Origin of the sequence: Syntrophotalea acetylenivorans, from assembly GCF_001887775.1 — a bacterium.
GTDB classification, from domain to species: Bacteria; Desulfobacterota; Desulfuromonadia; order Desulfuromonadales; family Syntrophotaleaceae; genus Syntrophotalea_A; species Syntrophotalea_A acetylenivorans.
Map to the genome: position 1 here is coordinate 2,419,544 of NZ_CP015519.1, position 230,686 is coordinate 2,650,229.

At 54.6% G+C, this 230,686-nt stretch carries 193 protein-coding genes, 5 tRNA genes, 2 pseudogenes and 3 riboswitches (2 of these 203 cut by a window edge); of the genes and pseudogenes, 126 read left to right on the forward strand and 74 right to left on the reverse strand.

All coding sequences use genetic code 11. From position 1 onward, the window contains the following. The 12 genes and pseudogenes from A7E78_RS11130 to A7E78_RS11190 form a co-directional block, all read left to right on the forward strand. A protein-coding gene (locus A7E78_RS11130; RefSeq protein WP_072284358.1) for an AAA family ATPase crosses the window boundary here: on the forward strand, nt 1-39 show its final stretch. It extends 2,409 nt beyond the left edge of the window; 39 of the gene's 2,448 nt are visible here — the last part of the coding sequence; its start codon lies beyond the left edge, outside the window; it ends in the stop codon at nt 37-39. 303 nt (nt 40-342) lie between these two features. Beyond that, complete coding sequence (locus A7E78_RS11135; RefSeq protein ID WP_072284359.1) at nt 343-687, forward strand: hypothetical protein; 345 nt, start codon at nt 343-345, stop codon at nt 685-687. Nucleotides 688-743: 56 nt separating this feature from the next. Beyond that, nucleotides 744-1,637 (forward strand): ADP-ribose pyrophosphatase, encoded by an 894-nt coding sequence (locus A7E78_RS11140; protein WP_072284360.1) that lies wholly within the window; start codon nt 744-746, stop codon nt 1,635-1,637. Between the two features lie 324 nt (nt 1,638-1,961). Next, nucleotides 1,962-2,825: a DMT family transporter gene (locus tag A7E78_RS11145; RefSeq protein WP_072284361.1), complete on the forward strand. Its 864-nt coding sequence runs from the start codon at nt 1,962-1,964 to the stop codon at nt 2,823-2,825. Between the two features lie 265 nt (nt 2,826-3,090). Then, nucleotides 3,091-5,278: pseudogene (locus A7E78_RS11150) on the forward strand (ribonucleoside triphosphate reductase). A gap of 6 nt (nt 5,279-5,284) precedes the next feature. Then, on the forward strand, nt 5,285-5,980 hold the full coding sequence (locus A7E78_RS11160) for an anaerobic ribonucleoside-triphosphate reductase activating protein (RefSeq protein WP_072284364.1): 696 nt from the start codon (nt 5,285-5,287) through the stop codon (nt 5,978-5,980). Between the two features lie 149 nt (nt 5,981-6,129). After that, nucleotides 6,130-6,876 (forward strand): TIR domain-containing protein, encoded by a 747-nt coding sequence (locus tag A7E78_RS15220; protein ID WP_201258002.1) that lies wholly within the window; start codon nt 6,130-6,132, stop codon nt 6,874-6,876. Between the two features lie 3 nt (nt 6,877-6,879). After that, entirely contained in the window at nt 6,880-7,833 is a 954-nt protein-coding gene (locus A7E78_RS11170) for a caspase family protein (RefSeq protein WP_072284365.1), read from the forward strand. Nucleotides 7,834-7,940: 107 nt separating this feature from the next. Next, on the forward strand, nt 7,941-8,567 hold the full coding sequence (locus tag A7E78_RS11175; protein WP_072284366.1) for a DUF4145 domain-containing protein: 627 nt from the start codon (nt 7,941-7,943) through the stop codon (nt 8,565-8,567). A 122-nt stretch (nt 8,568-8,689) separates the two neighbouring features. After that, complete coding sequence (locus tag A7E78_RS11180) at nt 8,690-9,220, forward strand: OB-fold nucleic acid binding domain-containing protein (protein WP_145924896.1); 531 nt, start codon at nt 8,690-8,692, stop codon at nt 9,218-9,220. Nucleotides 9,221-9,521: 301 nt separating this feature from the next. Further along, nucleotides 9,522-10,799: a phospholipase A gene (locus A7E78_RS11185; protein WP_072284368.1), complete on the forward strand. Its 1,278-nt coding sequence runs from the start codon at nt 9,522-9,524 to the stop codon at nt 10,797-10,799. 83 nt (nt 10,800-10,882) lie between these two features. After that, on the forward strand, nt 10,883-11,605 hold the full coding sequence (locus tag A7E78_RS11190; protein ID WP_072284369.1) for a ZIP family metal transporter: 723 nt from the start codon (nt 10,883-10,885) through the stop codon (nt 11,603-11,605). A 325-nt stretch (nt 11,606-11,930) separates the two neighbouring features. Here A7E78_RS11190 and A7E78_RS11195 read toward each other — a convergent pair whose 3' ends face one another. Beyond that, complete coding sequence (locus A7E78_RS11195; protein ID WP_072284370.1) at nt 11,931-12,287, reverse strand: hypothetical protein; 357 nt, start codon at nt 12,285-12,287, stop codon at nt 11,931-11,933. Nucleotides 12,288-12,650: 363 nt separating this feature from the next. On the opposite strand from A7E78_RS11195, the gene A7E78_RS11200 reads away from it, so the two are divergent. From A7E78_RS11200 to A7E78_RS11225, 6 genes are all read left to right on the forward strand, one after another. Continuing rightward, entirely contained in the window at nt 12,651-12,986 is a 336-nt protein-coding gene (locus tag A7E78_RS11200; RefSeq protein ID WP_072284371.1) for a TfoX/Sxy family protein, read from the forward strand. Between the two features lie 228 nt (nt 12,987-13,214). Continuing rightward, nucleotides 13,215-13,781, forward strand: a complete 567-nt coding sequence (locus A7E78_RS11205) for a hypothetical protein (RefSeq protein WP_201258003.1) — start codon at nt 13,215-13,217, stop codon at nt 13,779-13,781. A gap of 192 nt (nt 13,782-13,973) precedes the next feature. Further along, entirely contained in the window at nt 13,974-16,886 is a 2,913-nt protein-coding gene (locus A7E78_RS11210) for a DUF2339 domain-containing protein (protein WP_072284373.1), read from the forward strand. Then, nucleotides 16,879-17,808 carry a M48 family metallopeptidase gene (locus A7E78_RS11215; RefSeq protein WP_072284374.1) on the forward strand — a complete coding sequence of 310 codons (930 nt, stop codon included), beginning with the start codon at nt 16,879-16,881 and terminating at the stop codon, nt 17,806-17,808. Before A7E78_RS11210 ends, A7E78_RS11215 begins: the two co-directional genes overlap by 8 nt. Before the next feature lie 269 nt (nt 17,809-18,077). After that, nucleotides 18,078-18,929: an MYG1 family protein gene (locus A7E78_RS11220; RefSeq protein WP_072284375.1), complete on the forward strand. Its 852-nt coding sequence runs from the start codon at nt 18,078-18,080 to the stop codon at nt 18,927-18,929. 331 nt (nt 18,930-19,260) lie between these two features. Then, entirely contained in the window at nt 19,261-21,504 is a 2,244-nt protein-coding gene (locus A7E78_RS11225) for an APC family permease (RefSeq protein ID WP_072284376.1), read from the forward strand. Nucleotides 21,505-21,534: 30 nt separating this feature from the next. Here the strand turns inward: A7E78_RS11225 and A7E78_RS11230 are convergent, their stop codons facing one another. The 6 genes from A7E78_RS11230 to A7E78_RS11255 all read right to left on the reverse strand — a co-directional run bounded on the left by A7E78_RS11230 (nt 21,535) and on the right by A7E78_RS11255 (nt 26,045). Next, on the reverse strand, nt 21,535-21,906 hold the full coding sequence (locus A7E78_RS11230; RefSeq protein WP_083553045.1) for a Rossmann-like domain-containing protein: 372 nt from the start codon (nt 21,904-21,906) through the stop codon (nt 21,535-21,537). 112 nt (nt 21,907-22,018) lie between these two features. Beyond that, the gene (locus tag A7E78_RS11235; protein WP_235606738.1) at nt 22,019-23,284 is read right to left on the reverse strand and encodes an OmpA family protein; all 1,266 of its coding nucleotides are present in this window, start codon (nt 23,282-23,284) and stop codon (nt 22,019-22,021) included. A gap of 208 nt (nt 23,285-23,492) precedes the next feature. Further along, the gene (locus A7E78_RS11240; protein WP_072284379.1) at nt 23,493-23,780 is read right to left on the reverse strand and encodes a hypothetical protein; all 288 of its coding nucleotides are present in this window, start codon (nt 23,778-23,780) and stop codon (nt 23,493-23,495) included. Then, nucleotides 23,777-24,556, reverse strand: coding sequence for an acyl-CoA dehydratase activase (locus tag A7E78_RS11245; protein ID WP_072284380.1), 780 nt, complete (start codon nt 24,554-24,556; stop codon nt 23,777-23,779). The genes A7E78_RS11240 and A7E78_RS11245 overlap by 4 nt, the downstream gene beginning before the upstream one ends. After that, nucleotides 24,553-25,554 (reverse strand): 2-hydroxyacyl-CoA dehydratase family protein, encoded by a 1,002-nt coding sequence (locus A7E78_RS11250; RefSeq protein ID WP_072285134.1) that lies wholly within the window; start codon nt 25,552-25,554, stop codon nt 24,553-24,555. The genes A7E78_RS11245 and A7E78_RS11250 overlap by 4 nt, the downstream gene beginning before the upstream one ends. Before the next feature lie 158 nt (nt 25,555-25,712). After that, nucleotides 25,713-26,045 (reverse strand): hypothetical protein, encoded by a 333-nt coding sequence (locus tag A7E78_RS11255; RefSeq protein WP_072284381.1) that lies wholly within the window; start codon nt 26,043-26,045, stop codon nt 25,713-25,715. Nucleotides 26,046-26,217: 172 nt separating this feature from the next. Between A7E78_RS11255 and murI the strand changes: the two genes are divergently transcribed. The 7 genes from murI (at nt 26,218) to A7E78_RS11290 (ending at nt 34,120) form a co-directional block, all read left to right on the forward strand. Continuing rightward, nucleotides 26,218-27,048 carry a glutamate racemase gene (gene murI, locus A7E78_RS11260; protein ID WP_072284382.1) on the forward strand — a complete coding sequence of 277 codons (831 nt, stop codon included), beginning with the start codon at nt 26,218-26,220 and terminating at the stop codon, nt 27,046-27,048. A gap of 222 nt (nt 27,049-27,270) precedes the next feature. After that, nucleotides 27,271-27,918: a GerMN domain-containing protein gene (locus A7E78_RS11265; RefSeq protein ID WP_072284383.1), complete on the forward strand. Its 648-nt coding sequence runs from the start codon at nt 27,271-27,273 to the stop codon at nt 27,916-27,918. Continuing rightward, the gene (locus A7E78_RS11270) at nt 27,915-30,314 is read left to right on the forward strand and encodes a homocysteine S-methyltransferase family protein (RefSeq protein WP_072284384.1); all 2,400 of its coding nucleotides are present in this window, start codon (nt 27,915-27,917) and stop codon (nt 30,312-30,314) included. The genes A7E78_RS11265 and A7E78_RS11270 overlap by 4 nt, the downstream gene beginning before the upstream one ends. A gap of 48 nt (nt 30,315-30,362) precedes the next feature. Next, the gene (locus tag A7E78_RS11275; RefSeq protein ID WP_072284385.1) at nt 30,363-30,794 is read left to right on the forward strand and encodes a hypothetical protein; all 432 of its coding nucleotides are present in this window, start codon (nt 30,363-30,365) and stop codon (nt 30,792-30,794) included. Between the two features lie 92 nt (nt 30,795-30,886). Beyond that, nucleotides 30,887-31,714, forward strand: coding sequence for a transketolase (locus A7E78_RS11280; RefSeq protein ID WP_072284386.1), 828 nt, complete (start codon nt 30,887-30,889; stop codon nt 31,712-31,714). Nucleotides 31,715-31,784: 70 nt separating this feature from the next. Next, complete coding sequence (locus A7E78_RS11285) at nt 31,785-32,723, forward strand: transketolase family protein (protein WP_072284387.1); 939 nt, start codon at nt 31,785-31,787, stop codon at nt 32,721-32,723. Between the two features lie 26 nt (nt 32,724-32,749). After that, nucleotides 32,750-34,120 carry a sigma-54-dependent transcriptional regulator gene (locus A7E78_RS11290; protein WP_072285135.1) on the forward strand — a complete coding sequence of 457 codons (1,371 nt, stop codon included), beginning with the start codon at nt 32,750-32,752 and terminating at the stop codon, nt 34,118-34,120. 125 nt (nt 34,121-34,245) lie between these two features. Here A7E78_RS11290 and A7E78_RS11295 read toward each other — a convergent pair whose 3' ends face one another. The 5 genes from A7E78_RS11295 to corA are packed head-to-tail and all read right to left on the reverse strand — an operon-like array spanning nt 34,246 to nt 40,823. Beyond that, the gene (locus A7E78_RS11295) at nt 34,246-34,980 is read right to left on the reverse strand and encodes an MBL fold metallo-hydrolase (RefSeq protein ID WP_072284388.1); all 735 of its coding nucleotides are present in this window, start codon (nt 34,978-34,980) and stop codon (nt 34,246-34,248) included. A gap of 38 nt (nt 34,981-35,018) precedes the next feature. Continuing rightward, nucleotides 35,019-36,488, reverse strand: a complete 1,470-nt coding sequence (locus A7E78_RS11300) for a deoxyribodipyrimidine photo-lyase (protein WP_072284389.1) — start codon at nt 36,486-36,488, stop codon at nt 35,019-35,021. 22 nt (nt 36,489-36,510) lie between these two features. Next, nucleotides 36,511-37,356, reverse strand: a complete 846-nt coding sequence (locus A7E78_RS11305; RefSeq protein WP_072284390.1) for a mechanosensitive ion channel family protein — start codon at nt 37,354-37,356, stop codon at nt 36,511-36,513. An 18-nt stretch (nt 37,357-37,374) separates the two neighbouring features. Then, the gene (locus A7E78_RS11310; protein WP_072284391.1) at nt 37,375-39,717 is read right to left on the reverse strand and encodes an ATP-binding protein; all 2,343 of its coding nucleotides are present in this window, start codon (nt 39,715-39,717) and stop codon (nt 37,375-37,377) included. Then, nucleotides 39,708-40,823, reverse strand: a complete 1,116-nt coding sequence (corA, locus tag A7E78_RS11315) for a magnesium/cobalt transporter CorA (RefSeq protein WP_072284392.1) — start codon at nt 40,821-40,823, stop codon at nt 39,708-39,710. The genes A7E78_RS11310 and corA overlap by 10 nt, the downstream gene beginning before the upstream one ends. Nucleotides 40,824-41,089: 266 nt before the next feature. Between corA and A7E78_RS11320 the strand changes: the two genes are divergently transcribed. Next, nucleotides 41,090-42,037: a YbgA family protein gene (locus A7E78_RS11320; RefSeq protein ID WP_072284393.1), complete on the forward strand. Its 948-nt coding sequence runs from the start codon at nt 41,090-41,092 to the stop codon at nt 42,035-42,037. Between the two features lie 97 nt (nt 42,038-42,134). Here the strand turns inward: A7E78_RS11320 and A7E78_RS11325 are convergent, their stop codons facing one another. Both A7E78_RS11325 and A7E78_RS15440 read right to left on the reverse strand, forming a co-directional pair. Beyond that, nucleotides 42,135-42,524 (reverse strand): response regulator, encoded by a 390-nt coding sequence (locus A7E78_RS11325; protein ID WP_072284394.1) that lies wholly within the window; start codon nt 42,522-42,524, stop codon nt 42,135-42,137. 480 nt (nt 42,525-43,004) lie between these two features. Next, nucleotides 43,005-43,301 carry a hypothetical protein gene (locus A7E78_RS15440; protein WP_235606848.1) on the reverse strand — a complete coding sequence of 99 codons (297 nt, stop codon included), beginning with the start codon at nt 43,299-43,301 and terminating at the stop codon, nt 43,005-43,007. On the opposite strand from A7E78_RS15440, the gene A7E78_RS11330 reads away from it, so the two are divergent. Together A7E78_RS11330 and A7E78_RS11335 are read left to right on the forward strand one after the other, a co-directional pair. Beyond that, nucleotides 43,239-47,189, forward strand: a complete 3,951-nt coding sequence (locus tag A7E78_RS11330) for a PAS domain S-box protein (RefSeq protein ID WP_235606836.1) — start codon at nt 43,239-43,241, stop codon at nt 47,187-47,189. The genes A7E78_RS15440 and A7E78_RS11330 overlap by 63 nt on opposite strands. A gap of 14 nt (nt 47,190-47,203) precedes the next feature. Next, on the forward strand, nt 47,204-48,514 hold the full coding sequence (locus tag A7E78_RS11335; protein WP_072284396.1) for a diguanylate cyclase domain-containing protein: 1,311 nt from the start codon (nt 47,204-47,206) through the stop codon (nt 48,512-48,514). Nucleotides 48,515-48,517: 3 nt separating this feature from the next. Here the strand turns inward: A7E78_RS11335 and A7E78_RS11340 are convergent, their stop codons facing one another. Together A7E78_RS11340 and A7E78_RS11345 are read right to left on the reverse strand one after the other, a co-directional pair. Next, nucleotides 48,518-49,366, reverse strand: a complete 849-nt coding sequence (locus tag A7E78_RS11340) for a GspE/PulE/PilB domain-containing protein (protein WP_072284397.1) — start codon at nt 49,364-49,366, stop codon at nt 48,518-48,520. Nucleotides 49,367-49,553: 187 nt separating this feature from the next. Then, nucleotides 49,554-50,432: a response regulator gene (locus A7E78_RS11345; RefSeq protein WP_072284398.1), complete on the reverse strand. Its 879-nt coding sequence runs from the start codon at nt 50,430-50,432 to the stop codon at nt 49,554-49,556. A 427-nt stretch (nt 50,433-50,859) separates the two neighbouring features. Here A7E78_RS11345 and A7E78_RS11350 point away from each other — a divergent pair, with 427 nt between their 5' ends. Further along, a complete protein-coding gene (locus tag A7E78_RS11350; protein WP_235606739.1) occupies nt 50,860-51,405 on the forward strand; it encodes a class I SAM-dependent methyltransferase in 546 nt (181 codons plus the stop codon). A 242-nt stretch (nt 51,406-51,647) separates the two neighbouring features. On the opposite strand, the gene A7E78_RS11355 is transcribed toward A7E78_RS11350, so the two are convergent. From A7E78_RS11355 to A7E78_RS11370, 4 genes are all read right to left on the reverse strand, one after another. Then, nucleotides 51,648-52,226, reverse strand: a complete 579-nt coding sequence (locus A7E78_RS11355; protein WP_072284400.1) for a thioredoxin family protein — start codon at nt 52,224-52,226, stop codon at nt 51,648-51,650. 4 nt (nt 52,227-52,230) lie between these two features. Continuing rightward, on the reverse strand, nt 52,231-52,698 hold the full coding sequence (locus tag A7E78_RS11360; protein ID WP_072284401.1) for a thioredoxin family protein: 468 nt from the start codon (nt 52,696-52,698) through the stop codon (nt 52,231-52,233). 32 nt (nt 52,699-52,730) lie between these two features. Further along, entirely contained in the window at nt 52,731-53,987 is a 1,257-nt protein-coding gene (locus tag A7E78_RS11365) for an OmpP1/FadL family transporter (protein ID WP_072284402.1), read from the reverse strand. Nucleotides 53,988-54,257: 270 nt separating this feature from the next. Beyond that, complete coding sequence (locus tag A7E78_RS11370) at nt 54,258-56,723, reverse strand: FAD-dependent oxidoreductase (protein ID WP_072284403.1); 2,466 nt, start codon at nt 56,721-56,723, stop codon at nt 54,258-54,260. A 602-nt stretch (nt 56,724-57,325) separates the two neighbouring features. On the opposite strand from A7E78_RS11370, the gene A7E78_RS11375 reads away from it, so the two are divergent. Both A7E78_RS11375 and A7E78_RS11380 read left to right on the forward strand, forming a co-directional pair. Continuing rightward, on the forward strand, nt 57,326-58,126 hold the full coding sequence (locus A7E78_RS11375) for an ELWxxDGT repeat protein (RefSeq protein WP_072284404.1): 801 nt from the start codon (nt 57,326-57,328) through the stop codon (nt 58,124-58,126). 337 nt (nt 58,127-58,463) lie between these two features. Continuing rightward, nucleotides 58,464-59,492: a radical SAM/SPASM domain-containing protein gene (locus A7E78_RS11380; protein WP_072284405.1), complete on the forward strand. Its 1,029-nt coding sequence runs from the start codon at nt 58,464-58,466 to the stop codon at nt 59,490-59,492. Nucleotides 59,493-59,589: 97 nt separating this feature from the next. Here A7E78_RS11380 and A7E78_RS11385 read toward each other — a convergent pair. After that, nucleotides 59,590-59,666, reverse strand: a tRNA-Met gene (locus A7E78_RS11385). Between the two features lie 140 nt (nt 59,667-59,806). On the opposite strand from A7E78_RS11385, the gene A7E78_RS15225 reads away from it, so the two are divergent. Beyond that, a complete protein-coding gene (locus A7E78_RS15225; protein ID WP_201258004.1) occupies nt 59,807-59,983 on the forward strand; it encodes a hypothetical protein in 177 nt (58 codons plus the stop codon). 182 nt (nt 59,984-60,165) lie between these two features. On the opposite strand, the gene ald is transcribed toward A7E78_RS15225, so the two are convergent. Together ald and serA are read right to left on the reverse strand one after the other, a co-directional pair. Next, nucleotides 60,166-61,263 (reverse strand): alanine dehydrogenase, encoded by a 1,098-nt coding sequence (ald, locus tag A7E78_RS11390; protein ID WP_072284406.1) that lies wholly within the window; start codon nt 61,261-61,263, stop codon nt 60,166-60,168. 68 nt (nt 61,264-61,331) lie between these two features. Next, a pseudogene (gene serA / locus A7E78_RS15780) lies at nt 61,332-62,935 on the reverse strand (phosphoglycerate dehydrogenase). Nucleotides 62,936-63,603: 668 nt separating this feature from the next. On the opposite strand from serA, the gene A7E78_RS11400 reads away from it, so the two are divergent. Continuing rightward, the gene (locus A7E78_RS11400; protein WP_072284407.1) at nt 63,604-65,028 is read left to right on the forward strand and encodes an aminotransferase-like domain-containing protein; all 1,425 of its coding nucleotides are present in this window, start codon (nt 63,604-63,606) and stop codon (nt 65,026-65,028) included. A 3-nt stretch (nt 65,029-65,031) separates the two neighbouring features. Here the strand turns inward: A7E78_RS11400 and A7E78_RS11405 are convergent, their stop codons facing one another. Beyond that, nucleotides 65,032-65,655, reverse strand: coding sequence for an arylesterase (locus A7E78_RS11405; RefSeq protein WP_072284408.1), 624 nt, complete (start codon nt 65,653-65,655; stop codon nt 65,032-65,034). Between the two features lie 184 nt (nt 65,656-65,839). Here A7E78_RS11405 and A7E78_RS11410 point away from each other — a divergent pair, with 184 nt between their 5' ends. From A7E78_RS11410 to A7E78_RS11450, 9 genes are all read left to right on the forward strand, one after another. Next, nucleotides 65,840-67,729 (forward strand): ATP-binding cassette domain-containing protein, encoded by a 1,890-nt coding sequence (locus tag A7E78_RS11410; RefSeq protein WP_072284409.1) that lies wholly within the window; start codon nt 65,840-65,842, stop codon nt 67,727-67,729. 63 nt (nt 67,730-67,792) lie between these two features. Beyond that, nucleotides 67,793-68,545 carry a tRNA pseudouridine(65) synthase TruC gene (locus tag A7E78_RS11415; RefSeq protein ID WP_072284410.1) on the forward strand — a complete coding sequence of 251 codons (753 nt, stop codon included), beginning with the start codon at nt 67,793-67,795 and terminating at the stop codon, nt 68,543-68,545. A 46-nt stretch (nt 68,546-68,591) separates the two neighbouring features. Next, nucleotides 68,592-69,209 carry a DUF2238 domain-containing protein gene (locus A7E78_RS11420; protein WP_072284411.1) on the forward strand — a complete coding sequence of 206 codons (618 nt, stop codon included), beginning with the start codon at nt 68,592-68,594 and terminating at the stop codon, nt 69,207-69,209. Between the two features lie 303 nt (nt 69,210-69,512). Then, nucleotides 69,513-69,908 (forward strand): hypothetical protein, encoded by a 396-nt coding sequence (locus A7E78_RS11425; protein WP_072284412.1) that lies wholly within the window; start codon nt 69,513-69,515, stop codon nt 69,906-69,908. Further along, nucleotides 69,881-70,771 (forward strand): ELWxxDGT repeat protein, encoded by an 891-nt coding sequence (locus A7E78_RS11430; RefSeq protein WP_072284413.1) that lies wholly within the window; start codon nt 69,881-69,883, stop codon nt 70,769-70,771. The genes A7E78_RS11425 and A7E78_RS11430 overlap by 28 nt, the downstream gene beginning before the upstream one ends. A 198-nt stretch (nt 70,772-70,969) precedes the next feature. After that, a complete protein-coding gene (locus A7E78_RS11435; protein WP_072284414.1) occupies nt 70,970-71,383 on the forward strand; it encodes a DUF2721 domain-containing protein in 414 nt (137 codons plus the stop codon). A gap of 65 nt (nt 71,384-71,448) precedes the next feature. Then, entirely contained in the window at nt 71,449-72,048 is a 600-nt protein-coding gene (locus A7E78_RS11440) for a TetR/AcrR family transcriptional regulator (RefSeq protein ID WP_072284415.1), read from the forward strand. Between the two features lie 270 nt (nt 72,049-72,318). Continuing rightward, entirely contained in the window at nt 72,319-73,164 is an 846-nt protein-coding gene (locus tag A7E78_RS11445; RefSeq protein WP_072284416.1) for an AAA family ATPase, read from the forward strand. Between the two features lie 11 nt (nt 73,165-73,175). Beyond that, the gene (locus A7E78_RS11450) at nt 73,176-74,369 is read left to right on the forward strand and encodes a hypothetical protein (protein ID WP_072284417.1); all 1,194 of its coding nucleotides are present in this window, start codon (nt 73,176-73,178) and stop codon (nt 74,367-74,369) included. A 268-nt stretch (nt 74,370-74,637) separates the two neighbouring features. On the opposite strand, the gene A7E78_RS11455 is transcribed toward A7E78_RS11450, so the two are convergent. The 6 genes from A7E78_RS11455 to A7E78_RS11480 all read right to left on the reverse strand — a co-directional run bounded on the left by A7E78_RS11455 (nt 74,638) and on the right by A7E78_RS11480 (nt 79,271). Then, nucleotides 74,638-74,934, reverse strand: coding sequence for an isoamylase early set domain-containing protein (locus A7E78_RS11455; RefSeq protein WP_072284418.1), 297 nt, complete (start codon nt 74,932-74,934; stop codon nt 74,638-74,640). Nucleotides 74,935-75,152: 218 nt separating this feature from the next. Next, nucleotides 75,153-75,476 (reverse strand): carboxymuconolactone decarboxylase family protein, encoded by a 324-nt coding sequence (locus A7E78_RS11460; protein WP_072285136.1) that lies wholly within the window; start codon nt 75,474-75,476, stop codon nt 75,153-75,155. Nucleotides 75,477-75,570: 94 nt separating this feature from the next. Continuing rightward, nucleotides 75,571-75,930: a sulfite exporter TauE/SafE family protein gene (locus A7E78_RS11465; protein WP_235606740.1), complete on the reverse strand. Its 360-nt coding sequence runs from the start codon at nt 75,928-75,930 to the stop codon at nt 75,571-75,573. 28 nt (nt 75,931-75,958) lie between these two features. Continuing rightward, on the reverse strand, nt 75,959-77,026 hold the full coding sequence (gene gap / locus A7E78_RS11470; protein WP_072284420.1) for a type I glyceraldehyde-3-phosphate dehydrogenase: 1,068 nt from the start codon (nt 77,024-77,026) through the stop codon (nt 75,959-75,961). A gap of 104 nt (nt 77,027-77,130) precedes the next feature. Then, nucleotides 77,131-77,832 (reverse strand): CAAX prenyl protease-related protein, encoded by a 702-nt coding sequence (locus A7E78_RS11475; RefSeq protein ID WP_072284421.1) that lies wholly within the window; start codon nt 77,830-77,832, stop codon nt 77,131-77,133. A gap of 44 nt (nt 77,833-77,876) precedes the next feature. After that, nucleotides 77,877-79,271, reverse strand: coding sequence for a diguanylate cyclase domain-containing protein (locus tag A7E78_RS11480; protein ID WP_072284422.1), 1,395 nt, complete (start codon nt 79,269-79,271; stop codon nt 77,877-77,879). Nucleotides 79,272-79,462: 191 nt separating this feature from the next. Between A7E78_RS11480 and A7E78_RS11485 the strand changes: the two genes are divergently transcribed. Then, the gene (locus tag A7E78_RS11485; protein ID WP_072284423.1) at nt 79,463-81,523 is read left to right on the forward strand and encodes a [protein-PII] uridylyltransferase family protein; all 2,061 of its coding nucleotides are present in this window, start codon (nt 79,463-79,465) and stop codon (nt 81,521-81,523) included. Nucleotides 81,524-81,912: 389 nt separating this feature from the next. On the opposite strand, the gene A7E78_RS11490 is transcribed toward A7E78_RS11485, so the two are convergent. From A7E78_RS11490 to A7E78_RS11505, 4 genes are all read right to left on the reverse strand, one after another. Beyond that, nucleotides 81,913-83,127 carry an ammonium transporter gene (locus tag A7E78_RS11490; protein WP_072284424.1) on the reverse strand — a complete coding sequence of 405 codons (1,215 nt, stop codon included), beginning with the start codon at nt 83,125-83,127 and terminating at the stop codon, nt 81,913-81,915. A 458-nt stretch (nt 83,128-83,585) separates the two neighbouring features. Further along, a complete protein-coding gene (locus tag A7E78_RS11495) occupies nt 83,586-84,347 on the reverse strand; it encodes a succinate dehydrogenase/fumarate reductase iron-sulfur subunit (RefSeq protein WP_072284425.1) in 762 nt (253 codons plus the stop codon). Further along, a complete protein-coding gene (locus tag A7E78_RS11500) occupies nt 84,347-86,257 on the reverse strand; it encodes a fumarate reductase/succinate dehydrogenase flavoprotein subunit (protein ID WP_072284426.1) in 1,911 nt (636 codons plus the stop codon). The genes A7E78_RS11495 and A7E78_RS11500 overlap by 1 nt, the downstream gene beginning before the upstream one ends. Before the next feature lie 10 nt (nt 86,258-86,267). Further along, a complete protein-coding gene (locus A7E78_RS11505; protein ID WP_256359865.1) occupies nt 86,268-86,945 on the reverse strand; it encodes a succinate dehydrogenase cytochrome b subunit in 678 nt (225 codons plus the stop codon). Nucleotides 86,946-86,999: 54 nt separating this feature from the next. On the opposite strand from A7E78_RS11505, the gene A7E78_RS14965 reads away from it, so the two are divergent. The 7 genes from A7E78_RS14965 (at nt 87,000) to A7E78_RS11535 (ending at nt 91,663) form a co-directional block, all read left to right on the forward strand. Then, nucleotides 87,000-87,215, forward strand: a complete 216-nt coding sequence (locus A7E78_RS14965; protein ID WP_145924897.1) for a hypothetical protein — start codon at nt 87,000-87,002, stop codon at nt 87,213-87,215. Nucleotides 87,216-87,564: 349 nt separating this feature from the next. Then, entirely contained in the window at nt 87,565-88,290 is a 726-nt protein-coding gene (locus A7E78_RS11510; protein WP_418361397.1) for an MlaE family ABC transporter permease, read from the forward strand. 77 nt (nt 88,291-88,367) lie between these two features. Then, on the forward strand, nt 88,368-89,168 hold the full coding sequence (locus A7E78_RS11515) for an ABC transporter ATP-binding protein (protein WP_083553052.1): 801 nt from the start codon (nt 88,368-88,370) through the stop codon (nt 89,166-89,168). Continuing rightward, nucleotides 89,155-89,598: an outer membrane lipid asymmetry maintenance protein MlaD gene (gene mlaD, locus A7E78_RS11520; RefSeq protein ID WP_072284427.1), complete on the forward strand. Its 444-nt coding sequence runs from the start codon at nt 89,155-89,157 to the stop codon at nt 89,596-89,598. Before A7E78_RS11515 ends, mlaD begins: the two co-directional genes overlap by 14 nt. Before the next feature lie 17 nt (nt 89,599-89,615). Continuing rightward, the gene (locus A7E78_RS11525) at nt 89,616-90,446 is read left to right on the forward strand and encodes an MlaA family lipoprotein (protein ID WP_145924898.1); all 831 of its coding nucleotides are present in this window, start codon (nt 89,616-89,618) and stop codon (nt 90,444-90,446) included. Nucleotides 90,447-90,539: 93 nt separating this feature from the next. Further along, the gene (locus tag A7E78_RS11530; RefSeq protein ID WP_072284428.1) at nt 90,540-91,202 is read left to right on the forward strand and encodes an MlaC/ttg2D family ABC transporter substrate-binding protein; all 663 of its coding nucleotides are present in this window, start codon (nt 90,540-90,542) and stop codon (nt 91,200-91,202) included. Further along, the gene (locus A7E78_RS11535) at nt 91,199-91,663 is read left to right on the forward strand and encodes a Crp/Fnr family transcriptional regulator (protein WP_072284429.1); all 465 of its coding nucleotides are present in this window, start codon (nt 91,199-91,201) and stop codon (nt 91,661-91,663) included. The genes A7E78_RS11530 and A7E78_RS11535 overlap by 4 nt, the downstream gene beginning before the upstream one ends. Nucleotides 91,664-91,746: 83 nt before the next feature. On the opposite strand, the gene A7E78_RS11540 is transcribed toward A7E78_RS11535, so the two are convergent. The 18 genes from A7E78_RS11540 to A7E78_RS11625 form a co-directional block, all read right to left on the reverse strand. After that, nucleotides 91,747-92,595 (reverse strand): energy transducer TonB, encoded by an 849-nt coding sequence (locus tag A7E78_RS11540; protein WP_072284430.1) that lies wholly within the window; start codon nt 92,593-92,595, stop codon nt 91,747-91,749. Between the two features lie 133 nt (nt 92,596-92,728). Continuing rightward, complete coding sequence (locus A7E78_RS11545; RefSeq protein ID WP_072284431.1) at nt 92,729-94,693, reverse strand: TonB-dependent receptor plug domain-containing protein; 1,965 nt, start codon at nt 94,691-94,693, stop codon at nt 92,729-92,731. Nucleotides 94,694-94,825: 132 nt separating this feature from the next. Then, nucleotides 94,826-95,004: riboswitch (cobalamin riboswitch) on the reverse strand. A 106-nt stretch (nt 95,005-95,110) separates the two neighbouring features. After that, nucleotides 95,111-95,335 (reverse strand): MoaD/ThiS family protein, encoded by a 225-nt coding sequence (locus A7E78_RS11550; RefSeq protein ID WP_072284432.1) that lies wholly within the window; start codon nt 95,333-95,335, stop codon nt 95,111-95,113. Between the two features lie 102 nt (nt 95,336-95,437). After that, entirely contained in the window at nt 95,438-97,171 is a 1,734-nt protein-coding gene (locus A7E78_RS11555; protein ID WP_072284433.1) for an aldehyde ferredoxin oxidoreductase family protein, read from the reverse strand. Nucleotides 97,172-97,205: 34 nt separating this feature from the next. Continuing rightward, a riboswitch (molybdenum cofactor riboswitch) is annotated at nt 97,206-97,327 on the reverse strand. Nucleotides 97,328-97,588: 261 nt separating this feature from the next. Next, nucleotides 97,589-98,611, reverse strand: coding sequence for a vWA domain-containing protein (locus A7E78_RS11560; RefSeq protein ID WP_072284434.1), 1,023 nt, complete (start codon nt 98,609-98,611; stop codon nt 97,589-97,591). A 9-nt stretch (nt 98,612-98,620) separates the two neighbouring features. Continuing rightward, nucleotides 98,621-99,403 (reverse strand): hypothetical protein, encoded by a 783-nt coding sequence (locus A7E78_RS11565; RefSeq protein WP_072284435.1) that lies wholly within the window; start codon nt 99,401-99,403, stop codon nt 98,621-98,623. Between the two features lie 53 nt (nt 99,404-99,456). Continuing rightward, a complete protein-coding gene (locus A7E78_RS11570) occupies nt 99,457-100,569 on the reverse strand; it encodes a vWA domain-containing protein (protein ID WP_072284436.1) in 1,113 nt (370 codons plus the stop codon). A 5-nt stretch (nt 100,570-100,574) separates the two neighbouring features. Then, entirely contained in the window at nt 100,575-102,236 is a 1,662-nt protein-coding gene (locus A7E78_RS11575; RefSeq protein ID WP_072284437.1) for a hypothetical protein, read from the reverse strand. A gap of 37 nt (nt 102,237-102,273) precedes the next feature. Next, complete coding sequence (locus tag A7E78_RS11580; protein ID WP_072284438.1) at nt 102,274-103,137, reverse strand: DUF58 domain-containing protein; 864 nt, start codon at nt 103,135-103,137, stop codon at nt 102,274-102,276. Nucleotides 103,138-103,321: 184 nt separating this feature from the next. After that, entirely contained in the window at nt 103,322-104,335 is a 1,014-nt protein-coding gene (locus A7E78_RS11585; RefSeq protein ID WP_072284439.1) for an AAA family ATPase, read from the reverse strand. Nucleotides 104,336-104,408: 73 nt separating this feature from the next. Continuing rightward, a complete protein-coding gene (locus tag A7E78_RS11590) occupies nt 104,409-105,461 on the reverse strand; it encodes a FecCD family ABC transporter permease (RefSeq protein ID WP_072284440.1) in 1,053 nt (350 codons plus the stop codon). Continuing rightward, nucleotides 105,454-106,449, reverse strand: a complete 996-nt coding sequence (locus A7E78_RS11595; RefSeq protein ID WP_158516108.1) for an ABC transporter substrate-binding protein — start codon at nt 106,447-106,449, stop codon at nt 105,454-105,456. The genes A7E78_RS11590 and A7E78_RS11595 overlap by 8 nt, the downstream gene beginning before the upstream one ends. Nucleotides 106,450-106,471: 22 nt before the next feature. After that, a complete protein-coding gene (locus A7E78_RS11600) occupies nt 106,472-107,269 on the reverse strand; it encodes an ABC transporter ATP-binding protein (RefSeq protein ID WP_235606742.1) in 798 nt (265 codons plus the stop codon). Next, nucleotides 107,242-108,039, reverse strand: a complete 798-nt coding sequence (locus tag A7E78_RS11605; RefSeq protein WP_072284443.1) for a hypothetical protein — start codon at nt 108,037-108,039, stop codon at nt 107,242-107,244. Before A7E78_RS11605 ends, A7E78_RS11600 begins: the two co-directional genes overlap by 28 nt. Before the next feature lie 89 nt (nt 108,040-108,128). Then, nucleotides 108,129-110,399 carry an ethanolamine ammonia-lyase subunit EutB gene (gene eutB / locus A7E78_RS11610; RefSeq protein ID WP_072284444.1) on the reverse strand — a complete coding sequence of 757 codons (2,271 nt, stop codon included), beginning with the start codon at nt 110,397-110,399 and terminating at the stop codon, nt 108,129-108,131. A 126-nt stretch (nt 110,400-110,525) separates the two neighbouring features. Then, a complete protein-coding gene (locus A7E78_RS11615; protein ID WP_072284445.1) occupies nt 110,526-111,647 on the reverse strand; it encodes an ABC transporter substrate-binding protein in 1,122 nt (373 codons plus the stop codon). Between the two features lie 206 nt (nt 111,648-111,853). After that, nucleotides 111,854-112,624: a TorF family putative porin gene (locus A7E78_RS11620; RefSeq protein ID WP_072284446.1), complete on the reverse strand. Its 771-nt coding sequence runs from the start codon at nt 112,622-112,624 to the stop codon at nt 111,854-111,856. Between the two features lie 226 nt (nt 112,625-112,850). Next, nucleotides 112,851-114,545, reverse strand: a complete 1,695-nt coding sequence (locus tag A7E78_RS11625) for a B12-binding domain-containing radical SAM protein (RefSeq protein ID WP_072285141.1) — start codon at nt 114,543-114,545, stop codon at nt 112,851-112,853. Nucleotides 114,546-114,683: 138 nt separating this feature from the next. Here A7E78_RS11625 and A7E78_RS11630 point away from each other — a divergent pair, with 138 nt between their 5' ends. The 15 genes from A7E78_RS11630 to A7E78_RS11700 all read left to right on the forward strand — a co-directional run bounded on the left by A7E78_RS11630 (nt 114,684) and on the right by A7E78_RS11700 (nt 131,739). Continuing rightward, the gene (locus A7E78_RS11630) at nt 114,684-116,015 is read left to right on the forward strand and encodes a radical SAM family protein (protein ID WP_072284447.1); all 1,332 of its coding nucleotides are present in this window, start codon (nt 114,684-114,686) and stop codon (nt 116,013-116,015) included. A gap of 21 nt (nt 116,016-116,036) precedes the next feature. Further along, entirely contained in the window at nt 116,037-117,485 is a 1,449-nt protein-coding gene (locus tag A7E78_RS11635; RefSeq protein ID WP_072284448.1) for a HAMP domain-containing sensor histidine kinase, read from the forward strand. Continuing rightward, the gene (locus A7E78_RS11640) at nt 117,482-118,003 is read left to right on the forward strand and encodes a hypothetical protein (RefSeq protein WP_072284449.1); all 522 of its coding nucleotides are present in this window, start codon (nt 117,482-117,484) and stop codon (nt 118,001-118,003) included. The genes A7E78_RS11635 and A7E78_RS11640 overlap by 4 nt, the downstream gene beginning before the upstream one ends. Nucleotides 118,004-118,009: 6 nt before the next feature. Next, the gene (locus A7E78_RS11645) at nt 118,010-119,371 is read left to right on the forward strand and encodes a sigma 54-interacting transcriptional regulator (RefSeq protein ID WP_072284450.1); all 1,362 of its coding nucleotides are present in this window, start codon (nt 118,010-118,012) and stop codon (nt 119,369-119,371) included. A gap of 326 nt (nt 119,372-119,697) precedes the next feature. After that, a complete protein-coding gene (locus A7E78_RS11650; protein WP_072284451.1) occupies nt 119,698-119,889 on the forward strand; it encodes a hypothetical protein in 192 nt (63 codons plus the stop codon). A 147-nt stretch (nt 119,890-120,036) separates the two neighbouring features. Further along, nucleotides 120,037-120,708, forward strand: coding sequence for a TIGR04211 family SH3 domain-containing protein (locus tag A7E78_RS11655; RefSeq protein ID WP_072284452.1), 672 nt, complete (start codon nt 120,037-120,039; stop codon nt 120,706-120,708). A 218-nt stretch (nt 120,709-120,926) separates the two neighbouring features. Continuing rightward, nucleotides 120,927-122,903, forward strand: a complete 1,977-nt coding sequence (locus A7E78_RS11660) for a cache domain-containing protein (protein WP_072284453.1) — start codon at nt 120,927-120,929, stop codon at nt 122,901-122,903. Then, nucleotides 122,896-124,287 carry a sigma-54-dependent transcriptional regulator gene (locus A7E78_RS11665; RefSeq protein ID WP_072284454.1) on the forward strand — a complete coding sequence of 464 codons (1,392 nt, stop codon included), beginning with the start codon at nt 122,896-122,898 and terminating at the stop codon, nt 124,285-124,287. The genes A7E78_RS11660 and A7E78_RS11665 overlap by 8 nt, the downstream gene beginning before the upstream one ends. Before the next feature lie 620 nt (nt 124,288-124,907). Next, nucleotides 124,908-126,182, forward strand: a complete 1,275-nt coding sequence (locus A7E78_RS11670) for an L-lactate MFS transporter (protein ID WP_072284455.1) — start codon at nt 124,908-124,910, stop codon at nt 126,180-126,182. 78 nt (nt 126,183-126,260) lie between these two features. Next, entirely contained in the window at nt 126,261-126,863 is a 603-nt protein-coding gene (locus A7E78_RS11675; RefSeq protein ID WP_072284456.1) for an acetate uptake transporter, read from the forward strand. A 109-nt stretch (nt 126,864-126,972) separates the two neighbouring features. Continuing rightward, complete coding sequence (locus tag A7E78_RS11680; protein WP_072284457.1) at nt 126,973-127,305, forward strand: hypothetical protein; 333 nt, start codon at nt 126,973-126,975, stop codon at nt 127,303-127,305. Between the two features lie 863 nt (nt 127,306-128,168). Further along, nucleotides 128,169-128,759, forward strand: a complete 591-nt coding sequence (locus A7E78_RS11685) for an acetate uptake transporter (RefSeq protein WP_083553059.1) — start codon at nt 128,169-128,171, stop codon at nt 128,757-128,759. Nucleotides 128,760-129,266: 507 nt separating this feature from the next. Further along, the gene (locus tag A7E78_RS14855; RefSeq protein WP_083553061.1) at nt 129,267-130,256 is read left to right on the forward strand and encodes an acetate uptake transporter; all 990 of its coding nucleotides are present in this window, start codon (nt 129,267-129,269) and stop codon (nt 130,254-130,256) included. Between the two features lie 34 nt (nt 130,257-130,290). Further along, the gene (locus A7E78_RS11695; protein WP_072284459.1) at nt 130,291-130,548 is read left to right on the forward strand and encodes a Mor transcription activator family protein; all 258 of its coding nucleotides are present in this window, start codon (nt 130,291-130,293) and stop codon (nt 130,546-130,548) included. Between the two features lie 387 nt (nt 130,549-130,935). Continuing rightward, nucleotides 130,936-131,739 carry a cache domain-containing protein gene (locus tag A7E78_RS11700; protein ID WP_072284460.1) on the forward strand — a complete coding sequence of 268 codons (804 nt, stop codon included), beginning with the start codon at nt 130,936-130,938 and terminating at the stop codon, nt 131,737-131,739. Between the two features lie 110 nt (nt 131,740-131,849). On the opposite strand, the gene A7E78_RS11705 is transcribed toward A7E78_RS11700, so the two are convergent. Continuing rightward, the gene (locus A7E78_RS11705) at nt 131,850-133,979 is read right to left on the reverse strand and encodes a 3'-5' exonuclease (RefSeq protein WP_072284461.1); all 2,130 of its coding nucleotides are present in this window, start codon (nt 133,977-133,979) and stop codon (nt 131,850-131,852) included. Between the two features lie 317 nt (nt 133,980-134,296). On the opposite strand from A7E78_RS11705, the gene A7E78_RS11710 reads away from it, so the two are divergent. The 5 genes from A7E78_RS11710 to uvrC all read left to right on the forward strand — a co-directional run bounded on the left by A7E78_RS11710 (nt 134,297) and on the right by uvrC (nt 141,607). Continuing rightward, nucleotides 134,297-136,210 carry a DUF294 nucleotidyltransferase-like domain-containing protein gene (locus A7E78_RS11710; protein WP_072284462.1) on the forward strand — a complete coding sequence of 638 codons (1,914 nt, stop codon included), beginning with the start codon at nt 134,297-134,299 and terminating at the stop codon, nt 136,208-136,210. Nucleotides 136,211-136,628: 418 nt separating this feature from the next. Then, complete coding sequence (locus A7E78_RS11715; protein ID WP_072284463.1) at nt 136,629-136,895, forward strand: DUF485 domain-containing protein; 267 nt, start codon at nt 136,629-136,631, stop codon at nt 136,893-136,895. Nucleotides 136,896-136,907: 12 nt separating this feature from the next. Beyond that, the gene (locus A7E78_RS11720) at nt 136,908-138,845 is read left to right on the forward strand and encodes a solute symporter family protein (RefSeq protein WP_072284464.1); all 1,938 of its coding nucleotides are present in this window, start codon (nt 136,908-136,910) and stop codon (nt 138,843-138,845) included. Nucleotides 138,846-139,018: 173 nt separating this feature from the next. Beyond that, nucleotides 139,019-139,636, forward strand: a complete 618-nt coding sequence (locus A7E78_RS11725) for a hypothetical protein (protein WP_072284465.1) — start codon at nt 139,019-139,021, stop codon at nt 139,634-139,636. Nucleotides 139,637-139,765: 129 nt separating this feature from the next. Next, nucleotides 139,766-141,607, forward strand: coding sequence for an excinuclease ABC subunit UvrC (uvrC, locus tag A7E78_RS11730; protein ID WP_072285143.1), 1,842 nt, complete (start codon nt 139,766-139,768; stop codon nt 141,605-141,607). A 41-nt stretch (nt 141,608-141,648) separates the two neighbouring features. Here uvrC and malQ read toward each other — a convergent pair whose 3' ends face one another. Beyond that, a complete protein-coding gene (malQ, locus tag A7E78_RS11735; RefSeq protein WP_072284466.1) occupies nt 141,649-143,151 on the reverse strand; it encodes a 4-alpha-glucanotransferase in 1,503 nt (500 codons plus the stop codon). A 308-nt stretch (nt 143,152-143,459) separates the two neighbouring features. On the opposite strand from malQ, the gene tadA reads away from it, so the two are divergent. Next, complete coding sequence (tadA, locus tag A7E78_RS11740) at nt 143,460-143,954, forward strand: tRNA adenosine(34) deaminase TadA (RefSeq protein ID WP_145924946.1); 495 nt, start codon at nt 143,460-143,462, stop codon at nt 143,952-143,954. Nucleotides 143,955-143,958: 4 nt separating this feature from the next. Next, a tRNA-Ser gene (locus A7E78_RS11745) sits at nt 143,959-144,046 on the forward strand. A gap of 66 nt (nt 144,047-144,112) precedes the next feature. On the opposite strand, the gene A7E78_RS11750 is transcribed toward A7E78_RS11745, so the two are convergent. The 3 genes from A7E78_RS11750 to A7E78_RS11760 all read right to left on the reverse strand — a co-directional run bounded on the left by A7E78_RS11750 (nt 144,113) and on the right by A7E78_RS11760 (nt 146,380). Next, nucleotides 144,113-145,240, reverse strand: a complete 1,128-nt coding sequence (locus A7E78_RS11750; RefSeq protein ID WP_072284468.1) for a tyrosine-type recombinase/integrase — start codon at nt 145,238-145,240, stop codon at nt 144,113-144,115. Between the two features lie 62 nt (nt 145,241-145,302). After that, nucleotides 145,303-145,614 (reverse strand): hypothetical protein, encoded by a 312-nt coding sequence (locus tag A7E78_RS11755; RefSeq protein ID WP_235606743.1) that lies wholly within the window; start codon nt 145,612-145,614, stop codon nt 145,303-145,305. Nucleotides 145,615-145,897: 283 nt separating this feature from the next. Further along, on the reverse strand, nt 145,898-146,380 hold the full coding sequence (locus tag A7E78_RS11760; RefSeq protein WP_072284469.1) for a hypothetical protein: 483 nt from the start codon (nt 146,378-146,380) through the stop codon (nt 145,898-145,900). A 968-nt stretch (nt 146,381-147,348) separates the two neighbouring features. Between A7E78_RS11760 and A7E78_RS11770 the strand changes: the two genes are divergently transcribed. Both A7E78_RS11770 and A7E78_RS11775 read left to right on the forward strand, forming a co-directional pair. Further along, nucleotides 147,349-148,493 (forward strand): IS3 family transposase gene (locus A7E78_RS11770; protein ID WP_145924899.1). Its coding sequence is split into 2 segments (ribosomal slippage): nt 147,349-147,583 and nt 147,583-148,493, totalling 1,146 coding nucleotides; the frame shifts between segments, so codons are not numbered across the junction. 276 nt (nt 148,494-148,769) lie between these two features. Next, the gene (locus tag A7E78_RS11775) at nt 148,770-149,420 is read left to right on the forward strand and encodes a polysaccharide deacetylase family protein (protein WP_072284471.1); all 651 of its coding nucleotides are present in this window, start codon (nt 148,770-148,772) and stop codon (nt 149,418-149,420) included. A gap of 126 nt (nt 149,421-149,546) precedes the next feature. Here the strand turns inward: A7E78_RS11775 and A7E78_RS11780 are convergent, their stop codons facing one another. The 3 genes from A7E78_RS11780 to A7E78_RS11795 all read right to left on the reverse strand — a co-directional run bounded on the left by A7E78_RS11780 (nt 149,547) and on the right by A7E78_RS11795 (nt 153,708). After that, nucleotides 149,547-150,461, reverse strand: a complete 915-nt coding sequence (locus A7E78_RS11780) for a hypothetical protein (protein WP_072284472.1) — start codon at nt 150,459-150,461, stop codon at nt 149,547-149,549. Between the two features lie 450 nt (nt 150,462-150,911). Next, nucleotides 150,912-152,056 (reverse strand): IS3 family transposase gene (locus A7E78_RS11785; protein WP_145924900.1). Its coding sequence is split into 2 segments (ribosomal slippage): nt 150,912-151,822 and nt 151,822-152,056, totalling 1,146 coding nucleotides; the frame shifts between segments, so codons are not numbered across the junction. Nucleotides 152,057-152,652: 596 nt separating this feature from the next. Then, entirely contained in the window at nt 152,653-153,708 is a 1,056-nt protein-coding gene (locus A7E78_RS11795; RefSeq protein ID WP_072284474.1) for an SO_0444 family Cu/Zn efflux transporter, read from the reverse strand. A 399-nt stretch (nt 153,709-154,107) separates the two neighbouring features. Here A7E78_RS11795 and A7E78_RS11800 point away from each other — a divergent pair, with 399 nt between their 5' ends. The 7 genes from A7E78_RS11800 (at nt 154,108) to A7E78_RS11830 (ending at nt 162,228) form a co-directional block, all read left to right on the forward strand. Beyond that, on the forward strand, nt 154,108-155,577 hold the full coding sequence (locus A7E78_RS11800; RefSeq protein WP_072284475.1) for a sigma-54 interaction domain-containing protein: 1,470 nt from the start codon (nt 154,108-154,110) through the stop codon (nt 155,575-155,577). Between the two features lie 245 nt (nt 155,578-155,822). Beyond that, a complete protein-coding gene (locus A7E78_RS11805) occupies nt 155,823-156,272 on the forward strand; it encodes an Hsp20/alpha crystallin family protein (RefSeq protein WP_072284476.1) in 450 nt (149 codons plus the stop codon). Nucleotides 156,273-156,319: 47 nt separating this feature from the next. After that, entirely contained in the window at nt 156,320-156,721 is a 402-nt protein-coding gene (locus tag A7E78_RS11810; protein WP_072284477.1) for an Hsp20/alpha crystallin family protein, read from the forward strand. Between the two features lie 312 nt (nt 156,722-157,033). Then, nucleotides 157,034-159,667, forward strand: a complete 2,634-nt coding sequence (gene clpB / locus A7E78_RS11815) for an ATP-dependent chaperone ClpB (RefSeq protein WP_072284478.1) — start codon at nt 157,034-157,036, stop codon at nt 159,665-159,667. A gap of 88 nt (nt 159,668-159,755) precedes the next feature. After that, nucleotides 159,756-160,607 (forward strand): response regulator, encoded by an 852-nt coding sequence (locus A7E78_RS11820; protein WP_072284479.1) that lies wholly within the window; start codon nt 159,756-159,758, stop codon nt 160,605-160,607. A gap of 262 nt (nt 160,608-160,869) precedes the next feature. Then, nucleotides 160,870-161,145: a thioredoxin family protein gene (locus A7E78_RS11825; protein ID WP_072284480.1), complete on the forward strand. Its 276-nt coding sequence runs from the start codon at nt 160,870-160,872 to the stop codon at nt 161,143-161,145. Nucleotides 161,146-161,250: 105 nt separating this feature from the next. After that, complete coding sequence (locus A7E78_RS11830; protein WP_072282692.1) at nt 161,251-162,228, forward strand: IS481 family transposase; 978 nt, start codon at nt 161,251-161,253, stop codon at nt 162,226-162,228. A gap of 18 nt (nt 162,229-162,246) precedes the next feature. On the opposite strand, the gene A7E78_RS11835 is transcribed toward A7E78_RS11830, so the two are convergent. Beyond that, the gene (locus A7E78_RS11835; protein WP_072284481.1) at nt 162,247-162,804 is read right to left on the reverse strand and encodes an MXAN_5187 C-terminal domain-containing protein; all 558 of its coding nucleotides are present in this window, start codon (nt 162,802-162,804) and stop codon (nt 162,247-162,249) included. A 153-nt stretch (nt 162,805-162,957) separates the two neighbouring features. Between A7E78_RS11835 and glmU the strand changes: the two genes are divergently transcribed. The 11 genes from glmU (at nt 162,958) to A7E78_RS11890 (ending at nt 177,879) form a co-directional block, all read left to right on the forward strand. After that, nucleotides 162,958-164,340, forward strand: a complete 1,383-nt coding sequence (glmU, locus tag A7E78_RS11840; RefSeq protein ID WP_072284482.1) for a bifunctional UDP-N-acetylglucosamine diphosphorylase/glucosamine-1-phosphate N-acetyltransferase GlmU — start codon at nt 162,958-162,960, stop codon at nt 164,338-164,340. Between the two features lie 119 nt (nt 164,341-164,459). Next, entirely contained in the window at nt 164,460-166,289 is a 1,830-nt protein-coding gene (glmS, locus tag A7E78_RS11845) for a glutamine--fructose-6-phosphate transaminase (isomerizing) (protein WP_072284483.1), read from the forward strand. Nucleotides 166,290-166,567: 278 nt separating this feature from the next. After that, nucleotides 166,568-168,220, forward strand: coding sequence for a phosphoglucomutase (alpha-D-glucose-1,6-bisphosphate-dependent) (gene pgm / locus A7E78_RS11850; protein WP_072284484.1), 1,653 nt, complete (start codon nt 166,568-166,570; stop codon nt 168,218-168,220). 216 nt (nt 168,221-168,436) lie between these two features. Next, nucleotides 168,437-168,841 carry a PA2779 family protein gene (locus tag A7E78_RS11855; RefSeq protein ID WP_158516109.1) on the forward strand — a complete coding sequence of 135 codons (405 nt, stop codon included), beginning with the start codon at nt 168,437-168,439 and terminating at the stop codon, nt 168,839-168,841. Continuing rightward, a complete protein-coding gene (locus A7E78_RS11860; protein ID WP_072284485.1) occupies nt 168,838-169,401 on the forward strand; it encodes a cysteine peptidase family C39 domain-containing protein in 564 nt (187 codons plus the stop codon). The genes A7E78_RS11855 and A7E78_RS11860 overlap by 4 nt, the downstream gene beginning before the upstream one ends. Nucleotides 169,402-169,406: 5 nt before the next feature. Beyond that, complete coding sequence (locus tag A7E78_RS11865; RefSeq protein ID WP_083553063.1) at nt 169,407-169,868, forward strand: tetratricopeptide repeat protein; 462 nt, start codon at nt 169,407-169,409, stop codon at nt 169,866-169,868. A gap of 164 nt (nt 169,869-170,032) precedes the next feature. Continuing rightward, nucleotides 170,033-171,343 (forward strand): phenylacetate--CoA ligase family protein, encoded by a 1,311-nt coding sequence (locus A7E78_RS11870; protein WP_072284486.1) that lies wholly within the window; start codon nt 170,033-170,035, stop codon nt 171,341-171,343. Continuing rightward, on the forward strand, nt 171,340-171,774 hold the full coding sequence (locus A7E78_RS11875; RefSeq protein ID WP_083553065.1) for an ACT domain-containing protein: 435 nt from the start codon (nt 171,340-171,342) through the stop codon (nt 171,772-171,774). Before A7E78_RS11870 ends, A7E78_RS11875 begins: the two co-directional genes overlap by 4 nt. Before the next feature lie 137 nt (nt 171,775-171,911). Then, nucleotides 171,912-173,723 (forward strand): chloride channel protein, encoded by a 1,812-nt coding sequence (locus tag A7E78_RS11880; RefSeq protein WP_235606744.1) that lies wholly within the window; start codon nt 171,912-171,914, stop codon nt 173,721-173,723. Next, complete coding sequence (locus A7E78_RS11885; RefSeq protein WP_072284487.1) at nt 173,716-176,031, forward strand: ATP-dependent helicase; 2,316 nt, start codon at nt 173,716-173,718, stop codon at nt 176,029-176,031. The genes A7E78_RS11880 and A7E78_RS11885 overlap by 8 nt, the downstream gene beginning before the upstream one ends. Before the next feature lie 384 nt (nt 176,032-176,415). Continuing rightward, nucleotides 176,416-177,879 (forward strand): DUF4139 domain-containing protein, encoded by a 1,464-nt coding sequence (locus A7E78_RS11890; RefSeq protein WP_072285149.1) that lies wholly within the window; start codon nt 176,416-176,418, stop codon nt 177,877-177,879. 49 nt (nt 177,880-177,928) lie between these two features. On the opposite strand, the gene A7E78_RS14860 is transcribed toward A7E78_RS11890, so the two are convergent. After that, nucleotides 177,929-179,163, reverse strand: a protein-coding gene (locus A7E78_RS14860; protein ID WP_418361389.1) for an IS3 family transposase whose coding sequence is annotated in 2 segments (ribosomal slippage) — nt 177,929-178,792 and nt 178,795-179,163 — 1,233 coding nt in all. Because the reading frame shifts where the segments join, the coding sequence is not laid out codon by codon here. Nucleotides 179,164-179,573: 410 nt separating this feature from the next. Here A7E78_RS14860 and A7E78_RS11905 point away from each other — a divergent pair. Genes A7E78_RS11905 through A7E78_RS15655 form a run of 4 tightly spaced genes read left to right on the forward strand, consistent with a single transcriptional unit; the run spans nt 179,574 to nt 185,910 of the window. Continuing rightward, nucleotides 179,574-180,974 carry an efflux transporter outer membrane subunit gene (locus A7E78_RS11905; protein ID WP_235606745.1) on the forward strand — a complete coding sequence of 467 codons (1,401 nt, stop codon included), beginning with the start codon at nt 179,574-179,576 and terminating at the stop codon, nt 180,972-180,974. Beyond that, nucleotides 180,974-182,140, forward strand: a complete 1,167-nt coding sequence (locus tag A7E78_RS11910; protein ID WP_083553067.1) for an efflux RND transporter periplasmic adaptor subunit — start codon at nt 180,974-180,976, stop codon at nt 182,138-182,140. The genes A7E78_RS11905 and A7E78_RS11910 overlap by 1 nt, the downstream gene beginning before the upstream one ends. A gap of 10 nt (nt 182,141-182,150) precedes the next feature. Continuing rightward, complete coding sequence (locus A7E78_RS11915; RefSeq protein ID WP_072284490.1) at nt 182,151-185,267, forward strand: efflux RND transporter permease subunit; 3,117 nt, start codon at nt 182,151-182,153, stop codon at nt 185,265-185,267. Nucleotides 185,268-185,298: 31 nt separating this feature from the next. Then, the gene (locus A7E78_RS15655; RefSeq protein ID WP_072284491.1) at nt 185,299-185,910 is read left to right on the forward strand and encodes a TetR family transcriptional regulator; all 612 of its coding nucleotides are present in this window, start codon (nt 185,299-185,301) and stop codon (nt 185,908-185,910) included. 135 nt (nt 185,911-186,045) lie between these two features. Here the strand turns inward: A7E78_RS15655 and A7E78_RS11925 are convergent, their stop codons facing one another. Both A7E78_RS11925 and A7E78_RS11930 read right to left on the reverse strand, forming a co-directional pair. Then, the gene (locus A7E78_RS11925) at nt 186,046-186,999 is read right to left on the reverse strand and encodes a DUF2950 domain-containing protein (RefSeq protein ID WP_083553069.1); all 954 of its coding nucleotides are present in this window, start codon (nt 186,997-186,999) and stop codon (nt 186,046-186,048) included. 12 nt (nt 187,000-187,011) lie between these two features. Further along, entirely contained in the window at nt 187,012-188,496 is a 1,485-nt protein-coding gene (locus tag A7E78_RS11930) for a DUF3300 domain-containing protein (RefSeq protein WP_072284492.1), read from the reverse strand. Nucleotides 188,497-188,876: 380 nt separating this feature from the next. On the opposite strand from A7E78_RS11930, the gene A7E78_RS11935 reads away from it, so the two are divergent. Continuing rightward, on the forward strand, nt 188,877-189,908 hold the full coding sequence (locus tag A7E78_RS11935; RefSeq protein WP_083553071.1) for a fatty acid desaturase: 1,032 nt from the start codon (nt 188,877-188,879) through the stop codon (nt 189,906-189,908). Nucleotides 189,909-190,001: 93 nt separating this feature from the next. Here the strand turns inward: A7E78_RS11935 and A7E78_RS11940 are convergent, their stop codons facing one another. After that, entirely contained in the window at nt 190,002-190,187 is a 186-nt protein-coding gene (locus A7E78_RS11940) for a DUF362 domain-containing protein (RefSeq protein WP_072284493.1), read from the reverse strand. Nucleotides 190,188-190,441: 254 nt separating this feature from the next. On the opposite strand from A7E78_RS11940, the gene A7E78_RS11945 reads away from it, so the two are divergent. Together A7E78_RS11945 and A7E78_RS11950 are read left to right on the forward strand one after the other, a co-directional pair. Continuing rightward, nucleotides 190,442-191,047 (forward strand): nitroreductase family protein, encoded by a 606-nt coding sequence (locus A7E78_RS11945; protein WP_072284494.1) that lies wholly within the window; start codon nt 190,442-190,444, stop codon nt 191,045-191,047. A gap of 46 nt (nt 191,048-191,093) precedes the next feature. Then, the gene (locus A7E78_RS11950) at nt 191,094-191,357 is read left to right on the forward strand and encodes a hypothetical protein (protein WP_072284495.1); all 264 of its coding nucleotides are present in this window, start codon (nt 191,094-191,096) and stop codon (nt 191,355-191,357) included. A 143-nt stretch (nt 191,358-191,500) separates the two neighbouring features. On the opposite strand, the gene A7E78_RS11955 is transcribed toward A7E78_RS11950, so the two are convergent. Continuing rightward, nucleotides 191,501-192,577, reverse strand: a complete 1,077-nt coding sequence (locus tag A7E78_RS11955; RefSeq protein ID WP_072284496.1) for a KamA family radical SAM protein — start codon at nt 192,575-192,577, stop codon at nt 191,501-191,503. Between the two features lie 551 nt (nt 192,578-193,128). Here A7E78_RS11955 and A7E78_RS11960 point away from each other — a divergent pair. Together A7E78_RS11960 and A7E78_RS11965 are read left to right on the forward strand one after the other, a co-directional pair. Continuing rightward, nucleotides 193,129-194,733 carry an oleate hydratase gene (locus A7E78_RS11960; protein WP_072284497.1) on the forward strand — a complete coding sequence of 535 codons (1,605 nt, stop codon included), beginning with the start codon at nt 193,129-193,131 and terminating at the stop codon, nt 194,731-194,733. A 313-nt stretch (nt 194,734-195,046) separates the two neighbouring features. Then, on the forward strand, nt 195,047-196,495 hold the full coding sequence (locus A7E78_RS11965; RefSeq protein ID WP_072284498.1) for a dicarboxylate/amino acid:cation symporter: 1,449 nt from the start codon (nt 195,047-195,049) through the stop codon (nt 196,493-196,495). Nucleotides 196,496-196,630: 135 nt separating this feature from the next. Here A7E78_RS11965 and A7E78_RS11970 read toward each other — a convergent pair whose 3' ends face one another. From A7E78_RS11970 to miaA, 4 genes are all read right to left on the reverse strand, one after another. Next, nucleotides 196,631-197,002, reverse strand: a complete 372-nt coding sequence (locus A7E78_RS11970; RefSeq protein ID WP_072284499.1) for a PilZ domain-containing protein — start codon at nt 197,000-197,002, stop codon at nt 196,631-196,633. A 90-nt stretch (nt 197,003-197,092) separates the two neighbouring features. Beyond that, nucleotides 197,093-198,082, reverse strand: a complete 990-nt coding sequence (locus A7E78_RS11975) for a glycosyltransferase (RefSeq protein WP_072284500.1) — start codon at nt 198,080-198,082, stop codon at nt 197,093-197,095. Continuing rightward, nucleotides 197,965-198,366, reverse strand: a complete 402-nt coding sequence (locus A7E78_RS15090; protein ID WP_158516110.1) for a hypothetical protein — start codon at nt 198,364-198,366, stop codon at nt 197,965-197,967. The genes A7E78_RS11975 and A7E78_RS15090 overlap by 118 nt, the downstream gene beginning before the upstream one ends. Next, nucleotides 198,363-199,283 carry a tRNA (adenosine(37)-N6)-dimethylallyltransferase MiaA gene (gene miaA / locus A7E78_RS11980; RefSeq protein WP_072284501.1) on the reverse strand — a complete coding sequence of 307 codons (921 nt, stop codon included), beginning with the start codon at nt 199,281-199,283 and terminating at the stop codon, nt 198,363-198,365. The genes A7E78_RS15090 and miaA overlap by 4 nt, the downstream gene beginning before the upstream one ends. A 261-nt stretch (nt 199,284-199,544) precedes the next feature. On the opposite strand from miaA, the gene pcnB reads away from it, so the two are divergent. The 17 genes from pcnB to A7E78_RS12060 all read left to right on the forward strand — a co-directional run bounded on the left by pcnB (nt 199,545) and on the right by A7E78_RS12060 (nt 217,876). Continuing rightward, entirely contained in the window at nt 199,545-200,837 is a 1,293-nt protein-coding gene (gene pcnB, locus A7E78_RS11985) for a polynucleotide adenylyltransferase PcnB (RefSeq protein ID WP_072284502.1), read from the forward strand. Between the two features lie 312 nt (nt 200,838-201,149). Then, entirely contained in the window at nt 201,150-202,103 is a 954-nt protein-coding gene (locus A7E78_RS11990; protein ID WP_072284503.1) for a tetratricopeptide repeat protein, read from the forward strand. 579 nt (nt 202,104-202,682) lie between these two features. Next, nucleotides 202,683-204,668 carry a hydantoinase/oxoprolinase family protein gene (locus tag A7E78_RS11995; RefSeq protein ID WP_072284504.1) on the forward strand — a complete coding sequence of 662 codons (1,986 nt, stop codon included), beginning with the start codon at nt 202,683-202,685 and terminating at the stop codon, nt 204,666-204,668. Next, nucleotides 204,665-206,236: a hydantoinase B/oxoprolinase family protein gene (locus A7E78_RS12000; protein ID WP_072284505.1), complete on the forward strand. Its 1,572-nt coding sequence runs from the start codon at nt 204,665-204,667 to the stop codon at nt 206,234-206,236. Before A7E78_RS11995 ends, A7E78_RS12000 begins: the two co-directional genes overlap by 4 nt. Nucleotides 206,237-206,243: 7 nt before the next feature. Continuing rightward, nucleotides 206,244-207,620, forward strand: coding sequence for a UbiD family decarboxylase (locus A7E78_RS12005; protein WP_072284506.1), 1,377 nt, complete (start codon nt 206,244-206,246; stop codon nt 207,618-207,620). A 75-nt stretch (nt 207,621-207,695) separates the two neighbouring features. Continuing rightward, complete coding sequence (locus A7E78_RS12010) at nt 207,696-208,274, forward strand: cob(I)yrinic acid a,c-diamide adenosyltransferase (RefSeq protein WP_083553075.1); 579 nt, start codon at nt 207,696-207,698, stop codon at nt 208,272-208,274. Between the two features lie 47 nt (nt 208,275-208,321). Continuing rightward, entirely contained in the window at nt 208,322-208,813 is a 492-nt protein-coding gene (locus A7E78_RS12015) for a Slp family lipoprotein (protein ID WP_072284507.1), read from the forward strand. A 303-nt stretch (nt 208,814-209,116) separates the two neighbouring features. Then, nucleotides 209,117-209,656 carry a Slp family lipoprotein gene (locus A7E78_RS12020; protein ID WP_072284508.1) on the forward strand — a complete coding sequence of 180 codons (540 nt, stop codon included), beginning with the start codon at nt 209,117-209,119 and terminating at the stop codon, nt 209,654-209,656. 128 nt (nt 209,657-209,784) lie between these two features. Beyond that, nucleotides 209,785-210,174 carry a lipid-binding SYLF domain-containing protein gene (locus tag A7E78_RS15455; RefSeq protein WP_235606746.1) on the forward strand — a complete coding sequence of 130 codons (390 nt, stop codon included), beginning with the start codon at nt 209,785-209,787 and terminating at the stop codon, nt 210,172-210,174. Beyond that, nucleotides 210,138-210,485, forward strand: a complete 348-nt coding sequence (locus A7E78_RS15460; RefSeq protein ID WP_235606838.1) for a lipid-binding SYLF domain-containing protein — start codon at nt 210,138-210,140, stop codon at nt 210,483-210,485. Before A7E78_RS15455 ends, A7E78_RS15460 begins: the two co-directional genes overlap by 37 nt. 158 nt (nt 210,486-210,643) lie before the next feature. Continuing rightward, a complete protein-coding gene (locus A7E78_RS12030; RefSeq protein WP_072284509.1) occupies nt 210,644-211,525 on the forward strand; it encodes a UbiA-like polyprenyltransferase in 882 nt (293 codons plus the stop codon). 9 nt (nt 211,526-211,534) lie between these two features. Then, nucleotides 211,535-212,134 (forward strand): UbiX family flavin prenyltransferase, encoded by a 600-nt coding sequence (locus tag A7E78_RS12035; RefSeq protein ID WP_072284510.1) that lies wholly within the window; start codon nt 211,535-211,537, stop codon nt 212,132-212,134. A gap of 15 nt (nt 212,135-212,149) precedes the next feature. Then, entirely contained in the window at nt 212,150-213,238 is a 1,089-nt protein-coding gene (gene mqnE, locus A7E78_RS12040; protein ID WP_072284511.1) for an aminofutalosine synthase MqnE, read from the forward strand. Further along, a complete protein-coding gene (mqnC, locus tag A7E78_RS12045; protein WP_072284512.1) occupies nt 213,232-214,299 on the forward strand; it encodes a cyclic dehypoxanthinyl futalosine synthase in 1,068 nt (355 codons plus the stop codon). The genes mqnE and mqnC overlap by 7 nt, the downstream gene beginning before the upstream one ends. Before the next feature lie 198 nt (nt 214,300-214,497). Then, nucleotides 214,498-215,541, forward strand: coding sequence for a histidinol-phosphate transaminase (gene hisC / locus A7E78_RS12050; protein WP_072284513.1), 1,044 nt, complete (start codon nt 214,498-214,500; stop codon nt 215,539-215,541). A gap of 33 nt (nt 215,542-215,574) precedes the next feature. Continuing rightward, a complete protein-coding gene (gene mutY, locus A7E78_RS12055) occupies nt 215,575-216,660 on the forward strand; it encodes an A/G-specific adenine glycosylase (RefSeq protein ID WP_072284514.1) in 1,086 nt (361 codons plus the stop codon). Between the two features lie 91 nt (nt 216,661-216,751). Beyond that, on the forward strand, nt 216,752-217,876 hold the full coding sequence (locus A7E78_RS12060; protein ID WP_072284515.1) for a ribonuclease D: 1,125 nt from the start codon (nt 216,752-216,754) through the stop codon (nt 217,874-217,876). A 129-nt stretch (nt 217,877-218,005) separates the two neighbouring features. Here A7E78_RS12060 and A7E78_RS12065 read toward each other — a convergent pair whose 3' ends face one another. After that, nucleotides 218,006-219,409 carry a class II fumarate hydratase gene (locus tag A7E78_RS12065; protein WP_072284516.1) on the reverse strand — a complete coding sequence of 468 codons (1,404 nt, stop codon included), beginning with the start codon at nt 219,407-219,409 and terminating at the stop codon, nt 218,006-218,008. 177 nt (nt 219,410-219,586) lie between these two features. Between A7E78_RS12065 and A7E78_RS12070 the strand changes: the two genes are divergently transcribed. The 6 genes from A7E78_RS12070 (at nt 219,587) to A7E78_RS12100 (ending at nt 224,484) form a co-directional block, all read left to right on the forward strand. Beyond that, nucleotides 219,587-220,159, forward strand: a complete 573-nt coding sequence (locus tag A7E78_RS12070; protein ID WP_072284517.1) for an HD domain-containing protein — start codon at nt 219,587-219,589, stop codon at nt 220,157-220,159. A 269-nt stretch (nt 220,160-220,428) separates the two neighbouring features. Continuing rightward, complete coding sequence (gene serS / locus A7E78_RS12075) at nt 220,429-221,706, forward strand: serine--tRNA ligase (protein ID WP_072284518.1); 1,278 nt, start codon at nt 220,429-220,431, stop codon at nt 221,704-221,706. 152 nt (nt 221,707-221,858) lie between these two features. Then, a tRNA-Ser gene (locus A7E78_RS12080) sits at nt 221,859-221,944 on the forward strand. Between the two features lie 204 nt (nt 221,945-222,148). Further along, nucleotides 222,149-222,242: transfer RNA gene (locus tag A7E78_RS12085), tRNA-Ser, on the forward strand. A gap of 251 nt (nt 222,243-222,493) precedes the next feature. After that, nucleotides 222,494-222,570 (forward strand) — tRNA-Arg (locus tag A7E78_RS12090). A gap of 1,368 nt (nt 222,571-223,938) precedes the next feature. Next, nucleotides 223,939-224,484 carry a nitroreductase family protein gene (locus A7E78_RS12100; RefSeq protein ID WP_072284520.1) on the forward strand — a complete coding sequence of 182 codons (546 nt, stop codon included), beginning with the start codon at nt 223,939-223,941 and terminating at the stop codon, nt 224,482-224,484. A 104-nt stretch (nt 224,485-224,588) separates the two neighbouring features. On the opposite strand, the gene katG is transcribed toward A7E78_RS12100, so the two are convergent. From katG to A7E78_RS12115, 3 genes are all read right to left on the reverse strand, one after another. Then, on the reverse strand, nt 224,589-226,799 hold the full coding sequence (gene katG, locus A7E78_RS12105; RefSeq protein ID WP_072284521.1) for a catalase/peroxidase HPI: 2,211 nt from the start codon (nt 226,797-226,799) through the stop codon (nt 224,589-224,591). Nucleotides 226,800-227,058: 259 nt separating this feature from the next. After that, on the reverse strand, nt 227,059-227,481 hold the full coding sequence (locus A7E78_RS12110; RefSeq protein WP_072285154.1) for a Fur family transcriptional regulator: 423 nt from the start codon (nt 227,479-227,481) through the stop codon (nt 227,059-227,061). A 391-nt stretch (nt 227,482-227,872) separates the two neighbouring features. Beyond that, nucleotides 227,873-228,952: a pyridoxal-phosphate-dependent aminotransferase family protein gene (locus A7E78_RS12115; RefSeq protein WP_072284522.1), complete on the reverse strand. Its 1,080-nt coding sequence runs from the start codon at nt 228,950-228,952 to the stop codon at nt 227,873-227,875. Nucleotides 228,953-229,035: 83 nt separating this feature from the next. After that, a riboswitch (ZMP/ZTP riboswitch) is annotated at nt 229,036-229,122 on the reverse strand. A gap of 296 nt (nt 229,123-229,418) precedes the next feature. Here A7E78_RS12115 and groES point away from each other — a divergent pair. After that, a complete protein-coding gene (gene groES / locus A7E78_RS12120) occupies nt 229,419-229,706 on the forward strand; it encodes a co-chaperone GroES (RefSeq protein ID WP_072284523.1) in 288 nt (95 codons plus the stop codon). Nucleotides 229,707-229,752: 46 nt separating this feature from the next. Continuing rightward, a protein-coding gene (gene groL, locus A7E78_RS12125) for a chaperonin GroEL (RefSeq protein ID WP_072284524.1) crosses the window boundary here: on the forward strand, nt 229,753-230,686 show its 5' portion. 722 nt of this gene lie beyond the right edge of the window; 934 of the gene's 1,656 nt are visible here — the first part of the coding sequence; the start codon lies at nt 229,753-229,755; the stop codon falls past the right edge of the window.

The window sequence follows — 230,686 nt, forward strand, 5'->3', positions numbered from 1 at the left end:
ATCACCGACCAGATCGTCGAGCTGGGGGAGCCTAGCTGATTTTTTGCACGCGAAGCCGCAAAGGAAAACCAACCAGAAATACAATGGTTTTGACCTCCTTGGCGTCTTTGCGGCTTTGCGTGAGACAAAGATTATCGGGTTTTGGTTTTGAGTTACTCCGCGGTCTTCGCGGCTCCGCGTGAGGCAGTGGTTTCTGGGTTTTAGCCTTGGGTCACTTCGCGACTTCGCGTGAGACCAGGTTTTTAGCTCTACCCCTTGCAGTTCACGCCCGGCTCGGCTATAAAAGAGTCCGCACCTGCCATCCATTGGTCGGGTGTCAATTCACCTATGGAGAGGATAACCATGGAACTGGAAATCTGTCTTTTTGTTTTTGCCGAGGACGGCACCGTTACACCTTTGGACAAGGCGGCTTTAGACAAGGCGGTCGATCATTTAGAGCCCCTTCCCGAGTACGCCGGTCGTTGTCTCAAAGTGGCCGGCGCGATGCTCGATCGCAGTCAGACCCCTGCGGTTCAGGAGGTCTTTGGCCAGTATGTCTTTTTTGATGACAAGGGCATGGTCAGCGAGGAAAAAATGATCGAAGCGACCCGCTACCGCGACAAGATCGCCGAAGAGGGCTACAAGAATGACTTTATCTGGACTCCGGATGCTGATGATCGGGCCAAGATAGAGGCCGCTCTTGGTTGATCCTTTGGCTGTCTGTACAGCCCCTTTGTTTCTCTGGATATGGGAGATTGTTAGCAATGGAAAATAACGATCAGAATACCGGCTGGAGCTTGTTAGGCGTGAAGCCGACTGTCGATCTTGCCAGCAGCTGGCTGCAGGGTGATGTCGAAGTTTATGTCGAATCGTACCGGGCTCGCTTTGAGTGGCCCCCCGAATATCCCCGCCGCTTCAACGTCGCCGATGAAAATACGCCCTGGGAGGTGGACTACCCCGCCTATGCTCCGAAATATTTTGTGGCGCCGGTGGTGTTGGACAACGATTGCCTGAAAAAGGCCGACGGCTGGGCTGATCCGGAAGACGTCAGCCTGGCAGAACTGCCGACCGAGTCCTTTGAAGGACCGATTCAGCTCGACGAGCAGGGCCGGCCTCTCAACCCTCGGGGCCGCTGTGGCATGACCGGTCGCGGTCTGCTTGGCAAGTGGGGGCCCAATTATGCCGCCGATCCGATCATCACCCGGGTCAACGAGCGCTTCGGCGATGTAGAGATGCTCGCCATTCAACGCAAGGACAACGGTCAGTGGGCCATCCCTGGCGGCATGGTCGATAAGGGCGAAGCGGTTTCCGGCACCCTCCGGCGTGAGCTGAAAGAAGAGACCGGTGTCGACCTCGATCTCAGCGATGCCCATCTGGTCTATCAGGGTTTTGTCGATGACCGCCGCAGTACCGATAACGCCTGGATCGAATCGACGGTCAAACACCTGCATCTGACGGGTGAACAGGCCAAAGAACTCGAACCGGAAGCGGGCAGCGATGCCCTGTCCGTCACCTGGCTGCCCCTCACCGAGCGCAGCCTGAAAAAGCTCTATGCCAGCCACGGCTATTTTGTGGTGTGCGCTTTGGGCATGCTCTACAAGCGTCAGCCCGATGCTCTGCCGGCCAAGTTTCTCGAGGTTCTAGCTAGTTATTATTGATGAAGCGCCACGTACGGCTGGTTCTGTCTTCTGATTCCGGTCCTTTTCGGCTCTGCCTGCGTTGCGCCAACTTGACTTAGCGCGTGGCTAGGCCATCGTTGGCGACGCCTTGGCATAGCCGAAAATGCCTCAGAATCCATCGACATTACCAACCCTACGGGACGCTCGAGGCTCTTTTCTCTAATTTCTTTGGGGCCGCGGCGGCTGCCGTGGCCTTTTTTAGTCTTTGCAGCAAAGCGGCGTTAGTTCGTGTCCATCCGGAAACTATGGGTGGACACAGAGCCGTTTCCGGATGAAAACTAGTTCGCTGTCGGGTGTTTTGTCATGACCCACTGGTATCTGCTGGCGCTCACCGCCCTGGTTGTCCTCGGCCTGCAGCGCTTTCTCTATAAAGTCTCTGCCGAAATGCGCTGCAATTCGGCGGTGACGACCTTCGCCTTCATGGCTACCGTGGCCTTGCTGAGCTGGTGCGCCTATCTGCCCAGAGCCGCTGCCGTCACCCATCTAGGCCCCTTGCTGATCATCTCCCTGGTCAACAGCCTCGGCTTTCTTACCGGCACTCTGGCGACCATTGAGGCCCTTAAGGCCTTGCCCGCAGGAACCGTTTATCCCCTGACCCGCCTCAGCACTGTGCTGTCGGTGCTCTTTTCCCTGGCCTATTTTGGAGACCGTTTAAATCTGCGCCAGGGGTGCGGTGTGTTGCTGGCGCTGGCGGTCATCGTGCTGCTCGCCCGCAGCCGCGGAGGTGCTGTTGCTGCAACTTCTCCGGGTCATGCCCGAAGAGGCTTGCTGCTGGCCCTGTTGGCTATCGCCGGCGGTGCGGCTTCGACCGTTTCCAGCAAGTTCGCTGCCGTGCAGGTCGACACTTTCGGTTTTATGGCGGTGTCCTATACCATGAGCACCCTGCTGGTCGTTGCGGTTAAAAAACGCATGCTGCCTCAGCGGGCCGGGCAGCGTACCCGTCCGGCCCTGTTTATCGGCATGGCCATGGGGGTGACCAATTTTTTCGGTTTCTATGCTTTGCTCCGGGCTCTTGCCAGCGGGCCGCTGGCGATCATCGCGCCGTTGGTCGGCATGTATTTCATTATGGCGGTGCTGCTGTCCTTCCTGATTTACCGAGAGCGTGTTACCCGCCAGCAACTGTTGGCCATTGCCTTGACCGTGTTGTCTATCTGGCTGATGAAATAATTCAGCCTTCGTATTTTTTTCTCTTCCCACGAGGGCTTTCCTGCTCCTCTTTCTAATGTTCGGCACGTTCGCGATAAGACCCCTTAATCACTTGGATTGAGCCTTTCTCTCCACTATTCATACACAGCCTTTCCCCCAAGGTGTACACAATATCTAGTGCATTGCCCCGTATTTTTTCACCAGATATGGTGGATTTCGCCTTGACAGGGTTATAAGCTGTGCTACATTGCCATGGTGTTGAAATTATCAATTGGAGGGTGTGAAGATGCTGGAGTTCATTCGTAAGCGGGACGGCCGCCTGGTCCCCTTTGAGCAAGACAAAATTGCTGAGGCTATTCAGAAGACTGTTCGTGCGGTGCAGGGTTCCGACATGGACAAGGCCAGTCAGATCGCCGCAGAGGTTTGCGGTATTCTCGAGGTCATTTATAAAGACGGCCGTGTGCCCACAGTTGAAAATGTGCAGGATTTGGTAGAAAAGATCCTGATCGAAAAGGGTCACGCCAAGACTGCCAAGGCTTACATCCTCTACCGTAAACAGCACGAATCCCTGCGACAGACCAAGGAATTTATCAAGCAATCGACGGAAGCGGTCGATTCCTACCTTACCCAGGAAGACTGGCGAGTCAACGAAAACGCCAACATGGGCTACTCCCTGCAGGGCCTGAACAATCACATCGCCGCCAATATCACCAGCAACTACTGGTTGAACAAGATTTATCCGTCTTATATCGCCGAGGCCCATCGGGCAGGCGATTTTCATATTCACGATCTCGGCACCCTGGCCGTCTATTGCTGCGGTTGGGATCTCAAGGACCTGTTGCTGAAAGGTTTCACCGGTGCTTACGGCAAGATCGAGAGCGGACCGCCCCGTCATTTCCGCACCGCCCTGGGCCAGGCCGTCAACTTTTTCTACACCCTGCAGGGCGAAGCGGCCGGAGCTCAGGCTTTCGCCAGCTTCGATACCTTGCTGGCGCCCTTTATCCGCTACGACAACCTGTCTTACCAGGAAGTCAAGCAGTCGGTGCAGGAGTTCATCTTCAATATGAACGTCCCGACCCGGGTCGGCTTCCAGACCCCCTTTTCCAACATCACCCTCGACATGATGCCGCCGCGCAACATGGCCGACGAGGCCGTGATCTGCGGCGGTGAATTGATGGAGGATTGCTACGGTGACTTCCAGGAGGAGATGGACCTCTTCAACCGCGCCTTCTGTGAAGTCATGATGGCCGGAGACCACTCGGGACGGATCTTTTCCTTCCCCATCCCGACCTATAACATCACAGAAGGTTTCGATTGGGATAGCCCGCGCTTTCAGCCGATCTGGGAGATGACCGCCAAGTACGGTATCCCCTCTTTCAGCAACTTCATCAATTCGGATATGGACCCCGAGGACGCCCGCTCCATGTGCTGCCGGCTGCGGTTGGACAACCGTGAACTGCGCCGCCGCGGAGGCGGTCTGTTCGGCTCCAATCCCCTGACCGGCTCCGTCGGCGTGGTAACACTCAACCTGCCTCGGGCGGCCTATGTCGCCGAAGACAAGAAGGCTTTTTTCAACCGCATCTCCGAACTGATGCGCCTGGCCTACGAGTCGCTGGAGATCAAACGCAAGCAGTTGGAGCGCCTTACCGAAGAAGGGCTCTACCCCTACAGCCGTTTCTACCTTGCGGGTATCCGCGAGCGCATGGGCCAGTTCTGGGGCAACCATTTCTCCACCATCGGCCTGATCGGCATGAACGAGGCCGCCCTCAACCTGCTTGGCGTCGGCATCGACACCGAGGAAGGCAAGGCCTTCGCGGTGGACACCCTGAACTTCATGCGCCTGCAGCTCGAAGCCTATCAGGAAGAAACCGGTCACCTCTTTAACCTGGAGGCGACTCCTGCCGAAGGCACCAGTTATCGTCTGGCCAGCCGCGACCGCAAGAACTTCCCGGAAATCGTTACCGCCGGTACGGACAACGCCTTCTACACCAACTCGACTCAGTTGCCCGTAGGCACCACCGACGACATCTTCGAGGCTCTCAGTCATCAGGACGACCTGCAGACCCTCTATACCGGCGGCACCGTGTTCCACGGTTTCCTCGGCGAGCGGCTCGATGACTGGCGCAGCGCCCGGTTGCTGGTGAAGCGCATCGCAGAGAACTTCCATCTGCCTTTCTTCACCATCAGTCCGACATTCACCATCTGTCCGGAACACGGCTATATTCCCGGCGAGCATTTCTCCTGTCCCTGCCAGCAGGGCGAGGCGGCCTGACCGGATTTGTAAGAAAAAATATTAATGAAATTCCAAACCCTTAGGAGGATTATCCATGGCGACCAAATGCAATGCCAACACTGAAGTCTACTCCCGCGTTTGCGGTTTCTTTCGCCCCGTTCAGCAGTGGAACAAGGGTAAAAAAGAAGAATTCAAGGAGCGTTGCGAGTTCACCGTTGATCAGCGCCAGATGCGGGACTAATCAATCGTGGCTATCAAGGGCTTTCAGGGCACCAGCCTCCTCGACTATCCCGGGCATATCGCCGCGCTGGTCTTTTTCGGCGGCTGCAATCTGACTTGCTCCTATTGCCACAACCCGGTTCTGGTTCTCGACCCCGATCAGGTCCCCGACTTCCCCCAGGAGGATTTGATCGACGAGCTGCAACGGCGGCGCAAGTTCATCGACGGGGTGGTTATCTCCGGCGGTGAGCCGACCCTCGATCCCCAGTTGTTGCCCTTTCTGCGGCAGGTCAAGGAAATGGGCCTGCAGGTCAAGCTCGATACCAACGGCCTGGCTCCCAAGGTTCTCAAAGAGGTGATCTGGGAAGGGTTGGTCGATCTGGTAGCTCTCGACCTAAAGACCGCACCGGCCCGCTACGGCGAACTGCATACCGGGCCGGTGGCCACGGACAACCTGGCCAAAAGCGTACGGCTGTTGCTCGAAGGGCCGGTGGACTGTGAATTCCGCACCACCTGCGTGCCGGACTTTATCGGTGAGGGAGAAATCCACGAACTGGGCGAATTGATCCGCGGCGCCGACCGCTGGATGCTGCAGCAGTACGTACCCCGCCATGCCCTGGATGAAAGCGCCCAGGCCATAGAACCGTACGCAGCAGAACAAATTGAAGCCCTGGCCGTGGTGGCCAGGCAATATGTGGACGAGGTCGGTATACGCGGCCTCTGATGCAGGTTGAAAGAGCACCACTTTACAGGCCGCGGTAGGTTCCGCGGCCTATTTTTTATTATAAAGATTAGCAAAAATTATTGACCACTGGTTAATCGAGGAGTAGTTTGGGTGGGTGTTTTTCGGAACACTCTTACAACGAACTACAGGTGGAAAAATCAGAGGGATGTTTTCCACTTTTACCCCTTTCATATTTCAATAAGTGGAAAATAGTGTCTGCTATAAGGCTGATATGGCAGAAAAATTTCCACTTATCACCAATGTTAGAGCTGTTCAGAATGAGGCGCTGCAACGGAAAGAATCGCGATGGTTCAAGATGCAAGAAGACTGCTCGTCCCGACAGTCGGTATTGCCATATTCATAAATCCCAAGCCAAGAGGACGAATCGTACATTGCCTGGAGCAATAGGCGGCGCGGCGCTTGGAGCGCGCATTGCTGGGCTTCCAGGGGCTGCGTTCGGTTTGGTAGCTGGCGCAATTGTGGGTTATTCAACGGAGAATGAGATCATGGCTAAAAGCAAGGTATTCATAAGTTTTGATTACGACAATGATTCAGACTTAAAAACCCTTCTTATAGGGCAGTCAAAGAATGAAGATACGCCATTCGAAATTTCTGATTGGTCAGTAAAAGAGCATATACAAGGCGATTGGAAAGAGAAGGTCCGAGCGAAGCTGCGGCGTGTTGATCAAGTTGCCGTAATTTGCGGAGAGCACACGCATACTGCAACCGGGGTGTCTGCTGAGGTTAAGTTGGCTCAGGAAGAAGGAGTTCCTTACTTTCTACTGAAAGGGCGTGCCAATAACACATGCACAAAGCCAAAAGCTGCTAAAACCTCCGACAAGCTCTACAAATGGACCTGGGATAATTTAAAGGCGTTGGTTGGAGGCGGGAGGTAGAATATGAGAAAGGCGCTTGTAGTAGGTGTTGACTATTACACGAATGTCTCGCAGCTATATGGTTGTGTGAACGACGCGTATGCCGTTAAGGCGGTTTTGGAGCGAAATAGCGATGGAACGGTTAACTTTGGGGTAAACCTTGTCGTCGGAACGAGCAGTAGCCAGATGGTTACAAGGCGGACTCTCAAAGATCAATTGGAGATGCTGTTCAGGGATGATAGCGAAATAGCACTTTTCTATTTCTCTGGACATGGCTTCATCGATAGCACTGGCGGATATTTAGTATCTTCAGATACCGCCGATGGTGACGATGGTTTGTCAATGGATGACATTCTACTCATGGCCAACCAGTCAAAGGCGCGTAGCAAAGTAGTAATTCTCGATTGTTGTCATTCGGGCATTGCTGGCACCCCAAAACACTCAGGTGGTCAAGCCATGCTTTCGGAAGGGGTGACAATCCTTACCGCTTCAAGCGCGGATCAATATGCAATGGAAGCCAACGGAAGTGGTGTCTTCACATCGTTGCTTGTAGATGCGATGAATGGCGGTGCGGCGAACTTAGTTGGCGATGTTACGCCTGGGAGCATTTATGCTCACATTGATCAGTCTCTTGGGCCTTGTGAGCAGCGTCCGATCTTCAAGACCAATGTCAGATCTTTCGTTTCCCTCAGAGAAGTTCAGGCACCGATAGAACTTGAACATCTAAGACGGCTGGTTGAATTCTTTCCAGATCCCGCTAGCCAATTCCAACTCGACCCAACATTCGAGCCTGAAGAAGATACAGCGAAGGACCAAAACACTGAGAGGTTTGCGGTTCTTCAGAAATTGAACCATGTAAATCTAGTCACTCCAGTTGATGAAGAGCATATGTATTTCGCAGCGATCAACTCGAAGTCATGCAAGTTGACTGTGCTCGGAATGCATTACTGGAAGCTGGTGAAAAATGAGCGGATTTAAGAAAAAGCTCTGACAATATCGTAAACCCGGACGCATTTTTCGTTCGCTACGCTCACTCCAAATGCGCCGGTTACGGCTGGCGTTAGGCATCTTAAAAGGAAAGTGACATGAAGCTTAAAGTTTCTGGCAGTGGCAAACATGCATTTGCAAGGGTGCTTGCAAGGTGCCCGCAATGTGGAAAAGAAGCGGTTTTTGAAAATGTCGGTGAACGCGATACCGGCATCGGGAACAATTTTGTTTGCGGCCAAAGAAAATGTCCAAATCCTAATTGCAGTGGTCACTTATTTGTCGTCTTGAACTCAGGCAAGCTTATAGCCTCCTATCCTGCAATCACACTGGACTTTGACACTGAAAACATTCCGAAACGAATCAAGGAAACTTTTGAAGAAGCTTTAAATTGTCTTGCTGCCAACTGCTACATAGCTTCAGCAATCATGGTGCGCCGGACGCTTGAAGAAGTGTGCGAGGACAAAAAAGCAAAAGGAAACAATTTAAAAGCAAAAATAAAAGATCTCGAATCTAAAATCGTTTTGCCAGCCGAGCTACTCGAAGCAATGGACGAGCTTCGCCTTTTAGGCAATGACGCTGCTCATATTGAAGCTAAGCAATACGACCAAATCACAGAAATTGAACTTGATGTGGCAATTGAAATAACAAAGGAAATCATGAAAGCACTTTATCAATACACAAATTTGCTCGGCAAATTACGCGCTCTTAAAAATGGAAATGCTTAATAAAATAATTAACCGGACTGAAAATACGGCTGTCCAAATTTGAAAAGCAAAATCTAAAATTGCGGTGGGTGGCGAGCTTTTCGTAGCCGCCGGTTATCACGAACCGTTAGGTTTCAGAAAATATGAAGGAATTCAAAAGCTTGTCAACGATTGAAAAATTAGGTGCAATTGGATCTATCGCCTCAATTGTAGGTCTAGTTGTAACAATTTATTCATGCAACCCAAAGTCAAACACAATCCCATTAAACGAAACGAAAAGTTTCGATTTTTCAAAAGGTGGAATAAGCCTCGACCTGAATTTAACCGAATACTTTGAAAAACTTCGATCTTATCAAGATAACTTTGCGTTAAGGGATCAATTTTTAGAAACAGTCAAGGACAGGACCGTAATTTGGAGCGGCCCCGTTACGGATATTCAAAAAAGCAACAATGGCCAAATATACATAACGATAAAGAATGAACAAGGTTATGGAGAGTTGGCTTTTTTCATATTTCCAGAAAATTACGAATTTATAAGATTCACCCTGGGAAAGGGGCAAAAAGTATTGTGCCAAGGAACAATAAAAGAACACCATAATGAATCCCCCGTTTTAGTAGGGCATTCTCTTGTAAATAAAGAAACCCAACAGTCAAACCAACCGGACAGAAAATAATGTGTTTTAGGGTCGGACCAAGTTAAGTCCCCGAAAAAAATAACCAAAGTTGGTAAAATATACCTATCTAAAGTGCTTAGACGTACGTTTTTAGAGGTAAAAAAGAGACTCTAAGAATGGTGAGAGCAAACCGAGAACATGTTCCGGGACAAGTGCGGTACATTACCCACCGATGCCGGAAAATAGGTTGGCTTGGTCCGACCCCAAGTGACCAAGTGCAAATGTTCTTTCAAGAAATTCGCTTTTGAGCTTCTTGAGCTCATCAAGCTGTAGACGAGATTGTCAGGAAGAAAAGAAGAGTATGAAGATACTCGCAAAGTCTTTCCACGGCGCTAGCAAGACCGTCATGATCATTGTCGGTCTGCTCTTGCTCTTGCCTGCCTCGGCGTTGGCTCAGGATGGTTTGACGCCGCTTTTCAGGTTCCCGTCACTGCAGGTGCAGGCAGGATCAGAGCTGCGACTGAAGGTTTACTTCCACAACGAAAGCGATGCGGATTTTCTGGGAGAGTTGCCGCAGAGCCTCGCGCTTCGTTTTCAAGACAATGGACAGAAGGCCGTATTGGTGACCGCGGTTGAAATTGAATCCTCCCCTGAACAGAAGATCGCGCCTGGAGAATTTATTGCCAAGGATTATCGCCTGGAAATTCCGAACCATTATCTTGGAGCGGTGGAGGTTGCGTTGGCGGAGTCCCCGGAAACGGCCGTATTGCTCAGCGTGAAAACCTCTTTGCCGCAACCGGAGCAGGATGCTGCCGTCGAGGTGGCTGATACGAATCAAGAGGACCAGAAGAAACAGGAGGGCCAGGAAAAACAGGACCATTACCCGAGCCTGGAAAGCCTGCACAGTCTCTACCAGCCTTATGTCGTCAACCTCTCGGCTTACGAGCCGATGTTTTTCCTGGTCGGCAGTGATCCGGAAAAAAGCAAGTTTCAGATCAGTTTCAAATACCGCCTTTTCAACCCGGCCGGCTCGCTCTCGCAAACCTTCCCCTGGTTGCGCGGTCTGCACTTCGCCTACACACAAACTTCGTTCTGGGATCTGTCGTCAGAATCCGCGCCGTTTTTGGATACCAGCTATAAGCCCGGCCTTTTCCTCCTCTCCAGTAATTGGAAAAACCGCCCTGACTGGTTGCAGGGGTTTTTTGTTCAGGCTGGCGTGCAGCATGAATCGAATGGGCGCGGAGAAGAATTCTCGCGCAGCACCAACATGGCTTATATCGAGCCGATCTTTGTGTTTTTCGACCCGCAAACGGTTCTCGGCTTGCAGCTCAGACCAAGATTCATGATGTATATCGACAATGATGACGACACTAATCCTGATCTGGCTGATTATCGCGGTCATGCCGAGCTTGAGGTCAAATTTGGCAAGGCCAGTGGTCTGGTGTCAAAAACCCTGCTGGGATTTGCGGAAAAAGGTGTGTCTGTGCAGACCGATTTGACCTACCCGATTTCCAAATTGTTAAAGAGTAATTTTGATATCTTTTTTCACCTGCAGTACACCAATGCCCTGGCTGAAAGCCTGATCAACTATCAAAAACGTTCTGAATCGCTGCGGCTCGGTGTTTCTTTTGTGCGTTAAGTCTATAGCCAGACTGGCACCACAGTAAAATGGGGGAGTGCCCCTGGTTTGTCAAATCTCTAACCTGTTAGGCAAAAATAAAGATGGCTGAAATACTCACATTGATACTTTTGACTGGTGCTGCTGGGGCATGTATCCCAATAGGCGGTGCAATCTCCAGTGTTGAGAATTTTCGGCCGAATTGGCTTGAGAAAGAATTCAGGCATTTCGTAATTGCATTTGGTGGTGGAATATTGCTGGGCGCTGTATCTGTAGTATTGGTTCCACAAGGGCTATTGAGTATGGAAAACTCAATGCTAGCGATACCTATAATGTTGGCCGGTGGGGTTGTGTTTTTTGTTATAGAGAAAACTCTAGGTTTGAGGCGTAGGGAGTCACCGCAATTAATGGGAATGGTGCTTGATTACGTGCCAGAAGCTATTGCGCTAGGTGGGTTGGTCGCGGTTGCTTCCCCCCTTTCTTCCCTGCTTGCATTTTTGATTGGGCTTCAAAATCTGCCAGAAGGCTTTAATGCCTACCGAGAACTAAAAAAACAAAACCATGTTAGTACAAGAAAAACACTATTAATAATGGTATTGCTGGTTCCGCTAGGTCCACTTGCCGGGTTGTTTGGGTATTTCTTTCTTTCAGGCCATGAGGCCATACTGGGCGGAATAATGCTCTTTGCGTCCGGTGGAATTATTTATCTCATCTTTCAAGATATAGCACCGCAATCTAGGTTGGAAAAACATTGGGCCCCACCAATTGGTGCAGTCTTTGGGTTCTGTCTAGCTCTTTTTAGTGCAATGTTGGTAGATAATCCCTAACAAGTAAAGGCACGCTAAGTTGGTAAATCTATCGATTTTTTGTTCCAAAAAAGCTGACAAATTTGCGAAGTAGGTGTCTTCGGCGTTAGGCGATAAGGGGAAAAGGGTTCAAGTCTGACGTTGGCAAATATTTGAAATGAGATAGGTGTTAGGGAGCCTGGTTTTATAACTCAAGATCCATACTGGAAAAACAAAAGCCCTTCAGAAACTGAAGGGCTTTTGCTCACTCGGAACGGGGGTTTTGTGCAAAGTTGGCTGAACAAGGTGGAGGGGAGGAGAACCACCTTGCTAAAGCAACATCCGAGATTTTAAAATGCATGGCCGCTCAGGCGACCGCCGGCTCCAGGTTCTCTTCGAGCAAGGAGGCGGCCAATTCAACACAGGCGGTACAGGAAAGTTTTCTCATCGCCCGTATTTCCCTGCACCCAAGCGAGCCGGCGGCATCGGCGAAGCGCTGGGTAAGCTTTGCTTTTCTGTCTTTATCGCAGATGAGCTGGGCGGCATAAATGGCACCGCACAATCCCTGCGGAGCCCTGCCGGAACCACACCTGCTCAAGTTTTCCTGAACTTCAAGATCTTTTCCAGAAACCTGCTGCCAGGCTCCGGCAACGGCTTCGGCGCAGTTCTTCTTGCCCTTCCTGAAAAGGAAAACAGCGACATCCAACATCGTTTCATTTTGCATCGGTTTATTTACTCCTGATAGAAGGAAACAGGCGGCGCTGACCTGACAACCGTCCCGAACCAACAGCCTGTCAAGGTATATAAAAAACCATATAATACGATTAACACATGGAAAGGGATTGAACAAGCTCTTTTTTCTGTTGGAGGAAAAGGGCAGCCGACAAGGCGTTATGAAAAGATAAGGCGTCTCTTTGCTTGAGTCTGCTAAAATCAGGGAAAGGCCTTGTATTTCTCTTGGCTTGAGAACTTAATTGCACCTAATTTGTCTTTCCTTTATTCTGGTTTTATTTCCAGAACGGCTCGCAGTGAAAGAAAGCAGGGAGTGACCCCGATTCATCACAATCAGGAATTAGGAGCACCGATCATGCCTGTCTCCGATGCATTCCTTAACTATCTTCTCGATCAGTTTAACCGTTGGGGGCACGTCACCGCTCGCAAGATGTTTGGTGGTGCCGGGCTGTATCGTGACGACAAAATGTTCGGTCTGGTTGCTGACGACGTTGCCTACCTGAAGGTCGATGATTCGAATCGGGACGGTTTTGTGCAAGCCGGGTCTCGCCCCTTCAAGCCGTATCCGAGCAAACCAACGGTCATGTCCTATTACGAGATTCCTCCCGAAGTTCTTGAGCAACCGGAAGAACTGATTAAGTGGGCGGAGCGTTATTGGGCTATTCCAGGCAAGAAAAAAAGGCAAAATTAAAGGAACGGGTAAATTCTTAGAGCTCTAAAAGTTACCTGTCTTAAGCAAACTATGGAATGTCCTAAATGTGGATATGAAAATCAGCCGAACCGGGAAGACTGCTTTCGCTGCAGGGTGATCTTCGCCAAGATTCGCAAGAAACCCGCTCCGCAGGGAGCAGTGTCTCTCGAGGAGGGCGCAGAAGATTTGGCCTCTTCGGAATCCTCAAAAGCACGATTCAGGCGAATAGTGATCGGGCAAAAAGCCGTCAGTCCCTGGATGGGGTTGGTGTTGCTGGTCATGGGGATATGGGGTGGCAAACTGGTATTGGCCGGCATTGCAGGCAACGCAGCCGGAGAAAGTTGGCTGCACTTGGTGAATCTGCCCTTTCACGAGGCCGGGCATGTGTTTTTTCGTCCTTTCGGCAGTTTCTTGGCCTCATTGGGAGGAACCCTGGGGCAGTTGTTTGTTCCGCTGTTGTGTATGACGGTACTGTTGCTGAAAACCCGCGACCCTTTCGGCGGGGCGGTCTGTCTGTGGTGGTTCGGAGAGAATTTTCTCGACATTGCCCCGTACATTAACGACGCGCGAGCCGGACGTCTTCCCTTGGTCGGTGGTAATTTCGGAAACTCGTCGCCTTACGGTTTTCATGATTGGGAGTACCTGTTGACGGAAACGGGGATGCTGCGTTACGACCACACGCTGGCAAAAGTGGCCCATGGTTGCGGTGCGCTGCTGATGGTTCTGGCAATTGTCTGGGGCGTGTTTTTGTTGGCAGGAAGCAAGGCGGCGAAAAAACTGGGGGAGGGGCCCTGACTTCTCGGGATTGCAATTGTTTGGTGTCATCTTCCAGCCGACACAACCGCAGGCGGTTAGTCTCCTCTACCCCGGTGCGGGCTATCATTGAAGGCACTGTTCAGGGGAGGCTGTTTCTGAAACGGGTGGAGTGCTGAGAGAATAAGTGTTCTACTAATTGAGTAAATTGTTGAACCGGGAGGCTTTGGGAACATGCTGCTTTTATTTTTGGCCTTGGCTGTTTTTGTGCTGGTGCAGTTTAATGCTCTGCGACAACAGAATCGTGTTCTTGCCCAGCGTCTGAGTCAGCTGGAGGCTTTAGTTAAACAGGACGCCGAGTCGGCAGAGAAACCACAAGTGCCAAATGCCGAGACGGCTCCGGTTACGGCCGCGGAGGACTTTGCCTTTGAAACGATAGAGTCGAACGGGATTTCCGTTTCTTCAGCACAGAAAGGGGAACCAGCTAAAAAAGTGAAACCCGCACCGGCTGCCCCATTGCCGAAGTATGTCGTTCCGAACGCTGCAAAAACAGATTCAAAGCCTGCCGTGCCGAGTTTCTGGAAAAAGGTCGAGCGCCAGTTCCTGGAAAACTGGACCGGCATCCTCGGCGCGGTGATTATGGTGATGGGGGTTGCGTTTCTCGGCGGTTACGCCTATTTGCAGATGATACCCTTTCATCGTTTTTTGCTGTTGATCGCCTTTGCCGCGCTGTTGATGGGGCTCTTTACCTTTTTGCGCAGTAAACCCCAGTGGCTTAAATTGGCCCTGTGGCTGCGGAGCAGTGCGTCGGCCATCCTGCTTTTTGCCTGCCTGGGGGCCGGGGGCTTTCCGGCCCTGCAGTGGCTGACCGATCCTCTTGCCGCCCTTGTGCTGCTTTGCCTCGGCATCGCCGTCAACCTTTATCTCGGTTTCATCGGCGGCCGGCAGGCGGTGGCGGCGATACACGTTGTATTGTCTCTGGCGGCCCTGGCTGCCGCCCCACCGACCCATCTAATCCTGATTATCGCTGCCTTGGTGACCCTTTACGGTATCGCTCTGACCTACCGGGATAAGTGGGACTATCATCTGCTGTTGACCATCTCCAGCTTTTTCGTGTTTCACCTGTCCTGGTATGTGCGGACTTTGGGTGGTGTCGAGGATGCACGCCGTGATTTGCTGGGTCTGGCGGTCGTGGTTGCGGTGGGTGTTTTGGCGGCACTGGTACATTATCGTCAGGTTTATAAAAGTCGGGAATTCGTGGCACTGCCCTTTGTCGTTCACCTGCTCAATTGGCTTTATTTTGGCTTCGGCTTGCTCTGCTATGCCCAGGGAACTCTCTGGAAGACCTTTTTTCTGGCCGGCGGCGGCGTTCTGGCCTTCGGCCTCGCCCGATGTGCCCGGCGTGTGCCGGTGCGCTGGCTGTATTTGACCGACACCCTGGTGGCCAAATTGTTGCTGGTGCTGGCTTTGGTTTCACTGAATCAATGGCAGGTCGGTTACGTGGTGATCTGCTCCCTGGTCGTTTTTGCCGGGTTGCTGTTTGCGGTCCTTGCTGCAGTAGAGGAAGAAGAACTTCTGTTCCAGGTCGGCTCCCGGCTGGCGCAACTGGCCGGTCTGATATTGATTCTGCTTACCTGCCTGAGCTGGCCTCACGCCGATGACCCGCAACGCTACAGTAATGCTTTGTGGTTGGGCTTGTGTGCTCTGGCGAGTACAGTATTGCACCGTACGGTCGGACGAAAGGAGCAGCGTGATCAGGGGGTTCTGCCAGTGATGCAATTTCTGGCCGGCATAATGGCGGTGGCACTCTATTTTCAGCTACATCTTCTGTCCTGGGCCGAGTATGGTCTGCTGCTGGCGGTGCCCTTGTTTTATCTGCGGGAGCGCAACCAGGATGAAGCTTGTGGTGGGGCGTTGCTGCTGTTTTTACTGGGGGTGCATGGGATATTCTGGATCCATTTTTCTCCGGCCGATCATTTGCCCTGGGGGCTGAAGACGATCCATGCGCTGCCGTTGCTGGTTTTGGCCGGCGCCGCTATCCGCTGGTCCTGGCACCGTGTCCGCCAGAAGCATTATGCCTGGATCGGCATTTACCTGATGGCCGGTAACCTGTTCCTGATCAGTTACGATCTTGGCCGGGCCTATTCGCCACTTATCCCGGGAGTGGTCTGGTTGCTTCTCTCACTGGCGGCGTTGGAACTGTCCACAGTGATACGTCGGCGTCGTTTAGGACAATCCGATTGTCACTTGCTGTATGTGGGTCACGCTTATGTGGTGGCCTTTCTCGTGCGCTACTTCATGGTGCATGTGCCCTCCGAAGCCTATCTGGGTACCGTTTCGGTGCGGCTGCTGGTGGAGTTTCTGGGTCTGGCGGTTCTTATGTACTGGGCTTTGCAGAAGCGGCCGACGAGTGATTCCGGAGACAGGAACTGGTCGCACCTGATGCCGCTGTATGCCGAAGCGACCCTTCTATTGACAGTGTTTGTGCTGCTGCTGGAACTTAACGAGTTCTGGTATCCTCTGTGTTGGATGGGGCTGGGCTATCTCTGCCTGATGGTGGGTTGGCTACTTAAAGAGAATTTTTCCCGGCTGCGGGTTTATTCCCTGTTGTTTAGCTGGGCGGCAGCTTTTTATGTGGCGTTTTTGACCAGCAGCTATGTGGTTCCTTCTGATCTCTGGTATCGACAGGCCTGGTTTGCCGCCACCATAACCATTCTGCTGCAGCTGCCCTACGGTTACCTGGTCTGCGCCCGCAAGGCGTTGCAAGACATAGCCTGGCCGATCTCGTTACATCGGCTGGCCCGCCCGGCAGATTTTTTCCGCATCCAGATCGGAGCCTGGGTCTTTTATCCCCTGTTTGCCGCGGTTGCCGTTTTCCTCTACTGGACCTTCGATCTAACCATTCTGACCCTGTTGTGGGTGGTGGAGGCCTTTGTCATTTTCGCTTTCAGCTTGTTGTTGCGGGCCGATCATTTCCGCTATGTTGCCCTGAGTGTGATCGGCGTTTGTTTGCTGCGCCTGGTTTTTTACGATTTGTCCCATGCAGGCACCTTGACCCGTGCCCTGGTGTTTTTGGGGGTTGGGATCGTTATGCTGCTGATTCATGCCTTGTTCAACCAGTTCAAGGGGCGGGTGACCGATGGCTAAGATGCGTTTTGTCGTACTATTGGCCCTGCTGGTCATTGGCGGTGCTCTGGTGGTGCAGTTGGCCAGGGAGAAGGTGCAGACGCCTTTAGAATCGACCTTGACCCGCACTTACCAGGTGCTGGGACGGCCTATACAGTCCCTGGACCGGGCCTTTACGCGAATTATTCCCATCGACAGCCTGGATGAAAAAGAGTTTGGCGAGGCCATTGCTGTTCGTTACGCCGCAGCCAAACAAGGCGATGAGGCGTCTCGTCAATATCTGCAGGAGATCCTCGACCAGTTGTCGAAGTTTGCAAAAAAACCTTTCAAGTACCGGGTTTTTCTATTGCCGCATTCGGTGCCTAACGCCTGCGCTTTGCCTGGCGGGGTGATTTTGGTCACTGAGGGGTTGCTGGAGGTCCTTGGGTCGGAGGCCGAGCTGGTCTCCGTATTGGCTCACGAGATGGGGCATGTTGAACGGGGTCACTGTTTTGAGGCAGTCAAGTTTCAGATGCTGTTTAACAAGTTGAAAACCCCGACCTTGGGCAAGCTGGCCGACTTTGCGGTGGGGGTTATGCTCCGCCATGCTTTTAGTAAAACCCAGGAAAATGAAGCTGACGATTATGCTTTTGCTCTTATCCTGCGGACCCCCTATGATCCTGCCGCAGTCGGGGGTGCCTTTGCGAGTTTAAAGGCTTATTCCGGCCAGGAAGGCCGCTCAAAGCGATCCCATGCCGACCCGGTTAGAGATTATTTCATGACCCATCCACCCTTGGCGCTGCGGCACGACAAGTATGTGCAGGCGGCTCGTATCTGGTGGCAGAACCACCCCGGGGCGAAGCGTTATATCGGCAGCGGCAATCTGCAGCTGCGGGAGAGTTATTATCGGCGTCAACGTCCCGGGGAATGGCGCCAACCGGGCAGCCACAACTCGCGGGGATAGGTCGCTTATTCCCTCCCATGGCGAATCTATGGGCCAAAGCCGGACGGCAGGCCCAGGGTTTCTTCCTGGGAGTCTCTTCCCCTGAAACACCCAGTCTGCATTCTCTACGCCTTCATTGAAAAACATTTCTGGCAATGCGCTGAGTCGGTACTATAATTATGAGGCACGGTCGGTTTTTATCGGAACGCCTGGCGAGTTCCCCGGGAATGACCGATTCCGTGTTCGTACCCGCGTTAACCTGTTGACCCTTCTGCGCGAAAGTCGAGGCTATGCATAAGATCGTCGTTCATCCCGGAAGTGCCCACCGCGATGATTTCATGGCAGTGAGCGTTCTGCTGGCCAACCTGGAAGAGGCGGAAGTGTTTCGCCGCGACCCGACCAGCGAAGACCTGGCCGATCCAGCCACTTATGTGGTGGATGTCGGCATGCAGTACGATCCCCGATTGGGCAACTTTGATCACCATCAGGATGCGTCTCTGCCCTGTGCGTTTCATCTGGTTATGCAACATTTCGGTTATCACGAGGACGCCCAGCTGGTGTACGGCTGGTATCCGTTGATGAGCATGATGGACGTTAAGGGGCCTCACAAAACAGCCGAGTATTTCGGCGTCGATGCCAGTTTGCTGCTGGCCTCTGCTTCGCCGATTGATGGTTATATCCTGTCGCGCTTTTCCCGGGTTGAGTCCTTGGGCAAGGATGACCTGATCTATAAGTTCATGAAAGAAATGGGACGGGACTTGCTGACGTTGATCGGGGAGAAGAAGCAGCGCCTGACACGGTTGAAAAAGGAAGCGAAAGTGGTGCAGGTGAATCACCTCAAGGCTATTGTCAGCTATATCGATGACAACCCCAAGCTGGCGATGGAACTGTATCTGCGTTACCTGGGCGATCCGAGCATCGGGATTTGTATCGCGCCGTCGGTGCGCGGCAAAGGGTGGGAGTTGATGCGGCTTAAGGATCACAAGGATGTGGATTTTCGGGATATTGCCAAAGATCCAAAGGTGCGCTTCGTCCATGCCAATGGTTACGTGGCGGCCACCCACGCCCTGCTGCCGGTGGATCAGGTGATTGATCTGGCCAGCCGCTGCATCGTGGAAGGTCATGAGCATCGAGCGGTCTGACTGTTTCGACAATGAACAACGACAAGTTGCTGGAAGAGCCCTTCTGCCTGATGGAAGGGCTCTTCCGGTTCGCGGGCAAATAGTGAGATGGCACCCTCAGAAATCCGGGCGGCCAATTTTTTGTTCCCAGCCGATAGAAGAAAGTCCGCGGTGATGGCTCGACAACCAGGCTGGTTTGTTTCTCCGTATAATTAGAGAATTGTAGAAGGGAATGTCCTTGGTTGCTTGGCCTGTCCGTTTTTGGTAATTTGTTTTGTTTACTTTGTGCCAGGGACCTTAGACCGTTGCCGCGGTGCTGCAGGTGCCGACCCTTAACTGATCAGGACTACCTATGATCCCCCATTTGCGCGACCTCTGGTCGACTTTGTTCGAGCGCGGCCAGCCGGCCGGCTCCAGGCCACCCGGTAAGCTCGGCACCTTTGTCGGCGTCTTTACCCCGACGGTGCTGACGATTCTCGGGGTCATTATGTACCTGCGCTTCGGCTGGGTCGTGGGGCATGTAGGCCTGTGGCAGGCGCTGGTTATTGTTTTGCTGGCCAATGTCATCACCTTTATTACGGCTTTAAGCTTTTCGGCGGTGGCTACCAACAGCCGGGTGGGCGTCGGTGGAGCTTATTTTATCATTTCCCGCAGCCTGGGACTGGAAATCGGCGGCGCCATCGGCATTCCCCTGTTCTTCTCGCAAACCCTGTCGGTTACACTGTATGCCTTCGGTCTGGCCGAATCGTTACGTTTTGTCTGGCCGGGCATTCCGGTACAACCTGCCGCCTTTATCATTATTTTACTGGTGGGCGTTCTGGCTGTTCGTGGTGCCCAGGGGGCGTTACGCCTGCAGGTTCCGATCCTGGGACTGATCGCCCTGTCGTTGCTGGCCTTGGCTGCCGGCAGTCTGTTCAACGGCCAGGCAGGCCGTCTCCTGTCCTCGACGTCTTCCGGCGAGTTCGGTTTCTGGACTGTGTTCGCGGTCTTTTTCCCGGCGGTAACCGGTATCATGGCTGGCCTCAGTTTATCCGGGGACCTGGACAATCCCCGCCGCTCTATCCCGCAAGGCACCGTGCTGGCTACGCTCACCGGGTTTGCCGTTTACCTGCTGGTGCCGGTGTTGTTGTGTCTGGGGGGGGATCCGGCAGATTTGCGTAGCGATTCGCTGGCTTGGACCCGGATTGCTCTGCTCGGCCCCTGGCTGGTGCTGCCGGGACTTTGGGGGGCGATCTTTTCTTCGGCGGTCGGTTCGATTCTGGGAGCGCCTCGCACCCTGCAGGCGCTGTCTATGGATCGTCTGGCCCCCCGGAAGCTCGCTGCCGGTCGAGGGGAATCAGAGCCCGTCGCCGGTTTGTTGGTTGCCCTGGCCATCGCTTTGGGGGCTGTGTTTCTCGGAGATCTCAATACCGTTGCCGAGGTTGTCACCATGTTCTTTCTCAGTGTTTATGGAACGGTGAACCTGGTGGCTACTCTGGAAAAAGTTTCCGGCAATCCGTCCTGGCGACCGGAGGTGCAGATCCCCTGGTGGCTGAGTTTGGCGGGAGCCTTGGCTTGTGGCGGCGTAATGGTGCTTATCGATTTGCGCTCCAGCCTGTTGGCGATGACCGTGGTCTGCGTCCTGTGGCTGCTGCTACGGCGTCGCGAGCGACGTGAAGATTGGGGCGACGTACGCCGTGATCTGTATGAAACCATTATTCGCTGGGCTTTGATTGGCCTGTCGCGCCGTCCCATGACCGCCCGCAACTGGCGGCCGCATATACTGGTATTCGTCAGTAATGTTGATCGCCGCTTGCCGCTGGTGCGTTACGGCGCCTGGTTCAGCCAGAACCGCGGAGTCGTAACGGCCTGTGAATTGGTGGTGGGTGATTTACTCAATCTCGACCTGGATATTCACCGGCGGGAGGGCCAGATCGACGAAGCATTACAGCAGGCAGGGATCGTTGCTTTTGGCGAGGTTGCCGTGGTGGACAATATCGAGCAGGGTATCATGGATGTCGCCCAGGCCAACGGTATCGCCGGTATCGAAAGCAATACGGTCATTCTCGGCTGGCCCGACGATTTGCAACGGCTGGCTCATTTTCTAAGAGTCATTCGTCCCTTAAGTCGCCTGAACCAGTCTCTGGTCATTGGCCGGGCCGAACCTCTGGTGCCTTTACGGGAAGGGCAGCGGCGTACCATCGATGTTTGGTGGGGTGGGCTGCAGCGCAACGGCGACCTGATGCTGTTGCTGGCCTATCTGCTGTCCCGTAATACCGAGTGGCGCCATGCCCGAATCCGCATTTTAAGTGTGGCCTCCAACCCGATGGCCAAAGAGCAGACAGAGCGTTTTCTTTCCAAATTGATTCCGGAAATCCGCATCGCGGCAGAAATCGAGGTCATGATCAAACCGGCCGATATGAGCGTTGTGGAGATGATCCACAAGGAAAGTGCTGATGTCGACCTGGTAATCCTCGGTCTGGCTTTGCCCGAGGAGGGCCAGGAAAGCGTTTACGCCGAGCGTATCACCGAGCTGGCGGAAGGATTGCCGTCGTGCTTTTTCGTTCATAACGGCAGCCTGTTTATCGGTGAACTGGTTTCGCCCGGCATCGACTGAATTCTTGTCGGTCCTGGTCGTCACGTCTTTTTATCTCGTTAGGGCCCACACCTTACGCGTGGTTTCTCCCCATTTAAGCCCCTTTTTGAACCGCTGCAGGAACAGTTCGGGAATTTCGATGCGGGAGTAGCCAACGGCTTGAATTCCGAGATCAAACAGAGAGTCGGGAAGGCAACCCGCCGTCGGCCCCATAATGCCTACGAAACTGGCGTCGACGCACTGGGGCATCAGGCCCGTTAACGAATCGTTGGTCATTGTGGTGGCGGTGATCAGAATCTTGTCGCATTGCTTTAGAGGGGCGGGATTGTCGGTCATAGTGAAGGAGTAGCTGCCCTGTAGCAGGTTTTGGGATTTCTCCAACACGATCACCTCGCCGGTTTTTTTGCCAATGAGTTTCTCCAGTGGCCATTGCTGAAGGGGGCCTCTCTGTTAAAAATTAGACAAGCCGCAGCTTTTGCTGCGGCTTGTCTTTTGGTATTCAAGTTTTTAACGATTCAGCTTGTTTCGCTGAGAATTATTCAGGCAGCACCGCGCAACAAACCAGCTCGACGCGACGATTTTGATAGCGTCCTTCTTCCGTGCTGTTGTCGGCTATGGGTTGGGTTTCACCATAGCCGCGGGCGACCAACTTATCACCGTCGAAGCCGTATTGGTCAATCAGTGCCTGGCGCACAGCGGCAGCTCGTTGATCGGACAGCTGCTGGTTATAAGCTTCTTTACCCATGCTGTCGGTATGGCCGGTTAGCAGGATGAAGGGCACGTTTTTGTTGGCACGGACGAATTCTGCGGCTTTATCGACTTCGGCATTGAACTCTGGTTTGATCACGGCGCTGTTGAAATCGAAGTTGATGCGCAGGGTGAGCTTCAGTTCGCAACCGGTGGCATCGACGGGAATACCTGCCGGAGTGCCGGGGCACTGGTCAAGGTAATCGTAGACGCCGTCGCCATCGCTGTCGAGGGAGCAGCCTTTGCTATCGACCGGGGCGCCTGCGGGGGTATCGGGGCATTGGTCAAGGTAGTCGAAGACGCCGTCGCCATCACTGTCAAGGGGGCAGCCTTTGTTATCGACCGGGGCGTCTGCGGGGGTGTCGGGACACTGATCGAGGTAGTCGAAGACGCCGTCGCCATCGCTATCGAGGGGGCAGCCTTTAGTATCGACGGGGGCACCCTGGGGGGTGTTCGGGCACTGGTCCAGATCATCGGTGACGCCGTCACCATCGCTGTCGAGAGGGGCTTTAGGGGCCGGTGCCGTTACTCCGGCAAATTGGACCAGAAAGCCGGCGGTGTAGGTCAAGTTGTGTTCCAGGTTACTTTCGTTAAAGGCCATCAGATGCCGCACATCGGCGCGCAGGGCTATATTTTCGGCAAAGAAATAGAGCAGGCCGCCGCCGTAGTTGGCCATCCACTCATGGTCGTTGTCGAGGTCGTAACCACCGACGCCGGCCGCCAGATAGGGAACCAGCTTGTTGTCGGGCATGAAGCGATACAGAGCGTCGAGACGATAGGTAAAAAGATCGACATCGCTGTCGGAGGAGTCGTCACTGTCCAGGTTGGCGCCCCCCAGTACGGCCTCAAGGCCGAATTCCTTGCTCAGGTTGTAGCCGAGGCCGAGGCTGTAGGCAACGCCGTCATCGTCAACGGGCTGGTCGCCTTCCATGAGCACTCCACCAAGCATGGGGGACACGGTCACGACGCCGGTTTTAAGCTCAGCCAGCGCGACTGCCGGAATCAGCAAGCCAGTTATGATCATTAGTGCGATAAAACATCTAGTCACTTTCATTGAACACCTCCACATTGGTATAGGAAAAAGATTGGACAAGAATAATCTGCCTGCAATAATAATTTTCTAAATATAACCGCGGTGGTCGTATCTTGCAAGGGGTAAACTGACATTAAAGAGAGAAATAAATCAGGACCTGGAGATGTTGCTGTAGTTCGTTTCCTGGTTTTGGCTCACTGCAAAAGGCGGGTCGGCGTTGGAGCCTGAATCAAGGGGCGGCAGGTTGGTTTTCGGGAAGCCGGTGACAGAACAGGCAGCGCCGTCCCGCAGGGTGGTCTGCAGTGAAGGGGACCTGGTCAGGGTTGTGGCAGCTTTGGCAGGAAGTTTCGGCCGATTTTTTTCCTTGCAAGATGGCGGTGTTCCAAAACGGCCGGTGGAGTTCGTTCGCTGGCAGGTTGGGTGTGGTGGCCGGGGGCGCTTGCAGCAAAAAGAAGAGGATGCCGATGCCCACGAGAATCAGGGCGGCATCGAGCAGGCGCCGTCTGCCGATTTTCATCGTCGGTTGCCCGCCAGAGAGGCGCAGCCGATGGCGCCGTTGTGCTGGGGATGCTCGGGCAGCACCAAATCTGCGCTGGTGGCTTCGGCGAGCAGGGTGCGGAAGGCCTGGTTTTTGGCCACGCCGCCGGTAAGCACGATGCAATCCTGGGGAAACCGGCGCAGCATCGGCATGACCCGTTTGATCAAGGTCTGGTTGACGCCGGCACAGAGGCTTTCCAGGGGATGGCCTTCGATGATCTTGCCGATCAATTCGCTTTCGCCGAAGATACCGCAGGTGGCATCCAGGGATACCGGATCGGCATGGTGGCGGGCCAATTCATCCAGGGAGAGATCGAGGACTTTTGCCATGTTTTCCAGATAGCGCCCGGAGGAAGCGGCACACTTGTCGTTCATCAGGAAGTCGATAAGGATGCCTTCTTCAACCCTTGCCACCTTGGAGTCCTGACCGCCGAGGTCGAGCATGGTGAAGGTTTTCAGCCCGGTCTGCGCTTTGGCGCCGGCCACATGGGCCTGAATCTCGGGGATCACCCGTGCGCCAAACAGGTCGATGGTGTTGCGGCCGTAGCCGGTCACCACCAGTGGTGCCTGCTGCCAGTCGCCTTGATCGGGAAGGTCGAGTTCATCCAACCGCAGAAGCAACTGGCCGTTTTGCAGGGAGGCATGCTGTTTGTAGAAGGGGATGGTGGGAAAATCCCGCAGCCAAAGTACGCTGGCACCCTCAAGGGCGGCGAGTTTAACCTGGCGGCTGCCGAGATCAATGCCGAGGCCTGTCATGACTTCCTCGCTCGGATCATTTCGACAAATCCTTCGACGCGAATTCGGGTGCGGGCGTCGAGAGGGCCGGGGCGGTCCCCTTCCAGCGTGAGAATCGGCAGTTTGAAGCGCTGTCGTACGATGAGATCCTCGATCTGCCGAAAGCAGAAGGACTGCACGTAATGAATGATGCCATCGACCTGACGCTTGGCAATCTCCTCTTCGATGTCGGCTAGACGGACGAAGATGTCGTAGGGATAAGTATAGCGCCGGTACTGCTCGATTAGAGAGTCCGTTGCATAGGGCATGGAAAATTGGCGCTGGGTTTCATTGAATACCACTTGGCCGCCGCTCTCTTCCAGGACTTGGTAAAGGTCGGTAAAGATAGGCGGTACGCCCATGTAGGCCAGACGCAGCATGCCGGTTTTGGGTTGGCGCTTTCGAGCCTGGTCGAGGAAGGCGTCGACCTCGGCCTCGAAGGCGTCTACGTCGCCGTTCATATCCGAAGTGCAGACCTGGAAATAGTGATTCTCTTCGCCGCTCACGAGGTTTTCCTGCCAGGTCAAACGATCGATCTCGTGGACCTTGCGGCGCACCTGGTTGAGTCGCTGGCGGGCGGCTTCAATCTGCTCGGCACTGACACCGAAATGGTCGGCCAGCTTATTGATTTCATGGGTCAGGCTAGCCACCGAGCGATCGTAGGGAAAGGCAAAAGGAGTGGTGGTGACACCGTGCAGTTGCAGCACCTCCATCAACGCTTTGGTGTTAGAGCAATCCCCTTCGGTGACGGCAATGATCTCCTGGATGCCTTGACGCAGGGTCGCGCCGTACAGTCCTTTGATCCAGCCGCAGATGTTGCGGGGGAATCCCGCCATTTCCGCTTCATCGATGAGATCGTGGCAAGCCGGATCGGTGATGAAGACGTTATTCAGGTCCACCGGTTGGCGGCCGGCGGCAAGAAGAATTTCCAGGGGAATGGTGGTGGTAAATCCGACTGGGGATAGCGAGGTTTTAGGCACGGCGATCAATCGAGAGGCTTTCGGAATGAGGTCATTGGATGACTAAGTAATTATTTTGTATTTCAAGTGCTTGGTGCTTTTCGGAGTAAAAACGTACACCGGTATGTCGAGGTCCTGAAAAAGCAACCTAACCCCGAAACGAAATTTTTACAGCGCCATCAATCGTGGCGAATAAAAAGCAGATAGATGACCGCGAAAATCAGCACCAGGCCCCCGCCGACAAAGACCAGCAGGGTGTCGGACATGATATTCTCGACCTCTGTGCCGCTCTGAAGGGTGTAGTCGACCAGGCCGGCAAAGCCAACCAGCGCCAGGATCGTGGCGAGAATGGCATAACGGCGTAAATAAATGGTAATCAGGGCGATTAAGGCCAGGCCGCCTAAAAACCATGGGTTATAGATCAGCTCGCCAATGTTCAGCTCGCCAAGAAAGCTCATTACTTGCTCGGTTTCAAGGTATTGCAACCATTCTTTAACGAATGAGAAATCCATGAAAAGATCCTTTAGGACGGCTATAAAAGTCTGATCGCAAAAATTGAGTTAGGACTATAGCAAAAAACCGTTAAAAATCAAAGCTTGAAAAGGCTTGCAGCCTTGACTTTGTGGGCCGTATTCACCTACCATGCTCTTTTATTTTAATCTTGCGATTTAGGAAGATCACAGCGTGCCTGAACGAGCTATAGGAATCTTCGATTCGGGAGTCGGCGGACTGACCGTACTCAAGGAGCTGCTGAAAGTTTTGCCCGGGGAGCAACTCTACTATCTGGGCGATACGGCCCGTGTGCCTTATGGAACCAAAAGCCCAGGCACGGTGCTGCGTTATGCTCAGGAAGCGGCGGAGTTTCTGGTGCAGCAGCGGGTTAAGATGTTGGTGGTGGCCTGCAATACCGCTTCGGCGGTGGCGGTGGATGCCCTCGAACAACGTTTCAGCCTGCCGGTGGTAGGCGTGATCGAGCCCGGTGCCCGCAAGGCGGCGGCCGTCACGAAAAACCGCCGGGTCGGGGTAGTCGGCACCGAAGGCACGATTCGCAGCGGTGCTTACAGCCGGGCAATTCGCGCGGTCGATCCGAATATCGAGGTTTTTGCCGCCCCCTGCCCCCTGTTCGTGCCGCTGGCCGAAGAAGGTTGGGCCGATCATGAAGTTGCCTATCTGACCGCCCGGGAATATCTGGCTCCGCTGATCGAAAGAGATATCGATACGCTGGTACTCGGCTGTACTCACTACCCGTTGTTGAAAAAGACTCTGCACCAGATTCTCGGACCGCAGGTGCAGTTGATCGATTCGGCGGCAGAAACCGCCCATCTGGTGGCCGGATTGCTCGGTGAACGAAATGCGTTGCGCAGTAGCGAGGTGTTTTCGCCCCGTTATTTCGTGACCGATGAGTCGACCCGCTTTAAACGGGTCGGTGGTGCTTTTGTGGGTGCCGAGCTGCACGATGTGACCCAGGTCGATCTGGAGCCGGAGCGGGAAACAAAGGACTCGGCGTTGTGCTGAAATTGATGGCGTCGCAAAAAGTCCGCCCGGCTGCGTTGCAGCGCTTTACGGGTCGAAATTTTTGCTTAGCCATCCCTTGGCTTAAATGTGAAAAAAATCATAATTGATGATGTCGCAAAAAGTCCGTCCTGCTGCCTGCCAGTCCATGTCTTTTGGCGAACGTACCGAATTTTGGGCAGTGCCATTGTGTCACGCCGTGAATATTGAAGAAGGGAACGAAAGATGAAGCTACCGTTTGCCAAGGATCGCTTATTACTGCTTGCTTTTGTTCTGATTCTACTGGTTTTTGGCGGTTTGGTCGGCCGCAAATACTGGATAAAAACCCATCCGGTGGACACCTCCGCACTCTCCGATCAGAAAGAGCCGGTTGGTCTGCGGGATGTCGTGCTTTATTTTGGTGATCCGGATGGAGTCGTGTTGCAGGCTGAAACCCGTGAAATCACCGGCTGCCATGATGCCCAAGCCTGTCTGGAGACGACTCTGCAGGCCCTCATTGACGGTCCGATCGGCGATTTGGTGCCGATCCTTCCGGCCCAAACCCGGCTGTTATCCCTGACCGAGTTGGATGGGTTGGCGACGGTGGATTTCAGTCGTGAATTGATCAGCAGTCACCCGGGCGGCAGCGTGTCAGAGCTTTTTACCGCCTATGGGGTGATCAACACCCTGGCAGAAAACTTTCCCCATATTCGCCAGTTACGTATTTTGGTCGAGGGCGAGGCTGTAGCCAGCCTCAAAGGGCACGTTGATCTGCGAAAGCCGATCAGTGCCGATTTCCGTTTTACCCGTCAACCGGAACAGGCTGTGCCTGTGGAACAGATGCTGGATGCTGTTGAAGAATCCATGCCGTTGTCAGAGAGGGAACAAGAATGAGGGATTTTCGTACCGCGCTACAAGAGCGGGTACTGGTGCTGGATGGTGCCATGGGTACTCTGCTGCAGGAACGCGGCCTGAAGCCTGGCGGTTGTCCCGAGGAGATGAACCTTGTTGCCCCTGAGGTGGTGACGGGGATTCACCGCGAATATGCCGAAGCCGGTGCCGATATTGTCGTTACCAACAGTTTCGGTGGCAGTCGTATCAAGCTGGCTCATTACGGCCTGGAGGACCGGGTCGCGGAAATCAACACCCGCTCGGTGGAATTGGCCCGTGAAGCGGTGGGCGAGGATGGGTTTGTCGCGGCCTCCATCGGCCCAACCGGTCGCTTTTTGGAGCCGGTCGGTGATGCTTCTTTTGACGAGATGGTCGAGGTGTTTGGCGAGCAGGTCAGGGCTTTTGCCGCAGCTAAAGCCGATCTGATCACCCTGGAAACCTTTCTCGATATTGCCGAGTTGCGGGCTGCGGTTATTGCCTGCCGGGAATTCTCTGATTTACCGATTATGGCTCTGATGACCTTTGAGGACGGTGGACGTACAGTTCTCGGCACCTCGCCGCAGGCTGCTGCTGTGACCCTCGATGCTCTGCAGGTCGATGTGATCGGTTCCAATTGCGGTCTCGGTGTGGACGGCATCTTTGAATTTCTGGAGCAGATGCGACAAGTGACCAACCGGCCGCTCATCGCCCAGGCCAATGCCGGATTGCCGCAACTCATCGATGGGGAAACGGTGTTTAGTGCCACTCCAGCCGAGATGACCGCCTACCATGAGCGGATGATCGCCATCGGCGTACGGGTCATCGGCGGTTGCTGTGGCACCACCCCGGCCCATATTCAGGCCATGAGCGAGGCGTTGATTAACAAGGATCAGTCCTGGACCCCTCCGCCGCGCCGCTGTTTTCTTTCGAGCCGCACGGCGGTGACGGAAGTGGGTGGTGAAGCACCTTGTGCGATTATCGGCGAGCGAATCAATCCCACCGGCCGCAAGATTTACGCCGCCGAATTGCTGGAGGGCAAGACTGCTTATATTCGCCGTGAAGCCCAGGAGCAGGTGGCCGCAGGTGCTCATTTACTGGATCTTAATTGCGGTGCTCCCGGCGTCGATGAACCGGCTGCTCTGGAACGGGCGGTTCTGGCTGCGGTGGGGGTGGCTGCTCAGCCCCTGGTGCTTGATTCTTCTGATCCTGTAGCCCTGGAACGTGCTCTTAAGGTGGCCGACGGCAAGGTATTGATCAACTCGGTAAACGCCGAAGAAAAAAGCCTCAAGGCAGTCCTTCCTCTGGCCGCAAAGTACGGTGCCGCTGTGATCGGTCTGGCGCTGGACGGCAACGGCATTCCGGAAACCGCCGGCGAGCGGCTGACGGTTGCCGAGGAGATTCTCGCTGCGGCGTTGCAGGCCGGCTTGCCCCGTGAAGATGTCATTATAGATTGCTTGACCCTGACCGTTTCGGCGGAACAGAAGCGGGCGATGGAAACCATTCATACCCTGCGTCTGGTTAAGGAAAAGCTCGGCCTGGCTACGGTGCTGGGGGTGAGCAATATCTCTTTCGGTCTGCCCTGCCGGCCGATTTTATCCGCGACCTTTTTCGCCATGGCTCTGGAGGCTGGAATTGGTGCCGCCATCATCAATCCCAAGGATGCGGCGATGATGGATGCTTATCGCTCGGCCATGGTGCTGCTCGGAAAGGATCTGCGGGCCGAAGCCTATATTGCTGCTTACAGCGATGTGCAAGCTGTGGCTGCGCCGACCGCCGTGCTGGACGCGCAGGCGCCCATTCGCGATCGATTGGCGGAGGCCATTATCAAGGGCGACCAGGATGGTGTGCTGGAACTCATTGAAGCAGCCCTGGCCGAAGGTCTGAGCGCCAGCCAGATCAGCAACGAAGGATTGATGCCGGGGTTGGAGGAAATCGGTCGCCGGTTTGGTGCCAATCAGGTCTTTTTGCCCCAGGTTATGCTTTCGGCAGAGACCATGCAGAGTGCCTTCGGTCGCCTCAAGCAAGAGTTGGCCGATGAAGGGGGAGCAGGCCTGGGCCGGATTCTGATGGCCACGGTGGAAGGGGATATTCACGATATCGGCAAAAACATCGTCTGTACCCTGTTGGAGAACCATGGTTTCGAAGTCATCGATCTGGGTAAGAACGTCTCGGCGGCGACCATTGTCGAGCAGGCTCAACAACTACAGGTTGATGCCGTCGGTCTGTCGGCTTTGATGACCACCACGATCCATCAGATGGAGGTGACTATCGAAAAATTGCGCGAGGCCGGGGTAAAGGTCTTTACCATGGTCGGCGGTGCGGTAGTGACTCAGGAGTATGCCGACAACATCGGCGCCGACCTCTATGCCAAAGATGCCCTCGAGGCGGTGGATAAAATAAAACTGCTGTTGAAAAAGTAGGCCGCGCTTGGGCGCTGGCCTCGCATCCTCAATTGGAAGAGGTGATCTATGGTCGGTGGTTTTAATCATAACTTTCGCTACAAGGGCGAAATATACCATGTGCAGACAGAGGACGGCGGGTGCAACAATCCGCGCATCGTTACCCAGCTGTTTCATGGTGGTACGGTGCTCGCTTCGCAGAAGCAGAGCTACGACGATATCCTCGATCAAGAAGACTTCAGCCAACAGGTCGAGTCTCGCATGCAGGAGCAGCATAAGGAAATGTTGCGTCGGTTGCGTAGCGGAGACTTCGATGAGACCATTGTCGGACGGGTCAAAGGAGCATCGCAACAGGCTGTCCCATCGCCTGAGCTAAAGAGCGACACCGGGACGGAGGCTTCTGAAGCCAACGAGACAACACCTGTCGTAGAAGAGACCGTCGATCTTGACGAACTGATATTCGTTTATCTGGCTGGCAACGATAATCGCTACCAGATTTGAAAGTTTTTTGGGTTGCCGGTTCCTCGGCTGCCATTCGCAATGACCTGTTGTTATGATCCAGGTCAGAAACCAGGAAAGGAAGTTTTTGTCAGATGTTGACAGATCAGCAAATCCGGGAACTGGAAGAGACCGCCCGGCACCTTCGGGTGGAAGTCCTCAAGATGCTTCACACCTCTCAGTCGGGGCATACCGGCGGCAGCTTGTCGGCCATCGATGTCATGACCGTTCTTTATTATCAGCGTATGCGCCACAATCCGAGCAATCCCGCCTGGGAAGACCGGGACCGCTTCGTGTTGTCCAAGGGCCATGCGGCTCCGGCTCTTTACGCCTGTCTGGCCGGTTGTGATTATTTCCCCCGGGAAGACCTCAAGACCCTGCGTCGCCTCGGTAGCCATCTGCAGGGCCATCCCGATATGAACAAGACCCCGGGGGTGGATGTCTGCACCGGGTCCCTCGGTCAGGGCATATCCCAGGCTGTGGGGCTGGCCATGGCAGCGCGTCTGGGCTCCCGGCCATCCCGGGTCTATACCCTGCTCGGCGATGGTGAGGTGCAGGAAGGCCAGGTCTGGGAAGCGGCCATGAGCGCGGCCCATTATGGGCTCGGAAATCTGTGCGCCATTGTTGACCAGAACGGTTTGCAGATCGATGGAGCCACCGAGGATGTGATGAATGTCGGTCCCCTGGGTCCGAAGTTCCTGGCTTTCAACTGGCATGTTCTGGAGGTGGACGGCCACGACATTCAGGCCATCAACCGGGCCTTTGACGAGGCCGAGGCCGAGACGGAGCGGCCGACGGCGATCATTGCCCGCACTGTCAAGGGCAAGGGCGTGTCTTTCTTCGAACACAAAGCGAGTTACCACGGTGTGGCCCCGAGCGATGATGAATTGGAGCGAGCCCTGGCCGCTTTGTCCCTGCGCTGAGCCGATTGCTGGTGAGACCTAAGATCCTTTGCGGCCAGTCCGCAAGCTTTTTAAAGAAAAGAGGGTAGCAGTGAGCGAAAAAATTGCAACCAGAGACGTTTACGGCCAGACGCTGGTGGAGTTGGGCCGGGAGAACAACAAAATAGTTGTACTCGACGCCGATTTGTCCGGTTCGACCAAGACCAAATTGTTTTCCAAGGAATTCCCCGAACGCTTTTTCAACGCCGGAATCGCCGAAGCCAATATGACCGGCATGGCTGCGGGACTAGCTGCCGGAGGGATGATCCCTTTTGCTTCGACCTTTGCCGTCTTCGCAGCCGGTCGGGCTTTCGAACAGATTCGACAGTCCATCGCCTATCCGGGAATGAACGTTAAAATCGTAGCTACCCATGGCGGTATCACCGTCGGTGAGGATGGCGGTTCTCATCAATCGGTGGAAGACCTGGCGATCATGCGCAGCTTGCCGAAAATGACCGTTCTTTGCCCCGCCGACGGTCCGGAAACAGGTGCGGCCATTCGTGCCGCCGCTGCCTATGAAGGCCCGGTCTATGTGCGTCTCGGACGGGGCAAGGTGCCGGTTGTGTTTGATCAGGACTGCGATTTTACAATCGGCAAGGGTGTCACCCTGCGGGACGGTAGCGATCTGACCTTCATTGGCACCGGCTTGATGACCGCCGAGGCCTTGAAGGCTGCGGAGATCCTGGCCGAGGAAAACATCTCGGCGCGGGTAGTACATATCGGCACCATTAAACCCCTCGATATCGACCTGGTGCTCAAGGCGGCCCGGGAAACGGGGGCGGTAGTTACCGCTGAGGAACATTCAGTGATCGGTGGTTTGGGCGGCGCAGTCTGCGAAGCGCTGGCCGAAGGCTTCCCGGTACCGGTTGAGAGGGTTGGTTTGCGCGACGAGTTTGGTCAGTCGGGCACTGCTGACGAACTTTTGTCCCATTACGGACTTACTGCGGCTCATTTGGTGGAAGCGGCTGAGCGAATCCTGGCCCGCAAGTAGACCGCGGCGAAACGAATAGAGCTATGGTGCGTAAGCGAAATGTGTTGCTGGTGGATGAGGATCAAATCCGCTGTCGGGCTGTAACGACCTTGCTCGAAGAGCACGGCTATGCGGTGAGCAGTCTGCATAGCGGTCAAGAGGCGGTGAAGCGCCTCGAGGTCGAGTCTTTCGACCTGTTGCTTATCGATCAACAGTTGCCCGATCTCAGCGGTTTAGAGCTGTTGCGCCAAGTGCGCAGTCAAGACGATTCCACCAATGTCCTGCTGACGACGCCGGCTGACGGCTCTGATGTCATCGTTGAAGCACTGCGTCTTGGCGCCTTCGAGTGTCTGAAACGCCCTTGTGATATGGACGAGTTGGTTCTCACCGTCGATCGCGCTCTGGAGACCGATCAACTCAAACGGGAAGTGGAGTTGCTGCGTTCGGCCAGTGGCAAAAGCTACGGTATCGAGAACATCGTCGGCAACAGCCGTGCTCTGCAGCAGGTGCTGGACATTGTCCGCAAGGTGGCTCTTAGCGAAGCTGGCACGGTTCTCGTTCAGGGTGAAAGCGGCACGGGGAAGGAACTCATTGCCCGGGCCATCCATCACGAGAGCTCTCGCGCCGATCAGCCCTTTATGGCCATTAACTGTTCGGCAGTGCCGGAGACCCTGCTCGAAAGTGAATTGATGGGGTATGAGAAGGGGGCTTTTACCGACGCCAAGACACAGAAGAAGGGGCTTTTCGAGCTGGCTGACGGCGGCACCGTGTTCCTCGATGAAATTGGCGATATGAGTCCGGCCATGCAGGTCAAACTACTGCGGATTCTCGAGGAACGGGCATTTCGTCGCGTCGGTGGTACCCGGGACATCAAGGTGGATGTGCGAATCGTTTCAGCCACCAACCGGGACCTGGTCAAGGCCATGGAGGATGAGTCCTTTCGCAGCGACCTTTACTATCGCATCGGCGTCATCCCCATTCAGCTGCCCCCGTTACGAGAGCGCCGTGAGGATATCCCGGAATTGGCCGCGCATTTTATCCACCAGTTCAATTGTGAATTTGGCAAGCGAGTCAACGGTATTTCGCGGATGGCGGAGAAGATCCTGGTCGAATATCCCTGGCCCGGCAATATTCGCGAACTGAAAAATGTGATCGAGCGAGCGGTTATTCTCGAATGCGAGGATCAGTTGCTGGTGGAAAATTTACCACGGGAGATGGTCGACAAGACCGTTTGTGGCCAGGTCGGGCCCCTTAACTTTCGTTTGCCGCCCGAAGGGATTGATATCGAGGATGTGGAACGGGAGTTGATTCGCCAGGCGTTGGAACTCGCAGAAGGTAATCAATCCAAAGCCGCCAAGTTGCTAAACCTAGGCATCGATGCCCTGCGCTATCGAATGAAAAAGTTTGATTATATGTAGTTTGATCGAAGCGGGCCCCTGGGCCCGCTTTTTTAATATCTGAATAGCAGAGGACCAGGGCTCGTTTCATGTTGCTTTATCCCGTGATGCGGGTACAGGTCTTTTTCTCTATTTTCCTTCCTCAATTACGAAGATTCTTCGCAACCAATACAGCGCTGTAAACCATCGAAAGCGATTTCCAGGTCGATACCAAAATTCGCGGCTAGAGCAGCGAGTTGGTCACAGGCCGAGTGCTCATCGCCGATAATCGCACTGCCGCAGTGGGTGACGATTACGGACTCGACTCCGGCAGCACGGCACCATTGCAGCTGCTCTGAAACGGGAGCATGGCCGCAGGCTCGTCCCTGCTCGACACGGAGCAAAGAGTTATCAAGGGCGCTGCCGTCGCCGATATAGAGATCGACTCCTTTTAAAGTAGTGGCTGGTTCCATAAGAGCCGCCACGTCGGGAGCGTAAAAGAGGCAGGTGTTTCCGGTCTGAATGCGGAGCCCGACGGTTGGGGCTCGTAAGGAATGGAACAGTGGCACCGCTTGGATGAGCAGGCCGTTAATGGCCTGCATTTTCCCTGCTTCAAGCAGTCGTTTTTCGGTGAGAGGATAGTCGGCGAGCCGCTGCCAGGTGTCCGCTGTTGCGTAGACCGGGCAGGGGGCACCCTGTTCCAGGCCCCCGCTGTGATCGGGATGAGCGTGGGTAAGCAGCAGGGCCTCGGGTGCCAGGTGCGGCAATTCCTCCAGCCAATCGCTTCCGCAGTCGATCATGACTCGGCCTTGCGGCCCTTCAAAAAGCAGGGCGCTGTGCAGGCGGTGGCGAGTGTTGCTGAAACCGCTGGAATTTCCCGTGCCGAGAAAAGTCAGCTGCATGGGTCTTTTTCCTGGTCTTGAGCGGGAGAATAATGGGGTCAATCCGGTCCGTAGCGACGCAGATAATTTTTTACCGAAACCTTACGTGCCGTATTTAGTGAGCTCATGTAGCGGATTTTGCCGAAGATGGGACGTTCCGGCCCCCAGGCCCGATCAAAACGTCCCAGACACCAACCGATACCGCTGTAGCTGTTGGGATCGCGACCGTCAAGAGCAAGACGGTCGTTGAGGTCGATCATCACCTTCAGAGCTGCCTTCGGCGAGGGGGACCATTCGAGAATCTTTTTGCCCCATAGCATGCGCAGATAATTGTGTATCCGGCCTTCCCGAACCAGCTGCCTTTGGGCCGCATTCCACAGCGCATCGTGGGTTTGCGAGGCGGCCAGTTCTTCAGCCGAATAGAGATAAGGTCGCGGATCGTCGGCATGATGGTTCAGAGTCTGTTGGGCCCACTCGGGCAGGGAGTCGACCTGCTGGTAATCGTCCCGGCGATGGCAGAGCTGATAACCGAGCTCGCGCCAGGTGATGAGCTGGTCGAGAAAGGCTTCGCTGTTCTCATTCAACCCCCACCAGCCGCTTCGCTGTCCACGGCATTCCAGAGACAGGTGGCCGGGTGTCCAGCCTTCTTGAGTCAACAGCCGCTGAACCAACTGGTGCGGGCTGATGTGTCCCCAGCGCAGGTGGGCAGAGAGTCCACTGGTAATCTCCCGCTCCGGCTGATTGCGCTGTTCGACATAGCGCGGCAACCCCTCTGCCAGAAAGCGTTCAAAAAGTACTTCCGCTGCTTGATAACCGCCGGATTGCTTAACCGGCTGAACTTGCTGGTCGATGGGTAGCTGATAAAGGCTGTTGTGCTGCCCTTTGAGCAGGTTATCGCTGAATGTCGACTCTGGTTTCGACAGGATCTCGGGCTTTTTCTTCAGTTGAGGTAGCCTGGTTTCCCTTAGGGGGTCGGCCAGCGGCATGGTGAGCAGGTGCCCTGCCAGTTGCCGCTGTAAAAAACGGCGAAAAGAGTAGGCGGTAGTGAAATCCCGGTCGGTCGCCCGTAAGGGCAAGATGCCGTTGCCATCGATGACTTCGATGCAGATGGGCAGAGCTTTAGCCAATGCGCTTAGCTGTTGTCTCTGCTCAAGCAGGGGATGCTCGTCGGTAACCAGCAGGCAGGTTTCCTGGCCGATTTGTGTTAACAGTGCACCGATCTGGCCCGGTTGTTGTTCGACAAAGGGATGGTATGCCACGCTCTTGTCGGCAAACTGTCGGGCATTGTCAGCCATGCCATCGAGGGCAAAGTGATGATGACGCAGGTTCGCGCAAGGCTCATCGCAAGCCAGGGTTTCGACGATCAACAGAGGGCGTTGCAGTTCAATGGCTCGCTGCACAGCGTGCTGTAGGGAAAAATTCCAGAAGGGTCGTCGTGCGGCGCGCATCCAATACAGCACGTAGCGGCCACGGTCTTGAATCGGCAGGTCGTTGGCTGTCGAAATTCGCTCGGCTGGAACGGCATGCATGGCGGGCTCCTTGTAGTTCAGCTCAGGCGGGTTGTCCCGGTTGCTGGCCGCAGGTAGTTACCTTGCCAATCATTGGAGCCGCCAGCCCCTGTTCCTGCAGCGCCTTTTTAACCCGCTCCAGAATGTCGCTGGCCAAGATACGTTCCAGACGAATTTCATGCACATAGGCTTTGATGGTGAAGCGGGTCGAAAATCGGTAGTCGAAGCGGTCCTCGATCAGCACCGCGATCGGTTTGCCGAGATGCACGTAGGGGGAGCAGGCTGCGGCCTCCCAGGCAAGTTCTTTGACCGGCCCCACCGGGACGTCGGCCGGCAGATGAAAACGAACCACGACCATTTCATTGAGTTGGCCGGCGTTGGCGTTGCTTACTGCCTGGGTCTGAACCAGGGCATTGGGGAAGGTTACCACCGAGTCTTCAAAGGTGCGGATCTGCACGGAGCGCAGGCCGATATTGACCACTTCTCCGTAGTGCTCTCCGACCTGAATCATATCGCCGATGTGAAAAGGCCGCTCAAAAAGAATCAGGACGCCGGCAACAATGTTGCGTATTAGATCCTGTGCGCCCAGTCCCAGAGCCAGACCGGCGGAAGCGGAGACGGCCAGTAACGTGTTGAGGGGCGGATGGATGATGACAAACAAGATGTAGGCTACGGCAGAGATCCAGCACAGAAGCCGCAGCACCGGGTAGAGACCTGAGATCAGCAGTCGTTGGCGGCTGAAGCGCGCAGCCAGGACATTGAGCGCCCAACGGAGCAGCCATAATCCGGCTGCGGTCAGGACAATGATCAGCAGACTGGCCAACAAGCGGTCTCCGGACAGGTGCTGGCGAAAGAAGTCTGGCAGGGGTAGTACTTGCAGGTCTTTCATCACGGCTCCTTGGGCAGTTTACAAAAGGATATTATGCCCTTCGAGAGTGGCGGTCACCGGTGCGAAGAAGAGGGGACTGAGTTGGTAGCGCTCCGGGGCGTTTCCCTCTGGCGTACATTCCAGCAGGTTAAGTTGAGCGAGGTGGTCGAGGAGCATGTGGCTGCGCAGGGTATCGCAGTTAAAAATGGCCGTGTGTTCGGCGGTGGTAAGCTCTCCGTGAGCGACAATTTCGGCGAGAGCGTAGAGTTGCTGGCGGTCAAGGGAGCGCAGAGAACTATAGTCCAGCTTTCCCAAGGGCTGGACAGTCAGGGTTTCCTGTGTCTGGTCGTAAGCAAGGCAAAGCAACCAGTAGTAGAGAGCCGCCTGCATGTTGCCCCGACTGGCGGCGAACAGATCGGCAAAGAACCGCTCCTGAAGCGAATTCTGATCCGCACCGGTTTTCTTTGCTGGGTTGCCGGTAGGATTATTGTCCAGGAATACCACTGGGTAACTGCTGGTCTGCAGTCGTAACAGCAGGGCGTCTCGCATTTCGGACTGGGTTCCGAACAGGGTTTGTAGCTGGTGGGTGAAGTAGCGATCGATCTGCAGCAGATGTTGCATTCGTTGCCAGGGATATTTTCGACAGGTGATTATCCACAGCAGGCGGCGACGGGTGGCCAGCACTAGCCGCAAAAACGTTCGAGCGCTCTGCAGTCCGCCCGGCGTACGCAGTAGCAACCGGTGAGCATTATTAACGATGACGACCGCCGGAGGCAACTGGTTCAGCTGTCTTTCGAGGGTATCCAGATCTTTGGGAATGGCTGGCAAGTTGAACCAGCCGGTGCAGAGCTCGAGCAGTTGCGTAGCGCTGCCAAGCCGGTTATCGATCGTGAGGTGATGAATGGTTGTCTGTGAGTCGAGTTCGCTTTCGAAACAATTGACCAACGAAGATTTTCCGCTGCCGTGGGGGCCGACCACCGCTATGCTGCACAGACGCCCCTTCTGCCAGCGGCTAAACAATTCACGCAGGGTTTCCAGCTCGGTTTCTTTGCCGACCAGAAACTCACGATTTTTCAATGCTCCCATGGTGAACAGGCGACGACAGACCGGCGGCAGTGAGGTCGACCGCAAAAGAATATCCGCTGCCGTTGGCAGGTCGGAAAGCTGTTGAAGGGTTTCCTCCTTGCCCCGGTCGCCACCGGATTTAAAAAACAACCGGTGGCGAAGAGAGGACAGTTGCTCCCCGCGAGCCGCCAGATATTGTAGAGGTTTGTCCAACCCCTGGCGACCCTGTTTGCGCCAGCGAGTCAATGTCCGGCCCAGTCTCCTTTGGCTGTGCAAAGCCCGCTCCTGCAGACTCAGGTCTCGCTGCAGGTCTCGGGGAATGAGAGCCAGGATTTCATCTCGGTCACGGTCCAGTTCCGTAAGCAGCTGTTGCCAGGCTTCCTTAAGGGGGGCAGCTATGGTCAGTAGCTGATCGGCTGCCCGCGTCAGGGTGTCGGCTACCAGGCGTGCTGTCTCGTTTAGTTGCTGATCCGCTGAGGGGTTTGGCTCGGGACTGCTCAGGTCGGTGGCCAGGCCGGCGCAGTCATCGGCGGCAGTATCCAGGTTAAAGCGCAAGTTGCGCCACAGGTCGGCAAAGGCGCGGGACATTTCTTCATGCTGCTGTTGACAGTTTTCAAGGGCCGGCAGCTGATTGTTTTGCAACAGGGCGGGCTGATGACGATTGAGGGTATCGCACGGTTCGCTGTGCAGCACCCGGTAGCGGCGCCGTAGTTGCTGGCGCAGGCGTAGATAGGTCAGCCAACGGGCAAAAAATCCATGCCCGTTGCAAGCCTGCTCGAGAAGTCGTTCTCCTTCGATCTGCCAGATCGAGCGGCCTGCTGCTTCCTGCTGTTGCTGTCGATCAATGATCAACACCAGTTCTACCGGCATTTCGCTGCAGGGTTTCGACCAGGCGGCCGTCAGGGTCTGCAGGATATCGCCTGGCACAGGTTTCTTCAGCCCAACCCGCCGCAGGCTGCGTTCGAGACTTGAGCGCACCCGATCGTAGAGCCAGAGGATGCGCCCCTCGATGGAGCGAGCCAGCCCGGAAACCGCTGCCGGCGATAGCGGTTTGGTTGCCAGGGTGGCGGCAAATTCCTCGCCCAGCTGTTCATTGGCCTTGCGTAGAAAACCGGCAGCCTTTGTCAATTCGCTGTCCAGCTTCTGCCCGGTTTCGGCCAGCTTTCGGTCGGCTTGATCCAGGGCATCTTTTACTGCAGCGTCCATCTGTTGCAGCATGCCATCAAGCAACGGTCGTTGGTCGGCTTGGCTGAGAAAAGGGTCTTTTTGGGCCAGTCCGGTCAGTTGTCTGTGGCAGTTGGAGGGATTCAAAGCCATCGTTTCCTCTTGAAATAATAGATCATGATGCCCCCTACGGTCAGCATGATCAGCCAAAGTGCCGGGTAACTCCAACGCCAGTGCAGCTCCGGGATGTGGTCAAAGTTCATGCCGTAGATGCCGGCGATGAAAGTCAGAGGGATGAAGATGGTGGCGATGATGGTTAGAACCTTCATGACCTCGTTCATGCGGTTGCTGATGATGGAAAGATACAGGTCCAGCAACCCGGAGAGAACATCCCGGAAAGTTTCCACCGTGTCGAGGATCTGAATGGTGTGATCGTAGACATCCCGCAAAAAAATGCCGGTGGCATCGGTTACGAGAGCCGATTCATTGCGTTGCATGCCGCCGATAAGCTCCCGCAGGGGCCAAACCGCTTTGCGCAGGAGGATCATCTCCCGCTTGAAATGATGAATTTTGTTCAGGGTTTCCGGAGTTGGTCGTGAAACCAGTTCCTCTTCAAGCAGTTCCACCTGTTCGCCGATCTGCTCAAGGATGACAAAATAACTGTCAACCACCGAATCGAGCAGGGCGTAGGCCAGATAATCGCTTCCCATCTTCCGGATACGCCCTTTGTTGTTGCGCAGCCTTTCCCGCACCCCTTCAAAGACGTCGCCCTGTTTTTCCTGAAAGGACAGCACTGTATTAGGAGTCAGAACAAAACTGACCTGCTCAGTATGAATCTCCGCAGATGGTATGTCGTAATGAAGCATCTTCAAGACTATAAAGAGGTAGCTGTCGAAATCTTCAAACTTTGGACGATGTTCAGTATTGACGATATCTTCCAGTACCAGGGGGTGGAGAGTGAAATTGACGCCAACCTTTTCCAGCAACGGCAGATCATGCAAGCCGTTGACATTGATCCAGCTGACCATGGTGGTTTCGGCCGAGGGCCGGCAGTCTAACGGGCTGCTGATTACCTGGTCTGTCATGTGCTGCGGGTTGTATTCGATGCGACGAATGTCGGCGGCAGCCGTGGGAACCTTGCCGATATGCACCAGGGTGCCCGGGGGGCGGCCCGCCTTGTGAGAAGTTTTGGGCAGAAGTTTCTTCCGTAAGGTTTTTTTGGTTTTACTCGATTGACGACCGTTGCTGGCCCGGGCCATGAGCATCTCCTTAACTTGGGAGCCTGTCGGACGACCCATGCGCCGGCTGTAAATTCGGATGTTTGGCCCATGTTTCAGCTCCTTTTTGGCCCATCTACAGCTATGAACCTTCAAATGAGCTAAATTCTGTTCTCAAATCTCCAAATTCTCGCTTCGGCCCGTATAGTCCGACAAACTCCTATGGTGGCACTATCATGAGGAACTTTGTTACAATTTACTCTAATCCCCATGTTTTTGCGAGCCACATTCTGTAAAGGATGCTAACTATGGAGAAAATTCGTCTCGGCATCAGCGCTTGCCTGCTTGGGCAAAATGTTCGTTATGACGGCGGGCATCAGCTTAATCGCTACCTGCGGGATACCCTGGGGCATTTTGTAGACTATGTGCCAGTCTGCCCCGAGGTGGAGATGGGCCTGTCGATTCCGCGCGAGACCTTACGGTTGGTGGGCGACCCTGGTGCGCCGCGTCTGGTTTTCTCCAAGAGCGGAGAGGACGTTACTGAGCAAATGACCTCCTGGGCTCAAAAACGCCTTGATAAGCTGGAGGCGGAAGGCCTTTGCGGGTTTATTTTTAAGTCCCGCTCCCCAAGCAGTGGCATGGCCCGGGTGAAACTTTATGACCGTAACGGGGTGCCGAGTAAAAATGGAGTCGGCCTCTTTGCCCGGCTGTTCATGGACCGTTTTCCGATGTTGCCGGTAGAAGAGGACGGGAGACTTAATGATCCGCGTTTGCGGGAAAACTTTTTGGAAGCGATTTCAACCTTTCGATCCTGGCGCGAGTTGCTGGCAGAGGGATGTATGCCGGCGGCGCTGGTAGAGTTCCATGCCCGGCACAAACTGTTGCTTATGTCACACAGCGTCGAATTGGCCCGGCAGATGGGTAAACTGGTGGCTAAGGCCGGATTGTTGACGGCGGGCGAGCTATTGACTCAATACCAGGCGCTGCTGATGAAAGCGGTTCGCCTGGCGGCGACACCGGCGAAGCACGTCAATGTTTTGCAACATGCCCTTGGTTATTTTAAGCAGCAACTCAGTGCTGATGAAAAGCAGGAAATGCTCGAACTGTTCGATCAGTATCGCCGGGGTGTGATGCCTTTGAACGTGCCGATAGCCCTGCTAAATCACTACGTACGCAAGTATCAGCCAGCCTATTTGGATCAGCAGGTTTATTTGCATCCCCATCCTGTCGAATTGCATCTGCGTATCGGCATATAGCTGATTTTGAGCGCCGTTTTGTGCTCTTTTTTGCTGCGGCGAAGGATGGGGGTGTAACAAAGACGGGAGAGCGAAGCGGGAATTTAGAGTGGGTTGGTCAGGGAACTTTGCGGTCTTTTAGCGCGGTCTCAATAGCGGTTTGCAGTTCTTGCGGCCGGACCGGTTTAACAAAGATCGCCACCGGGTCGATGGCTTTAGCTCGTTCCATCAACTCGTTAGAGGAATAGCCGCTGATAAAGATGATAGGCGTCGGGCCGAGGGCTCGTACTTCATGGGCGGTTTCGATGCCGTCCATATTGCCGGTCAGGTTGATGTCCATCAGGATCACGTCGGGTTTGTCCAGCGGTAACCGCTCAAGGGCCTTGCGGCCCGTCGCTACCGGTTCGCAAGTGGCATAGCCCATGTTCTCCAGGGCCATGTTCATGGCCAGAGCGGTAATCGCTTCATCCTCAACCAGCAGGATTCTGACTTTATTATTCTCGTTCATAGCGAGTTACCATACAGTTTTTGCGTGGAAAAATAAATGAAAAACCCCCGAAATTCTATCGACGCTTTTTGCTGCGAAACCTTTGTTTACCCCCCCCATAGGCTCGTAAAGGCATGTGATGTGGTCGGCAAAAACAACATAATGCTTAATTGAGTTCTTTTACTTTGTGGGAGAATTTTATTTTTAAGCACTCTTTCGGTTCAAAAGAAAAAAGGATATGCTTTAAAATCATCTTAAATCAACAGGTTTCGGTGGTTTTGAGTTTTGTTTCTTGTGTAAAGAGCATGCAGTTCCTAAGTCAAAATCTGCATTATGAAGTTGTGGCGCCTTTGGTGTGAAAAATGAGTCACAGGGTTTTTAAAGTGACTTTTGTTGGACTGGCGATCGCAGAAGCGGGATGGAGTTTATGAAAACAGTTCTGGTCCTCGAGGGAAATGGGCATGACTTGGAGGCGTTGCAAGACCTCCTTCGGGCTCACGGTTATACAGCCACTTCGGAGAACAGCCCTTCACTACAGGTGTCCGAAGTGCCACAGCCGATGCCTCCTCGCAACTGGCAGCCCGATGAAAAGGGGGGAGTACCGGATTTCGTTTCACGCTCGATGGTAAATCGTACCAAGTCGAACAGACAGAAAACGCTACCTTGGAGGTGGCTGCCCCGTCCCAGGGCACTGAGCAGCATTACCACAAGATCTATGAAGATGCGCCCGTCGGTATTTTTCGCTCCAGTCTTGGCGGCAAACTGCTGGGCGTTAATTCGGCTTGCGCCCGCATGCATAAATACGCTTCGCCGCAAGAGATGATCGCAGAGGTTAACCGAACGGGGATTGCCAAAGCGCTCTATGCCCACGACGGTCGCCGGGAGGAGTTGCTCCACCGGGTGTTGCACAGCCGGGACTGGCAGATCTGCGAAGAGAGTTTTTTCTGCAAGGACGGCAGCATCATCGACACCCTTTTCCATTTGCGAGCGGTGCGCGATGCCGAGGGAAGACCCTTCGAACTGGAAGGTTTCGTTGAGGACATTACTGAACGCAAGCGTACGGAACGGGCTTTAGAATTCACCCAATTTGCCATCAAAAACGCCGCCGACCAGGTCTTATGGGTCGATAACCAGGGGCGGTTCGTTTATGTCAACGATGCGGCTTGTTATAGCCTGGGGTGCAGTCAGATAGAATTGACCGGCATGTCGGTTTTCGACATCGACCCCGATTGTTCTCCCGAGGTTTTCAGGCAGAGATGGCAGGAGATCAAAAGGCACTGTTCAGCAACTTTCGAACGGCGGCATCAGACCCGGGATGGCCATATTTTTCCAGTAGAGATTCGAGCCAATTACCTGGTTTATGAGGGGCAGGAATACCTTTGCCTTTTTGCCACCGACATCAGCGAGCGCAAACGGGCGGAACGGGCCCTGAAGTTCACCCAGTTTGCCATCGATAAATCGAAGGACATGGCATTCTGGGTGACGGACGATGGCCATTTCTTCTATGTTAATGACGCGACGTGTCGGACCCTGGGTTACAGCCAGGAAGAGCTTCTGCAGATGTCGATTTCCGATATCGATCCGGTCTTTACGGCTGAGGTGCTTGTTGAGCATTGGCGCGAGTTGAAGGAAAAAGGCTCCTTGACTCTAGAAACCTTACATCGGGCCAAGGGTGGTCGAACTTATCCAGTAGAGGTTCGTGCCAATTATCTGGAGGTTGACGGCAAGGGATATAATTGCGCGTTTGTCGTCGATATCAGCGAACGCAAGGAGCAAGAGCAACTGCTGCGCCTGACTCAGTTCGCTATCGACAACACGGTCGATCAGGCCTTTTGGCTGACTCCGAAAGGGCGAATCATCTATGTCAACGAGGCGGCTTGCGCGGCGCTGGGTTATAGCCGTGAAGAGCTGATCGGCATGTCGATACCCGACATCGATCCCGACTTTGGCTTTGAAGGGCTGGCCGAAGGTTGGGAGACCCTTAAGGCAAAAGGTTCGATATCCCTTGAGGGCCGTCATAAGGCCAAAGACGGGCGTATATATCCGGTAGAGATTCGTAGCAATTACGTCAATTTTGACGGTAAGGAATACAGCTGCTCCTTTGCCACCGATATCAGCGAACGCAAAGCGAACGAAGAAAAGCTGCGCAGTGCCAACGATCTGCTTCGTGCCATTATCGAAGCGGCACCCACGGCGATCGTCGGCCTGGACCTGGGCGGCAAAGTATGCCACGTCTGGAATCCGGCTGCAGAAAAGATGCTCGGCTGGAGTGCCGACGAAATCATGGGACATCCGTTGCCCAGTGTGCCTGAGGCTGACCAGGTGGAGTTCCGGCGCCTTAGAGAATGGGTTGAGAGCGGCCAATCTCTCGATGGTGTTGAAGTGTGCCGCCAGCGCAAGGACGGCACCCCCATCGATTACAGTATTTATGCCTCGCCCCTGAAAGACGGCGGTGGCGGTATCATCGGCAATATTGCCGTTTTGCTGGATATCACCGAGCGTAAGGAGAAGGAGCAGGCGCTGCACCTGACCCAGTTTGCCATCGACAACACAATCGACCAGGCTTTCTGGAGGACGCCGGATGGACGGATCATCTACGTCAATGAGGCCGCCAGTGCCGCTCTGGGCTATACCCGTGATGAGCTGATGGGTATGACGATACCGGACATCGATCCCGACTTTTCCTTGGAAAGGTTGTCTGCAGCCTGGGAGACCTTGAAAGCGGAAGGCTCGCTGCACTTCGAAAGCCGCCATCGGGCCAAGGATGGCCGCATCTATCCGGTGGAGGTACGTACCAATTATGTGAATTGCGACGGCAACGAATTCAGCTGTTCTTTTGTCACTGACATCAGCGAGCGCAAGGCTACCGAACAGGCCTTGCGGCAGGCCAGTCTGATCGTGGAAAACAGCCCGGCGGTGCTGTTCCGCTGGCGCAATGCCGAGGGGTGGCCGGTTGAGATGGTCACTGGAAACGTTACTCAGTTCGGCTATAGCCAAGAAGAATTATTGTCCGGCTCTGTTCCCTTTGTAGACCTGGTCCACCCGGAGGATCTCGATCGGGTAGCTGCAGAAGTGCAGGAATACATCGCCTCAGGCGAGGATCGCTTTGGCCAGGAATACCGGATTGTCACCAAGCAGGGAGAGGTGCGCTGGATCGATGACCGCACTGTGGCCGAGCGGGATGCCGAGGGGCGGGTGACCCACTTACAGGGTGTGGTCATGGATATCAGCGATCGCAAGCGGGCGGAAGAGGCGCTGCGGGAGTCGGAGCGCCGATACCGCTCCATCGTCGAGCATGCCCCCTTCGGCATCACCCACTCCACCAACGACGGCAAACTGCTGAATGTCAATCCAGCTCTCGCTTCTATCCTGAAATACGATTCGGCGCAGGAGCTGATGGAGACCATCAACCGTTCCAGCATTCAGGAGGAACTGTTTCCTGAGCCGTCCGAGCGGGAACCCCTGGTAGGTAAAATTCTAAACACGGAGTCCTGGACGGTCTACAACAACCGACTGCTGTGCAAAGACGGCAGTATGGTTACCTGTCGGGTTCATTCCCGGCGAATCATGGATGAGGACGGTCAAGCCAGAGGGTTTGAAAGTTATCAGGAAAACATAACCGATCAGCTGGCAGCGGAAGAGGCTCTGCGGGAGAGCGAAGAGAAGTTCCGCGTGCTGGCGGAAACCTCGCCGGTGGCGATCTGTACCTACAATGGGGAACACATCAGTTACGCCAATCCCGCCATGGAGCGGCTGTTCGGCTATAGCGCCGAGGAGTTGTGCCGGATGCACTTCTGGGATTGGGCTCATGCGGATTTCAAGGAGTTGATCCGTAGCCGCGGGCTGGACCGGATGGACGGTGAAGCTGTGCCTGGCCAGTATGAAGCCAAGTACGTGACCAAGCAGGGCGAGGAATTGTATATACTGGTTTCGGCCGGGGTCATGAAAAATCAGACGAACGTCGCCGGTGTGGCGTCGTTTCTCGACATTACCGAGCGCAAGCGGACCGAGGGGGTTATTCGGGCTTCTCTGGAAGAGAAAGAGGTGCTGCTGCGGGAGATCCACCACCGGGTTAAGAACAACCTGCAGGTGGTGTCGAGTTTGCTCTACCTGCAATCGCAGAAGCTTTCCGATCCCGAGCTGCAAAGCCACTTTCTCGAAAGTCAGAGCCGTATCTGCTCCATGGCTCTGGCCCATGAGCTCCTTTATCAATCCAAGAGTCTCGCCGAGATCAGCCTAAAAGACTATGTGGAAAGTTTGGTCAGTCAGCTGCGGCAAGTATTTCAGGGACCCGAGCAGCAGATAGAGTGTCGGTCGGTTATCGGGGATATCTCCCTCGATATTGCCCAGGTGATTCCTTGTGGTTTGTTGATTACCGAGTTGCTGTCCAATGCCTACAAACATGCCTTCACTGATGGTAGCAACGGAACCATTATCGTCTCGATGATGAAATCTGGCAGGCAATTGAGTCTGTCCGTGGCGGACGACGGCGTGGGCCTGCCCGCGGACCTTGATTGTCGCCACACCGCGACCCTCGGCCTGCAACTGGTGACGGCATTGACAAATCAACTCAACGGCACTCTTGAAGTGAAAAGAGACGGTGGAACCCTGTTTCGGGTGACTTTTGCTTCTGAAGTGGCGAGCGCTCAGCAAAGGACTCACCAGGACTCGGAACGGCTGGTTTAAGGAGTTAGGCGGTCTTGATAGGTAAAATTCTGATTGTTGAAGATGAGGCCCTGATCGCTCTCAATATCGAGAGACAGCTAGGCAGCCTGGGCCACGAGGTCTGTGGCGTCGTTGCCTCTGGTGAAGAAGCCCTGGATCAGGCCGCCACCCTGAAGCCCGATCTGGTGCTGATGGATATTCATCTGGCCGGTGCCATGGACGGTATCGAAGCGGCCGCCCTGATCCGTGAAAGGTTCGCGATTCCATCCGTTTATCTGACCGCGCATACTGATGAGGCGACTTTGGCCCGGGCAAGGCAAACTGACCCCTACGGGTTTTTGCTCAAGCCTTTTCAAGAGATCGATTTGCGCATCGGCCTGGATATGGCCTTGCACCGCCGGGCCACTGAATTGCGGGCCAGAGAGAGCGAGGAAATGTTTCGCTTGGTTGCCGAGGGCATTGATGATGTCTTCTGCCTCACCAGCCCTGACCTGAAGGTCGTTTATTACGTCAGTTCCGCCTACGAGCGGTTGTGGGGGCGTTCGCAGGACAGCCTTTATCAAAAGCCCCTGTCCTTTCTCGATGCTGTTTATGAGGACGACCTGGACCGGGTTGTCGCTGTTTTTGCCCAACCGGGTCGAGAAACCCGCGAATTAGAGTACCGATTAGTTCGTCCAGATGGTTCTATTCGCTGGATCAGGGACCGGCGTTTTCCTGTTTGCGACCAGCAGGGGCGGTGTGTTCGCCTGGCCAGCATTGTTACCGATATTACCGAACACCGGCTTGCTCGAGAAGAATTGCTGGAGCTTAATAAGCAGCTGCAGCAACAGGCCACCCACGATATGTTGACAGGTTTGCCCAACCGGCGATTGTTTATTGACCGGCTCGAACAGGCGTTGGCCCATGCTCGGCGATTTGGCGGCCGGGTCGGCATGCTGTTTATTGATTTAGATGGTTTCAAGGGCATCAACGACCGCTTCGGACATCAGGCAGGAGATGAAGCCCTGGTCCTTATCGCCAAGCGAATCAAGCTCTTGCTGCGAGAGGTGGACAGTGCCGCTCGTTTGGGAGGCGATGAATTCGGTATCGTCTTGCCGGATATCGCGTTATTGGAGGATGCCCAATTGGTCGGGGAGAAAGTGTTGCAGGAGGTCCGGAGGCCTTTTTCCCTTCGTTCAGTAAGCTGCACGCTTGGTGCGAGTATCGGTATTACCACCTACCCTGATCTCGGTAAGACTGTTGATGAGTTGATCAGCCGCGCCGACAAGGCCATGTACCAGATCAAGAAACGTGGCAAGGGAGGCGTTTGCGTCTACCAGGGTCTTGAGGGGGGAAAAGGGTCTTAACGGTCAGCGATGGGGAATTTGTTCGTGATAAAAAAAGCGAATGGTACGTTCAATGCGAGCCAGCAGTCGCACATAATTGACGGGTTTGAATACAACATCGAAAAATCCCATACTGAGCAAAGCTGCCTCCTCTTCGGGAGAACTGATGGCCGCAAGGGCGATCACCGGTCGGCTTTGGGTCACAACATTGTTTTGTAAGTTTTGAATTAGCTTTTTGGCGTGTGCCGTATTGCCCGTTGTGCTGAGCAGGATCAGGTGCGGATTTTCCTGCATGGCCAATTTGACGGCGGCCATGGTGGAAGTGGCGAAGAACGGTTGATAGCCGGCATTGCGAAGGTTGGCGCAGACGATTCCGCGATAGAGGTCGTTTTCATCGATAATCAGGACCTTGTTTGGTGCTGAAGCCTTCGTCGGTTCTTCATGCATGTAATACCGCTTGATGGCTTTGAAAATTTCTGTCGGGGTCGCCAGGACCGGTTCGATCCGCAGCGTTGTTTTGAAGGCGATTTTATCGAGCGTGTCAAAATCAAGGGGATTGCTGATGGCCAGCTTTAAGAGGCCGTCTTTAAGTTCAATGGGAAAGATATTTTTCTTAATGGCCATATCGCAGTCGATGACCTGTTGCAGGTTCTCGGGGATGACCGGTGCGGAGATGGTCTGAATGGCGCTGAGGTTGAACTGGCGGGCGAGAATGCAGGCGATGTCCCAGTCGCTGATAGCACCCATATCCTCGAGGATCCGGCCCAGGGCCAATCCCGATTTTTTTTGCGCTTGCAAGGCGGTTTTAAGGACGCTGTCTGTGATGACCCCGGCCTCGACCAGGATTTCTCCGAATCTTTTGCGAATCTGCATGTTCTCCAAGCCTTATCTGTGGTGAATAGATATCTTTTATTAGCACAGTCTAGGTGTGGATAAAAGCCCTTGTTCTGATCAACCGCCCTGGATTTTCAGGTGCTTGGGTTTTTGACGACAGGCGATGAGGGGCAGAAGATTAACCCCTTACAGGAAGTGACGCCCTTTCAATAGCCCGGTAAACGGTTCAACTGGCCAGAACGCTGACGGCATCGTCTTGAAAAGCGTGAGCATAGGGGGGAGCGGCACTGTGATAGTAAAAATGCAGTGCCCGTTCGATCCGGGCTTGTAGCCGAGTGTAGTTAAGAGGTTTGGCAATTACATCAAAGAAACCGAGCCGCAACAGAAAGGCTTCCTCGTCAGGGGTATTGTTCGCCGTCAGGGCAATAATAGGACAACTGCTGGTATAGCTGTTTTGCTGAAGCTGTTCAAAGATCATCTGGCTACTGACCGTTTTCATGCAGGTGTCTACCAGGATAAGTCGCGGAGTGGTTTGTTGCGCGATGTGAATGGCCTCTTCCACGGTCACCGTCAAGAGGGGCAAATAGCCATTCCGCTTAAGGTTGTTGCAGATTGTGGTGCGGAACAGGTCGTGATCATCGATGATCAGCAGATAGGTGCCGGAGGAAGCGTCCGCCTCGGGTTCTTTCAGATAAAAGCGCTTGATGGCTTTGAAAATGGTGGTCGGGGTGGCTAGAACCGGCCGAATTTGACGGCCGGTCTTGAACGCCAGGCGATCCAGGGTGTTAAAATCAAGGGGATTGCTTACGGCCACTTCAACACCGTCTTTGCAGATTCCCAAGGGAAAGACCATCATTTTAAGAGCGTCGCCGCAATCAATGAGTTCAAGTACCGTTTCAGAAACGGAATCTTCCTGAATAGTGTCGATGACCGGCAGATTGAATTGGCGAGCCAGGATATCGACGATGTCCCTGTCACTGATCAAGCCCAGGTCTTCAAGAATTCGTCCCAGAGCCATGCCATTTTTGATTTGTAGGGAGAGAGCCGCATTCAGGTCTGCCTCGGTAATGACGCCTGCTTGCAGCAGGATTTCACCAAACTTCATACGAGATCGCATCGGTCACTCACTATCAAAAGGAATGTAAAAACAAAAAACTCGGGGCAGCGCCTATCCGGTCTCAATAATGCAAATATGGCACCACGCTAAGGTTTGGATCGCCACGCCAGGATTTAGGCAATTAAAGCCTGTTTTTGACTCGGCGCTCGATGCTATAACAACAGGGTGTAAGGTTTTTCGACGCCTGTTTTTTTGTTTTGCCGGGGAATCGGCTGGATGGATTTTGGTCTGTAAGAAAATTCGACAAGCGTAATGATTTCAGCGCCTTATGTTGGCTCTAATTAGTCCGAGCTCAGAAAAACAGTTCTTCGTAGATGGACTTTCTATGATTTGCCCCCTTTGTGAAAATAAACGAACTCTTCCTTTCTGGCGCGATCAACGTCGCTCCTACATGCGTTGTGACCGGTGCTTTCTGGTGTTCGTTCCAACCGAATATCATCTCTCTCTGGCGGCTGAAAAAGCCGAATATGATCTTCATCGCAACGATCCTGGCGATCCCGGTTATCGAAAATTTTTGCAGCGTTTGTTTGAGCCCCTACGGGAGCGGCTGACTGCGGGGGCGAAAGGACTTGACTTTGGTTCCGGACCGGGACCGACTTTAGCGCCGATGTTCGCTGAGGCCGGATTCGATATGGCAATTTACGATCCTTTCTATGCACCGGACCGTTCCGTTCTGCAAAACCGTTATGACTTCATCTCTTGCAGCGAGGTGCTGGAGCATTTTCATGCTCCCGGACGAGAACTTCAGTTCCTTTGGGAATTGCTTGCTGTCGAAGGTTGGTTGGGCGTCATGACCAAGCTGGTGATTGACCAACAGGCCTTCTCACGCTGGCACTACAAAAACGATCCTACCCATGTTGCCTTTTTTAGTCGGGAAACCTTTGTTTATCTTGCTCGTAAGTTGAATGCCCGCCTTGAATTGATTGCGCCTGACGTTATTCTGCTGCAAAAAACCTCGTAATATCGCTATTCCATTGCTGCTAAAACATATAGAAAATTTGGGCCATAAGCAAAAATCAGGTTGTTTTATCAAAAAAGTATGGAGCATGACTCGTTAAACAGTTTCGGAGGTGTGGTAGTTTGCTGAAATGACGAAGGGCGCCTCTTCTTGTTATGGAAGAAACGCCCTTTTGGTTTGGCCGGCCCTGTCGGTTCTAAGTTTTGAGTATTGCGCGTGAAAGGGAAGGTCGTGCTCTCAGTGAGCTATTTCTTTTCAAAATCGGCGAAAGCGGTTGTTTTATAATGGCCTTCGCTTACATATCGCAATAGTTTCCGTAATCGATTGGTGGGAATATATCCTTTTACGTCAATTATCGGTTTGCCGTGATTATCCAGAAACAGGGTGGTGGGAGTGTAGTTGATCAGAAAGTCCTCTTTCAGTTTCTTTTCTTGGCTGATATCGACCTCCACCAGAAGAAACTGTTCGTTCAGAAGTGAGATAATTTCCTTATTCTGAAAAACCTTGCGTTCCATCTCGGTGCATTGGTAACACCAGGGGCTGGTAAAAAAGATGAATAGAGGCCTTTGGGAGTCTTTGCTTTGTTGCAGTGCGGTTTCATAGTCCCGATAAATCAGTTTGTCGGCAGCGTCTAGGAACGATGGACATCCCAACCACAAACAGGCTGCCAACGCGATGCAGATCGGCAGGAAGAAAATCGATTTTGCCGTCCGATCGGCTCGAAAACAAAGAGGAAACTTTTGAAGGAAGCATCCCGACCTAGTCGGGATGCTTGAACTTCTCTCCCCCAAAACGGCGCTTTTGTCGGAGCACAGATCGTTCATGGGATCAGGGCGCCTTCTTTTCGTACGTGTCGAAGGTCATGATCTTGTATTTCCCCTCCGCCACATACTTCAACATGCGTTCAAAGCGTGATTTTTTTATCACATCTTTTTCCCGCAACACCGTCGATCCGTCGGGAGCGATAAAGACATGGGTGGGCGTGTAATCAACCTCGAACAGCTTTGCCGTCTGCTTTTCTTTGTCCAAATCGACTTCGACGGGAATAAAATGCTGGTCGATGAAACTTATGACTTTTGAATCCTTGTAAACCTTGCGCTCCATGTTCTTGCATCGATAGCAATACGGCAGATGGAAAAATAGGAGGATGGGCTTTTTAAGCTCCCGCTGTTTTTCCAGCCCCTGTTCATAGGTCAGCCAATGCACACCATGTTCGCCGGCCGTGACTGGAGCAGCAAAATGCGTCATCGTCACGATGGCTGCCAGAGCGATAAGTATGAGCTTGATACCTTTCATGGGATCCTCCCTTATGCGCGGTTACTGGTTACTTAGAAACGGTAGCTTACCTGGACATTAAATGTATCCATGGTATGAGACACTTTGGAGCCGGAAAATGGATTCGATGGACCGGGAGCGCCGTCGTTGGTTTCGGTATTTGTGAAGGCATGTTCGTAAGCGAAATCCAAGTCCCAATTCGTCCAGCTGTAGGTGAATCCCATAGTGGCGTGGTGTTCGACAAGAGCCGGAAAGATCGGGCTCAGGTTTACATTGGTGACCGGAGTGTTGCCGTAATTATAACCCGCGCGGACTTTGAAGGATTCGGTTACTTCGTACTCAGCTCCGATGGCCACCACGTATTGATCGTCCCAGTCCATCTCAAAGGGAATTTCCAACGGCGACGCCCCGTCAACATCCGGGTCACTGGCGGTAACCGTAACCGTCTTGATGGCGGAGCTCCAATTGATCCAGCTCAGGTCCATGGCCAGCAGCAATTTGGGGGTGGCCCGGTAGGCCGCGCCCAATTCGACCTGCCGGGGCCAGGTGAAACCATCCATTTTCACGTCATCGTATTTTACCCCCGATGCGGTTGTGAGCTCGCCATCTTCAAAATCGATAGAACTTTCGGAGGTGTACGTGGCGCCAACCGACCATTTGTCGTTGATCTGATAGTTGATCCCGAAGCGGCCCGAGAAGGTGAAGCTGCTCAGATCTTCCACCTTGTGCCCTATGGTGTTGGGGAAAAAGTCATATTTAATGCTGGCATAACCAGCATACAAGCTGGCTCCCATGGTCAGTTTATCGCTGACATTATAGGCCACGGTGGGAGAAAGTCTGACAAATCCAATCTCGGACATGAGATCGTCCTTCATGCCGGCCATCATTGGATTTGGATGTGTCGGCATAACTTCTACGTTCTGAAAATCAACGCCCATGCCGCCCTGCGCGAAGACGCCGATACCGGCGGACCAGCGGCTGGTCCCGAGGCGTTGGGCGTAACCGATGAAAGGAACCGGGAACATCTGAAATTCATTGTCGACGTTGCTTCCGCCGGCAGGCTGGTCTTCCATGTCGGGAAACATCAACGCGCTGCCCACGGTAATCACGCGATTACAGGTCGTCGCCAACTGCGCCGGATTTCCCGCAATGGCCGTGCAGCCCGCGGGAACCGCCACATCCGCGCCGCCCATGCCGGCAGAGACCGCGCCCGTCCCGATCATGTTCATTCCGTTGGTCGCCCAGCCGGTCAGCGGCGTAAAGAGCATCAAAGTTGCTACAATTAAACCAGGAATAACTCTCTTCTTCATAACCCTCCCCCTCCATAGATAGGCTCTAGACTAGCAGAAACAGTCTGCTCGTCTAGAGCCTGTAGATTTCTCTCTTCTATCCCGGGACGAGCCCGTATGACAGAAAACACCTAGTCTGATGTCCTCGAGCAGGCCTGTTGGTTGGGATCTTACCGAAGCTGCAGGTTAAACATCTTTCGATTTGCATTAGCGACGGTCTCCGCTTGCCCGGTTGGAATACCAGCGACAATAAATATCCGGGTGAACCCTTTGTGTTCACCCGGAGCGGTTTTAAATAAACAAGTTGTTATCCGAATGTTCCGAGGCTTCCAGATAGGCGGCTACCCCACCGATTTCTACCCCGTCGATAAGCTCCTCTTTGCGAATGCCCATCAGATCCATGGACATCTGGCAGGCCACTATGTTCACACCGCCTTGAATGGCCATGGTCATCATATCTTCAAGGGCCGGCACGTTATGGTGCTTCATGATGCCGCGAATCATCTTGCCGCCCATACCGCCCATGTTCATGTTGGACAGGGGCAGTTTGACGGAGCCCCGGGGCATCATCCAGCCGAAGGCTTTTTCGATGATGTTTTTACGGAGGCCCTTCACTTTGCCATGTTTTCGTAAGGAATTGAGTCCCCAGAAGGTAAAGAAAAGGGTGACTTTGCGTCCCATGGCCAGGGCGCCGTTGGCGATGATAAAGCTGGCGATGACCTTGTCCAGGTTACCCGAAAAGACGATGATGGTTTTGTCGTTGCCGGCGGTGGCAGGAACCACCCCGGGCTCTTGACCCGCTTTTTCGATAACCGCTTTGACGATACCTTTTTGCACTGAGATATCACGCACCACGTTGCCGGTGCTGCGCGCCCAGGCCGGAGCATCGCTCATAAAACCCGGATCGCTGGCGGTAATCGACAGCGCCTCGCCCGGCTGCAGGACATCCATCTCCTGCTTGAGCCGCATCACCGGGCCGGGGCATTGCAGCCCGCAGGCGTTTACTTCAACAATTTTCGAGGGGGCCTCGTTTGCCGGTTGCACCATGGGAATAACCTTCTGTTCAGTCTGTTGTATGGGAGCGGTCTCTGGGGCCTTGTGCGTGGTCGTCGCCACAAGCCAGGTTTCATAGCCGCCGGACAGGTTGTATATGTTTTCAAAGCCGTTGGCTGCCAATACGCGGATTGCCTGGTAAGCGATGAGCCCGACGCGACAGTAGAGGACGACTTTCTTGTCGCGAGGGATCTCGTTGAGCCGGTCACGCAGTTCGGCCTGCGGGATGTTGACCGAGCCAGGCATCACGCCGCTGGCACATTCCGCCGGTGTGCGTACGTCGAGCAGGTAGTACTCGGAAAGCTCGGCATTCTCAATGTCGGTCCACTTCACGGTTTTGATCAATCCCTCAAGGACGTTCTGGGCGACAAAGCCGGCCATGTTGACCGGATCTTTCGCCGACGAATAGGGCGGTGCATAGGCGTGTTCGATCTCGGTCAGATCGTCTACGGTCATGTTCGCTTTGATGGCCGTGGCGATGACGTCGATGCGTTTGTCGACACCGCTATAGCCGGTGGACTGGGCGCCCAGCACTTTGCCGGTGTCGGGCGAAAAGAGCACCTTGAGGCACATCTTCATCGCGCCGGGGTAGTAGCCGGCGAAGTCGTTGGGGTGGATGATGACTGAATCGAAGGGAATGTCGTGGGCGAGGCAGAGTTTTTCCGAGGCGCCGGTCATGCCTATAGTGAGATCGAACACCTTGGCGATGGCGGTTCCCATGGTGCCGTTGTAGGTGCGAGGCTTTTCACCGTGCATGTTGTCGGCGGCAATGCGCCCCTGTTTGTTGGCCGGTCCGGCCAGGGGGATGGTGGTTTTCTTATTGGTCAGGGGGTGCATGACCTCGATGGCGTCACCCGCGGCAAAGATATCTTCTTTGTTGGTTCTGAGGCTGTCGTCCGCCAGGATATGTCCGCGCTTGCCCAGTTCAATGCCGGACTCCGCGATGAAAGCGGTGTTCGGCTTGACCCCGATGGAAAGCAGGACGAGATCCGCTTCGACTGTTTTGCCGCTGGTCAGTTTGGCGACCACCCCGCCGTTGGCTCCCGGGGTGAATTCGCTGACGCCATCGTCCAGTTGCAGGTCGACGCCGTGCATGGCCACTTCCCGGTGCACCATTGAGGCCATTTCGAAGTCGACAACGTTCATGGCTTGCTTGGCCATTTCCACGACCGTTACGTCAATACCGCGGAATTTGAGGTTCTCCGCCATCTCCAGGCCGATGAATCCGGCACCCACCACCAGGGCTTTTTTGACCTTGCCGTCGTCCACCATGGCGCGGATCTGGTCCGTATCCGGAATGGTCCAGAGGGTGTGAATGGCCGGATGGTCGCTGCCGGGAATGGGCGGTTTTACCGGAGAGCCGCCGGGAGCAAGAAGCAGCTTGTCGTAAGTCTCATCGTACTCACGGCCTGTTTTCAGGTCCTTGGCCTTGACTGTTTTGGTCTCGGGGAGAACGGCCAGCACCTCGTTGGCGGTGCGTACTTCGATGCCCATAAGTTCCCTGAGTGCTTCGGGTGTTTGGACAACAAGCCGCTCCCGTTCCTTTATCTCATCGCCGATGTAATAGGGCAGGCCGCAGTTTGCATAGGAAACATAGTCTCCCCTCTCAAATACGATGATTTCCGCCGCTTCGTCCAGACGTCTGAGCCGGGCTGCCGCGGACATGCCTGCTGCAACGCCACCCACAATCAGATATTTTGCCATTCTGGCCTCCAGTTAAGAGTGTTAAATGTGTTGTGTATTAATCGGCTTGAAGTTTGTCTTGTGTACAATTCGAGATTCACAATATACAAAAAATCATATATATTGCAACATCTATTATATTAAAAAGGGTTATCTGTCAAGAATGGATTTTAAAACTAGCAGGGGCGATGGGTCCTTAGTTGACAAGAGCGGAGCTGCTTAAAACCAGGTCATTGGCTTCTGCGGTCATGTCCAGGTGGGATGGGAGATTAAGAAACAGTCAAGGAAGTTTTTGCAGGAAAATTGATAGCAGGTTTAAACAAAGCGGCGTGAAAAACCAAGCGGCGTGAAAAAAGCCCCTTGTCCTTGTCCATCGTTGATTGTCGGTCTAAGGATTATCTTGAGTCTGCGACTGCTTGAAATGAGGTCCCTGCAAGGGGTTTGTCCAGTGCAGGCATTAAGGGCACATAAAAACGAAAAAAATTAAAATAAAATATTAGCTTGCATGAAGGTCTCGCGTATAATATTTTTAGCGGCTAATAATTGACGGCTAACCTTTTTGCAGTTACTGGAACCTAAGTAACGGGACTAATTGTCTCGTGCTTTTGGGGAGAGAATAGATCGTGAAATCAGTTTTTCATCTCTTTATCATCGTATGTTTACTGTTGTTGAACGCTTGCGGCGACCTTTACCAGGCTGATCTGGAAGCGCCCACCGAGGGAATTACCGCGGGTTTTTTTCAGGCCAGTGACGGTTTGTCGGGTAAAGAGCTGTGGCGAACCGATGGAACTGCCGGCGGCACTTATCGGGTTAGTGATATCAACCCGGGCTCCGATTCTGCGCGGCCGATCAATCTTTTTCTCTATGAGGATTCTCTGCTCTTTGCCGGCAATGATGGGGTTAATGGGTTCGAGTTGTGGTGCAGTGACGGCACCGAGGAGGGGACTCGACTGATCAAAGACATCAATCCCGGCCCGGACAGTTCTTATCCGCTCTTTATGGTCCGCTGTCGTGGTCAAATTTTATTTGCCGCCGATGATGGCGAATCTGGCAAAGAGCTGTGGGTTAGCGATGGAACGGCTCAAGGAACCAACATGGTGCAGGACATTAATCGCGGCAGTGAAGGGGCCAGGCCCTATTACCTCACCCGGGTGGGCGATGAGGTCTTTTTTGCCGCTGATGATGGTATTCATGGAAAAGAGCTGTGGGTTAGCGACGGAACCTCCAAGGGGACCCGTTTGCTGAAAGATATAAATCGCGGCCGTGACAGTTCCTTTCTGGCCCATTTTTCCGAGGTGGATGGATTGCTTTTTTTCCGTGCCGATGACGGGCGCCATGGCCGGGAGCTGTGGGTCAGTGACGGAACGCCGGAGGGTACCCGGATGGTTCGGGATATCAATCCGGGTTCATCGCCGTCGACTTAGCACTATTTGCGTAAGTTGATAATTTCAAGACCAGTTGTTTTCACCTCGAAGCTCTCAGCGATCACCGAGAAAATCCACATCCTTGCGTCTTAGCAATCAAATAATCAGAAGCTTCGGTCCACGGAACGCACGGTATGGTCCGAGGCTTATTCAACGTGGTCCGTGTATTTTGTGGAAAAAGAGGAGTTCTCTGGGGTCATTTTCTTTCCGCTGGAATTTAGTGAATGACCAAATTTTATGGTATGGACCGCTGTTCTACATGAAGAGGCTGAATCTTTGTGCTACTCTTCTCTATTTTGATGGGCAACGTTGCCGCTAATGGGAAGATACTCGAAGTATGAAGCCTGAAAATTGCCAGCGAATAATCTGTCATAATCCCTTTGAATGGTTCGAAATCCATCCCGACGGACAGGTGTTTGCCTGTTGTCCTGCCTGGCTTAAACGATCCTTGGGCAATCTTTTGACCGATGACCTGGATGATATCTGGAATGGTACAACGGCCCGTGACCTGCGGCGCTCAATTCATGACAGTTCCTTTCGCCATTGCAACCGCCGCCGTTGCCCGCGCCTGGTTAACGGTACTGCTCCGGTCGGTAAGCTCGGCGAGTTGGAAAAGGGCGTCTTTCGGGATGTCTTTGAAGCCAAGCAAACCCGGTTGCCCTGGGGGCCACAAAAACTCAACCTGTGTTATGACCGCAGTTGCAATTTGGCCTGCTCAAGCTGCAGATCTGGATTCTATGCAGCCAGTGACGAGGAACAATTCCGCGCAGATTATCTCAGCGATCGGGTGCGGCGAGAGCTAGCTCCCCACGCACGGCAACTGATTATTAGCGGTACAGGAGATCCCTTTGCCAGCTCTTCCTACCGACGTTTATTGGAAGAGTTTGTTCCCCGCGAATACCCTCATCTTGAATCGATTCATTTGCATAGTAATGGTCTGTTGTGGGACTCAGCGGCCTGGCAGTCCATGCAGGCGGCCCAGCCTTTTGTCCGCACGGCGGAAATTTCCATCGATGCAGCCAGCGCGGAAATTTATAGTTTGAATCGCGGAGGGGACTTCGATCTACTGTTGGATAATTTGACCTTCCTGGCCAGATTGCCTATTGCCATTACTCTCAGTTTTGTGGTTCAGCAGAACAACTATCGCGAGATGGCAGATTTTGTGAGTCTGGCTCAGGGTTTTGATTTTGCCGTCTACTTCAGTCAACTGGTTAATTGGGGAACTTTTCGCCGCGAAGAGTTCCTCCGTCGGGCGGTACACTTGCCGGACCATCCGGAACATGCAGCCTTTTGCAGTGTGTTGGGTGAGGTTGCTAAGCAGGAGAGGGTGGATGTAGGAAATTTGCAGTCGGTGTTGAATCGTTAAGGCGAGTAGGGAACATCACTGTTTTCAGGTGAATGTTAAGGACATATTGCGGCAAACAAAAAAGGGACCAGCCATTTGGCTAGTCCCTGATTATTTTTGGTAGCGGGGGCAGGATTTGAACCTGCGACCTTCGGGTTATGAGCCCGACGAGCTACCGAACTGCTCCACCCCGCGTCAACGAGGTGTGAAGATAGCGAATCGGCAGAGGATTGTCAACCCTTCTGGGGATAATTTTTGACAATAGTGAAACTCTGAAGCTTGTCGCCTAAACCGAGGCCTGTTACAATGACGGCGAATTCCTGGTGGAGGTACCCTTGGCCAAACAAACTGCAAAACAACCGTACAATCGCCTGTGCGCCAAGTGCGTCAGGTCCTGCCGTCAGCCGGTCGGAACTCTCCTGATCAGTTGCCCCCGTTATCTGCCCCGCCCCTTCGATATCGAGACCCATCGTTTCGATCAACTCGATCTGTTCGGCAAGCCGAAGAAGTAGTTCTTGCAGAACGGGCCTTCAATTCTTTACCACGAAGGCCGCGAAGTTCACGAAGAAATGCAGGCTCACTGAATAAGTGACACTTGGCTTTTCTTCGTGTCCTCTGTGGTGAAAACCAGAATATTTAGCTTCAGAACGGTTGAGTGCGTTCATTCAACCGGAAAAAGGCAGGGCCAAATCTGTCAGCTCTGATAAGGCAGGTTAAGGGCATCGGCCACGGCGTGGTGACGCACCTGGCCGGCGAAAACATTGAGGCCGCGTCTTAGCACGGTGTTGGCTTTCAGGGCCTGTTGAACGCCGAGTCGGGCCAGTTGTTGGATATAGGGAAGGGTACTGTTAGTCAGGGCGAAGGTACTGGTCTGGCACACCGCGCCCGGCATGTTGGCGACCCCGTAATGTAAGACTCCGTGGTCGAGATAGACCGGCTCGTCATGACTGGTCGGTCGGGTAGTGGCAATGCAGCCACCCTGGTCGACCGCTACGTCAATAATGACACTGCCTGGGCTCATTTGCGCGACCAGCGGTTCCGGGACCAGCTGCGGTGTGCGGCCGCCGGGAATCAGGACCGCGCCGATTACCAGATCGGCACGGCTGACTTCGTCCTCGATGTTCTGAGAATTGGAGATGAGGGTCAGGATGTGGTTGCCGTAATGGTCGTCGAGTACCGCCAGGCGGGCCGGATCGATGTCGAGCACGGTTACGTCCGCGCCCATGCCGACGGCGATGCGGACGGCGTTGCTGCCCACGGTTCCGGCACCAAGCACGACTACTCGGCCGGGGCGCACTCCTGGTGCTCCGGCCAACAGCACGCCCTTGCCGCCGTGCTCTTTTTGCAGGAAATGAGCACCAACCTGGATCGACATGCGACCGGCGACTTCACTCATGGGTTGCAGCAGGGGCAGGGTGCCATCGTCATGCTGCACCGTTTCATAAGCGATGCCCGTGATCCGTTTTTTAAGCAGCAGATCGGTCAGCTCAGGCGCTGCAGCCAGGTGGAGAAAGGTAAACAGGATCTGCTCCGGCTGCAACAGTTCATATTCTGTCGGTAACGGTTCTTTGACCTTTACGACCAGTTCCGCCTGCTCATAGACGCGGGCGGCTGAAGGCTCCAGTTGGGCCCCGACGGCCAGGTATTGTTCATCGGTCAGGCCACTGCCGAGACCGGCCCCCTTCTCGATCACTACTTGATGGCCGTCTTCAATCAAGGTGCGCGCCCCGGCCGGAGTTATGCCGACCCGGTATTCACGCTCTTTGATCTCTTTGGGAACCCCTACGATCATGGTTTTGTCCTCAGTAAACGTGCCGCTGCCGGTTTAACCCGGTCAGCGGCACGGACAGAAGAACTTTCTTACTCGGCTTTGGCTTTCACCAGGTGCAGATATTTGATGAAGTTAGCCTCGACGGTTTGGCCGATCTCCTCGACTACGTTGGCGGGAACCGCCGAGTCAAGTGACAGGATAACCATCGCTTCGCCCTGTTTTTCCTGGCGGCCGAGGTTCATGGCCGCGATGTTGATATCGTGCTCTCCCATGACCTGACCAATCTTTCCGATCATGCCGGGGCGGTCGAGGTAAGTGATAAGCAACATGTGCTCTTCGGGTACAAAATCGACCCGATAGTCGCGCAGCTGCACAATGCGGGGCTGACCTTCGAAATGGGTGCCGGTGATGGAACGGCGCAGGTTGGGACCTTCGATGGAGATCGTTACCGAACTGGAGAAACTATCGGAATCGTTGTCCGAAACCTCTTCGACAGCGACGCCCATGTCTTCGGCGATCAGGGCGGCGTTAACCATATTGACGTCCTGTTCGACCTTGTTGTTGAGCAGTGCGGCCAGACCGCAGACGGTCAACGGGTTGCAATCGTAGGCGGCTACTTTGCCCTGATAAGTGAAGGTGACCTTGTTGAGGTTGGAGTCGGCCAGTTGGGCGACAAACTCGGCCATGATGTTCACCAGGTTGAGGAACGGGCGCATCTGGTCCATCTCGGCGCTGTCGAAGCGGGGGATATTGGCAGCGTAGGTAAGCGGCTGCTCGTTGATGTAGCGAACCATGTCCTTGGCTACGTCAATGGCGACATTGATCTGTGCTTCCTTGCTGGAGGCTGCCAGGTGGGGGATAGACAGTACCCGCTCGTGACCGATGAGTTTTTTGACCTTGTCGGTTTTGGGCGGTTCTTCGCTCCATACGTCGATGCCGGCGTTGGCTACTTTGCCGCTTTCCAGAGCTTCAAAGAGGGCCTCTTCATCGATAACTCCCCGCGGGCGGTATTGAAAATCGACACGCCATCCTTCATGGCTGCCAGTTGCTCGGTGCTGATCAGGTTGCGGGTGCCGTCGGTAAGGGGCACGTGAACAGTGATGATGTCGGCGGTCTTGATCAGTTCGTCCAATGTCACCAGGCGTACGCCGAGGTCCTCGGCGCGTTGCTCGGAGATATAGGGGTCGGCGCCGATCACCTCGCAACCGAAGGCCTTGAGGCGGGTGGCGACACCGCCGCCGATTTTGCTCAGGCCGATGACTCCGGCGACCTTGCCCTGCAGTTCGCTGGCCTTGAAGGAATTCCGGTCCCAGGAGCCTGCTTTAAGGCTGGCATCGGCTGGAATCAGTTTGCGGCAGCAGGTGAGAATCAGGGCCATGGTGTGTTCAATAACGCTGTTGACGTTGCCGAAGGGGGCGTTGCAGACGATGATGCCCCTTTCACTGGCGGCCTTGACATCCACATTGTCGAGGCCGACACCGGCGCGGGCGACGACTTTAAGTTTCTTGCCTGCTTCGAGCAGTTCGCGGTCGGCCTTGGTAGCGCTGCGAATAACAATTCCTTCGTAGTCGCCGATGACAGAGAGCAATTCTTCGCGGCTCATTCCCAGTTTAACATCTAGCTGAGCCTGGGGTTCTTTTTCAAGGATCAGCAGACCCTCTGTGGCCAGTTTTTCAGTGACTAAAACTTTCATTTGAAACTCCTTTACACGTTCAAAAATAGAAATTCATGCGCGGAGGCGAGGCCGAAGAAAGCATCCCGCCGGAATCGTACGGCTGGCAGAATGACGGTTTCAGCGACGGGGGCCCAAGCCCCCGGCCCGGGCATGAAAAGATAAGGGACGTAATCGGTTAAACGCTGCCATCATATAAAAAACTGGCGGCTTTGGCTAGAAAATTTCTCTTTAATTGGCCCGTGATCCGTTATGGCAATTTACCTGCCAGCGAAAGGTACATTCAGTTCCATTTTGGCAAATTCTTTTTTTGTAATTCAGGTAAATTTGGAACAGGCGATTGTATAGGAAAGGATTTCTAAAGCTTTTAAGAAAGGACTAGAGGGGAGCTAGCGATAGACTGCCGAGGTCGGTCGGATGCGAACAGGTGTTTTTAGCAGAATGACAATGAGTCAGAAGCAGTGTTGCTATCGTTATGGCCAGTAGTATTAAAAGTGTTCTGTGCATGTGTTTTATCCCCGAATTAAATGCTAAAAAATGGCTGACAACTCTTCTAGTAGGGAGTAAAACAGAATATCTGTTTGCATAACAGATACAGTAGTTATAAAAATAGACCATAACAGATGGCGGCAGGGTAATGCAGGTAACGTCATTGCGAAAATGTTTATGGTGCCTTTGGGGAGGGGAGCGTGCGACAGGAACTGTTTCGTTATCAAGAAGTTGAGCGCTATGTTATTGATCTCATCGAGACGTCGACAGTCGGGCCCGGAGAACGATTACCCTCTTTGCGGGTGCTTAGCAGTCGCCTGAAGGCCAGCATCAGCACCATCAATCAGGCTTATCTGGCACTGGAGAAGCAGGGGGTGATCGAAGCGCGTTCCCGTTCCGGGTTTTTCGTCCGGGAGCAAGTACACTGCTCGCCACCGGTTAGCCTGCCCCGGCCCGACCTGGAACCGACTCAGGGCAACCGCAGCCACTTGATTCAGACGGTGCTCAGCTCGGTCGGAGATCGGAACCTGCTGCCGCTTGGCGTCATCTGTCCGTCCGAGGAACTTTTGCCCAGCAAGCCTCTGGCTCGTCTCATGGCAGTGGTAACCCGGGAAAATCCCCATAAAACCATCGCCTACGAAACCATTTACGGAAATCTCGAGTTGCGCCGCCAGCTTGCCTTCCGGGCGCTTGATGCCGGCATGGCCGTGAGCCCCGAGGGTATTCTTATCACTTCCGGGGCCATGGAGGCTCTCTATGTTTCCTTGCGGGCCGTGACCCGTCCGGGGGATAATGTTCTGATTCAGTCGCCGACGTACTACTGCTTCCTGCAATTGTTGGAAAACTGCGGGCTGCGGGCCATAGAAGTTCCTTCCCGGCCTGAAAACGGCGTGGATCCTGCGGATGTTGCCAAGGCATTGCAGCGTTTTGATATCAGCGCCTGCATCTTCAGCCCAAATTTTAATAATCCTGATGGAAGCCTGGCTTGCGATGGGGCTAAGAAAGAGGTCGTTGAGTTGTTGGCAGAAAGGGATATCCCGCTGATCGAGGATGACGTCTACGGTGACCTCAGCTTTGACGCTTGCCGTCCACGTACCTATCAGAGCTTTGATCGCAAGGGCCTGGTAATGCTCTGTTCGTCCTTTTCCAAAACAATTGCGCCCGGGTACCGGGTTGGTTGGATGATACCAGGTCGTTTTTATCGCCGGGCATTGGAGGTTAAGACGGTGACCAATGTCTGTTCCGCCACACCGACCCAAATGGCGGTGGCAGCTTACCTGCGTACAGGGCAATATGACCGGCATTTGAAGCGACTGCGAACCGCCATCCAAAAGCAGATGCAGACGATGCAGATTCATCTCGGCCGTTGTTTTCCTGTTGGCACAGGCATGACCAGACCTCGGGGCGGTGGTGTGCTCTGGCTGGAACTGGACGAATCGATCGATTCTGTCGCTCTTTTTTACCGGGCCCGGGAAGCCGGAATCGGCATTGCTCCGGGAGCCATTTTTTCAACTCAGGATAAATACAATAATTTTATACGCCTAAGTTGCGGAGCTCTGTGGGACGAAAAGTTGCGCCAGGGCCTGGAAACCCTCGGAAGCCTGATAGGAGAGATGAGTCGCTGACGATCAGTTGTGGCTGGCCTGATCAATAAGCTCGGCCAACGTTTCGGCGAGCTGCCGATAGCCGGCGGCATTGGGGTGGATAGTGTCGCTCTTTAGCTCTCGGCTGGCAAGAATATCCGGCAGGATCTCGATATTACAGGGGATGCGGTATTCATCGGCGATCTCCTGGTAGAAGGGGGCTGCCCGTAGCCAGAGGCCGGGTTTTGGCACGCCGATTAAGATGATTTCAGCCTCGGTGTTGCGTACTGCCTCGATCATGGATCGAAGGTTGGCGGCGGTCAGCGCAGGATCGTGACGGCGCAGCAGATCGTTGCCGCCGTGGCAGAGAATTACCAGGTCAGGCCTGTAGCGTTGCAGCAGATCCGGAAGGCGTTGCAGGCCTTCGCCGCTGAGTTCGCCGGGGTGGCCGGCGTTAATGGTGCGGTAGCCGGTCAGTTGTTCCAGTACCGCCGGATAGCTGGCGCCGCGGCCGGCGCCGTTGCCGGCGGTCAAGCTGTCGCCAAAGGCCAGAATCAGTGCACCGGGCTCCAGTGGCGTCAGGCGCGGTGTCCGATCGCGACAACCTGCCAGAAACAGCAGCAGGCCGAGGCAGATAAACAAGGTAAGCCGAGAAGGGGTACCCTTCATGGAAACTCCGCTCAGTAGGCAGACGAAAATTATCTCTACTGTAACTTTTGATGATATTCTCCCCCCTGTCAAGCAATGGCTCTTTCCGTAACGTCGATCTTTTGCCATAATCGGCAGCTGAGTTTATGAATTAATGCAGCACGGGTCCTTGGTGCTTTGTGCCGCGTTGAAAGGAAGTTTGTTCATGGTACTGCTCAATCTGCGTGACATACACCTTGCCTTTGGCGGGCCGCCGCTGTTAGACGGTGTCGATTTACAGGTCAGCCGTGGTGAGCGAATCTGCCTATTGGGCCGCAATGGTGCCGGTAAGTCGACCTTGCTCGGCTTGGTGGCCAGGGAGTTGCAGCCCGATAAAGGGGCCGTCGAATTCCGCCAGGGAGTCAAGGTTGCGAGGTTGCCTCAGGAAGTGCCGCCGGATCTGACTGGAACAGTGCTGGAGACAGTGCTGCCTGGTCTCGGTCTGGTGGGTGAACAGATCGCACGCTGTCAGCACCTCACTCGACTGGCGACGGAAAGCGGCAATGATGCCGGCCTTTCCGAGATGCTGGAGCTGCAACAACAAATCGAACAAGCTGGCGGCTGGCAACGGTTGCAGGGGGTGGAACAGGTTCTGACCCGACTCAAGCTTGAGGCCGAAGCTCAGGTCGACAGCTTGTCAGGCGGTGTAAAACGGCGGGTCCTGCTGGCCCGCGCGCTGGTGAGCGAGCCGGATATTCTGCTTCTTGACGAGCCGACCAACCACCTTGATATCGAATCGATTAATTGGTTGGAAGAGTATCTGCTGCGCAGTAACCTGACCCTGCTGTTTGTTACTCACGACCGGGCTTTTTTACGCGCCGTGGCAACCCGTATCGTTGAGCTTGAACGGGGCCAGCTGTTCGATTTTGCTTGTGATTACGATACGTTTTTGGTGCGCCGCGCCGAACAACTGCATGCTGAAGAGCAGGCCTGGGCCAAGTTCGACCGCAAACTAGCCGAAGAAGAGGTGTGGATTCGACAGGGCATCAAGGCCCGGCGGACCCGCAATGAGGGCAGGGTTCGGGCCCTTCAGAAAATGCGCGAGGAGCGTCGACAGCGACGCAGTCGCACCGGTTCGGTTAATTTACAGATGGACGAGGCCGGTCGCAGCGGAAAACTGGTAGCCGAGGTTGAAGGGCTGGGTTTTCATTACGATGAACGACCGTTGATAGAAAACTTTTCCAGCACCGTATTGCGCGGCGACCGCATCGGCATCATCGGTCCCAACGGCGCCGGCAAGACCACTCTGCTTAAATTGTTGCTCGGTGAACTGGAGCCGCAGCAAGGCAAAGTTAAGCTCGGCACCAACCTTGAGGTGCTCTATTTCGATCAGTTGCGCGAACAGCTCGATCCCGAACTGACCGTGCAGCAGAACCTTTCCGGCGATCAGGATACAGTGACCATCGGCGACCAGCAGCGTCATGTCTACGGATATCTGCAGGATTTTCTCTTTACCCCTGACCGGGCGCGCAGCCCGGTACGGATTCTTTCCGGCGGCGAGCGCAACCGGTTGTTGCTGGCCAAGCTCTTTACCCGGCCAGCCAACCTGCTGGTGCTCGATGAGCCGACCAACGACCTCGATCTCGAGACCCTCGATCTGCTTGAAGAGCTGTTGGCGGACTATAAGGGAACCCTGTTTCTGGTCAGCCACGACCGGGAGTTTATCAATAGGGTGGCGACCAGCTGTTTTGTCTTTGAAGGGGAAGGGAAGGTTGGAGAGTATGTCGGCGGCTACGACGATTGGTTGCGTCAGCGGCCGACCCCAAAGGTGGAGCCGGCCAAGGATAAGGTCAAGACGCCGCGCAGCAAGCCTGTCAGGGAGCGGCCTCGCAAGCTGAGTTTTAAGGAGCGCAAAGAACTCGACGAGTTGCCGCAACTTATCGATGATCTCGAAGAGGAGATCGAGGCATTGCAGCAACAGTTAGCCGATCCGGAGCTTTATCGCAGTCGAGGCGAGGCCGTTGCTGGTCTTCAGCAGCGACTGGCAGAGGCGGAGCAGGAACTGGAAGAAGCCTTTGGCCGTTGGGAAGAGCTCGACGCTTTGGCGCCGAGCTAGTGTGTCTCCGGTAGCTCTGGAAGCACAGCGTGGTTTTTATAGGGGAAATGAGCTAAGAAGTTTATGGACGAGGCGCTAGAGATCCTTTATCGCGATGAGCATTTGGTGGCGGTCAACAAGCCGGCCGGCCTGCTCGTACATCGCAGTCCCATCGACCGGCGGGAAACCCGGTTTGCACTACAAATAGTGCGTAATCAGCTTGGGAAGCGGGTCTATCCGGTCCACCGTCTCGACAAGCCGACCTCCGGGGTTTTGCTTTTTGGGCTCTCGTCCGAAGCGGCTCATCGAACAGCTGAAGCTTTTGCCGGTCGCCAAGTGAGCAAAAAGTACCTGGCGGTATTGCGCGGTTACAGCGCCGAGCAGGGCACCATCGACTATCCTCTCCGTGATGAACCGGATCAGCGCGCCTCAAAAGCCCCGCCCGTCGAGGCTCGGCCGTCCCGTACCGATTTCCGCCGCCTGGCCACCGTTGAATTGCCGATCCCTGTGGGGCGTTACCCCAGCAGCCGCTATAGCCTGGTCGAGGCTCAGCCCTTGAGTGGCCGCCGTCACCAATTGCGACGCCACTTCAAGCACCTGTCTCACCCAATTGTAGGCGATACTACCCATGGCAACGGCGACCACAATCGTTTCTTTCGCCAGCAGTTCGATTGCCACCGGCTGCTGCTGGCTGCTATTGAGTTGTCGTTTGCTCACCCTTACAGCGGTCTCCCCCTGACCGTGCAGGCGCCGTTAGCTGATGATTTTTGCAGCTTGCTGACTTCTCTCGGCTGGAACAATGTCCTGCCGGGGGCCTGGCTTCCGGCCAAAGAGTGAGCGAACCCTCAACCCGACCCATAAATGCTATGATCGGAGACAATCTATGATCCCCAAGATTTTGCTTGGCCTGTATCTGCTGCTCTTTGTCGCCCTCGGTATCGCACCCTACGACCGGGCTGTATGGGTGGCCGAGAATGTTCCTATCGTCGCCATTGTCGCTCTGCTGGTAATCATTTATCGTAAACAACGTTTTTCCGACCTGGCCTATGTATTGATGGCCTGTCTGATTTTTCTCCATACCATCGGCGGCCACTTCACCTTCGAGCGGGTGCCCTTCGATTTCGTCAGTGATCTGTTCGGCTTCGAGCGTAATCACTACGACCGGATCGCCCATTTCACCGTCGGCTTTTACGCTTTTCCCTGCGCCGAACTGCTGCTGCGTCGAAGGCTGGTCAATTCAAAAGTAATCCTGGCGCTATTCCCGATATTTTTTATTTTTACTGTGGCGGCCGGTTACGAACTCCTTGAGTGGTGGTACGCGGTAAATGCCGATCCCGCCGCCGGCCATGCCGTGCTCGGTTCCCAGGGGGACATCTGGGATGCGCAAAAAGACATGCTGGCCGACGGCCTCGGCGCATTGACGGCGACGGGGTTGTTTTTTTGCCTTCGCTGGCGGCGAATAAGTGCAGCCCTTTGCAACTCCGTATATACTGTTGATTAGAGGGATGGAATTTTTTCCAGTTTGTACCTTATGTTTTGAGCGAACCCGCTTTTAGTTAGTTTTCACCAGGAAACGGCACTTTTCACCGTGGCGGCGTCAATCCGCAGTCTTGTTTGTGCGGCGTACCGATGTGCGCCTTTGCGCAATTCCTTGATTTTCTTGCTATGAAAAAAGACTGTTCGTTTCCAATATGAAAACGACGCCATGTTCATCCGGAGTTCCCGGATGAACATTAGCTAGCGAAAAGGAGGGAGTGCTTTTCGGGTTTTGTATGTGACTCGCTCATTAATTTTAGAGGTGCATATGAAGACTTTATTGTGTCTGGTGTTGTTTGGGCTCGGTTTTGGTCTTTTGCTGGGGAGCTGCGGCGGCAGCTCCGGTGGTTCCGACGGCGACTCTGAAGATGGAGGTGTCGGTGCCTCCATGCGCTCACCGGTTATTTTTATGAGTGATGGCGTGAGTACAGGTTATGAACCTCATGCTCTAATCGATGGCGTACCTACTTTGCTTGCCGAGGTCAATGCCGACGGGCCCTATAGCGGCGTCAACGTTCCTGGCGAAGCGCTCCTTTCCAACTCGGCATATTACAAAGGGAAATATTACTTTCGTGCAACGGACGGGGTCAGCGGCTATGAGCTCTGGGTGAGTGACGGTACCGCGGGGGGACGAAGTTGGTCCGTGATATTTTCCCGGGTGTAAACGGCAGCGGGCCATCCAACCTGATGGTCTGCAACTATCTCCTCTATTTCAGCGCCAATGACGGCACCAACGGAAACGAGCTGTGGGTGAGCGACGGTAGCGAAGCGGGAACCCTCCTTGTCAAGGATATTCGGGTGGGAGGAGAAAGCAGTTCGCCTTCTAGTTTGGTCGCTTATGGCGATACGCTCTATTTCAGCGCAGATAACGGGAGTAGCGGCCCGGAATTGTGGAGGAGCAACGGTACGGAATTGGGGACCTTCATTGTCACGGATATTAACGTGGGTGCTGTCGGCAGCGACCCGCGTTATCTGACTGTTTACAACGAATTGCTCTATTTTTCCGCTTATGTCGAAGAGACGGGGGACGAGCTGTGGGTCAGCGATGGAACGGCGGGTGGTGCCAACCTTCTGATAGACATCAATCCAGATGTTGCTGACAGTTCGCCGAGCTATCTGACGGTTTACGAGGACCGTCTCTATTTCGGGGCCGAGGACGGCCTTCATGGCGAAGAGCTTTGGGTTACGGACGGGAGCGCTGCAGGGACTTCTCGGGTAGAGGATCTGTTTGTCGGCGCCGTAAGCAGCAATCCTTATTACTTGACTGTTTATGATGGCGGCCTCTATTTTCGGGGCGGTAACCTCGAAGACCAGCTTTATGTGTTCGATGGCACTGCCATTTCGGCCGTTAGCGACTTTGTTGAGGGGGAAGAAATCAGCACGCGTTTTCTGTTCGCAGCGGATTATCGACTTTATGTGATAACTGCTTCGGAGGCCTATGGCGATGAATTGGTGGTTTACGATGGTGCAACGGTGGAGGTTATTGATTATTTTGCAGGAGCAGATGACGGCTTGAATTTTGATTGATTTACTGAACGAGGCGGTTTGTGGCAAAATCGGGGCTCCCAGGTGGCGCCCCTTTTTATTGGGGAAGCTGCTGAAAAGGGTTCGTTTCTGGTTGTTGCCCTAAGTTTTTACCTGCCGCAAGCCACCCTTTTAAGTGCTTGATCGCCTTGTTGATTAATGCGCTTAGTGAACTGTTGACAGAGCTAAAGAGGAATTCTCATGACCATCGACATCACCACCCCAGCCCTGTTGTTCCCGGCCATCTCGTTGCTTTTGCTCGCCTACACCAATCGATTTTTGGCCCTGGCACAGGTCATCCGTGCCCTGGCTGGGCGTCTGGCGGAGAGTGAGGATCTCGATGTGCGCCTTCAGGTCAACAACCTGCGGTTGCGCATTCGGCTAATCAAGTGGATGCAGGGGGCTGGAATCATCAGCATACTTCTCTGCATGGTGTCGATGGTCTGCCTCTTTGCCGATCTGGAATATTGGGGGCGGTTCGCTTTTGTGATCAGCTTGACGCTGATGATCGCTTCCTTGGGGCTCTCTTTCTGGGAAACACTGCTGTCCGGTGAGGCGCTGAAGTACGAACTGCAACGTTGCGAGCGTCTGCAGCGGGAGTCGAAGCAGGTTTAAGGCTTAAATAAAGTCTCTGAAATTTATACTTGACAGACTAGACGACCGGTCTAATAATATCACTTATGGAAAAGCGAGATACCCGAAACGATATCATCAAGGTCGGCATGGAGCTGATCTCTACCCATGGATACAGTGCCACAGGCATCGGTACTGTATTGCAGCTGGCCAAGGTCCCTAAGGGGTCTTTTTATCATTACTTCCCCAGCAAGGAAGCCTTCGGTCTGGCAGTTATCGACCGCTTTGCCGAAGGCTACGAGCGTTTTGTTTGCGCGTTTTTGCAGGAACCGGGGGTGCCACCCCTCGAACGCTTACGCAATTACCTCGAGGCTGTCGCCCAGGCGGTCGGCCTAGAGGAAGATGGCTGTGTGCGTGGCTGTCTGATCGGCAATCTCGGTCAGGAGCTGGCGGCGCAGAACGAGACGTTTCGGTTGCGCCTGGAAGAAATATTCGGTGATTGGCTGGGACTTCTGGCGGCTACCCTTGATCAGGCGCGGGCTGCTGAAGAGGTCGCTGCAGATCTCGATTCACGGTGTATGGCGGGGGTGTTGCTCAGTGGTCTGCAAGGGGCTCTGTTGCGCTCCAAAGTGCAACGTTCCGCTCAGCCGATTCGGGAGTTAACGGCAGTTCTGTTCGACCGCCTGCTGGTGGGTGGCGGACGATAAACTTTTGACAACGACAGTCCCTTCAGGCTTTGCGGGCGAGCCATGCAGGGAATGGTTTCAATGACTTGCCAGGAGCCTGTCGGACTTGACGGGCCGATACGAAAAATTGGCTGGTTGAGGCCAGATTTTCGAGAAATTAAGAGCGAATAGCAGTGCTATTTGGCGAGAATTGTCGAGAATATGGGCCGATCAGACGATTTTGCAGTCGGCTCATGGTAAGCTCGACAGTCTCCTAAACGACCGGTCTAATCTGGGCCAGGAGAAGAAACTATGACGGATAATACGAATTCATTCGACCAGTTCAGCGGCAGCAGCCATTATGTCCTGGACGACGAACTTGGCAAGATAATCAACGTATCCATGGCCTTGGAGATGCCTTTGTTGCTCAAGGGCGAACCGGGTACCGGCAAGACCATGCTGGCCCATGCCATCGCCGAGCGTCTGGATATGCCGCTGATCGTGCTCAATGTTAAATCGAGCATGAAGCTGGTTGAAGCCCTTTACCAGTACGACACCTTGACCCGGCTCAACGACAGCCGTTTCGGTGATTCGCAGCGGGACGTGAGCAATATCGCTGACTATATCCGCATGGGAAAGATCGGTCAGGCTTTTACCGCCGAACGACGGGTGGTGCTGCTTATCGATGAGATCGACAAGGCCGATACCGATTTTCAGGACGATATGCTCGATGTTCTGGACCAGATGCATTTCGACATTCTGGAAGTCGATGAAACGATTACCGCCCGTCATCGGCCGGTGATTATTATCACCTCCAATGCGAAAAAAGACCTGTCCGATCCTTTCCTTGGTCGCTGCAACTTTCATCACATCGCCTTCCCCGACGAGGAGATGATGCGTCGCATTGTGACGGTGCATTTTCCCCAGGTGGGTCGTGATCTCAGCGAAGCCTGTATCGCAGCCTTCTATCGCCTACGCGACCTCGAAGGGGTAGAAAAGAAACCGGCGACTCGCGAACTGCTCAACTGGCTGCGCGCTCTGCAGGCCGATCCTGATTTCCGTGCAGAGAGTTTAGAGGAGGGATTACCTCCCTATCTCGGCATATTGTTTAAGAAAAGCCCCGATCTCGAACGTGTCATGGCTCAGTTGCGCGATTAAGGGGGAAGCTCATGTTCATCGCATTTTTTTACGCCTTGCGAGCCCGCGGGATAGCGGTGACACCGACAGCTTTTCTGCGTCTTCAGCGAGCGTTGAGCTTGGGTCTGGTTACCTCGCTAAGCGACTTCTATACTGTGGCCCGGTCGATTCTTGTCAAGAGCGAGCGGGATTTTGATCTTTATGATCAGGTTTTTGCGACTTGTTTCGAAGGTGAAGAGTGGTCGGAAGGAATAGATCTGCAGCTGCAGAATGAAGCAAGGGCTTTGTTGGAAGAGTGGCTGAAAGATCCCGAATCGCTGGCGGATGCTCTGGGCCTGGATCCTGAAAAGATGGCCAAGTTGTCTGCTGAGGAGTTGGAACAATATTTTTTCGACCGCCTGCAGGACCAGGATGGTGCTCATCATAAGGGCCGTAAATGGATCGGCACCGGGGGCATCTCACCGGTCGGACATTCCGGGCAAAATCCCAAGGGCATGCGGGTCGGCGGCACTTCCAAGCGCCGTTCAGCGGTCAAAGTGGCCAATGAGAGGCGTTATCGAGAGTATGGTCGAGAGGCGCCTTTGAGGAGAGCTGATTTTGGCGAGGCTCTGAAGCGCCTGCGACACCTGAAGCCGGTCGGCCCCTGTGACCAGATCAGCATTTCCAAGACGCTCCATTCCACCATGCGCAACGGTGGAGAGATCGATATCATCTTTGAACGGCGATTGGCCGACCGCCTCAAAGTCATCCTGCTGATTGATAATGGCGGCTATTCGATGGACGCCTATATCGAAATGGTGGAGCATCTGTTTGAACAGGCCCGCAGCCATTTTCGCCAGCTGGAGATCCTGTATTTTCACAACACCATTTATAAACGGGTCTGGCGCGATCCCCAGCGCAGCAGCCAGCCAGTATTTCTCGAGCAGTTGCTGGCCGCTGACCCCGAGACACGGTTGATCGTGGTTGGCGATGCCAGCATGGCTCCGGAAGAGCTACTCACTACCAGCGGCAAGTTGCAGCTGCGTCAATTGCTGGACCGGCCCAGTATCGAAAACTTTAAGGACCTGGCCAAGGCGTTTCGCCACGCGGCCTGGATAAATCCCCAATCGCGCTCTCTGTGGAAATATGGGAAAACCATTGGCCTGTTGGGCGGCATTTTTCCCATGTTTGAACTGACCCTGTGCGGCCTGGAGAAAGCCGTGCGCCACCTGGCTGCCCGTCACTAGCTAGTTTTGGTTTGAAAACGGTTCTTTTTCGGCTCGGCGGCGTCAATCTTCAAACTTGCTTGTACGGCGTACCGGTGTACGCCTCCGCGCAAGCTCTTGATTTCCTTGCCACGACAAAAAATCCCTCGTTTTCGGCTCGGAAAACTGTCCGGTATTCATTCGGATATATTTGTTGCTGCTGCTGCGGCAGGCCTCAAGTCCAAGCTTTCTCCGCCGGTTTTGGGACGGGATCGGCATTTTTGTTGCTGTCGAGCAGGATGATATTGGTCTACAAAATGACCAAAGAGTCTTCGGTTCCGAAACCGTTGGGGATGTAACCATCGGCCTGGCCGTCATTTTCCCAACGTTCGCCGTCCAGCAGATAGCGAAAGCGGTAGGATTGGCTGGCCGGCAATGACAGTGTGAGGCTGAATCCGCCCGTTTTAAGTGTTTTCATCGGCTTGGCCTGGGTTTCCCAATCAGTAAACTCGCCGCATAATAGGGCCGTTTCGGCGTTGATTTCAGCCGGCAGTTTAAAGGTTACCCGGCAAGTCTGACCCGTTTTCGTGTAACTTTTTTTCAACATTACTACCTCCTGTCCCTGTCGTGAAAAGAAAGGTTGCCTTTTGAGGCTGCCTTGTCCCGTTGTAAGGTTTGTGCTTCTCGAGAGGCAATTCTAGCAGATAATCTAAAAGTTTCTTCTCCTCGGGCTTATTTTCTTACCGGTACAATCCCTCAATTATGAACACAAAAAAAGGCTCCCCGGTCAGGGAAGCCCATAAGTAGTAAAATTGTATCGAAAGATTATTCCGGGCAGCTGCAATCCACATTTCCGGCAGCGATCTCTTTCCAGTCGCCAAGAACATCGTGCGTCCAACAGTCGTCGGCACCGGCAGCTTCACGCATCACCAGGGCGAAGATATAGGACAGTTCTTTTACCGTGGCTCCAGCATCCAGGGCTCCTTTGAAATGCTTGAGCACGCAGGGCTTGGAGCGGGCTTTGATCGACAGGGCAAAGCAGATGAACTGGTAGGTCTTTTCATCGATGGTACGCTTCTCCTGATAAAGTTCGTCCATCTCATCAAGGAGCGTGGTGAATTCCGGGAAAAACTCCGCTAGCATACGCATGGCCATAACCTCCTAGGATAGTAATAACGCCGAATTCATTCGGCAATAAAATCACAATCGAAAAGATGGGTCAGTAAAAATCACGGGTTAGCGATCAACTGCGAAAAAACAGGTAGCCTGCCAGGCCTGCCAGGATCACAGCGAAGACCTTTTTGAAGTTGGCTGTAGATACGTGTTCGAGCAGACGTGCTCCGATCTGGGCACCAAGAATGCCGCCAAGACCCAGCAGAATACCAGTACGATAGTCGACGTTGGCCAGTTTATTATGGGCCAGCAGAGCCGAAGCGGAGATGACCAGAATGGCCAGAAAGGAGGTTCCCACGGCCTTCTGTGCCGAATATCCCAGAAACAACAGCAGGGGAACCATCAGAAATCCGCCGCCGAGGCCGGAAAAAGAGGCACCGATGCCTACGCCGACACCGGCGAGTAACATCAGGATCATCTGTTGTGTCAAGGGGAGTTCCTCCTTACAGGTGGCTAAATCAGCCGTCCTGCTTGATCATAAACCGCAACATGTCGACTACGCGATGGGAGTAACCCACCTCGTTGTCGTACCAGGAGATCAGCTTGAAGAAGCGTTTTTCATTGGGCAAGTTATTCTGTAATGTAGCCGGTGAATCGTAAATGGACGAAGAGTTGGCATTGAGAAAGTCGGATGAGACCAGCTGTTCGGTGGTGTATTCGAGAATCCCCGTAAGGTAGCTCTCCGAGGCTTTTTTCATCAGGCTGTCGATTTCTTCGATAGAGGTATCCCGGGCCGTCCGAATGGTTAAATCGACCACCGAGACATCGGGGGTCGGCACGCGGAAGGCCATTCCGGTGAGCTTGCCCTTGACTGCCGGTATCACCTCGCCTACCGCCTTGGCCGCGCCGGTGCTTGACGGAATAATGTTGATGGCAGCGGCCCGGCCGCCTCGCCAGTCCTTGCGCGAAGGACTGTCCACAGTCTCTTGAGTGGCTGTGTAGGAGTGTATAGTGGTCATCAGCCCTTTCTCGATGCCTATGCCTTCTTTGAGCAGCACATGAACCAGTGGAGCCAGACAGTTGGTGGTGCAGGAGGCTGTCGAAACCAGGTGGTCGCTGGCAGGGTCGTATTGATCGTGGTTAACACCGAGCACGAAGGCTTTCATTCCCCCCTTGCCCGGGGCGGTCACGATAACCTTTTTGGCCCCGGCCTCCAGATGCAGGGCGGCCGTTTCCAGGGAGGTGAACCGGCCGGTCGCCTCGATGACGTAGTCGACGCCCAGGGCTTTCCACGGCAGCAGGTGGGGAGATTCGGGAGCCGCCAGGCAGCGAATGGCGTCACCGCCTACGATCAGGGTGTCATCGGTTTCGGCTGTTGAATCGCTTTTGGCTGTCGATACACTGCCGGTAAAACGGCCGTGTACCGAGTCGTATTTGGTGCGATAGGCGAAATAGCGGGCGTCTGCGTTCAGATCGACCAGGGCAACCATGTCCAGGTCGCCGCCGAGTAGCCCTTGGTCGTACATGGCCGACAATATCAGCCGGCCGATGCGGCCATATCCGTTAATTGCCACCTTGATGCTCATGTTATCTCCTTGTTGGGAATTACAGTGTCGGTGTCATTAATAACGAAATCAGTCTAGCATTTTTTCCTGAAGGCGTCGGAAACCACTTTGCAAAAATACCCAAATCACCACAATTGCCAAGCTCCGGTGGCCAGAACATAGATGGCCAGGATCAGGTTGCTGACTCCGTGAGCGACGATGCAGTTCCACAGGTCGCGCTTCCAGTAAAGCAAAAGATTCAACAGACTGCAGTATGCGATAGCCGCGAGCCACTCGGGGTGCGCCAGGGTAAAGAGCAGTACCACCCAGCAAAAAGATTTCAGACTGTAGCTGCCAATCTCGACCTTTTGCCAATTCGGTGAGATAACCCAACGCAGCAAAAAGCCTCTCCAGAAAATTTCTTCGGCAAAAGGGACCAGTACGGCCATACCCAGAATGCGGGTGGCGATAAAGCTCCATTGACCCAGAGGATTGGAGATGTCCTGAAAGGGATTGAAGGCTGCCCTTGGTTGAGGCTGCAACCAGTCAGGAAGATGCCTCATGATAGCGGCTTCAAGTTGTAAGTTGCAGAGAACGATCCAAAGAAAGATGCCGCCGATTCCCACCAGGAGTCCAGGCAGGATATTGCGGTGTATTTGAACTATTCCTTTGCCACGAAGCAGGTAGATTGTAGCGAGTCCGACCAGGCCCACACAAACGCCATACAGCCAGGGATAGTAGGCGGGAAACTTCATCGGAATCTGGGTCAGAAGCAGATAAAGAGCAAAGGGCAGAATGTACGGTAGCATAGCGGTGGGTTGTCCCTTGACCGAGGCGGACTGCTGCATCAGATTGATCCTTATCCTATTGCTGCTGTTGTCATGAATGTAGACTATCCTGAAAGATGTAGTGAAATATTTCTATCCTTGCTCTCAGGGTTTTCGCCCGCTTTCTTGCCGGTTCTTTTCAGGTCATACATTTTCATATCGGCATTTTTGATTAATTGATCAAGCTCCTGGCCCTCATCGGGAAAGGTGGCCCAACCGACACTGATGTGCAGGGAGAGGCTCATACCGTCGTAATCAAAGGGGCTGCACATGCTGGCCAGAAGCCTGTCGATCAAGGCGTGCAGAAGGTCTTCGCTGCCTGTGTCGGAAAGCAGTACGATGAACTCATCGCCTCCGACCCGGGCAATAAAATCAGCCGAACGCAGGGTCTTTTGCGCCTGCCGGGCGGCAAAGACCAGACCCTTGTCCCCGGCTTTATGGCCATAGCGGTCGTTTACCAGTTTAAAATCGTCAATATCGAGATGGAGTACCGAAAAGGGTCTGCCGCTGCGACGAGACTGGGCGATTTGTCTTTCGGCCATTTGTTTCAGATAACGCCTGTTGGGAATACCGGTCAGAGGGTCGTGCAGGGCCAGGGCACGAACCTTCAGGTTGGCTCTGGTCACCAGATAGGCCATCAGGCCGCAGAGAAGCGCAAATAGCCAAGGGATCAGGACGAAAAAAATAGTAGCGACAGCTTGCTCGGAACTGACTGTCGTCGGCCTGCCGGCAAGTTGCCAGCTGCCCCCGGGAACGATGACATCCATGATTACGGCGTGAGGGTCATCGAACAGGCTTGCCTCTCCGTGGAACAGCTCTCCTTGAGCGCCCTTGGCGTCTTTACCCCTCAGGGCGAAATGGAACTGCGGATTTTCAAGGCCTGCATTGGCATAGATCGGCTCAGGGTCGACTACGACCGAAGCCAGGCCCCAGTAATAGGTTTGGCCCTGCGAGTTGGTGGGATAAATCGGGATGCGGTTGATCAGCCCTTCGCCCCCCTGAACCAGTGAAAACGGACCGGCAATAACCGGTTGTTTTTCTGCCATGATACGTAATACTGCCGTGCTTTGGATCGGGTGCTCCAGGTAGCGCAACCCCAGAGCCTCACGGTTCCCTTCCAACGGGTAGATATGGCGGATAACATTGTCCGGTGCCAGACCGATATTGCGGATGGTTGGGCGCAGGCGCATGAGCATGGAGGCCATCTGCTCGAACTGGTTGGAGGTGAAATCAGGCGAGGCGGTGACAAAGGAGCTGAGACCGAGGGCGAGAAACATGGTGCTGTTGATTTCTGTTTCAAGTTTGGCTCGCACCAGGCTGATCGAAGCATGGTGTTGCAGACGCAGGGCCTGTTGATCACGGTCCTGCTCGAGGGTCACCAGATATTTACCGACGGCCAAAGCCACCAGGAATACAGCAATGCCGACGATAAACGGAAGCTGCCTGGCAGGTTTTTCCATACGGGATTCCTCTTTCAAGGTTTAATGGGGATCATAAAAATGCAATCCTAGCTAGAATTCATGAATGAAACAAGAAGTTATTGCTCACTACGTAGCGATAGATTTATCCTTTTCTCGGTAGCAGGAATTAATCTATGATTGATATATCAGGGCGCCGACAATATTACACAAAACAAGCCAAAGGAAGCACTATGGCCGCGGAATCTTCCCATAACGTAAAGTTGCTCGACCGGTTCGACGCTCTATTAAAGCAGGTAGCAAGCCCGCGAGATGTGGCCCTGCGTTGGCAACCAGTCTCCTCAGGTTGTTGGCAATTAGCCGTTTCCACGACGGATAAGGATGGATTGCTGACGGTCCTCGCCGGCCTGTTGACTGCCCATGGCGTCGATATTTCTGCGGGAGACTTACTGACCCTTCCAGCCGAACCCGGCAGCCGGCAACGAAAGATCCTCGATTTATTCCAGGTTGTGCTGGAGGAAAGCGAGGCCCAGCACACGATGCAGTGCTTCGATGAAGACTTCCGAAGCTGCAATGAGCAGCTGGCGGAAGGGGGGATAGAGGCCGTTCGCGACCTGATCATTGAGCGAACCGCCCTCCGTTTTGCAGCCCGGCCTGCCGCTCAGGAACAATTACTGCCGGTTGAAATCGTTATCGACAATGAGAGTTCGGAAACCGATACGATTTTGCAGATCACCTCCCAGGATACCCCCGGGTTTTTGTTTGCTTTTGCCAATGCCCTCTCTTTGTTGACCATCAATATCGAACAGGCAACTGTTCGCACCGAGGAAGGAATGGTCCAGGATGTTTTTGTCATTCGCGATCTCAGGGGACGCAAGATTACGGACCGGGACAAACTACGGGAATTGCGTTTTGCCTGTGCTCTGATTAAGCAGTTTGCCTACCTGTTGCCCCATTCGCCAAACCCCGGTCAGGCAATACGACAATTTCGGGACCTGGCTTCGCGAATGTTGGAAAACCCTCAACAGGCCGCCGATTTAACCAGCATTCGGTCGACGGGGACCTTGCAGGTCCTGGCTGAAGTGATGGGGGTAAGCCGTTTTTTGTGGGAAGATTTTCTGCGCATGCAGCATGAAAATCTGTTCCCGTTGATTCGGGATCGAGCCGAAATCGACCGGAGCTTCGACAAAAAAGAGCTGGCGGCTCTATTGCAGGAACAACTGGCGGCCGGTGTGGAATTGGAAGAGCGGGTGCAGATTCTCAACGATTTTAAGGATCGGGAGATGTTCCGCATCGACCTGCGTCATATTACCGGTCTGTGCGGTGATGTTGAGTTTGCCAGGGGGTTGAGTGACTTGGCCGATGTGGTGGTGGCCGCTGCCGCCGAGCTCTGTCACGCTCAGATTGCCCCTCGTTTCGGCCGCCCGCAGCTGGCAGGGCAGCCCTGCCCTTGGGCCATTCTCGCCGCCGGTAAATTCGGTGGCCGGGAAATGGGCTTTGCTTCAGACCTTGAACTGCTCTTCGTCTATCAGGGAGCAGGACAGACTTCTGGCCGGCGTACGGTAGACAACAGCACCTATTTCGAGGAATTCGTTCGCATCTTTCTCAAGACCCTGAAAGTTCGAAAAGAGGGGATATTTGAACTCGATTTGCGCCTGCGGCCTTTCGGTAGCAAAGGCACGCTGGCCAGCGCCTTGCCGGCTCTGCAGAATTACTACGCGGTCGATGGAAAGGCCGAATCCTTTGAACGCATGGCCATGATCAAGCTGCGCCCGGTGGCTGGAGACGAAACCCTTTGTGCCGAGGTGTTGAAGGTTCGGGACGCCTTTGTTTACTCGGAGAGGCCCTTCGACACTCAGAACCTTATCCATTTGCGGAAGCGCATGGCTACGGAACTGGTCGACAGCGGCAGCGTCAATCTCAAATACAGTCCGGGGGCGCTGGTCGATATCGAGTTTTTTCTGCAGGCCCAGCAAATCAAACATGGCGCCGCCGATCCCCGGTTGCGGGTTCCCAACAGTATGCAGGCTCTGAAACGCTTGCAGCAGGCAGGGTTGATCGAGACGGCACAAGCCGATCGCATACGCCGTGCCTACCGCTGTTTCCGGCGTACCATCGATGCCCTGCGGGCAGTGCGGGGCCACGCCAAGGACCTCACTCTGCCCGATCCTGATTCCGCCGACTATCGTTATCTGGCGCGCCGCCTGGGCTTTGCCGACAGCGAGGCTCTCAGCCGGGAGATTTCCTGGAGTCGGGAGTTTAGCCAAGGGTTGTTAAGTCCGCAAAACCTTTAGTTTGTAACGATCGGAGACCGAAGCCCTAAAAAAGGAAGCCGTGAGCGCTTCCTTTTTTTGTGAATGTTCGGGCCGGCCCATCCCCTTAAGAACCGCTTCGCTCTTGCTGAATTGAATGCTGCGATATTCCTTCACCTGAATGCGATTGCGCCAGGGGCCAGAACGTCGAGACCCCGACTGTAGCCTACAGGCCCGCGCCTGGCCGAAAAGTCTTGCGACATTGAAAAACATGGTAGCGGCGGCCGGGGAGCTGCGAACCTTTATAGTCTGATGGTTCTTTGCCTATCAACAAGTTCAGGCGTCCAATTGGAAAAGGCCGCGATTGCAACAACACTGTTGCAATCGCGGCCTCAGATGAACTGAATGGTTAAGGACAGGTCAGATCAATGCTATTTGACCTGCTCTTCAGGGTAGGCATGAATGTTATGGATAGCCAGGTCTGGTCCTTTGAATTCATCGTCTTCGCTGAGGCGGAAGCCGATGGTCAGGCGAATCAGACCGTAGACAACCGTGCCGGTGATCAACGCATAGACTACCGCCAACAGGCTGCCGGTTAACTGGGCGCTGAAGCTGACGCCGCCCATGCCGCCGAACAGGGGGAGGCCGAAGATGCCGGCGGCGATGCCGCCCCAGGTGCCGATCAGGCCGTGTAGCGGCCAGACGCCGAGGACGTCGTCAATGCGCAGCTTCTCCTGCTCCCAGTGAAAGCCGTAAACGAAAATCAGGGCGCCGATGCCGCCCATGAGAAAGGCTGCCAAAGGGTGGACCAGGTCGGAGCCGGCACAGATCGCAATGAGGCCGGCCAAGGCACCGTTGTGCACAAAACCGGGGTCGTTGCGACCGGCAATGAGGGCAAACAGCACCCCGCCGACCATGGCCATCAGCGAGTTCACTGCAACCAGGCCGGAGATGCCACTCAGCTGTTGGGAGCTCATGACGTTGAAGCCGAACCAGCCTACGGCCAGAATCCAGCTGCCAAGGGCCAGAAAGGGAATGTTGCTGACCGGTATGGCCTGGCTCTTGCCGTTCCGATAGCGACCACGACGGGCGCCAAGGGCAATAACGGCTGGTAGTGCCAGCCAGCCGCCCATGGAGTGAACCACCACACTGCCGGCAAAGTCGTGAAAAGGGGCGCCGCAATATTTTTTGAACAGATCTTGAAGCAAGCCGCTGTGCTGGCCCCAGATCAACGATTCAAAAATGGGGTAGGTCAGGCCGACAAAGATGGCGCCAGCCAGAACCTGGGGCCAGAAACGAGCTCGTTCGGCGATGCCTCCGGAGATAATAGCGGGAATGCAGGCGGCAAAGCAGAGCAGGAAGAAGAAGCGCACCAGCTCATAGCCCTGGTTCCCACCCATCAGGCTGTTCGCGTTGTGGAAGAAATGGGTGCCGTAGGCAAGGGGGTATCCGACCAGGAAATAACAGACCGTCGAAACGGACCAGTCGGTGAGAATCTTGGTGAATGCATTGACCTGGCTCTTTTGGGTGACGGTCCCGACCTCCAGAAAAGCAAAGCCCGCGTGCATGGCAAAGACCATGACCGCTCCGAGCATGAGAAACAGAACGTCGCCGCCGTTAAGCAGCCCCTGTACAGTAGCCTCCATGAACAATCCTCCTCGATTTTAAAGTCAATTCGGCCTCTTTGCCGAAAAATTATTCAAAAGGTCTTTTCAATGGCCGTGCCAAGAATAAAAAACAGGCAAAATCAATAGGATAGCTATGGGGCATGGTGGGAGAAAGGGAAAAGCGCCCACTATTTACTCAAGGCTGATAATAAAAGCGGCATGGGCTCATGTATGTCCTGTAACTATTCGGAAAATAACCGAAACCATTTTTATGCTTGAGTGCTTGAGGGTACTGTGCAGAAAGTTTACGGGCGGGGGATGCTTAAAATAATGGCAGGCAAGAATTGGGCTTTAGCGACTTGCTCATGAATTGTATGCCGGCGCTGCATAAATGGTCACCTGTAATTGTTTTGTCTGGGGAGTTGTTACGATAAAGGCCGCTCCCTGTCTCGGAAGCGGCCTCTGTAGAGCTTTTTGGGTTGGATAGGGAATTAGGGTCAGGCGTCCTTATTGCCTTTAAGTTTTGGCAGGGCCTTGAAGTATTCCCGGTTGAGCATAGAGATGAATTTGACGCTGATGCCTTTGGGGCAGGCCGCCTCGCATTCGTAATGGTTGCTGCAGTTGCCGAAGCCCTGGTCGAGCATGGTTTCGGTCATGGCGCAGACCCGGCGGGCGGCTTCAGGCCTTCCCTGGGGTAGTTTGGCTAGTTGGCCGACTTTGGCTGAGACAAATAGCATAGCCGAACCGTTAGGACAGGCGGCCACGCAGGCGCCGCAACCGATGCATTCAGCGGCATCCATGGCGGTATCGGCATCGGCTTTGGGGATCAGAATGGCGTTGGCGTCGGCCACGCCTCCGGTGTTGACAGAAACGTAGCCACCGGCTTCGATAATGCGATCCATGGCGGTGCGGTCTACGATCAGGTCCTTGACGACCGGAAAGGCCCGGGCCCGCCAGGGCTCTATATAGATTTCATCACCGTCCTTGAACTCGCGCATATGCAGCTGGCAGACGGTCGTTTCGGCTTGCGGACCATGAGGTTGACCATTGATTACCTGGGAACAGGTGCCACAAATCCCTTCGCGACAATCGTGGTCGAAGACGATTGGCTCGCGCCCCTCTTTGATCAATTCTTCGTTTACCTCGTCGAGCATCTCCAGGAAGGACATGTCGGGGCTGACATCTTTGGCTTGATAGCGTTCCAGTCGGCCCTTGTCTTCGGGGCCCTGCTGACGCCAGACATGCAGTGTCAGGTTCATTATTTATAACTCCTTACCGCCAGTTCGATATTTTCAAAAGTCAAAGGCTCTTTGTGCAGTTGCGGCGTTTTTCCGGTACCGCCGTATTCCCAGGCTGCAACGTAGGAATATTGGTCATCCTTGCGTACGGCTTCGCCGTCCTCGGTCTGGTGCTCGACCCGGAAATGACCACCGCAGGACTCGTCCCGGTTGAGAGCATCTCTTGCCAGCAGTTCGCCAAATTCCAGATAGTCGGCAACGCGGCCGGCTTTTTCCAGCTCCTGGTTAAGGTCGGCACCGTTGCCGGGAACACGCACGTTATTCCAGAATTCCTCCCGCAGGGCCGGAATCTTCTCCAGGGCGTTTCGGAGGCTTTCTTCGCTGCGGGCCATGCCGACATCTTCCCACATGATGTGGCCCAGTTCGCGATGAAAGTCATTGACGGTCTTGCGGCCATTAACGGCCAGCAATTTGTTGGTAAGCCCTTCGACCTGCGCGGCCGAGTCACGGAATTCGTCATCTTTGCTGCTGGCCTTGCCAGGCTCGGTTCGGGCCAGGTAGTCGGCGATGGTATAGGGGGCGATGAAGTAACCGTCGGCCAGTCCCTGCATCAGGGCGCTGGCACCGAGGCGATTGGCGCCATGGTCGGAAAAGTTGGCTTCGCCAAGGACAAACAGGCCGGGCAGGTTGCTCTGCAGGTTGTAATCGACCCACAGGCCTCCCATGGCGTAATGCAGGGCCGGATAGATGCGCATCGGTTGCTGATAAGCGTTTTCTCCGGTGATTCGCTGATACATGTCGAACAGATTGCCGTAGCGGGCCCGAATCGTGTCTTCGCCCAGACGTTCAATGGCATCGGTGAAGTCAAGATAGACCCCGCGACCACTGCCGACGCCGAGACCGGCATCGCAGGCCTGTTTGGCGGCACGAGAAGCGATGTCCCGGGGTGCCAGGTTGCCGAAACTGGGGTATTTGCGTTCCAGGTAGTAGTCGCGCTCGTCCTCTGGGATTTGCTGAGCCGGACGCTGGTCACCCTTGTTCTTGGGTACCCAAATGCGCCCATCGTTTCGCAGGGACTCGGACATCAACGTCAGTTTGGACTGGTGATCGCCGGTGACGGGGATACAGGTCGGGTGAATCTGCGTATAACAGGGATTGGCGAAATAAGCGCCCTTTTTATGGGCCCGCCAGGCGGCGGTAACGCTGCTGCCCATGGCGTTGGTCGAAAGGTTGTAGACATTGACGTAGCCGCCGCTCGCCAGAACGACAGCATCGCCGGCGTGACAGCGGATTTCGCCCGTTACGAGATCCCTTACGGTGATGCCTTTTGCCTCGCCGTCAACGACCACCAGATCGAGCATTTCGGTGCGGGCGTGGACGCGAATTTTGCCGGCCTGTACCTGGCGGCTGAAGGCCTGGTAGGCTCCGAGCAGCAGTTGCTGGCCGGTCTGCCCACGGGCAAAAAAGGTACGGGAAACCTGGGCGCCACCGAAGGAACGGTTTTCCAGGTAGCCGGCGTAATCGCGGGCGAAGGGTACGCCCTGGGCGACGCACTGGTCGATGATGTTGTTGCTGATCTGGGCCAGGCGATAGACATTGGCCTCGCGGGCGCGAAAGTCGCCGCCTTTGATAGTGTCGTGGAACAGCCTGAAGATGCTGTCGCCGTCGTTCGGATAGTTTTTGGCAGCGTTGATCCCGCCCTGGGCGGCGATGCTGTGAGCCCGACGCGGGCTGTCCTGGTAGCAGAAAGCCTCGACGTTGTAGCCAAGTTCTGCCAGGGTTGCCGCAGCCGAAGCCCCGGCAAGGCCGGTACCGACAACGAGAATGGTATATTTGCGTTTGTTGGCCGGGTTGACCAGTTTCAGGTCCCGGCGATGGTTGTCCCATTTATCTGCAAGCGGTCCGGATGGACATTTGCCGTCGAGTATCACAATAAACCCCCTAAAGTGTTACAAGGCCAAAATATGTCAGAATCGGAATGGAGAGGTAGCCGGCCGCTAAGGCTAGCGCAGCGATAAACCCGGCTTTCCGCAACAGGGGCAGCAGGTATTCGTTGCAGACTCCCAGAGTTTGAAAAATACTGCTGATTCCGTGGCTGAGGTGTAGAAACAAAGCAGCAAGCCCGCCAACATAGAGCAGCACCAGGGGCCATTGCTGAAAACTAAGAACCACCATGCGGAAAACATCGACCTGTCCGGTGGCATCGCTGAACAGGGATGGTTCGAGGCCGACCTTGCGCAGAGTAAAATGCAGCAGGTGGTAGACAACGAAAGCCAGCAGTGCCAGACCGGTATAGATCATGGTCTCGGCGGCCAAGGTCGTTGTCTGTGTAGTTTTTTTTGCATAGCCAATGGGTTTTGCGGCCCGGTTTTGCAGGGTCAACCAGATACCGAAGATCACATGAGCCAAAAGGGCACCCAGCAGGCCGAGGCGAAAAATCCACAATACCGGTCCGAGTTTATGGAGTTGAGCTGCGTAAGTATTGATCGCTTCCGACCCGGCGAACAGGGTCGTGTTGCCGAGCAGGTGGGCCGCTACAAAGCCGGCGAGCATCAATCCGCTACAGGCCATGAACAGCTTTCTGCCGACGGAGCTTCGAAAAAGTTGCATTAGTTGCATCACGTTTAATCCCTTGCTAAAAGCGTTATTTAAGTCGCTTTGGTAGGCGGTTCATTGTCGCCTGTAGTTTTGTGTTTTGAGCAGAGCGACGGGCTTTGGTTGTGGTTGTTGGTTGAACAGGCAGGAGCCGATTTAATTACTGCCCTCGCCCTAGGTGGCGAGAGAAGTTCGGCAGGAGTGCCGACTGCGGTTTTTAAGGTGACCCCTTTTGGAGAATCACATATTTTAATCGGTTTTGACGATAATTGCAAAAAAAATGTGCCAACATGAATCGCCGCAGCGCCAGTTCGGTGACCATTTGCAACAAAGTATTAATTGTGTTTCAGTGCCCGGCAAGAGGCTTCAAGGCAGGGGAAATGGGCAAAAGAGGGGCTTCTCTTTGCAAAGAAATGTGCTAATATGCACATTTTGATGTGCAGACAACGATTCGTTGAGTGTTCATTTGAACGGTTGAGGGGTTGCCGGCAGGTAGCGGTGACAATTGCCATAAAGGTGATGCGCAATGTCTAAACAGGATAAGGTTCCAAAAAGTCCAGCCGCATGGCTACTGGGCAAGCTGGCAGCGCCGTTGGAACGAATCGGCGTTGATAGTCTTTATTATCTGGAACAGGCCGGGCGCATGGGAATTTTTCTGTTTGCCTGCCTGCTGAATGCGATTCGGCCTCCTTATAAGCTGTTCCCGGTAATACGCCAGATCCATTTTATTGGCTACCGCTCTATCTTCGTCATTCTGTTTACGGGAACCTTTACCGGAATGGTGCTGGCTTTGCAGGGGTATTATACTCTGCGGAAGTTCGGCTCCGAAGGGCTGCTCGGCTCGGCTGTAGCCTTGAGCCTGTTGCGGGAGTTGGGTCCGGTAATCGCGGCCCTGATGGTGGTTGGCCGGGCCGGTTCGGCAATATGTGCCGAAATAGGCATCATGCGGAACTCCGAACAGATTGATGCCCTTGAATGCATGGCTATCGATCCATATAAATATCTGATGGCTCCGAAGTTCGTCGCCGGTATTATTTCGATGCCGATGCTGACCTTTGTTTTCGATATGGCCGGTATTCTGGGCGGCTATGTCGTCGGCGTCAGCATGCTGGGTGTGCCGGGGGGGAGCTATTTTCAGGAAATGTACCGCAGCGTTGACTGGGCCGATGTGGAGATGGGGCTGGTCAAGGCCCTGGTTTTCGGCCTGTTGATCATTTGGATCTCGGCTGCCAAGGGTTTCTTCCTCCATTTGGAACGTTCCGGAGGGTTTGGTGCGGAAGGGGTCAGCCGCACCACGACCAGTGCCGTAGTCCTTTCCTCGGTGGCTATTCTGGTTTGGGATTACCTGATCAGTGCCATTTTGCTTTGAAATGGCTAATCTTTTCCTAGGCGTGAATCGACCGAATATCCTATAATGGGAACATATCATTTGCAGAGGGATTAACGTTGGATGCACAGCAAAAAAAAATTGCCATTGAGCTGATCGATGTTGATCGCTCCTTTGGTCGCCAGCAGGTCCTGAAAAAGATCAACCTGGTGGTGGAAGAAGGAACGACCACGGTTATCGTTGGCGCCAGCGGGCAAGGCAAAAGTGTGATGCTCAAGCACATGCTCGGCCTGCTTAAGCCCGATAATGGTCAGGTTCTGGTTTATGGTCAGGATTTGGCTCGGTTGCGCAAGTCCCAGCTCAAGGAAGTGCGCAAAGATTATGGGGTATTGTTTCAAAACGTTGCCCTGTTCGACTCCATGAATATTTATGACAATGTGGCTTTGCCGTTGCGGGAGCGCACCACCGCCAGCGAAGCGGAAATTCGGGCCAATGTGGAGGAAAAGTTGGCTCTGATGGACCTTGCGGGGGTCAACGAGAAGTATCCTGCTCAGCTCAGTGGCGGCATGAAAAAGCGTGTAGGGTTGGCGCGAGCTCTGGTTATGAATCCACGCATCGTTTTTTTTGACGAACCGACCACCGGACTCGATGTCAATAAAAGCAATGAAATCTATCGCCTGTTTCACAAGACTCAGGCGAGGCTCAAGTACACGGCTGTGATCGTGAGCCACGATGTGCCCAAGATTTTCAAGCTGGCCGATCGTGTTGCACTTATTTCAGGCGGTGTCATCGAGGGCAGTATGTCCCCGGAAGAGTTCCAGCTTTCCAAAAATCCTACCATTCGCTCCTTTGTTCTGGAAACCATGGGGCCGATCTACTGTAGTGAAAAAGAGGAGAGGTTCATTCATGAAAAAGTTTAATGTTGAGATGGCGGTGGGAGTCTTCCTGGTGGTGGGTTTTGCCTGTTTCGCTTATCTCTCCGTAAAACTCGGTGATGTTAATTTATTTGGTAATTCTACCTACCAATTGAGCGCCCGCTTTCATTCTGTTTCCGGTCTGAAGGAAGGGGATATCGTGGAGATGGCGGGGGTGCAGATCGGTACGGTGAAAACCATTGAGCTCGACCCGGAGGAATATGAGGCGGTGGTGCATTTTGACCTCCGGACCGAGGTGCGTTTACAGGAAGACAGTATTGCTTCTATTCGAACTGCGGGAATCATCGGCAGCAAATATGTCGATATAACTCCGGGCGGCATGGAAGAATATATTAAGCCTGGCGGAGAACTCTTCGAAACAGAGTCGGCTATTAATCTGGAAAAGCTCGTTAGTAAGTATATATTTGAGAAGTAATCGGCGGGAGGATTGCGGTGCGAATCTTTATAATATCATTGTTATTTCTGCTCCTGGGCGGCTTGGGCTCTGTTTTGGCGCAGGATACAGTCCTGAACGATTCATCGGCAATCAATCCGGAGCCTGCTCCAGCAGTCAGCGCTATTGCAGAGGATTCCCAAGCGGCAGAGGATTTCGTCGCTAATGACGATTTCTTTGGGGTTGATGATGATGAAGATTTTACTGACGGTGATCTAGAATCCTTTGATATTAATGATCCCATAGAGCCCTTCAATCGCGGGATGTTCTGGTTTAACGACAAGCTTTACTTCTATCTGCTTAAGCCCATTGCCAGGGGGTATCGAGTGGTACCGGAACCGGCTCGCCAGTCCGTGGCCAATTTTTTCAGCAATCTCGGCACGCCGGTGCGTTTTGTTAGTTCGGTACTGCAGTTGAAATTTACGGATGCTGGCACCGAGTTGGGGCGTCTGGTGGTCAATTCCACGGTAGGCATCGCCGGTCTGTTCGATCCAGCCAAAAAATATCTCGGCTGGCGCAAAAAGGATGAAGATCTGGGCCAGACCTTTGGCAACTATGGGGTTGGCAGCGGTTTTTATATCGTTTGGCCGCTGCTTGGGCCTTCTTCAGTCCGGGACACGGTCGGGATGGTTGGTGACTATTTTCTCGATCCGTTGCACTATGCAGGTATGAAGCCTATGGAACGGGTTGCACTCAAAGGGCTGGAAATGGAAACCAAATTATCGTTGGACAAAGATACCTATGAGGGTATTAAGCGACAGGCGCTTGATCCTTATCTGTATATCCGTACTACCTACGCCCAGCATCGTGAGGGAAAAATCAAAAAATAGAGGCTTTGTAAACTTCTGAAAATCTTAACAGAATGATATGTAATTAAAAAAGTAGGGCGTAATCTGGGCGATGCCTTGCTGGGAGAAAAGAAAATGTACGTCAAAAAATCGTTGCTGTTTGCTTTAACGCTGGTGCTGTTGGCTGCCGTAAGCGTCATGGCGGCCGTGCCGAGGCCGACGAATCAACTGCGGGTGGCTGTGGATCGCATCATCGAAGTGCTGCGTGATAAGGATCTTTCCCGTGACCAGGTCTTGCAGGAAGTTTCCAACCTGGTGCGTAATAAGTTCGACTTCTGGGCCATGTCCCAGAGAACTCTGGGCAAAAACTGGAGAAAAGCTACCGAAGAAGAAAAACAACAGTTTGTCAGACTGTTTGCCCAGTTGTTGGAAGATACCTATCGGGGACGGCTCAAGGCTTATACCTACAACGATGAGCATGTTGAATATATTGGCGAACGGATCAATGGGACGCGGGCGATAGTGGATACCATCGTGGTGACCAATAAGGAGATCCCCGTCTCATACAAAATGCGTCTCAAGGGCGAGGAATGGTTGGTCTACGATGTCATCATTGAAGAGGTCAGCCTGATTGCCAATTACCGCAATAGTTACGGCGAGATAGTGGCAGACGAAGGTTTCCAGGGTCTGCTTGCCCGGATGGAGGTCAAGATTAAGGAGTTGGCTGAAAATAGCAATCAGGACCAGAAGGGCTCTGGAGAAAATGTGCCGAAGCCCCAAGGAAATAACGCGCCATGAAGCAGATGGGTGCTGCCGAGGGACTCTTGCATGACAAGTTGTCTTTTTTCCGCGGCTTAAGTGCGGATCAGATGGCTCTTCAGCAAGCGTATTTTTCTGTAAGGCAGGTAGTTGCGGGCGAAGAATTATGGCATGAGGGGGAGGCTGGCGAGTATCTGGCCTTTGTGCTTTCCGGCTGCATGCAATTGAAAAAAGATACCGAATTTGGCGGTACGCCGGTGGTTGTCGGGGTTTTTTCCGCCGGTGCGGTGATTGGTGAATTGTCTTTTTCCCGGAATGATGTGCGGGTGGTTACCGCTGCAGCCCTTGAAGATAGTCAAGTCGCTGTCCTGACCCGGCCGCATTTTGAAGCCTTGGTCAAGGATCATCCCGAATTGGGGGTCAAGTTGCTTGAGGCTGTGCTGCAGGCTACCTGCAAACGCCTGGAAAAATCCTACGAGCGTCTGGCGGCTATTTTTTGAACGGCCGGAAGAATGAAGAAAAAGGCAAAAAGGCAGCCCGCAGTGGCTGCCTTTTTTTATGCTCTCTATTTTGTGGATAGAATCTATTTTGCATCTTTGATGTTGAAGCGAATCGGCACCATGACCTTTCCGGCAACGGCCCGGCCATTACGCAGTGCCGCTTGGAATTTCCAGCGATAAACGGCATTTAGCGCAGTCCGGTCCAGAATCTGATAACCTGATGAACGACGCACCGTGATTTTACGCACTTCTCCTGCCGCCGAAACCTCTACCAGCAGCAATACTTCCCCTTCCCATCCGCGCCGCCGGGCAGTGCTCGGATAGGATGGTGGAGGATTGGAGCCGTAGGCAAAGGGGGTCTCGACCGGTGAGCCGGAGCCTGCTTGCCCGCCTTGGCTATGGCCTGATCCTGGGCCAGTCCCAGTACCGAAGCCGCTTCCTGTAGCGTGTCCAATGCCGGTGTCTTTGGAAGCAGATGTCTCTGGGATATTATCCAAGTTGTACTGGCGGTCAGCGATGGGTTCGACAGTCACTGCATGCATGGATTTATTTGTGGTTATGCTCTCTTCTGGTGTGGGTGGTATTTCCGGGGGGCTTATGATGGTGTCCGTTTCATGGTAGGCAGGATCCTCCTTAGTGACTTTTGTTGAGGCGACAGGTGTTGTCAGCTGTGGGCTCCGGTCTTTTTTCAGCCGATGCTTGGGGTAATTCGGTAGGGCAGTCGGTGAGTCTTTGGTTTTTCCGCCGTCGGCTGACTCATCATCAAGGCCATGGCCCGTTCCTGAGGTGGCCGGACCAGAAAAAAGATCTACCACCAGGTAGATTGGAGAAGGGGGGCTGTAAAAGCTAGGCACAGGGCACCAGGCCAAGATAACCACATGCAGGGCCAGGGAGAATGTCACCCAAAAGATAAGCGGTTTTTTAGCAAGCATCCCGCTTCCTGTTGGTAGTTAAGGCAGAGGGCAAGGCCAATGTTTCGATAAGGCACCTCCTCTGCTGGTTGCAAGACAGGGGAGGTGCGCGAAGGTTTTAAGGCTGCAGTGTGGGAAAGATACCATGCTATGCTCAGAAGGTATACTCTCCACCGATATAACCACTGATGCCAGGGGTGCCGAACCCCCAGACCTCTTCGTAGTCCTCGTCAAGTATGTTTTCGGCTCGGGCAAAAAGGCGTAATTTTTCAGTGACGTTGAAAGAAACAGCTAGGTTAAGCAATGTATATTTGTCAAGCTCAACTCGATCGTAGTCCCCCGTTTCCAGGTTGTAGGGATCATCTTCTCTTTCTCCCACACAAATTACGTCGATGTTGATGTTGCCTTTTTGCATAAACTGATAGTTTGCATTAGCGCTAAATTTATTGCGAGGAATTCTTAAAAAATCTTTTGCATCCTCGACATCAGTATAGGTGTAAGAGGCGGAGAGAATAAAGTTCGCAATGGGTTGCCATGATGCGCCAATCTCAATTCCTTTGGTTTTGGCGTCTTTAACGTTGTCATACGTAGCATACCCGGCTGGGTTGTAGGAATTTTTAATGAGGTTGTTGAACTTGTTTTCAAAGTAAGTTGTGCTCAGCTTGATCCTGTCATTAAGCAGCGTTTGTTCTACGCCAAAATCCCAGCTTCTATTTTCCTCGGGTTTGAGGTCTGGGTTGCCAAGAGTATCTAATGTGCCAAAATTTACGCTAGAGTATGTTGCGTTCTCAAGGCGTTGCACAAGAGAAGGGGCCTTATAGCCGGTTCCATGGCTTGCTTTGATTTTTGTTTTCGTTTTCTCAACCAGATAGCTTGCCGCTATCTGGTAGGTAACTTTGGAGGCAAAGTCACTATGGTCGTCAAGTCGCAGGCCAATGGTTGTAAATAAAGCATCGGAAATATTGATATGGTCCTGGAGATAGTAGGCGAGAGTATGGGCCTCTTCATTATTGGTCTCAGAGGTATAAGTAAAAAAACCTGCAACTGGATCTACTCCTTGTAGAAATGCCTTATTGTCTGCCTTCTCTTTTTCGTAGTCTATCCCTAGAGTAATGGTGTTATTTTTTATATAAAAGTTGTTCTGCCAGTCAACTTTATAAGTTTGCCCCTCAAACTGGCTATCGTCAAAGGCCAGGGGATTGATCGCGTCAGGTTTGTTTTGAAAGGTTCTGTCGTAGTCTGAAAAAGAAAAACCGATTTTTTGTTCCCAAAGGTCATTAAAGAGTGCGAATCTGGTTTGGAGGCGCAGGAAAGAAGACTCTGATTTGCCAACATAATTTGGGTCGTCAGCAGAAGGTCCGCCACCCAGGTCCAGGTCGCTTTCGGCGTCATTAAAGCGGAAAATCAAATCAAAATCGAAATTTTCGGTTGGCGTTAAGCCAATCTGGCCAGAGACTGCGATGTTTTCATAGCCATCCCTTTCCCTGTTCCCGTATGACTTGGCGGCACTGCTTATACCATCGGATTCAAGGTATGAGGCCATTAGGGAATAATTGTGGAGTTCGCTGCCACCGCTTATTGAGAATTGTTCTTTGTGTGTTTCATAGGAGCCACCTTCGGCCGCAACCTGAACTTGGGGCTTCCCTGCCCCTTTTTTGGTAAAAATTTGAATTACACCTCCAAGGGCGTCTGATCCGTAGAGCGTGCTTGCGGGGCCCCTGACGATTTCGATTCGTTCGATATTGTTGGTTAAAAGATGGGCAAAATCAAAAAGCCTGTTAGGCGAACTGGGGTCGTTGGCTTTAACCCCATCGATCAATACAAGAGTGTGTTCAGAGTTGGCACCGCGTAAAAAAACAGATGTTAGCTGACCAAGGCCCCCAGAGCGAGAAACGTCGAGCCCAGGCACGCTTCGCAGTACCTCTGTGACAGTGGCCTGCTGTTTGAGTTGAATTTCTTCTTTGGTGATAACTGTCACGGAACTTGCCACCTCCCGCGCCGGGGTCTCCAGCTTGGTAGCAGTAACGATGATCGGTTCGAGAGTTTGCGGGGTTTGTGACCAGGCGTGGCTCGTCTGCAAAAGCAAACCAGCCAGGGCCACAGCAAGGATTTTGTGCATAGTGAACTCCTCTTTGTGCCCAGGCGGGGGTAGGCGCAAAGAGGAACGCGAAGAAGGGTGTGGCTCCAGGGATAACAGAGCCACATTTCATGTCCGCCTCAGCCCACCTTCCCATAAGCCCGGGGAAGATGATGTGGGTTATCCGTAGCGGCAGGTATTCTGGCTCGCGCTTCGTTCGCAGGACCGCCTTCCCAGCTTTTCTGGCCAGTGGCATTTCGGTCCGTTGTCCGCGCTTACAGTGGCGGGTCCGCGGGGGATTTGCACCCCACTTCCCTTTTCAGCCCAACGGGGCACCGACGGATATGTGATTTTGGTTATTCAGTCCATTGGCCAGACGCTCATTAAGGATAACAGTTATGCCTGGCCTGTAAATCACCCGCAGGGGTGAAAAACAAAATAATCCGATGCTGGAGAGGTTTAGCCGCCCCCGACCTTGGGGAACAGGGACAGGGTTTGTCCGTCTGTCAGGACAGTTTCTGTATCCACGTGGCGGCCGTTGATCAGGGCTACGCCCAGTTCAGGATGGTCAATATCTAAAGCGGTGAGAACATCACCAACAGTAGCATCTTTCGGGTATTCCCGGTCTTCTATCTTGAAGCGATCATTGCGAAAAATAGCAAAAAGTTTCACTGTAATCTTCATGGACAGCAGGCCTCGAATAGGGTGGAGCGGTTGAATACAAAAAGTTGTGGGCACCCGGCACGGGTGCCCACAACGGTTTAACCAATTGCATCTACGAAATTCTTAGAAGTTCCAGAATTCGTCGATTTCTTCGCCGGAGAAATCCCAAACCACGTTGTGGGGCGGGATGGGCTCGTACTCGAAGAACTCGGGCAGACGATCGTCGGCGTTGGTGAAGCCAGCGGCGTCGTTGAAGGCCTTTTCGGTCTTCAGGATGTACTTGCCGAGCTCAACTACGTCGTCGCCGGTCAGGCTGATGCCGTAGCGGGCGTTGATCATGTCGATCAGAGCAGGCAGACACTCGGGGATATCCAGCGCCGGGAAGGCGATGAAGATACACATACCGGTGCTGTCGACGGACGCGGTAGCGATGGACAGGTTACGGGAAAGCTCAACCTGACCTTCTTTTTGCAACGGATCGATGTGACCGCCAACCTGCAGGATGTTGGTAGCGATGGAGTAACCGGCAGTGTGGTCGGCACCCATGGTAGAGGTAGCGTAGGTGATGCCGATACCTTTAACCGAGCGAGGATCGTAAGCCGGGATGCCCTGGCCCTTAACAACCGGTACACGGGTCAGACCGTAAGCTTCACCTACGGACTTGGTGCCGTTGCCGAGGATGCGGCCGAGAGGAGTGGCTTTGCCGATTTCTTCGTTCATCACGCGCAGGGTTTCTTTGCCGTCACCCCAGGGAATAACGCCGGCTTCCATGGCGACAGCGATCAGTACGGCCCCTTCGATGGAGTCGATGCCGATGTTGTCCATGGCGTTGTCGATACGGGCGCAATCGTCGAGGCTTTCAATCATGCAGTTGATGCCCAGGCCCCAAACGGTCTCGTATTCGAAACCGGAGGTGATGTACTCGCCTTTATCGTCAGTGTAAACCTGGGAGCACTGGATGATGCAACCGGCGTGGCAACCGTGCTTGGTGTGGCCGTTGGGGCGGCTGGCGATCACGTCGTGCATGGTTTCACCGGAAACCTTGTCGTGGTGCTCGCAGGAACCGTACAAGAAGTTCTTGGTGGGCAGACCACCGGCTTCGTTCAGAATGTTGATCAGAACGTTGGTGCCGTAGATGGGCAGACCTTCGCCGGTAACCGGGTGGTCGAGCATGGCCTTGGCGAAAACCTTGGCAGCAGCGCGGAACTTGTCCTTGTCGGCGATTTCAACTTTCTTGCCTTCGGAATCGTCGATGGTGATGACCTTGATGTTCTTGGAGCCCATAACGGCGCCGAGGCCGCCACGGCCGTGGCTACGGATCTTGTGATCAGGGTCTTTGACGGAGATGTTAGCAGCCATCAGGCGCTCTTCGCCGGGGATACCGATGGAGCAAACGCCGATTTTCGGATTGTACTTGGCTTCCATGGCGTCGATGACGTCGAAGTTCTGCATGCCTTTGAGGGCAGAAGCGTCGTGGAAGGTAACGCCGTCGTTGTTGACGTGCAGTTCATACCACTTGCCGGCTTCAGGCTGATCTTCGATGATCATGGCTTTGATGCCGAGCTTAGCGAACTGCTGAGCGCTGGTGCCGCCGGCGTTGGACTCTTTGATGCCGCCGGTCAGAGGGCTCTTGGCGCCTGCAGACATACGACCGGACTGAGCTGCCGGGGTGCCGGTCAGAAGGCCGGGAGCGAAAACCAGCTTGTTGTTAGGACCGAGAGGGTGGCAGGTGGGGGGTACTTCAGCTGCAACGATCGTGGAAGTCAGGCCACGGCCGCCGAGGCCGGCCCAAGCTTCAGGGACTTCTTCGATCTTGCAGGTGAGGTCCTTCATGTTTACGCGGAAAATTCTGTTCATGATCTTCTTTTCCTCCCAAGTGTTGCTTTTGGAACGGTTCCGGGAAAAATCTCCTTTCCAAAGGTGGGAGGCACCGTTGTTTCCAACGGAACCCGTCGGCTTGGCAACCATAAGGACCTTCCTCGTAGGTTGTCATGCTCGGAGATTGAGAGTGCAAGTGCAACGCGCCTGTAAAAGCGCATTTTGAAATTGTAGAACTGCGTTATATCAAAGATCGTTTAAAAGTTCAATACCCATAGTTACTGCTCTTTTAACTAACAAGAATCGCGCCATTATTGCGAGAAGTCTTGCTGTGCGCCTTGTGGTCGCAAAACTTCTTTTGAAATTAAAGGGTTGCTTCAAAAGGGTTCAAGGTTGAGCGTAGATGGTTAGCATTAAGCAATGTTTTCTTGTGTTCCAAAATGGAACAAAAGGGGGTCAAAGAAGACGATTGGCAATGTAGAGAACCAGCCCGACAACCACCAGAAATGGGGTCCAGTCTCGCAGTCTGCGGCTGCGGGGCACATCCGTTGCCAATTCGGTCGATTCGGGGATAAGTGAGAGCAGTTCGCGGGCTAATATCCGTGGTTCCGTATCACCTAGGGAGAAATAGGCTCCTCCGCTGGCTGTTGAAATAGAGCGCAGATTGGAAGCTTGCAAACGCGTCCGCAGAGGGTGGCCGGCTGGGTCGGTATAGAAACCTTCAATGCGTGTTGTACCGGGCCGACGAATAGGGATGTATACTTTCTCGGCCTGGCCTACTCCGACGGTATAAACCGGCACCCTGTTACGATTCATTTCTTCGGCTTGAGTAATCAGCTCGTCCGGGCTGTTCTCCGTATCTTCCCCATCCGAAATTAATACAATGGCGCCAGCGGTTTTGTTTATGTGGTCCCCAAGGAGCCCGGCTCCTGTTGTCATGGCCATTTTCAGGTCGCTGCCAGATTCCGTCAGTTCACCCAGGCGGGTATGTTTCACCATATACCGCAAAAAACCCTGGTCCCTGGTCGGTGCCACGACTTCGATGCCGTTGCGGGCAAAAAAGAACAAGCCGGCCTGTTCGCCGTCCAACTCTTCAAACAGGCGCAGGGCCAACAAACTGGCCGAATTCAGCCGGTTGACGATCTCCGTAGAATTAGCTGACGAGATTTCTTTATTGATTACATCCTCGGCCAACATCGATTTGCTGACATCGATTCCGATGGCCAATTTTAGATGCCGGCGTGGGTCGTCTTTTAGCATCGCCCAGAAATGGGGCCCGCTCAGAGCAATGATCAGGGTCAGCAAGGCTAGTATTGCGGTAATTATGCGAACGCCAGCCCGCCGCTGATTAGTGGTGGAGGCCTGGTTGGAAAAAGCCCGTTGCACACGGCGAACAAAGCGTTCATTGGCTGTCAGCCAATAAAGACCGATCGGCAATAGAATGAGCAACCACAGGACCCATGGTTGTGAAAATTGCATGGTTTTCGCCTATTTTTCGACGCGGGTTTCGGCCGGCACGCCCGGTGAGAATCCCGGTGCCTCGGGGATGTAGGTTTGTAATTGCTCCTGTATCCGGGTCATGTCCGCAGGGGGAATCTCAGTCAGGCCGAGACGCCGGTATTCGCCGACGGCGATGATCAGTTCCAGGTTCCAGCGAGGCAGGGCTCTTTCGAGAGAGGACAGACTCACCTTGTCTACCTGTTGAATAGCGGTTTTATAATCGATTAAAGCGTCGCTGAGGAATTTTGCCGCCTTGCGGCCGTCTTTTTCATGGTAGAGGACACTATACGCCAGCAAAACGGCGGTGTTGCCTTTGAGATTATGAAGTTTCCATTGCCATTCAATGGGAAGTTTTGGATTGTTGGTCAAGCTTTCGGTGACGGCGTCTCTCAGTTGCAGCAGGCGAGTGTGAAAGTTGGAGGCGGAACTACTGGCGCTGGCAGCAAGATAAGGGTTAGCCAGGATGTTTTTAAGCCCTTCAAAGAAGACCACCGCTTGCCGCCACTGATCGTGAAGCAGGGCGTATTCAACCTCCGGTAAAAAACGACCTTGTCGGCCGGCATTCTCGGCAAGGGTTTTCAATTGCTGTGTATTGGCGCTTCCAGCTCCCGTCCGGTTGATGGTCTCAATCCGATTGTTAAGATCATCCGTTCCCTGTTGTTGCCGTACTGCTTGCTGCCAGAGGAAAACTCCGGTTACCAACAGGCATAAGCCGCTTGCCGACAAAATCAGGGCGAGATGCCTTCGGTATTTAGTGATGTTGCGAAACATGCTTTGGTTCCTTTGCGTAAAAAAGCCGAAAGGTATATGGCTCGCTTCAGAAATTAAGGTTTCCGGTATCCCGGCAGGGTACGAAGCCCCATGCCAAGGAATATAAGTCCCAGTGCCGCGGTGATAAACCAGGGACGGGTCCAGCGGGGTCGGATCGTAGCGCGGATCAGATTTCGATTCGCCTCTAAGGCGTCAATTTCGCGGTAAACTTGCTGGATCTGTTCCCGATCAAGGCCTCTGGCCAATGGGAAAATCTTTCCAACAGGAGGTTGGTCGGCGACTGGGTCCATCGCTTTTGCAACGGTTTCATCGACCTGACCGCCTATGGCAATAATGTAAAAGCGCATATCAAGGGCTTTCATCAAGGTTATGACATTCACCAGGTTCGGTAATTGACCGCGCCGCACATGAGCCCGCAAACGGGGTTCGATGCGACCATCGGTAAAGAGAATAACCGCCATGCCGGCGCCCAGGCCGCTGCGTCGCAGTTTGAGCGGAATATCGAGCAGGGTACCGGGTTCACCGAGGAGGAACTGGCGTAAACCGGCAATCTCTTCGGTGGTCAAACGCCGGTCTTCCGGCAACATGGAGAAGAACACGGACAAGGCCAGCCAGACCGCCTCCGAGGCATTGGTGCCGCCGCCGGCTCCCAGCTCCCGATAGATTCGCGATCGATTTTGGCTGCGGACCAGGTCCAACTTTCTTTTTAACAGTGCCCGATCTGAAGTCAATGGCGCCAGAAGTCGGGCAAAACTGGAAAAAGCCACCAGGCCGATATAGTCCCCTTCCCGGCGCAGATCGACAAAGGATTCGAGGCCATCGAGGGCAATGTCGCCGACGGTCAGCCGGGAAAAACGATCGATCTGCCTTCTCATAGAACCCGACAGGTCAAGGGTCAGGATGATCCATTTCGATTCGATGTACTCTTCTACGCTACGGCGGGCATAGCCCGGATTGACCAAGGCCAGAATGAGGCTGATAAATACCGCCGAAAAAATAATGTTGTCATAATGTCTTTTCCACCAGGTGGGTTGCAGTCCCCGCAGGTGAACCCCGACGGACGGAAAGGGCGTCCTGCTGCGAGTGCGCTGTCGCAGCCACACGATCAGGGGCAGGAGTAACAAGGCCAGCAAGGCTAAAGGATATTCCAGTTCAAGATCCGGCATGGATGTTAAAGGACCTCCGTCTCCGGTTGCCGCTCGGGCCTTCTCTTTGCCAGGTCGGTGAGCAGGTTCTCTGCCTGTGCCAGCAGATTGCGACGCTGTTCAGCGTCGGGGTGTTCGGATGCCAACAGATGTTCAATGCCCTTGAGTATGGCTTCCGCCTGCCGTATTTCGTTGTTGGAGAGCCTGCCGGTCATCTGAGACAAAAATGAACTGTGGCTGCCACCGCTGGTTGCGGGCGACAGTCCTGCGTATTCGGCCAGAAGTGTTTGTAGAGCGTTGCCCAGTTCCGCCCAATCCGCCAGTTGCAGGGAGGAAGGGGCGTTTTTAAGTTTGTCGACAAGGTTTGCGTGATGTTTTTGCAGCCGGGCACGGACCACCTGTTCCGCTTTATTGACCGGGTGGGACGGAATGCGAAGCCAGACGATAATTCCGGCGGCCAGCAACAAAAGGCCGGCAATACTCATGGCCACGGCCTTTTTCAGGCGGACGCTTAGTTCTGTATCGACGACCTTCGAGAGGGGGCCGGGGGCAGCGATTTGCAGGCGGTAATCATCTTCTCCTTCGGGGACCATGGAGGCAATGCGGATCGATACAAAGTCAGTGCGAATAGTTACGGGGCTTGCATCGTCCGTCCGGTGGTCGGTGAAATAGACCGGCAGGGCCGGAAGTTGGTAATCGCCAGAGGCGTAGATTCGCAGGGTCCCGGTTATGCGAATGGGACTGTGGGACAGATCGATGGCACTGAGAGGATGATCGTAGCTGATTTCGTAAAGGTTATGAAAAATGCCGCTGGGATTGAGGTTGAGATTGGCAATGGTGGCCGCGTCGATTTTGATTCCCTCAGCGAAGTGGATCTCCAGGTTAAAAGGCATTGGCATGCCAGACATGGCCCCCGGTCGGTCGAGAAGGAATTGAATAGTTACCGGTGGGGTCAAGGGCCTTTTAAGCGGAACGGCGCTGGCGACATACAAGTCCTCGCCAAGTAACGCGGCGGTTTGCCAGGCAAGGCGCCGACAGGGATCGATCGTCGCTATATCGGTATTGGGTCCTTTGGTGACCAACCCCTGCAAGGCTTCGGCTTTTTCAAGCAATCGGTGTCGGGCCTGCTCGCCGGTGGTCGTCTTCCATTTTATCTCGATTTTGTCGAGGGGGACATACAGTTGCTGTTCGATTCGCCAGGCCGGCTGGATGCTGTGTACCTGCGGGTCCTTTCGCCATCGCTGCAGCAGAGCATCGAAAAGCCCGTAGGGGAGCCCCTGTCTTAACCTGTAGGCGGCCGCTGATTTCGCTGCATCGGGTGTTTCCACCAGACCATCGAAAGCTTCCCGGTAGCGGCTGTAAAAGTCTTTGACCTGTCGGGGACTCGCCCCGGGCTCGCGAAATCTGACAATTAACCAGTCTCGAGCGACCTCGGGTGCGACTTGTTGGCCTTCTGAATCGAGATACCAGGGGTGGTCATGGGCCATTTGCCAGATGTGGTCAAAGCAGCTGGTTTGTTCAGAAGCCAACTCTTCAAGGGCGGTCGGGGCTGCGGCCATGGCATTACAAAAAGGCCCTTGTGACAGCAGAAAAAGCCATAAGCCGGCAAGGTAGAAAAATCGGTAAAGATCCCGATACCAGGCTCGGGCCGAGTAACGGTGGTTATGAGCTTTATTGGAAGGTGACATCATCTATCCGTTTCGGTTGTTGATCTTCGCCCCGGGATTAAACTCTGGCTGCCAGCCTTCTGGCGAAAAAGGCGTTGATCTTTTCCTGCACATTGTCCTGGCCGTTGATAATGACCGTAGAGTCGATGCCCGCCCTGGCGAGCTGTTTTATTCGGTGCTGCCGCCAACGGTGCACGGCGACTTGGTAACGTTGCTGCTGCGCCAGGTCGAGATTCAATTCCTCGCCTGTTTCCAGGTCCTGCAATGGCACCTGGCCGGTCAGGTCCGGTAGTTGCCATTCCACCTCTTCAAGGAGATGCAGGGCCAGGATCTCGTGAGCGACAGAGCGATCGCTGGCGGCGACGCTGTGCAGAGCGTTCAAAGACCCCGGCCGGTCGTGAAAGTCGGAAAGAATGACACCCAGGCAGGATGGCAGCAAGTTGGTGAGATGATCGATAGCGGACTGCAGCCTGGTCTCGTGGCAGTCTACAGGACGGGACTTTTGCAGCATGCTGCGCAGACGCTGATATTGCCGGGCCGAAGCGTTAGGGGCCTGATAATCGATGACCCGGTCGGCGAACAGCAGCAGGCCGCAGGGATTGCTGTTTTGCAGGGCGCTGTAGGCCAGGCTGGCGGCGATATCCTGAGCGAGGGAACGTTTATCTCCAAATCCCATCGAAGCGCTGACGTCGACCAACAGCATGAGCGTGTAAGCACTGTCCTGCAGGAATTCCCTTACGTAAAGCTCACCGCTTCGGGCCCGGGCCTTCCAGTCGATATGACCACAGTTATCTCCCGGCAGGTATCTGCGTAATCCCCAGAATTCGTATCCGGTGCCCTTTTCGACCCCGGCCCAATCACCAGCGAGAGGCTGGTGGGGGGGATACTTGGGCTGGATGTTGAATCGGTAGCGGGGCTTCATGGTTGGCTTTACTCCTCTTCCAACAGTTTCGCCGGGTTTGTCGCCTTGCCAAACTCATTCAAGACCAGGGCTTTTACCGCAGAGGTCGCAGAGAAGAACAAATATCAGGGTCAAAGCATTTTGCCGGGTTACTTTGCGCTCTCTGCGGTGAATAGTTTTTTAGTCCTTAACTCCAACCTGTCAGTCAATAGGGGATGATGCCGCTGATAATCTCCCTTATCAGTTCGGTCGGTCGGATTCCTTCAAGAAATGCTGCATCGCTTAAAATCAAGCGATGACCGAGTACCTCGGCGGCGCAGGCATCGACATCTTCAAAAGAGACAAAATCGCGGCCCTCCAAAAATGCGTGTCCTTTGCAAAAAGCGATTAAATGTTCGCCGCCGCGAGGCGACACACCAACTGTGATGTATTTGCGGACCGCGCTGTTGGCGTGGATCGATTGGGGACGGGTGCGCAGGCAGATTTCTAAAAGGTAGTTAATGACCCGATCGGAGATGCTGACTTTGTCGGCCACATGGTTCTGCATGGCCAAAGCCTGCGTCGTCGTCAGTAACTGCGGTACGGCTTTTTGCAGAGCCTCGAAGTTGCGACTTTTTTTGTGCAGCAGCTGTGCTTCATCAGACTGCGCGGGGTAGGAGAGTTCGACCTTGGCGATAAAACGATCGAGTTGGGCTTCCGAAAGGGGATAGGTACCGAGTTGCTCCACCGGGTTCATGGTGGCCAGTACCATGAAAAGCTCGGGCAGCGGATGTTGGTCGCGATCGATGCTGACGACCTTTTCCTGCATGGCCTCGAGTAAGGCAGACTGGACCTTGGGTGCCGCGCGGTTGATTTCATCGGCCAGCAGAATGTTGCAGAACACCGGTCCCTGATTGAAGGAAAAGGTCGAAGTCGCCTGGTTATAGACGGTGGTCCCGGTGATGTCGCTGGGCAGTTTATCGGGAGTGAATTGGATGCGTTTGAAGGTTCCGCCGATCAGGCGGGCAAAGGTCGCTACAGTGAGGCTTTTAGCCAGGCCGGGAACCCCTTCGAGAAGGACGTGGCCCCTGGCCAGCAGGGCGCAGAAAATAGTCTGGATCATCCGCTGTTGACCGATGATTACCTTGCTGATTTCGGCTTCGGCCTGCTGCAATTGCCGGCGGAAGGATTCGCTTTGAGAGCGAGTATCGGTATCCGGGCTTTGGGCGGCAGAGGTCATGAATTCTATCCTCTCAAAAATCTGAGCTCGAACAGTCGATTTTTTGTTTCGGGCTGTTGAGCTCTACAACCTCCTAGAAGTATACAAATTTTTTGCGGTCCCGGATGATCAGGTGAAGAAAAAAGGGTCCGCCGAGTAGCGCGGTCAGCACACCGATGCGCAGCCCGCCACCGCCCCAAAGGCGTACCACGCAGTCTGAATAGACCACCAATGCGGCGCCGAGCATACCGGCTGCGGGTATTAGCATGCGGTTGTCCGAGCCGATGAAGCTGCGCATGATGTGTGGGGCGACCAGGCCGACGAAGCCGATCGCTCCGGCCACGGCGATAGCGCCGCCGGTGAGCATGGCGGCGAGAAACAATAGTACGCTGCGCGACCAGAAGACGTTGACTCCGAGGTTAGCGGCGATCTCCTCGCTGAGCATGATGATATTGAGATCGCGGGCATAGAGCAGGGAAGCCAGCGACCCGAGCAGGGCGATAATCAGTACAATCTGCACATGCTCCCAGGAGCGGTTGGTCAAATCACCCATCAGCCAGCCGACGATCTTGCGGGCCATGTCGAACTGATCCGTCGATAAAACTATAAGCAATGAGGTCATCGCGCTGAAAATGGCATTGAAGGCGATGCCTGCCAGCAACAGGGTGTAGCGGGAGGTCAGACCGCCGGTAGTGGCGATGAGCAGAACGATGAGCATGGAAAGAAAGGCGAATGTTACGGCAAAGGCCGGCACGGCATAGATATTTGTAGTTGCCAGTCCAAAATAGATGGCACTGACGGCTCCCAGGGCGGCGCCGGAACTGGTGCCGATCACTCCCGGACTGGCCATGGGGTTTTTAAAGATCCCCTGCATGATGGTGCCGGCACAGCCGAGGGCGAAACCGACCAGAGCTCCGGTCAGGGTACGGGGCACCCGGCCATACCAGATGATGGCTTCCGTAGCCGGGTCGGGAGCGGAGCCGAGGCCCAAGAGCTTGGCTGCCAGAACCTGAGTGATGTCGCTCAGGCCAATGTCCCAGGGGCCGAGACGCACCGAGAGAAACAGCCCTGCCAGTAAAATCAGCGCGGTTGTTATGAAAACGATGAAGCCGGCGGGGTGCCGGCGGCGGGAAGGGTGGTCATTCATAAATCAGTCCGGCCAAATAGTTAGTGCTCGCCACCAGATATTGGGAGGCGCTGAGCAGGTAGACGCTGGGGATCTTGCGGATGTTACGCTGGCGGATCGCCTTGGCCGAAGTCAGGATCGGGTTTTCGTAGAGCTGTTGGTCAAAGACGCTTTCCTCGGGCACGATGATCATATCGGGATTCCATTGCAGCAGCGTCTCATAGTCGACCTGTTTGAAATAGTCGATGCCTTTGGCGGTGGCGATATTGACCACGCCGAGCAGACGGCACATAGCGTCAAAGGTACTGTTGCGTCCGGCGACGTAGCCCATGTTGTCGTAATAGAGCACTGTCAGAGGGGGGCGGTCGCCCCGGCGGGATTCGGCATAGGCCTGAATCGCTTTGATTTTTTCCACCATGGTGTCGGTCAGTTGCCGGGCGCTGCGTTCTTCGCCGATCAGCTGCCCGATGAGCAGTATCTGTTCTTCAATTTGCTCCAGATTGCCGAAAAAACCCAGTTGTACGTTCGGCACCTTGGCCTGCTGCAGCTGGTGAAGAAAGTTGGCGTCGGAGTAGTAGGTGGTCAGCACCAGGTCTGGATGATGGCCGATGACGATTTCGGCATCATTGGTGCCGTAAGTCGGCAGATTCTCCGGCAGTTGGCCGGCAATAAATGAAAAACGTCGGTCCTTGCAGCTCTGATGGACAGCGATGATGCGCTGCCGCGGGCAGATAGCCCAGAGAATTTCTGTGAGGCCGATGGCCTGAGGGATGATACGCTGCGGCCGACGGAGGATAACCGTGCTGCGTTGTTCTTCCTGCACACTGTCGCGGGCGATGTCATAGGCCAGGTAGCGGTAGTCGACAGTGCGCGGAAAGGTCGTGGGGCCCACCGGTTCCGGTCGATAAGTATTGGTCAATGCACCCATCAGGGCGTCCATCTCCAGCGGGAAGCTCCTGACGGCAGTATCCTGCCCTGCAGTTGCAGCGCCGGCGGTCAGGATCAGCAAAAGAAGTCCCGCCAGAATGCAGCTAATAAAACAGCAGCGAGACTCCGCGGTCGCTGGGCATCTCCTCCACATCGACATGAAAAACCTCCTTGATCCGTTCCTGAGCAAAGGCCTCCAGGGTCGGCCCGTGAAAATAGACCCCACCTTGGTCCAGCATGGTGATTGTATCGCAATAGCGTCTGGCCAGTTCCAGATCATGAATGCTGATGAGGATCGTCTTGCCACCATTGCGCAGAGCGGTCAACAGCTTCATGATGTCGAGCTTGTGACGAATATCCAGGGCGCTGGTCGGTTCGTCCAGTAAAATCAACGGGGCTTCGGTGGCTAAAGCCCGGGCGATGTTAACCAGCTGCCCTTCACCCCCGGAGAGTTCGTTGACCCAGCGATCTCGTAATTCAACGGTTTCGGTGAGCTGCAGGGCGTCTTCAACGATATCCAAATCCCTCTGCCGCAATCCCTGCAGCCTTTGAAGGTGGGGATGGCGGCCCATGGCAATGAAGTCGGTCACGGAAATGGAAAAATCGACGCGAGTATCCTGCTGCACCAGGGTAACCAGCCGGCTGAGGGCCTTGCGACCGATGCGCTGGTAATCTTGACCGTCGATGAGCACCCGGCCGGTTTGGGGTTGCCAGATGCGGCAGAGGTTTTTCAGCAGGGTCGATTTGCCCGAGCCGTTCGGCCCGATAATGCCATGAATGCCACCGGCGGCAAATCCGGCGCAGATATCCCGCAGAATCGGCTGGCGGCCGATGGCGAAATGGAGGTTTTCGATCTTTAGTAAAGGCGGATGGTTCATGGAGATGCTTTCGGTTCGATCCAATTCAGTTTCCACGCCAGGGGCAGGGCAAACTTAGCCAGGGCAGTCAGCATCATGCCACCGATGACAATACCCCACATGACACCAGCATCCAAACGGTCTCTAAACAGACCGGTGACCAGGGTGGTTCCCCATAACAGGGTCAGTCCCAGAATTAGTTGGATGTTCTGCGACATGGCGTGAATGCCCCAGAAATTGTCCGATATCCGGCTCAATCGTCCATGGCGAATTTTGATCTCGATCAGCTTGAACCAGACCCGCCCTTCGGCCACCTGAGCCGAGCCGTCGCAGACATGGTGCAGCAGATAGAGCAGGATCAGCAGGTATTTACTGTAGTCAAAGGCGCCAAACAAGCCACTGAAAAAGGGCGGATAACAGAGTACCAGCATGATCGCACCCAGGGCCTGCCCTCCGCCGATCAGGGTCATAGCCCGAATCAACTTGGCCAGTTGTCTGCGCTGGTCGTGCAGACTCTCCAGATAATCGACGAAGACCGATACCTTAACACTGCTGACGAAGGTAATGCCAGGGTAGATGTACTTGGTGAGTACCCCGAGGATGGCAGCGACCTTGTATTCTCCCTCGGCCATGGAGAACATGGTGTAAAGGACCGCTCCTTCAAGGATACTCTTGCCGATGGTGTACATCAGGTTGCCGATTTCGCCAAACAGGTAAAATCGACTCAGGGTCAAAGCGTGCCCCCAGAGGCTGGTTTTATGCAACACGTCTCTGATTAAGCCATAGGAATGGTTTTCAGGAGGATGTTGATTCATAAGATCTCTATCAATGCAAAGACAATAAAGGAAAAAATAAGGGGCCCAAAGGACCCCTTATTTTTAATACAGCAGTTTGCACATGCAGGTTACATCGCCTTCAGCAGTTTGACGGTTTCTTGCGCCGCTTTGGCTGGAGGCAGCCCGGTATCCGAAATGCCGGAGATGACCTTGGTGACGTCGTGGTCGACGGCGCCGGCTTTTTGCCAGGTGGCCGGAGCGACCCGGGTGATGTAGGCGGAGAAGGCGTGATGGCCGCTGCCCGGGCGTTCACCGATGATATGGATGATGGCCTTGGGCGCTTTTTCGGCGCTCTTGTTATACAGTACTTCACCGCATTTGTAGCCGGCGCGGACTCGGCCGTTGGTGACCACGACATATTCTTTGCTCGAGGTCATGCCGGCCTTCTGCAGTTCGGCGCGCAATTCCTGAATAAAGGGCATCAAGTGACCTTCATCCATGATTGCCTTGGAGTTCAGCCCGTCGGAAATCACGATCTGTACATCAGGAGCTTTCTGACCATCCCAACTATTGCGTAACTTTTCCAAAGTTGCCACGGCGGCTTCATTCAACTCTTCGCCACTGCTCGGATGAGCCACATAGTCCTCACGGTCGGCGGATTTTGTTGCGATGCTGACGGCATTGGGAATGGTGGCGATGAACTCGGGTGTGAACTCGGCCCACAGGCTGACTTTGGCATCGTCATAGAGGGCACGCATCTGTTTGTCGGTTTCCGGTTCAAGATCCCAGATGTTTTCGCCGTAGCCGAGGGCCAACGGCACACTGCGGGCCAGAACCTGATCAATTTTCTGCTGACCTTCGGCATAGACTTCTTTCATCGGCCGGTTGTCGCCCTTGGCCAAACGGTACTGGTAGTAGACCCAGAGGGTGTCTCCAAAGTGTTCCGTTGGTTTGCCGTCCTGGTCGATGATCTCGATCTTCTTGAAGAAGTCCCACATGGCGTCGTCGATTTTGAAACCGAACTTCTCACGCAGCCGGACATGATCCTGGTAACCGGTGGTCAGATAGCTGAGCATCGGATCGTTTTTGGTCGGCAGGGCCATCAGGTAGCCCGGATTGGCCGGAGCAATCTGGTTCTGGCACCAGTCGAGGTCGTCAAGAGTGACGGGCATGTGCAGGGTCGAGCAGATATCGAGGCCGATGATCAGGCCGTGCAATTTGCCCATGACGATATCTTCGAGGCAGCAACGGACCAGCTGTTCGCGGGTTTTAAAGACCTCGGGGCCGATAAAGCCGGCCACATCGTTAAGATGGACCCAGGCGCCCTGACCGTCGGTCTGGGCCGCGGCTACCTGCTGCTTGAGGGCACGGGCGAAGCCGTACTTACGGGATTCATGGACCACCATGTCGAAGCCTTTGCCATGGCCGTTGGTAAAATCGGCGCCCTGGCCGGTTTCGAAGTAGAGGCCGTATTTACCGGTGCGCATTTTTGCGTAGTCCATCATTTTTTCTAAAGTCAGGTCGAAGGTCTTGTTGGCGTCCACGACGCCGGCCAGGCTCTGGAACCAGATAGCGGTTGAGCCGGGGTTGTTTTTTTCTACTTCGGCTTGAACATCGATATGGGACAGCACGCACCAGGGATTGTTTTTATCAACACCGAAGGTTTGCATGACGTCCCGCAAGGCCAATTCAACAGCTTCGACGTTGTGTGGCTGGCTGTCGACGGGGTTGGTGCCGACGATCAGATCGCCGACTGCGAAAGAGTAGGCGTTAAAAACCTGCCAGACGATATCATCGATATTGTCCGTCGGGGAGTTGGGCTGGATTCGAGCGCTGAGGTAGCCCTTTGCGCCGATTTTGGAGCCGGGCAGAGGGTTAAAGACCGTTTGGCCGATGCGAATCAATTCGTCGTTGGACATGAGTTTGACCACGTTGCCGATGATATCACTGTGGAGACCGTACATGATCCCTTTGATCTCGGCTTCGGATTTGGTCAGCAAGAAGGTTTTCAGCTCACCCATGGTCCAGTTTTTCACCTTGGCATATTGGGCCGGATCGGTGGTATCCATGATCAGCTTGTCCTGCGCGTCGACGAATAACGACTTAGCCAGCAGATCTTTGATCTTGGTACTGGCCAGCAAACTGCGGGCATTTTCCCGGCTGGCTTCGTCGTCGGCGGCCACACCGATGGCCTCATCCCCTTCTTTGAAAGCACTGGCGGCCCCGATAACCTGTTGGTAGAGGGTCTGGTCGAACCCCTCTTTTGTTCTTTCTACATAACTGAAGACATCTTCACCCGGTTGAATGTTGCTGATAGTTACTGCGCCGACGGTCGAGGCGAGAAAAGCTACAGCCATTCCGCAGGCGAGAGCGATCAGCACCTTACTTCTTTTTCGCATGGCGTTCCTCCGTTTTGCGCTGTGAACGTGTGGCCTGAAGAGCCTGGAGATTTATTTTCCTTGGCGTTCAGCCCTCGGATAATCAATGGTCCTGCCTGTCGTGGGTTAAACAGCGGCAGGAGCCGATTATGGTCTGTTTTTTTTGGCTTCCTGCCACATGGCACCGAAGGCCTGTTCGGTTTCTTCGGTCATTACCCGCCACAGGGCCACGGTTTTGAAGTAGTCGTTGTCGCCGACATGGAACATGGATTTTTCTTTATCGCTGAGGGTTTGGCCGGGATCGGTGATAACCGGCGAGACCCCCTGGGATTTCACTACGTCGGCCTGTTGTTTTTCAGCGAGCATGAAGTTGATCCATTCTTCGGCCAACTGTTTGGTCAGGCCCTTGGCGCCGGCACCGATATACCAGGCATCGATCCAGGCACTGCCTCCTTCCTTCGGTGCGGCCAGCAACCAGTTGCCTCCCTGGATGTTGGCTTGCTGGGCGGCAAATCCCCAGGTAGTGGCCAGAGCCAGTTCGGGAAACTCTGCCGGGTTGGCGGCCCCATCCCAGAGGCTCTTTGCGTTCTTGGCTAACAGGTCAAGTTGTTTTTGAACTTTGGCGCGGTCCAAATTGTCAATGTCGAAAATATCGTCGTAGGAATAGCCGAGGGCCAGAGCGGTAATCCAGACATTAACTTTAGGAAAATTATTGTTGATCGTGTATTTGCCGGCGAACGCCGGATCCCAAAGTATATTCCAGCTATCAGGGGCCGTTCCTACCTGATCGGCATTGTAGGCCAGTCCGTAGGGGCCGCAATTGTAAGGAACACCGTAGCGGCGGCCATCATAAATAGGGGTGGTGTCGTTGCGGAAAACCGGTAGCATCTTTTTCAAGTTGGGGATGTTATTAATGTCCACCGGCTGCAGATAGGGATTGCTCTCGTCATAGCTATAGAAGCGAGGAGTTTTCGGCAGTTCGATGGGCGGTGAGATGAGGTCGGCCGTATCGTTTTGCACCGCCAGGAAGAATTCATCCTGGTCCGTGGGGTTGTGGACGCTCAGTGCGACATCGACCTGATATTTTTCTTTTACCAGAGCTTTGAACTCCGCTTCATAAGGCTTGGCATAACCGGCCCAGCAGGTGATGCGCAAGGTGGTTTTTTCCTCCTCGGCCTGTTTCTGTTTGCAGCCCGGTGTCATCAATAGGGTCATGGTGGCCAGCACGCACGCCATGGCGATGATTGCTTTCCAGAGAACTTTTTCCATGTGTTCCTCCCGTCTTGTTTGCCTTTGTTGCCGAGTTTTGCGGCCCGGCTGCGAAACAGGCCTTTTTCGGATTGTTCGGAGTTGGTCTAGCTTGGCGGCTTGCAGCGCAAGGAGTTACGGAGAGGAGAAGCTGAACTCCTCTCCGACTCACCAGTAAATTGCAGACAGCTCTTCTTCCATCAGGAGACGATGTCGCGACTCCGGGTTTAGAAGGTAAAGGTCAGGTTCAAGGCTCCTGCCGTTTCGGTGTCGATGCCATCGCTATTAACACCACTCTTGGCGGCGCTGCTGATGCCCGAAGAGAAGATGAAGATCGGGCTGATGGTCAGCTGATCGGTGAGGGCATAATCGAGGCTCGCGCTCAGCTCGTAGTTGTGCCAGCCGGCGTAGTCGTCAACGGTTCCGTCAGCATGCTGGTTGTAGGACACCAGAGCGCCGAGATTAAGGGTGGTTTTATCCATCCATTGGCCAAGGTCGATACTGTGGCTGATGTCCAGGCTGTAGAAGAGGCCGTCTTCTTCCGCGGCATCCCAGTCCCAGGAAACCTTCAGGTTTGGTGACAGCAGAGTATTGAGTGTGGCGGTGACAAACAGTTCATTGGTGTCTTCCGTAACGCCGAACTGATCGTTGTCAAGAGAATACCAGATGTCGCCGATACTCATCGAGATCATGTCCCCCAGATCAAAGGCATAGGTCAAGATAACGTCCGTTTCGTTCAGCTCTCCGGAATCGAAATTTGGACCGCTTTTCAATTGCCAGTTGTGCCAGGTGCTGAGGGTCCAGCCACTGGCGATGCTCAGGTCGATGCCGGCTTGGATGGTGGGCCGGCTGTCGCTCAGGTTGAAGCCGCGCCACATGTACTTGTCCCAGATGCCGGCATAGACGTCTCCTTCAACTTCGATTGCAGCCTGCGAACTGACGGTAAAGGTACTTCCGAGCAGCAGGACGGCAATCAGCATAAGTGCTAACTTTTTCATCTCTTTACCTCCATAAAATATTGTCTGACCACACCTGTCGCAGGACCTTCCTGGGCAAGCTTGGCCGTTAAAAGATGTGATTGTTCGCCTTTGGCAAGCAGCCACATCTAAAAATCTAGCGTAAAAGATGGATTTTTAAAGGTAATGTTTAAATTAATTTTCAGGAGCTTGGTCAGGATGTGTTATCTGGGAGCGGGAGCAGCTTTAAGATCAATCAGCGGGAATTTCAGAGCAGAAGTTGGCGGATTTGAAAGGGGCGCCCCGGCCGGGTCAAATAGAGAAAGAGGACCAGGCGGCCTTCGGGGAGCTGGGGTTGATGATGAAGCCTGGCCGCTAAATGTTGAACCTTGATGCCCCGGCCCTTCAAGGCGGCCACGATGCGCTGCATCTTTGCACGAACCCGCAGCCTGTCCGAGTCGGTCAGCGTGGTATCGAGATAATCGGGCGCTTTCTCCTGGGGGATGCGCTCGCTGATTGCCAGGTCCCAGCCAAGACACTCGCCGAGTCGCGCGCGAAGCTGGCCGGTGAAAGAGGCGTTTACAAAGGTCCATAATTGGTTGAAGAGATCCCGCTGGGAGAGGGGGCGGCGAAACAGCCCCTGGCGTCGCCAGAACGACTCCAGTTGCTCCAGCCCGCTGCTTAAAGAGCCGCAAGCCTCACTCAGGGCCGTCAGAAAGTGGTGGCCTCGGTCCGTGTTGATGGTCAGATCGAGCAACCGGCCGATCCCCTGCAGGCGCTCCAGTTCGGTGAAACTGAGATCCTGAGTAGCCAGTACGCTATAGGGCGGATGGGGGTCGAAACTTATACCGTGCCGTGCCGCATCGTGCCGCAGGGGAGCGCCGGGCAGCAGCTTGACCGGTTCGAGTTGCAGATGATGGGGGCGCAGGGCGGCGACCCGGTCGATGGAGGCAAGGAAATCTCCATAGTCTTCTCCCGGCAGGCCGGCAATAAGATCGAGATGGAGGTGGATATTTCCCATTTGGCGCAGGCGGCGAACATTTTGTTCCAGCAGTTCCAGCGCGGCAGGGCGGTCGATGGTGCGCAAAGTCTCGGGTAAGGTCGACTGGACGCCGATTTCGAACTGGAAGGTGTCTTTGGGCACCGTTGCGAGAAGTTCCAGGGTTTTTTCATCGAGCAAGTGGCCGCCGATTTCAAAATGAAAGTGGCTGCTGTGGTTGTGCTGCAGGATAAAGGCAAAGATGCGGCGAGCTCTCTTGGGGTCGTAATTGAAGGTGCGGTCGACCAGCTTGACCTTCGCAACCCGCCTGTCCATGAGCAGCTTCAGGTCCTGTTCGATACGGGCCATGGAATAGGACCGCACCCTTTGGTCGAGGGCGCTCATGCAAAAAGCACAACGATAGGGGCAGCCGCGGCTGGTTTCCAGATAGACAAAGCCGCGTCCCAGGTCCATCAGGCCCAATTGCAGTGGCGAAGGGATGGCATCCAGGTCGGTCAGCAATGGGCCGTCGGGATTTTCGCAAATACGGTCGCCGTCGCGCCAGGTCAGCCGCGGCACCTGCGTTGGTGCCAGGCCTTGCTGCCAGGCTTCAAGCAACCCGTGCAAGGGGAGTTCGCCTTCCCCGCGAATTAAGGCACTGATGCCGAAGTGCGTCTCCAGTAGCTCCGGCCCTTCGAAACTAACTTCCGGGCCGCCCAGCACGATCCTTAGGTTCGGTCTGGCCGTGACCAGCGCGTCCGCCAGCTCCAAGGTCTGGCGCCGATTCCAGAGATAGACGGAAAAGGCAATGACCTCAGGTTCTTCGGCCAGCAGGGAGCCGAGGACCTGCTCTTTCGGTTCGTGAACGGTGAACTCGCGGATTCGCAAATCGTTACAGATGTCTTGGCAATAGGCCCCAAGCAGCGGCAAGGCCAGGCTGGCATGGATATATTTACTGTGCAGGGTGGTGAGTACGATTCGCATGGCCACAGCATAACCAAGCTGCCTTGGCAAACAAAGAGCTATTTTGCCTTCTTTGACGGCGATTGCTCTGTTTAAGGCCCTGTGCTATGCTGGCGTCCGGCGCAACACACTAATAAATAAACAAAAAAGGTTTTCTGTATGGCTCAGGGTAAAACTATTCTTGCGGTAGTAGCGGACCAGGACGGTCAGGTGTTCGAACACCCCGAGCTGCTCATGGTCGGTATGAACGGTCTGCACAGTCGCCGGCCCCATTTGTCAGAGTTGATTCCGCTGCCCGAGGGCAGTCGGTTATTTACGGTGCCCGAGACGCCGCCGATGGGTTTCGATCCGGGCCAAGGCAAGGCCGTGACGCTGCGTAAGCTGCCCCGATCCCTCGGCGGCGGTCGGGTGCAGGCGGTATCGGCTTTTCTCACCCCCGGATTTATGCGGACACTGCTGCCCGCTGCCGATTATGGGCAGAAGCGGGTACAGTTGCCCCTGTGGTCTTACACTGCGGTCGGCTGGTGTGTTGAGGAAGAGCGGTTTTACGCTGCCGCGGTGCGGGTCGATCGTAACAACCAATGGCAGCCCGATCACTTTGATGATCGCCAATTGGATCCTCTGGTGCGGCAGATGCTCAAGGAACAGCCAGGCAACCGGCTGCTTGAGCAGTTGGCCCGCTGTGCCCTCGACTATCATTGCTTCGCGGCCAAAAACCTGTTCTTTCGCCGCTGGGAGGCCCCGCTGCCGACCTCGCCCCAATGCAATGCCCGTTGTCTCGGTTGCATTTCTCTACAGGAGGCACCCGAGTGCTGCCCGTCGAGCCAGGAACGTATCACCTTCGTGCCGACCGTCGAAGAGTTGACCAGCATCGCCGTTCCTCATCTGGAACAGGCTGAAAATGCCATTGTCTCTTTTGGTCAAGGCTGCGAGGGGGACCCTATTCTGCAAGCTGATACCATCTGTGCAGCGGTGAAGGCGATGCGGGCCCGTACTGCGAGGGGCACCATCAACTTTAATTCCAATGCTTCCGACCCGGCAGCCGTTGAGCGCTTGGCCGAGGCGGGCATCGATTCGCTGCGGGTCTCGATGAATTCGGTGCAGGAACGCTTTTACAATGCGTATCACCGGCCCTGTGGCTATTCTTTCGCCGATGTGCGCGAGTCGATTCGCCGCGCTAAACAGGCGGGGCTTTTTACCATGCTCAATTATCTGGTCTTCCCGGGTATCACCGATCGTGAGGACGAAGTCGAACAGCTGATCGAGCTGGTGGAGGAGACGGGTGTCGACCTGATACAGATGCGTAACCTGAGCATCGATCCGGATCTTTACTGGAGCACGCTGGGCGCCAGTGGCCAAGGTATGGGGATGGCCAAGATGCTGGATCGGGTCAAAAAACAGATTCCGCGTCTACAGTACGGCTACTTTAATCGTACACGGGATAATTTATATCCACCCGGTTTTGAGAGCGACTGGCCTTTGGCCCCTTAAGCGGATTTGTCCAGGGATATCATGCGTTTTTACCGGCCGAAATCTTTTCTGGCGTTGGTGTTGATCGGTTTTGCCGTGGTGGCTCTGCCCCTGTTGCTGGCGTTGATTAATGCTGAACTCTTTATGGCGCGACTGGCGGAGCGGAGCAGTCAGGCCATTCACCGTTCGGTGGCAGTGATTCAGAACAGTCGCAGTTTGCTGGACGAATTGCTGTTCCTGGAGCGCCGGGCCCGCCAATATCAAGTGCTCGGCGAGCCGGAGCTGTTGCAGGATATTACCGAAAAACACCACCAGTTTGGTCGGACTATCGACCAGTTGTCGAACCTGGCCCAGGAAGAAGCTCAAAAGAAGCGGCTTCAGGTCCTTAAATCCGAAGAAAAGGCTCTGTACCAACTCTGGCTCAGTGGCTCGCCCGATGATGCGCCTGCCGGCAAATCCCTGGTGGAACGATTTGCCCTGTTGACCAGCCGGGCCAAATTGATTTATGAGGAAAGTCAGGAACTGATCGTGGAGGAAGCCAACGCCATGCAGGAAGCGACCCACCAGGCCCGTAAGATTCTGGCGTGGTTGCCTCTGATCCTGGTTCTGGTGACAACCCTGATTATGTCCCTGTTCGCATCTTTGATTGCCAAGCCGATTCGGCAGATCGCCCAGTGCATCAATCGACTTGGCGAGGGAGACTTTCAGCAACCGATTCGAGTCGGAGGTCCGCGGGATCTGGAATTTCTTGGTTGCCGCCTCGACTGGTTGCGCGTGCGCCTCGGGGAGGTGGAGAAGGATAAGAGTAAATTCGTGGCTCATGTCTCTCATGAGCTGAAAACTCCCCTGTCTTCAATTCGCGAGGGATCGGAGCTTCTTGCTGAAGAAGCTGTCGGACCCCTTAGCGAACAACAGCGGGAGGTGGTCGGTATCTTGCGTCGCAATGGCCTGCAGTTACAAAAACTCATCGACAATTTACTCGGATACAGCAGGGCCCAGGCCAAGGTTTTGCCTTATCGTCGTAGTCAGCTCGATCTTGATCAGCTGGTCGAGTCCGTCGTTGCCGATCACCGTGCCATGATCTTAAAAAAAGAAATTCAATTGCAACTCGATCTAGCGGCGCTGCGAATTTGGGGCGACTCAGAGCGGTTGGGAGTTGTTGTCGACAATCTGCTGTCCAACGCTGTGAAATTCACTCCTCCCGGCGGTGATATTTTGGTAAGGCTTGTCGGACAGGGTAATCAGGTTTTGCTGGAAGTAAGTGATAGCGGCCCGGGGATTCCCGAGGAAGAACGGGCGAAAATTTACCGGCCATTCTACCAGGGAGATACGCCCTATGTGGGGCCGGTAAAAGGAACCGGTCTCGGGTTGTCTATCGTCAAGGAATATGTGCAGGATCATGGTGGTCGTATTGAACAGACAAGTGGTTCTTTAGGCGGTGCCTGCTTTCAAATATTGTTGCCACGAGGGGAAAGAGAGAACAGACCATGATAGGCTATTTAAGAAAGGTCACGGTTTTGCTGCTGTTCGGCCTTGGACTGCTGTTGAGCGGTTGTGCCGGACTGGGGCAATGGGTCGATTCAACCTGGTCCGCCAGCATCGGTTGCAATGCTTCGCAGGTGGTCAGCGATAGCCGCCATATTGCGATTTTGCCGGAGGCTGAACAGCGCCGCCAGGTGCGCAAGCTGCAAGCGGCTTACGAAAAGTCCGGTGGGGACCGGGAGCGATTCTTGCTAGCTTGTCTGGCGGTACATCCAAAAAGTCGCTACCAAAACCATGACAGGGCATTGCAGCTGTTGCAGGGATATCGGCATCGTACCGGACCCCGAGAGGATCTGCTTGCGTTAGCCGAGTTGCTTGAGACGCTGTTGCTTCAAAAGCAGCAGGCCGAGCAGGTTCTGTCTGCCGAGCGGGAGCGATCCAATTCTTTGGCCAGCAAGCTCAAGGCCTTGGAAGATATCGAAAAAATTATCCAGGAGAGGGAGAAGAAGGCTTTGCCTTCACCCTGAAAAAGCATGGAAGAGCAAGATAAATATCGTTTGTTGCTGGTCGATGACGATGTCGATCTGCTGCGGCTATTATCCATTCGTTTAAGTGCTGCCGGTTATCAGGTGACCGTGGCTGAAAGCGGCGAACAGGCCCTTGGCCTGTTGCCGGTTGTTCGGCCCCATCTGGTGCTCAGCGATATGCGTATGGAAGGAATGGACGGCATGGCGCTGTTCGATGCCATTCGGAAAAATCATAGCGCTCTTCCGGTGATTATCATGACCGCCCACGGTTCGATTCCCGATGCTGTTGACGCAACCCGCAGGGGTGTATTCGGCTTCTTGGCCAAGCCTCTTGATAAGCAGGATTTGCTGCAAGAGATTAAACGGGCTTTGAGTATGTGCGGCCCTCCCCTTGATGTTGAAGCGGGGGCTGCCGGCGAAGACCAATGGCGTCGCGAGATCATCACCCAATCTCCAGCCATGCTCGATTTGTTGTCCAAAGCCAAGCTGGCTGCCGAAAGCGGGTCGGCGGTTCTGATCCGCGGAGAGAGCGGCTCTGGCAAGGAAATGCTCGCCAGGGCTATCCATTGGGCCAGTAATCGTAGTGCCGAGCCCTTTGTGGCGGTCAACTGCGGCGCCATTCCCGATACGCTGCTCGAATCGGAGTTGTTCGGTCATAGTAAAGGGGCTTTTACCGGAGCCGTTAAGGATTATCCCGGCTTGTTTCGTTCGGCTCAGGGCGGGACCCTGTTCCTCGATGAAATCGGTGATATGCCCCTCGCCTTGCAGGTCAAGCTGTTGCGTGTTCTGCAGGAGAAGCGCATGCGACCGGTCGGGTCCGTGGAGTCAATAGATATCGACGTTCGCATCGTATCGGCTACCCATCGCCAGCTCGAATCGGAAATTGCCGACGGCAACTTCCGTGAAGACCTTTACTATCGACTCAATGTGGTTTCCCTGGAACTGCCGAACCTGGCCGGGCGCCGGGAGGATATTCCCCTTTTGGCGCAACACTTTTTACAAGAGCTGGTAGACAGGTCCGGTAAAAAGGTCAGCGGTTTTGCTCCCGAAGCCATGGAGCTTTTGCTTGCTGCAGCATGGCCGGGTAATGTGCGTCAGTTGTACAATGTGGTTGAGCAGGCAGTGGCATTGTCTACAAGCCCGGTGATTCCTGAGGAGCTGGTCAGTAATGCCATTAAGGAAAGTCGGGAACATATTCTGCCCTTTAGTGAGGCGCGGCGGGAATTTGAACAGCAATACCTGGTGCGCCTGATGCAAATCACCGAAGGCAATGTTTCCCATGCTGCCCGTATTGCCGGCCGCAATCGCACCGAGTTTTACAAGCTGCTAGGGCGACATCATATCGTTCCAGCCTTGTTTAAATCCTGACTTTCAAGGGCCTTGTCGCTTTTTGGAGACAGGTCGATATTGTGCTTTCGCTAATCATTTCAAAGTGTTAGAATGTTTGCCCGGTTGAAAACGTTCTTGAGGGGATTCAACCTTAGACAGATTCAGCCTTACCGCGAAGGCACAGGCACTTTTGTCGCCTGGCGGCGACGATTTTTGGCCATTTGAGGGCCAGGCTGCCTGATTCTAATTGCCTCCAATGAGCTAAATGTCGAAATTGCTGCGGAAATTTATCTTGGTCCAAGGTTTGCTTCTAAGGCTTCGTCAGTTCGCCCTTTTGTTTAATCCTGCCGAGGAGCTTTACCTGCATGCAGACTTTGACCGATCACGAATCTTCAGGAATCCGGGACCCCTATCGCTCGTTACTGATTTTGCTGGGGGGGGTGTTGCTGGCCCTGGCCTTACTTGCCGGCCAAACTGGCTATCGGGATGATTTGCCTTTATCGAGGCATGAGGCGCCTCGAAATTCTGCGGCCGCAGGTTTGCCGGTAACTAGCTGATGGCCTGTCAGGGGAATTCATGGTACCTTTGCAGGGTTTAGGCTATACAAGGTTTGTTTAGCGCCAACAAGCGGCTGGATTGGTCCATTGCTCACTGCCGTGTGTGCCAATGGATTGTTGTACAATTTTGTCAAAAGGAGTCATTTCATGCGGATTGCCCTCTTCTGCTGTATTATTCTCGTGGTTTCGGCTCTTGGAGTTGTTTCCGCAGAAGCTGAAACGCGTTACGTTTCCGATCAGATTGCCGTTACTTTGCGGCGTGGTCCGGGAACGGAATATAAAATCCTGAAATCTCTGCCGACAGGTGCAGCATTAGAGTTTCTGGAAGAAGAAGAAAAATATCTGAAAGTGCGTACCAAAGACGGTGCCGAAGGATATGTGCTTAAACAATATATCAGTGCCCAGCTGCCCAAGGTTTATGTCATTGCTCGTTTGCAAAAGCAACTTGACCAGTCAAAGGCGCGTATGGCCACCATGGCCAAAGAGGCTGAGGGGTGGAATAACGAGAAAAGCGAGTTGCAGCGGCAGCTGGCCGAGGTCCAGGAAGCGTTGAAACTTGAAAAGGGCCAGCACGGCAGGCTGGTAAAACAACATCAGACTTTGAGGGAGGGGGCCAAGAATGTCACCGACTTGCTCAATGAGCGAGACCAGCTCAAAGCTGAAAATGAAAAATATGCCGCCGATCTTGCGCAATTGCGGCAGGATAATGACGCTATTTTGCGTAAGGCTATTGTCAAATGGTTTCTGGCCGGTGCTGGAGTCCTGTTCGTCGGCTGGCTGATGGGTAAGCGCTCCCGGACCAGAAAGCGTGCTTTTTAAAGGTTTTCTTGTTTGTTGATCATTCGAGGACTCTGCCAGACTGGTGGGGTCCTTTTTTATTTTCCTGCTGGCGAAGATTGAGTTGTTTGCGGGCTTGTCGCTGGCGGCTGCCTAATGTTATCCTATCGCCTTATTTACAGTCTCCGGTTCCTGCGGCGGTAAGCGCTTTGGGGGGGGTGGATGACTGGCCGTCGACTAGGAAAAAGAGCTAATCCGTTATGACCCCTTTGTTTTCCCGCTACTTCTCCCGTCTGCCCCTGCGCTGGAAGCTGCAGATGGTGGTGCTGCCGTTGGTTCTGCTGCCCTTTATCGTCGTCGGCGTGGTGACCGGTTATGTTGCCTATCAGCAGGCCTATCGTGGCATCACCCAGGCCAGCAAAGACGATCTCGACCACATGTGCCGCTTTGCCATCGACCTTCTTGATTCTCACTACAAGCAGTTTCAGGTTTACAAAGAAGATAAAAAGGCGACCGTTCAAGAGGAAATGCGAACGATCACCGATCTGGCCTACAGCCTGGTCGAAACCGAACATCGGCTGTACCGGAGCGGCCAGCTCAGTTTGCGGGCGGCAAAGCAGGCGGCGACCAAGGCGCTAAAAAAAGTCAATATCGGTGAGACCGGCTACATTTATGCCATGAACAGCAAGGGGCGGCTGTTGGCTCATATTGCCCGTGAAGGGGAAAATGTTTACGACGAACAGGACGAAGATGGCCGCTACTTTATTCGCGATATCTGTCAAGCCGCTGTGGCTTCTGCGCCGGGAGAGGTTCTTTATGCGGTGTATCCCTGGCGAAATGCCATTCTGGGTGACAAGAAGCCCCGCCGTAAATTGGTTGCCTATCGCTATTTTCGAGAGTGGGACTGGATCATTGCTACCGGTGGTTATCTGGAAGAAACCTATGAGGATAGAGAATTCGAAAAACTCTCTTTTGCAGAGCTGAAAAATAAAATCAATTCAAAGCGGGTTGGTAAGACCGGCTACATCTATTGTCTCGATACCGAAGGAACGCTGACCCTTCATCCTGAAAGCGCCGGTCAGAACATCCTGGAGATGAAGGATGCCGAAGGGCAGTATGTTGTCAAGCGGATGCTGGCCAGCAAGAATGGCTGGGCCCGTTATGCCTGGCAGAATATTGGTGATGCCGAACCACGGATGAAGATAGTTCGCTATCTCTATTACAAGCCGTGGGATTGGATCGTAGCCGTCGGTTCTTACGAAGACGAGTTCTATCAGGATGCCCATGAGATCAAGCGGCATCTCTGGTCGAGCCTGGCGATTTTAGGCCTGACCGTCGGTCTGATTTCGGTCGGTCTGGTCTTTACCGCCGCCTCCGCGCTCACCGAGCCGATCCATTCCATGATCAGTGTAATCCGACGGGTGAAAGCCGGTCGGCTGGAAGAGCGTATGCGGGTCGAGACTAAGGATGAGCTGGGCGAGTTGGCGTCCCACTTCAATCGAATGACTGACATGATCAAGCAACACCGGGAGATGGAGAGCAATCTTGCCCAGCAGGGCAAAATGGCCTCATTGGGGGTGCTCGCTTCCGGCGTTGCCCATGAGATCAACAATCCACTTGGCGTGATTCTCGGTTATGCTGCCTATCTGGAAGGAAAGCTGGACGAAGAAGACCCCATGTATCGCATGGTTCACGATATCAAGCGGGAAAGTAAACGTTGTAAAAAGATCGTCCAGGATCTGCTCAGCTATGCACGAACCCCCAAGCCGGTGCTGGAGAAAACCGATATAAATGCGCTGCTAGGTCAGATCGTCGACTTTGCCGCCAACCATACTTCCATGCACAATGTCGTGATCAATACGGATTTTGCTGCCGATCTGCCCACCCTGCTGGTAGATGGTGACCAGATGCGGCAGGTCGCGATCAACATCATGCTCAACGCGGGGTCTGCCATGTCCGAAGGGGGAGTCCTTACGGTCCGGTCCGAGAGGGTGGGAGAAAAGGTGGTGTTGAGCTTTGCCGATACCGGCGAGGGTATCGAGAGTGAAAATCTCGATAAGATTTTTGAGCCGTTTTTCACTACCAAGAAGAAAGGTACTGGTTTGGGACTGGCGATAACCCGCCAGATTGTTCGCCATCACCAAGGCAATATGGAGGTTGATAGCCAGCTGGGCCAGGGGACCACAATGCGCGTATGGCTTCCGGTGCCGAAGGAGGAAGAAGGACAGGATGGATAAAAAGCGGATATTGCTCATTGATGACGAGGAAGGCATGTGTCGAATGATGGAAGCGGTCCTGCTCGACAGCGGCTACGCGGTCAAGTCGTATACCCGCTCCGTCGAGGCTGTGGACGCTTTCCAGGCCGGTCTGTTCGATCTTGCCGTGACGGACATCAAGATGCCCGAGATGGATGGATTGACGGTGTTGCAGAGACTCAAGGAAAAAGATCCCGGTCTGCCGGTCATTGTCATATCGGCCTTTGCAACCTTGGACACCTCGATTCAAGCTCTGAGGCGCGGTGCTCACGATATGGTGACCAAGCCCTTTGAGCCGGATGAACTTCTCTATCGGGTCAAGAACGCTCTGCATCACAATCAGCTGCTTGCCGAAAACCGCGAATTGCGTGAAGAGTTGGCCGGCCGTTTTGATTTTTCAAAAATCGTCGGTAGCTCCAAGGCCTTGATGAATGTGCTCGAGACGGTAAAAAAAATTGCCATTCGAGATACCTCGGTGTTGATTACGGGAGATTCGGGAACAGGCAAGGAGCTGATCGCCCAGGCTTTGCACTACAACTCGCCCCGTAGGGATAAGAAATATCTGGCTATCAATTGCGGTGCTCTTCCGGAGTCGGTGCTGGAGGGCGAATTGTTCGGGTACAAAAAAGGCGCCTTTACCGGCGCCAACGAGAGTCGCAAGGGATTACTTGAAGAAGCCGATGGCGGTACGCTGTTTCTCGACGAGGTCGGCAATCTGCCTCTCAACGTACAAAAATTGCTGTTGCGCTTTCTGCAAGAGCAGGAGTTCCGGCGTATTGGCGACAATACCTCCATCAAGGTCAATGTGCGCATCGTTTCAGCCACCAATGCCGACTTGCTGGAAGGGTGTCGGAGCGGTGAATTTCGCGAAGATCTCTATTACCGGCTCAACGTACTCAATATTCATCTGCCGCCTTTGCGCGAACGTCCCGAAGATATTTCTCTGCTGGCGGCCCATTTTATTAAGCTGCAAAATGAGAAATTCGCAACTCAAATCAAGGGATTAACTCCCGAGGCGGCTCACGCTCTGGCAAGTTATGACTGGCCTGGAAATATTCGTCAGTTGCGCAATGTGATCGAAGCTTCCATGGCGATGGAAGACAGCGATTACCTGACATTGCCAGTATTGAGTCAGTTTATCGATATACAATCGGGGGCGTCGGGGCAGGATGCTGTGCCGGTCACCGCGGTTCCCTGGGCAGAAGATTACGCCGAGTCCCTGGCGCGCTTTGAAATGGAGTATCTCAAACAGCTTTTGCAAAAGGCTAAGGGTAATATTGAGGCTGCCGCAAAATCCGCTGGCATGAACATGGCGACCATTTACCGTAAAATAAAAAAATACGATCTCAACAAAGAAGATTACTGATTCGCTGCGCCTTTTTGCAATCATGCAAAAAAAAGCCGAGTCTTTGCATCCGTGCAAATGAGTTTTACGCTTATTGCGAGACATGGCAGCTGACTATCAGAAATGAACAAGGGCCCAGTATCAGGGCCATAGGCGGGCTTCCGGCAACGGGAAGCCCGTTTTTTTCTTGGTTTCGGGGCTTTTGCAACCTTGCAAAAGAATTAATCACAATTTCTGGATGGACACCCTCCTGCTTTTTTTAAATATTTGAAAATACATCGGTTTTTGGTCTTTTTCTGAGGTCTTGTGCGTCTTGGTATGGGCCTTGCTCAATCCCTGTCTTGAAAGCTACTCCTTGATGGCATAGGGCCGTGGGGGTTCTAGTTGAGGGACAGGAGATTCTCGCGCCATGATACTTTTAACCTTTGGTTTCTTTGGTAGTGTGACATCCCTGCTCCTTCTGTTTGCCGTTTGGATGAGGTCTTAAGGGCCTCTAGATATTCTTTAGGCTGCTTGCTGTTGAACTGACCGGTATTTCGTTCCATAGATTCATGATCGTACTAGCGAGTTGTCTAACCTGATGAAATTGGCTGCGGATTGCCCAGTCATAACAGACACTGAAGGAAGAGGAGAAAACTGTCATGCAACCCGAAAAGAACACAATCAAAAGCAAAGGCATGCAGGTTGTCGTTGCCGGCCTGGGCATCAACCTGGCGCTGGGAATCATTTACGCTTACAGCATGCTCAAAGGTGAAATTGGCCAACTGTTTGAGGGTGCCGGCGACCCCTATGCCACCGCTTGTCTCGTTTTTGCCGTGGCGATGGTTTTCGGTGGCAAAATGCAGGATAAGGTTGGTCCGCGCCTGACAGCTATTATGGGTGGCCTGTTGGTGGGTGCCGGCTTCCTGGTCTGCTCTCAGACTTCCGATTACTGGGGCTGGATTCTGGGCTTCGGTGTTCTGGCGGGCAGTGGCATCGGTTTCGCTTATTCTGCTGCGACTCCTCCGGCTCTGAAATGGTTCCCGCCCGCGAAGACCGGTTTGATCGTCGGTCTCGTTGTCTCCGGCTTTGGTATCGCTCCCGTCTACCTGGCTCCGGTCGCTAAACATCTCCTGGCTCAGCATGGCCTGCACACCACCATGATGATTCTGGGCATTGCGTTTATCGCCATTGTCTGCGGCATGGCCATGTTGTTGACCAATCCGCCCGCAGGTTTTTCCCCGGCTGAAAAAGCTTCTGCCGGCCCTGCTAAGGCGAAGACCAAAGATGTCGGTCCTATGCAGATGCTTAAAGACGGTCGTTTCTACACCCTGTGGTTGAGCTTTTTCATCGGTGCCGGTGCCGGCCTGATGGTAATCGGCAGTATTAAAGGGATCGCCAAGCAGAGCTTGGGTGAAATGGCCTTTGTCGCCGTTGCGGTAATGGCCGTTGGTAATGCCTCCGGACGGATTGTCGCCGGTATCCTGTCCGACAAGATCGGTCGTGTTGCAACCCTGACCACTATGTTGCTCTTCCAGGCGGGCCTCATGTTTACCGCTATGAAAGTTGTGTCCACCCCGGACGCTGGACCTGTTGTTATCACTCTGCTGGCCGCTTTCATGGGCTTTAACTACGGCTCCAACCTGTCCCTGTTCCCTGCCTTTTCCAAGGATTTCTGGGGTGCCAAAAACTACGGAACCAACTTCGGTCTCCTGTTTTCCGCCTGGGGCGTCGGCGCCTTTGTACTGGTAAAGGTTTCGGCTGCTCTTTCCGCTAAGTACGGTGGTATGGAAACTTCCTTCATGGTGGCCGGTGTTATGCTCCTGGTCGGTGCCATGATGGCTCTGTCCCTGCGTTCCAAAAAAGCTGCAGTGCCGGTTTCCGAGCCGATCCTTGCCGAAGAAGAGGATCTGGTTCTGCAGGAAGTCAGCGAATAATCCTTTCAGATTCTGTTGTTTCTTCAACCACTGTCAGCCCGCCTAAGGTGGGCTGACAGTGGTGTTGCGGGAGGTCTCATGTCTGGTTCTTCATCTTCCGTGTCTTCTCTGGAATTCCCCAGTCCGCCACTTGTGGCTCTCGCACTATCCCTGACCGTTTACCTTCTCAGTTTGCTGGGTCCCTATCGTCCGCCGGTTTTGCTGACCGGCATCATCCTTGTCTGTGGCGCGGTGGTGCAGTTGATGTACGCCCTCTACAGTCAGCAACGGGGAGATTCACGGACGGCGGCGGTCTTGCTACCCTTCGGCATTTTCTGGTTGTCACTGGTCAGCTATAATGTGTTTCCCGAGCTCGGACTGGGCCGCCACCCCAATTCCATCACCATGTTCTCCTACCTGAGTCTCTGGGGCTTTTTTGTTGCCATTCTGTTTCTGGGAAGTTTCCGCAGAAGTCTTGCTGTGCAGATTCTTTTTGGAACGCTGTTGTTCTCTCTGCTGTCCTTATCGATGAATTACCTTCGCGATGATCAGGTCTTTCTGATCATTGGATGTTCCTGCGGATTTTTTTCCGCTTTGACTGCGATTTATATTGCTGTAGCGCAAACAGTCAACCAGCGGCTGCAGCGTTATCTTGTACCTCTTGGCCGCCGGTTCGGGATGGTCGTAGGGGATAGTGATTGATAGGCTTGCCAATGGAGGCCTTTTCAGTTACTTTTCAAGGAAGGTCAGGCGGTAGCTGCCAATCTTGGTGTTACCAGAGGTGTCTGTCTTTTAAAGGGGACGAAGAAGGATGAGTCCTGGTCAACAGATGACAATATTAGGGCTGGCCGCCCTATGTTATTATGCTGTTTTGTTGGCATTAGGTGTTGTCGACACAGAGGTTATGCCCCAGTTTGTGGTTTCGGCGGTGATTTTTCTCTCTTCCGGGCGAATGCTTCGTGGCATGACCCGTCGTAGAACCAAAAAAAAGCGAGAGGATGAAAAGCCGCGGAAGGAACCGAACTGGGCGCTGCGCGCTCAGATTTTGAACTGGGTGATGGCTTTGTTGATTCTCGGTGCCCTTGGTTTGTGGGTTATGAAACCGGTGGGTGTCTCCTTTTTAGAGATGTTCGGTTTAAAATAAGCCTCGTTGTAGGGTCGCTCCCGTTCAAACATGTCCTCTTTGTGCAGGCCATGTTTTCTTTTCTGAAAAACTTTCGTTGCGCTCATTCCAGTCTGTAAAGTTTTTTCTCAATGTTTCCTCGGGTCCTTTCTTCCTGCCTTGTTCTTCTCCCGTCCTGATTTTGAAATAGAAAAACCATCGAAGGTCAACCGCCTGCTGTAGGTTCGAGTCTCGGAAATTCTTGCCTCCACCAAGATAAGTTTGATTCGGGATTCAACCCCTTTAGATAAACTCCATTGATTCATGAGTTGATTCATAAATAGCAAGTGTGCTTTGTTCCGTGTTTCTGCAAGTTTTGCAAATTTGCGAAAAAAACCTCTGTGTTTGCATAATTGCAAATGGTGTTTGCGGCAGCGAATAGACATTAATTTGAGTCTCTGAAATGAACAAATGCTTTGCTTCTGGGCGCTGGGCCGGGTTCTGCCGATAAGGAAGTATTGCTTTTATGGTCCTCCGGTTTTTTGCAACACTGCAAAAAAAACAATAAGAACGGTTTTGCGTTGTGGCCGGCGGTTTATTGTAACTAATTGAAAAAACAGGATAGCTTAACTTTCATTGAGTCTTGGTATAGGCCTTGCTAAATGCCTAGCCCGAAAGTTACTCCTTTCAGGCATGGAGTTGCGGCAGACATTGTTGAGGGACAAGGACTACTTCGCTCCATGCCACTTTTTAAACTTTGGTTTTTGCGCCTTTAAGGGCTAAGGCCTCTACAAATATCAAAAATAAGTGAGCGGCAGGCAGAAGATGTGGCTTACCCCCGTGCCAGCTGAACCGTCGGTCCGCTCAATGGCATTCAAACCCGGATGAATAGGAGAACCAACGTTATGGCAGATCAACGCACTCTGGTAGACAATACGGCCAATCCCGCTCCTCTTGGCCTGCTCGGTTTCGGCATGACCACCGTACTTCTCAACCTGCACAATGCCGGTTTCTTCCCCCTCGACACCATGATTCTCGCTATGGGTATTTTCTACGGTGGTGCCGCTCAGATTCTGGCTGGTCTCATGGAATGGCGTAAGGGCAATACCTTCGCTACTACTGCTTTTATCAGTTATGGTTCTTTCTGGTTGACTCTGGTGGCTCTGGTGCTGATCCCCAAGGCCAACCTCGCTGGTATTGCCGGTCCCGATAAGGCCACCGCAATGGCCGCTTACCTGACCATGTGGGGTTTCTTCACCGCCATCATGTTCCTCGGCACTTTCCGTCTCAGCCGCGCTCTGCAGGTCGTTTTCGGTTCCTTGACCCTGCTTTTCTTCCTGCTGGCCGCCGGCGACTTTACCGGTAACCATACCCTCACCGTCATTGCCGGTTACGAAGGTATCTTCTGTGGCTTCTCCGCTATCTACACCGCGCTGGCCCAGGTACTGAACGAAGTCAATGGTCGCAATGTTCTGCCCCTGGGTGCTATAGCCTAATCCGCCGGACACTGCTTCAATTGAAACGCCAATGGCGGGACCTTACGGTCCCGCCATTTTTTTTGAAACGGGAGTGAGCGGATTGAAGGGTTGCTTTTGCAATAATGCAAAAAGAGATTACTGCTTTGCAATCTTGCAAATAAGCAGGTTTTTAGAGCTGCAATCCGTAACCTGTTGAATAGAAAAGGAAAGTTTCTAGAGGTTGGCTGGTCTTGGGTAGCCGGGGACAATTTTGCCCGGTTTGTTTCTCTTTCTGTTTCTTGCATGGCTGCGAAATCAAGGTTGGGTTGTGAGGTCTTAATGTGCCGGAAAGGTCTGTAAGTAGTTGAGATTTTTATATAAATAAATATTGAGTGAATTGTGCCATGTATTGGTATGACGCTTGCTATTTAAGAAGAAAGTCAAGAAACAACAGCTGTTTAGGCCTGCTAGCTAAGTGATAGGCAGATACGAATTGCAGCCGTCGCGATCCAAATAATACTCCAACCCCAAAGAAAGGAACTGGTCATGAACGACGGAATTCTCTGTTCCTTTTACGGCAAGGATGACGATTGTTGTGATGTGGGCTGCGATTATATTTCATCGTCAGACGTGCCGACTATTATCCGTTACTGCAGTGCCGATTTCCGTTCGTGTCATCGGTACCAGGAATTAGCTCATCGCTTTTCGATCAGCCCCCAAGTCAAACAGAAAGTTGTGGGTGATGCGGCTGTTCTCCGTCAATCGCGACCATCCATTCAGTTCGAAAAGCCACTAATCAAGCCTTTCAAGGTCAAATGGTCCTTGCCCTCTTTATGGCACCAGGTGGCTACCCGCTCCATGCTGGAGCCGACTCCCTTAGTCCGACAAAGGCGAATTGCGCGCCCCGTCGGCTCTCAAAAGCTTCGCCAGGTTTCGGCGGCTCCCGTTTCCGTGCCGGCCCAGGGTTCGGTCTCTGTGGGTTTTTTGGGATTTGGTGTTGCGACGGTGCTGCTCAGTATTCAGATAGCGAACTTTTTCCCCCTGGCAACCTTGCTGACGACGATGAGCATTTTCTATGCGGGACTTGCGCAGGTCATCAGCGGGGCTCTGGAGTGGCGAAAAAATAATGCCTTTGGTGCTACCGCATTTCTGTCTTACGGCTTTTTTTGCCTCGCCTTTGTATCGGTTGCGGTTATGACTCACACCGGTATGGCACCAGCGCCTTCAGGCTCTGCCACAGCCGCCTGCCTCGGGTTGTTGGGTCTGGTATCGGCAACTTTATTTTTCGGGGCCCTGCGTCTCGAAAAGATTTGGCGCCTCTTTTCTGCTTTGTTGACTCTCTCCCTTGTCCTGCTGGCTTTTGGACATGCCACGGATATTGCTGGTATCAAGCCGGTAGCAGGCTTCGGAGGAGTAGTCACTGGTACTCTCGCGATTTGTACTGGTTTGGTGCATTCTTTTAAGACCGTGTACAGCCGTCGTGGTCTCGTGCCGGTTCCTGCTTTACAGGAATTGGCTAAGTCATCGATGGTGTAATCTATAACCTTCTTTTCCTGAATGTTGTGACCCTATGAAACTATCAGCACGTGTTCGACTTACCCCTGAGGATCGCCAGGAAATCTGGCATATCTATCAAACCGGCGGAGCAAATATTACCGATATTGCAGAGCGGTTCAATGTTTCGAGGCCGACTATTTACAAGGTGATCGAGCGGGCCCGAAAGCATGAATTTGCCCCTCGCAAAAGCACCAACCTGCGCTATCGCAACCTGCGGTACGGTCTCAAACGCCTTGCCAAGGTCGAGCGCAACCTGGAAGGTAGCTGCTAGGAGGGTGTCGGACTTGCCGGGAACCGACTGCTAAATCGTATGGTCGGCCATGTTTCCGATAACTTTCGACAAATAGCCCTGCTGTTCGCTCTCAAATTCTCGAAATCTGGCCTCGAACAGTCAGTTTTTCGTTTCGGTCCGTTAAGCCCAACACCTCCCTGGCTAGGTCCTTTTCCGTCTCGATTTTGACCCGCCTGTAGGTCGGCGATGGTTTTTGACCTGTTTCCTTGCAGAAGCTGTTCAGGCTTTATCGCATTGCGTCAAGCTGTGTTTTCCGTGATCCAGTTGCCAAGTGCCCTGTTTTCCTTTAAGATTAGGCCATAGATCGATTGTGGCAAAAGAGTATCGATCGCCCGGTGTTTTGACTATTGGGCAAAGGAGTCGGCAATGAAGGATCTGAAGATCTCCCATAAGATCTTCCTGCTGAGCGGGTCTATCCTGATTGTTTTTTCGTTGGTGGTCGCCTGGATGTATCTGGACGCCAAGCGTAATTACGTGCAGGCTCGCCGCAATGAGATTAAACATGTTGTCGAATCAGCTTGGGGTGTTCTCGATTATTACGCCGGTTTGGCTGAAAGTAAGCAACTCGATTCTGAAGCAGCCAAAAAACAGGCGATTGAGGCGGTTCGTTCCCTGCGTTTCGATGTGGATAACTATTACTGGATCAATGATTTCCAGCCACGCATGGTCATGCATCCCTTCAGTCAGGAGTTGGTGGGGCAAGACCTGAGTGAATATCGGGACCCGCAGGGCAAGGCTCTGTTCGTGGAAATGGCCGAACTGTGCCGTCGTCAGGGGCAGGGTTTTATCGAGTATGTCTGGCATAAGCCTGGTAGCACCATGCCGGTCGGCAAGGTCTCTTTTGTTAAGCGATTACCCCAGTGGAACTGGATTGTCGGCGCTGGAGTTTATACCGACGATATCGAGCGTAACCTGGCCAAGGTTTTTTATACCACCCTCGGCATTTTCTGTGCGTTATTGTTGGGTGTGATTGTGGTTACCCTGATTGTCTCCCGTCAAATAGCTGTTCCCCTGGGACAGGCGGTTGAGGCGATGGAAAGGCTCGGTAACGGTAATTTCGATGTTCATCTCGGCATGACACGCAGAGACGAAATCGGCCGAATGGCTAACGCCATTGATGCTTGTGTCGGTAATCTAAGAAAACTATTTGAAACCATTCGTTCCATGTAATGTTCGGTAGCGTTCGGATTCGGTTGACTGAAACAAAAAGCCCCGCCTTTAAGGCGGGGCTTTTTGTCTTTATGATTCACGCAAATTTATAGACTGGTTCGGTTTCGCTGTTAATAAATATCGAGATGTGCAAAGGGGGCTTTCATCGAGGCTTCCATGGCTTGCTCAAGCGTATGTACTCCCTTTGCTGCCAGCAGGGGGATCAGCTTGCACAATACTTCCGCGGTGACCATGGCGTCGCCAAGGGCCGTATGGCGGCCGACTATGGGGACACCGAGCCTTCTGGCCACTTCTTCAAGTTGGTGGCTCTGCTGGTTAGGATGGACAACCCAGGACAAGAGCAAGGTGTCGAGTACCGGTTGATTGAAGTGGACGCCGCTCGATTGTTCCTTGAGTTTGAGGAACTTCATGTCGAAGGCTGCGTTGTGGGCCACCAGCACCGAACCCTCGGTAAATTGGTGCAGTTGGGGCAAGGCCTGGTCGATGGTCGGCTGACCCAGCAGCAGCTCTGGAGCAATTCCATGAATTTCGATGGATTCCTCAGGTACCGGTCGCCGTGGGTCGATCAGCTGGTCGAGGGTTTCTTCGTAAAGAATCCGGCCGTTGACAATCCGAACCGCACCGATCTGGATAATCTCGTCCCCTTGCGACGGTTTGAGACCGGTGGTTTCGGTGTCGAATACGGCGTAGGTCAGCTGGGCAAGGGATTGTTGGCAGATGTCGTCCTTGCACACCTGGTGCAGCAGGCCGAATTCATAGTGAATGGGACAGTATTCACCCACCGAGCTCTCGCTGAAATGCTCATCCGTTTCGGCTATGGGCAGGAGAATGCGTAGCTGATTGATCTGCTGATCCTTGTTCTGGGTCAGGTCAAAAATTCCTCCGATACGCTGAATCAGGTCCCCAAAGGATACCAGGCGATCCTGGGCGTCTCGAATCAGCGGGCGGTTTTGCCAGCCGTCCAACTCTTCTTTGCTGACTGTGCAGCCGGGCCAGGCGATTTCAAACATCGCCCTGTCGGCACTGGTGCGGTGAAGTTCAATGGTCAGCGCCGCAAAATTTTCGGCGTGGAGCAAAGCGTTGACCAGCTGGGCCAGGCACTGCACCATGGCATAGCTGTCTACCTGCAGCCAAAGGTCTTTGTCGGCGCAATGGGTTACAGAGATGCCTGAAAAGTGCCGCAGGTGGTGCTCGATGATATTCAGGAGATGTTCACCAAGAATGTTTTCCCGGTGACCAATATCGACCACTTGTTGTTTGTAGGATTGCTCTGCCTGTTGAAGTTTCTCGGTCAAGCTGCCGATGGCCCGGTCAATGCTCTGCAGTGATGCTTGGTGCTCGGTTTCCTGCAGTGTCGGCGACTGGGCCAGGGTTTCCAGGGCCTGGCTGAGCTGTTCAAGGGGAGAGTGCAAGGCGGCAGTCAGGCCGTAAAAAATCTGTTCCCGCTCCAAGCCGTTCTGCATCTGCTGGCTCAGGTCTTCCATGGCCAGAACGAAGCCGGAAACAGACTTCTCACTGTCGCCGTTTTTGAACACCGGGGCCATATGAATCCGCAGAACATGGGATTCGCCTACGGTCATCACAAAGTTGGAGGTCGGTGATTTCTGGCCCCGGTTGGTCGCCTCGTGCAGCATGTCGATGGCGTGGACAATGGGACCGCGTTCGAGCACGCTGAACAGCGAGCGGCCGAGGCCGATAAGCTTGCGGGGTTTTTGCAGAAGTTTCTGCGCCGCCTGGTTGTAGAGCAATATTTGGCCGCTCACGTTGCAGGCCAAGACTCCGGTGGGCAAGTCGGACATCAAGGCTGCCAGCAGATTGCGTTCGTGCTGTAGGTCCGACCGGGCCTGGTTGATCTTTTCCTTGACTTCGGCTTGCAGGGTTTCAAATGCATCGGCCGATTCATTGATGATGCCTGCCAGGTTGACCAGCTCCGGAGCTCCTTTGGGCTTGATGCGGTGGCTGGGATTGACGGCAGAGATGAGCTTGGTTTCTTCGCCGAGTCTCAGGATCGGCACCACGTAAAAGTAAAACAGCAGACTGACCAGGCCGCCGATAATAAGAAACAGGAAGGTTGCGCCGATCAGCGGAAAGGGAATCAGGCGGTGGGCGATACGGGCGATGAAGTCCTGCTCTGCAAGGGTAATCTGATGCCATGCGGCAGCCAGGCTCCCGAGGATGACGCCGAACACGGCGAACAGGATGATGAGCAGGAAAACCCAGTATTTAACAGTAGGACGCATTGTTGCCCTCGGATTGGACTTGGCGGTCGCTTGAACGACTCATCGTTACCCGAACGATATGATACACAAGATAAGCCTTCGTGACAATCAACAGCACTGCAAGAAGTTGGCTTTTGCCTGCCGTAAAAGTGTCGGGGCTTTGTTGACTAAAAGGATAGGGCTTGTCTGTTTCGTTGAGAGCCGCTAACATGTTAGGACTCTGTTGGTCTTACTATGAGCCGCTTGTAAGATTCTGTAGAGTGGTGCGGCAGAGTCCGGTTCAATGTCGTGACCGCGATGAACGGTTTAACCGTTGCCTGAGTAAAGGGAAGGCGCCCATGAGTTTATCAAAACATTTGCGAGACGTGGAACCTTTCAATCAGTTGCCGGAGGCTGTGGTGCAGGATCTGCTCGCAGCGGCCCGGATTAATATTTATCCTGCCGGAACCTGTATCTTTGCCCAGAACGATCCCCCCAGCGGTTTTCTGTTTGTGGTTAAAGAGGGGTTGGTTGAGATAACGGTGCTTGCCTCCTCGGGCGAGGATATGGTCGTCGACTATCTGCAGGAAGGGCAGTTTTTGGGGGATACGGCTCTGTTTGGGGATGATCCCTATTCGGTCGGTGCCCGGGCTGCCAACGATGTTCAATGTTACTTATTGCCCTTTGAGTTGTTGCATCAGCTTGAAAGGCGCTACCCGCAATTGCGGGACTATTTTGCCGGAGTGCTTGTCTCAAGGGTTCGACAGCTCTACAGCGAAATGGTCGCCGACCATACGCTGAGCGCTCTGGGGCAGATGGAAGCCTATCCCTTTAAAAAGCGGCTTTCCGAGATCATGTCCTCGCCCATCGAGATGTGCGACGGGGGGGAAACGGCACGGCAGGTCGCTCGGCGTATGGCCGATAAACGCATTAGTTCGGTGCTGGTTGCCGGGCAAGACGGGTCGCCTGCCGGTCTGATTACAGAAAAGGACCTGGTAACCAAGGTGATTGCCGCCGAGGTTGACGATCCGCAAAAAGTCACCGCTGAGCAGTTGATGACGCCCCATCCGCATGTCATGCCTCCCGATACCTACATGTATGAGGCCATGGCTTATATGCTTGGGCATCAGATCAGACATATGCCCGTTATCGACCGTGGCGAGCCGGTCGGCATGGTTACGTTGCGTGACCTGATGCGCTATCGGAGTCAGAAGGCTATGCTGCTGCTGGGCAGTATCGAGGAGGAAGAGTCTCTCGCCGGTTTGTCTCGCATGCGTCAGGAAATCGTCAATGTGGTACGGGCGCTGTTGACCGAAACGCGTAATATCCATGAAGTCACGGAGGTCATCTCCCATCTGCATCATGCCATCATCAAGCGGGTCTATGCCATTTGTGAACAGCAAATGGCTGCCGCCGGCCATCAGAAACCGGCAGTGCGGCACTGTTTTCTGATTATGGGCAGCGGCGGTCGTCGCGAGATGCTGCTTGGGCCCGATCAGGATAATGGATTTATCTACGAGGACATGTCTGAGGAAAAGCTGGCCGAGGTTGAGAGCTATTTTGTGCCTTTTGCCGAAAAGCTGGTGGCGGCATTGGCCGAGGTCGGCTATCCCTTGTGCGACGGCAAGGTCATGGCCAACAATCCGGCCTGGCGCGGTCGTCTGAGCGATTGGCGGGCACGTCTGCGAGAGTGGTTCAACGACCCGGAGCCCCAGAATGTCAGGGATTCATCGATCTTTTTCGACTTTACCACCCTGGTTGGCGATCCGAGCCTAGCCCAGGAATTGCACGGTATAGTGCAGCAGGGCATTCGCGAATTTCCCGGGTTTCTTTTTCACATGATGTCTCTGGATCTGCAGTGCAAGGCTCCTATAGGCTTTATGGGACGTTTCCTGCTGGAGAAGAGTGGTGAACAGGCCGGCCTGCTTTCCCTCAAGAATGGTGGAAGCATTTTTATCGTCGATTGCGTGCGCATGTTCTGCCTGGAACTGGAGCGATCGGAGCTGCCTACTCTCGAGCGCCTTAAGGTGCTGGTCGAGTTGAATGTCTTTGATGTCGAGACTGCCGACCATGTGCGGGCGGCCTTTGAGGCTCTGGTGTATCTGCGCCTGCGTAATGAAATTGCCCTGGTTGAGGCGGGTCGGGAGCCAAGCCATTACCTCGATCCCCAGGCCTTGCCCAAAAATGAACAGGAGCTGCTCAAGGGAGCGTTGCATGCGGTTAAGAAACTGCAGGACTCCGCTCGCCGGCACTTTGCAAAAACCCCCTTTTAGTCCCTATCTCTGCCGTCTTTCCCCGTTTGTTCCGGTATTTTGTCGTCTGCACATAAAAAAGTTTTTTATTGACTTCTATGGCCAAGGCCGTATCATGTCCGGGTTATTTACAGTCGGGTTGTTTACAGACAATTGGGTTATTTCGGCTATAATTGTTTACAGCCCGCTGCAAAGGCCGCCTTGGTCGGCCTTGCATAGCGTAGCATGCAGCACCTTGTTTCACTGATCGCGCAGCAGTGTTGTTATCCGCAAAGCGGCTCTCCCTCGGGCCGTAAACCAGGATGAGAGGAGGTGAATAGCAGAACCCCTTTTCAGGGAACCATGCGGAACGTCACTTGGTGCGCGCCGCCATTTTTTTGAGCTCGTTCTACCGCTCTTTGTTTTTTGGAGAGAAAAGACTAGTAAAGGAGTAGCAACTATGGGACACGGACCCGCAGTAAAACTGGGCAAGGATTATGCGTCCGGTTATAAGACTAAACTCGGCATTTCGATGTTCATCGTTTACACCCTCGTTTATGCCATTTTTGTAGGTGTCAATATCACGAATCCGGCAGCGATGGAGACCATCGTCATGGGCCAGACCCTGGCTGTCGTTTACGGTTTCGGTTTAATCTTTTTGGCTTTCGTCATGGCGATCGTCTACAACCACTTCTGCACCGCTGCAGAAAAACGGCTGAATAAATAGGGGGCGCCACCAATGATTTATACTCAATCTCCGTTGGCAATCGCCCTGTTCGTCGCTTTCGTCCTCTTTGTGCTGGGCCTCTCCTTCTACCTGGCCCGTCGCACCACCTCCTCCGAAGGCTACTACGCCGCCGGCGGTAACATTCACTGGTTTGTTAACGGTATAGCCTTTGCCGGCGATTACCTCTCGGCTGCTTCCTTCCTCGGTATTTGCGGCATGATCGCGACCGCCGGTTACGACGGCTTCCTCTACTCCATCGGCTATCTGGCCGGTTGGATGGTAGCCCTGTTCCTGGTCGCCGAGCCGATGAAGCGCCTCGGTAAGTACACCTTTACCGATGCTCTGGACTCCAAGTTCAACTCTAAAGGCATTCAGCTCGCCGCCGCCATTTCTACCCTGGTGGTATCGGTCTTCTACCTGATCCCGCAGATGGTTGGTGCTGGCGTTCTGGTACAGCCCCTGCTCGGTCTGCCCCACTACGTGGGCGTTATCATCGTCGGCATCGTCGTTACTCTGATCGTTGCCACCGCCGGTATGGCCTCCACCACCTATGTTCAGTTCATGAAGGGTGGCCTGCTGCTGATCTGCTCCCTCATTCTGTGTTTCGGTATTTTGGGTCGCGGCCTCTCCACCAACCCTGATCAGGGCGGCAAAAAAGCCTACCACGACTTCCAGACCATCCAGGCCAATGTGGCTGCTGATGGTTCTCTGCTGCTTTCTGACGCTGCTTACGCTGCTCCTGCTGACTGGAAGTCCGGTAGCCTGGGCGAAGCCGGTTTTGTCAAGCTGAGCAAAGAAGGCGTCGATACCATCTGGCAGGTCAAGCAAGCTGCTACCGGTTTCGAACTGGAAGAGACCCTGTTCGTCACCACCCTTGAAGACGGCACTAAGCTTTACAACGGCTCTCCCAAAGAAGAAGGCAAGTTCTTCCCCGTCGGTCATATCAAAGAACTCAAGGTCGACGGCGTTGAAGTTGCAGAAACCGGCGCCATCGGTCCTTTCTCCTTTCTGAAGACCATCGGAGACTCCACCGTCGTTCTGTGGGGCAAGAAGTACGTCAAGAACGATGACGGCAGCAAAACCCTCATCTACTATCAGAAGCCGACCAGCGGTGCTCGCATCCTGCGTCCCGGTCTGAAGTTCAAGGTCGACAATGCTTCCGGTACCGACAAGTTTAACTTCATCTCCCTGATGCTGGCCCTGTTCTGCGGTACTGCGGCACTGCCCCACATCCTGATTCGTTACTACACTGTACCGAGCCAGGCTGCGGCCCGTAAGTCGACCCTGGTGGCTATCGCCTCCATCGGTTTCTTCTACATGATGACCCTGTTCATGGGTATCGGCGCTATGACCAACGGCGTTATTAACCTTACCGATAACAACATGTCGGCACCTCTGGTGGCTCTGTCCTTCGGCGTTATCCTGTTCTCGATCATTTCGTCGATTGCTTTTGCTACCGTACTCGGTACCGTTTCCGGTCTGATCGTTGCCGCGTCCGGCGCCGTTGCTCACGACTTGATGTCCAACTTCCTCGGCATCAAGATGACCGACAGCGGCATGGTTATGGCCGGTAAGATCTCCGCGGTTGTGGTCGGAATCGTCGCCATTTATCTCGGTATCGTCTTCGAAGGCATGAACGTTTCCTTCCTGGTCGGTTGGGCCTTTGCCGTAGCTGCTTCGGCTAACCTGCCGGCGATTCTCATGCTGTTGTTCTGGAAGAAGACCACTGCACAGGGCATCACCGCATCGATCCTTGTCGGTCTGGTATCGGCCCTGGGCCTGATCCTGCTCTCCCCCGACATGTGGGTTCGTTACGGCCTGCTGCCCCAGGATGCGCCGATTACCTTTAACAGCCCGGCGCTGGTCTCCGTTCCTCTGAGCTTTATCGCTCTGGTTGTGGTTTCCCTGATGACTCAGGGCTCGGCGGTTGCAGCGCCTGCTGAGGACTGATTAGTCTGAAACCCGATATTGCTTGAAATGTATAACTTGCGGGGTCGCCTTCTGGCGACCCCGCCTTTTAGTAATTAAGGAGGGGTTCGATAGCCTTCTGAAATAAATTTCTTATCGGGTTTGATGGGAGATCTATGGTATATTGCTCATCAAACTTTAGGTTTAGGAGAAACATGAGACGATATCGCGTTACTTTGTTGGTCGTTTGTCTGGTGCTGCTTTTTCTCGGCGGTTCCGACCTGAATGCCCTGCGTCGCAATTACCAGATCCAGCCGATTTCCATTGCCGAACTGGAGAGAAGCGGACCGCCGCAGGAGTGGTTAGCCATTGAAGGCGGCCATGTCAATCTGTTGGAAGCTATTTCCACCTCCGGTTCTGTCGAGGTCAGCGCTTTTTTGGTGCCGTTGAAGATCAGCCGCGACGCTCAGGAGTACCGGGTGCTGTTGGAAACCCGTGCGCCGGCCATTGTCGATGCTTTGAAGACCTACCATTTCAAGCTTGACAGCGAACAGGATCAGCAACGCTATGTGCAGGAGCATCAAGAGTTGTTTTTCGGCCGTCGCGATGTATCCGGCATGGTCATGAGCGGCTTGATTAACATCAACAACAAAAATCGCCTGGCGAAGATGGAAAAGGATTACGGCATCGATCTGCCGGAAGAGGTAATCTTTTTCAGCGAAGACAAGGAGCCGGCGAAGATTCGCGGTTTTCTCTTCGTTGGCGTTGCTTTGCTCGGAATGGTTAAACTTTTTTCCCGTTGGAAAAAGCCTGCTGCACCGGCAGCGGAATAAAGTTTGTTGAGCCTGTCTTGACAGCCGACAAAGGGCGTTGCTAATCTCGCAACAGTCCGATAGTTTTTAACCGAGGCCAGGGACGCGTTCCCTGGCTTTTTATTTATTAAGCGTTTGAAAGCCTGGCCTATGCTCGATGTCGACCTTAAAAAATTTCCCGCCCTGCCCGGCGTCTACCTGATGAAGGGGGCGCAGGGCGAGGTGCTGTACGTCGGCAAAGCCAAGCATCTGCGTAATCGGCTGCGTAGCTATTTTTCCGTTACCGGAGACGGTCGGGCCCACATCCGCTTTCTCATGAACCGGGTGGAGACTATAGAGACCATCGTCACCGATACGGAGAAAGAAGCCCTGATCCTTGAGAATACCCTGATCAAAAAATATCGTCCTCGCTACAACATCAATCTGCGGGACGATAAAACCTATGTTTCGCTGCGTATCGATATGCGCGAAGAATTTCCCACCTTGCAACTGGTGCGTCGCGTTAAAAAGGATGGCGCCCGCTACTTCGGTCCCTATTCCTCGTCGACGGCAGTGAAGGAAACCCTAAAACTTATCTATCGTATCTTTCCCCTACGCCATCATCCCCTGGAAGCCTGCCGCCGCCGGGATCGCCCCTGCCTTTATCATCAGATAGAGCAATGCAGCGCACCCTGCCATGGATTGATCAGTCCCTCGGAGTACGCTGCTCTGGTCGACGGAGCTGTGAAGTTGCTGGCCGGTCGCGAAAAGGAAGTGGTCACTTTGTTGCAGCAGCGTATGGGGGCCGCAGCCGAAAAACTGGATTACGAACAGGCGGCCCGGCTGCGCGATCAGGTTCAGGCCATCGAGCAGACGGTTGAGAAACAAAAAGTGGCCGATGCCGGCGGTGGTGATCAGGACGTGGTTGGTCTGCATCGCGAAGGCGGCGAGGTAGAGCTGGCGATCCTCTTTGTCCGGGAGGGCAAGGTCATCGGTCGCCGAAGCTATAGCCTTGAATGGCGGTTGGCCGAGGACGAACTGTTGTCATCCTTTCTACAGGAATTTTACAGTCGAGATGTGGTTATTCCTGATCGTCTGTTGCTGCCTTTGGTTCTCGAAGATAGCGAAACATTGGCCGATTGGCTGAGCGAGCGCAAAGGGAAAAGGATGCAATTGCTGGTGCCGCAACGGGGAGGGGGGCGACAACTGGTCGAGATGGCCCGACGCAACGCCGAGGAATCCTTTCGCGAAAAGGGCAGCCGTCGGGAAGCCCGGCAGCAGGTGTTGCAGGATATCGCCACTCGATTACAGTTGGGTCGTCTGCCGCAAAGGATCGAATGCTTCGACATTTCCAATGTGCAGGGGCGCTTCAGTGTGGCCAGTATGGCGGTCTTGAGTGACGGGGAACCGGACAAGGGGGCTTATCGGCATTTTCGAATTCGTACGGTGACCGGATCGGACGATTACGCTTCTCTCTATGAGGTGCTGAAGAGGCGCCTGACCAGGGGCATGGAAGAGGAGGTCCTGCCCGATTTCATCCTGATCGATGGCGGTAAAGGGCAGTTGTCGGTATTGAACGCGGTCTTGGAAGAATTGGCCTTGAGCGATCGCATCGACGCCGTGGGCATAGCCAAAAGCCGGGTGCGCAGCAATGTTCGTGGCAAGGTGGTGGAGCGCAGCGAGGAGCGGTTTTTTCTGCCCGGCCGCAAGAACCCGGTGGTGCTGCGCCAGGGATCGCCAGCCCTCTTTATGTTGGAGCGGTTGCGTGACGAGGCTCACCGTTTTGCTATCACCTATCACCGCAAGCTGCGCCGGCAATCGACCCTGCATTCGGCCCTCGAGGACATTCCCGGTGTCGGAGCGCAGCGTCGCAAGGCTTTGTTGCGCCATTTCGGCAGTCTGAAAAAGATCAAACAGGCCAGCCTGGAGCAACTAAAAGACATGCCCGGCTTACCAAGTACCTTGGCCGAGCGTATTTTCGACACCTTTCATAAATCGGGTTCCTCAGAATAATATCCAAATCCCTTTTTTCGCGGGTGCAACCTTCGAACAGTTTACTTGTCCCTTGCCTGGGCTCGGCCGCTCAGTTCGTTCAATACCTTCATCCGCTGCTGCAATTCATCGCTCAAGGCATTGGGGACATATCGCCAGCACCAGTTGTGCTCCGGTTGGCCGGGGCGGTTCATGCGGGCCCTGTCATCCAGGCCTAAAAGGTCCTGCAAGGGTAGGATGCAGGTATCGGCCACGCTGGTCATGGCCGCATGAATCAGGCTCCAGGGCATCTCGGGGGTGGGGTTTCCCAGGTAGGCAGAAACTTGCTTTTTCGCTGCGGCGGACAGGTTTTGCCACCAGCCGAGGGTGGTGTCGTTGTCGTGGGTGCCGGTATAGACGACACAGCACCGTGTGAGGTTGTGCGGCAGATACGGGTTGTCCGGACCGGAATCGAAGGCGAACTGAAGAATTTTCATGCCCGGTAAGCCGAATTGATCGCGCAGGGCCTCTACTTCTGGAGTGATGATTCCCAGGTCCTCGGCGATCAGGGGCAGTTGGCCGAATTCGGCGAGCAGGCTTTTGAAGAGCTCTGATCCGGGGACTGGTTGCCAGGTGCCGTTAATGGCCGTTTTTTCGTCGGCAGGAATGGCCCAGCAGGCTTCAAAGCCGCGAAAATGGTCGATACGCAGCAAGTCGGTTTGTTCCAATGCCCAGCGCAGTCGGGACTTCCACCAGTTGAAATTATCCTCTTTCATATGCTCCCAGCGGTACAGGGGATTGCCCCAGCGTTGGCCTGTTGCGCTGAAATAATCGGGAGGAACGCCGGCTACCAGGGTCGGTTGCATCTCCTGGTCAAGCTGGAAGAGTTCCGGATGGCTCCAGACATCGGCGGAATCGAGGGCGACAAAGATGGGCATATCACCGAGCAGTCGAATCCCCCGCTGATCGGCATAGCATTTCAAAGCAAACCACTGTTCATAAAAAACAAATTGGGCATATTGCTGCTCAAACAGGTCGTTGGCCAGTTCTTCTTTCCAGAAAGACAAGGCCCCTGATTGGCGTTGTCGAATTTCCAACGGCCAGGTGTTCCAACTGGCTTCTTTGAACTTACGGCGTAAGGCTTGAAACAAAGAATAGTCATCGAGCCAATCGGCTTGCTCATGACAAAATTTATCAAACGCCTGCTGCCGCTGCCGATCTTCGCCATTGCGAAAGACTTGTGAGGCTTTGCGCAAAAGCCGGGTTTTCAGGCTGTGTACGAAACGAAAATGAACCCGCCCCTCCTCCATGGCGATCCCGGCAATGTCGGCCGGTTCAAGGTCGCCGGCCTCCACCAGGCGTTCCAGGCAGATCAGCAAGGGATTGCCGGCAAAGGCAGACAAGGCGCTGTAGGGGGAGTCACCGTATCCCGTCGGGCCCAGAGGCAGGATTTGCCATAGGCTGTGGCCGCTGGCCGCTAGAAAATCGATGAAACGGTAGGCTTCACTTCCGAGGCTTCCGATGCCGTGGGGTCCGGGAAGGGAGGTGGGGTGAAGCAGGATACCGCTGGTGCGCTGTTGGGACATGACGGAAGCTCCTGATGAAAAATCCGCTGCGCTTTTTCGCTGCGGAAAGGCATGGTTTCGATGTCAGCCCCTATTCTAACCGAAATTGAATGATTTGTTACGGCTGTTGGGCGAATCAGATTGCTTCGCACCTATTTTCCCCGGATCTCGCATGTCCCGGTCCAGGAAAAATACCGCAACGCCGTAGGGCGGACTTTTTGCGACGCCATCAAGCTTGACAGTTCCGCGTAAAATAGCTATAAATTGCCTTCTCTCAAGACCGTAAAAGCACTATTTTGCGCAAATTTCCAAATTGAACGCCTGTGGACATCGCTGACCAAAAAGATCGGGACTGGATGCAAGTCAGTCTGCAGGAAGCGGCGGCAGCAGCTGCGCTGGGCGAGGTTCCGGTCGGTGCTATTGTCGTTCATGACGGTGTCATTATCGGTCGGGGATATAATTTACGGGAAAGCAGCAACGATCCGACTTCCCATGCCGAGATGATCGCTATTCGGCAGGCGGCCGAGACCCTAGGTTCCTGGCGTTTGCTCGACTGCACGCTATACGTAACCCTGGAACCTTGCGTCATGTGCATGGGGGCCATCATTCTGGCCCGGATTCCGCGGCTGGTCTTCGGCTGCCGTGACCCCAGGGTCGGAGCCGTCGGTTCCATCTATGATCTTTCCAAGGATGATCGTTTCAATCATCGGGTAGCGGTCACCGAAGGGGTGCTCGGCGATATCTGCAGCGAGATGTTGAGCGATTTCTTTCGCCAACTGCGGGCAAAACGTAAAAAAGGTTCAGAATCAATCGACAATAAATAAAAACGGAGGGGTGTCCGAGAGGTCGAAGGTGACAGACTCGAAATCTGTTGTACCGCAAGGTACCGTGGGTTCGAATCCCACCCCCTCCGCCAGTAAAAACAAGGGCTTAGCCGATTTCGGCTAAGCCCTTGTTTTTGAAAAATGGCCTTGTGCTGCACTTATGCTGCACTTCGCCACAAAACCTCACCGCACGTGGCAACGGATTCAGGCTCATCCTCTTCCTCCTCGGTTTCGAACATCCTTTCGTTCATGCTCTCCACTACGCTCCGGGTGTGGGCTTCTGAGAGGTGGGCATATCGTTTCACCATCTGGAAGGTTTTATGCCCCAGTACCGCGGCGATCTCCGAGACGGTGGCTTTGTTCATGGCCATGTGTGATGCGGCAGTGTGCCGGAGGTCATGGAAGCGGAAGTCTCTGATATCGGCTTCCCTTAGAGCCTTTTCCCAGGATTTGCGGAAATTGGCAGGTCGGTCAGCTTTCTCTTCGGCGAACACCAGCCCATGTTCAGGATGGCTTTCTGCCGCTAACTCTCTCAGCACTTGCTGCGTCATGCTGGCAAGAGGCACGGTGCGGCGCTCTTTGTTCTTGGTTTTATGGAGCACCAACTGTTTGCGGTTGAAATCGATGTCTTTCCAGCGCAGGTTCAAGATCTCGCCTTGGCGCATACCGGTAGACAAGGCTAGGGCAACGGCTGTATAGAGAAACCTATTGGGTTGGCAGTGACAGGCATTAAGCAGTCTCTGTATCTCCTGTTTGTCCAGAAAGCGGATCCGGCCCTGTGGTTCCTTCGGCTTTCGTATCTTGGCGACTGGGTTGTCCGAGATCCACTCCCATTCCTTGATCGCAATGGAGAACGCATGTGACAGGGCGGCCAAGTACCGATTAACCGTAGATGGCGACCGTTTGCGTTTGCGGTAGGTGACTTCGGCCTGCAACTTGTCCCGGCATGTTGTGATCATGGCCGCAGTGAGGTCGCAAAGCAGGTAGGGGCCAAGTTCAGTTTTCCACCACATCAACTGTGTCTGTTGGGCTTTGCCATGGCGGCCTTTGGTCGGCAGAACTTCCTCTGTGTAACGGTCAATCAATTCCTCTAAAGTATGCTTACGGGACTGAGCAGTTTTGAAATGCCTGTTTTCAATCATGGCGGCTTCGATTGTCTTAGCCCACCTTTTCGCATCGGTCTTTCTTGGAAAACTAGCCGTTTCTGTGGGATAGCCCTTTCGGCGGATAATTACCTGGTAGCGTTTCTCTCCAGAAGCTAACGTTCTCTCGATAATACTGGCCATTGAAATGTCCTTTTCTCCGGCCGGCAACGCTGGTATAGACGTGCCGGCCGGTATTTTTCTGGTTAGTGGGTCTGCATACCATTCCTTTTCTCAACCCACCGGAAGAACTTGTCCTCGTCGATCAGTACTCGCCGACCGACCCTGACAATGCATTCAGAGAACCCGTTGGTCTGCTCGTAAAAGATCAGGTGGCGCAGACCTCCAATGGGTGGCCATTGGTGGTGGTCGTTCCATCTGGTTACCGGTATGAGCCTGCTTTTCTTTTGAGGGGTTTCCGACAGTTCTGTAGGTGGTCTTTCTACCTCAGAACTGTCTGGGTTTTTTGCGTGCAGTTTTTGCGGATTACTCGTTGCTGCCAACTTTTCTTCGGTCATTAACTGACTCCTTTAGTGAGTGTGTGAATCGGGCTGGGTCCGAACAAAACATTGATTCCAGCTATTAAATAGTTGGCAGCTGCGGTGTGGTTTTGTAGTTTTTTGTTTGGGGTAAGGATGGTCGGTTTTGGTTGCGTTGAGAGAGCGGGTATTGCTTGTAGGAATTAACCTGAGGTGGGGAGAGTAATGAGAGATTTTCACGGGCATGTCGGACGAGAAAGCTGGCATGCAATGCAGGAGGAGGATAGCGATGCGGCTAGCTGTAATCAATGAACCTGTTGGATTACGACTCTCCTCTTTGCTTTTTTACCTTTGCGATCATTTTCTTCTTAATATCGGTAGGGACGAAAATATGCTTCCAGTGCCGCAGGTTACGGCCCAGGATGTAGAGTTCGTTCTGGTCAGCGTGCATCAGGTCGAAGCGCAATGCAAATTGCCTGTCGCTCTGGCCGGCCATAAACAGGGCCGCTTCCTTGAACCATTCCAGGTGCGCGGCCAGTTTTTCCAATTCGGGTAGCAGGTTTACCTGTTGGGCTTCTTGCGAAAAAGGCGCTTTTCCAGCAAGGGATTCTATGATTTCTCGACCAGTTGTTTTCTGGGTCTGCTTCTTGAGCACGGCTTTGTTGCGCTTGATCTCTATTTCGAGCTGCTGTGCTGCAAGTTTGCCATCGAGATCGTTGTCGAAACTTTTTGAGCGGTGCCGACCGTCCGGATCGCGCCAGCGCATCTGGAGCTTTCGGCCATTTTTGGTGATGTGGATGGACATAGATATTTTACGGGCTGTCGCCTGCCTCCTTTTGTAGAATTGATTTGTACGTGGGGTTCTCCGAGGACTGGATTGTGCTTGAGCAGCCATTGAGTTTTTTCGGTGGTCGTCGGGTTTTTAAAAAATTGGCCGCTGCGCCCTTAATAGAGTCCTAGAAAAGCGGGGGAGGGATTCCCGCTTTTGGCATGAGCAACAAGGGCGCAGCAGCCCATGGTGGGAGGGTTGTAATGCATGTTCTTATAACGAAGCTGGTATGGTTTTTTTAAGGGGTGTTGGGGTTATTCGGTCGATTATGTTGTTCATAGCGGAAGGGGGACAATCCTCTAAGTCATTGTTTTAAAGTGCCTATTGAGGAAAATGTAGGATTTTTATAATGTCGCTGCACGTAGTTGCCCTTCTAATTCCTTCAGCCACGATGTCACCACAGTAGAGCAGGCGGCTTAGCGGACTATCTTTTGTCTCCAGTTGAATATGTTTGCGGTGTAGATTCCCTTCATCTCTGATCGGGCAAGATTCAGACAAGCCATAACCAGTCAGACGCGAAAGGCCCGCCAAGAGAAACGACAGTCTTTCCAATATGTCAGGAGTTGTTGGAATGCCACTGCCAATTCACATTTTGATTACCAAACAATTCGACAGAACTCATAATACGATCGAATTTCCTGCCCGAAAATATTACTGAAACTGGTTAGTTGGGTGCCCTTCTTGTAGATTTATAGGAAAATAGGTATGATCCGATCTGGAAAGTGCCTAGGCTAAATTAACCCAATCAGAACCAAAACGCTTAATCGGCTTAAAATTGCCTAGCATGTTTTTTCCACCTTGGATTTTAAACGGAAACCAAGTAAAAAGTGGTTTTATAGAAAGACAAATCGAGAACAGGAAATGAGTGTTTATTTTATTTTGGATGAATCGCCCCTAGTTTTGTAGACACTCCTGGGTTATAAAAAATGACTCAGGAGGAACCCATGAGCAGCAAGCGTTACACCGAAGAGTTCAAGATCGAAGCCGTCAAGCAAATCACCGAGCGCGGCTACTCCGTTTACGATGTCGCTCAGCGTCTGGGAGTGACCACCCACAGCCTATATGCCTGGCGCAAGAAATACGCTTCAGGTCCCCAGCACGACCCGAGTCTCGACCAGGATGCCGAGATCAAGCGGCTTCGTGCCGAACTGAAACGGGTTACCGAAGAGCGAGATATTCTAAAAAAGGCCACCGCATACTTCGCCAAAGAGTCCCGGTGAGGTATGCCTTTATCCGGGCACACCTAGGGCAGTTCGCTATTCGCAACCTGTGCCGGATGATGCAGGTTCACCGCAGCGGCTACTACGCCTGGATCAAGCAACCCAAGTCGGGCTGGCAGAAGGACGACGAGAGGTTGTCGGGACTCATCAAACAACTCTGGCTGGAGAGTGGCTGTGTCTATGGTTATCGCAAGGCCTATAAAGATCTGCGTGAAATCGGCGAGACCTGTGGTCCGAACCGGGTGGCCCGCCTGATGAAACAGGCCGGGTTGAAAGCCCAGGTAGGCTACAACAAGCCCCGGCATAAAGGCGGTAAGGTCTCTGTCTTGGCCGACAACCATCTCAATCAGGACTTCGATGTCCAACAACCCAATCAGGCCTGGGCCACCGACATCACCTATATTCGCACCTATGAAGGGTGGTTGTTCCTGGCCGTCGTCATAGACCTGTTTTCCCGTCAGGTCGTGGGCTGGTCAATGCAACCCAAGATGCAGGTCGATCTCGTACTCAACGCGTTGCTCATGGCGGTGTGGCGGCGCAAACCAAAGAACCCGGTGTTGGTCCACTCCGACCAAGGAACCCAGTACACGAGTAGCGACTGGCAGAATTTCCTAAAGACGCAAAATCTGCTGTGCAGCATGAGCCGCCGTGGTAATTGCTACGACAACGCTGTCGCCGAGAGCTTCTTCCAACTCTTAAAACGAGAGCGAATCAGACGCAAGACCTACAAGGACCGAGAAGAGGCCCGGCGCGATATCTTCAACTACATCGAAATGTTCTACAACCCGGTTCGCCGTCACGGTTACAATGACAACCTGTCGCCAATGGAGTTCGAAAGGCGCCATTTCAGCAAAACCCAGAGTGTCTAGCATTCTGGTGGCGATTCAGTTGGTTCCCAAGTGCCAACCCTTTTGTTGTGTCGTGTGGCAACGTCAATTCGAAGAAGATGAGTCCGGCCGAATAGCTGGGCGAAGCAACTGTATAATCCCTGAACCCGCCTTTTTGTTGCCATCTAAGATAATTACAGTCCTTTTTTTGTTAAATGATGCTGTTTCAACCAACGAAACAATGGAAGTTTGTTTTTTGTTGAGTTAATATCTCATAATTCATTTTTTACCACGTGCTCGAAGGGGGGACAGAAAGCAATGTCTATTAAAACTCGCCTAACGTTAGAGCTTGCGAAGAGGGTGCTCCCGAAAGAGCGGTTTGCGGTAAACTTGAGGGAAAGAAAAGTAAGCAAGAATGCCGCGCCGGTATATCTTACCTTCGACGATGGTCCTCATCCTGATTTCACACCGAGGCTTCTTGACGAGATTACTAAATTAAAAGCCAAGGCAACTTTTTTTGTTCTTGGGAAACGGGCACAACTTTACCCGAATTTAGTTCGCCGTATACTCGCTGAAGGGCATTCGGTTGGAACTCACACCTGGAGCCACTGGAGTGCACGGAAGGTGTCTGTCGCAACTTGGATCAAAGACGTACAATGCGCTCGTCATGAAGTGGAAGACATCACAGGGAAACCGTGCAAGCTTTTCCGCCCCCCCTACGGCGAACTAACGCCATTATCTCTTCTTGCTCTTATGCGAGAAGGTATCCGCACCATTCACTGGTCACAAGATACAAAGGATTTTGCCTGTACCTCTAAATCAAAGTTCTGTCAGTGGTTTGCTGACAACACACCTACGCCTGGCACAATCGTTCTTATGCATGACCTGACCGCCCTAACGCACGAAAACTTACTCGAAGGTTGCTCACATTGGCAGGAAAACACCGAGTTTTTGTCAATCCCGGAGTAAGGGGAGATAGGCCGCCCTCAGTTGCGTTAGAATATTTCTCCCGCCCTTTCGTCGCAAGAGGCGTATCATAAAAGCATGAACCTCCCATTTCACTTCTGGTGCTAGACCTATATCTTTTCCACTAAACTACACAGATTTAGCCCATGAGATCAGTTCCTTTCGTCCCCAAATCATTGAATACATAGTGGGCACATATTTCCCCTCCTCGTATAGACGACGTCGTGTGCCCGAGGTTCTTGTAGCAAATTCTAGATCTTTTTCTGACCCCCTGTGCCGCATAAGGTAGGCGCCCCGCTCTAAAGGACGCGTTTGCAGGAAAGAAAGCCTAGGACTTATCTCTAACAGTTGAGGATCGTGAAACCAGCTTGATGAAACTAAACCTCGGACATGTTTGCGACGGATCAACAGTTCAGCAATTCGCAGGTAATAACGATCAAAACCTTCCTCATTGAACTCATCTAGGTATTCAGTATTAGTGTGACTACGCAACCAAACCCCTTTTCCTCTACAGCGAACATAGTTAAATAACGATTGAACACTACGCTCCCTGGCAACCGCAAGAATACAGCTTGACAACGGTATGCGATCGTTCAAATCAAAATCCTCAGCTCCGCAAGGAACGGTCAATGCAAAAACAAAACGCGCATATTTCACAAGGGGTGACTTAGGCTGGTTGGGCAAATTTTCACTCATATCTTTCAGGCCGTTAGCCATCCGTTCGAATGCAGCTGGGTAAAATGCCAAAATGCTATCAGGTAAGTTTTCACTCTCCACTAACTTTGGAGTTTTTAGTGCTAACAATGCTGCTAGAGATATTTTTAAACTACAGCGTTCTTCTTTTGACAAATGTGATAGTTTCTCTTCGAATACTTGTTCGGTGTATTTTTCCGGCACCTGGTTAGCAGTAGTATGGATCCAGCGACTAGACTCTAATTCAATGAGTGAATATATGTTAGAAACAGCTTTTTCGTGAGGTCCTTGCACCGATTTAGCCAGTTGAACGAAGATCTCATGCGCTTGAGCAGACATTAAGGTTTTCATACGATACCCTCCTGTTTTGTAAATATTTGGAGATTGATAGGAAATTGCATTGACTGGTCTACCCTACGACGCTTGAGGCACCCTTCTCTGGCCATAAAATGAGCCCCCCCCAACTCAACAAAAATTAATAAATACTAGACCTTCACTTAACTACTAGTCAACTTCAATAAAGGTTATTGTTCACTATCCAGCCCAAAGGTCTCGAATAGAGAACGGGTAATATGTGCTGCGCCTACCAAAGTTACCCCGTAATGTTTTTGTGTTTTTGTTCCGAAAAGCAAAACAGTCAGCAAACCGCCGTTTCAAATCTAAGCAATTACGTCCGATTTCAGTCTCTTTCAGCGCCGAACTACGCTGTGCCGGCGGGTGTCAATATAGTTGTCGCCTCAGTCTCGTTATGCTGCTTCGCTACTTAGGTCCTCTTCGGGGGACTGAATCGCCACCAGAATGCTAGACACTCTGGGTTTTGCTGAAATGGCGCCTTTCGAACTCCATTGGCGACAGGTTGTCATTGTAACCGTGACGGCGAACCGGGTTGTAGAACATTTCGATGTAGTTGAAGATATCGCGCCGGGCCTCTTCTCGGTCCTTGTAGGTCTTGCGTCTGATTCGCTCTCGTTTTAAGAGTTGGAAGAAGCTCTCTGCGACAGCGTTGTCGTAGCAATTACCACGGCGGCTCATGCTGCACAGCAGATTTTGCGTCTTTAGGAAATTCTGCCAGTCGCTACTCGTGTACTGGGTTCCTTGGTCGGAGTGGACCAACACCGGGTTCTTTGGTTTGCGCCGCCACACCGCCATGAGCAACGCGTTGAGTACGAGATCGACCTGCATCTTGGGTTGCATTGACCAGCCCACGACCTGACGGGAAAACAGGTCTATGACGACGGCCAGGAACAACCACCCTTCATAGGTGCGAATATAGGTGATGTCGGTGGCCCAGGCCTGATTGGGTTGTTGGACATCGAAGTCCTGATTGAGATGGTTGTCGGCCAAGACAGAAACCTTACCGCCTTTATGCCGGGGCTTGTTGTAGCCTACCTGGGCTTTCAGCCCGGCCTGTTTCATCAGGCGGGCCACCCGGTTCGGACCACAGGTCTCGCCGATTTCACGCAGATCTTTATAGACCTTGCGATAACCATAGACACAGCCACTCTCCAGCCAGAGTTGTTTGATGAGTCCCGACAACCTCTCGTCGTCCTTCTGCCGGCCCGACTTGGGTTGCTTGATCCAGGCGTAGTAGCCGCTGCGGTGAACCTGCATCATCCGGCACAGGTTGCGAATAGCGAACTGCCCTAGGTGTGCCCGGATAAAGGCATACCTCACCGGGACTCTTTGGCGAAGTATGCGGTGGCCTTTTTTAAAATATCTCGCTCTTCGGTAACCCGTTTCAGTTCGGCACGAAGCCGCTTGATCTCGGCATCCTGGTCGAGACTCGGGTCGTGCTGGGGACCTGAAGCGTATTTCTTGCGCCAGGCATATAGGCTGTGGGTGGTCACTCCCAGACGCTGAGCGACATCGTAAACGGAGTAGCCGCGCTCGGTGATTTGCTTGACGGCTTCGATCTTGAACTCTTCAGTGTAACGCTTGCTGCTCATGGGTTCCTCCTGAGTCATTTTTTATAACCCAGGAGTGTCTACAAAACTAGGGGCGATTCAAAGGGACTCGGGAGTTTTCTCAATCAGTCTTACGTGGGGGAGTTATGTGACTCCATAAAGAAGGGAGCAATCCACGGCAAGATTACGGCAAGGCTTCATTGTTGTGGCCGAATAGCACCACAAGATTACCGCAAGGTTACAGCAAGATTGCAAAAAGGCGGACGGTCATCGTTGAAGGTTATGATTTTCCCCTGCCACAAAAGGCCGAGTCCGCCTGGAATGGTTCTGAGGCTGTCCATGGGTCCTTCTGGGCGATTATCTGCGGGTAACGACAACCTCGGAGCCATTTCTAGCGCCAGCATTCACCAAAGATGTCCTTCCTTTGTGGGTGGCAGCATGAAGTTATAACGGAAACTTTTGGTGGTATTTTTTACGGTATCCGATTTTTGTCATTGTGGCCAGAGGGCGAAAAAACAGCTGCTTAGGCAGTCTGTTTGATGGACACCCCCCGCCATTAATAACAAGGGCTTAGCCGATAGTGGCTGAGCCCTTGTTTTGTTTATGGATCGGCTTTGGGTGTTTGGGCTGCCGGTTTCTTAATGGTGGCCTGGGTTTTTCCACAGGCTGCGAACGATAAGAACTAAAAGCAGCAGGGTCCAGAATATAGCCAGTGGTGAATCTGTGTGTTCTTCCCCTTTAGAGACCCAGTCGCTGATGCTGGCACCGGTCCAGGCGTAAATACGATTGAGCAACCAACCCGCAAACAGTGAGCAGCCGGCGATGGCAGCCAGGTAGATGACCGTTACCTTTTTGCCCCAGAACCGGCCGATTACGGTCAGGGTGGCAGCATTGGTGGCCGGCCCTGCAAGGAGAAATACCAGCGCCGCACCGGGAGAGAGGCCTTTGAGTACCAGGGCCGCAGCGATCGGGGTGGAGGCACTGGCGCAGATGTAGATAGGGATGCCGATCAGCAGCATGGCCAACAGCGAGGTGTATTCCCCGCTGAGATAGCGCAGGAAGAAGGTCTCCGGGACAAAGAAGCTGATGATGCCGCTGATCAGAATACCGATTAACAGCCATTTGCCGATATCGCCCAGCAGATCGCCGAAAGCGAATTTCAGACCGGCGCCAAGTTTTTGCCGCAGGTTTTCCGGGTGGTGGTGATGCTCTTCACAGCAGTTGCTCTTGCAGCAGCTGTCGGCTTCTTCCTCATCAATAGCTTCTTCGGTGGCCTGATCGGCTGGCAATAGGTTGATGCAGAGCCCTGTTACGGTGGCGGTAAAAAAAGCCGCGAGAGGTCGCAATACCGTCATAATGGGATCGAGCAGGGCATAGGTAATGGCGATGGAATCGACTCCCGTTTCGGGTGTCGAGATCAGAAAGGCTGCCGAGGCACCGTTGCTGGCTCCGTGTTTACGTAGCCCGACGGCCGCAGGGATGACACCGCAGGAACAGAGGGGCAGCGGGACGCCGAACAGGGAGGCTTTGATGACTGAGCCGACGCTGCTGTGGCCAAGGTGTCGGGCGACAAAGTCTTCAGGGACAAAGGCTTTGAGCAGGCCCGCGGCAAAAAATCCGAACAGCACGAAGGGGGCGGCCTCGACGAGCAAGCGCCAGCTAGCCAATAAAATTCCGATGATCATATCGAACATGAGGGGAGGAGCCTTTCTTGTTTAAGGTAATGTATGGCGTCAGCAGCTTGCCGGAATTCTGCCCGGTCACCTGCTCTCGGTCTCTTTGTTCGGAGTGCCCTTTGAAACGCATTTCGCAGATTTGTTTGGATATTATAGTACGATTAGTGACTAGACGCCAAAGGTGCCGTCGGTTTGTGCTGAAATTGATCGATTGGGATTCGCTGGACTTCTCTCCAGCGTTTTTTTCTATGGGATATTGAATCTATTTAGTCTGTTGGCTGTTTTGCGGCTGCCAGGGCTTGAACAATGGCTCGGGCCGAATTACATTGCTAAGAGTCTGTCGAGCTTGGGGGATGAAAGTAGATCCATTCCGATGTTCGACGTTCTCCTGGTTAACCACTATTTCGGGATTGATTCATGGCGGAGGGTGATCAGACATATACGGAGAGTTGCCTGCCGGTGGCGGCGCCCGACCTGGTCGTTGCAGAAACGGTTGATGGGAGATGGCAGGTAGTTTCCGTCTCCGAGCAATTGGCGGCGTTTTTTGGTCTGACCGTTAAGGAGATGCAGCATCGCCTTTTGGGCTCTTCTTTGGCCGACACGGAGCCCTCTTTGTTGGGGTTGGCACGGGAGGTGGCAGCCGGTGATGTTCCGTTAAGGGATGTGCGCGTCCGCTTTCCCGGAGGCGGCCGGCCGGTAATGGTTGCCGAGGCGGCCAGTGGTTTAAGTGAGGACTTTAGTCGCCGAAGGGTGTATTTCCATTTTCGCCCCTTGTCTTCTAGTGAAAAGGATCAAGCGCTTGTTCAGCACGGCATGGTCGGCGTCAGTCCCATCATGCGTGAGGTTTTTCGTAAGATCGCTCTCTATGCGCCTGTCGATGCTTCTGCCGTGGTGACCGGTGAGACCGGTACGGGCAAAGAACTGGTAGCCCGAGCTCTGCACGACAGCAGTTTGCGACGGGACGGACCCTATGTGGCGGTCAACTGCTCAGCTATTTCCGAAGAGTTGCTTGAGTCGGAACTGTTCGGCCATGAAAAGGGGGCTTTTACAGGGGCTTTGCGCACTCATCGCGGGCGTTTTGAGAGGGCCGATGGCGGCACCTTGTTTCTGGATGAAATTGGTGACATGCCGTTGCACACCCAGACCAAATTGTTGCGGGTTCTGGAGGAAGGAGTTGTTGAGCGAGTCGGAGCGGAACGGGAGCGATGCGTCGACGTGCGTATCGTGGCGGCGACCAACGTGCCCCTGGAGAAGGCGGTTGGCCGGGGTCGCTTTCGGGCCGATCTCTATCATCGTCTGTCGGTGTTGCGGATTCATTTGCCGGCTCTGCGCGAGCGTCCTGAAGATATCCCGGCCCTGGTCGACCACTTTCTACGCCAGTTCAGTCGCAAGTACCGGCGTACTATCCATCGCCTTACCCCTGAAGCTATCACCCTTTTGCAGTCCTATCTGTGGCCCGGCAATATACGGGAGCTGCGCAACGTGCTCGAGCGGGTTTTTATCGAAACCCGTTCTGAAGCCATTGGCGCCAGGGCTTTTCGGGAATGGGTTCGGGAACGCCAGGATTTTTCACCTGGTCAGTGGGATAATAAGGAGAGCGGTTCAATTCCCAGTCCCGCGGTCATGCTGCCTCACCCCCTGGCTTCGTCGCAGGCCGAATCGATTGGGTCCGGTGACAAGGTGCTCGAGGCCGAATACGCATCCGATCGCACCCCTTCTCGCCGATCAACACGTCCGGCCAATTTGAGCGAAACGGCTATACGCCGTGCCTACCAAGCTGCAGAGGGCAATCTTGCTGCGGCTGCCCGCCTGCTTGGCATTCATCGCGCCACCCTTTATCGCTATCTGAAAAAACTGGATATTTCTCGAGAGGATTTGCAGGGCTAAGTGACGCACCGTCAAGCCCGCCCCGCTCCCCATGTGTCGCAAGCTGTCCTGTCTGCAACGTTGCAAGGTTCTTGCGACACTGTGTGCGACGTCGCAACCTTTCTGCGGCTTTTCCTGATAAACGTTGTAAGCTATTGAAACTAAACGGTTGTGGCTGTTTTTTTGAAGTTGGCACGGGCCTTGTTAAGTAAGTGGATGAAAGCTGAATAAAACCTTTCAGACTTATTCACAACAAGGAGGCCAGTATGTTCAGTAAAGATCTTTTTAGAGAAATGGAACTCTTGCGGCGGGAAATCGACGATGTCTTTCGTGGCAGTGCCGGGCGGCGAATGTTCGATTCGGTGTTCATGCCCGGCATCGGCCAGAGAGGTTACCCGTTAATCAACCTGCACAACGACGAGGATAATTTGTACGTTGAAACGTTGCTTCCCGGGGTCGATCCTTCCGAGCTAGAGATGACTGTTCAGCAAAATACTCTGACCATCTCCGGTGAACGCCACAAAGCTGAAACGCCGGAAAAGGTCGTATGGCATCGCCGCGAACGAGGCGCTGGAAAATTCCTGCGAACCGTCGAACTGCCACTCGATGTGAAAACCGATGAGGTCCGGGCCGAATACAAGGACGGTTTGCTGAGGGTGACTCTGCCAAAGGCTGAAGCTGCCAAACCGACCCGGGTGGCGATTGAAGCGTCCTGAGGTAAAAACAGATTTCTCTTCACGCATTACATCAAAGGAGTGACGCCATGGCTGAGAACAAAATGAGCGTATATAACGACGAAAAAGAAAAAGCTTTGACCCGCGAAGAAACCCGTGCCCAGAACAACTACCTGTCACCGGCAGTCGATATATATGAAACCGAAGACGGTCTGGTCGTAATGGCTGACCTGCCGGGTGTCGACAAAAGCGGTCTTGAAATCAATGTCGAACAGGGGGTGTTGACGCTCGAGGCCCATGCCAGTGCGGATGTTGCCGCCGACGAGATCAGCAGGGAGTTTGCCTTGCGAAACTTTTACCGGCAATTCCGCCTGCCTGACAGCATCGACGCGAACGCCTCAAACGCAGTGCTGAAAAATGGTGTGTTGACCCTGAGCCTGCCTCGGGCTGCCGCTGCAAAGCCTCGTCGCATTGAGGTGACGACTCACTGACGGCCTTTGCCTCGCAGGAGGCGACATCGGTTTCGGCCCTGCCGGTTGTTGGCCGCCGGGCAGGGCCGGTACGGAAAAATCCCCGAAGTTGACGAGTATCCTGTAACCCATAAAATGACGTGATATTGCACAGGAGTTTGGTGGGCCAACAAGGCCTGACCATCGCTGCCTAGCCGGTGCTAATCAGCGTTGGTCGTACCGCAGTTGACCCGACAAATAACCAGCAAGATGCGATAGATTATGGGTTGCTGGATGCTAGTATTAATTGCAGAGCCGGTTGCCCTATATCGCAGTCAAGGAGAAATACACTTTATGGATACCAACAAGCTCACCCAAAAAACCCAGGAAGCTCTTCAGGCTGCGCAAGATGAGGCTGTGAAGCGCGGCCATATCGAGGTCGACGGAGAACATCTGCTGATGGCTCTGCTGCAGCAGCAAGGCGGCCTGGTGCCACGACTGCTGCAGAAAGTCGATGTCCCGGTGGATAACCTGGCCAATGAGCTGCGCAAGGAACTGGAGCGTCGCCCGAGCGTATCCGGTCCCGGCACCGAGGCCGGTAAGGTCTATGTCACTCAGCGCCTCAACCGGCTGTTGCTGAAGGCCGAGGAAGAAGCCAAGCAGCTGCGCGACGATTACATTTCGGTGGAGCATGTGTTGCTGGCTATTGCCGAGGAAGGCGAGGCCACCGCCGCCGGAAAGCTCTTCAAGCAGTTCAATATCAACCGTGACCGGATTTTACAGGCCCTGACCGCAGTGCGCGGCCATCAGCGGGTGACCACCCCCGATCCGGAGAGCACCTACGAAGCGTTGGAAAAGTACGGTCGCGATCTGGTTAAGGAAGTGGAAAAGGGCAAGCTCGATCCGGTCATCGGCCGCGACAGTGAAATCCGCCGGGTGATCCGTATTCTGTCCCGTAAAACAAAGAATAATCCGGTCCTCATCGGTGAGCCGGGGGTGGGCAAGACCGCTATCGTCGAGGGTTTGGCCCACCGTATCGTTCGTGGTGACGTTCCCGAAGGGCTCAAGCACAAGACCATCTTTGCCCTCGACATGGGCTCGCTGGTGGCGGGGGCCAAATATCGCGGCGAATTCGAAGAACGCCTCAAAGCGGTACTCAATGAGATCCATGCCAGCGAGGGGCGCATCCTGCTCTTTATCGACGAGTTGCACACCATCGTCGGCGCCGGCAAGGCCGAAGGTTCCATGGACGCCGGTAACATGCTCAAGCCGATGCTGGCCCGTGGTGAACTGCACTGTATCGGCGCCACCACCCTCGATGAATATCGGCAATACATCGAGAAGGACGCTGCTCTGGAGCGGCGCTTTCAACCGGTGCTGGTCGATCAGCCCCAGGTGGAGGACACCATCTCCATTCTGCGGGGACTCAAGGAGCGCTTCGAGGTTTTTCATGGGGTGCGGATTCAGGACAATGCTCTGGTGGCGGCGGCCACCCTGAGCAACCGCTATATCAGCGACCGTTTTCTGCCGGACAAGGCCATCGACCTCGTCGACGAGGCCTGCGCCATGATCCGCACCGAGATCGACAGTCTGCCTGCGGAACTCGATGAGGTGACCCGCCGGGTCATGCAGTTGGAGATCGAGGAAGCGGCGCTGAAGAAAGAGAAGGACATCGCTAGTCAGGAACGCCTGAAGGCCCTGCGCAAGGAGCTGGCCGATCTTAAGCACCAGGCCGACACCTTGCGGGCTCAGTGGGACAGTGAAAAAGGAGGTATCAAAAAACTCCAGGGACTGCGCGAGGAGATCGAACGGGTGCGGCAGGAGATCGAGGTGGCGGAACGCGATTACGACCTCAATCGGGCCGCCGAGTTGCGCCACGGTCGTCTGCCGGAACTGGAGCGTGCCCTGCAGGAGCAGGAACAGGCCACGGCCGGCGAACAGGGCGGCTCGCGACTGCTGCGGGAGGAAGTCACCGAAGAAGAGATTGCCGACATCATCTCTCGCTGGACGGGCATTCCGGTGACCCGCCTGGTGGAAGGGGAGCGGGAGAAGCTGCTTAAACTCGACCAGATTCTGCATAAGCGGGTCATTGGACAGAACGAGGCGGTGCAACTGGTGGCCGATGCGGTGATCCGCGCCCGCAGCGGCATCAAGGATCCCAAGAGGCCCATCGGCTCCTTTATCTTCCTCGGTCCGACGGGGGTCGGCAAGACCGAACTTGCTCGCACTCTGGCCGAGGCTTTGTTTGACAGCGAAGACAATATGGTGCGTATCGACATGTCCGAATACATGGAGAAACACACCGTCAGTCGACTGATCGGAGCACCTCCCGGGTATGTCGGTTACGAGGAAGGGGGGCAGCTCACCGAAGCGGTTCGGCGCAAGCCCTACTCTGTGATTCTTTTCGACGAAATCGAAAAGGCCCATCACGACGTCTTCAATGTGCTGTTGCAGATCCTGGATGATGGCCGGGTCACCGATGCCCAGGGCAGAACCGTCGATTTCAAGAATACGGTGATCATTTTGACCTCCAATATCGGCTCGCCGCTGCTTCTCGAAGGGGTGGGAGAAGACGGCACCATCCGCGAGGAGACCAGCAAAGCGGTCATGGGCGATCTGCGCCGGCATTTCCGTCCCGAGTTTCTTAATCGGGTAGACGATATTGTGTTGTTCAAGCCCCTCACCCGCGAGGAGATTAAATCGATTATCGACCTTCTGGTCGCCGAATTGCGCCGGCGCTTGAGCGATCGCCAGATTGATTTACAGATTAGCGAGGAGGCTCGGGAATTTATCGCCAGGGAGGCTTACGACCCCGTATACGGTGCCCGCCCGCTTAAGCGCTATCTGCAGCACGAACTGGAAACCCGTATCGGTCGGGCATTGCTTTCCGGCGAGATTGGCCACGGTGCTTTGGTTACGGTGGAAGTTGTCGATCAGCAGTTGCAAGTGAAGGTTGCCGGACAAGGGCCTAAAGATCCCGAAGTTTGATCCAGTGGTCGGATTTATTTGAATAATTACCAATTTTTATGATAGCATCGCCGAGAACCGAAAGTATAAATCTTTAGGGAAGAGAACGATGCCACGACGCAAACGGTTTGGTGAAATTCTGGTAGATGCAAAGGTTCTGGACGAGATTACTCTGAGCAAGGCCTTGGAGAAGCAGAAGATCTCCGATATGCGCCTCGGAGAAGTGCTCGAGGAAATGGGAATCATCAGTGATCGGGATGTGGTGCTGATTCTGGCCCGGCAGTTCAATTGCAAAACGGTCAGCAATATCAGCAAGCACCCTTTCCCGGAAGACGTGCTTGGTCTGGTCGATTGCGATACGGCCCTTGAAAAGGGCATTTTCCCCCTCAAAACTGAAGGAAAGTCCCTTTACCTGGCCATCACCAATCCTCTAGACCTGGAAACTCTCGACAATGTCTCCTTTCAGACCGGCATGCGGGTGGTACCTTTTTTGACCACTCCCCATGAGGTTCAGGACGCTATTCGCAAGCATTATATCAAAGCCACCGAAGGTGAACCATCGGAAGAACTGACGGTTATGGTGGTCGATGACCAGGAGCTGTGGCGATCCGCCTTCCAGGGAAACCTGAAAAAGGAAGGTTTGCGCAGCGTCCAATTCGATAGTGGCTCCGCGGCTCTTAAGGCAGTGCTTAAGGAACGGCCGCACCTGATTCTGGTGGATGCGGGTATGGCCGGCATGACAGGCATCGAATTCTTTCGGGTGCTGCAGTCCAACAGCGTGACCCGGGATATACCGGTTATCGCTCTTTCTACTAAGGCTTCGCCGGAAGAAGAGGCCCGTTTGTTAGAGATGGGCTTTTTCGATTTCGTGGCCAAGCCAGCCAATTTGACCCGCCTTATGGCCCGGGTTAAGCGGGCCCTCAAAATTACTTACGGTGCAGATCGCCTGCCGGTGGTCTGAAACCGCAACCATATCGGTCAATCCTTCGATAGCCGCCCTTCAGGGGCGGCTATTGTCGTTTTGGCCTGGTAATTTATTTCGTTTTTTTGGAACGCCTCTAGGAACGGTCGGTTATTACTCTAATCGGCGCTGTGTTTTGAGAAAAATAGTTGCTGTATAGGCAAAAAAACAGTTGTGAAGCCTGACCAAGTGAGTATAATAATAACGAAAAAGGTCATCATTTGTTGACAACAGTGGTTCCCTGGAGATAGCCGGAGGAATTATGCGTATCGATATCATCTGTAAGCCAGAGTGTGGCGGAAGCTGTGAACGGACCCTGGAAAATGTGCGTGCTGCCTTGTCGCAGTTGGGAGTTAAGGCGGAGGTCCATCTCTATCGCGATGTGCGTAAGATGATTGACAACCGGGTATATGTCTCCCCGGCCCTGATGGTCGATGATCTTTTGCGGGTCGCTGGACGCATCCCAGATGTCCATGAAATCAAAGGGTTTATCTGTGAGCGCCCCCGCTATCAAGCGCGGGAAAAAGAGGTTGCCTAGGTGTCGGGTCCCAGATGATTCCATCAGCAGAAAAAGCTTCCCGTTGTTCCTAGCTCGGGATATGCTTTTTGACATTCTCTGCTGTGAAATCTGAAGGAGTCCGACATGACGATTCGGTTACACGCGAACGCAACGACAACACCTAGGATACGACGCTATATCCAACAGTCCCAAAAGACGGATAAAGCCTTGGCCAAAGAGCTGGGTATCTCTATTGATACGGTTCGTCGTTGGCGAAAGCGCGACGACGTTCATGACCGTTCTCATACGGCTCACAGGCTGAATACGACTCTGAGCAAAGCCCAGGAAGCTGTTGTTGTCGAACTGCGGCGATCTTTGCTCCTATCCCTGGATGATCTGCTGGTGGTCACCCGGGAATTTATCAATGCCGACGTTTCCCGCGCAGGACTGGACCGCTGTCTACGCCGGCATGGTATTTCTCGATTGGCCGATCTGATCCCCCAAGAGGAAACGGCCAAAGACAAACCCAAGACTTTTAAAAACTACGACCCGGGTTTCGTTCATGTCGACATCAAGTACCTGCCGCAAATGCCGGATGAAACTTCACGGCGGTACCTGTTTGTGGCCATCGACCGCGCCAGCCGCTGGGTCTACTTGGAGCTGCGCAAAAGCAAGTCGTCCCAAGCCGCTACGGGTTTTCTAAACCGTCTGGTAAACAAAGCTCCGTTTGTGATCCGCAAACTGCTGACCGACAACGATAAGGCCTTCACGGATCGTTTTAGCACTGCCGGCGAGCGAAAGCCGACGGGAAAGCATATATTTGACCAAGCCTGTGTGCGACACGGTATCGAGCATCGGCTGATTCCACCCCGTCGCCCTCAGACCAATGGCATGGTGGAGCGTTTCAATGGCCGCATCAGCGAGGTGCTGGCAACGACCAGGTTCAATTCCGCTGAAGACCTGGAACAAACCATGCTGCGTTATGGGTATTTATACAATCAGCATATCCCCCAGCGGGCCTTGGAACATAAAACCCCGGTAGAGGCTCTAAAACAGTGGCAAAAAAGGAAGCCGGAACTTTTCCATAAACAGGTCAGGAATCATGCGGGACCTGACACCTAGGAGGCAGTGGGGTTGATTTCAATTTGCGGTAGGGGCTTTTTTTGGACGGGCCGTGATCTTCGGTTTGCCTTTTTCAGTGACGACACGAAACTCTATTTCATGGCTGCCGAACTTTTTTGCCAGTGATGAGCGCTGTTTCTCAAGGTATGCGTCGAATTGCTTGCGGCTTGGAGCCGGCCGGTCCAGGGCGCATTCCTTATGGGCCTTAAGCATCTGCTGGTAGGCCGATTCATTATCATTTTTCGGGCCGCTCTTGTCCTGGTCTACCAGGGGGGCAGGGCGGTTACCGCCCGTGTGTCGCTCGTACTTTCCCTCATCCATCAATCTCAAAATACGGTCCCAGTACCCCGCATAGGTGTGGTAGCGGGCCGCCAGGCTTTCGTAACGGAAGCGAAGGTCCGTCTTCATGATGCGCCGGTTGATGAACTGGCGTAGACGCTTCTGTAGCGCTTCCCGCTTTTGTAACGGCTCCCGTTTTTCCTCTCCGGAAAAATACCGTTCATAGAGAATTTCCAATTCCCGTAAATCTTCCCCGATCGTATCCAGGGCGCGTAGTAGTATCTGGCGTTCCGGCATAGACTCTCCTGTTCCGATTTGCAATTCTAAACCAAAGTACATTGTTTTTCCAGAGGCAAATGGGCGTCGTCTAACTAAGTTAAATCGGTCTTGACTGGGGTCGATCTTTTCGGGATACTTCAACATTGAAATATTTCTAAGGAAGGTGAAGCTATGGATGCAAAGGGACTCGCCGCCGTTGTGTTGGCAGCCGGTAAGGGAACACGTATGAAGTCGGCACTGCCCAAAGTGCTGCATGAACTTAACGGACAGCCGATGGTGCACTATCCGGTGCAGCAGGCCGCTTGCCTCGGGTGCCGGCCGACGGTGCTGGTGGTCGGTCATGGCGCTGAAGAGGTCAGGGAGTGTCTGGCGGACCATAAGGTCGATTTTGCCGTACAGGAACAACAACTCGGCACCGGTCATGCTTTGCTGAGCGCCCGGGAAGCGTTGACTGATTTCTCCGGTTCTCTGCTGTTGCTTTGCGGCGATGTACCGTTGTTGCGCCAGGAGACTCTGCAGCGGTTGCTGGACTATCATCGCAACGAGGGGGCGGCGGCCACCGTACTGACCGCTAATATGAGTGATCCTTTTGGCTATGGCCGTATTTTGCGTGACGGTAGCGAAGTGTTGGGTATTGTCGAAGAAAAGGACGCTACCGACGAGCAGCGGACCATTTGTGAAATCAATACCGGTATCTATATTTTTGAAGCGCCCCTGGTTTTTGAAATCCTGAACGGTTTGGGATGCGACAATGCACAGGGGGAGTATTATCTGACCGATGTGCTGGCTAAACTGCGGAGCGGCGGTGGTAAGGTCCGGGCCCTGGTAATGGATGATCCCGCTGAAGCCATGGGTATCAACAGCCGGGTGCAGTTGGCCGAGGCTGCCAGCCTTATGCGACAGCGCATCAATGAAGGTCACATGTTGGGCGGAGTCACTCTGATCGATCCGGCCGCAATCTATATCGACGCACAGGTTGAAATCGGCGCCGATACGGTAATTCATCCCGGAGTTTGCCTGTGGGGTACAACCCGCATTGGCGAGGGTTGCACCATTGAACCCCAGGTGACCGTTGACAATTGTCAGGTTAGCGATGGGGTACGCCTCAAGGCCGGTTCGGTCCTTGAAGGATCGCAGATCGGGCCTCAGAGTGATGTTGGTCCCATGGCTCATCTGCGGCCCGGTACGGTCCTGGCCGGCCATAACAAGGTTGGCAACTTCGTTGAAACAAAAAAAGCCTTTATCGGCGAAGGCTCCAAGGCCAGTCATCTGACCTATATCGGTGACGCCGAACTGGGAGCCCGGGTTAATATCGGCTGCGGGACGATCACCTGCAACTACGACGGGGTCAACAAACACAAGACGATTATCGAAGATGATGTTTTCGTCGGCAGTGATACCCAGTTCGTGGCGCCGGTGCAAATCGGCCGCAATAGCCTGATCGGTGCCGGTTCGACGATTACCAAGGATGTGCCGGCCGATTCCCTGGCGCTGTCCCGTAGTCCGCAAAAGACCATTGAAGGCTGGGTTCTGCGTAAAAAGAAGCAAAAGTGATGGCGTTGCAAGTTTAGCCATCTCATGACTTTTTGAAAAAGCATCAAAGTTAGTTAATTATTAGCGACCGGGGACTTTTACATCACCCGGCTCACTGCAGTACAGGAGATGAAGCGCTTATGTGCGGTATTGTAGGTTATTTCGGCCAGCAGCAGGCTACACCCATCATTATCGACGGCCTGCGCCGGCTGGAGTACCGTGGTTATGACTCGGCCGGCGTCGCCATTCTCAACGGCGGTAAGATTGAGGTTCGGCGCGCCAAGGGTAAGTTGGCTGAACTCGAAACCCTGCTGGGTCAGAGTCCCTTGGCGGGTGTGCGGGGAATCGGCCATACCCGCTGGGCAACCCATGGCCGTCCTTCAGAGACCAATGCACATCCCCATTGCGCCGGTGAGGTGGCGGTGGTGCACAATGGCATCATCGAAAACTATCTTGAACTCAAGGACCGGCTGATAGCCCAGGGGCACGAATTCAGTTCCGAAACCGATACCGAAATCATCGCCCACCTGGTGGACCAGCATCTGAGCCAATGCGGCGATTTTGAAACAGCTGTGCGTCAGGCGCTGGGTGAGGTACGTGGTGCTTACGCAGTGGCCATTCTTTGTCAAAGCGAGCCGGACAAGATGATCGCCGCCAAGCTCGGCTCACCGCTGGTGGTCGGTCAGGGCCAAGGCGAGTTCTTTGTCGCCTCGGATATCCCGGCTATGCTCTCCCATACCCGGGAGATGATTTTTCTCGAAGAGGGAGAGCTGGTCGTTTATCACGATGGCGACCTGCGTTTCAGCGATTTGGCCGGTACCCCGGTGACCAAGACCGCCAAGACCATCACCTGGAGTCCGCTGATGGCGGAAAAGGGTGGCTACCGCCACTTTATGCTTAAGGAGATTTACGAGCAGCCTAGGGCCATTGCAGATACTGTGGCCAGCCGGGTTAAGGACGGTCACAGCGATGTCTATCTGGAAGGTTTGCAGCTCGATGATGAGCAGTTGCGCCAGTTTGACCGTCTGTATGTTGTCGCCTGCGGGACCTCCTGGCATGCCGGATTGACCGGCAAGTTTCTTATTGAAAAACTGGCCCGCGTGCCGGTTGAGGTCGATATTGCCAGCGAATTTCGCTATCGCGATCCTCTGGTCACCGACCGTACCTTGATCATTCTTATCAGTCAGAGCGGCGAAACCGCCGATACCCTGGCGGCACTGCGGGAAGCGAGGGGCAAGGGCGGCAAAGCCCTGGCCATCTGCAACGTGGTTGAATCGTCTATCGCCCGGGAGAGCGACGGGGTTATTTATACCCATGCCGGGCCGGAGATCGGCGTGGCTTCGACCAAGGCGTTCACCACCCAGTTGGTGGCTCTTTATCTCCTCGCCTTACGTCTTGGCCGAGCGCGGGGGACCCTCGACGCTCAACGCTGTATCGAGCTGACCGAGGCCCTGCTGACCTTGCCCCGTAAGATCGAAGAGGTGTTGGAGCTGGATGAGCAGATCGAGGCCATTGCCAAGACCTTTATGTCCGCCAGCGATTTCCTCTATCTCGGCCGCGGCAACCAGTACCCCATTGCCCTGGAGGGGGCGCTCAAGCTTAAGGAGATCTCTTATATTCACGCCGAAGGCTATCCCGCCGGTGAAATGAAGCATGGCCCCATTGCTCTCATCGACGAACAACTGCCGGTGGTCTTTCTCTGCCCCCGCAATGAGACACTGGAAAAGGTGGTATCTAATCTCGAAGAGGTGCGGGCCCGCGATGGCCGAGTCATTGCTGTGGTGACCGAAGGGCAAGAGAATCTACTCGGCGAGGTCGATGCCCTGATTACCGTACCGGATATTATCGATGAATTGGCACCGGTGCTTATGTCCATTCCCATGCAATTGTTGGCCTACCACGTGGCGGTCTTTAAGGGTACCGATGTCGACCAGCCCCGTAACCTGGCCAAGAGCGTGACGGTTGAATAGATTGGCGTGGCTCGCACAGGACTGGATCGTCAGGAATGTGTTGAAACGTTGACTGCAAATTACAAGAGCCTTCAGGTCGCCATGACTTGGAGGCTCTTGTCGTTTCGGCTTACTTTCTGGGAGGAGCAAGGCCCGGGTGTATTGAGCTGCTCCGTTAATATTGACTTCGGAAAGAAAAATAGGCTGACTTGACAGTATTCTCAAGGCCGTTAAAATCTCTAGCTTGATGGCGCAAGAGCCCATCGGTAATGAATCATATATTTTGAGGAGAATATAGTATGGCGCTTCACCCCTTGGCAGGTCTTCCGGCACCGAAATCGATCCTCTCCAATATCCCCAGACTTGTAAGCGATTACTACACGCGGCACCCCGACCTGAGTGACGCAACAAATCTGGTATCTTTCGGTACTTCTGGCCACCGGGGTTCTTCGGTTAAAGGCACTTTTAACGAGGACCATATTCTCGCCATCGTGCAGGCGATTTGCGATTATCGCAAAGATGCCGGAATCGACGGACCCCTTTTTTTGGGGATGGATACTCATGCCCTTTCCGAGCCGGCACACGCTACCGCCCTGGAAATATTGGCGGCTAACGGCGTGGAGGTACGCATCGCCAAGGACTTCGGCTATACCCCCACGCCGGTCATCTCCCATGCCATCCTCACTTACAACCGGGACCGGCAGGAGCGCCTTGCCGACGGGATTGTTGTCACCCCTTCCCACAATCCACCGGACAATGGCGGTATCAAGTATAATCCGCCCAATGGCGGCCCGGCCGATACCGACGTCACCTCGAGGATCGCTGACCTGGCCAACACCTGTCTGCGTCAGGGGCTGAAGGAGATCAAGCGCCTCCCCTATGAGCAGGCGCTTGCCGCACCGTCAACGATTTTCTACGACTATGTCACTCCTTACGTTGATGACCTGAGCAATGTTATCGACATGGAAGCGATCAAAAAGGCCGGTCTGCGTATCGCCGCCGATGCCTTGGGCGGCTCCGGCCTCGGCTTCTGGCAACCGATCGCGGAAAAATACGGCCTGAATATCGAGCTGATCAACGGCCACCCCGACCCTACCTTCAGTTTCATGTGCGTCGACAAGGACGGCAAAATTCGTATGGACTGTTCCTCCGCCAGCGCCATGGCGGGCCTGATCAAGCTCAAGGACAAATACGACATCGCCTTCGGCAACGACCCCGACTTCGATCGGCACGGCATCGTCACCCCGTCGGCAGGGCTGATGAATCCAAATCACTATCTGGCCGTGGCCATCAGTTACCTTTTCAGTCATCGCAGCGGATGGTCCAAGGATGCTGCAGTAGGCAAGACCCTGGTCTCTTCATCGATGATCGACCGCGTAGCCGCTGACCTGGGACGCACCCTTTCGGAGGTTCCGGTGGGGTTCAAGTGGTTCGTCGACGGGCTGGTGGACGGTTCCTACGGGTTCGGCGGCGAAGAAAGCGCCGGTGCTTCTTTTCTGCGAAAGGACGGCACCGTCTGGTCTACCGACAAGGACGGAATCATCCTTTGCTTGTTGGCCGCCGAGATCACCGCCGTGACGGGTCGCGACCCGTCACGGCACTATCAGGACCTGGTGCAGAAGTTTGGCGACCCCGTTTACGCTCGTATCGATGCCGAAGCGACTCCCGCACAAAAGGCTGTTCTCGGCAAACTTTCTCCTGACCAGATTACCGCGGACACTCTCGCCGGCGAAGCGATTACCGCCAAGCTCACCAACGCTCCCGGTAACGGCGCCGGGATCGGCGGGCTCAAGGTCACCAGCAAAAACGGTTGGTTCGCTGCCCGTCCCTCGGGTACCGAGGATATTTACAAAATCTACGCGGAATCGTTCAAAGGTGAGGAACATTTGAGGCAAATTCAGGATCAGGCCAAGACGATCGTTAGTGAAGCGTTCAAGGCTGCAGGGGCTTAGTCCTGCGGTAAATTTTACGAATGAATCATATTTCCCCCCCTATTGGCCCTTACCGGTGGGGGGTTTTCTTTCCGCCTAAGCTCCATCGTTCAACGATTGGAAATTGTTAGGTTTAAAAAGAGAAAAGAGTCCTTTGCAATTGCTTGCCAAGCAAGCCCAACTGGATAAAATTAATTACCACAGTGTTTCCCTTTACTTAACTGATGGAGGTGGGCAATGAATGTAAGGTGTTCTCGAATTCTTGATCTGCGTATCTGCTGGATGGTGTTGTTGACCTTCTGCGTGTTCTCCCTGATCCCCTCTAATGGCAGCGCCTCGTTGGTGGAGAGCCGCCTTTCCAGTGGAGAAACCCTTAGCCAAAGGAGTATAGAACTAAACAAGATTCGCCAGGCTCTGGAAACGGATGTCGTAGCGCAACGCCTCGCCGATTTCGGCTTATCCCAAGAGGAGGTGGCGGCTAAGCTGCCGACTTTGAGCGACGATCAGCTTCACCAGCTCGCCGGTCTGTCCGACAGTCTCGCCGAAGGGGGAGTGTTGGGGACGGTTATCGCTGTGCTGCTGATCGTGTTGCTGGTGGTTGTGATCCTCAAGCTGGCCAATAAGGAAATCATCATTCGATGAGGGGTTTGAGTGGTTGCAAAGGGTTTCTGCGGTGGCGGTTGGGAGGGCTGCTGCTGATCTGTTTGACCTCTGCTTGTAGTCCTTTGAAGGTTTCTCCGATCAGGACAGATTCCGCGGCCGGTCGGATCATCGAAGGGGTCTCCTTTTATGCCCAGGAGGGGCGATACGATTGCGGTCCGGCCGCCTTGGCTTCATTGTTGGGTCAGCGGGGAGAAAGTGTGTCCCTGGAAGAAATTCGTGCGGCGACTTATACCCCTGGTTTGCAAGGCAGTCTGTTGCCTGATCTGGAAAACTATGCCCGCAGTCTCGATTATGGGACCCGTTCCGGGCGGGGCGATCTGGCTTTACTGAGAAAAGCAGTCGATGCCGATACTCCGGTGCTGATCCCCCTGGAGATGGGCCGCTGGAAGTTGACTCGGCCCCACTATGTGGTGGTGTATGGGTATGAAGGCAGCGATTTTGTCGTTCATGCCGGGAAGCAAGGAAACATGACCATTGCCGCGGTAGATTTGGAACGGCGTTGGCAAAGGTTGAATCGCCTGTATCTGTATCTGGAGTAATTGCGATGCTGCGTTGTTGTTTTTTGGTTGTGTTGACCCTGTTGCTGGCCGGATGCAGCCTGCCGAGGGTTGTCGTGCTGCACGACCCTCTCGACGCTCAGGAGCATAACGACCTGGGCGTAAGTTATCAGGCCAATGGGGAGTTTGACCTGGCTCTGCGCGAATACCGGCGGGCCGCAGAACTCAATGGTGACTGGGCCAAGCCGCTGATCAACGGGGGGAATTCTCTGGCGGCGCTAGAGCAATGGTCTCAGGCCGCCGAACTCTACCGGAGCGCACTACAACGACAACCCGAACAGACCGAAGCGATGAACAATCTTGCCTGGGTTCTGTTGCAGCAAGGGGACTTGGTGCAGGCCCGTCAATGGGCGGAAAGAGCGGTGGAAAATAGCCCCCACACGGCAGCTTTCATCGATACACTGGCGGCTGTTAAGGCCCGTCAGGAGCAGACGTCCCCACCGCGTTGATTTCCGGTCTTTTCTTTGTCTCCTTTGCTACCATTCCATCTCAAAATCTGCTATGTTCGGCAGCGTTGACCTGCTTTTGATTGCATTTGCGTGGGTGGGCGTCCAAGATTCCATATCCGGGCCGACTCTGGTCCGATGAGCTTGCTTAGAAGGATAAGACACACATGTACTGGGAACCGGAGATCGAACAGCTGCCGTCGACGCGTCTGCAGCAATTGCAGCTCGAAAGGTTGCGCAAGACCATCGACCGCGCCGGGCGTTCACCTTTTTATCGTCAGCAGTTCGCTGCCGCCGGTGTCGCTTCGGGGAAGTTGCAGCATATTGATGATATTCGCAGCCTGCCTTTTACCACCAAGGACGATCTGCGCAACCATTTCCCCTACGGTTTCCTGACCGTTCCCAAGGACGGCCCGGTGCGTTTGCACTGTTCAAGCGGCACCACCGGTAATCCCACAGTGATTTTCCACGATCAGCACGATCTGGCTTCTTGGGCCAACCTGGTGGCCCGATCCCTTTATTGTGCCGGTGTGCGGCCGACGGACGTGTTTCAGAATATCTGCGGTTACGGCCTGTTTACTGGCGGCCTCGGTTTTCAATACGGTGCCGAGCATCTTGGCGCCCTGGTGATTCCTGCTGCTGCCGGCAATAGCCGCCGTCAGATCAAGTTGATGCAGGATTTTGGTACTACGGCGGTGCATACTATCCCCAGTTATCTGCTGCGCCTTCACAATGTTTTCACGGAACTCGGCCTCGATCCCCGCCGGGACACCGACCTGCGAATGTTTGTCATTGGAGCCGAGCCTCATAGCGAGGGGCAACGGCGCCGTATCGAGGAATTGTTCGGTGTCAGCGCCTATAATTCCTACGGCCTGTCGGAGATGAACGGCCCGGGGGTGGCCTTTGAATGCCGGGAGCAGAACGGACTGCATATCTGGGAGGATTGCTTCGTGGTCGAAATCATCGATCCGGAAACCCTTCAGCCGCTGCCCGATGGCGAACAGGGCGAACTGGTGTTGACCACCCTCGACCGCCAAGCCATGCCTTTGCTGCGCTATCGGACCCGGGATTTGACCCGCATTCTTCCCGAACCTTGCCCTTGCGGGCGGACGCATCGCCGTCTTGATCGTATCAGCGGCCGCAGTGATGATATGCTTATTCTCAAGGGGTGTAATATTTTCCCCATGCAGATCGAAAAAGTTCTGATGCGTTTTGCCGAGGTTGGCAGTGACTATTTGATCGTTGTGGAGAACTGCAACGGCAGCGATGAGATGCAGATTCAGGTCGAGGTACAGAAAGAATGGTTCACCGGCAATATGGAGGCCTTGGAGAATCTTTCCCGCAAGATCAGCCATGCCGTTCGCGATGAAATTCTTGTGACCCCTGCCATTCGCCTGGTCGAGCCGGGCAGTCTGCCCAAAAGTGAGGGGAAGGCGGTACGGGTTCAGGATTTGCGCAAGCCACAGGAGTCAGTATGATCGCTCATCAGGTATCCGTGTTTTTGGAAAACAAGCCGGGCCGGCTGGAGAAGATTACCGCAGTTCTCAAAGAACAACAGCTCAACATCCGTGCCATGACCCTGTCGACGAGTACTGCCGGCTGGGGGATTCTCAATCTGCTGGTCGATCAGCCTGAGAGAGCCTGCCAGGTTCTTACAGAAACCGGCCATCCGGCAGCGCTCAGGGAGATAGTGGTAGCGAAAATGGCCGATGTGCCTGGCACCTTGCACGATATGTTGTTGTTGCTGGCCAAGGCAGGTCTCAACGTTCAGAATGCCTATGGTACGGTGCTCGGCGACCAGCGTAGCGCCATTCTGGTTATCGATGTTGAGGATGCCGAATCGGTTCAGCATATTTTTAGCGAGGCCGGAGTGGAAACCCTCAGTACAGAACAGGTCTATCGTATCTGATGCGATCTAGATAGTTGCTCCGGCGACTTTTGCTGTTGCGTTCCCGGCCGAGACATTTTAAGGTTAAAAATTGTTCCATCCGCCGGCTTTCGCCGGCGTCTTTGTTCCCTTCCAGCAAACAGAAAGCCTGTCCTGCCATGAGCAAATCACATCATATTTCTCCCTTGGATGCCCTTTCCTGGCTGCGTCATCGCAGTCCGGCCCTTTTCAGCCGCCTTGGTATTACCGAAAATACTTTCATGGTCATGCTGGCCTTGGCTATCGGTATTTTGGCCGGGCTAGGCAACTTTGTTTTTCGCCAGACCATTGAGCTGATCCATTGGGCGGTGATCGAGCAGGGCAAGGAATTTTTTGCTATTTCCTTTGAACACTGGAGCATGGCCCGCTGTTGGGCTCTGTTCTTCCCCGTTATTGGCGGTTTGCTGATGATTCCTTTCGGGGTCTTTTTTGCCAAAGACCTCAAGTTCGGGTTCCCTGATTTTCTTGAGCGTGCCAATTTGCGCGGCGCCAAATTCCCCGGCCGAACCATCTTGACCCGGGGCCTGGCCAGCGCTATCACCCTCGGTACCGGTGGTTCTGCGGGCCAGGAAGGACCCATCGCCCAGATCGGCGGCGCCATCGGCAGTCAGGCCGGTCAGGTGTTCAAGATGAGCGGCGAACGGCTCAAGGTGCTTGTCGCCTGCGGCGTGGCCGGTGGCATTGCCGCCACCTTCAATGCGCCCATCGCCGGGGTCTTTTTTGCCCACGAAATCGTCTTGCTGGCCGCCTTTGAGCTGAGCAGCTTTACCGCCATCGTCATCAGCAGCGGTATCGCTACGGTGGTCTCCCGGGCTTTGCTTGGGGATGTGCCGGCACTGCGGGCGCCGTCCTATTCGGTGGCCCATCCCTGGGAGCTGATCTTTTACGTGGTGCTCGGCATGTTGGTAGGGCTGTTGGCGGTAGGTTTTATCGATTTTCACTATCGGGTCAAGGATCGTTTTACCGCCCTGAAGCTGCATCCTTTGGCCAAGCCGGTTCTCGGCGGTGCCCTGGTCGGCGTCATCGGTATTGTTTTTCCGCAGATCTTCGGCAACGGTTATGAATTCATGGAAACGGTGCTGCGGGGCGAGGGTATCTTCTGGATGCTGGCGGCGCTGGTTCTGGTCAAGGCATTGGCGACTTCTCTGACCCTCGGGTCGGGGCTTCCCGGCGGGCTTTTCGCTCCTTCCATGTATATCGGTGCGGTAACCGGCGGTGCCTTCGGTAAACTCTTGCAGGGGCTGTTTCCCGGCGTGGTTACTTTGCCGGGAACCTATGCCCTGGTCGGCATGGGAGCGTTTCTGGCGGCTGCTACCCATGCACCCATGACCGCCATCTTTCTGCTCTTCGAGATGACCGGGTCCTACGACATCATTATCCCCATTATGCTCTCCTGTGTGATCGGTACCGCCATCAGTCGTCGTTTCAAGGACGACAGCCTTGATACGGTGGAGCTGTCCCGGGCCGGTATCGACCTGGAGGCCGGCAAAGAGCGCAATATCATGAAATCCCTGAAAGTCGGTGAGGTCATGACCCGCGATCCCGAGTCGATTCCCGAGAACATGACTCTGCGTCAGTTCAACAAATTCATGGCCAGTACCCGGCACACCAATTTTCCTCTGATCAACAGCAGTGGCGCGCTGACAGGCATCATTTCAGTGCAGGATTTTATGGGCGTGGTTTTTGAACCCGACCTGCTTGACCTGGTCGTTGTCAAAGAGCTGGCGACTCTCGATGTGATCACTGTTAACCAGGACGAAAATCTCGACAGCGCCATGCGCAAGATAGGGTATCGCAATATCGAGCAGCTTCCGGTGGTAGATTGGAATAACGGCAACAAGTTGCTCGGCATCGTCTCCCGCCGGGACATGGTGTCGGCCTACAACCGGGCCTTGATGGTTCGTCAGCTTGAAGAGGTCGGCGATGAGTGATTTGCTCACATCCCTCAATGAGATGCAGCAACAGGCGGTTTTGCACCAGGATGGTCCCCTGTTGATTCTGGCCGGAGCCGGGTCGGGTAAGACTCGCACCCTGACTCACCGGGTGGCCCACTTGATCCGGGAAGGGGGGGTAGCTCCCTGGCAGATTCTGGCCGTGACCTTTACCAATAAGGCGGCTGCCGAGATGCGCGAGCGGCTCGAAAACTTGCTCGGTTCGAGCGAGTTGCCCTGGGTGAGCACCTTTCATGCGGCCTGCGTACGGATTTTACGGCGGGACATTGAATCCCTCGGCTATACCGGCGATTTCACCATTTACGACGATCAGGATCAGCAGCGACTGCTGCGGGACTGTCTCAAGGAACTCAATATTCCGGAGAAGACCCTCAAGCCCCGCTCGGCGGCAGCCGCCATAGACAGCGCCAAAAATAGCGGCCTGTTGCCTGACCAGCTCGATCGCAGCGATTACTACGGCGAGATGACGGCCCGGGTCTACGAACTCTATCAGCACCGCTTGCAAAGGGCCAACGCTCTCGATTTCGGTGACCTGCTGCTCTGTGCGGTACGTTTGTTCGAGGAGCATCCAGAGGTGTTGGCCCGATATGCGAATCGCTTCCACCATCTGCTGGTCGACGAATTTCAGGACACCAACCAGGTGCAGTATCGCTTGGTCAAAATGCTGGCCGCCGGCCACGGAAATTTGTGTGTGGTCGGGGACGATGACCAGTCCATCTATGCCTGGCGCGGTGCCGAGATCAGCAATATCCTCAACTTCGAAAGGGACTTTACCGGTACCAAAGTGATTCGCCTGGAGCAGAGCTACCGTTCGTCGTCGACAATTCTTGAAGCGGCGGGCGAGGTGGTGGCCCGCAATGTCGGCCGTAAGGGGAAAACGCTGTGGACCGACAACCCCGCCGGGGAGCCCATTACACTCAAGGACTGTAGTGATGACCTGACCGAGGCACGGTTTGTCGCTGCCGAAGTCGCAAAATTGAAGTTGTCCGGGCGTCATTTGCGCGACGTGGCGGTATTCTATCGCACCAACGCCCAGTCTCGCTCTCTGGAGGAGGCTCTGGTGGCCGAGCGGCTCCCCTACGTGATGGTTGGTGGGGTCAAGTTTTTTGCCCGTATGGAAGTCAAGGACGTACTGGCCTATCTGCGCACCCTGGTCAATCCGGCCGATGCGTTGTCTGCCAAGCGTATCGTCAACGTGCCTGCCCGGGGAATCGGCGCCAAAACGGTGGAACGTATCGCCGTTCTGGAACAGGAGGCGGGCGGCTTTTTGCCGGCCTGCCGCCTGGCGCTACAGCGTGGCCTCCTTAAGGGGGCTGCGGCCAATAAAGTGAGCAAATTCGTTGCGCTGATGGACGATTTTCAAGGTCGGCTGGCTCAGCTGCCTTTTCCTCAATTGACCGCTGAACTCATCGAAGAAACGGGTTACGGGCCGCTCCTTAGAGAAGAGGCCCGGGGAGCTATGACCGAAGGGGAGCGCCAGGAAGCCAAAGGGCGACTGGAGAACCTTGAACAGTTGCTGGCGGGCATGGAGGAACATCAGTCCACGGATCGTACCTTGCAGGATTTTCTCGAGCAGGTGGCCCTGGTTGCCGATCTTGACGCCTACGACGGCAGCCATGACCGGGTGACTCTCATGACCCTGCATGCCGCCAAGGGCCTTGAATTCCCGGTGGTGTTCATGACCGGCATGGAAGAGGGACTGTTTCCCCACAGCCGCAGTGGCGACGAGGGCGATGATATAGAGGAGGAGCGCAGGTTGTGTTATGTCGGCATGACCCGGGCTATGGACAAACTGTACCTCAGTCACGCCCGACGGCGACGTATCTACGGCGACTTTCAGTACAACCCGCCGAGTCGTTTTCTGGTCGAATTTCCCTCTCGGCTTCTGGAGGATAGCGAGCAACCGACTTTGCGTCACGCCGCCAGCCACAACCTGGCTTCGGTTTTCGATGAAGCCGGCACAAGTCAGGAAACCAACCACAACCTGGCTGCGGTGTTTGATCAATCGGAGCCAAAATCCGCTGCCAGCCACAATCTGGCTTCCGTGTTTGAGGATCTGGCCCCGGAACCGATGGCTGCGGACGATTTTTTTGAAGATGAGGTGCGTCAGGTGCCCGAGGCGGAGCTGGGACCACGCCTGGGTCAGCAGGTACGGCACGCCAAATTTGGAGTGGGTACCATCCGCCGCCTTGAGGGTAAGGGAGACAACCAGAAGGTTAGCATCTACTTCCGTACCGTCGGCCTGAAGAAGCTGTTGCTCAAGTTCGCCGGCTTGGAGCCGGCTTAAGATCGGTTGGCTGATATTTTCACATCCTTCCCCAGTCATTTTGTTCTTCACAAATCTCGCTATCAGCCTTTGAAATAAAATCAAAACCATTCTCACGCTCGTTCGCTTTGCTCACTAAAGCCGCAAAGTCGCAAAGAAAGTCAAAGGAATGGTTTAGTTTCTCTTGGCGTCTTTGCGGCTTGAGCGACTGCAGGGAGCGGGCGTGAGAATGGTTTTACGCCTTTATGGGCCTGCTGCCTGCCATTCGAAATTATCCAACTTTCCTATGGATCGACCTCTCGGATTTTTTACGGACCGACTCTTGTCGGTTAGTCTGTTATAATGACCGGCAAGGCTGTTCACTTTCGCTTTATCCTCAACGGGGGTTTTTCAAAGGGGGAAGAGATGCGGAGAAAATTCGGATTATATGTAACGTTCGCTTTGGCGCTGACTTATGGTCTCGGCAGTTGGGCCTTGATCGTCGGTGCGGAACAAGATTCCAAAGAATTGCGAAGCACCTTGGAGGATCAGCAGTCGGTCGCGGTGACCATCTACAACAGGGATCTGGCCCTGATCAAGGATCGCCGGCAGGTGGAGTTGCCGGCAGGCGAAAGCTTGCTGGCGCTGCGGGAAGTGAGCGGAGGCATGATGGCAGAAACCGCCCTGCTGCGTCAGTTGGGCGGCAAGGGCCGGTTGCGGGTGGTGGAGCAGAGTTTCGATTACGACCTGCTGACTCCGCAGAAGCTGCTGGAAAAGTATGTTGGCAAGACGGTTCAGGTGGTACGGGTACATCCCCAAAGCGGCGCTGAAACCCTGGAAGCGGCAACGGTTCTTGCGGCCAACGGCGGGGTGGTGTTGCGCATGGGTGATCGCATCGAGACCGGCGTTCCAGGCCGGCTGGTCTATCCCGATGTGCCGGCCAACCTGCGGGACCGCCCGACCCTGGTGGTGCAGCTGGCCAGCGACAAGGCCGGGCCGAAGGAGCTGGAGCTCAGCTACCTGACCAGCGGCCTGTCCTGGAAGGCCGACTACGTGGCCGAACTCAGTGCCGATGATGATTTCATCGACCTGTCCGGCTGGGTGACACTCAATAATCGCAGCGGAAGCAGCTATCGCAACGCCCGTTTGCAGCTGGTAGCCGGCGACGTCCATCGGGTTCCGCCGGTGGTTCTGGAGCGCGCCGCTTTTGAAGACAGGATGGTCAAGACCATGGCTGCGGCCCCGGCCATGGTTGAAGAGAGCCTGCTCGATTATCATCTCTATACCCTCGAGCGTCCCACTACCATTCGTCAGAACCAGGTCAAGCAGGTCGCCCTGCTCACCGCGTCGTCGATACCGGTGCGCAAAGAATACCTCATCCACGGCAGCGAGTATTACTACCGCGGTCTGTACGGCAAGTTGGGCGAGAAGATCAAGGCGTCCGTGTTTCTAGAATTCGACAACCGGCGGGAAAACAGCCTTGGCATGCCGCTGCCGAAGGGCATTCTGCGGGTCTATAAGAACGACAAGGCCGGTAATGCTCAGTTCGTCGGTGAGGACAGTATTGACCACACCGGAAAAAACCAGACCGTGCGTCTGCGCCTCGGGGCCGCCTTCGACGTCACCGCCGAACGGACCCAGACCGATTTCAAAAAGCTGGCTTCCGGTCGGCGGGAGAACCTGGTTGAGAGTGCCTATCTTGTCGAGTTGAACAATGGCAGCGACAAACCGGTGACGGTCAAGCTGGCCGAACCGCTGCCCGGCGACTGGGAAATTATCGACGAGAGCCTGCCGCATAAGAAGCAGGATGCCCGCACTGCGGTGTGGCAGGTCGAGGTGCCGGCGGAAGGAAAGGTGTTGTTGACCTATCGGGCGCGGGTGCGGTATTGAGCAGGGCTGAATAGATAGTGTCACGTCCTAAAATAGATTGACGGTTTTTTCAAGCCACCTCCCTTGCGGAGGTGGCTTTCTTATGTACTTCTTCTGGTGTTTTCATGTCTAAGCTGAGGTGTGGCCTCAGACGATTGTAGGTATCGACGGATTCCCGCACCAAACCCTTCAACTCACTCAAAGTCCGGCACTTGGTGATCAGAAACTCCTGCTTCAAAATACCATTTACCCTCTCGGCCAAAGCGTTCTGATAACAATCATAGCCATCTGTCATTGACGGCGTCATACCATGACGCTTTAGCTCTTGCTGGTAGATCGCTGAACAATATTGTAGACCTCGGTCTGAATGGTGTATTAACGCTCGGCTTGTCTGTCGTTGCTTAGCTGCCCGACGTAAAGCTTTTACGACCCTGTCAGCACGCATATTGTCACTGACTTCATAACCCATGATTTTGCGGCTATAGGCATCTGTGACCAATGATAGATAGTGAACACCTTCATCCGTTTCAACGTAGGTAATATCGCTCACAAAGGCTTGTTCGGCACAGCTGATCTCTTGACTGCCTAAACGATTCGGGTATTTCTTCATCCAATGTTTGCTGTGCGTCGTTTTTGTGTAGCGCTTGATCGGTGTCACCAGCAGTTGATGCGCTCTCAAATAGTCAAAAAAAGCGTCACGCCCCAACTTTATTCCCTGCTCAACAAACATGGGTTTCAACAAAAAATACAGTTTGCGCGTACCAAGCCGCGGCATAAACCGTCTGACCTCCATCACCATTGACTTGACGGGTGCCAACTCTATGCTGCGCTGCTCACTGCGTTTTTCTCTTTGATAAACGGCTTGCCGGGTGATGCCAAGGAGCTTACAAGCGCGGCTTAGACTCAGCCCTTTTTGTTTTTGAAGGCGTCTCGCTCCTTGGCAATATACTTTTTTCGCAGTCCCGTTCCGTGCTCTGCATCCAGGATATCCACCACTTCATTCAACAACAGATTGCGAAGACGTTCATCCTCAAGTTCGCGCTCGAGTCGCTTGATTTTCTGTGCGGGACTTTCTTTGGCTTTGGGAGATTTGGGCATGGTCATCCTCACAGGTTGGGTCCAATCCAGCCTTCCGTGTTTTCGCAACCATTTTAACACTGTCGAGCGGCCCTGGATGCCATAAATCTTCTGAGCCTGCTTGTAGGTCATGTCGCCTTTTTCTACGGCAGCAACCACCTGCAATTTAAAGCCCATGGTGTAATCACGTTGAGTACGTCTCTTCCGCTTACTTTCTGCTGTGTCCATAAATAAGCCTCCTAGCTGTAAACTTATTTCAGGACGGGACATAGAGAGTAAAAAGGCCGGGGGAGCAATGATGCTCCCCCGGCCTTTTTCTATTGGTTTCGATGCAGTAATGTGAGGGACGATAATGTAAGGATAAGATACCTCATGGTTTAGTAAGCCAAAGAAGAAGGCCGCGGGGTTTCGTCCTGCGTGGAGCATGCGTACACGCAGGTAGGAAGAAGACTAAAACTCTTGAGTCATCTTAAGCGGCAACAATACAAATAATGACAATTTCCCTCTTGGCAATTTACAAACATTCATGTATGTTTGTCGCTAATGTTTCCTGCTAATGTGAGGTTGAAAAGATGATGAGGCAAAGATTTCATGGCAAATTAGGCCGAAGGCTGAGCCTTTTGCTGGTGGGCCTGTTGATGCTGCTGACAGCTGGCTGTGTATCGGTGGGACCGGACTATGAACTGCCGGAACTGACGGTTCCGACGGTTTGGCAGGAAGGGGAGGACCCCGCCCTGGTGCCTGCTGAGGACGAAGTGATCTGTTGGTGGACCTTGTTCGATGATTCTCTGCTGGAACAGCTTATCGAGATGGGGAGGCAAAGTAACCTGGATCTGCGGATTGCTGTGGCGCGGGTCAAGGAAGCCCGTGCCCGCCTCGGAGTCGCGGCCGGTGAAAACTGGCCCGCCGTCGATGCTGCCGGTACTGCCACTCGCCAGCGCAGCAGCGAGAATGGTCTGTCTGCAGCTTCCGGGAGCGATACGGTTTATAACGTTGGCCTGGATGCCAGTTGGGAGCTTGATCTCTTTGGTCGCATCAGTCGTTCGGTTGAGGCCGCCCGGGCCGATTATCAGGCCAGCGAGGAGGATCGGGTGGATGTGCTGATCTCTCTCTATGCCGAGATTGCTCGCACCTACTTTAACCTCCGTACTTCGCAGGCGCGCCTGGCCGCCGCCGAAGGTAACCTGGCCTCCCAGAGGCAGGTGTTGGATCTGACCCGCTCCCGGTTCCGCAACGGTCTGGCCACCGGACTGGATGTCGCCCAGGCCGAGCGGGTACTGGCTGCCTCCGAAGCGGCGGTACCGCCGTTGCGTATCGAACTGACCCGGGCTATCAACTCGATTGCCGTGCTTCTCGGGTCTCCGCCCGGAGCCCTGTTTGCCGAGTTGAGCAAGCCGGCACCGATTCCCGTGCCGCCGGCTCAGGTTACCGTGGGTGTGCCGGCCGATTTGCTGCGCCAGCGTCCGGACATCCGCCGCGCTGAGCGGCAGCTGGCCGCCCAGACGGCCCGTATCGGCATCGCTACCGCCGAACTCTATCCCCGGCTTTCCCTGTCCGGTTCCTTTGCTTTCGAAGCTCTGGAGGGTGACGACCTGTTTAAGTCGGGCAGCCGCGCGTTATCTTTTGGCCCCACGGTGCGCTGGTTGCTGTTTGACGGTAAACGAGTGCGAAATCAAATCAAAGTCGAGGATGCCCGCGCCGAGCAAGCGCTCTATCGGTATGAGCAATCGATGCTCAATGCCCTGAATGAGGCGGAAAACGCCATGACTCAATATCTTCAGCAGCGGGACACTCTGGCGGCTCTGGAGCGCTCGCAGCAGGCGGGTCGCCGTTCGGTGAAGCTTGCTACCGATCTCTATAAGGACGGCCTGTCCGATTTTCAAAATGTGTTGGATTCCCAACGTGCTCTGTTCGAAATCGAAAATCAGCTGGCGGCCGCCCGAGGCGATACGGTTATTAACCTGGTTCAGCTCTGCAAAGCAATCGGAGGCGGTTGGAATCCGGCCGGCCCGCAAGATGTAAGCAAGGAGAATCCCTGATGCAAAAGATAAAGCGAATGATGCGTAGATGGAGCCCGGCGTTGTTATTAGGATTGCTGGCGGTTGCCGGTTGTAAGGATAAAAATACCTTCGTGCCCCCCCCACCGCCCACGGTGACCGTTGCTGCGCCCCAAGTGCAGAGCGTGACCCGCTACGCTCAGTTCAGCGGCACTACTGAGGCCGTAGAGGCGGTGGAACTGCGGGCCCGGGTCGAAGGGTACCTGCAGAGCATCCATTTCGACTCCGGCGGTCAGGTCAAGAAGGGCGACCTGCTGTTCGTTATCGATCCTCGCCCTTATCAGGCAAGGCTGGATGAGGCGACGGCTCAGCTGGCCATGCGTCGGGCAGAGATGCGCCTTGCCGAGGCCACCCTCAAGCGGAAAGAAAGCGCTTTTAAAGACAATGCAGTCAGTGAAGTGGAGGTGATCGCTGCACGGGCCGAGCAGGCCAAGGCGGCAGCGACCATCGATGCGGCGCGGGCGGCTATCGAGACGGCCCGTCTTCAGCTCTCCTATACCCGTATTCATGCTCCCATCAGCGGTCGTATCGGCCGCCACCTGGTCGATGTCGGCAACCTGGTCGGCGCCGGCGATCAGACCCTGTTGGCGACGGTAGTCAGCGAAAACCCCGTATATGTCTATTTCAACGTCAACGAGCGGGATCTACTCGAATACCAACAGTACGAGCGCCAGCAGACCCCGACCAATAGTAATGGAAACAGTAAGCTGTTTCTCGGCCTGAGCACAGAAGACGACTATCCCCATCCCGGCTACATCGATTACGTCGATAACCGGGTTGATGCCCAGACCGGCACCATTCAGGTGCGGGGCGTTTTTGAAAATGCAGACGCCAGCTTGCTGCCCGGGCTGTTCGCCCGGCTGCGGGCTCCTATCAGTGTGCAAGAAGAGGCTCTTGTGGTTCCGCAGCAGGCTTTCGGTATCGATCAGCAGGGATATTATCTGTTGGTAGTCAACGACCAGAACCAGGTTGAGTACCGTGGTGTCGAGGTCGGCAGCGCCACGGCCGGTTTGCGGGTGGTACAGAAAGGCATCGCTGCCGGTGAGCGGGTGATCGTCAACGGTCTGCAGCGGGTCCGCCCCGGCGCCACCGTAAATCCGCTGACAGCCGAGCAGCTGGCGGCAGCTAAACAACCGCAGGCGGGGTAAGGGGGCAGTAATGTTCAGTCGTTTTTTCATCGACCGGCCGATTTTCGCTTCGGTCATCTCCATCGTTATCGTTATTGCCGGCCTGGTGACCATGCGCACCCTGCCAATAGCCCAATATCCTGAAATCTCGCCGCCTACGGTTCAGGTCACGGCCAACTATCCCGGTGCCAATGCCGAAGTGGTGGCGGAAACCGTGGCCCAGCCCATTGAGGAACAGGTCAATGGCGTCGAAAACATGCTGTACATGTCCTCGACCAGTTCCAACACCGGCAGCTATACCCTGACCGTGACCTTCGAGGTCGGCACCGATCTGGACATGGCGGCGGTGCTGGTGCAGAACCGGGTGGCCATCGCCGAACCGACCCTTCCCGAAGAGGTCAAGCGCCTTGGAGTCTCCACCAAAAAACAGTCGACTAACATTCTGCTTATTGCCTCTCTGTTTGCTCCCGAGGAAGAATACGACACCCTCTACCTGAGCAACTACGCAACCCTGCGTATCAAGGATGAACTGGCCCGTATTAATGGGGTCGGCGATGTGCGTATTTTCGGTGCTCGGGACTACAGTATGCGCATCTGGCTCGACGCCGACCGGCTCAAGGCCAGGCAGCTTACTACCAGCGACGTGGTCGCTGCTCTGCGTGAACAGAACGTGCAGGTCGCCGCCGGTATGGTTGGCCAGGACCCGGCCCCCAGCGGGCAGAGTTTTCAGTATACGGTGACCACCCTCGGTCGCCTGAAGAATGTCCAACAGTTCGGCGAAATCATTGTCAAGAATGCAGAGGACGGCCGCCTGACACGGGTTAACGACGTAGCCCGCATCGAACTGGGCGCCAAGAATTACGGCGAACGGACCCAGTACAAGGGTAAACCCTCGGTGGCTATCGGTATCTATCAGTTGCCCGGCGCCAACGCTTTGGATGTGGCCGACCAGGTACAGGCCAAGTTGGCTAACCTGTCCAAGGATTTTCCGGAGGGTATGGCTTATCATGTGCCTTTCAATACCACCACCTTTGTCGATACCGCTATCGAAGAGGTAGTACAGACCCTGCTCATTGCGGTGCTGCTGGTGTTTGTCACCATCTTCGTCTTTTTGCAAGACTGGCGTGCGACCCTGATCCCGGCCATAACCATTCCGGTGTCGTTGATCGGTACCTTCGCCGTTATGGCCGCTCTCGGCATCGGCATCAACTTGATATCGCTGTTCGGCATTGTTCTGGCTATCGGCATCGTGGTCGATGACGCTATCGTGGTGGTGGAAAACACCGTCCGTAATATCAACGAGCTGGGATTGTCGGCCCGCGAGGCGACGATTCAAGCTATGGACGAGGTGACCGGGCCGGTTATTGCCACCACCCTGGTCATGCTGGCGGTGTTTGTGCCCACCGCCTTTCTCGGCGGCATCACCGGCCAGCTCTACCGGCAGTTCGCCCTGACTATCTCTGCGGCTACTGTGTTCAGCTCCATCAACGCTCTGACCCTCAGCCCGGCTCTCTGCGCACTAGTGTTGCGGCCCACCCAGGTCAGTAACAAGGGGTTTTTCCGTCTCTTCAACAACTCTTTTGACTATACGCGCAACATCTACGCCCGGCTGTTGTCCGGCCTGATCCGCCGCGCCGCACTGACCCTGGTCCTTTTTCTGATTCTGGCCGGCGGCGCCTTTTGGGGATTCAGCCGACTGCCCACCGGTTTCGTGCCGGCTGAAGATCAGGGCTACGCCTTCGTCAGCATTCAGTTGCCCGATGCCGCTTCCGTGGAGCGCACTGCCGAGGTGGTCGAAGAGATCAACCGTCGATTTGCCAGGATGGACGGTGTGCGGGATTGGGTTTCGATTATCGGCTTCTCCCTCATCGACATGGCCCCAAGCTCCAACATGGCCACCGTCTGGGTGGTATTCGATCCCTGGCAGGAACGCAACGCCCCCCATCTCAAACAGGATGCTCTGGTCGGCCGTATGTGGAAGGAGTTCGCCGACATTCAAGAAGCACGGATCTTTGCCTTCGTCCCGCCGGCCATTCGCGGACTCGGTTTTGCCGGCGGTTTTCTCATGGAGTTGCAGGATCGCGGAGGAGTCGGTCTCGATACCCTGCAACAGGTGGCCGGCGGGGTGATTCAATCCGCCAACAGTCAGTCTCAGTTACAGCGGGTCTACAGCACCTTTCGCGCCAACGTACCGCAGCTCTATGCCGATGTCGATCGTACCCAGGCCAAGACCCTCGATATCCCCTTGAATAACGTGTTCGATACTTTGCAGGCTTACCTTGGCTCGGTGTATGTCAATGACTTCAATAAATTCGGTAGAACCTATCAAGTCAAGGTGCAGGCCGACGCTCCCTTCCGCAGCAGCGCCGAAGATATCCGCCGTCTGGAGTTGCGCAACAATCGCGGCCAGATGATTCCTCTGGGAAGCGTGGTGGATATCGATGAAGCGGTCGGGCCGCAGCTGGTCAAACGTTACAACATGTATCCTTCGGCCACCATCAACGGTCGGGCTGGCCCGGGCCACAGCTCCGGCGAGGCTCTGGCCCTTATGGAACAGCTGGCCGATAGCAATTTGCCGGCCTCTTTTGGCTACGAGTGGACCGGCATGTCCTATCAGGAAAAGATCACCAGCAGCCAGACCCTGCTGATCTTCCTGCTGGCGGTGACCTTTGTTTATTTGGTACTCTGTGCCCAGTACGAAAGCTGGTCGAGTCCCCTGATGGTCATTTTGTCGGTGCCCCTGGCCCTGCTTGGCACCGTCGGCGCGGTTATGGTTCGCGGCATGGACGTCAACGTCTACACTCAGATCGGTATCGTGTTGCTTATTGCCTTGGCCTCTAAGACCTCGATTCTGATCGTCGAGTTCGCCAAGTCCAAGCGCGAAGAGGGGGAAGAGATCGTCGAAGCCTCCCTTGGGGCGGCAGCGCTGCGCTTTCGTCCGGTGCTGATGACCGCTTTCACTTTCATCCTCGGTGTAGCCCCGCTGGTTATCGCCAGTGGCGCAGGTTCCGCCAGCCGCCAGGCACTCGGCACCGCCGTATTCGGCGGCATGATCGCCGCCACCCTGCTGTTATTGATCTTCGTGCCGGTCTTTTACGTGGTCATCCAGAGGGCCAGTGAAAAGATCCGGTCCCGTTGGAAAGGATAATTATTCTGATGTTGCCGAAGGAGATTCGCTGATGGCCCGCAAAACCAAAGCCGAAGCCGAACAAACCCGGCAGGATATTCTGAACGCTGCGCTGGAGTTGTTCCACGAGCGAGGCTATTCCCGCACTACCCTGGATCAGATCGCCCGCAAGGCCGGGGTGACCCGCGGTGCCATTTACTGGCATTTCAAGGATAAGGTCGATCTCTTCGTCGGACTCAAGGACGAGATCGAGGGGTCGGCTGGAATACGCCTTGAGGACCTGTTGCAGTTGCAGGTCAATTCCCTGGTCGATATACAGGACGGGCTGTTGCGATATTTTCGTCAGCTGGAGCAGGATCAGCGCTTTCGTAAGTATTTCGAAACGGTGATCTTTCGTACCGAGTTTACCGATGATCTCTTGCCAGTGCGGGATCAGTACCAGAACAAGCTGCGCCGCCGACAGCAAAAGGACGAGGATGACCTGCGGCATTTGCAGGCTGCCGGTCAGGTACGCGCCGATGTCGATTGTGTCCAGGCGGCCCTGGCCCTGCGTGCCCTGATGATCGGCCTGCTGCATACCTGGCTGATGGACAGCGAGGCTTTTTCACTTACCGAACAGGGTGGTGCCCTGCTCGGGGATTTTTTAAAAAGTCTGCAGCCCTGAATGGAAACAGGACTGAGCGCCACGCCTGAGTTTATGTCAATTTAATCCCCGTTATTTGTTGAAAAGAAAAAGGCCATCCTGATTTACTAAACCAGGATGGCCTTTATTTATCCTTGATCTGCAGCTGGTCAGAACTCAATCTTCGTACTTTTGCCAGCTGTCGTCTGGGTCAAAATCGGTCATGGCCAGGGCCTTGTCGGCGGTCTCTTCCCCGAGGTCCTTCTCATAGATCACTCCTTCCTGATTGACGATAAAGGTCATGATCCCCGAAGCCTCGTACTTGGCGGGGTAGGCGACCATGGCAAAACCGAGCACCATCCGTCCCCCGGCCACGTAGTTAAAGGCGCCGCCCCTGGCATGGGTACCCTGGGCCTTGAGGATTTTGAAGAAATAACCATGAAACGGCTCCGGAGGGTTCTCAGCCAGTCCGTCCTCGTAGCCTTCTTCGGTGGCCCTTGCGATCAGCAGGCCGAAGGGACTTTCTGTCTCGCCCTCGGCTACCGGCCAATAGAGGCCGTCCCTCTGGCCTTCACTGCTCGTTAGTTTCTGAGCGAAGGTCGGATTCACTTTGTGATGCCGGTTGCTGGCATATTCCCGTTGAGCCGCGGTATAAGCTCGCATGACCTCGATGGTGTGCAGCTCGTTGCGACCGATGCGTCGGTTAAGGATTTCTTCTCTGCCTGCACTTGTATCGAAGACCCAGACGTCGCCGTGTTGTCGAAGAGGGATGGGGAAGGGATAATCCTTGTTGCCGATGATGAGTACGGCCTTGCCTGCCTGATCTTTATCAAGGCGGTGTTTTTCGGCAAAAACCTGTAAAAAGCGTTTTCGGCTGTTTTTATCCGCCACCGGATCACCGGACGTGATCAGGTCCTGGGCGTCGGGGCCGAGGATCGCCAGCAGTACGCTGTCATCATCGTGCTGCACCGCCGCCACCAGACTGACCACGGCCTGCTGCGGGGAGTCAAATCCATGCCGGTCGGTCGGGACTTGGATTGAAGTGCGACAACCTGCCAGCGCAATGATCATTGCCGTCGCACCGAAAAACCAGCGCAGATTTCTTTGTCCATATGTCTTCGGCAGCATCATGGATGTCCCTTTCTATCGCCTGTTGCGGTCCCGATAACTGTGGTTGATTCCCCTAGTTGTACGGTTTTCTCGGGTGTTTCCCGTTCGGCCTTGCCAACTGTTGCGGCCCCGTTCGCTCGATCGGCGCTCTTTCACACCCTGATCGATGCGGTTGAAGGCACTATCCCGGGGCTGCCGACGCGGTTGGCGTTCTACTTGTTGCCGAGGTGCTGTCTGCTCGATTCGTTTCTGCCGCTGCATCCGTACCGCCGGTTGGCTTGCCTTTCGGTCCCGCCCCACTCGCACCTGTTGCGACTTTTTGTATTCGCTGCGGTCAATCCGCCGCTGCTGGCGGGTCTCTTTGGTCATTTGGCCCCGCTGTTTCCGGTCCCGCTCAATCTGGGTCCGTATCGACCGGTTGGTGTCCACTCTGGTCCGTGGCTGCCGGATGCTTGGGGTCATTGTACCTCTGTGCCGGTTCGTCTCAACTCTTTCTCGGGTTTGCGTTGTGCGTTCTATTTGCTGGCGGTCAATCCGTTGTTGATCCATCCGTTGGCGAGTTCTGTCGATGCTGCGTCCGGTGCGAATCAACTCCTGTCGCTGCGGAAACCCCCGGGTATCCCGTCGGTAATGAAGGGTACGGGGTGCCTGGTCGTACTTTCGAGCCGTACGGTTGTCGCGATAGGCGACTCCGCGCCGGTATGCCGGGGTGTGATGCCAGCGACCGTGATGGGTATACCAGCGAGTGTGGTGGACATAGCGCGGTCGCTTGTGAACATCAATATGAACGTAGCGCCGGTGCCAGTTAAAATAGCTCCAGTTGCCGTAGCTGAAACTGAAATAGAAGCCCGGCCAATACCCGATGCCGAAGCCGATGCTTACCCCCGGCGGTCCCCAGTACCAGGGCGAGTAGGCCGGATACCACCAACGGCCGTAAATCGTCACAGGATCATAATAGGGTACATAGACAATTCGGGGGTCTGCCGGTTGAATGATGATCGTCTCTTTTTCAACCACCACCTTCTGGCGGTCGCTGCTGGTCAGATTGCCCTGCGCATAAGCCGCGGCCCGCAACTCCTGCACCGTGTCCATGACCTGCTCTTCTTGTGCAAGAAACGCGTTGCCCAGATTGGTGGTCTCGCCGATCCGCTCACTCATCAGACTCAGAATATCCGGAAAGTGGCAGAGCGCTTTGACGCTGGGGTCCCAATATTCGTCTGCCAGCGCGTCATCAAGGGTTTCGCCCTGCAAATGCCGGTTGTTTTTGCGCCAGCGATCGGCCTCGATTACCTCGATGGGGTAGGTCGACGCCATCAGGATCTGAGACAACAGGGAGTCGGGATACAGAGCGATCGGCGCCAGCATCTGAGCCAGCTCTTCTCGACTGTAGGTTTCTGACGCCTCCGCATAGCCGTTGTCCTCGGCCCGAACCTGTGTCGGCAAAAAGGTAAAGCCGAAAACAAACAGAGAAGCGATGATCAGCCCAAGGGCCAGATGATATAGGGTTGCTGCCTTCATGACGACCTCCTAAAAGGTACGGTCTCGCTTTAATTATTAACCTGCTGGGCGGCTGACGCAAAGTTCCAGCTTTGCTGTTGTTGTTTTAAGACGGGGAAGTGGCGGGAAGGTTTACGTTGGGGTTTGTTGATGGCCGGGGTTTATTAGCTGCCAAGATATTTCAGTGTGGCATTAAGTGGCTGGGAGGGTTGGGGGCAGGCCACTTTTAGCATGCAAAAAGCAGCCAGGACGAGCACGGACAACCTGTGGTTGAAAAGAAGAGAGAATAAGCGAAAATAAATATTATGGTGGGATGGATTCATCACCTTCTGCACGAAAAAAGTTTCCCTTGATCAGGACCAGGTCTCTTAAGGCAAAAATAGCCGGACGGAGGTTTGAAAATGGATACAGGTAAATCGAATAGCCCCAACAGCAAAGAAAAAAAGAAAAGCTCTGGCCACGTTTGGCCCGAATGGTATCCGGAACTGGCAACGTTTCGACATTCCGACAGCCGAAAGGCCATCTGGCAGTTGCTTAACACTCTGGTGCCGTACTGTGGCTTGTGGTATTTGATGGTCTTTTCGATTCAACTCGGGTCCTCTTACCTGGTAACGCTTCTGTTAGCCTTGCCTGCCGCAGCTTTTCTGGTCCGAATCTTCATACTTTTTCATGACTGTGTACATGGTTCTTTTTTCTCCAGCAAGGGCGCCAACACCTTTTTCGGTTATCTCCTCGGCTTGCTGGTATTTACCCCATTTGAAGACTGGCGTTTCAGTCATCTGCGGCACCATGTAACCTATGCGAATCTCGATGCGCGGGGTTTCGGTGATGTGTGGACCATGACCCTGAAAGAGTACCAGAACTCCCCGAAGAGAACACGCCTCCTGTACAAGCTCTACCGCAACCCTGTGGTGTTGTTCGGGCTGGGGGCGATATTCCTTTTTCCCATGCGCAATCGGCTGCCGACGCGCCGGGTAAAGCGCAAGGAGCATATGAGCGTTGTTTTTACCAATCTGCTCATTTTTATCGTCATTTGGGTTGCCGATAAGGTTATCGGGTGGAAGACCTATCTGTTGATTCAGGTGCCGGTTCTGTTGTTTTCCGGAACAGCAGGAATCTGGCTGTTTTACGTGCAGCATCAGTTCGAGGGCGGCTATTGGGCGACAAAAAGTGATTGGGTGCCACTGCGCGCCGCCATGGAGGGCAGTTCGTTTTATAGATTGCCGGCTCTTTTTCAGTGGTTTTCCGGCAATATCGGTTTCCACCATGTCCACCACCTGAGCCCGCGTATTCCCAATTACCTTCTGAAAAAATGTTTCGAATCAATCCCGGCGCTACAAGCGAAACCGCCGTTGACATTTCTAAAAAGTCTGCCTTGTGCCAGGCTAAAGTTGTGGGATGAAGGGCGAAAAGAGATGATGGGCTTTCCTTGATAGATTTTGTTGTTGGTGAGTAGAAAAATACCGGGACAGATATTTTTTCAATTAAATCGGTCCCGGTATTTTTGTCCTTTTCAGGGCCGAAGTCTAACCGCCGGTTTTTGTCCACTTGATGGCATACATCGGACAGACATCGTCACATGTTCCGCAATCGTTGCATGTTCCTTGATCGATGACGTAGAGTGGATCCCCGAGCGTGATAGCGCCTACAGGGCAGACGGGCTCGCAGGCGCCGCAGGCGATGCAATCTTCAGTGCTGTAATGAGTTCCCATGGCAGTTCTCCTTGGTTCTTAGGGTGTTCAGGATTATTTGCACTATTTAGCATTGGTTGCAGGGAATATGCCGAGATTTATTAGCACAAATGTTGGTTTGAGCCGGTGTGGGCGATGCGATTTTAAAGATAGGTGAGCAAGTCAAAGTGTCAAGTCGCTGGGGAGAATTGCGATTGCAGATGTCAAAACAAGAGCGAAAGTTTTCAAACGCTATATACTGGTAAAATCGAACTCCTAGCCCAAAGGAGCAAAGCATGGAAACCTTCGATGCCATCTATCAGCGCCGGGCAGTGAAACACTACGATCCCGAGCATCGCCTGACGCCGGAAGAAGAGACCAAACTGCTGGAGGCCGCGATTCAGGCGCCGACCAGTTTCAACATTCAACACTGGCGCTTCGTCATCGTGCGAGATCCGGAGCTGCGGCGAAAGATCCGTACCGAGTACAGCCCCGACCAAGCGCAAATGACCGACGCTTCGCTATTGATCATCATGACCGCTGACGTCAAGGCCTGGGCCAAAAAGCCCGAGCGTTACTGGTGCAACGCGCCCAAAGAGGTTGCCGAACTGCTGGTTGATTGGATGGGGCCCTTCCACGAAGGCCGGGAATGGCTGCAGCGGGACGAGGCGCAGCGCTCCATCGGTATGGCCATGCAGAATATGATGCTGGCGGCCAAGGCGATGGGGTATGATAGTTGTCCGATGATCGGGTACGAGATCGAAAAGGTCGCCGAGTTGATCAACTTGCCAGACGATCACGTTATGGGGCCGATGCTGGCAGTGGGAAAGAAGATCAAAGACGTCTGGCCCAAGCCCGGCCAGTTGCCTTTAAGCGAATTAGTTATAGAGAACAAATTCTAAGGGTGTATTTTAGAATCAAATAAATCTGCCACTGATGGGGGGATGGATGTCTAACGAGAAGATCAAGGTACGGGTGACGGAAAGCGATCAGGTCATGAGCGTTCAGTTGATCGAAAAGCGCCCCGAGCGGATCAAAGTCTTGCTCGGCGAAGGGGATCACAGTGTCCGCTGTGAGCTGCTGCCGACCCCCAACGGTCGGGCCTATGCCGGCACGGTGATGGGACGGGAGATCGTTTATGAGCGCAGTCGCCAGGAAGTAGAGGAGGATATCGCTAAATTCAAGGCGACTTTTCGCCAGCACGGACGGTGATGATAGAGGCAGGCCGTTGTAGGTCGTCGTGCAACACCTTTGAATAAAAATCCCCGCCGGGTTTCTGGCGGGGATTTTTATTTTAAAGGGAAGGCAGAACATTCACTGTTTTCTGCCTTCTCAGCTCATGCTCTAATCTTCAATCACTCTGGCATATTGGGAATCTTGGTCGTCGCCCCTTTGTAGTTGCGCAGCGTGTATTCCTTTTCGTCCTTATCAACAATGTAATAGTCCGGCATCAGCGGAATCTTGCCGATATTGGTCGCCAGCACGTACATCGGTTGGGCCAGGCCGGTGGTGTGTCCGCGAAGCGCATCGCGGATCAGTTCGGCGCCTTTTTCTACCGGGGTGCGGAAGTGGTCGATGCCCGGCGCCGGCTCGCAGTAGAAGACGTAGTAGGGGCGAATGCGGGTGCGCAGCAGTTTCTGGTGCAATTCTTTGAAGGTCGGTACGTCGTCGTTGATCCCCTTGAGTAATACCGCCTGATTGCCGACATTGATGCCGCAACTCATCAGTTCGTAAATGGCCCGTTCGGTGTCCCCGGTGATCTCCTTGGGATGATTGCATTGGGTGTTGATCCATACCGGCACCTTATGGAAGCCGCCAATGGCCTTTTTCAGGCCCTCGGTAATCCGCTGCGGTAGCACGATGGGCAGGCGGGTGCCGATGCGGATCATCTCGATATGCGGCATTTCCCGGAGTTTGGTAATCAGGTATTCCAGCTTTTCATCGGATAGCAGCAACGGGTCGCCGCCGGTTATGAGGACATCGCGTATCTCCGGGTGCTCGGCGATCCAGGCCAGGCCTTCATCAACATCGAAGCGCAGCTTCAGTTCCTGGTCGACCACCAGCTCTTTGCGGAAACAGTGGCGGCAATAGATGCCGCAGACCTCGGTAACGGTAAAGGCAATGCGGTCGTGGTATTGGCGGGCAATGCTGTCCGGACGCACTTCTTCGGTCTCCCGATTTTCCTTCCACATCAGGTAGTGATCCATGCCGTACTCATTGACCTGCTCTTGCAGTGATGGCAACACCTGGCGACGGATCGGGCAGTTGGGGTCGTCCTTATCCATCAGTGAGGCGAAATAGGGCGTGGTGCCCCATTTGGTGCGCATGGTCCGGATGGCCTTGCGCTCTTCGTCAGTGATGTTGATGTATTGTTCGAGTTTCTCGAGAGTGTTGACCTCGTTTTGAATCTGTTCGACCCATGTTTCTGACATTGGTTCTCCTTGTCTGGCGGTAGATTACAGGAATACGTAAGGCGCAATCCAATAAACAGGATTGCGCGAACGAAGCTGCATCAAGGCCGCAGACGAAAGCGAATAGGGGGTCAGAATGGTCGACTGCGGTTAGCAGCGTCCCGAATGTGGTTATTCGATTGGAAGTAGACAGAGCGACCCGCGACCCGATTCTGTGGATGGCCCAGAACCAAGCGCTACTCTGAAAGGAAAGGGGATCTGCGAAGCATCGCACTGGGCAATGTTCTTAGCGATCCTCTTGCGGGACCAGAACGGAACACCCTGGCGGGGTGCCGTCTGTGATGCTTCATAGTACAGGGATTGGTGGCCAAAGGTCAAATCCGGCTCGGTAGCAGTGTCTTGAAGACTTCTTGATCAGGGCATAAAGCGGGGAATTCCGCGGGGTAAAAGCCCCTCCAAACTTCGGGGTGGTGTAACTCCAAATGGCGGCAAGAGGCGATATAATTAAAAACAGAACAGGCATAAATGTGGGCAGGATGGAGGGTGCCGATCATCGGAGGGGAAATCAGGTGATGCGAAGAGAAAAAAATGCTAACCCGAAAGATGCCAAGGTCTATCTCGTCGGTAGCGGCATCGCTTCGCTGGCGAGTGCCACCTATCTCATCAAGGATGCCGGAGTGCCTGGAGAAAGCATTCATATCCTGGAGCAGGACACTGTAGCTGGTGGTGCTCTGGATGGTGCCGGCGATGCGGAACACGGGTTTGTTATTCGCGGTGGCCGCATGCATGAAAAACATTTCGTCTGCTATTGGGATCTTTTGTCCAACATCCCTTCCTACGATAATCCTTCTGTGTCGGTTAAGGACGAGTCTTTCGAGTTCAGTTCCCGTTTCGTTTCCCATGCTCAGGCCCGTCTACTCAAGGATGGCAAACGAATGGACCTTTCCTCCTTCGGTCTCTCTATCAAGGATCAGGCGGACCTGCTGAAACTGACCCTTGCTTCGGAAAAATCGTTGGACAATCTGCGGATCGAGGACTGGTTCAACAGGGAGTTTTTCGACACCAATTACTGGTATCTGTGGGCGACCATGTTCGCCTTCCAGAGGTGGAGCAGTGTGGCTGTGATGAGGCGTTACATGAAGCGCTTTATCCACCTGCTGGATGGGATGCCCCATCTTGGCGGCGTCATGCGCACCAAATATAACCAGTACCACTCGGTGGTCATTCCCCTACAACGCTACCTGCAGGAAAGAGGTGTACAGTTTCATCTGCAGACCCGGGTGGTCGATATCGACTTCGATCTGTCTGCCGATCTGAAGACAGCTACGGCTTTGCACACGGTTGGCAAGGATGGAGTTAAAGAAACCATTGCCCTCGGTAAAAACGGCTATGTGTTTATCACCAACGGCTCCATTACCGAAAGTACCGATCAGGGTTCCTGGATCAGGCCGCCGGTATTGAAAGACAAGTCCAGCTCAGGAGCGTGGACGCTTTGGGAAAAGATTGCCAGCAAAGATAAAGCGTTTGGTAATCCCGGTGTCTTCAGCGACCAGATCGATCTGCAGAAATGGTACTCGTACACAGCGACCCTGCGAGACAGTACCTTTCATGAATATATGGAGGACTTTTCCGGCAATTTGAGTGGCACCGGTGGTCTGGTGACGCTGGTCGATTCCAACTGGTTGATGTCGATTGTTATAGCCCGGCAACCGCATTTCCCCAACCAGCCGCAAGGGGTCAAGGTTTTTTGGGGATATGGCCTGTTCCCTGATCGAGAAGGGAATTACATCAAGAAGAGAATGTCCGATTGCAATGGCGAGGAGATACTCGAAGAACTCTGGTACCATTTGAGGATACAGGAACTGATGAAGCCGGTGGTGGACGCTGGTAAGGTCAACTGTATACCGGTGGCCATGCCCTTTATCGACAGTCTGTTTATGCCCTGCGCCGAGGGGGATCGTCCCGATGTCCTGCCGGATGGAGCAACCAATTTGGCTTTCCTCGGCCAGTTTGCCGAAGTGCCGAAGGATTGCGTTTTTACTGTCGAGTACTCGGTGCGTTGCGCCCAGATGGCGGTGTATGGTCTGTTTGATACCGGCAGGGATGTTCTGCCGGTCTACGATTCGATCCACAAACCCGCTGTGCTGATCAAGGCGTTGAAAGCCATCTCCAGATAGAGAAGGCATGGCGCGGCAGGAAAGGTCGGGCGGCAGCAACCCCAACGGCTAAACAAGACCCGGCAGCCGTTTCAGAAATCTCTTCCGCCCGTTTCCTTTCATCCCTCATATTCCGTGCTACATTTTAGATTATTCCCTTATTTCGTTCCGTTCTGGAGCGGTAGGGTTTTGGCGGGTTCTATAATTCGTCGATGTACTGTTTTTCCTGGCTCGAAGTTTGACAGATCCATGGAGAAAGACTTGCAGTTTTCTTTCATCACGCGTCGCGCCGGGCTAATTCTTTGTTTCGAGAGGAAAGAAAGGGATTGCCGTTATGCCGCAGGCGTCGGAAACAACCCACCCCCTGGAGTTGCTTCATCCCCGCTCCCTGAAATTTCTGGCCGACTATCTACAGTCGCTGGTTCGCGGGCGCCTCTGGTTGCAGGTGCTGATTGGCATGCTGCTGGGGGTCGGCACGGGGATTCTGCTTGGCCCGTCCCTTGGCTGGGTCCGTCCGGCGGCTTCCGTGGTGATCGGCGACTGGCTGGCTTTTCCCGGCAAGCTGTTTCTGGCCCTGATCCAGATGATTGTCATTCCGCTGGTGGTCGCCTCGGTCATTCGCGGGTTGGCCGCCACCGAGGATGTGGAACAGCTGCGCCGCATGGGGGTACGGGTGGTGCTGTTCTTCGTTGCAACTACGGCCCTGGCCATTGTTATCGGCCTGGTGCTGGCTTCTCTCATCAAGCCGGGCAACTTCGTCGACAGCAGCGCCCTGCAGGGGACCGGAGGAGGCGTCCCACCTGCGACGGTTGAGACCTCGGGGCCGGTCGGTATCGATCTCAACAGCCTGCCGCAAAGGGTAATCACCCTGCTGCCGGTTAATCCCCTCACCTCCATGGTGGAGAGCGACATGCTGCAGGTGGTGATCTTCTCCATGGTTGTTGGGGTGGCGCTGGTGATGATGTCGCCGGTCCAGTCCCAGCCTCTGCTCGATCTTCTTGGCTCGCTGCAGGCTGTGTGCATGACTGTGGTGCGCTGGGCCATGCTGCTGGCGCCGCTGGCGGTGTTCGGACTGTTGGCTCAGCTTACCGCCCGGCTCGGGACCGCAGCTCTGTTAGGCATGGCGGTCTACGTGGGCACGGTACTGCTCGGACTGCTTACTCTTTTTTGTGTCTACCTGCTGATCATGTTCCTCTGCTTGCGGCGCTCCCCTTGGTACTTTATATGCTCGGTGCGGGAGGTGCTGCTGTTGGCTTTTTCCACCTCCAGTTCGGCGGCGGTCATGCCCCTGTCCATCAAGACCGCCGAAGAGAAGCTTGGCGTGCGTCCCTCCGTCTCCCAGTTCGTAATCCCTTTGGGGGCGACCATCAATATGAACGGCACCGCACTCTACCAGGGGGTGGCTGCCCTGTTCCTGGCGCAGATCTACGGCATCGAAATCAGCCTGGCCGGTATGGTCCTGATTGTGGTGACCGCCGTGGGGGCCTCCATCGGTGCGCCCTCCACCCCCGGGGTGGGGATAGTCATCCTGGCCATGGTGCTGTCGACAGTCGGGGTGCCCGCAGCTGGCATCGCCCTGGTGCTGGGTGTGGACCGCATTCTCGATATGAGCCGTACCGCCATCAACGTCTGCGGCGATCTGGTAACGGCCCAGCTCATGGATGTCTGGGTCGGCGGCAAGACCAGCGCCCGCCAGCAACTCAAGGCCGAAGCCCGAAGGGAGCTGGAGCGGGCCCGCACCGGGGCCGATGTTCTCACCGGCCCCGGTCCAGGTGAAGCGTAAAGCTAAACAACGTCCTTCAATAACAAACAACGCAGGGGCCACCTTTGTGGATAACGACATTCAATAGAAAAAGCCTTCGCAGTCAGGGTGCGAAGGCTTTTGTTGAATAAGTGTCGTGTCGCTGAATTGTCTTGGTCAACTCTTATGATGGCGTACCCAACGATCAATAGCTTCGCCATCGCTTTCCGGCATATCGAGAAATTTCAAGCCCATGCCGGGCTCGAGGGTCGACTCTTTACTGAATTGGCGGTTCCAGACCACCTCGCATTCGCATTGAACAATCTTGAGAATCGGAGCAGGCAAGGGGATCTCCAGGCGGAAGCGGGTGCCTATTTCCCGAGGGTTGACGGTGCCGATGAACATCCCGCCCAGGCTGATATTTTTACCATAGCCGAAAAAGCTCTTGCTGCCGCTGGCGTTGATAATGTTCAGAATAATCATCGGCGAGCGCAAGTGTTTGCGTTTCTGGGCTTCTTTAATTTCGTGGGAGACTTGCTCTTCGCTCATTTCTTCATCCTTTTCCGGACATTATCAGCGGTTTTCCCTCCAACGTACAATATTTTGACAGGCCAGGCAAACATTATGTTTTTCAGGCTGTTAAGGCAGGGCTCCCTGATGAAGGCGCAGCTCGGCCAACTGTTCGGTAAGACAGGCGCTTGCAGGTAGACCGGCGGCTTTCAGAAGTTCGGGGACGACGGTCTCTGGTTGGCAACGAGGGAAAGACGTGGCGCACAGATGATGGATCAGGCGGGTGGTCTTGAGACCGTCGAACCAGTCGTGAAAGGCTTTGAGGAGAGCATCCGGAGTGCCATGGTTGCCTTTAAGGCGATCCCATAGGACCGGAAATTTTTCTTTTTGAAGAAAATCTGCCAGCGGCTCACAGTATCGGCCGGCCCGCTGCAGCAATGTCGCACCGTCAAGGTTTAGCTGATCGTTGGCCAGTTGCAACCACTCGCCGAGCACCGTATAACAGGCCGCCGGATAAAAGAGTACCGCCTCGCTATCCCCGGCCAGCAGGGCACTGACGCTGCGGCCGGTGCCGAAAGGGGTGCGCCTTGAGGGGCGGGCCGAAGGATAGACGACGGTGCCGCTGAGTTGGGCGACCCCGGCGGTTTTGGCAAGCTGCTGCAGAAAGTAGAAATCTTCACCGGCTTGGCGGCGGTTCATGCCGCCGGCGCGGGCATAGGCCGTGGCTCGGCAGGCCATGGTGCTGCCGACGGTGTGAAATGCATAGGGCGAGCCGGCTAGAGTCAGCCCGAGAAGGTGGCAGCGTAAAAAGAGTTCGTAGCGGGCGATGGCCCTGTCATGAACTTGGTCGTTACCTGGCTGATGACAGAAGGGGATGACGGCCGCTCCGGAGACCGTGTCCTGAAAATGCTCATGCAAGGCGGGCAGATAGTCGGGGCGCACCAGGGTGTCGGCGTCTAGGGCGATGAGCAGCGGGTCCGATTGCCCGAAGGTGAGCCGTTTCAGGGCCAGATCGAAGCCGACCTTACGGGCCAGGCCGACCCCGCCGTCCTTGATCGGCAGCTCCAGGCCCGGTGAGGCTGCATCGATCCAGGCCAGTTGCAGGCCTGGCCGTTCCACGAACCCGCAGCAAGTTCCCTCAGGGTGTGGCAGTTGTCTTCTTTCTCCTCAGCGGTACTGTCCGGGCGTTGGTTGATTACCAACAGAATCAGGGTGTTGGCCAGGTGTTCGGCTGGATTGGCGGCCAGGGAATAGAGGGTGGCCGGCAAGTTGTTGCTTTCGGCCAGGGCGGGGACCACCACAGCCATGGAAAAATCGTGACGCTCGTTGCCGGTGATCTGCCAGGGGCCATCGATAGCACGGCTGGCGCAATAACGCAAAACGGGTTTCGGCAGACTGTTCATTCTGCAGAAGCCCGGGGTTTAAGACCCCGTTCGGCGGCGATTGCCAGCAGCTGGGCAAGAGGGTCACCGCACCCTTCGAGCCAGTGAATGACGACCCCGTGTTTTTCCATGCGTCGAAACCAGGTTTCCTGGCGCTTGGCGAACTGATGGATGGCGCTGTTGAGCTTCTGGACCATGTCGTTGCGGTTCAGTTGGCCTTGCAGGTGTTGGGCGATAAACCGATATTCAAGGCCATAATATTCGAGGCTGGCATAGGGGATGCCGATCTCATGCAGCCCCCGCACTTCCTCGATCATACCTTCTGCAAGGCGTTGTTTGAGGCGTTCGGTGATGCGTCGACGCAGTACCGGACGGTCCCAGCGAACGCCAAATATCAGCGGCTTTATTGGCGGCAGGGGCAGGGGGGGGGTATTCCGTTCCCCCGTGGCAATCTCGATGGCCCGTACCAGTCGTTCGCGATCCTGCAGGTCGCTGGTATTGTGCTGTTCTGGGCGCAATTGCAGCAGTCGTTGCTGCAGCCCGGTCAGGCTCAATCCGGCCAGTTCAGCACGCAGTGCCGGGTTCTCCTCCACTTTGACCAACTGGTAGCCGCGCAGCGCGGCATCGAGGTAGAGGCCGGTGCCGCCCACCAGCATCGGCAATCGACCGCGGCCTTGGATGTCTTTAAAGGCCTCGACGAAGCGCTCCTGAAAATCGAAGACACTGAATTCGCTACCGGCCTCGACGATGTCGATGAGATGGTAAGGGATGTCGTCATACTCGGCCAGATCTTTGCCGGTGCCGATGTCCATGCCGCGGAAGACCTGGCGGGAGTCGGCGGAGATGATTTCACCGCCGAACTGCTGAGCGGCAGCCACACCGAGGCGGGTTTTCCCGGAAGCGGTCGGGCCGAGGATAACGAGCAGGTTGCAACTCATAATTTTATCAAGATCCTTACTTTGCAAAGCGGCGTGAAAGGTTAAACTTAAGCTTGCAACACCGCGCAGGCCTATAGGGCCTTTTATGGCCAGTACAAAGACGCCGATCGCTATAATAGAAGTTATTGTCGGCAAGTTCAATGGTTGCGCCTAAGGTGCTTGATTCCTTCTTTCTTTTGGCGGTTATCTCTGGTAGGTTTAGCCAACCATAATCCACTCCGTTGCCGGTTCATTGGCACAGCCTTCTGATACTGTTATCTTATGACTTCAGTACCCTGCGACACCGATTCCACGAACGATCAGGCTCTCGTTGTACCCCGCGCCGAGCACTGCATCTCCCGAAAACAGATCGACGAAAATACCCTTAAGGTTCTCTACCGGTTGCGTCGGCATGGTTACCAGGCCTATCTGGTAGGCGGCGGAGTGCGTGACTTGCTGCTTGGTCGTCAGCCGAAGGATTTCGACGTCGCCACTGACGCCACGCCGGAACAGGTTAAGGGGCTGTTCCGAAACTGCTTTCTGGTCGGTCGGCGGTTTCGACTGGCCCATATCCGCTTTGCCGGTAATTATCTGGTTGAGGTCGCCACCTTTCGCCGTCAACCCCGCCCCGAGGAGCTGCCTGCCGACACCGACGAGCACTTTTTCTTTACGGAAAATGTTTTTGGGTCTCCTCGGGAAGATGCCTTTCGCCGGGATTTCAGCATCAATGGCCTGTTTTACAATATTGAAGACTTTTCGGTTATCGACCATGTCGGAGGCTTGCAGGATCTTGCCGATCGGCGGTTGCGTGTGATCGGTGACCCTCTGGTGCGATTCACCGAGGATCCAGTGCGCATGTTGCGTGCCCTTGAGTTTACAGCCCGGCTCGGCTTTAATCTTGACGAATCGGTTCGGCAGGCTATTTACTTGCGGGCGCCTCTTATCGCCGAGGCGGCCACGGCCCGGATTCGCGAAGAGCTGATGGAGCTGTTTCGCCACAAGGTTGCGGCGCCCGTGCTGCGTGACGCCCAGTCTCTCGGTTTGCTGCCCCACTTGCTGGGCGGTTTTGAAGGCGAGGTCGAGACCTTTGAATTGCTGGAGCAAATCGATCGGCGCACCGATTCCGGTCGGCCCATCGAGGAACATCTGGCCTTGGCGGCGCTCTTTCTGGAGCGTTATCGGCATGCCTGTCAGGCTCAGGAGATCCAGACCATCGGCGACGCCATCCGTATTGCCAATCATCTGCTGGTGCCCCATTGCGGATATTTTCGCATTTCCAATGCCATTCGCCATCAGGCTCGTGAACTGCTGGTTGGATTTTTTCGCCTGGCCCGTGGTCGCGGTCGGCGCGGCGAAGGACGCTTTCTGCGGCATCCTTTTGCTTCTGCATCGGTGGAGCTGTTCAGTCTGTGGAGCGAGGCGAGCGGCCGGGAGCAGGAACTGGCGGCCGATTGGCGGCAGGCAATCGAAGGCATTGCTGATCCGTCGGCTAAAAAGAAACAAGGGGAGGCAACTCGCCGACGGCCCCGGCGTCGCCGCAAGAGTCGTCGGCCACCGGTGGATAAGAAGGCTTAGCGGAGAGGTGGGCTGAGACTTGCAGCCAGCTTGAGCTTATAAATCAAAACCGGCGGGTTGCGGCTCCTTTTTCAAGAGTTGGTTGCTGAAACGATCGACTCACTTCTCTTGCCAGCAGTGGTCGAAGGGGCTGTTGAGTTTAAAAAATAACTCGTATAGAAATATTTCAGTGACCCTGGGCATTTCAGTCCAATATGAGTAAAGTTAATAATAAGCCTAACAAAACCAGGGCAACTGTTCCCATCCTTGTACAATTAATAAAAGGGCCTATTTGCAGCCCCAGCGTGCGTTCTTAACAAACGAGGAGGAGCCATGCAATGTCCCCGTTGTCAGGCCATCGTTTCCGAGCAAGCCAGGTTTTGCGATCAGTGCGGCGTCCGATTAGTCAACGATGTCGAGGGGTTGCATGAAAAGGCTCTCGATCTTTATCATCGCGGCAAGATCGATGAAGCTCTCGCCTTATGGACCGATGCCGTAACGCAGCAGCCCGATTTTAGCAGGGGTCATTACCATCGGGGTATGGCCCTCTATGATCAAGGCGATCTCGGCGAGGCGGTAGCCGCTTTTCGCCAGGCTCTGCAGGGCAGCAACGAACCCTTTCGTGTGCTGTTCAAACTGGGCATGGCCCAGTACGGCCTCGGTGATCTGGCCGGTAGTATCACCAGCTACCAGCAGGCCCTGGAGTTGAATCCGGGCAGCGCCGAGACCCTTTACCGTCTTGGCCTGGCTCATCTGCGCCGCTCCGATCTGCAAGGCGCTCGTCAGGCCCTTGATGCGGCCATCTCCCTCAATCCCAAGTACACGCGGGCCCTGTTCATCCTCGGTATGGTTTACTCCCAGCAGGGTGACAATCGACAGGCCATCGAACAGTTTCGCCAGGTGGTGGCAGCCAGTCCCGCCTATACGGCGGCAACCTTTGAGCTCGGCATGGCCCTTCATCGGGAGCGGGATCTGAAGGAAGCGGCCGCTACCTTTGAGCAGGCCGTCGATCACAGCCCGCGTTTTGCCCCGGCCCATTACATGCTCGGCGAAACCCGCCATCAGTTGGGGGATCAGGCCGGTGCGGCCGCGGCGTACCGGCAGGCGTTGGAAATCAACCCCAAGGACTTCGCTTGTTGGCTGAAACTGGCGGAGTGCTGCCTGCATCTCGGCTGCCTTGGGGAAACTCGACAGGCTTTGGACGAGGCCTTGGCCCTGCAGCCGAAAAATCCGGATGTGCTGGCGTTGGAGAGGCGTTTTAAGGAGCGTTGCGATAGGGGAGAGTAGCTTCTGATTGGGTTTCTTTGGAGGAGAGTTTCTTCTCCTTAAGAGTTGTAAGTCGACCGGTTCCGCCCGGTCGGGCGGGTTACTTTTCTTTGTACCGACGAAAGAAAAGTAACCAAAAGAAAACGGTCCCACCGTTTGCCCGCCTCTGGCGAGTTCCCTCTCTCCGGGAGTTTTAATCTGGGAAAGACGAGATTCGCTGCGCTCAGACGTCTTTCTCTTCCGGATTAAAATCCCTGCGTTCGGCGGCACTCACAGGGGGTTGAAAACCGTAAATCGTGAGGCGTAAAGCGTAATACGTAAGACCTGATCCACCCCCCCCCTGTGACGCAGCCGGAGCGGAGTGGACGTTTTGCGAAAAAGGCGGGGAAACTGTTTGAGCGCAGCGAGTTTTTGCCCGCCCGCAAAACGTCTGCGTAGCGCAGGGCACCCGAAGGGTAAGGAGCCGGGGCGCCTCTTTCTGCCTACTCTTTTTTGGCGCGTAAAAAGAGTAGGGCGTCGCGCGGGGACGCAACCCCGCGGTGTTTCAAGCGAAAATAGCAACGATCTCATTGAAAAAACCATCGTAAACGGAAACAACTCATGTCTCAAAATCAACAAACCACCCGCCTGCTAGGCGTCGACACCGGCGGCACCTTTACCGACCTGGTACTCCTCGACGGCAACGAGGTGCGAACTTACAAACTCCCTTCAACCCCCGATGATCCGTCCCGGGCAGTGCTCGAAGGAGTTCGCCATCTGTTGGGTGATGATCAGGGGCTGGTTTTTCACGGCTCGACGGTGGCGACCAACGCCCTGTTGGAAGGTAAGGGGGCGAAGGTGGCTCTGGTGACCACCGCCGGGTTTGGTGACCTGCTGCAGATCGGTCGTCAGAATCGGGGGCAGCTCTATGCCCTGCAGCCTGCCGGGCGTACGAGCCTGGTGCCGGCCGATTGGGTGGTGGAGGTGCAGGAGCGGATTCTGGCGGACGGTACGGTTGAGCAGGAACTGAGGGAATCCGAGATTGAAAGAGTAGTCATGGAGGTCAAGGCGACGGATTGCGAGTCGGCGGCTCTCTGCCTGTTGCACTCCTATGCTAACCCGGAGCACGAGGCACGGTTGGCTCGAGCTCTGCTGGCCGCAGGCTGCCAGGTGTCGGCTTCCCATCAGGTGTTGCCGGAATATCGGGAATTCGAACGGGCCTCGACCACGGCGGTGAATGCCGCTGTGTCGCCGGTAATGAGCCGTTATCTTGAACGTTTGCAGGCCGGACTCGGTAAGCGGCCGCTACGTATCATGCAGAGCAACGGTGGCGCCATTATGGCCGGAACTGCAGGCAGTGAGGCGGTGCGCACCATTCTGTCCGGTCCTGCCGGGGGGATGGTTGGCGCTTTTGCCGCGGCCCGGGCGGCCGGCTGCGAGCAAATCATCACCTTTGATATGGGCGGCACCAGTACCGACGTCGGTCTCTGCGATGGCCGTATCCCCTTGACCTCCGAAACGGTCATTGCAGATTGGCCGGTCAAGGTACCGATGATCGATATTCACACGGTCGGTGCGGGAGGCGGGTCCATTGCCCGGATCGATGCCGGCGGCGCACTGCGGGTCGGCCCGGAAAGCGCCGGAGCTGACCCCGGCCCGGTCTGTTACGGTCAGGGCGAGCGAGTGACTGTAACCGACGCCAATCTTTACCTGGGGCGGCTACGTCCGGACCTTTTCCTCGGGGGGCGTATGCCCCTGGCGGTGGACCGGTGCCGGAAAGCGGTGGAAGAGTTGGCTGCGCCGACCGGTCTATCACCCCAGCGCCTGGCTGAAGGCATTATCGAGGTGGCTGAAGAGACCATGGCCGGTGCCCTGCGAGTGGTCTCTGTAGCTCAAGGCCATGACCCTCGGGATTTTACCTTGCTACCCTTTGGGGGCGCCGGCGGCTTGCATGCCTGCGCTCTGGCTGAGATGCTGGCCATGAAGCGGATTCTGATACCGGCCCATCCCGGCCTGCTGTCGGCCGTGGGACTGGTGCTCGCCGACGTGATTCGCGACTATTCCCGTTCGGTGCTGTGTCCGGGAAACGTAACGCAAGCAGTGCTGGCAGAACTGTTTCATCCTCTGGAACAGCAGGCCATTGCCGAGATGGGCGCCGAGGACATTTGCGGGGATGACCTGCAGCTTGAACCCTCCCTCGATATGCGTTACCGGGGCCAATCCTTTGAGATCACCGTGCCTCTGGCGGGAGATTTTTGTCGCACCTTTCACGAGCGTTATCAACACCTCTACGGATATAGGGACGAAAAACGGGAACTGGAGATCGTCACCCTGCGCTTACGGGCTCTCGGTCGCGGCCCCCGTCCCGATCTACAGCACGGTTTATGCGGCCCCGGGGATTTTACACCGTTGGTGATTGAACCGCTGGTAGTGAACGGGGAAGAACATCTCTGCCCGGTCTATCAGCGAAACGCCTTGCCTTGCGGTGCTGCCTTTTCCGGTCCGGCTCTGATCGTCGAGGAGACCGCCACCCATCTGGTTAACCCCGGCTGGCAAGTGCGGGTGGATGATAAGGCTAATTTGCTTCTGGAAAGGGAGGACGCATGAATCCGTTAAAAGTCGATCCCATTCGTCTGGAAGTGCTTAAAAACCGTTTCGCTTCTCTCACCGAAGAGATGGGTGCGGTGCTCATGCGCACCGGTTTCTCCCCCAACATCAAGGAACGGCGGGATTTTTCCTGTGCTCTGTTCGACCGCAGCGGCGAGATGATTTCCCAGGCGGCCCATATTCCGGTGCATCTCGGTTCCATGCCCTTGTCGGTGTCAGCCGCCCTGCAGCGGGGCGATCTCGCTCCGGGGGATATGGTGTTGCTCAACGACCCCTATCGGGGCGGCACCCATTTGCCGGACATCACTTTGGTCAAACCGGTTTTTTTTGCTGACGAGGAGCAACCGGCCTTTTTTCTTGCCAACCGTGCCCACCACGCCGATGTCGGCGGTATGAGCGCCGGATCCCTGCCCCTTTCCAACGAAATCTTCCAGGAAGGATTACGGATTCCTCCGGTCAAGATCGTCCGTGCCGGCCACCTCGATAAGGACCTGCTGGCGATGCTGTTGGCCAACGTACGCACTCCGGTGGAACGGGAAGGGGATCTCAACGCCCAGATCGCGGCCAATCGGGTTGGCGAACGACGTTTGCGGGAAGTGGTGGACCGTTACGGTTTGGCGGAAACGGAGCGCTACGGCTACGCCCTGCTCGATTATGGCGAACGGTTGATGCGGGAAGTGTTGGCCGCTATTCCCGACGGCCAGTATGATTTTGTGGACCAGCTCGACGATGACGGCAACGGTTCGTTGCCGATTCCCATCTGCTGTAAGCTGACCGTAGCCGGTACCGGTGTCACTGTCGATTTTACTGACAGCGCCCCGCAGGTGCAGGGGTGCGTCAATGCGGTGCGAGCCATCACCCTGTCGGCGGTGTTTTACGTTTTTCGCTTGTTGTCGCCACCGGGCATGCCCGGTAGTGCCGGCGCTATGCGGCCTATCGCCGTGTGCACCCGACCGGGGACGGTGGTCGATTGCACCTTTCCCGCAGCGGTGGCCGGCGGAAATGTCGAGACTTCGCAGCGTATCGTCGATGTGCTGCTCGGTGCGCTGGCCCAGGCTTTGCCGGAACGGATCCCGGCGGCCAGCTGCGGCACCATGAATAATTTGACGATCGGTGGTTGTGATCCCCGAAGCGGTCAACTTTTTGCCTATTATGAAACGATCGCCGGCGGTGCCGGTGGCGGGCCGGATGGCCCTGGTGCCAGTGGCCTGCAGACCCATATGACCAACACCCTCAATACCCCGGTAGAGGCTCTCGAGCACGCCTACCCCCTGCGAGTACGGCGCTATTCATTGCGTTCGGGCAGTGGCGGGGCAGGGCGCTGCCGCGGCGGTGACGGGGTGGTTAAAGAATTGCAGCTGCAGGGCGAGGCCCGCATCACCCTGATCAGCGACCGGCGTCGGCAGGGACCGTACGGGTTGGCCGGAGGTCAGCGGGGTCAATCGGGCCGCAATGCTCTGTTGCGCAATGGCGAATGCCGGGAGCTGCCCGGTAAATGCACCGTCGACGGTCAGCCCGGTGACGTGCTGGTGGTTGAGACGCCGGGCGGCGGGGGATGGGGAGTTTGAGCAGATCATGATCCCGCAACAGGTAACCGATCTGCGTGATTTTTTGGACCTGCTCGAGGCGCGGGACGAGCTGTGCAGGATTGTGCCGGAGGTCGATCCCCACCTGGAGATCGCCGCCATCACCGATCGGGTCTGTAAGGGTGCTGCCGGGCGCCGCGCTCTGTGGTTCGAGCAGGTGCGTGGCCACCGGTCCCCGGTTTTGACCAATCTGTTCGGTTCGCTGCAACGGGCGGCTTGGGCGGTGGGTCTGGAAGAGATCGATCATTTGCGGACCAGTTTGCTCAGTGAGCTGGCGCGCCATTCGGATGCCTCTGCCGCGGATCGCCTTTGCCGGCTACTGTCTGAGCCGGCCTGGCAACCGCAGATTGTGGCTAATGGCCTTTGCCAGGACAGGGTGATGGAATCCCCCGATTTGCGCCAGCTACCGGCTTTGCAATGCTGGCCCGGTGACGGCGGGCGGTTTCTTACCCAGCCACTGGTTTTTACCCGCGATCCCGAAACCGGTCGGGATAATTGCGGCATGTACCGGGTGCAACTTTTCGGTCGCGATGAAGCGACCCTGCGCTGGCGGCCCGGCTCTGGCGGCGCCCGGCACCAGGACGCCTGGGCCGAGCGCGGCGAGGCAATGCCGGTGGCCATCGCCCTCGGCGGCGATCCGGCAGCTATTTACGCTTCCAGCGTCCCTTTGCCCGAGGGAGCCGATGAGCTGGCCCTGGCCGGCTGGCTGCGGCGCCGACCGCTGGTTATGACCTCCTGCCTGACCAACGAACTGGCTGTGCCGGTTGCTGCCGAGTTTGTCATCGAAGGTATGGTCGAGCCCGGTGCGAGTCGCTTGGAAGGTCCCTTCGGCAACCACCGCGGCGGATACGATCCGGTCGCCCCGGCTTCCCTGTTGCGGGTCACCGCCATTACCCATCGCCGGAACCCCCTGTTCCCCGCTACGATCACCGGGCCGCCGCCGATGGAGAGCGGTTATCTGGCAAAACTCAGTGAGCGCCTGCTGCTGGCCCTGTTACAGATCGATTTTTCTCAAATTGTCGATATCAACATGCCCATGGAGACGATTTTTCACGGGGTTGCTCTGCTGGCGGTGCGGCGGCAGCGGGATGGCGATATTGCCGAACTGGCCCGCTCCCTTTGGGGACGGAAGCCCTTCAACCAAGCCAAGCTGTTGCTGTTTGTCGATGAGCAGACCGATGTGCAGGACGCGCGAGGCTGTTTCTGGCGGGCTATCAACCGTGTCGATGCCCGGCGGGATCTGCTGCACGACGGGCCACGTCTGGCCATCGATGCTACCCGTCTGGCAGGTAACTCTCTAGCTCCTGATCCCGCTGTGAATGCTTTGCTCGATCGGCGCTGGTCCGAATACGGTCTCGATCTTTGATGGAAAGGTTGTAGGGCTATGGCGTGACGGTTGAAATGGTTTAAAATGGAGGGTAGTTAACACAAGGGGGGTCTTATGACCGAAAAAGCGAGCAAACCGTTGAAAATCGATCGCCTGATGCCGGAAATCCCCCATGGTCTGATCGTGGTGATTACCGGCAATGGCAAGGGCAAGACCTCTTCGGCTCTGGGTATGACTCTGCGCGCATGCGGTCACGGCTTGCGTACCTGCATCATTCAATTCATGAAGGGCGATCTCTATGCCGGAGAATGGGACGGCGTCAAGCAACTCAAGGGCGTGGAACTGATCTCTACCGGCAAGGGCTTCTGCGGTATAAAAGGTAATCCTTACCCCTTTGAGGAACACCGGGCCAACGCTCAGGAGGCGATTCGGCTGGTCAAGGAAAAGATCGCCTCGGGCAAGTTCGATATCCTGATTATGGACGAAATCAACAATGCCCTGCATCTTAAGCTGGTCGATCTTGAGCAGGTGTTGGAGGTCCTGCAGGGCAAGCCGCCTCTCATGCACTTGATTCTTACCGGCCGCGATGCCCATCCGCAGGTGATTGAGCTGGCCGATACGGTCAGCGAGGTGCGCGAGATCAAACATGCCTTTCGCAAGGATATCGAACCGCAACCGGGCATCGATTACTGAAAGCGTTTCGCCCGTCCACTTTTGTTCATAGAGAGGGGAGACGAGTTATGCGTGACACGGCGATCAAATGGCTTGTGCTGATCTTGGTTCTGCTGGCTGCCGGATGCAGCAGCCATGTTCTGTCTCCTGCTGCCCATTCGACGGTGGATTTACCGGGCGGCTATAAAGAGTACTCCCGCGATCCCGAGGCTGCTACCGGCCGCACCCTTATGCTGGCTGGTTTTATCGTCTCCAACAGGGTGAGCCGTGACGGCACGGTTCTTACCCTGCTGCCTTATACCATGGATAAGCGAGGCGTACCCCGCAGTCCCGTCAAGGGTTCCGGTGAGCTGCTGGCCCGCAGTGAGCGGATTCTCGACCCGGCTCGTTATGGCCCTGGCCATCTTGTCACATTGACCGCTACCTATGTGGGCCGGGAACCCCGCATCGTGGCAGAACAACAGTTCGGTCGTCCCCTGTTCGAGATCGGCGAGATCCAATGGTGGCCCAGGGAACCTCATTATCCTTATGGCTATCGTTATCCGTATCGTATTTATTGATGGCGTCGCAAAAAGTCCGCCCTACCGCGTTACGGCGTTTTTTCAGGACCTCGACATACCAGATGTATGCCTTCGCCCCTGAAAAAACACCAAGCCTTGTAGGACGAAATTTTTGCTTAGCCATCCTATGAGTTTTTGCGGATGTATCTTTATTGAACCGATGGACGCAGTGCGGTTTCTATAAGGGAAAAGGGCCGTTTCCGGATAAAAACCTGATAATCTTGTGAATGCCGATTGCAGGGGGCCAAAAAGGTGAAGTAATATTTAGAGCAGGGGGAGAACTTTTAGCGAGAGGAGTAGGCCATGAACAGATCAGGTTATGTTCTCGGGTTGCTACTGTTCCTTCTGACCCTGGGCGGTTGTGGGTCGGTATTATCCAAAGATGCTTTGTACGGCGTCAACTACGAAGTGGATTATGCCCAGCTTAAAGCTTCGCCGCAGACCTATACGGGTAAGACGGTTATCGTCGGCGGCATGATCCTGGAAAACGAGCTGAACAACGCCGGTACCACCCTGGAAATCCTTAAGTACACCCTGGACAATCGCGACGAGCCCCAGAATCCCGACGAAGTTAACGGACGATTCCTGGCTCGCACCAGCCAACTGCTCGATCCGAGTATCTACAAGGATGGTCGCCTGGTGACTTTGGTCGCGACATTAAAGGGTGTAGAATCCCGTCCTTTGCAGAAAATCAGTTATAGCTATCCGGTGTTTGAAATTGTCGAGTTGTATCTGGTGCCTGAGCGAAAGAGCGAATGGCCCGGTTATTATCCTCACTACTACGATCCATGGCCTTATTGGCATCGTTACCCCTACTGGTATCGCCACCCCTATTGGTGGTAAGATGCCGGCGCGGCGCTTGATCGCCATCGGAAACTGAATTTTATTTGATTGCAGTACTATCTGCCCAAACCGGACCGACACCAGGAGCCTGTCGGTCCGGTTTGGGCAGGTTATGAAGGAGGGAAACCATGGAGCAGAAATTTGCACGCTGGATGGCTCTGGCCGTCCTGTTTCTTTGCCTGGTGCCGGCAACATCCGTGTTGGCAGGCAAAACCCAAGACAAAGTGGCGCAAGCGAGTACGGTTATGGAGAAGATCATGGCCATCCCAGAATCGGCTATCCCGCCTAGCTTGCTGAACAATGCCCACGGCATCGCTATTATTCCGGGGGTGATAAAGGCTGGTTTTGTGATCGGAGGCCGTTACGGTACCGGTGTGGTGTTGGTGCGAAACGCCGCTGGCAACTGGAGCAACCCCTGTATGGTTTCCCTGGCCGGGGGAGTGTTGGCTGGCAGGTCGGTGCCCAATCGACGGATGTCATTCTGGTATTTAAGAGCGCTCGCAGCATCGAAGGGCTGATCAAGGGCAAATACACCCTGGGTGTCGATGCAGCGGTGGCTGCCGGCCCTGTCGGGCGGCGAGTGGAAGGGGCGACGGATATCGCGCTTAAGGCCGAGATTCTCTCCTATTCCCGCAGCCGCGGCTTTTTTGCCGGTGTCTCCCTGGAAGGCTCGGCCTTGCAGATCGATGACGAAGCTAACGCCAAATACTATCAACAATCATATGTGCGGGCCAACGATGTTCTCTACGGGCCGGTATTCGCTGCGTCCCCGTCAGCCGGTCGTCTGCGTGAGATCCTGGCGATCTATTCCACGCCCCCTGCTCGTTAGCCTCCTATAACCGCGCAGGCCGCCGTATCGATTTATGAAGGCGAACCCGCTGACTATCGCGATCCCGTTTTGAGGGTCGGTGACAGGCAAGCGGGTTCGGTGTTTTCAGGCTTTATCGAATTAATACTATTGGTGGCCCGGTCAAGCATCGGAGTAGCATGATCTGTTCTGTATATCAAAAAATCCGCGCTTTGCTGGAGATGGTTCGTTTTTCCCATACGATTTTCGCCTTTCCTTTTGCCTTGATGTCTGTGGTGCTGGCTTCTCGTATGGCGGGTGTGTTGCCATCCGCTGGCCAGTTGATCTGGATTTGTCTTGCGCTAGTCGGGGCGCGTACCGGGGCCATGGCCTTCAATCGTCTGATTGACGCCCGTATCGATGCCGCCAATCCCCGTACAGCTAATCGACATTTGCCAGCTGGCCGGGTGACCAGTCTCGAGGCGGTGTTGCTGGCCGGGGGCGGTTTTGCCTTGCTGTTGCTGGCTGCCTGGCAGCTTAATCCTCTCTGTCTGTTCCTGGCGCCAGTGGCGATCGGGCTGCTTCTGTTCTACTCTTACTGCAAACGTTTCACATCCTTGTCCCACATGGTGCTGGGGGTCTGCCTGGCGGCGGCTCCCGTGGGAGCCTGGGTTGCTCTGCGGGGTTCTTTGGAGTGGTCGCCCGCGATTCTCGGTCTGGCGGTGCTCTGCTGGGTGGCGGGGTTCGATATCTTTTATGCTTTGCAGGATGAGGAATTCGATCGCTCCCGGGGGCTGCATTCGATACCGGCTCGTCTCGGGGCGCAACGAGCCATTATTCTGGCCAGGCTGCTCCATGGCCTGATGGTTTTGTTGTTGCTGTTCCTGGCCTTTATCGCGTCCTTGGGGGGGCTCTACCTCGGTGGCGTGCTGTTGGTAGCAGGATTGCTGGGCTATGAGCATCGCCTGGTACGGGCCGACGATCTGAGTCGCCTTAATACGGCATTTTTCACTATGAACGGTTATGTCAGTGTAAGTATTTTTGTGTTTACCCTGATCGATGTTGCTCTGACCTGGAATTGAGGAGGACCCATGGAGAAGATCGTTCTGGCCATTACCGGTGCTTCGGGGAGCATTTACGGACTGCGCCTGGCCGAGGAACTGTTACGCTCCGGCTGCCAGGTGGTGCTGCTTTTGAGCCGTGCGGGCCGTCAGGTGCTGCGTCACGAAACCGGTCTCGATTGGACGGGGGAGTTGGCCCTTCGCCGGGAACGGATTGATGCCCACTTCCAGATGGGAGAAGCGCTGCAGCATTACGATGAGGACGATCTTTTCGCACCGGTGGCCAGTGGCTCCTCGGCCGCCGATGCTATGCTGGTAGCGCCCTGTTCCATGGGCTGTGTCGGCCGTCTTGCAGCAGGATTGGGCGGCAATCTGATCGAGCGCTGTGCCGACGTCTCTCTTAAAGAAGGCCGTCCTTTATTACTGGTGCCTCGCGAAACACCTTTCAATCAACTTCACCTGGAAAACCTGTTACGCCTGTCCCAGGCCGGCGCCCGCATCGTACCGGCCATGCCGGCCTTTTATCAGCAGCCCACCAGCGTTGAGGAAATGGTCGATTTCGTAGTTGGCAAGACGCTGGACCAGCTGGGTATCGATCACCGACTTTATCGTCGCTGGGGCGATGGCTAAGGATTGTTGTCTGGTATGAAAAAACTTTTTGCCCCCATAGCCGCCAAGATCGAAGGCGGCAAGCGCATCTCCGGCGATGAGGCCCTGCAGCTGGCCGCTTGTGACGATCTGCTGGCCCTTGGAACGTTGGCCGCAAGGGTTAACAAAGGGCGTAACGGCGCACGGGTCTTCTTTAATCGCAACCGCCACATCAATTATAGCAATATCTGTATTAGCTCCTGTGCTTTTTGTGCCTTTCGTCGCGACGCTCGACAACAAGGGGCCTTTTGCCTGTCTCCCCAAGAGGTCGGTGAGAGGGCCGCTGGTGCGGCTGCTGATGGGGCGAGAGAGGTGCATGTGGTGGGCGGTCTGCACCCCGGGCAGCCGTTCAGTTATTATTTACAGATGCTGCAAGCCATTCGCCGGGCCGCACCAGAAATCCATATCAAGGCCTTTACCGCGGTAGAGATCGATCATTTGAGCCGTTTGACCGGGTGGTCCCTCGACAAGGTGCTGGCGGAGTTGCGGGCTGCGGGACTCGATTCCCTGCCTGGCGGTGGCGCCGAGATCTTTGCTTCGGCGGTGCGTGAGCAGCTCTGTCCTGAGAAGATCTCCGGCCAGCGTTGGTTGGATGTCATGACCTCGGTGCATGGCGCCGGACTGCGTTCCAACGCCACCATGCTCTTCGGTCACCTGGAAAGCTGGCGGGACCGTATCGATCATCTGCTTCAGTTACGGGAGTTGCAGGACCGGACGGGCGGCTTCATGGCCTTCATTCCTTTGCCTTATCAGGCGGACAATACCCGATTGCCCGAGTTGCGTGGCCCCGGTGGTGTAGAGATTCTCAAGACCCTGGCCATCAGTCGCCTGGTTCTCGATAATTTCGATCACATCAAGGGATATTGGGTGATGCTCGGAGTCAAATTGGCTCAGGTGGCCCTGGCATTTGGCGTCAACGACCTTGATGGTACGGTCATCGAAGAGCGTATCGGTCACGCCGCCGGGGCGGCTTCGCCCCAGGCTCTGAGCTGCGACGATCTGCTGTGGTTGATTCGTCGCGCAGGCAAGCTGCCGGTGGAGCGGGACAGTCTATATTCCACAGTACGGGAGTATGGACCATGTTGACCCGAATAGCAGAGAAACTCGATGGTGGCCAGTCTATCGACCGAAGCGACGCTCTGTTTCTGTTGCAGGAAGCTGAACTGCTGGAGATCGGGCAACTCGCCGATCGCATGCGGCGGCGCCTGCATCCGCTGCGGCGGGTTACCTTCGTTGTTGATCGCAACGTGAACTACAGCAATATTTGCCTTGCCGGCTGCTCCTTCTGTGCCTTTTACCGAGATCCCGCGGCAGAAGGGGGCTATCTGCTGTCCCATGAGCAGATTCTAGCCAAAGTGGCTGAGCTGGCGGCCCAGGGCGGCACTCAGTTGCTGCTGCAGGGTGGCCTGCACCCCGAGTTGGCCATCGACTGGTTCGAAGAGCTGTTTCAGCGAATCCGTCAGTCTTTTCCGAGCGTGCAGATACACTCCCTGTCGCCGGCGGAAATCGTCCATATCGCCAATTTATCCAGTTTAAGTGTCGCCGATTGCCTCAAACGGCTGCGGGAAGCCGGTCTCGCTTCGCTGCCCGGCGGCGGTGCCGAACTGCTGGTCGAGGAGGTTCGGCAACGGATCTCGCCGTATAAGATCGCCTGGCAACAGTGGGCGCAGGTGATGCGCGAGGCCCATGCTCAAGGGATGCCGACCACCGCCACCATGGTTTTTGGTTTTGGTGAAGAACCAGGTCAGATCGTCGAACACCTGTTCCGGATTCGCGATCTGCAGCCGGCCAGCGGCGGCTTCACCGCCTTCATTCCCTGGACCTTTCAGCCGGATAATACGGCTCTTGGTGGCCAGGGAGTCAGTGCCTGGGATTACCTGAAGGTGCTGGCCGTTTCCCGGCTGGTGCTCGACAACATTCCCAACTTGCAGGCCAGCTGGGTTACCCAGGGGGCAGCGATTGCCCAGACGGCACTTTTTTTCGGGGCCAACGATATGGGTGGTACCATGCTTGAAGAGAATGTGGTGGCTGCCGCCGGTACTTCTTTTCGCCTGTCGCAGCAGGAGTTGATTGAATTGGTTCGTGAGGCGGGTTTTGTGGCGGCTCGGCGGGATACGGGTTATCGGGTTTTGGAGGAGTACCCTTGAGAAGTCAGTGTGCCGCTTGCTGGTAGGGTGTTAAATCAATCTAGGCCGCGGGGTTGCGTCACAGGGAGGAGGGATTGTCACCGATTACTTATCACTTATTACTCGTTACGCTTTACGGTTTCCCGTGCTTGCACCTCTATAAAATTTCAGCTAGTGTAACTTCTTCAACCGATTACCCCATTCAACGCCGGAGACACCATGACCCGCTTGCGTCGCAATATTGCCGAGATGGCCGGATACGTACCGGGGTTCCAACCCCGCGACAATCAGACCTATATTAAGCTCAATACCAACGAGAATCCTTATCCCCCGTCCCCAAAGGTCATTGAGGCGATTCTGGCCGAGGTGGGTGAGGGGCTGCGAAAATATCCCGATGCTGCCAGTTGTGCCGCCCGCGAAGCAGCCGGCCGGTTGTACGGTTTTGATCCCGACTGGATCATCATGGCCAACGGTTCCGACGAGGTGCTCAATAACCTGATCCGGGCCTTTGTCGGTGAAGGACAGGAGATCGCTTATGTCCAGCCGTCCTATTCTTACTACGCTACCCTGGCAGCCATTCAGGGAGCGAAGGTTCGCACCTTCGGTCTTGACGAAGAATGGAACCTGATCGACTTCCCCGAGCGTTATCAGGGACAGCTCTTTTTCCTGGTCAATCCCAATGCCCCCTTGGGCTTTTGCTATCCCCTGTCATTTATCGAAGAATTGGCCGGTCGGGTCGACGGAATGTTGGTGGTGGACGAGGCTTATGCCGACTTCGCCGATGACAATGCTCTGGAGCTGGTGCGCCGCTGCGACAATGTGGTGGTGACCCGGACCCTGTCGAAGAGCTACTCCCTGGCCGGTATGCGCCTTGGTCTGGCTATTGCCCGGCCCGAGGTGATTGCCGCTCTCAATAAGATCCGCGATCACTACAACCTGGATCGTCTCGCTCAGGCTGCGGCCGGAGCCGCTTTAGACGATCAAGATTATTTTCGATCCTGTATAGAAAAGATTTGTGCGACTCGCGACTGGTTCTGTACCGAATTGAGGGTTCTGGATTGGGAAGTTATTCCGTCGAGCGGCAATTTCGTTTTTGCGGTTCCTCCCGACCGTAATGGTCTGCGTGCTTATCAGGCTCTGTTCGAACGCAATATTCTGGTTCGTCACTTCAGCGATCCACTGCTCGCTCACGGCTTGCGTATTTCCATCGGCAGCCGGGAGGAGATGGAGCAGACTTTAGCGGTGTTGCAAGAACTTGCTTGAGGAGATGTCTGACCGCCTCCTTGCTTTCCGATTATGAACGATAATCCGCCCTTTGCCGCCGAGGAAGTGGCCGTACATCTGCTGGCCTGGTACGGTCACTGCGGCCGTGACTTGCCCTGGCGCCGGACACGCGATCCCTACTGTATCTGGTTGTCGGAGATCATGTTGCAGCAGACCGGGGTGACGACGGTGATCCCCTATTACGAGCGTTTTTTGCAGCGCTTTGCCAATGTGAGTGCGCTGGCTGCCGCGTCCGTCGACGAGGTGATCGAGCTATGGGCCGGTCTCGGCTACTACTCCCGAGCCCGCAATTTGTACGAGGCGGCCTGCCGGGTGGTTGCCGAGCGGGGCGGTCGTTTTCCCGATGATCTCCAGGGTCTGATGGCTTTGCCCGGTGTCGGGCGGTCGACAGCCGGAGCCATCCTTTCCATCGCCTTCGATAAAAAAGCCCCGATTCTCGATGGTAACGTACGCCGGGTGCTGATCCGGCTTTATGCCATTGATGAGCCGCCTCGCGCCACCGCAGTGGAAAAAATTCTCTGGCAGCGGGCCGAGGAATTAACTTCTGCGGAACGGCCTCACGATTACGCTCAGGCGATCATGGATCTGGGCGCCACGGTTTGTACCCCGCGCAATCCCGATTGTTCGGTCTGCCCTCTGGTGGGTTTATGCCAGGCCTACTGCCTCGGAATGGTCGAAAAGCTGCCGCGCCGCCAGCCGCGTAAGTCCGTGCCGTTGGTGCGTCAGGTGGCTTTATTGCTGGAACGAAACGGCGAATTCCTGGTGAGTAAGCGCCCGTTACAGGGGATGCTGGCCGGCCTATGGGAGTTCCCTTGCCGGGAGTTTAAGGAGGGGCGGGAAGCTGATGCTGTCGCAGCTGAACTACTGGCTGGTCTGGCACTGTCCGGGCAATTAGTCGAGCTGGGTCAGGTGCGCCATGCTTACAGTCATTTTCGCTTAGAGGTGGCGGTCTACCGGGTTGCCGTCGAAGGTGGTTTGCCGGATGGTCTGGTGTCCGAAGGCCAGCCTGAGGTCTGGTTGCCGATGGCTGAATTGGCCGAGCTGGCTTTACACGGCGCCCATAAAAAAGTTCGGGCGTTGCTTGCCAGTCCGGAATGAATCTGGCAAGATGACGGCCTGCCAACCCAGATAAATATCCCTTTCAATGCGGAAAGATATTGTTTCCGATTGAAGTCTTTTCGGAGGAACCATGCCCCTGCCCCCCATTCTGGTCGACCCTTCGGCCCTGTCTGAGTTTGCCGCGCAATTGCACCGGGAACCGGTCATCGCCGTCGATCTTGAGGCCGACTCCCTGCATTCCTATCAAGACAAGGTCTGCCTGCTGCAATTTTCCACCCCCACCGCCACGGTGTTGGTCGATCCCTTAGCTATCGGTGATTTGTCGTCCCTGAAGGCAGTGCTGGCCGACGGGGCGGTGCGCAAGGTCTTTCATGCCGCTGACTACGATATTCGCTGTCTGTATCGCGATTTTGGAATCGAGATTAACGGGTTGTTCGATACCATGATTGCCTGCCAGTTCCTTGGAGAAGAGAAAGTCGGTCTGGCCGATATCCTCAATAAATATTTTGATGTCCAACTCGATAAGCGCTACCAGCGTGCCGATTGGTCGAAGCGCCCTCTGGAGGAGGGGATGGTCCGGTACGCCGCCGAGGATACCCGTTATCTGTTGCAGCTGACCGAGCAGCTCGAGGCCCAGTTGGTTGCCAAGGGTCGGTTAGCATGGGCCCAGGAGGAATTTGTCCTCCTTGAACAGGTGCGCCACAACAGCACGGACGGGCCGTTGTTTCTCCGTTTTAAAAAGGCCAACACCCTGGAACGTCGCCAGTTGGCGGTTCTGGAGGAACTGTTGCAATGGCGTGACAGCGAGGCGAAGCGAAGGGATTGTCCACCCTTCAAGGTGTTGAACAACGCCCCGCTGCTGGAGGTGGCTCGAAGTATGCCTGCGAATGTGCGCGCCTTGTCTAAAGTCGAAGGCATGGTTCCCCGACTGGTCGGTCGTTACGGCGGGTCGTTGCTGTCAGCGGTGGAAGAGGGCCTTAAGGTGCCGGAGGAAGAACTGCCAGTCTATCCTCGGGGTGAGCCGCGTCAGCGGGACCCCGAGGCTGAGGCGCGGGTGTTGTTGCTCAAGAAGTGGCGGTCGAAAATTTCTAAAGAGTTGGAAATGGACCCCGGCATAGTTATCAACAACGCCTCGCTGGAGCAAATCGCGCGGCGCCAGCCGAATTGCGTAGAGGACTTGGCAGAATTGAAGGCCATGAAGAACTGGCAGCGCCAGGTTCTGGGAAAAGGAATAGTCGCTGCGTTGAAGACCTGAGAAAAAGCGGGTTCTCATGCTCGTTCGCTGTGCTCACTAAAGCCGCAAAGGCGCTAAGCAAACCGGTTTGGTTTTTCTTTGCGTCTTTGCGGCTTGAGCGACTGTAAGGAGCGGGCGTGAGATGGTTTTTTACCGAGTTTTGCCTGGCACCCCCGGCTCGGTCATCGGCCGCGGATCGAGCAGGTTTTCTAGCTCTTCAGCGGGCAGAATCTGTTTTTCGTTGGCTACCTGCCGTACTGTCCGGCCGTTCTGGTAAGCTTCTTTGGCGATTTGCGCGGCGTTATCGTAGCCGATGGCGGGCGCCAGGGCGGTGCACATGGCCAGGCTCTCCTCGACCAGCGACTCGCAGCGTTCGCGGTTGGCCTGCAATCCTTTGACGCAGCGTTCGCTGAACTGGGTGGCGGCGGCGGCGAGGATGTCAATAGAGCTGAGCAGGTTGTGAGCCATGACTGGCATCATGACGTTGAGTTCAAAGTTTCCGGAAAGGCCGCCGAGGGTGATGGCTGCGTCGTTACCGACGACTTGAGCACAGACTTGCATCAGGCTTTCGGCCATCACCGGATTAACCTTGCCGGGCATGATCGAACTTCCCGGCTGCACCGGCGGTAGCTGAATTTCACCGAGGCCGCAACGGGGGCCGCTGCCTAGAAAGCGGATGTCGTTGGCAATCTTGAACAGAGCAGTCGCGGCCCGCTTGAGAGCGCCGCTCATGGCCACTACGGCGTCCTTGGCGGCCTGGGCTTCAAAATGGTTGGCTGCTTCGACAAAGGGGCGGCCGGTGAGTTCACTGATGGCGGCGATGACCCGCTCGGCAAATTGAGGATGGGTGTTGAGGCCGCTGCCGACGGCTGTGCCGCCGAGGGGCAGTTCCAGTAACCCTTCCTCGGCCGCTTCAATCCAGCGGATGGCCAGGGTCAGTTGCCGGGCATAGCCGGAGAAGACCTGGCCGAGGCGCACCGGAGTGGCATCCTGCAGATGGGTGCGTCCAATCTTGGTGATGCCGTTAAAGGACAGGGCCTTTTCGCCCAGCGCTTCTTGCAAGGTTGTCAACGCTGGCAGCAGGGTTTGACGAACCTCCATGACGGCTGAAATATGCATGGCGGTGGGGATGACGTCGTTACTTGACTGACCGTAATTGACGTGATCGTTGGGGTGGACGGCGCCGGATCCGATCTCCTTGCCGAGTAGTTGCGCGGCACGGTTGGCGATTACCTCATTGGTATTCATATTGGTGCTGGTGCCGGAACCGGTCTGGTAAATGTCGAGCACGAACTGGTCGTCGAGGGTGCCGGTCATCACTTCGCCGGCGGCCTTGGCAATGGCCTCGGACCGTTCGGTGTCAAGCAGGCCCAGGGCGTTGTTGGCACGGGCTGCCTGTTGCTTGATCATGCCCAGGGCTTGGATGAAAGGGCGTGAAAAACGCACTCCTGAGATCGGAAAGTTATCCAGTGCTCGGGCGGTCTGGGCTCCGTAGAGAGCTTCACTCGGGACCTGCATTTCACCCATGGAGTCTTTTTCGGTACGGGTACTCATTTATTGTTCTCCCTCTATATCTCAGGTCGGGGCGGCTTGGGGCAAGTGCCTCGAGAATTGATTGTTACGGATTAAAATAAGGCTTGCAAAGAATAGACAACTGACGTCTGCCTGTCAATGTCGGCGCTTTACACTTAGCGCCCCCTGTGGCAGCTGGCTTAGGTCGAAGGAGATAACATGAAGAGTCTGGCCAATTTCTTTTTTGAAGTCGGCATGCTCAAACGCACGCCCCGGAGCGGTTTTCAGTTTCTCGGCTCGGGAGCCGAGTCGGTGGCCGAGCATTCCTATCGAGCGGCCATTATCGGTTTTACCCTGGCGCGGCTCGATGAGAAGGCCGATGTCGGGCGGGTGTTGCAGCTCTGCCTGTTCCATGATATCCCCGAAGCCCGCACCGGCGACCTCAACTATGTCAATAAAAAGTACGTGCAAGTCGATGAGCAGCGGGCGGTGGATGATCTGGCCGAAACTCTGCCTTTCGGTGATGACTACCGGGAGCTGGTGGCCGAGTTCAGTGTCCAGGAGAGCCATGAAGCGCAACTGGCCCATGACGCCGATCAGCTCGAGATGATCCTCGCGCTCAAAGAATACAAGGATCTCGGCAACCGCTATGCCGATGAGTGGTATCCTTTCTCCGTTCGACGCCTTAAAACCGACACTGCCAAACGCTTGGCAGAGAGTATCTGGAGTACCGACTCGAGCCGTTGGTGGTTCGATGACGATGAGGACTGGTGGGTCAAAGGGCGTCGCTGAACCAAGCGGGTTTCCATCCAGAACCTCCGGATGAGAACAGATGTGTTTCTGGTTTGGTGACGAGCTATTTTCCGTAAGGTCAAGGAAATCAAGGCCTTGTGCGGAGGCGTACATCGGTACGCCGCACAAGCAAGGCCGTAGATTGACGCAGAGATTGCGGGAAATGGCCGTTTCCGGACAGAAACTAGCGGGTTGACTGGCCGTTACAGAAGTGTTAGAAGTAATCCCCGCAAACAGGCTGCAGGCGGCCGATACAAGGGAACTTTGCTATGTTTGATGCGAAATATTTGCGCGATAATCTGGAGCTGGTCCGCGAACGTCTTGCCAGCCGAGGCGACGAGATCGATCTGACCTCCTTTGCTGAATTGGACGCCCGTCGCCGGACGTTGCTCGGCGAGGGGGAATCCCTCAAGGCTGAGCGTAACAAGGTTTCGGCCCTGATCGGCAAGACCAAGGACAAGAGCCAGGTGCAGGGCGAGATCGCCCGCATGAAAGAAGTCTCTGCGCGTATCAAGGACCTTGACGAGGAGCTCAAAGGGGTCGAGGATGAGCTCAAAGGTCTGCTGCTGACCCTGCCCAATCTCCCCCACGAGGATTGTCCGGTCGGCACCAGCGAAGAGGATAATCGCGAGTTGCGTACCTGGGGTGAGATCCCTCAATTCGAATTTGAAGCCAAGCCCCACTGGGAGATTGGCGAGCAACTTGGCGTACTCGATTTCGAACGGGCCGGTAAGCTTGCCGGAGCTCGTTTTTCCTTGTTGCAAGGGGCCGGCGCACGGCTGGAAAGGGCGCTGATCAACTTCATGCTCGACCTCCATACAGGGCAGCACAATTATGTTGAAATTCTGCCGCCCTTTATGGTAAACAGGGACACCATGACGGGGACGGGACAACTCCCCAAGTTTGAAGACGATCTTTTTCATTTAGACGATCCGGATTTCTTCCTGATCCCGACTGCCGAAGTGCCGGTGACCAACATTCATCGGGACGAGATTTTGCCGCTGGCCGACCTGCCGGTCTGCTACACGGCCTATACTCCCTGCTTTCGCAAAGAGGCGGGTTCTCATGGCCGGGACACGCGAGGATTGATCCGTCAGCATCAGTTCAACAAGGTGGAACTGGTCAAGTTTGTAGCACCGGAAGAGTCTGACCGCGAATTGGAAAAGCTGCTCGATAACGCCGAAGAGGTGTTGCGCAAGTTGCAGCTGCCCTATCGAGTGGTCGATCTCTGTACCGGCGATATCGGTTTCTCAGCCGCCCGCACCTTCGATATTGAGGTCTGGTTGCCGGGGCAGCAAGCGTATCGGGAGATTTCGTCCTGCTCCAACTTCCGGGAATTCCAGGCCCGCCGAGCGGCAATCCGCTTCCGGCGTGAGGCCAAAGGCAAGCCCGAACTGGTTCATACTCTTAATGGCTCCGGCTTGGCAGTCGGTCGGACCCTGCTGGCCATTTTGGAAAACTACCAGCAAGAAGATGGTTCGGTGGTGATCCCTGAGGTTCTACGGCCCTACATGGGTGGGCTCGAGAAGATCACCGCGCAAGGTTGATGGCGTCGCAAAAAGTCCGCCCTACGGCGTTACGGCTTTTTTCAGGATCTCGATATACAGGAATGTATGCCTTCGTCCCTGAAAAAACACCAAGCCTTGTCGGACGAAATTTTTGCTTAGCCATCCATCAAGTATTTGGTTAATGATTCAACGGAGGAGTGGCCGAGTGGCTTAAGGCGGCGGTCTTGAAAACCGTTGTACGAAAGTACCGTGGGTTCGAATCCTACCTCCTCCGCCACTAATAAGCAGCATCGATTGACAGGATTCGAAGCGGAGCGAGCGCTGACTAAATGTCAGAAGAGCGGGCAGGGATGCCCGCGGCAGCGAGTGCAGGGGAGCCTACGCCGGAGTCGACGTGATGTCGGCGACAGAGTGGGCGAATCCTACCTCCTCCGCCACTAATAAGCAGCACAATGATCGTCAAAAAATAAAAGTTATGTACGGAGAGGTGGCCGAGTCGGCTGAAGGCGCTCGCCTGCTAAGCGAGTGTACGGGGTCAACCTGTACCGAGGGTTCGAATCCCTCCCTCTCCGCCATTTTAAATCGTAACGCAACGGTCCTTGAGGGATTCGAAGCGGAGCGAGCGCTGACTAAATGTCAGAAGAGCGGGCAGGGATGCCCGCGGCAGTGAGCGCAGGGGAGCCTACGCCGGAGTCGACGTGATGTCGACGACAGAGTGGGTGAATCCCTCCCTCTCCGCCATTTAATAAATAGGCAGGATTGTCGATTCGTAGAAAAAAGGATTGACAAAAAGGCGGAAATCGCCTAATCTCCTGCTTCTTCATGCGCGCCGGTAGCTCAGCTGGATAGAGCGTCTGACTACGGATCAGAAGGTCGGGAGTTCGAATCTTCCCCGGCGCGCCACTTAAATACTAGGCCCTAACACTGAAAAGTGTTAGGGCCTTTTTGTTTATTCTGCTGCGGGGTTCGGGCGGGGTACCTTGTTGGAAGGGACTCCTTTTCTGCTCCTCGAATGTCACAGCGCGTCAAGCGCTAAACACTGACGCATCGATTTCCGAAATATTCGGTTATCTCCTGACGAAACTCCCCTTCGAACGTGTCCGCTACCATCCTGACGACGAACACTTCCTTTGCCCTCTGGTAGGTAACAACTCCCGCTGCGATACCATTTCGGCCATTCCTTTGTATACAGTTTACTATCCACAACCGGGCTTGTGTATGGTAGGTTCTAAAAAACCATACACAAAGGTTTTGCCTTTCAGGGTTGATTCAAGCTTAAGACGGTGTTGGCCCATATATGTCTTAGGTTGAAGCGACTCTATGCCGCCCTCAGACGGGTTGAGGCAGATAATTTCGGTGAATGCTTCAAGTGCGAAAAAACAGTTGAGATCAGCACACTGCTAGTGTATCCGGAGAGAATGCTTTGTTCCCAATGCCTGAAAAGCCACGAAGAGCAATCATGAGATCCCCTTTCTTTTGTCCCAACAGGACGTGGCTTTGGCTGGGTTTTGTTTTGCTGCTCCTGGTCCTTTCCGGCTGTGCCGAACATGCCCTTTACCATCAGCTGAGGACAAGTCGAGACTATACTTATATCGATTTTGCCCGAAATTCTTCTCCCTACATTTTCAGGGGGCAGGTGGGGGCGAGCATATGACCTTTGTTAAGGTGCTCAGCTTTCAAGGAGAGCGTTACACAGTCGCAATGCGGCAAGACGGTGATGCAGACTTTAGCGTTTATGGTGAGGGGGTCCGTGTACTCCGGAAAGGAGCAACTGCGGAGGTGGAAATAATTGCTATCGATGCTCTTTTCGAGATTGAGATTTCTGCTCTTAGCTACGGCGATTACGAACTGGTGGTAGTTAAAAAGTAGTCTGCTTGTACCTTACAGGGTTGGTTGATGTTTATGCCGGCCAGTCCTGCGGGGCTCAGGTTCCCAAGTTCTAAGCTGATTTTCTCGCTTTGTCGTGGCAGCGACAGGCACCCGAAAACCATCAATTACCTGCACCAGTCCCCTGGTATATTTGTCTTTTACAGTCAAATAAGCGTTTCCAGGTCTAGTTAAGAACGCTGTCGCCCAAAATCCCTTTCTTGAACGGCTTGTCGAGTCTGATGCCAATGGTAAAGTGTTGTAGATAGCTGTTGGCAAAGGCGTAACGGTCTTGAAGACCAACGAGGGGCATGGAGAAAGGCGATGCAAAAATAACAGGCAGGGAGTCCTGAAATCAGTTGTCGGACAGAGCCTATAACAGACTTTCAGAAAAGGATCGGACCAATGGAAGCAATTACGATGATCAAGGAGCGCCGGAGCATTCGAAAATACAAGAATGAAAAAGTCGACCGGAAGACCATGGAGGAGGTCATCGACATCGCTCGATGGGCGCCTTCCTGGGCCAATTTCCAGATTGCCCGATATACCCTGGTCGACGACGAGGCGACCATTGCCAAGCTGACAACCGAAGGGGTTCAAGGTTTTGCCTACAACATCAACACCCTGAAGACGGCCCACGGCGTTGCGGTCTTAAGCTTCGTGAAAGGGAAAAGCGGTCGGCTGGATAAGTACGGGGATTTCGACAGTTCCAATGCACATCTCTGGGAATCTTTCGATGCCGGTATCGCCTGCCAGACTTTCTGCCTGGCGGCCCATGCCAAGGGGGTCGGGACCTGCATCTTTGGTGTTATTGACGATAAGGCCATTGCCGACATCGTTGACCTGCCGAAAGAGGAGACCGTCGCCGCTTTGATTGTTTACGGGTATCCGGATGAATCTCCGGAAGCTCCGCCACGCAAAACGGTCGAAAAGCTTCTCCGTTTTATTTAATAACTATAACGGTAGCGCATCTTCTAAGGGGAGTCGTAAAGACAAAGGGCCAGCTTAAGAGCTGGCCCTTTGTCTTTACTGCGTTTCAGAGGTTTCAAAAATAATTACTCGAGATCAAAGCGATCAAGATTCATGACCTTGTCCCAGGCGGCGACAAAATCTTTCACGAACTTTTCCTGGGAATCTTCGCAAGCGTAGACTTCCGCCAGGGCCCGGAGCTGGGAATTAGAACCGAACACCAGGTCGATACGGGTGCCAGTCCACTTCAATTCGCCGGTGGCGCGGTCGCGACCTTCGAACAGGTCCTCATCTTTTGCTGTCGGCTTCCAGGTTGTGCCCATGTCGAGCAGGTTGATGAAGAAATCGTTGGTGAGGGCCTCCGGTCGCTTGGTGAAGACGCCGTGCTGGGCCTGGTCGTAGTTGGCGTTCAGAACACGCATGCCCCCCACCAGGGCGGTCATCTCCGGAGCGGTCAGGGTCAGCAGCTGGGCGCGATCGATCAGCAGTTTCTCTACCTTTACGGCGTATTTGGCTTTCTGGTAGTTGCGGAACCCGTCCGCGGCTGGTTCGAGTACGGCGAAAGAAGCCGCATCGGTTTGTTCTTGCGACGCATCCGTGCGCCCCGGCGTGAAGGGAACAGTCACGTTGGCCCCGGCGTTCTTGGCTGCCTGTTCGACAGCTGCGCAGCCGCCCAGCACGATCAGATCGGCGAGAGAGACCTTCTTGCCGCCGGACTGAGTGCTGTTGAACTCCTGCTGGATGCTTTCCAGGGTCTGCAGCACGCTCTTCAGTTGGGTCGGCTGGTTGACTTGCCAATCCTTCTGCGGTGCCAGGCGAATACGCGCGCCGTTGGCACCGCCGCGCTTGTCGGAACCGCGGAAGGTGGACGCCGAAGCCCAGGCGGTGGAGACCAGTTGCGGAATCGACAGACCCGAGGCGAGGACCTTGCCTTTGAGAGCGGCGATGTCCTGGGCGTCGATCAGCGCATGGTCGACGGCGGGCACGGGATCTTGCCAGATAAGTTCCTCCGCCGGGACTTCGGGGCCGAGATAGCGCGAGCGGGGTCCCATGTCGCGGTGGGTCAGCTTGAACCAGGCACGGGCGAAGGCGTCGGCGAATTCCTCCGGATTCTCCAGGTAGCGTCGCGAAATCGGCTCGTAGATGGGGTCGAAGCGCAACGAGAGATCGGCGGTAGTCATCATCGGCCGGAGTTTCTTGGATGGGTCGTGGGCGTCAACGATCATATCCTCTTCGTCCACGTCAATGGCCAGCCACTGATTGGCGCCGGCGGGACTCTTGACCAATTCCCACTCGTATTTGAACAGCACCTTCAAATAGCCCATGTCCCACTGGGTGGGGTTCGGTTTCCAGGCCCCCTCGATGCCGCTACTGATGGTATCTCCGCCTTTGCCGCTGCCAAAGCTGCTCTTCCAGCCGAGGCCCTGTTCCTCAATAGGGGCGGCCTCCGGTTCCGCACCGACTTGAGCCGCATCGCCTGCGCCATGACACTTGCCGAAGGTGTGGCCGCCGGCCACCAGAGCAACGGTCTCTTCGTCGTTCATAGCCATGCGGGCGAAGGTTTCACGGACGTCTCGGCCCGAGGCCACCGGATCCGGATTGCCGTCCGGGCCTTCCGGGTTGACATAGATCAGGCCCATCTGTACCGCGGCGAGGGGGTTTTCGAGATCCCGGTCGCCACTGTAACGGCTTTTAGGCTTGTCGCTGGTAGCTAGCCATTCTTCTTCGGCGCCCCAGTAGATATCCTGTTCCGGCTCCCAGATGTCCGCGCGACCGCCGGCGAAACCGAAGGTCTTGAATCCCATCGACTCCAGGGCACAGTTGCCGGTCAGGATCATCAGGTCGGCCCAGGATATTTTTTTGCCGTATTTTTGCTTGATCGGCCAGAGTAGCCGCCGCGCCTTGTCGAGGTTCACGTTGTCGGGCCAGCTGTTAAGGGGGGCAAAGCGCTGGTTGCCGGTCCCACCACCCCCACGGCCGTCACCCATGCGGTAGGTGCCTGCGCTGTGCCAGGCCATACGGATAAAAAGCCCCCCGTAGTGACCGTAGTCGGCCGGCCACCAGTCCTGGGAGTCGGTCATCAGCGCGTAGAGGTCATCCTTTACTGCCTGCAGGTCAAGTGTCTTGAATTCCTCGGCGTAGTTGAAATTTTCGCCCATTGGATTGGATAGGGAAGACTGCTGGTGCAGGATATTCAGGTCCAGCTGGTTTGGCCACCAGTCCCGGTTCGATGTGCCGCCGCCAGCAGTGGGTATGGCGGTTTTTCCCGTTACCGGGCATTTGCTTTCTTCGCTCATCTTCGGTTCCCTTTCGTTTTTGGGTTTGCACGGCTGCCATTTCATTTACGTGACTGGCGCTGTTTGCCCTTTAATCCGTCAAATTATCTACAGTCTGGCAGCTTAATCGGAAGCCACGAATAAACTGTATATAAATTCAAGACCATTTCAATGGACATTCTTAGCGATTTCACATCGGCTTTTGCTTTTTCCAGATTCGGCACTAAGAAAAAGCAAATAGTAATTATTACTATTTGCGGAATTTTAGAAAAAGTCAAGGTTACTTTTTCGGATTGTGGCGATTTTTGTTCTGGCAATCGTTACAGATCCCTCGAACCTCCACATGGACAGAGCCTATATTCCCAAGTTCTGTCACCTCTGCCGGGGCGACCAAGTTATTGAAGTTGTCGCTGTAAAAATCCCGTACTTTGCCACACTCTACGCAGATAAAGTGATGATGATGTTTGGTGTTCCCGTCAAATCGCATACTCTCGCCGGCGGCACTGACCCGTGAAATTATACCTTTCTGTTCAAAAAGGCGCAGGGTTCGGTAAACCGTATCCAGGGAGATGGCAGGAATTCGTTTTCTGACATTCCCGTAAATGGTTTCCGCGTTAGGGTGATTTTCTGTCGACATCAGTTCTCGATATATCTCGGTTCGCTGATGGGTAGGTTTAATGCCTAGTTCTCGACAGAATCCCATGAAATCATCGATGCAAATGTTGATATCGCTTTTGGTATCCAAGTTCTTCACAATTTATAAACCCTTGTTGAGATATATTCTCCTTCCGACAATATATCAGAATTTTTTGGTGTAATGTTAAAAGTCAAGAAACAGAATGTTTTGACAAAGGGTTTTTCCGGGAGCGTCATTAAAGTACATAAGGGATAAGCTCGAATAGGGACCGGCCTTTTTTTACCGGCTTCTCTTGATTCTATTCATTCAATCTATAGCTTTTGGGAGGCGATAAAGGGGTTGGTAACGCTTGCTATTTGCTGGCCCTCAACGACCATGGCGTGGCCTAAACCAAAAAAGCTCCCTGACGGGAGCTTTTTTGGTCTTGCTTGGGTGGTAAAAGGCTGGCGCTTGAGGCTCAGGCTGTGCGGACCTGAGGCAACAGCTCTTCCAGCACACTGAAAAACTCTTCCATGCTGGCCATAGTGGCATCGGCCATATGGGGAATGCGGAAAGTCTGGTTCTTGATCTTGCCGTAGCCGTTATCGATGGCGTAGCCTCGCTCTCCGGCCAGCTTTTTCAGCTGCTCAAGATCGGTGCGGCCGTCGTTGGTGCCGGCGGTCAGGGTCATAGAGGCGCAGGAGTCGGCGGCAAAGAGGCCAAAGCCTTGAGCGATAACCCAGTCGCGGGTGGCCTGGGCCATGCGGCGATGGCGGGCATAGCGGTTGTCCAGCCCCTCGGCGAACATCTTCTGCAGCTGATGGCGCAAGGCGAAGATCAGGCTGATGCAGGGGGTGCTTGGGGTGTTGTTCTTCAGGTCGTTCTTTTCGAACTCGATGAAGTCAAAGTAGTAACCGCGGTTGGGGGTGGTGCGGGCCTTGTCGAGAGCTTTGGGGCTGACGGCGAAGACCGCCAGACCCGGGGGCAGGCCGAAAGCCTTCTGTACGCCGGCCAGGCAGACGTCGATACCCAGAGCGGTAACATCGATGGGCACCGCGGTCATGGAGGAGACACTGTCAACGATGAAGGAGACCTCGGGATATTTGCGCATCACCTCGGCGATCTCTTCGAGGGGCGACATGACGCCGGTGCTGGTCTCGTTGTGCACCATGGTCATGGCATCGTATTTACCAGTCGCTAGAGCCTCGTCAACCATTGCCGCAGTGATCGGCTGGCCCCAGTCGGCGGTAAACAGATCGGCCTGCAGGCCACAGCGTTCGGTAACATTGTGCCACTTGTTGCTGAAGGCGCCGTTGGCAAAGCATGCGCAGCGCTTCTGTACCAGGTTGCGTACTGCACCTTCCATTACGCCAAAGGCGCTGGAGGTCGAGAGGAACACCGGGCCGGGGGCGTTTAACAGTTGCTTGAGGCCGGTGGTAACTTCGGCGTGCAGTTCCGCGTATTCTTTCATGCGGTGGCCGATCATCGGTGCGGTCATGGCTTCCATGACGTCCGGGCTGATTTGAACCGGTCCCGGAATGTAGAGTTTTTTGCTCATGTTAGGGGCTCCTTTATATTCAATAATTTGGTTAAAATCTAAAATGGCCAAATAAAAAACGCCTGGTCCCTATATATTTCTACTATAGGTGCCCAGGCGTACGGCTGTCGTGGTCTGTAGGTCTGCTCCCCGGTGGTAAACCCACCTTAGCGCCAGTTGCAGAAGACCGTCAAATTGTGTTTGTTATTCGGGTAAGTATCATATCCCTTTGCGGGCTGTCAAGATAATCCCCATGTCTTTTAAAGTTGAGGCGGCGGTAAAAAAATCCGGAGAAAAGCCTTGACAATAAAAGCCTGCTGCTTATATTTAGCTCTGCTGTTAGCACTCCCGCCATTTGAGTGCTAACGTGCGTTAGAGGAAGAGGCTTGGTTGGTAACTGAGCTTTTTTATTTTGGCTCGTAAACGTGCGCGGGCAGTCCCGCTGCAACTTTTAGTGACATCATTGAATCAGTGAAAGGAGTTTGACATGAACATCAGACCGTTGCGTGATCGCATCATCGTCGAAAGGGTAGAAGAGGAAACTACTACCGCCGGAGGCATCATTATTCCCGATTCCGCCAAGGAAAAGCCCCAGCAGGGCATTATCAAGGCCGTTGGCAAGGGCAAGGTGACTGAAGACGGCACCGTTCTGCCCATGGATGTGAAGGTTGGCGATCGGATCCTGTTCGGCAAGTATGCCGGCAGCGAAGTCAAGATCGACGGTATCGAATACCAGATCATGCGCGAAGAAGATATCCTCGGCGTGCTCGAATAAAGCTATACGATTTAATCCCTAAGAATTCAAAAGGAGATTTAAAGATATGTCCGCTAAAGAAATCAAATTCGGGCAAGAAGCCCGTAGCCTTATTCTCGACGGTGTCAACCAGCTGGCCAACGCGGTCAAGGTGACCCTCGGCCCCAAAGGGCGCAACGTCGTTATCGACAAGTCTTTCGGCGCTCCCCTGATCACCAAGGACGGCGTTTCCGTTGCCAAGGAAATCGAGCTGGAAGGCAAGTTTGAAAACATGGGCGCCCAGCTGGTCAAGGAAGTCGCTTCCAAGACTTCCGACGTCGCCGGTGACGGTACCACCACCGCTACCGTGCTGGCCCAGGGCATCTACTGCGAAGGCGTCAAGCTGGTTACCGCCGGTCACAACCCCATGGAAATCAAGCGGGGCATCGACAAGGCTGTTGAGGCCGCTGTCGCCCACCTGCAGGAGCTGTCCAAGCCCATCAAGGACCACAAGGAAATCGCTCAGGTTGGCACCATCTCCGCCAATAGCGATGCCACCATCGGCAACATCATCGCCGAGGCCATGGAGAAGGTCGGCAAGGAAGGCGTTATCACCGTTGAGGAAGCCAAGGCCATGGAGACCTCTTTGGAAACTGTGGAAGGCATGCAGTTCGATCGCGGCTACCTGTCTCCTTACTTCGTGACCGATCCTGAGCGTATGGAAGCGGTTATGGAGGACGCTCTGATCCTGATCCACGACAAGAAGATCAGCAACATGCGCGACATGGTCGGTGTTCTTGAAGCCGTGGCCAAGCAGGGCCGTCCGCTGCTCATCATCGCTGAAGACATCGAAGGCGAAGCGCTGGCTACCCTGGTTGTCAACAAACTGCGTGGTACCCTCAACGTTTCTGCCGTAAAGGCTCCTGGTTTCGGCGACCGCCGTAAGGCCATGCTCGAAGACATCGCTATCCTGACCGGTGGTACCGTGATCGCTGAAGAAGTAGGCCTGAAGCTCGAAGCGG

Excerpts from the sequence above, each read along its gene's own strand:
- A7E78_RS11135 (WP_072284359.1), top strand. The coding sequence starts at position 343 with ATGGAACTGGAAATCTGTCTTTTTGTTTTTGCCGAGGACGGCACCGTT.
- A7E78_RS11140 (WP_072284360.1), top strand. The coding sequence starts at position 744 with ATGGAAAATAACGATCAGAATACCGGCTGGAGCTTGTTAGGCGTGAAG.
- A7E78_RS11145 (WP_072284361.1), top strand. The coding sequence starts at position 1,962 with ATGACCCACTGGTATCTGCTGGCGCTCACCGCCCTGGTTGTCCTCGGC.
- A7E78_RS11170 (WP_072284365.1), top strand. The coding sequence starts at position 6,880 with ATGAGAAAGGCGCTTGTAGTAGGTGTTGACTATTACACGAATGTCTCG.
- A7E78_RS11175 (WP_072284366.1), top strand. The coding sequence starts at position 7,941 with ATGAAGCTTAAAGTTTCTGGCAGTGGCAAACATGCATTTGCAAGGGTG.
- A7E78_RS11180 (WP_145924896.1), top strand. The coding sequence starts at position 8,690 with ATGAAGGAATTCAAAAGCTTGTCAACGATTGAAAAATTAGGTGCAATT.
- A7E78_RS11185 (WP_072284368.1), top strand. The coding sequence starts at position 9,522 with ATGAAGATACTCGCAAAGTCTTTCCACGGCGCTAGCAAGACCGTCATG.
- A7E78_RS11190 (WP_072284369.1), top strand. The coding sequence starts at position 10,883 with ATGGCTGAAATACTCACATTGATACTTTTGACTGGTGCTGCTGGGGCA.
- A7E78_RS11195 (WP_072284370.1), bottom strand. The coding sequence starts at position 12,287 with ATGCAAAATGAAACGATGTTGGATGTCGCTGTTTTCCTTTTCAGGAAG.
- A7E78_RS11200 (WP_072284371.1), top strand. The coding sequence starts at position 12,651 with ATGCCTGTCTCCGATGCATTCCTTAACTATCTTCTCGATCAGTTTAAC.
- A7E78_RS11210 (WP_072284373.1), top strand. The coding sequence starts at position 13,974 with ATGCTGCTTTTATTTTTGGCCTTGGCTGTTTTTGTGCTGGTGCAGTTT.
- A7E78_RS11215 (WP_072284374.1), top strand. The coding sequence starts at position 16,879 with ATGGCTAAGATGCGTTTTGTCGTACTATTGGCCCTGCTGGTCATTGGC.
- A7E78_RS11220 (WP_072284375.1), top strand. The coding sequence starts at position 18,078 with ATGCATAAGATCGTCGTTCATCCCGGAAGTGCCCACCGCGATGATTTC.
- A7E78_RS11225 (WP_072284376.1), top strand. The coding sequence starts at position 19,261 with ATGATCCCCCATTTGCGCGACCTCTGGTCGACTTTGTTCGAGCGCGGC.
- A7E78_RS11235 (WP_235606738.1), bottom strand. The coding sequence starts at position 23,284 with ATGAAAGTGACTAGATGTTTTATCGCACTAATGATCATAACTGGCTTG.
- A7E78_RS11240 (WP_072284379.1), bottom strand. The coding sequence starts at position 23,780 with ATGAAAATCGGCAGACGGCGCCTGCTCGATGCCGCCCTGATTCTCGTG.
- A7E78_RS11245 (WP_072284380.1), bottom strand. The coding sequence starts at position 24,556 with ATGACAGGCCTCGGCATTGATCTCGGCAGCCGCCAGGTTAAACTCGCC.
- A7E78_RS11255 (WP_072284381.1), bottom strand. The coding sequence starts at position 26,045 with ATGGATTTCTCATTCGTTAAAGAATGGTTGCAATACCTTGAAACCGAG.
- A7E78_RS11265 (WP_072284383.1), top strand. The coding sequence starts at position 27,271 with ATGAAGCTACCGTTTGCCAAGGATCGCTTATTACTGCTTGCTTTTGTT.
- A7E78_RS11270 (WP_072284384.1), top strand. The coding sequence starts at position 27,915 with ATGAGGGATTTTCGTACCGCGCTACAAGAGCGGGTACTGGTGCTGGAT.
- A7E78_RS11275 (WP_072284385.1), top strand. The coding sequence starts at position 30,363 with ATGGTCGGTGGTTTTAATCATAACTTTCGCTACAAGGGCGAAATATAC.
- A7E78_RS11280 (WP_072284386.1), top strand. The coding sequence starts at position 30,887 with ATGTTGACAGATCAGCAAATCCGGGAACTGGAAGAGACCGCCCGGCAC.
- A7E78_RS11295 (WP_072284388.1), bottom strand. The coding sequence starts at position 34,980 with ATGCAGCTGACTTTTCTCGGCACGGGAAATTCCAGCGGTTTCAGCAAC.
- A7E78_RS11300 (WP_072284389.1), bottom strand. The coding sequence starts at position 36,488 with ATGCATGCCGTTCCAGCCGAGCGAATTTCGACAGCCAACGACCTGCCG.
- A7E78_RS11305 (WP_072284390.1), bottom strand. The coding sequence starts at position 37,356 with ATGAAAGACCTGCAAGTACTACCCCTGCCAGACTTCTTTCGCCAGCAC.
- A7E78_RS11310 (WP_072284391.1), bottom strand. The coding sequence starts at position 39,717 with ATGGCTTTGAATCCCTCCAACTGCCACAGACAACTGACCGGACTGGCC.
- corA (WP_072284392.1), bottom strand. The coding sequence starts at position 40,823 with ATGGCCCGGGCCAGCAACGGTCGTCAATCGAGTAAAACCAAAAAAACC.
- A7E78_RS11320 (WP_072284393.1), top strand. The coding sequence starts at position 41,090 with ATGGAGAAAATTCGTCTCGGCATCAGCGCTTGCCTGCTTGGGCAAAAT.
- A7E78_RS11325 (WP_072284394.1), bottom strand. The coding sequence starts at position 42,524 with ATGAACGAGAATAATAAAGTCAGAATCCTGCTGGTTGAGGATGAAGCG.
- A7E78_RS15440 (WP_235606848.1), bottom strand. The coding sequence starts at position 43,301 with ATGCATGCGGGCGCAAGCCGAATTAACGCCCAGCAGTTTGCCGCCAAG.
- A7E78_RS11340 (WP_072284397.1), bottom strand. The coding sequence starts at position 49,366 with ATGCAGATTCGCAAAAGATTCGGAGAAATCCTGGTCGAGGCCGGGGTC.
- A7E78_RS11345 (WP_072284398.1), bottom strand. The coding sequence starts at position 50,432 with ATGAAGTTTGGTGAAATCCTGCTGCAAGCAGGCGTCATTACCGAGGCA.
- A7E78_RS11355 (WP_072284400.1), bottom strand. The coding sequence starts at position 52,226 with ATGAACGATCTGTGCTCCGACAAAAGCGCCGTTTTGGGGGAGAGAAGT.
- A7E78_RS11360 (WP_072284401.1), bottom strand. The coding sequence starts at position 52,698 with ATGAAAGGTATCAAGCTCATACTTATCGCTCTGGCAGCCATCGTGACG.
- A7E78_RS11365 (WP_072284402.1), bottom strand. The coding sequence starts at position 53,987 with ATGAAGAAGAGAGTTATTCCTGGTTTAATTGTAGCAACTTTGATGCTC.
- A7E78_RS11370 (WP_072284403.1), bottom strand. The coding sequence starts at position 56,723 with ATGGCAAAATATCTGATTGTGGGTGGCGTTGCAGCAGGCATGTCCGCG.
- A7E78_RS11380 (WP_072284405.1), top strand. The coding sequence starts at position 58,464 with ATGAAGCCTGAAAATTGCCAGCGAATAATCTGTCATAATCCCTTTGAA.
- ald (WP_072284406.1), bottom strand. The coding sequence starts at position 61,263 with ATGATCGTAGGGGTTCCCAAAGAGATCAAAGAGCGTGAATACCGGGTC.
- A7E78_RS11405 (WP_072284408.1), bottom strand. The coding sequence starts at position 65,655 with ATGAAGGGTACCCCTTCTCGGCTTACCTTGTTTATCTGCCTCGGCCTG.
- A7E78_RS11410 (WP_072284409.1), top strand. The coding sequence starts at position 65,840 with ATGGTACTGCTCAATCTGCGTGACATACACCTTGCCTTTGGCGGGCCG.
- A7E78_RS11415 (WP_072284410.1), top strand. The coding sequence starts at position 67,793 with ATGGACGAGGCGCTAGAGATCCTTTATCGCGATGAGCATTTGGTGGCG.
- A7E78_RS11420 (WP_072284411.1), top strand. The coding sequence starts at position 68,592 with ATGATCCCCAAGATTTTGCTTGGCCTGTATCTGCTGCTCTTTGTCGCC.
- A7E78_RS11425 (WP_072284412.1), top strand. The coding sequence starts at position 69,513 with ATGAAGACTTTATTGTGTCTGGTGTTGTTTGGGCTCGGTTTTGGTCTT.
- A7E78_RS11435 (WP_072284414.1), top strand. The coding sequence starts at position 70,970 with ATGACCATCGACATCACCACCCCAGCCCTGTTGTTCCCGGCCATCTCG.
- A7E78_RS11440 (WP_072284415.1), top strand. The coding sequence starts at position 71,449 with ATGGAAAAGCGAGATACCCGAAACGATATCATCAAGGTCGGCATGGAG.
- A7E78_RS11445 (WP_072284416.1), top strand. The coding sequence starts at position 72,319 with ATGACGGATAATACGAATTCATTCGACCAGTTCAGCGGCAGCAGCCAT.
- A7E78_RS11450 (WP_072284417.1), top strand. The coding sequence starts at position 73,176 with ATGTTCATCGCATTTTTTTACGCCTTGCGAGCCCGCGGGATAGCGGTG.
- A7E78_RS11455 (WP_072284418.1), bottom strand. The coding sequence starts at position 74,934 with ATGTTGAAAAAAAGTTACACGAAAACGGGTCAGACTTGCCGGGTAACC.
- A7E78_RS11460 (WP_072285136.1), bottom strand. The coding sequence starts at position 75,476 with ATGCGTATGCTAGCGGAGTTTTTCCCGGAATTCACCACGCTCCTTGAT.
- gap (WP_072284420.1), bottom strand. The coding sequence starts at position 77,026 with ATGAGCATCAAGGTGGCAATTAACGGATATGGCCGCATCGGCCGGCTG.
- A7E78_RS11475 (WP_072284421.1), bottom strand. The coding sequence starts at position 77,832 with ATGCAGCAGTCCGCCTCGGTCAAGGGACAACCCACCGCTATGCTACCG.
- A7E78_RS11480 (WP_072284422.1), bottom strand. The coding sequence starts at position 79,271 with ATGGAAAAACCTGCCAGGCAGCTTCCGTTTATCGTCGGCATTGCTGTA.
- A7E78_RS11485 (WP_072284423.1), top strand. The coding sequence starts at position 79,463 with ATGGCCGCGGAATCTTCCCATAACGTAAAGTTGCTCGACCGGTTCGAC.
- A7E78_RS11490 (WP_072284424.1), bottom strand. The coding sequence starts at position 83,127 with ATGGAGGCTACTGTACAGGGGCTGCTTAACGGCGGCGACGTTCTGTTT.
- A7E78_RS11495 (WP_072284425.1), bottom strand. The coding sequence starts at position 84,347 with ATGAACCTGACACTGCATGTCTGGCGTCAGCAGGGCCCCGAAGACAAG.
- A7E78_RS11505 (WP_256359865.1), bottom strand. The coding sequence starts at position 86,945 with ATGCAACTAATGCAACTTTTTCGAAGCTCCGTCGGCAGAAAGCTGTTC.
- A7E78_RS11510 (WP_418361397.1), top strand. The coding sequence starts at position 87,565 with ATGGGAATTTTTCTGTTTGCCTGCCTGCTGAATGCGATTCGGCCTCCT.
- mlaD (WP_072284427.1), top strand. The coding sequence starts at position 89,155 with ATGAAAAAGTTTAATGTTGAGATGGCGGTGGGAGTCTTCCTGGTGGTG.
- A7E78_RS11530 (WP_072284428.1), top strand. The coding sequence starts at position 90,540 with ATGTACGTCAAAAAATCGTTGCTGTTTGCTTTAACGCTGGTGCTGTTG.
- A7E78_RS11535 (WP_072284429.1), top strand. The coding sequence starts at position 91,199 with ATGAAGCAGATGGGTGCTGCCGAGGGACTCTTGCATGACAAGTTGTCT.
- A7E78_RS11540 (WP_072284430.1), bottom strand. The coding sequence starts at position 92,595 with ATGCTTGCTAAAAAACCGCTTATCTTTTGGGTGACATTCTCCCTGGCC.
- A7E78_RS11545 (WP_072284431.1), bottom strand. The coding sequence starts at position 94,693 with ATGCACAAAATCCTTGCTGTGGCCCTGGCTGGTTTGCTTTTGCAGACG.
- A7E78_RS11550 (WP_072284432.1), bottom strand. The coding sequence starts at position 95,335 with ATGAAGATTACAGTGAAACTTTTTGCTATTTTTCGCAATGATCGCTTC.
- A7E78_RS11555 (WP_072284433.1), bottom strand. The coding sequence starts at position 97,171 with ATGAACAGAATTTTCCGCGTAAACATGAAGGACCTCACCTGCAAGATC.
- A7E78_RS11560 (WP_072284434.1), bottom strand. The coding sequence starts at position 98,611 with ATGCAATTTTCACAACCATGGGTCCTGTGGTTGCTCATTCTATTGCCG.
- A7E78_RS11565 (WP_072284435.1), bottom strand. The coding sequence starts at position 99,403 with ATGTTTCGCAACATCACTAAATACCGAAGGCATCTCGCCCTGATTTTG.
- A7E78_RS11570 (WP_072284436.1), bottom strand. The coding sequence starts at position 100,569 with ATGCCGGATCTTGAACTGGAATATCCTTTAGCCTTGCTGGCCTTGTTA.
- A7E78_RS11575 (WP_072284437.1), bottom strand. The coding sequence starts at position 102,236 with ATGTCACCTTCCAATAAAGCTCATAACCACCGTTACTCGGCCCGAGCC.
- A7E78_RS11580 (WP_072284438.1), bottom strand. The coding sequence starts at position 103,137 with ATGAAGCCCCGCTACCGATTCAACATCCAGCCCAAGTATCCCCCCCAC.
- A7E78_RS11585 (WP_072284439.1), bottom strand. The coding sequence starts at position 104,335 with ATGACCTCTGCCGCCCAAAGCCCGGATACCGATACTCGCTCTCAAAGC.
- A7E78_RS11590 (WP_072284440.1), bottom strand. The coding sequence starts at position 105,461 with ATGAATGACCACCCTTCCCGCCGCCGGCACCCCGCCGGCTTCATCGTT.
- A7E78_RS11605 (WP_072284443.1), bottom strand. The coding sequence starts at position 108,039 with ATGAATCAACATCCTCCTGAAAACCATTCCTATGGCTTAATCAGAGAC.
- eutB (WP_072284444.1), bottom strand. The coding sequence starts at position 110,399 with ATGCGAAAAAGAAGTAAGGTGCTGATCGCTCTCGCCTGCGGAATGGCT.
- A7E78_RS11615 (WP_072284445.1), bottom strand. The coding sequence starts at position 111,647 with ATGGAAAAAGTTCTCTGGAAAGCAATCATCGCCATGGCGTGCGTGCTG.
- A7E78_RS11620 (WP_072284446.1), bottom strand. The coding sequence starts at position 112,624 with ATGAAAAAGTTAGCACTTATGCTGATTGCCGTCCTGCTGCTCGGAAGT.
- A7E78_RS11625 (WP_072285141.1), bottom strand. The coding sequence starts at position 114,545 with ATGCGAATCGTACTCACCACCCTGCACAGTAAATATATCCATGCCAGC.
- A7E78_RS11630 (WP_072284447.1), top strand. The coding sequence starts at position 114,684 with ATGGCTCAGGGTAAAACTATTCTTGCGGTAGTAGCGGACCAGGACGGT.
- A7E78_RS11635 (WP_072284448.1), top strand. The coding sequence starts at position 116,037 with ATGCGTTTTTACCGGCCGAAATCTTTTCTGGCGTTGGTGTTGATCGGT.
- A7E78_RS11640 (WP_072284449.1), top strand. The coding sequence starts at position 117,482 with ATGATAGGCTATTTAAGAAAGGTCACGGTTTTGCTGCTGTTCGGCCTT.
- A7E78_RS11645 (WP_072284450.1), top strand. The coding sequence starts at position 118,010 with ATGGAAGAGCAAGATAAATATCGTTTGTTGCTGGTCGATGACGATGTC.
- A7E78_RS11650 (WP_072284451.1), top strand. The coding sequence starts at position 119,698 with ATGCAGACTTTGACCGATCACGAATCTTCAGGAATCCGGGACCCCTAT.
- A7E78_RS11655 (WP_072284452.1), top strand. The coding sequence starts at position 120,037 with ATGCGGATTGCCCTCTTCTGCTGTATTATTCTCGTGGTTTCGGCTCTT.
- A7E78_RS11660 (WP_072284453.1), top strand. The coding sequence starts at position 120,927 with ATGACCCCTTTGTTTTCCCGCTACTTCTCCCGTCTGCCCCTGCGCTGG.
- A7E78_RS11665 (WP_072284454.1), top strand. The coding sequence starts at position 122,896 with ATGGATAAAAAGCGGATATTGCTCATTGATGACGAGGAAGGCATGTGT.
- A7E78_RS11670 (WP_072284455.1), top strand. The coding sequence starts at position 124,908 with ATGCAACCCGAAAAGAACACAATCAAAAGCAAAGGCATGCAGGTTGTC.
- A7E78_RS11675 (WP_072284456.1), top strand. The coding sequence starts at position 126,261 with ATGTCTGGTTCTTCATCTTCCGTGTCTTCTCTGGAATTCCCCAGTCCG.
- A7E78_RS11680 (WP_072284457.1), top strand. The coding sequence starts at position 126,973 with ATGAGTCCTGGTCAACAGATGACAATATTAGGGCTGGCCGCCCTATGT.
- A7E78_RS11685 (WP_083553059.1), top strand. The coding sequence starts at position 128,169 with ATGGCAGATCAACGCACTCTGGTAGACAATACGGCCAATCCCGCTCCT.
- A7E78_RS14855 (WP_083553061.1), top strand. The coding sequence starts at position 129,267 with ATGAACGACGGAATTCTCTGTTCCTTTTACGGCAAGGATGACGATTGT.
- A7E78_RS11695 (WP_072284459.1), top strand. The coding sequence starts at position 130,291 with ATGAAACTATCAGCACGTGTTCGACTTACCCCTGAGGATCGCCAGGAA.
- A7E78_RS11700 (WP_072284460.1), top strand. The coding sequence starts at position 130,936 with ATGAAGGATCTGAAGATCTCCCATAAGATCTTCCTGCTGAGCGGGTCT.
- A7E78_RS11705 (WP_072284461.1), bottom strand. The coding sequence starts at position 133,979 with ATGCGTCCTACTGTTAAATACTGGGTTTTCCTGCTCATCATCCTGTTC.
- A7E78_RS11710 (WP_072284462.1), top strand. The coding sequence starts at position 134,297 with ATGAGTTTATCAAAACATTTGCGAGACGTGGAACCTTTCAATCAGTTG.
- A7E78_RS11715 (WP_072284463.1), top strand. The coding sequence starts at position 136,629 with ATGGGACACGGACCCGCAGTAAAACTGGGCAAGGATTATGCGTCCGGT.
- A7E78_RS11720 (WP_072284464.1), top strand. The coding sequence starts at position 136,908 with ATGATTTATACTCAATCTCCGTTGGCAATCGCCCTGTTCGTCGCTTTC.
- A7E78_RS11725 (WP_072284465.1), top strand. The coding sequence starts at position 139,019 with ATGAGACGATATCGCGTTACTTTGTTGGTCGTTTGTCTGGTGCTGCTT.
- uvrC (WP_072285143.1), top strand. The coding sequence starts at position 139,766 with ATGCTCGATGTCGACCTTAAAAAATTTCCCGCCCTGCCCGGCGTCTAC.
- malQ (WP_072284466.1), bottom strand. The coding sequence starts at position 143,151 with ATGTCCCAACAGCGCACCAGCGGTATCCTGCTTCACCCCACCTCCCTT.
- A7E78_RS11750 (WP_072284468.1), bottom strand. The coding sequence starts at position 145,240 with ATGGCCAGTATTATCGAGAGAACGTTAGCTTCTGGAGAGAAACGCTAC.
- A7E78_RS11755 (WP_235606743.1), bottom strand. The coding sequence starts at position 145,614 with ATGACCGAAGAAAAGTTGGCAGCAACGAGTAATCCGCAAAAACTGCAC.
- A7E78_RS11760 (WP_072284469.1), bottom strand. The coding sequence starts at position 146,380 with ATGTCCATCCACATCACCAAAAATGGCCGAAAGCTCCAGATGCGCTGG.
- A7E78_RS11775 (WP_072284471.1), top strand. The coding sequence starts at position 148,770 with ATGTCTATTAAAACTCGCCTAACGTTAGAGCTTGCGAAGAGGGTGCTC.
- A7E78_RS11780 (WP_072284472.1), bottom strand. The coding sequence starts at position 150,461 with ATGAAAACCTTAATGTCTGCTCAAGCGCATGAGATCTTCGTTCAACTG.
- A7E78_RS11795 (WP_072284474.1), bottom strand. The coding sequence starts at position 153,708 with ATGTTCGATATGATCATCGGAATTTTATTGGCTAGCTGGCGCTTGCTC.
- A7E78_RS11800 (WP_072284475.1), top strand. The coding sequence starts at position 154,108 with ATGGCGGAGGGTGATCAGACATATACGGAGAGTTGCCTGCCGGTGGCG.
- A7E78_RS11805 (WP_072284476.1), top strand. The coding sequence starts at position 155,823 with ATGTTCAGTAAAGATCTTTTTAGAGAAATGGAACTCTTGCGGCGGGAA.
- A7E78_RS11810 (WP_072284477.1), top strand. The coding sequence starts at position 156,320 with ATGGCTGAGAACAAAATGAGCGTATATAACGACGAAAAAGAAAAAGCT.
- clpB (WP_072284478.1), top strand. The coding sequence starts at position 157,034 with ATGGATACCAACAAGCTCACCCAAAAAACCCAGGAAGCTCTTCAGGCT.
- A7E78_RS11820 (WP_072284479.1), top strand. The coding sequence starts at position 159,756 with ATGCCACGACGCAAACGGTTTGGTGAAATTCTGGTAGATGCAAAGGTT.
- A7E78_RS11825 (WP_072284480.1), top strand. The coding sequence starts at position 160,870 with ATGCGTATCGATATCATCTGTAAGCCAGAGTGTGGCGGAAGCTGTGAA.
- A7E78_RS11830 (WP_072282692.1), top strand. The coding sequence starts at position 161,251 with ATGACGATTCGGTTACACGCGAACGCAACGACAACACCTAGGATACGA.
- A7E78_RS11835 (WP_072284481.1), bottom strand. The coding sequence starts at position 162,804 with ATGCCGGAACGCCAGATACTACTACGCGCCCTGGATACGATCGGGGAA.
- glmU (WP_072284482.1), top strand. The coding sequence starts at position 162,958 with ATGGATGCAAAGGGACTCGCCGCCGTTGTGTTGGCAGCCGGTAAGGGA.
- glmS (WP_072284483.1), top strand. The coding sequence starts at position 164,460 with ATGTGCGGTATTGTAGGTTATTTCGGCCAGCAGCAGGCTACACCCATC.
- pgm (WP_072284484.1), top strand. The coding sequence starts at position 166,568 with ATGGCGCTTCACCCCTTGGCAGGTCTTCCGGCACCGAAATCGATCCTC.
- A7E78_RS11855 (WP_158516109.1), top strand. The coding sequence starts at position 168,437 with ATGAATGTAAGGTGTTCTCGAATTCTTGATCTGCGTATCTGCTGGATG.
- A7E78_RS11860 (WP_072284485.1), top strand. The coding sequence starts at position 168,838 with ATGAGGGGTTTGAGTGGTTGCAAAGGGTTTCTGCGGTGGCGGTTGGGA.
- A7E78_RS11865 (WP_083553063.1), top strand. The coding sequence starts at position 169,407 with ATGCTGCGTTGTTGTTTTTTGGTTGTGTTGACCCTGTTGCTGGCCGGA.
- A7E78_RS11870 (WP_072284486.1), top strand. The coding sequence starts at position 170,033 with ATGTACTGGGAACCGGAGATCGAACAGCTGCCGTCGACGCGTCTGCAG.
- A7E78_RS11875 (WP_083553065.1), top strand. The coding sequence starts at position 171,340 with ATGATCGCTCATCAGGTATCCGTGTTTTTGGAAAACAAGCCGGGCCGG.
- A7E78_RS11880 (WP_235606744.1), top strand. The coding sequence starts at position 171,912 with ATGAGCAAATCACATCATATTTCTCCCTTGGATGCCCTTTCCTGGCTG.
- A7E78_RS11885 (WP_072284487.1), top strand. The coding sequence starts at position 173,716 with ATGAGTGATTTGCTCACATCCCTCAATGAGATGCAGCAACAGGCGGTT.
- A7E78_RS11890 (WP_072285149.1), top strand. The coding sequence starts at position 176,416 with ATGCGGAGAAAATTCGGATTATATGTAACGTTCGCTTTGGCGCTGACT.
- A7E78_RS11905 (WP_235606745.1), top strand. The coding sequence starts at position 179,574 with ATGCTGCTGACAGCTGGCTGTGTATCGGTGGGACCGGACTATGAACTG.
- A7E78_RS11910 (WP_083553067.1), top strand. The coding sequence starts at position 180,974 with ATGCAAAAGATAAAGCGAATGATGCGTAGATGGAGCCCGGCGTTGTTA.
- A7E78_RS11915 (WP_072284490.1), top strand. The coding sequence starts at position 182,151 with ATGTTCAGTCGTTTTTTCATCGACCGGCCGATTTTCGCTTCGGTCATC.
- A7E78_RS15655 (WP_072284491.1), top strand. The coding sequence starts at position 185,299 with ATGGCCCGCAAAACCAAAGCCGAAGCCGAACAAACCCGGCAGGATATT.
- A7E78_RS11925 (WP_083553069.1), bottom strand. The coding sequence starts at position 186,999 with ATGATGCTGCCGAAGACATATGGACAAAGAAATCTGCGCTGGTTTTTC.
- A7E78_RS11930 (WP_072284492.1), bottom strand. The coding sequence starts at position 188,496 with ATGAAGGCAGCAACCCTATATCATCTGGCCCTTGGGCTGATCATCGCT.
- A7E78_RS11935 (WP_083553071.1), top strand. The coding sequence starts at position 188,877 with ATGGATACAGGTAAATCGAATAGCCCCAACAGCAAAGAAAAAAAGAAA.
- A7E78_RS11940 (WP_072284493.1), bottom strand. The coding sequence starts at position 190,187 with ATGGGAACTCATTACAGCACTGAAGATTGCATCGCCTGCGGCGCCTGC.
- A7E78_RS11945 (WP_072284494.1), top strand. The coding sequence starts at position 190,442 with ATGGAAACCTTCGATGCCATCTATCAGCGCCGGGCAGTGAAACACTAC.
- A7E78_RS11950 (WP_072284495.1), top strand. The coding sequence starts at position 191,094 with ATGTCTAACGAGAAGATCAAGGTACGGGTGACGGAAAGCGATCAGGTC.
- A7E78_RS11955 (WP_072284496.1), bottom strand. The coding sequence starts at position 192,577 with ATGTCAGAAACATGGGTCGAACAGATTCAAAACGAGGTCAACACTCTC.
- A7E78_RS11960 (WP_072284497.1), top strand. The coding sequence starts at position 193,129 with ATGCGAAGAGAAAAAAATGCTAACCCGAAAGATGCCAAGGTCTATCTC.
- A7E78_RS11965 (WP_072284498.1), top strand. The coding sequence starts at position 195,047 with ATGCCGCAGGCGTCGGAAACAACCCACCCCCTGGAGTTGCTTCATCCC.
- A7E78_RS11970 (WP_072284499.1), bottom strand. The coding sequence starts at position 197,002 with ATGAGCGAAGAGCAAGTCTCCCACGAAATTAAAGAAGCCCAGAAACGC.
- A7E78_RS15090 (WP_158516110.1), bottom strand. The coding sequence starts at position 198,366 with ATGAACAGTCTGCCGAAACCCGTTTTGCGTTATTGCGCCAGCCGTGCT.
- miaA (WP_072284501.1), bottom strand. The coding sequence starts at position 199,283 with ATGAGTTGCAACCTGCTCGTTATCCTCGGCCCGACCGCTTCCGGGAAA.
- pcnB (WP_072284502.1), top strand. The coding sequence starts at position 199,545 with ATGACTTCAGTACCCTGCGACACCGATTCCACGAACGATCAGGCTCTC.
- A7E78_RS11990 (WP_072284503.1), top strand. The coding sequence starts at position 201,150 with ATGCAATGTCCCCGTTGTCAGGCCATCGTTTCCGAGCAAGCCAGGTTT.
- A7E78_RS11995 (WP_072284504.1), top strand. The coding sequence starts at position 202,683 with ATGTCTCAAAATCAACAAACCACCCGCCTGCTAGGCGTCGACACCGGC.
- A7E78_RS12000 (WP_072284505.1), top strand. The coding sequence starts at position 204,665 with ATGAATCCGTTAAAAGTCGATCCCATTCGTCTGGAAGTGCTTAAAAAC.
- A7E78_RS12005 (WP_072284506.1), top strand. The coding sequence starts at position 206,244 with ATGATCCCGCAACAGGTAACCGATCTGCGTGATTTTTTGGACCTGCTC.
- A7E78_RS12010 (WP_083553075.1), top strand. The coding sequence starts at position 207,696 with ATGACCGAAAAAGCGAGCAAACCGTTGAAAATCGATCGCCTGATGCCG.
- A7E78_RS12015 (WP_072284507.1), top strand. The coding sequence starts at position 208,322 with ATGCGTGACACGGCGATCAAATGGCTTGTGCTGATCTTGGTTCTGCTG.
- A7E78_RS12020 (WP_072284508.1), top strand. The coding sequence starts at position 209,117 with ATGAACAGATCAGGTTATGTTCTCGGGTTGCTACTGTTCCTTCTGACC.
- A7E78_RS15455 (WP_235606746.1), top strand. The coding sequence starts at position 209,785 with ATGGAGCAGAAATTTGCACGCTGGATGGCTCTGGCCGTCCTGTTTCTT.
- A7E78_RS12030 (WP_072284509.1), top strand. The coding sequence starts at position 210,644 with ATGATCTGTTCTGTATATCAAAAAATCCGCGCTTTGCTGGAGATGGTT.
- A7E78_RS12035 (WP_072284510.1), top strand. The coding sequence starts at position 211,535 with ATGGAGAAGATCGTTCTGGCCATTACCGGTGCTTCGGGGAGCATTTAC.
- mqnE (WP_072284511.1), top strand. The coding sequence starts at position 212,150 with ATGAAAAAACTTTTTGCCCCCATAGCCGCCAAGATCGAAGGCGGCAAG.
- mqnC (WP_072284512.1), top strand. The coding sequence starts at position 213,232 with ATGTTGACCCGAATAGCAGAGAAACTCGATGGTGGCCAGTCTATCGAC.
- hisC (WP_072284513.1), top strand. The coding sequence starts at position 214,498 with ATGACCCGCTTGCGTCGCAATATTGCCGAGATGGCCGGATACGTACCG.
- mutY (WP_072284514.1), top strand. The coding sequence starts at position 215,575 with ATGAACGATAATCCGCCCTTTGCCGCCGAGGAAGTGGCCGTACATCTG.
- A7E78_RS12060 (WP_072284515.1), top strand. The coding sequence starts at position 216,752 with ATGCCCCTGCCCCCCATTCTGGTCGACCCTTCGGCCCTGTCTGAGTTT.
- A7E78_RS12065 (WP_072284516.1), bottom strand. The coding sequence starts at position 219,409 with ATGAGTACCCGTACCGAAAAAGACTCCATGGGTGAAATGCAGGTCCCG.
- A7E78_RS12070 (WP_072284517.1), top strand. The coding sequence starts at position 219,587 with ATGAAGAGTCTGGCCAATTTCTTTTTTGAAGTCGGCATGCTCAAACGC.
- serS (WP_072284518.1), top strand. The coding sequence starts at position 220,429 with ATGTTTGATGCGAAATATTTGCGCGATAATCTGGAGCTGGTCCGCGAA.
- A7E78_RS12100 (WP_072284520.1), top strand. The coding sequence starts at position 223,939 with ATGGAAGCAATTACGATGATCAAGGAGCGCCGGAGCATTCGAAAATAC.
- katG (WP_072284521.1), bottom strand. The coding sequence starts at position 226,799 with ATGAGCGAAGAAAGCAAATGCCCGGTAACGGGAAAAACCGCCATACCC.
- A7E78_RS12110 (WP_072285154.1), bottom strand. The coding sequence starts at position 227,481 with ATGGGATTCTGTCGAGAACTAGGCATTAAACCTACCCATCAGCGAACC.
- A7E78_RS12115 (WP_072284522.1), bottom strand. The coding sequence starts at position 228,952 with ATGAGCAAAAAACTCTACATTCCGGGACCGGTTCAAATCAGCCCGGAC.
- groES (WP_072284523.1), top strand. The coding sequence starts at position 229,419 with ATGAACATCAGACCGTTGCGTGATCGCATCATCGTCGAAAGGGTAGAA.